Here is a 227,695-nt window from a genome sequence, read left to right on the forward strand (position 1 = left end):
CCTCTGATCGGTCCAGCGGAGGTCCCGCCTTCACCGCCGACTCGCCCAGGCGGGATCAGCGGAGCTGGCGGGGGCGGAGGCCGATGAGGATGGCGCGGAGGCCGGACTGGAAGCGGGCCGCCGGTCCGGCGAGGTCGTCGCGGCTCAGGTAGGCGGCGAGCGTGTCCGGCTCCACGCCGAGCTGATCCCCGGCAGCCGTGGGCCAATCTCGCTCAGTCAGCGCGCTCCGGCGTACGGTCGCGGTCCAAGCAGCATCCGTCACCGCGGCACCCACGACGTAGTGGATGACCGCCGAGACGGCTGCGTCCAGGTGCACGCCCTTGAAGCCTGCTGAGTTGAGCACTCCCAGCACGCGCTCGGTATAGGCCTGATAGTTCGGCCCGAGCCCCGCGTGACTGGCCAGCAACTGCGGCGCCCACGGATGATCAGCCAGTACTCCGTACGCCGCTTGCGCGAGCGCTGTGAGCTGATCCCGCCAATCTCCCTCATCCGTCTCGACCAGCGCCCCACCGATCACGGCGTCGACTGCCAGCTCGAGCAGGTCGTTCTTGTTCGCGATCCGCCAGTACAGCGCGGACGTCGCGGCAGTCCCGAGCTCTACCGCCATTCGCCGCATCGACAGCTGTTCGAGTCCGTCGCGGTCAAGCACCTTGATCGCGGTCTCGACGATGTCTTCCCTGCTCAGTGGTGCCCGGGTCCGCTCCGGTTCCTCGCGCAGCCAGACCGATCCCAGCACCGTCTTGTCGTTCGCCGCTCGTGCCACCGGCTGATCCTAGCGGATACGTCGTTTCACTAAGTAATACAGCGTTTTAGCGCAGTACGGAGTGTTTCTGCAGGCCTGACTCAGACGGTAGTGACTGTCACTTCTTGCTTCGGTCAACTACTGCACGCGCATGTCCGCAGGCGATTCCAAGTTGTTATGTCAGACTTTCGGCGAGTCGCGGCCGTTCGGCTTGCGTTCAAGCGGTTGTCCCCAGCAGGCTGGTCCGAGTCGGCTGTAACACCACGGCATCCGTTCACGATGTCGGCAAGGGGGATCGACTGTTGCCGACATCGGGTCACCGGACATCAAGGTCGGCCGCAAAATCGCCTGTCCACCGGACGGCTTGAGCAGTGGGGAAATTCTTGTGAACGACGTATCGCGGGCCACACGATTTCGTGATGCCCTGACGAAGGCTGCCGGCACGCGCGGCGCGACCATCCTCGGCGGAGCAGGTGCTCTCGTCCTTGCACTCGGAGGTGTGACGGTGCTGATGGCCCCGTCGGCCTCCGCCGACGGCGCCATCATCGACGGCAACCCGACGTGTGAAGACGTGATTCCCGGCTCGATCGAGGTGAAGTTCGATCCGCCGAACGCGGGGACCGAGTCCAATGGGGCGTTCTCGGTGACCATGTCGACGCGGACCCTCGCCGTCGATGATCCCGACCACGCCGGCGACCAGACCGGCGGCACGGTGGTGGACTTCGTCGCCACCGGCGGGTCCGTGCTGGGTGTCATCGTGAAGGGCGGCCCGGCCGCGAACTTCTACGACTACAGCCCTGGCGGCGTGCAGGCCGGCGCGTCACTGCACCCTCCGGTCAACTCGAGCAACGACAAGTTCTACGGCCTGAGCCACGTCAACTTCTGCTTCGGCGAGAAGTCGACGCCGACCCCGTCGCCGTCGCAGACGCCGAGCGAGACGCCTTCGGAGACCCCGTCCGAGACGCCTTCGGAGACGCCGTCCGAGACGCCGAGCGAGACGCCGTCGGAGACGCCTTCGGAGACCCCGAGCGAGACGCCTAGCGAGACTCCGTCGGAGACTCCGTCCGAGACGCCTTCGGAGACCCCGTCCGAGACGCCGAGCGAGACGCCTTCGGAAACTCCGAGCGAGACTCCGTCGGAGACGCCTTCGGAGACCCCGTCCGAGACGCCGTCCGAGACGCCTTCGGAGACCCCGAGCGAGACGCCGTCCGAGACGCCTTCGGAGACCCCGAGCGAAACTCCGTCCGAGACCCCCTCCGAGACGCCTTCGGAGACTCCGTCGGAGACGCCGAGCGAGACCTCTTCGGAAACTCCGACCGTGACGCCTTCGGAGACCCCGAGCGAGTCGCCGTCCGAAACCCCTTCGGAGACTCCGACCGTGGCGCCGTCGAGCACACCCAGCACCAGCGCTCCGGTGGTCCCGACCGCCGTTGACGCGGGTCAGGCAGGTAAGGAGACGGTCCTCACCGCCTCGGCGAGCACCAGCCACCAGAGCACCTGGGGTGCGGGGCTGCTGATTCTCGGTGGTCTGCTGTTGTTCGGTGGTGTCCTGAAGGCGCGGCTGCGTCGCGGTCAGCACACTGCCTGAGATGTTCGGTAAGCGTCGTCACCCGGATCGCTCTGGTTCACCTCGGTGGACCAGGGCGGCCCTGGTGGCGGGCGCCGTTCTGGTCCTGATCGGCGGCTACCTCGAGTTCAGAGGCGACCCATCGGCCGCCGATCAAGGCCCATCCCAGCCGCTCGCGGCGGCAAGTCCTGCACTGTCCAAGGCATCCGGATCACCGGCCGCAACGGCTGGTACTCCCACCGCCGTGCCGCCGGAGACTTCCAAGTCGCCGGCCAAGCCGAAGGCGACCAACACCCAAAAGCCCGCCGCCTCCGGAAGTCCCATCCGGGTGTCGGTACCGCGATTGGGCGTGTCCGCCAGGATCTTGCCGATCCGCGTTCGTAAGGGTGCGCTCATCCCGCCGTCCAACCCGCGGCTGGTGGGATGGTGGTCCGCCGGCGCCCGGCCTGGAGCGGCCAAGGGCTCGGCGATCATCACCGGGCACACAGTGCACACCGGTGGCGGCGCCTTCGACGACCTCGACCAGCTGAAGGCCGGGGACGCGGTCAAGGTGACCACGGGCAAGGGCAGCATCGCGTACACCGTGGTGGGCGTGAAGGTGTACCGCAAGAAGACGCTGGCCAAGGAGGCCGCCCGGCTGTTCGACCAGACCGTGCCCGGTCGGCTGGTGCTGGTCACCTGCGAGGACTGGGACGGCACCGCCTACCTGAGCAACGCCGTAGTCATCGCCAAGCCTGTCGCCTGAGAGCACCAGTCCTGGCGCCTTCGCCGGCCCCCGAATCCCGGAAGTCACCGAACTTGTCGGCAGCGGTAGGGGCCTGCCCCCATGGGACCGGCCCCTGGTCTCGCGGGGGCTAGCCGTCGGAACTTTGAATCGAAGGTCCTGCAACCGCATCGGCGAAGGTGCTGCACCGGCACGGATCGGGCGGTTACACCGGCACGGGCTCGGGTGGTTGCGTCTCCGGGCTGCGTGATGGTGCTGGTCGGGTGGTGTGGCGACAAGGCCCGGGGCTCCTGTGCCCTGAGGCCGCCGGTGGCCCCCCACCGGCACTTTGTGCACCACCTGAGCAGGCCCGGGCGGATCGAACGCTCACCCGGTGCACAAGGTGCCGCCTCAACCGCGCCCCATCGGCTCCCGGCCCGCGACCGGCCTCCCGATGACGGGTCGTTCGCCCGCTAACGCCTTACAAGCCGCCAGCCGCCGTGGAACCCGCCAGCCGCGCCCACCTGGCCCGGCCGCCACCCCACCTGCAGCCGGCCGGGTTCTCGCGGATTCGGGAGGGGTGTAGCGAGCCGCCCTTGGCCAGGGGGCTCCAAGCCTCGGTGGCGATGCCGTGGTCGTTGCCGTAGGCCCGTACTTCGGGCTGGACCAGGTACGGGTGGAACTCGACCTGGTTGACGGCGGGGTCTACCGACGACGTCGACGCCAGGTGGTCCAGATGGGACGGCTCGAAGTTGGAGACGCCGGTCGCGCGAACCTCACGGTGGGGATCATCAGGTTTTCCTTCAGACAGTAGTGAGAGCGGGTTCGGCGGTGAGGGCGGCGCGGCGACGGCGGTCCAGCAGGCCGGAGGTCAGCGCGACCGCGAGGCCGGAGGCGGCGAGGGCGGCGCCGACCCAGTTGGGCGCGGTGTAGCCGAGGCCGTGCTCGATGGTGAGCCCACCGAAGTAGGCGCCGACCGCGTTGCCGAGGTTGAAGGCGGCGATGTTCGCGGCGGAGGCCAACGCCGGAGCGCCCGCGGCCTTGTCCATCACCCGCTTCTGTAGCGGCGCCACGGTCGCGAACCCGGCCGCACCGAACAGCGCGATCGTGACCGCCGACGACACCTGTCCGTGGGCGGTGAAGACAAAGGCCACCAGTACTGCGGCCAGCAGCGCGAGGATCGCGTACAGGCTGGGCATCAACGAGCGGTCGGCCGCCTTGCCGCCCAGCAGGTTGCCCACGACCAGGCCACCACCGAACAACACCAGCAACCAGGTGACAGCCCCGGACGAGAAGCCGGCCACCTCGGTCATCATCGGCGCGATATAGGTGAACGAGGCGAACACCCCGGCGAAGCCGAGCGCGGTCATCGCCAACGCCAGCCAGACCTGCAGGTTGCGGAACACCGCCAGTTCGCTGCGCAGCCCGGGACCCTCGGCGGTGTTCTGCCGGGGCACCAGAAAGACGATGCCGAGCAGGCCGATCACGCCAAGCACGGTGACTGCCCAGAAGGTCGAACGCCACCCGAACTGCTGGCCCAGCGCGGTGCCGCCCGGAACGCCGAACACGTTCGCCACGGTCAGCCCGGTGAACATCAGCGCGATCGCACTCGCCTGCTTCGCCTTCGGCACCAGAGACGCGGCGACCACCGAGCCGACCCCGAAGAACGCGCCGTGCGACAGCGCCGCCACGATCCGCCCGGTCATCAGTACGCCGTACGAGGGGGCCAGGGCGGAGATCAGGTTGCCGGCGATGAAGACCGCCATCAGCGAGATCAGCACGGTCTTGCGGGAGATCTTCGAGCCGATCGCGGTCAGCAGCGGGGCGCCGACGACCACGCCGAGGGCGTAGCCGGAGATCAGCAGGCCGGCGGAGGGGATGCTGACACCGAAGTCGTCGGCGACCTCCGGCAGCAGGCCCATGATGACGAACTCGGTGGTGCCGATCCCGAACGCACCGATGGCCAGCGCGAGCAACGCAGCGGGCATGGCTGGATTTCTCCTCGAAGATAGTCTTGTGACTGTTACCGGCGTCCGCGATAGTTGCACACGCCGACTATTGCACGAGCGCCATGCTGCCTCATGCAACGATAAAGTTCAAGCGAGGCCTTGAGGAGGAGTTGTGGGACTACCGGATGACGCCGCTGAGGCGCGGGCCCAGGGTTGGCGCACGCTGGCGGCACTCCACGCCCGGATCGAGGACGAGCTGGAGCGCGCGCTGCAGAAGCAGCACGGGCTGTCCGTCAGCGAGTACAGCGTGCTCGACGTGCTCGCCCGCCAGGACGACTACCACCTGCGGATGAACCAGTTGTCGAACGCGGTGGTGCTCAGCCAGTCCGCGACGACCCGGCTGGTAAACCGCCTGGAGGACCGTCAACTGCTGCAGCGGTACCTGTGCCCGACCGACCGCCGCGGCATCTACACGGAGGTCACCAAGGCCGGCCGCGACCTGCTCGACCAGGCCCAGCCGACGCATGACGCAGTACTGACCGGGGCGCTCGACACGGCCTCGGAGCTGCCCGAACTAGCTCCGCTCGTCAATGCGCTCGCGAAGCTCGCCTTGCCCGCCAAGGTCTGAACTCGAACCACCCGCGCCGCTGTCGCGAAGGCTGATGACGGCGTCCAGGTAGTCGGCGACGGCGTCGCGGTTGCGGGCCAGGCAGTCGATCCGCGCGGTCATTCGGTCGCGCTCGCGTTCGAGAGTCGCGATCATCTCGGGCGTCGCGTCGGGGAAATGGATCGCCCGTGGCTTGTCCAGGCAGGGCAGGATCTGCTTGATGATGCGCGTCGGCAGCCCGGCATCGAGCAGTCCGCGTACCTGCAGCACCCGGTCCACTGTCGCTTCGCTGTAGCTGCGGTAGCCGTTGGTGCAGCGTTCGGAGACGATCAGGCCCTGCTCCTCGTAGTACCGCAGCAGCCGCCGCGGGGTGTCGGTCCGCTCCGACAGTTCGCCGATCCGCATCCGTTCCCCTCCAGCTTCCCTCACATCGGTGTGACGGTTCGAGCATACGAGCCGCCGAGGACGGCTGTGGGTTGGCTGAAGATCGGGGTCGGATGGTGGTGACCGCGGGGAGGGCTGGACAGGATCGGGGGCATGGGTGAGATCAGTGAACGTAGTGCCGTCCGGCGGTTGTGTGACCGGCTGGGCTTCGGGCCCGCGCCGGGAGAGCTGGACGCCGGGTTCGAGGCGACGCTCGCGCGGCGGCTCAGTACTGCGGCCGACGCCGCGACCACTCCGCCGCCTGTCCTGACACCGCCTCAGCCCACGAAGGCCCCCAGGAAGGGCGCCAAGCAGAAGGGCGCCGACGAGAACGGCGCCGACCAGGACAAGACCGCGGCCGACCGGGCCGCGAAGAAGGCGGCCAACAAGGCACGGGCCGCCCAGGAGGCGAAGCTGATCGGTTGGTGGCTCGACCGGATGGTCGCCTCCGACCGCGCGACCGAGCGACTGACCTGGTTCTGGCACGGGCATTTCGCCACCAGCAACCAGAAGGTCCGCAGCGCGCCGTTGATGCTCGCGCAGAACCAGACCTTCCGGACCCACGCCCGCGGCAGCTTCACCGATCTCGCCCAGGCGCTCGTCGTCGACGCGGCGATGATCCGCTGGCTGGACGGCAACGACAACCGCGAGGGCTCGCCCAATGAGAACCTGGCCCGCGAATTCCTCGAGCTCTTCACCCTCGGCATCGGCCACTACTCCGAGGTCGACGTCTTCGAAGGTGCCCGTGCCCTCACCGGTTGGACCGTACGCCGGACCTCGGCGAAGGCTGTGTTCGTCCCCGCGCGGCATGACTCCGGCGACAAGACGATCCTCGGGAAGTCCGGCGAGTTCGGCGCGAAGGAGTTCGTCGACCTGGCGCTGGCGAAGCCCGAGTCCGCGGAGTTCGTGATCGGGCGGCTCTGGTTCCGGCTGGTCTCGTCGACGCCGCCTTCTGCCGAGACGGTCCGACGCCTCGTCGCGGCGTACGGGAGCAAGCGCGACATCGGCGCGGTGCTGAAGGCGATGGTCGCCGAGGCAGCATTCCGGGACAGTGCGTCGGCCCTGGTGAAGCAGCCGGTGGAGTGGGCGGTCGGACTGATGCGGGCCCTCGGTATCCAGCCGGCCAAGCTCGACGACAAGACCCGGGTGATGCTGCTCGCCGCACTCCGTGGCATGGGGCAGTTGCCGCTGCGTCCACCGAGCGTCGGCGGCTGGCCCTCCGGCGCGAGCTGGCTGACCACCTCGGCCGGCGTGACCCGGCTGCGACTCGCTCAGCTACTGGCCAGGAAGGCCGAGCTCGGGCAGTTGCAGAAGTCCAGCGCGCGCGTCGACGGAGTACGGGTGCTGCTCGGTGTCGACGCCTGGTCGTCGCGGACGAAGGATGCGCTGGCCGGACTGACAGATCCCGCGCAGTTGACCGCCGTCGCGGCCTGCGCGCCCGAATACGTAGTGAGCGGTTGAGGAGAATCATGGACAACCTGACCCGACGCCGGTTCCTCACCATGAGCGGAGTCACCGCGGCCGGCGCGCTCGCGGTCGGAGCGACCCAGGTGAGCTGGTCCGACCTGATGAGCGCCGCCGTGCAGAATCCCTTGAGCAGTGAGGATTCGGTGCTCGTGGTGGTCACGCTGTACGGTGGCAACGACGGGCTGAACACGGTGGTCCCCGCGGCCGATCCGGCGTACCAGAAGGCGCGGCCGGACCTCGCCTACGAGGCGAACGAGGTGCTGGATCTGGGTGAAGGGCTCGGGTTCAATCCGGGTCTGAAAGGGCTGAAGGGGTTCTGGGACGACAAATCGCTCGCGATCGTGCGCGGAGTCGGCTACCCGGAACCGGATCGCAGCCACTTCCGCTCGATGGCGATCTGGCAGACCGCGTCGCCCAAGACGCCCGTGCCCACCGGTTGGCTCGGACGCTGGCTCGATGCCGCCGGGGCGGATCCGCTGCACGCGGTGTCGGTCGAGCCGACGCTGCCGCCCTTGTTGGCAGGGGCAACGACGGCGGCAGCGTCACTACCCGTCCGCGGTCTGAAGCTGCCCGCGGGCAAGGTCGGTACTGCGTTCGCCGCCTTGGGCCAGCCGAGTTCCGGTGAGGAGCATTGGCAGGCGCAGGCCGCGAAGTCGCTGCAGGATCTGCAGAACGCGGTGAAGGTGCTCGGCGGCGCGGTCCACGACCAGCCGGAGAAGGAAGACGACGAGGACGAGCAGCGGACCAAGGGTGCTTCCGCCGGTGGTGGGTCGCAGCTGGGTGCTCAGCTGGAACTGGTCGCCGGACTGGTCGAGGCGGGTGTTCCGACCCGGGCCTACTCGGTGTCGCTCGGCGGGTTCGACACGCATGCGGATGAACGTGGCACCCAGCAGCGGTTACTGACGGAGCTCGATGGTGCGTTGACGCCGTTCGTGCAGCGGCTGCGAAAGAGCGATCGTGGTCGGCAGGTGATCGTTGTCGTGTACTCCGAGTTCGGGCGGCGGGTGAGCGCGAACGGGAGTGACGGGACGGATCACGGCACGGCTGGGCCGCTGTTCGTCATCGGGGACAAGGTGCAGGGCGGGTTCTACGGCGAGCAACCGAGCCTGACCGACTTGTCCAACGGTGATCTGAAGGCGACGACCGACTTCCGTGATGTCTACGCCACGGTGTTGCGGGACGTGCTGGATGCGGATGCCGGGCAGATCCTCGACGGGCACAAGGGCAGCGTCGACGGATTGCTCAAGGTCTGAACGGGAGCGTCAGCAGGAAGGTTGCTCCCGGCCCCTTGTCGAGGCAGACGAGGTCGCCGCCGTGGGCTCGGGCAAAACCCCTTGCGATGGTCAGGCCGAGACCGGATCCTCGGCTGCGGTTGCCGTGCACCAGGCGCTGGAAGATCCGCTCCCGGTCCGCCGGCGGGACTCCCGGGCCGTTGTCATGGACAACGATCTCGGCGTGGTCCGGAGTGGCGGCGACGTGGAGCTGGACAAGACCGCTGTCGCCGGTCGCGTTGCGGGCGTTGTCGACCAGGTTCGCGAGGATCTGGGTGACGCGGTCGGGGTCGACGGCGATCTCGACGTCCGCTCCGCTGAGCTGGACGGTATGGCCGGGGGCTACCAGTCGGAGGCGGTCGGCCTGGGCCTTGGCAAGGTCCTTCAGCCGGACGGGCCGGCGACGCAGTACGAGGCCGGCGTCGATCCGGGCGAGCTCGAGCAGGTCGGCGACCAGGGCGCCGGCTCGGCGGGATTCCCTGACCAGCAGGAGTTCCAGCTCCTCGCGGCGTTCCGCGGGGCCGTCCGGGCCGAGCTGGACCAGGGTTTCCGCCGCGGCCTGGAGGCCGGTGACCGGGGTACGGAGTTCGTGGGCGGCATCGGCGACGAACTGGCGGAGGTGTGCCTCCGAGCCTCGGGCCGTGCGTTCGGCGCCTTCGAGGGAGTCGAGCATCTCGTCGAAGGCCGCGGCGGTGCGGCCGAGTTCGGTGTCGGGGCGGGTCGGCTGCAGACGGCCGCCTCTTCGACCGGCGGCGATCGATCGCGCGAGGGAGGTCATCGCGTCAAGCGGGGCGAGGGCGAAGCGCATGCCGAGAATGAGCGCGAGCGCGGTGATCAGGAGGGCGGCAGCGCCGGAGAGGAGCAGAACCCGTTGCAGGGTTCGGCTTGCGCCGTCGAGCAGGGAGGTGTCGGCGGAGAGCAGGAGAGTTGCTCCGCGGGTTCTCTGGCCGCCCACGAGGGTGGTCTTCACCTGGCGGATCTCACCGCTCGGTTCGACGGCCGGTGCGCCCAGTTGCTGTCCGTTGCGCAGGATGAGAGTCACCCGGATGCCGTCGGCATCGATCCGGCGTACCAGGTTGGCCGGCTGGACGTTCTGCCGCGCGAGTTGCTGGGCGAGCTGGGCGCGGCCGTTGAGCAGGGTGTTCAGGTTGCGCTCGGCCTGCGCGTCGAAGATCGCCTTCACCGCCAGCCCGGTGATGGGCAGCACGAGCAGCAGCACCACCAGCGCCGTGACCGTCACCCGTCGCCGCAACGACACCGTCCGCAACCCGCTCACAGCGTCTGCTCTGCCTCGCTGTTGTCCTCAGGAGTGCGGAGGATGTAGCCGGCGCCGCGGACGGTGTGCAGGAGCTGAGGGCTGCCGAGCTTGCGGCGCAGGGCGCTGACGTGGACCTCGACCAGGTTGGCCGCGTAGTCGTCGTAGCCCCAGACCGCGGCCAGGATCTGCGCCTTGCCGGCCACCTTGTCCCGCCGCCCGGCGAGGAACGTCAGCAACTTCAACTCGGTGGCGGTCAACTCGATCGGCTTGCCCGCCCGCGTCACCGCGCTGGCCTCCACGTCGATCACCAGGTCGTCGACCTCGAGAACCGTCCGTAGCCGGCCCATGCGTCGCAGTACGGCCTCGACCCGGGCGATCAGTTCGGCGAGAACGAACGGCTTGACCACGTAGTCGTCCGCGCCGGTCCGCAACCCGTGCAACCGGTCCTCGACGGCGTCCCGAGCGGTCAGCAGCACGATCCCCGCGTTCGAGGTCTGCCGCACGATCTCCAGCAAGGCGAACCCGTCCCGCCCCGGCAGCATCACATCCAGCAGCACCAGATCAGGCTGGAACTCCGCCAGGTCCTTCTCGATCGTGTCACCGTCACCCCTGGTCAGGACGGCGCATCCCGCCTCCTCCAGCGCGATCCCCACCGCGGTCCTGATCGCCTCCGCGTCCTCGACCACCAGGACCCTCGCCGCCATCCGCCTATCCTCCCACCAGCACCCCGCGTCCCGCCGTACCCCGGTCGCCACCTTCAGCTCACCTTCAGGTTCCCGGCGCGGTGGGAGACTGGCAGTGGGTGAAGGGAGTGTGCGATGAAGCGGCCCGACCGGCGCAAGGCGTACTTCTGGCTGATGGGCACCTGCCTGACCCTGATCGGCCTGGCCTGGTTCGTGGTCCGGCTGTTCTCGATCCCCGTCGCCATCGGCATGAGCGCCGTTGCCGCCGTGATCCCACCCATCGCCGTGATAGTCGCCAACCGCCCCGAGGACTGACCCCCGATGCGCGTCAGGGCTGATTGGCTGGGCCTGGGTCGAGGCTGGTTGCGGGTGTTGGGTCCAAGTAGAGGTGGCGGACGATGGGGAACTGGCGGCGTACTGCGGTGTCGATCCGCTCGGCCAGTTGTTCGACCTTGGCTCCGGTGGTTTCGGAGTCGTCCAGGTCGACCCGGACGACTACCAGGACCTGGTCCGGGGCGAGGCGCAGGCTGAGGAGTTCGACGACCTCGTCGATGCCTGGGGTGTCGGCGATCAGGCGGCGGATCTGGTCCTGCACGTCGTCGGGGAGCGCCTGGCCGATCAGCATCGACTTGTTGTCGCGGCCGAGCGTGAAGGCGACTCCGATCAGGAGCAGCCCGATCGCGATCGACGCGGTGCCGTCCCAGAACTCCTCGCCGGTGACCGCGCTGAGCGTGACCCCCACGGCCGCGATCACCAGGCCGATCAGTGCCGCCGAATCCTCGAAGGCGACCGTCTTCACCGCCGGTTCGGCCTCCTTCAGGTGGTCCAACGCCGAGACCCCCTGGTCGTGGGCCTCCCGGCGGACCTGCCGGACCGCGCGCAACCACGAGATGCCTTCGAAGATGAAGGAGACGAGGAGGACGGAGTACACGACTGCCAGTGCGGCGACCGGTTCCGGGTCTAGCACCGCGCGGATGCCCTCGGCGATGGAGAACCCGGCGCCGAGGACGAAGATGCCGACGGCGGCGAGCAAGGACCAGAAGTAGCGCTCCATCCCGTACCCGAACGGGTGCAGCGCGTCAGCCGGCTTCCGGCTGCGCTTGAGCGCGGTGAGTAGGAAGACCTGGTTGAGGGTGTCGGCGACGGAGTGCGCGGCTTCGGCGAGCAGGGCGGTGGAGCCCGACAGGAGCCCGGCGATGCATTTGGCGACCGCGATCGCGAGGTTGGCCGCGCCGGCCAGGAGAACTGTGCCTTCGGATTCGTCTGCCATCAACCTCGCGAGGTGCCCGATCGGGCGCTCGTCCAAACCGCTGGGGTCATTCCCTGAGCGCCCGCAGGCGGAGTACAAGGCCGAGGAGCAGGATCACCGCGAGGATGCCGAGGGTGAGCGGATCGCTGGAGCGGCCGCCGAGGTCGCGGTCCATCAGGTGGGAGATGAAGTGCACGATCGCTCCGGCGCTCCCACCCAGCAACGCCACTACGAGCGCATCCCGCCAGAAGAGCGCTCCCAGCAACGCGACCCCGACGCCGAGCTGGAACGCGCCCAGGTCGTGGAACAGGTGCAGATTGAACGGGTCGAACGTCGCGATAGTCCGATGAAAACTCTCCGGCCAACCGAATGACCACACTCCAGGCACCAGAAACGCCAACGCCCCCAGCACCACAGCCCCGCTGACGAACAGCTGACTCCCTCTCCATGGGGATGTGCCTGCGGTCGAGGGCTGCCGAACGCGTGAGGGTTGGGGCATGGGGGGCTCCTGGGGAGGGGGACGGTGCGGACATGTCGGGGGACACGGATGGGGGTCGGCGTGTGACATGCTCCGGCTGTGGCTGGTCAGGGTGCGGGGAAGGTGCTGGGGACGAACCTGCGTGCGCGGCGGGATGAGCAGGGGATCTCGTTGTCGGAGTTGGCTCGGCGGTCCGGGATCGCGAAGGGGACGTTGTCGCAGCTGGAGTCCGGGGCCGGGAATCCGACGATCGAGACGGTGTTCAGTCTGTCGAACGCTCTGGGTGTGCCGGTGTCGTCGTTGCTGAACGAGCCGCCGCCCTCCGACCTGGTGCTCGTGCGATCCACCGACCTCGATGTGCTGAGCGGGGACGCCGTCGATCTCCGGATGCTCCGGCGGTTGGAGAACCCGGGCGCGCTGCTCGAGATCTACGACCAGCAGATCCGCCCCGGCACGGTCCAGCACTCGGACGGGCACCCCGGCACCGAGCACCACGTGATCCTCACCGGCCGGCTCCGGATCACCGCGCAAGGTCGTCGACAGGAACTCGGCCCCGGCGACTACCTCGCCTTCCGCGCCAATGCCGCCCACGAGTACGAGGCTCTCGACGGCCTGGTCAGGTCCGTCCTGCTGCTCGAATACCCGCCGGACGTCCACCCGTCCGCCATCGACTGCGTGCACCCGGTCTGACCTCTCGCCCGACGCCCCGTTGACCCGGGACGGTTCGGCGTCGTACATTCGGAGCGTTCATTTTAGTGAACGTTTGGGAGGTGTGGGGATGGTCCTGGCTACCGGGTACGACGTTGTCGTCGTGGGGGCGGGGATCGTCGGCGCTGCCTGCGCGGAGGCGTTGTCCACGGCCGGGGTGCGGGTCCTGGTGGTGGATCGCGGCGGCGTGGCGGGTGGGACCACCGCTGCCGGCGAGGGCAACGTGCTGGTCTCCGACAAGGAGCCCGGCCCGGAGCTCGACCTAGCGATCGCGTCCCGCCGCGAGTGGCCCGCGGTACTGAAGCGCCTGCCTGAGCGGGTTGCCGATGTGGAGTGGGAACCCAAGGGCGGCCTGGTGGTCGCGACTACCGATCCAGCGCCGCTGGAGGCGTTCGCCGAGGTGCAACGATCCGCTGGGGTCGATGCCCGCGTGATCAGCGCCGCCGAGGCTTTCGAGCTGGAACCTCTGCTGACTCGCGCGGTGACGACCGCCGCCTACTACCCCGATGATGCTCAGCTCCAACCAGTACTTGCGGCCACGGCGTTGCTGGCCGCAGTACGGGCGCGAGGGGGTGAGGTGCGCACCGGCGTCAACGCTCTGTCCGTACGTCGATCCGCGGGCGGGCGGGCGACCGGGCTCGAGACTGACGCGGGCGTGATCCCGTGTGGGGCAGTGGTGAATGCGTGTGGGCCGTGGGCAGGGGCGTTCAGTGAAGCGGCCGGTGGCCCTATCCAGGTGCTGCCGCGGCGCGGGATGATCCTGGTGACGGCACCGCTGCCACTCTGTGTGCGGCACAAGGTGTACGACGCGGACTACGTCGGCGCCGTCGGTAGTGGCGAGGCGGATCTCCAGACCTCGACCGTGGTGGAGTCCACCCGCGGAGGCACAGTGCTGATCGGGTCTAGCCGGGAGCGGATCGGGTTCGACGACGCTGTGCGCGTGAATGTACTTCGGGAACTCGCGCGCAAGGCGGTCGGGCTCTTCCCGTTCCTCGCCGATGTGTCGGTGATGCGGGCTTACGGGGGCTTCCGCCCGTACGCGCCGGACCACCTGCCCGTGATCGGCGCCGATCCACGGATCGAAGGGCTCTGGCACGCGACCGGTCATGAAGGTGCGGGCATCGGCCTGGCGGCATCCACAGGTCGCCTGATCACCGAACTCTTCCTCGGTGTCGCCCCACACGTTGACCCCAACCCGTTCCGCATCGACCGACCAGCGTTGTTGCCGGCATCGGCGGTCTCATGAGCCCGTACTTGCGTTCAGTTGAAGGCGATCCGTCGCAACCGCGGCCCGGTACTCCGGTGCGCATCCTCGTCGATGGTGAGTCTCTCGAAGCGCGCCCGGGCCAGACGGTCGCCGCCGCGCTGATGGTGAGCGGCCGGGATTCGTGGCGGGCCACCCGAGGTGCTGAGCGTCCGCGCGGAGTCTTCTGCGGAATCGGCGCCTGCTTCGACTGCCTGGTCGTCGTCAACGGAACCCCCGACGTCCGCGCCTGCCAACGAACCATCAGGCCCGGTGACACCATCACCACCCAGCAGGGCGCCGTCCTTCCGACAACCTCCGAAGCAGCCGGTACTGCGACTCCGACCGCCGCTACGAAGGCAGAGCACCGAGCGACCCATTTCGTAGTTGTGGTCGGCGCTGGCCCGGCCGGGGTGGGAGCAGCGCTGGCGGCGGCGGACGCTGGAGTCGAAGTACTGCTGGTCGATGCCGGACGGGCGGTCGGTGGGCAGTTCCATCGGCAGTTGCCCGTGGAGTTCAAAGCGCGCAGACCCGAGCGGTTGCAGCACGGGTGGGGCGAGTTCTCAAGGCAGCGCGACCGGATCGCCAACCACAGCAGGATCACCCACCTCACCGAGAGCTCGGTCTGGGCGATCGAGCGAGACGCACAGTCCCGAGAAGAGCCTGCGCACAAGCGGAAGACCACTCGACTGTGGTTGCAGCAAGGTCCGGCCGATGCGGTCGGACGACGCGTCTGGCCGGTCGACGCCGCGGCAGTCGTGCTGGCGACCGGTGCGTACGACCGCGTGCTCCCCTTCCCAGGCTGGGACCTTCCGGGCGTCTACAGCGCCGGAGCCGCACAGGCATTGGCGAAAGGCCAGCGCATCGCGGTCGGCAAGCGCGTCGTCGTCGCAGGAACAGGCCCCTTCCTCCTGCCGGTCGCCGAGGCACTCATCGGCGTCGGCGCCGAGGTGGTCGCCCTCCTGGAGGCCAACCGCCCATCGACCGTCCTGAAGGGCTGGCGCACCGACCCACTGGTTGCCCCCAGCAAGCTAACCGAAGCACTCGGGTACGGCGCACTCCTCGCGCGCCACCGCATCCCACTGAAGCACGGCAGGACCGTCATCGCCGCCCACGGCCGGGACCGGGTGGAGTCCGTCACCACCGCCAAACTCGACCACCACTGGAACCCCATCAGGGGAACCGAGCAGCAGGTCGAGGTCGACGCCGTGTGCTTGGGCTTCGGGTTCACCGCCCAACTGGAGTTGGCGATCTCGGCCCACTGCGACCTCGGCATTGGACCCGACGGTGGACCGGCAGTCATCGTCGACGAGAATCAGCAGACCAGTACGCCAGGAGTGTTCGCCGCCGGCGAGCTCACCGGCATCGGCGGAGCCGCACTCGCCGCAGCAGAAGGCGAAGTAGCCGGCGCCGCGGCCGCCCTTTCCTTGCAAGCAACCAGCCGACCGCCCAGCAACAAGGCAGTCACCAAGGCAAGACGATTCGCCGCCGCTCTGGCGAAGGCATATCCGGTCAAGCCCGGCTGGCAGACCTGGAGCGACGACACCACTGTCGTCTGCCGTTGCGAGGAAGTCACCCGAGCCGACCTGCAAGAAGCGGTCACCCAACGGGAAGCGACAGGCAGAAGCCTCAAGCTGACCTGCCGAGTCGGCCTCGGCCTCTGCCAGGGACGCGTCTGCGCCCGCACCGTGGCAGACCTCGCCACGCACGACATCGCAGTACCAGCAGGACAGACAAGCAGTGATTTCAAGAGGCCGGTGGGGCAGCCCGTGCGGCTCGGAGACCTAGCAGCAGCAGAGATTCAGGAGGACTTATGAGCGAGAAACTGGATGGCGTGATCGTCGCCACCGCCCTGCCGTACGCCGAGGACGCCGCCGCGCCGGCCGGGTTGCGGCCCGACTTCGACCGGTACGCCGAGCACTGCCGCTGGTTGATCGCCAGCGGCTGCCGGGGCGTCGGCCCGAACGGGTCGCTGGGGGAGTACTCGTCCCTCACCGACGAGGAGCGCCGCAAGGTGGCGCAGACCGCGATCGAGGCGGTCGGCGACGACGGGATCGTCGTGGTCGGCGTGCACGGCGCCGGTGCGCACCAGGCGCGCTCGTGGGCCGAGAAGGCGGCGGAGGACGGTGCGGACGGCGTACTGTGCCTGCCGCCGACCATGTACCGCGCGAACCGTGGCGAGGTGATCCAGCACTACACCGAGGTCGCCAAGGCCGGGCTGCCGGTGATGGTCTACAACAACCCGCACGACACCAAGGTCGACCTGACCCCGGACATCCTCGCGGAGCTGGCCGAGATCGAGAACATCGTCGCGGTGAAGGAGTTCTCCGGCGATGTCCGGCGCATCCTCGAGATCCGCGAGTCCGCGCCGAACCTCACGGTGGTCGCGGGTGCCGACGACCTCACGCTGGAGGCGCTGCTGATGGGTGCGACCGGCTGGTTCGCGGGATTCCCCAACGTCTTCCCGGCCGAGTCCGTCCGCCTCTTCGACCTGGCGCTCGAAGGTAACCTGCAAGAGGCACGGGCGCTCTACGAACCGCTGGTCGCCGCGTTCCGGTGGGACTCGCGGGTCGAGTTCGTCCAGGCGATCAAGTACGGCATGGACTACGTCGGCCGGTACGGCGGCCCCTGCCGCCCGCCGCGTGGACCGCTCGTGCCGGAGCACCTCGCCCAACTGGAGCAGGACATGAAGAAGGCAGTGGAGTCGTTGACATGAGGTCGATCCGCACCCTGAGCGCCATCGACTCGCACACCGAGGGGATGCCGACGCGCGTCATCACCGGCGGCGTCGGCGTCATCCCCGGTGCGACGATGGCCGAGCGGCGCGAGTACTTCCTCGAGCACGACGACGACCTCAGGCTGTTCCTGATGAACGAGCCGCGCGGGCACTCCGCGATGAGCGGCGCGATCCTGCAGCCGCCGACCCGGCCGGACGCCGACTGGGGTGTGCTCTACATCGAGGTCTCGGGGTGCCTGCCGATGTGCGGGCACGGCACGATCGGCGTCGCCACCGTGCTGGTCGAGTCAGGCATGGTCGAGGTGACGGAGCCGCTGACCCGGGTGCGGCTGGACACCCCGGCCGGCCTGGTCGTCGCGGAGGTTGCCGTCAGCAACGGCCGGGCCGAGCACGTGACGATCCAGAACGTGCCCGCGTACTCGCACGCCCTGGACGCGACGGTGAAGGTCGACGGCCTCGGCGAGCTCACCTACGACCTGGCCTACGGCGGCAACTACTACGCGATCCTGCCGCTGGAGCAACTCGGCATCCCGTTCGACCGGTCGGAGAAGGACCGGATTCTCCAGGCCGGCCTGGACATCATGGACGCCGTCAACGCCACCGACCGCCCGGTGCACCCGCTCGATCCGAGCATCCACTCCTGCAAGCACGTGCAGTTCACCGCGCCCGGCCGGGACGGCAGCCACTCGCGCAACGCGATGGCGATCCACCCCGGCTGGTTCGACCGATCCCCCTGTGGCACCGGCACCTGCGCGCGGATGGCCCAGTTGCACGCCCGCGGTGAGCTCGGGTTGAACGAGGACTTCGTCAACGAGTCCTTCATCGGCACCCGTTTCACCGGCCGCCTGCTCTCGGAGACCACCGTCGGCGACCACCAGGGCGTCGTACCGACCGTCACCGGCCGGGCCTGGATCACCGGTATGGGCCAGTACCTGCTCGACCCCGACGACCCCTTCCCGACCGGTTTCGTGCTCTGACGCCCGACGGCGCTTGGAGTGTCACGGCTGGTCAGGAGCCGGTGGCGAACCGTAGCCGCCGCCACCGGGAGTCTCGATGACGAACACATCACCGGCTGCCACTGGCAGGGAGTCGCAGCCAGCCATCTTCGTCACGGATCCGTCCACGTGCTCGATCCACTGGCGGCCAAGTCCGCCGGGCAGGCCGCCGGCCATCCCGTAGGGCGGCACCCGGCGGTGACTGGCGAGCGTCGTCACCGTCATCGGTTCGAGGAAACGGATCCGGCGACACCCACCGTCGCCGCCATCCCACCGGCCGGCGCCGCCGCTGCCTTCGCGGATCTCGTAGCTGTCCAGCCGTACCGGATAGCGCCACTCCAGGACTTCCGGATCGGTGAGCCGGGAGTTCGTCATGTGAGTCTGCACCACGTCGGCGCCGGCGAAACCAGGGCCTGCGCCGGCGCCGCTGCCCACCGTCTCGTAGTACTGATGCCGGTCGTTGCCGAACGTGACGTTGTTCATGGTCCCGGAGCCCTCTGCCTGGACCCCGAGCGCGGCGTACAACGCGCCGGTGATCGCCTGCGAGACCTCGACGTTGCCGGCGGCAACCGCCGAGGGATACTGCGGTGACAGCATCGAGCCCGGCGAGATGATCACTCGCAGCGGCTCCAGGCAGCCCGAGTTCAGCGGGATCTCGTCGTCCACCAGGGTGCGGAAGACGTAGAGCACGGCGGCCATCACCACCGACGACGGCGCGTTGCCGTTGCCGGGCTGCTGTGCGGAGGTGCCGGTGAAGTCGATCTCCGCCGTCCGGGCGTCGGCGTCCACCCGGACGGCCACCTCGATCCGCGCGCCGGAGTCGAGCTCATAGCTGTAGCTGCCGTCGCGGAGCGTGGGGATGACCCGCTGGACGGCCTCGGCGGCGTTGCGGCGTACATGCTCCATGTAGGCCGAGACGACATCCAGGCCGAAGTGGTCGACCATCGCCAGCAGCTCCTCGACGCCCTTCTCGTTGGCTGCCACCTGGGCGCGCAGGTCGGCGATGTTCGTGGTGGGGTTGCGGGACGGGTACATCGCGGAGGAGAGCAGATCGACCGTCTCGCGCTCCCGCAGCTCCCCGTCGGAGACCAGCAGCCAGTTGTCGATCAGGACCCCTTCCTCCTCGATCCGGGTGCTGTTCGCAGGCATCGAGCCCGGCGTGATCCCGCCGATTTCCGCATGGTGACCGCGGGAGGCGACGTAGAACAGGATGTCCTGCCCGGCCCGGTCGAAGACCGGCGTCACCACGGTGATATCGGGCAGGTGGGTGCCGCCGCGATAGGGGTTGTTGAGCATGAAGGTATCGCCGGGCGTCATCCGGCCGGCATTCCCGGCGATCACCGTCTTGATGCTCTCGCCCATCGAGCCGAGGTGTACCGGGATGTGCGGCGCGTTCGCAATCAGGTTGCCGCCTGCATCGAACAGCGCGCAGGAGAAGTCCAGCCGCTCCTTGATGTTCACCGACTGCGATGTGCTCTGCAGCCGCACCCCCATCTGCTCGGCGATCGACATGAACAGATTGTTGAAGATCTCCAGCATCACCGGGTCGACCGCGGTCCCGATCCCGTGCTGGACCGGTCGCGCCGCCACGCGGCTGAGCAGCAGGTGGCCGAGGTCGTCGACACCGGCTCGCCAGCCGGGTTCGACAACTGTCGTCGCGTTGGCCTCGGCGATGATCGCCGGTCCGTCCACCCGGTCGCCGGGTCCGATGTCGTCGCGCTGGTAGACGTCGACATCGGCCCAGGCGCCGCCGGCCGAGAACATCGGCACCCGCGCTGCCGCTCGCAGCTCGCCGCGCTGTCGCTCCGGACGGATCCAGGTCTCTTCGCCGGTCCCGGCAGCGCCCAGCAGCTCGAGCGACACCGCCTCGACGACGATCTGCTTGCCGGGCATCAGGAAGGAGAACCGCCGACGGTAGGTGGCCTCGAACTCCGCCACCATCGCGTCCACCTCGTCGATGGACACGGCGACCGCTGTGTCGGTGCCCTCGTAGCGCAGCAGCGCCCGACGGACCGCGGTGATCCGGCCGGCCGGGATGCCTTCGCGCTCGAGCTCGCGCCCGGCGTCCTCCTGGAGCTCGTCGAGGATCTGCGTGAGCTCGGGAAGGACAGCTCCGCTCAGCGTCGACTCGACCGCCCGCTCGCGCAGTGCGGCGACGTCGGCCACCCCCATGCCGTAGGCCGAGAGCACTCCGGCGAGCGGGTGGATCAGCACCTGTGTCATGCCCAGCGCATCGGCCACCGCGCAGGCGTGCTGGCCACCCGCCCCGCCGAACGTGGCCAGCACGTACCGGGTGACGTCGTATCCGCGTTGCACCGAGATCTTCTTGATCGCGTTGGCCATGTTGGCGACGGCGATGTCGGCGAAGCCGGCGGCGACCTCTTCCGGGCTACGCCCGTCCGCGATCACCCCGGCCAGGTCCGAGAACATCCGCCGGACGACTCCACTGTCGAGCCGCTGGTCGCCGTGCTCGCCGAAGACGGCCGGGAAGAAGCCCGGCTGAACCCGGCCGAGCATCACGTTCGCATCGGTGACCGTGAGCGGGCCTCCCTTGCGGTACGACGCCGGGCCCGGATCCGCGCCGGCCGAGCCCGGACCGACCCGGTAGCGGTTCCCGTCGAAGCTCAGGATCGATCCGCCGCCGGCAGCTACGGTGTTGATGCTCATCATCGGCGCCCGCATCCGGATTCCGGCCACCAGCGTCTCGAGCTCCCGCTCGAACTCGCCGGCGTAGTGCGACACATCGGTGGAGGTGCCGCCCATGTCGAAGCCGATCACCCGGTCGAACCCGGCTGACGTGCTGGTCCGAGCCATCCCGACGACGCCGCCGGCGGGCCCGGACAGGATCGCGTCCTTGCCCCGGAACGCATTCGCCTGCGTGAGCCCGCCGTTGGACTGCATGAACATCAGCCGGACGCCGTCCAACTCGGTCGCCACTTCGTCGACGTACCGCCGGAGGATCGGTGACAGATAGGCGTCCACGACGGTCGTGTCGCCCCTGGAGACCAGCTTCATCAACGGGCTGCACTCGTGCGACGTCGAGACCTGGGTGAAGCCGATCCGCCGCGCGATGCCGCCGATCGCCGCCTCGTGCCGGGAGTAGCGGTAGCCGTGGATACACACCACGGCCACCGACCGCAGGCCGCCGTCGTACGCACGCCGCAGGTCCTGGGTCACGGTCCGTTCGTCGAGCGGGACGAGGACCTTGCCGTCCGCGGACACCCGCTCGTCCGCCTCGATCACCTGCGAGTAGACGAGCTCCGGCAGCACGATCTGGCGGGCGAAGATCTTCGGGCGGTTCTGGTAGGCGATCCGCAGCGCGTCCCGGAAACCCTTGGTGATGACGAGCAGCGTGGGTTCGCCGGTACGCTCGAGCAGCGCGTTGGTGGCCACCGTGGTGCCCATCTTGACCACCTCGATCCGCTCGGCCGGGATCCGGTCGCCGGCCGGGACCTCGAGCAGTCGGCGGATGCCCTCGACGGCTGCGTCCTGATAGCGCCCGGGGTTCTCGGACAGCAGCTTGTGCGCCACCAGAGTCCCCTCGGGACGCCGCGCGACGATGTCGGTGAAGGTGCCGCCACGGTCGATCCAGAACTCCCACTTCCGCGCCATCCGGTTCCGCGTCTCTCCAGTCGCTGCCATGCCACCCACAGAAGCACACCGATGCCGACCGGCAGCAACAGTCCGTGCCGCCGCTGGACGTCGCGAAGCCGGACTTCGGGGAGCCGGTGGAGTTCGAACCGGGAGATGTGCCGGTGTATTGGGCTTGCGGAGTGACGCCTCAAGCTGCGTTGATGGCTTCTAGGCCCCCGTTCGCGATCACTCATGCCCCTGGGCACATGTTCGTGACCGACGTGCCCGACAGTGCCTATCGCCAGCTTTGACCACGCTTCTTTTGGGGGAGCAGATGAGTGAAGACCGGACCGAGGAACAGCGGAAGTCGTACCGGCCGATCGATGCGGCCGGGTTCCGTGAGTCGATCGCGCAGGGCTGGGGGCCGGTGGATCGATCGGTCCAAGTGCCGGCGGGGTTGGCCGAGGCGGCCGCCGAGCACCGGCAGAAGCTGAGCGCCGCGCTGCCGGGACGCCGGATCGCGGTGGCCGCCGGCCGGTCGCCCGTGCGGTCGAACGACACCGACTACCTCTTCCGGGCCGACAGCGACTTCGTCTGGCTCACCGGCTGCCAGGCCGAAGGCTCGGTGCTGGTGATCTCCGCCGCCGGCGACGCGACGCTGTATCTGCGCGAGACGGCCGGCCCGACCGAGGTCGACTTTTTCGCGAACGCCCGCGACGGCGAGCTGTGGATCGGGCCGGTGCCGGGCCTGAAGGACTGGTCCGAGGCGTTGCAACTGCCGTGCCGCCCGATCGAGGAACTTCCGGCCGCGGTCCGTGGCGCGGTGCCGTGGATGATGACCACGCACGGCGTGGAGCCGCTGCTCGACGCGTTGGTCGATGGCCGGCCGTCGGATACCCAGGAATTGCGGCAGACGCTCGCCGAGCTGCGGCGGCTCAAGGACGACTGGGAGCTGGACCAGTTGCGCGACGCGGTCGCCGCCAGCGTGCTCGCTTTCGCCGACGTCGCCCGTGAGCTCCCCGAGGCCGTCCGCGGCGGCGGTGAACGCTGGCTGCAGGGCACCTTCGACCGCCGCGCCCGTACTGCGGGCAACGGTCCGGGGTACGCGTCGATCGTTGCTGCGGGCAACCATGCGCCGGTGCTGCACTGGGTCCGGAACGACGGCACCGTCCGCGAGGGTGACGTGATCCTGCTGGACGCCGGTGTGGAGACCCGCACGCTGTACACGGCCGACGTGACCCGGACCTTCCCGGTGACGGGGGAGTTCACCCCGGCCCAGCGCCAGGTGTATGACCTGGTGCACACGGCACAGCTCGCCGCCCTGGATGCGGTCCGCCCGGGTGCGCCGTACCGGGCCTTCCAGTACGAGGCGATGCGGGTGCTCGTGGAGGGGCTGCGCGACTGGGGCGTGATCGACGCGTCCCTCGACGAGGCGCTCGGCGCGGACGGGCAGCAGCACCGCCGGTACGTCGTCTGCGGTCTCGGGCACTACATCGGGCTCGACGTGCATGACTGCGACTCGGCCCGACCCGAGACGTACTTCGCCGCCGACCTGGAGCCAGGCATGGCCCTGGCCGTCGAACCGGGTCTCTACTTCCACCCGAACGACGAGACCATCCCGCCGGAGCTTCGCGGCATCGGCATCCGTATCGAGGACAACGTGGTCGTCCACTCCGACCGCCTGGAGATCCTCACCGAGGCCCTCCCGATCACGCCGGACGGCCTGGAGCAGTGGGTCCAGGCCCATCTCCCAGAGTGACCTCGCAAATGCGTCCCGGGTGTGCTCGCGGAGCGTCGCCGTCGCCACCGAACGTAGTCAAGCAATCACTGAGAAAAATGTCGTCACAACCAGTAACGCCGGGCGGGTCCGCCACGATGTAGCGAGCGGGGGAGGGTCAATCTCGGCTCGGCGCGTGGCAGTGGGGGGCCGCGACCACGCGCCGGCCGAGCTGGCCCCGACTGGGACCCGGGGGGGATCCCAGGGATCTTTTGTACGGGGGGAAAGTCCGATGAACCTGCGAGTGCGGGTGGTTCACTGTGCCTGCGGCGGTGACCACCACTGGTACGCCGACATCGACGACACGGACGACCTGCAGCCCGACGATCCTTACTGGTTCGTCGACCGCTGCTCGTCCCAGTCCGCGGCGCTCGAAAAGGCCTGTGCCGAACTCCTCGACCTGTCGGCCCGCGCGTATGGGGGCGCCGCGCTGACCAGGGTCCAGGAAGCCGACCTGGTCCACGTCTGAACCGCAAGTGAGGTCCGGGCGGACCGAGACCCCCTCTCCCTGCTGGCGAGGGGGCCTCGGTTCTTTTCCCGTGCCGATGTCAGGCTGGCGGGATCGCCGGGCAGGAGTCGCCGCGCGCGGGCAGCCGGAGTGAGATCAGGTAGCTGTCCACGGCACCTTCCATGCAAGGGCTGGTCGTGTAGCTGCCGTGTCCCCAGCCTTCGTAGGTGAGCAGGACGCCCTGTCGCCCGAGCTGGCGGGCCACCTCGGTCGCCCAGTTGTAGCCGGCGGCCGGATCGTGGATCGAGTTGATCAGCAGCAGCGGGGTCTGCAGGTCGCGGACCTTCAGCCGGTGCTGCGGGTTGTCCACCCGGGTCGGTGAGCCGAGGCAACTCGCAATCGCGAGCAGCGCGCCGGGGTACTTCATCTCGGGGTAGTCCCTGGCCAACCGCTTCAGCTGGGCGGAGTACTGCGAATAGGCGCTCACCGGCAGGCTCCAGTCCTGGCAGAACACGGCGAACGTGTTCGACTGCAGCCCGGTGGGCGCGGGCGGTGTCACGACCACTGGCGGCTTGCTCTCGTCGAGCTGCTTCAGTAGCCCGGCGAGTGCCGGCCAGTGCGGGTCGTAGAGCTGGCGGAAGGCCAGGTAGCTCAGCATGAACGGCGGCAGGGCCGTGTTCGGCACTTTCGGGTTCGGCAGCTCACCGCGGTCGGCTCGCGCCAGCAGGCTCGCCCACAGAGCAGGGATGTCCCGCCCGTGCAGGGCGCAGGCGGTGTTGGCGTCGCACCACTTCACGAACTCGTCGAAGGAGTCCTGGGCGGTCGACGTCTGGGTGTCGAGGAACGCGCTGGTGCCCAGGCTGTGGTCGACCACGCTCTCCAGCACGATCGCCCGGACCCGGCTGGGGTGCGTCTCGGCGTACAGCTCGCCCAGCAGGGTGCCGTAAGAGCTGCCGTGGAACGTCAGCTTCGACTCACCGAGAGCCGCCCGGATCGCGTCCAGGTCGTGCACGGTCTGGAGGCTGTCGATGTGGTCGTACACCGGCCCGGTGTTGGCCCGGCAGTCCTTCGAGAGCTTCCGGTTGTACCGCAGCGTCTGATCGAACTCCGCTTGCGACCGGATGATCGGCGACGGCTGCTGAGCCAGCAGGGCGGCAGAGCACTTCACCGGGTTGCTGCGCGCGATCCCTCGCGGGTCGAAGCTGACGATGTCGAACCGGTCCTGCAGGTTCGTGCTGAACCTGCTCATCCCAGTCCGGATCCGCTCGACCCCGGAGTCGCCCGGGCCACCCGGTCCGAACACCAGCGAGCCCACCCGGTGGCTCGGATCCTTCGCGGGCCGACGGGCGAGTGCCAGGCCGAAGGTCGGGCCGTGTGGCTGGTTCCAGTCGACCGGGACCTGCAGGGTGGTGCACTGCGACCCCTTGAGCAGCTCCTTGTCTTCCTCCGTGTCGCCTGCCTCCGGCAGACAGTCCGACCACCGCAAGCCTTGTGCTGCTGTCTCCGGTACTGCGGTCGCGGGCGCCGGCGCGAAGGTGACGCCGGCCAGGGCGGTCGCCAGCACCGCACCCCCCGCGACGGTCCTTCGAAGTCTGAGATTCACAGGTCTTCCTTCTCGTTGGGGAACGACCCGATCCTCGGCAATCGCATTCCCGCGCACATCGGGATTGACCCCGGACCGATCCCCCGACCGGCTTGGGGGACTTGTTAGGGTCACAGACCTGATGACTGAGACGACTCCAGCGACGAGCCCCGCCACCAACCCCGCCACGAGCCCCGCTGATGAGACCGCGGCCGGCACCGGATCGAAGTACGCCAGGTGGTTCCGGGTGGTGGCGATCGCCGAGGCGGTCTCTTGGACCGGGCTGCTGATCGGCATGCTGTTCAAGTACGTGCTGTCGGACAACGAGCTCGGCGTGAAGGTCTTCGGACCGATCCACGGCACCATCTTCATCGCCTACGTGATCACGGTCGCCGTGGTCCGCAAGCCGCTGCGCTGGACCTGGCTCACCACGCTGGTCGCCCTGGCCGCGAGCATCCCGCCGCTGTTCACCTGGTTCTTCGAGCTCTGGGCTCAGCGCACCGGCCGCTTGCGCTAACGACGACCGCAAGTCCTGCAGGGCTTACGGGTCCGCAGGTAGTAGCCGAAGGTTGCGACAGCCAGGCCCACACCCCAGACGAAGTAGGCCGGCACTGCCACCCAGAAGAAGCTCTGCGGTAGGTCGATGCCGTCGAACGCAACCTTGCCCTGCAGGGTTTCCGCGATCATCTGCAGCAGGCCGACACCGAAGTACGCCGTGATGCCCGCGCCCAGGCCGGCGCCCGGCAGCAGCAACATCCATCGCGGGAACACCTTGCCGAGCCGGTAGACCAGCAGTAGCGGCAGTGCGATCCCGGCGAGCAGGAAGCCGCCTTCGAAGAGCAGCATCGAGAGACCGGCGGCATAGGGGGTTGTGTCGAAGCCGACGACAGCCTGGGCCGCCAAGCGGAGCAAACAGCCCCCGACCGCGATCCAGGCTGCCGCGACCGCCCACCTTGGTGTGGCGGTCAGTGCCTGCCTGCGGCCGCTGCACCCAAAGCAGGTCGGGTCCAGTTGGCGTTGCCGAGCCAGAGCCGTCCCGGCCAGCAGTGCCGCTCCGGCGAGTGCACCGAACCGGCTGAGCGTCCCAGGCAGGTCCCAGGGGATCCCCAGACCCGGCAGCACGCCGCCGACAACGTCCAGGAGAGCCATCGCGGACACGGCGATCCACCCAGTGGCCGCCGCCCACAGCAGCCCGATCACCAGCCGGTACTGCGGCCAGGTGGTCGCCGCGACCACCAGAGCCGCGCTGACCAGGCAGGCCGCCACCGACGGCCAGTCGGGGATCAGCAGGTCGCCACCCGGGAACTTCCACGCCGGCGCGTGCCCGGTGGCGAACCAGACCCGCACGAGGCCGTAGGCGGTTGCCCAGCCAAGGGTCAGCCGGGGGACCCAGCTCATCCAGGCTGGAGGCACCCGCGCCACGTCCGGAGTACGCGCGATCGTCGTCATGACCTCAGCCTCGCCGCGGGCGGCTGGGGCCGGATCCATCGTGAGAGGGAACCGCCTCCATCGCCGGATTGACGGGCGTGGCGGCAGCGCCGTACCGTCCAGGCGTCTGACAACTGCCGACAACTACACAGCAGCCGCATGAACCCGTGCGGGAGAGACCCGGGCTCGAACCGGGCGCCGTAGGAGCAACTCTCCCCAAGAATCTCTCAGGCACCTTCACCGCACGGGCGAGGCACCTCTGAAGGGCAGCAGCCCAACAGAGCGGGGAGGCTAACCAATCGGTCAACGACGACCGGAAGGAACCTCCACATGGCGATCAGTGTTTTCGATCTGTTCAGCATCGGGATCGGCCCGTCGAGCTCCCACACCGTGGGGCCGATGCGAGCCGCCCGCACCTTCGCTCTCGGCCTGGCCGACGACGGCCTGCTGGACCGTACGACGGCCGTCGAGTCCCAGTTGTTCGGCTCGCTCGGCGCGACCGGTCACGGGCACGGCAGCAACAAGGCGGTCATCCTCGGCCTCGAGGGGGAGGACCCCGAGACGGTCGACACCCGCTCGGTCGACAGCCGGGTCGCCGCGATCCGCGAGGCCGGCAGGCTGCGGCTCGCCGGACGGCACGAGATCGCCTTCGACGAGAACACCCAGCTCGTCATGCACCGGCGCAAGGCGCTGCCGTACCACCCGAACGGGATGACGTTCGTCGCCCGCGCGGCCGACGGTTCCTGTCTGCGCGAGCGGACGTACTACTCGGTCGGCGGCGGGTTCGTGGTCGACGAGAACGCCGCGGCCGGGGACCGGATCGTGCAGGACCGGACACCGCTCAAGTACCCGTTCCTGTCCGGCGCCGAGCTGCTCGACCGGTGCCGCGAGTCACAGCTGCCGATCAGCGAGGTGATGCTCGCGAACGAGCTGGCCTGGCGGACCGAGCCGGAGATCCGGGCCGGCCTGCTGCACATCTGGCAGGTGATGCAGAACTGCGTCGACGAAGGGTGTGAGACCGAGGGCACGCTGCCGGGCGGCCTGAAGGTGCCGCGCCGCGCGCACTCGCTGCACCAGAAGCTGTGCAGCGACAAGTGGTCGGTGGACCCGCTGAAGGTGATGGACTGGGTCAACCTGTTCGCGCTCGCGGTGAACGAGCAGAACGCCTCCGGTGGCCGGATCGTCACCGCGCCGACGAACGGTGCCGCGGGCATCATTCCCGCGGTGCTGCACTACTACCGCCGGTTCGTGCCCGGCGCGACCGAGGACGGCGTCGTCCGGTTCCTGCTCGCGGCCGCGGCGATCGGCGTGCTCTACAAGGAGAACGCGTCGATCTCCGGTGCCGAGGTCGGCTGCCAGGGCGAGGTCGGCTCGGCCTGCTCGATGGCCGCGGCCGGCCTGTGCGAGGTGCTGGGCGGGACTCCGGAGCAGGTCGAGAACGCCGCCGAGATCGCGATGGAGCACAACCTCGGGCTGACCTGCGACCCGGTCGGCGGGCTGGTCCAGATCCCGTGCATCGAGCGCAACGCGATGGCCTCGGTGAAGGCGATCAACGCGGCCCGGATGGCGATGCACGGCGACGGCGTGCACGTGGTCACTCTGGACAAGGTGATCAAGACGATGCGCGAGACCGGCGCCGACATGAAGGTCAAGTACAAGGAGACCTCGCGCGGCGGCCTCGCCGTCAACGTCATCGAGTGCTGACGGGTCAGCGGGTGGTCGCCGCCACCGCTGCCGGGTCCTCGACGTGGGCGTTGTGGCCGAGGCCGGGCAGGGTGACGACCTGATCGTGCAGCGCGGTGAGTTCGGCGTCGGTGTTCATCGGGTCGAGCTCACCGCGCGCCAGCACCACGTCGGCCTGGCTCTCGGCGATGAGCCTCGCCATCTCGGGGGCACCCACCCCGAAGGCCCGCGGATCCAGCGCCAGCCGCCACTTCTCACCTTCCCGCGCCAGACCGTGGTCCACCGCGTCACTGGCCGGATCGACGAGTCCCTGGAGCCCCGAGACCTTGAGGTACCGCGCGGCCGCCTCGTCCCGGGTCTCGAACCAGGCCACCGGCTTCGCCGCCAGCGCCGCCGCCCGCGCCAGGTCCTCCTCGGACCACGCGACCTTTACGCCGAGCGCGACCACCCGGTCCACCTGTACGTCGTACCGGCCGCTGGCGAGCTCGAGTGCGAGCACCCCGCCGAGGGAGTGCCCCAGCACCGTGAGACCTCGGCGTACCGGCAGGCTCTCGGCGACGGCCGCCGCCATCGACCCGAAGCTGTACTCCGGCAGTGGTGCGGCCGAGCCGTGGCCTGGCAGGTCCGGGGCGAACCACCGGTCAGGTGAGGGCCAGCCGTCCCAGACCCGGGCGGTGGCGCCGAGTCCGTGCAGCAGGAGTCCGCTAGTCATGGGAGCAGGCTGGCACAGGATCGTGCGGTCTGCCCGTCCACCAGCGAGCCGTTGCTGACTCTCTGTGCAGGGTTGATCGCAGTCAGGTCATCTTGTTGCCTGATATCGCGTCGTGATGGTGAAAGTAGTTCCAAGGGCTGTTTGAAACGACTGGCCAACCGCTACTCTCCCGGACTTGTGAAGCTGTTCTCTGAGGAAGAACCGGCAGAACGACGCAGGTTCCGGCGTAAGCGTGAGGGGCTTCGCCGGATCGCCGTTCTCGTCGTCGCCCCTGCGGGCGTCTATGCCGTCCTGGTGTCCGTCAGCCTGCTGGGTGGGCCGCGCCTCGGCGCGCCGCTGATCCCACTGCCCGGCGCCGGTGGTGTCGACGCGACCAGTCCGATCGCCGGCCCGCAGCCGAGTCGTCTGCCCGCCAAGAACTTCCCGCCCATCCCGCCCGAGGTCTCCAACCCAACCGTGCCGCCGGCCGTCCTGCCGACGGTCGCGCCGTCGACGACCGGCCAGTCGACCGGCGACCGCTCGACCACCGGCCGGTCGGCGGATGACCCGTCGACCTCCGGCCGATGGAACGAGCGCTCCGTCGCCGACTCGCGGGGCCGGGTCCCCGGGGCGACCGACCTGCCCGCCGAACCGCAGGTCCCCGGCAGGTCGACGACCAACCCCGCCGAACACCCCGACCCGTCCATCCCGCCGACCACCAAGACCCCGCCTCCGACGACCGACCCGCCGCCACCCCCGGACACCCCGAGCAACCCACCGGACAATCCGGACGAGCCCGACCAGCCGTCCCTGACCGACGCCTTGCTCGGCCTGCTCGACAAGATCCTCTAGGTGTGCTCGGCCAGACGTTGGTGACACATGAGGCCGGAGCAGTAGCTGGTTCAGGGCCTGTCAATCGAGCCGCAGGAACACCATCCGGGGACCTCGGACAAGAAATACCGTGTCCGCGGTCCCGTCTCGGTGTCCCCACCCCCACAACCAGCGCCGCCACCGCTCGGCCGAGAGGGTCACCAACGTCCTGGCCGGCAACATCTAGTGCGCCCGAGCTACCAGGGGACGACGCCGATCAGACTGAGGTACTGGCCGGTGGGTCCTTCGGGCGTGATGGTTGCGAGGCGGACGATGATCTCGGCGCCTTGCTCGATGGTCTGGGGACCGGTGTGGGCGTTGAGGTCGGTGGCGGTGTAGCCGGGGTCGACCGCGTTGATACGCAGGTGCGGGAACTGGTGCGCGTATTGCGCGGTGATCATGTTCAACGCGGACTTGGATGCGGCATAGGCGGGCGCCGAGATCCAGCCCGGGACGGTTGCCTCACGGGCCTGCGGATCAGTGGCGGCGGTGACAGAGCCAAGACCGCTGCTGACGTTGACGATCACGCCGGTACTACTTGCCTCTAGCAACGGCAGGAACGCGTGCAGGACCCGCACGGGTCCGAACACGTTGGTGTCGAAGACCGCCTGGTAGTCGTCCCCGGTCAGCTCCGCCGCAGGCGTGGCCGGACCGGCGATCCCGGCGTTGTTGACGAGGACGTCGAGTCCGCCTGCTTCGTCGGCGATCAGCTTCGCCGCTGCCTCCACCGACTCTTCGTTCGTGACATCGAGCTGGACAGCTCGGCCGCCCAGCTCGTCAGCCGCCTGGCGGCCGCGTTCGAGGTCGCGGGCGCCAACGTAAACGGTGTGGCCGGCGGCGATCAGTTGGCGGGCGGTCTCGTAGCCGAGACCCTTGTTGGCTCCGGTGATCAGTGTTGTGGTCATGTCCCTCAGGCTGCTTGCTGCTCATGGGGACAGCTAGAGCACCGCATGTCCTAGGGACTGGCAGTACCAGGCTCGTTTGGGGAGCGGCGGACATACTGGCGAGGTGGGAGAACTCGGAAGGACGCTGCACGCCTGGCGAGATCGTGTGACGCCGGTCGAGGCCGGCTTGCCCAAGGGGGACAGGCGGCGAGCTCCAGGACTCCGGCGCGAGGAGCTGGCGCAACTGGCCGGTCTCTCGGTCGACTACGTGATCCGGCTCGAACAAGGCAGGTCGTCCGCGCCGTCGGTCCAGGTGCTCACCGCACTGGCCCGGGCGCTCCGGCTGAATGATGCCGAGCGCAACCATCTGTTCGTGCTCGCGGGTCAGGTCGAGCCGGCGCCCGGCCGCATCTCGGCGTACATCCCTCCTGGTGTGCAGCGGCTGGTCGACCAGCTGGAAGGTGCGCCGCTCAGCGTGTGCGACGCGGCGTGGACGATGATCAGCTGGAATCCTCTCTGGGCAGCGCTCATCGGTGATCCCTCGGAGCTGCGGGGCCGGCACCGCAACATCATCTGGCGGCACTTCTCCGCGGCTTCGCAGGACGGCGCGGTCGGCGGGTTCGGCCGGGTCGTCCAGACGCCCGAGCAGGCGGAGCACTTCATGGAAGCGATGGTGACCGACCTGCGTGCCGCGGCCGCGCGCTATCCGAAGGATCCCGACCTGCGAGCCCTGATCGACGAGCTCCGCGCCGGCAGTGAGCTGTTCGCGCGGCTGTGGGAAGAACCGGTCATCGCCTTCCACGGGTCCGAGCGCAAGACGGTGAACCATCCGGAGCTGGGCGCGATCACCCTCGACTGCGATGTCCTCACCGTCCCGGGCAGCGACCTGCGCATCGTCGTCTACACTGCGGCGCCCGGCTCCGACGCGGCCGAGAAACTCCGCCTGCTGTCGGTCGTCGGCCTGCAATCGATGAGGTAATTCCGGCGCTCACGAGTATCGAGTCCGGGCAATTCCGGAAATGCGGCGAAGGCGGTGGCTGACGGCAACAATAGCGGCTGTGATGACGCACAGCGACCGGCTGATCGCCTTGTGATGATGCCGTTCCTCGCGCGGGCGCAGGATATCCCGCGCTGAACCGGCGGATATCGGGCGTGGTTAATTAGTGTCTTCTCCTCCCGCTGGAAGTGGCGTAATCTGCCGAACCTGGGGCTGCTGGGGGGAAATCATGAACACATTCTTTGGTCAGACGGCCGTTGCCGGTCAGGCCGGGCGGCGCAGTCGCGTTCGCCGCAGGGCGGCGATGCTGGTGATCGCACCGACGTCCGCCTACCTATTGCTGATGACGAGCAGTCTGCTGGGCGGACCGACCTTCAACAGTCCGCTGCTGCCCTACGCGGCCGGGCAGGCGCCCACCGAGCCTCAGGCGGGTCTACTGCCTGTCGGTCCGGGCGGCGGCACCTCCGTGTGGATGGAGGGAATGCCGCCGACGCCAGATGGCGCTGACGACTCGACACCCGTCGGCCCAGGCGACCCGGCGCTGGATGTCAAACTGCCTGACGTCGTTGTGCCTGCCGGTACGGCGAACCGGGGCGCGCCGACGGTCGGACAGCAACAGCCAGGTTCGACCGGGACCGCGTCGGCAGGCAAGACCCAGCCCAAGACTGGAACGCAGACCTCGCCGACCAAGCAGACGACCACCTCGAAGACTGGCACCACCACGGCGTCGAAGCCCGCCACCAAACCGACCGCGCCGACTACCTCGCAGCCGACCCAGCCGGCCGAGCCGCCCGCGGCGCCGCCGCCGGCTGAAGAGCCGGCCGACCCGCCGGCGGCCTCGGGGCCGCTGGAGCCCGTGGTCGAGATCCTGACACCCGTGGTCGATCCAGTGGTCGACCTGCTCGAAGGCGTCGGCGGACTGCTCGGCGGCCCGTAACGGCGTTGTGAGACGGGCTGTCCGCTTGACCAGCCGCCGCGCCGAACCCCAGGCCCCGGGCAGTTCGACAACTCACCCCGAGGAACCCACCGGGTACGCCAGGAAACCCGGACGAAGCAGGCGACCCGAACCTCCGACGCTCACCGATGCCCTGGTGGCGCTGCTCGCCAAGCTGCACCTCTGACTACTGCGGCGAACTGCGCCTGCCCGGTGTGGTCGCGCAGCAATGTGGGCGGCCTGCGATCCCTGGCCCTGATCGAGGACCCGGCGGGGCGTTTCGCGCATTCTGTGCGGGGTACCGAGAGGAATTGACACACCACGGTGGCGTGGAAGCGGACGGCGAGGAAATGACCACAGCGCTGGAAACCCTGGGGAACTTGCGGTAGCGCTGCATCACTGTCTGGCGGTCCTGGTGCTGGGGTGCCCACCTGCCGATCGCGAGGTCAAGAACTTTCCATGCCCTGTCGAAGCCATCGAAAGGGCAAGTCTCCGATTGGGGTCCGTCATGGGGGAGTATTCATGAATCCGCTTTTCAAACAACCTGTTTTCGTCGATCCCACCGGTCGCCGCGGCCGCAGGCTCCGCAGGATCGGCGTCGTGATCGCCGCGCCGGTGTCGGCCTATCTGGCGCTGATGATCAGTAGCGTGCTGGGCGGGCCGACGATCCACACTCCGCTGCTGCCGCTGCCAGAGGCAGCCGGCGCCAAGGCTGTCAGCCCGGTCGCGCAGCCGCAGCCTCCGCACCCTCCGGTCGACGGGCTCGGCGGCAGGACCGACACGGTGCCGAGGCTTCCGCTGCCGGCGACAGATGTGGTCGCCAACTGGCCGGGCGGCTCGAAGCCGCCGCCGGTCGGCAAGGCAGGCGTCCCCGGATCGGAGCAGGCGGCCGGTAGCGCTGCGCCGACTGCCGATGGTCAGGCGCCCGCCGCGAAGCCCTCGACTTCCCGGCCGACCGGGACGCAACCGTCGGCGGCGGCAAAGCCGTCGACCGCGCCCAAGCCGCCGACCGCGGCGAAGCCGTCCACCGAGACGAAACCGTCGACGGCGACCCAGCCGTCCACGGTGAATGAGCCGGCTGCGCCGACCCCGCCGACCGTGGATCCGCCCGTAGACCCGCCTGCCACCCCGGACGTGCCGGCGCCGTCCGTGCCCGCCGAACCCGACGTCACGCCGCCGCCAGTGTCCGCCGTCCCCGACGTCACGCCACCGGTGGCGGGGGTCGTGGAAGGTACGGGAGACCCGCAGGGGCTGGGAAAGTGACAGCCGGACGGTCATGATCCGGGGCCGCGAAGCGCGCAGTGCCAGGGACATCCCGCTGCGGACCCATTGGCTGGTTCTCACCGTCTGTCTCGTCTGCCTGGTCGCCGCCTTGCTGCTGCATGGCTACACCCAGCACCTGTTCGGCACTCTGCCGGACGCGGAACCGCCGGAGCGGACGTCGTTCGGGCAGGTGCCCAGGGAGATTTCCCGCGGCGGTCCGGTGATCGACGCCCGTGGAGCGCAGATCCGGACGGCGGCGCCGAGACCGATGACGATCGCGTTGACCTTCGACGACGGCCCGGACCCGATCTGGACGCCGCGGGTGCTCGACCTGCTGAAGACCCACGGCGCCAAGGCGACCTTCTTCGTCGTCGGCGTCCAGGTCGTCGCCCACCAGGAACTGACCCGCCGGATCGCCGCGGAGGGACACCAGCTCGGGCTGCATACCTTCACCCACGCGGACCTCGCGGCGTTGCCCGACTGGCGGCGATACTTCGAGCTTCGTCAGAGCCAGCTGATCCTGGCCGGCGCCGCCGGTGTCAGTACGCCACTGCTGCGGCCGCCGTACTCGTCGAAGGCCGAGGCCGTCGCCGACCAGGACTGGTCCGGGATCAGGTATGCGCGGGAGCTCGGCTACCTCACCGTGCTGACCACCCAGGACAGCGAGGACTGGAAACGCCAGGGCGTCGACCGGATCCTGGCCAGCTCGCGCCCCAGGGGTACCGCCGGGCAGATCCTGCTGGTGCACGACGCCGGCGGCGATCGTAGTCAGACCGTCGCCGCCCTGGCCGTGCTGATCCCCGAGCTCAAGGCGCGGGGCTACCGCTTCGACACGGTCAGCAAGACGGTCGGGGTGCCCGAGCCGGTGCGCCCGGCGACCTTCGGTGAGAAGTGGCGAGGTCTCGGCATGATCGGGGCGATCAAGCTGAGCGACACCGTGCTGTTGATCCTCACCTGGTTGCTCTACCTGGCCGGCGGGTTGAGCCTGGTCCGGGCCGCCGCCACGGTGGTCGCTGCCCGCAGGCATTCCCGGACGCGGTCCGCCGCGTGGCCGGTCCGGGTCACCGAACCGGTCACCGTCGTGGTGCCCGCCTACAACGAGAGCGCGGGGATCGAAGCGGCCGTCAGGTCCCTGGTCGCCTCCGACCACCCGGTCGAGGTGATCGTCGTCGACGACGGCTCGAGCGACGGCACCGCGGACCTCGTGGAGTCGCTGGGGATACCGGGGGTCCGGGTGATCCGCCAGGTCAACGCCGGGAAACCCGTGGCTCTGAACACCGGCATCCAGGCTGCCTCGCACGAGCTGGTAGTGATGGTCGACGGAGACACGGTCTTCGAGCCGGACGCGGTCCGGACGCTCGTCCAGCCGTTCGGCGACCCCGGAATCGGGGCGGTCTCGGGCAACGCCAAGGTCGGGAACCGTCACGGCGTACTGGGTCGCTGGCAGCACATCGAGTACGTCGTCGGCTTCAACCTGGACCGCCGGTTGTTCGACCTCGGCCGGTGCATGCCGACGGTGCCGGGTGCGATCGGCGCCTTCCGGCGGAGCGCCCTGCTGCGGGCCGGCGGCGTCAGCGAGGACACGCTGGCCGAGGACACCGACCTGACGATGGCGTTGTGCCGCGACGGCTGGAGGATCGTCTACGAGGAGCGGGCGAAGGCCTGGACCGAGGCCCCCACTTCACTCGGGCTCCTGTGGCGCCAGCGGTACCGCTGGTGCTACGGCACCCTGCAGGCGATGTGGAAGCACCGCGGCGCCGTCATCAAGGACGGCGCGGCCGGGCGGTTCGGCCGCCGCAGCCTCGGGTTTCTGCTTGCCTTCCAGGTGCTGCTGCCGTTACTCGCTCCGGTCGTGGACGTCTTCGCCGTGTACGGGCTGATCTTCCTGGATCCGGTCCGCGTCATGGTTCTTTGGCTGGTCTTCGTCTCGCTGCAGGCGCTGACCAGCTTGTACGCTTTCCGGCTCGACCGGGAGTCGATCAAGCCGCTGTGGAGCCTCCCGCTGCAGCAGTTCGTCTACCGCCAGCTGATGTACCTGGTGGTCATCCAATCGGTCTTCACCGCGTTGGCGGGGTCACGGCTGCGATGGCAGCGCATGGACCGCTACGGCAGTCTGCAGGTCCCGGTCAGAACTGACTGACGTGAACGAAGACCTCGGTAGGGAAGGGGCTTCAGGCGGCGCTGACCCCTCGGACGTCCGCCCGGTCAGAGGCGCGGAGCGGGCCGGACGAAGGGGAAAGCGAGGGTGGCGCGGATGTTCTGGCCGGTGAGCATCATCATCACCCGGTCGACGCCGATGCCGAGCCCACCGGTCGGGGGCATCGCGTACTCGAGCGCGCTAAGGAAGTCCTCGTCCAGCGACATCGCCTCGGGGTCACCGGCGGCCGCCTTCAGCGACTGCTCGGTCAACCGCCGCCGCTGCTCCACCGGATCCACCAGCTCGGAGTACGCCGTACCGATCTCTGCGCCGAAGGCGACCAGGTCCCACCGCTCGGCCAGTCGCGGGTTGTTGCGGTGGGTCCGGGTGAGTGGCGACGTCTCGACCGGGAAGTCGGTGTAGAACGTCGGCAGGGTGGTCGTCGGCTCGACCAGTTCGTCGTACAGCTCCAGGACCAGTTCCCCTGCGGACAGGTCGAATCCGGCGTGTACGCCGTGCTCCGCGCAGATCTCCCGCAACCGCTCGACCGAGGTTCCTGAGTCCACCTGTACTCCGGTCGCCCTGCTGACCGCGTCGTGCACGGTGACGACCGGCCAGTCGCCGGAGATGTCGACCTCGCCGTCCGGCCGCTGCACGACGGGTTTCCCGAACACCGCGGTGGCCGCCTCGATCAGCAGTTCCCGGGTCAGCTCGAGCATCGTGACGTAGTCGGCGTACGGCTGGTACGCCTCGACCGAGGTGAACTCGGGGTTGTGGGTCGCGTCGGCACCCTCGTTGCGGAAGTTCCGGTTGAGCTCGAACACCTTCCCGAGTCCGCCGACGCTGAGCCGCTTCAGGAACAGCTCGGGCGCGATCCGCAGGAACAGGTCTGTGTCGTAGGCATTGATGTGGGTGACGAACGGCCGCGCGTTCGCCCCGCCGTGCACGGCCTGCAGCATCGGCGTCTCCACCTCGATGAACCCACGGCTCTCGAAACCATTGCGCAACGCCCGTACCGCGGTACTGCGGTACTGCATCATCTGCAGGGAGTCCGGGTTCATCACCAGGTCGAGGTGGCGCTGGCGGACCCGGGCCTCGGGATCGGTGAAGCCATTTCGTTTGTCCGGCAAGGGATGCAGGCACTTCGCCGCCATCAGCCAGCCGGTCGCCGCGAGCGACAACTCGCCCCGGCGGCTGGTAACCACCTCGCCCGTGACACTGACATGGTCACCGATGTCGACCAGCCTGCGCCAATGCTCCAGCGAGGTGACGCCACAGGTGTCAGCGGTGAGCATCACCTGGAGGCTCGCGAGACCGTCCTGCAACTCGGCGAAGGCCAGGCCGCCGTGGTTCCGCATCCGGGTGACGCGGCCGGTGACGGACACCTGGTGGCCGGTGCGGTGGTCGGCGGGCAGGTTCTGGTGCACTTCCCGGATCCGTTCGAGGGTTTCCGTTCTCGGCACCGAGACCGGGTAGGGTTCGATGCCAGCGGCAACCAATCCGGCGAGCTTGCCGCGCCGGATCCGCTCCTGCTCGGTGAGCCGGCGATCCGGCAGCGCGGGCCGCAACAGCTCCTCCTCCTGCTTCCGGACCGCGAGGGCGAACTGGCCGCCGTCGGCCGCCATGATCGCGTGCCGCTCGGCGGTCTCCAGCGTGTCGACACGCGTCCACGGCCGGGGTGCGGGCAGGAACCCCTCAGCCGTGCCGGCCGCGAGCAACACCTGGGCAAGGGAAGCGCCGCGCGAGTAGCAGATCAGCCGGGGCGACCAGCGCGGCAGATACTTCTCGTTCGACTGGTAGAGACTCTCCAGCTGCCAGAACCGGGACGCGGCGGTGAGCAGGGCGTTGGTGATCCGCAGTACCGGCCCGGCTCCGACCCGCTCGGCATCACTGAAGATCTCCCGGAACATGGCGAAGTTCAGCGAGATGTGGTGTACGCCGAGATCGCCGCAGGAGTCCACCAGCGCGTTGACCATGAACTCCATCAGGCCGTTCACGGACTCGGGATCGCGCCGCATCAGGTCCAGCGACACCCCGCGCACACCCCAGGGCACGAACGACAGCAGACCGCGTACTGCGCCGTCGGCGTCGCGGGCGATCACCATCACGCACCGGGCGTCGGAGGCATCGCCAAGCCGGCCGAGGGCCATCGAGAAGCCGCGCTCGGTCTGAGCTCCCCGCCAGTGCTCCGCGAGCTCGACGTACTTGGCGAGCGTCGCGGGGGACAGGTCGCCGTGCCGGACCACCTCGGCGTGGTACCCGGACCGCTGCGCCCGGGTGACCGCCTGCCGTACGGGCCGCATGGTCCGGCCCTCGAGAGTGAAGTCCGCGACGTCGATGATCGCCTCGTCGCCCATCGCGAGCGCGCGCAGCCCCGCGTCGACGTACGCGTGGGCCGCCTCCTCGCTGGCGGACAGCACCGCGGGGGACCAGCCGTACGTCCGGGCCTCGGCGAGCCAGCGGTTGATGGCGCCGGGCCAGGCCGCCGGATCGCCGAGCGGGTCGCCACTGGCCAGGCTGACCCCGTTGACCACCCGGTACGCGATCGCGGCCTCGTTGTCCGGGGAGAAGACCACGGCCTTGTCGCGCCGGGTGGCGAAGTACCCGAGCGAGTCGCGTTCGCCGTACTGGAGCAGCAGGCGGCGGAGGTGCAGTTCCTCGGGCTGGCTCAGGTAGCGGACCCGGCGGACAGAGCGGAGGAAGATGGCGAAGGCGATCACCAGGGAGGCTGCCGAGATCGCGCCGACGGCCAGGCCGACCCAACCGTGTCCCTCGTGGCCGGCGCCGATCCTGGTCCGGCTCTGGCCGAGCGCGGCCATCACCGCCCAGCCGATCTTCTCCTTCTGGCCGCTCAGGGTGTTCGGGAAGATCTGGGTCAGCGTGATGCTGACCGCGATCGAGATCATCAGCCCGGCGACCAGAGCGGCGATCGCCTGCCGCCGGCTACCGGGCGCGACCCGGGCCGGGAAGGCGCCGCGGATCGTCCACAGCAGCACGATCAGTGCGGAGACCACGACCAGCTGGGCGATGCCGAGCTCCAGGTCCTGGATCCTGGCCGGGCCGCCGAACTCCTCCAGCAGTTCGGCGTCGTCCGGATTGGCCAGCCGGACGCTGGTGAACGCGACCGCGGCGATCTGGGTGACGAGCCAGAGCACCTCGAAGACCAACAGCACCCAGAGCAGCGCCGCTCGCTTCCCGCGCAGCAACGCACTGCCGATGACGGCCAGGTAGACCGCGGAGAAGAAGGTGTGACCGGCCGGGATGCCGAAGAACTCGAAGATCAGATCGACCTTGCGCACGTAGGCCGGTGCGAACAGGTGCAGCGGGATCGCGAGGAAGGACCAGACCGAGGCGGCCACGACGACGCGGCCGACCCAGACGGCCGCCCGGTGCTGCCAGTTCGGTACGTCCTGTTGCGATGACACGGTGCGATCATCCCACCTGCCCACTTGGCGGCCTCTGCGACTCTGGCCCGCATGGCAACCGTCCAGCCTCCGCGCGGACCGGGTGAGGTGTGCGAAATCTCGGCGACAGCGTCGCCCGCGGTGAGGCAGGCTTTGCTCCGATGAGTACGCGCTGGGTGGTGCTGCCGGGGCTGGCCGAGACGCCTGAGGAGTTCGGCCGGGTCGTCTCGCTGCTGCCCTCGTGCGAGCTCCGCCTGATCGACCCCTGGCGTACTCCGGTCACCTCCGCCCCCGACGTGCTCAGCTCGGCCGCCGGGGTGGAGTCGCCCGTCGGTCTTGTCGGGCACTCCATCGGCGGACTCGCGGCGCTGCGGTGGATGCTCACCCGGCCGTTCGAGGTGGACCGGCTGATCCTGGTCGACACCAGCCTCACCTCGGAGACCGGCTTGCGCTGGCTCTACCCCGGCACTCCCGCCGACCGCGGGATCCGCGCACTGCTGGGATTCCTTGGCCGGATCGGCGTACCGGGGTTGCTCGGACCGGCGGCGCGGCGGTTGCTGGTCCGGGTCGGCAGCGCGACCAACCGGGATCTGTTGTCCAAGGCAACAGCCAGGGCCCGGTACGGCGCGCCGGGGTCGTGGTTGCTCTTCTGGGACGAGCTGGCGAGCAGTTGGGCGCTGGCGGCGGAGGTGGCCGCGCTGCTGGAGCACCCGCCGGACGACCTGCCGCCGACGGTCCTTCTGGTCGCTACTGGAGGCAGTTCCCGGTTCACCGCCAGCCGCTGGCTGGCCGGGCAGCGTGCCCTTGCGGCCAAGCTGAACGCGACGGTGGAAGTCCTGCCCGACTCGGCTCACCTGGTCCACCTGGATCGGCCCGACGCGATCGCCGACCTCCTCGTCCAGGCCTGACCTCGCCGAGGTGTCGATCCAGGCTGCGCCTGCTCGTGTAGGGGGTGATCATGCCTATTGAGGAGGACTGATGGGTTTCACCGATGAGGAGATCGCCTACATGCGGTCGCAGCCGCTCGCGCGGCTGGCGACGTTGGGGGAGGACGGGCAGCCTGACCTGGTCCCGGTGGCGTTCGAGCTCGACGACGGCGTCTTCTGGGTCGGCGGGGTGGGCCCGAGCGTCGCGCAGACGCGGAAGTTCCGCAATCTGAGGGCCGGCCGCGACAAGGTCGCGCTGGTGATCGACGACCTGGTTTCGCTGGAGCCGTTCATCGCCCGCTGCCTCCGGGTCTACGGCCGGGCGGAGCTACCGATCGAGCGTGTCGGGATGGTCGGCCCGGGCCTCTACAGCCGGATCGTCCCGACCACGAGCTGGAGCTGGAACATCGAGGGCAAGCCCGCCGGCGACACCTGGTACCCGGCCCACCGCACCGTGCACCAGCCGGACCAGGTGGACTAGCCCGGACCAGGCGGACCGGCCGGACTAGGCGGGCGTCGTCAGCGCCGGGGTCGGGAGCTTGCGCTGCCAGACCTCGTCCAGCGCCATCCGCATGGCACCGGTGACCACGGCGTCCTCGGCGAGGGCGGAGAGCTCGAGCTTGGGGTGGTTCAGCGTCAACAACCGCAGCTGGTCGGAGATCGCGTCGAGCAGCACAGCACCAGCACGCGCCACACCGCCACCGATCACGACAGCGGTCGGGTCCAGCACCAGTACCGCGGGCGCCAGCGCCCGGGCGAAGTCGCGGGCCACCTGCTGCACGACCGCCTGAGCGACGGGATCACGCTCGGCCGCGGCGGCGAACACGTCAGCCGTGTCCAGCTGGTCCCGGCCGAGCTCCGCCAGCCGGGAGTCCGGGTTGTCGAGCACGGCCTGACGCCCGAGGGCAGCGATCGCCTCCGAGCCGACAGCGCGTTCCAGCGGGCCGCGGCTGTCCTCGGGGTTGATCACGTCGTCCGGGGCGGTGGCGATGAAGCCGATCTCACCAGCGGCGCCAGTACCGCGGTGCAGCCGGCCGTCGATCACGATGCCCGCACCGAGCCGCTCGCCCCACTGAACCGCCAGCAGAGTCCCCGTGCCGCCACGGGCCGCGGCGATGGCCAGGGCGGCCAGGTTGGCGTCGTTGTCGAGCATGACCGGGCAGTCGAGCAGGCTGCGGACGTGTTTGGTCAGGTCGATCGCGGACCAGCCCGGCACGCTCGGGACCAGCTGGACCCGGCCGGTGTGCTCGTCCACGATGCCGGGGCTCGCGGCGACCGCTGCGGCGATGTCCTCGGCCGGCACCTCCGCCTCGGCCAGTGCCTCGGTGATCACCTCGCTGATGACCCCCAGAAGCTCCTGGGCGGTCCACCCGGGCCCGGACCGGCGTACCAGCGAGAGCTTGCGGCCAGCCAGGTCGGAGACGCCGACGGTGACGCGGTGCGGGCCGACGTCCAGGCCGAGCACCGGCGCCGCGCGGCCGCGCAGGGAGACCCGGATGGCCGGGCGGCCGAGCGAGCGGTCGGCCGAGTCAGGGCCGTGCTGCTGCAGCCAACCGGCGTCCAGCAGCTCGTCGACTGCCTGCGCCACGGTCGGTCTGGCCAGGCCGGTGCGTTCCACCAGCTCCGCGACCCGCAGCGGTGCAGGTGCCGAGCGGCGAACCGCGTCCAGCACCGCAGCGACGTTGATCCGCCGCAGCATCGTCGTACCGCCGCCGCCGACCGTTCCCTTGCCCATGTCCGACCCCTTGCCTGCCACTCACCCATCCTATATATAAAGCGAGCGTTCATAAATTAGCTGTCGCTTGCGCGCGCCGAGCACACCCAGAAAGCCGGGGCGGGCGGTCGCCCCGAAGTCCGCGAGTCGACAACTATCACTCGCCAGCCGTCCTGCTGCCCAGCACACGCACTGGGGCAGGGATCAGTCCTGCAACACCGTCCGCGCGAAACTGCTGAGGGCCTCCCGGTCCGGCTGCTGGGTCTTGGTCATCAGGCTGGCGACGTGCTTCTCCACCGTCCGGGGCGAGATGTGCAGCCGCGACGCGATCGACTTGTTCCCGATCCGGTCAACCAGCAACTGCACGACCTCGAACTCCCTGGTGGTGATACCCAGCTGGCGCAGGTTCGCCGGCACCTGGTCGATCCCGCTCCGCCGCTGCGAGACCGTCGCCCCGAGCTGCCGCAACATGCTGCGGCAGGCGCTCGCCACCGCTGGGATCTCCGCGTTGTGGAAGTAGTCCTCGGCCTGCCGCAGCCAGCTCACCGGCTCGCCCCACCCGTCGGCCGCCGCGGGCTGAGCCACCAGTCGCAGCCCGAGGTGCCGGGCCATCGGGTAGAGCGAGGAGGTCTCCTGCGCCACGGAGAGAATCGCGTTCGCCTCGTCGATCCGGCCGTCGCGCCCGAGCAGTACGGCGTGTGCGAGTTGAACGAACTGCTTGTTCCACCGCATCCCGCTCGCCGCCGTCGCCGTCACCGCCTCGAAGTGCGGCCACCCGTTCCGCCCGGCGAGGACGCCGAGCAACAGGCCGAGCCCGTTCTTGCCTGAGGTGTGGAAGGTGGTCGGGTTCTGGGCGTCGTACGCGAGAGCCTGGGCCATCTCGGACTCGGCCAGCTCGTGGTTCTCCTCCAGCAGCGCGCAGAAGGTCCGGGCCAGCCCGTAGGAGTAGGGCAGCTCGTACGAGCCGCGCTCACCCCAGACGGCGACCTCCGCGAGCGTCTCCTCCATCGCGGCGCGCCGTCCCTGGTGCGCCTGCATGATCGCCTTCGTCACCAGCACGTACGCCGCGCCCCGGCCGAGCTTGAGCCGCCGGGTCACCTCCAGGCACTCCTCGAGGATCACCGCGGCCTTGTCGTACTCCGAGCGCAGGATCGCCTGTTGCCCGAGGATCCCGTCCACCTCGTACGCCAGCGGGATTGCGCCGATCCGCAGGGCCTGCTGGCGGGCTCGTTCCAGCTCGACCACGCTGCCGTTGGTCAGGCAGATCGTGCCGGCCTGGAACAGGTGCGAGCAGACCCGCTGGAACGTCATGTTGTGTTCCTCGGCGACCTGCCGGGCGCGATGGAAGTACGCGACGGACTTCGCCAGGTCGTGCTCGCGAGAGAGGATCCCCAGTAACTGCAGGGCGTCGCAGGCCACGGCCGGCAGCTCGGCGCGTTCCGCGGCCTCGGCGGCGCGGGTGGCGAGCAGTGTCGCGGACCGGAGCCGGCCAGGGCTCGGCCGGGCCAGCTCGAGGTGGGCCGCGATCGCGTCCAGCGGGGCGAGATCCGCGTCACCGGCGTCCGGGCCGAGCAAGGAGCGTGCGGTCGCCACCTGGGTCATCGCCGCAGACCATCGGCCGGCCATGTGCTCGACGTTGGCGAGCTGGATGTGCAGCGCCGCGACCTTCCGGCCGTCCAGGTTGCGGTCGGCCATCTCCTCGATGGCGGTCGCGTGTTTGGCGCTGTTCTCGAACATGCCGGTCTCGCTCAGCGCGATCAGCAGCGAACCGAGAACCTCCGCGCGGTAGGTGGTGTCGGGATCCGCGGCGAGCAGCGTGTTCGCGCGTTCCAGCAGGTTCACCGCCGAGCCCATCGAGCCGTCGTCGAAGGATCGGCGGCCGGCCAGGGCGAACAGGCGGCCGGCCCGGGCCAGGTCGCCACCGGTCTCGGCGAGCTCCGCGACCATCGGGCACCACTCGCCCGGCAGGCCCGGGTGGAGCTCCTCGATGGCGTCGGCACACCGCCGGGCCAGGATGGACCGCTCGGTCGGCGTCAGCCCGGCCAGCAGCGCGTCCGCGGTCAACGGATGGCGGAACGCGTACCAGTCGGGCACCGGCTCGTCCGGCCCGACCAGTTGGGCCGCCAGACCGGCCCGCAAGGTCGCGAGCAGCAGCCGCTCGTCGGTACCGGTTGCCTTCCGGACCACGCTGAGCGGGAATCGATGCCCGATCACCGCGGCCAGGATCAGCAGGTCCCGCGACTTCGGTCCGAGCTGGCTGGTCCGGCTGCCGATGCTGCGCACCACGGCAGCCGGGACGCTGGTCTGGAGTCCGTCGACGACCTGGATGCTGCCGTCCGGTCCGGACAGCAACTGGCCCGACCTGCCGAACTCCTGCAGCAGTTCCTCGACGATGAAAGGGATCCCGGCACTGTCCCGCCAGAGCTGGTCGGTGAGGTGGTCCGGTACGCCGCTCAGCGGCACTTCCAGGCAGCCCGCGACGAGCTCGCCGACCTCGTCACGGTCGAGCGGTTGCAGGTCGATCATCGCCGCGGTGCCTCGCTGGGCGGAAAGCCGGGCGAGCTCCAGGCCGGCGCACCTCTCGGAGCGCAGCGTGGCGACCAGCGCGATCGGCTGCTCGCTGAGGTTGTCCAGCAGGTACTCGACCACGGCCAGCGTCTCGGGATCGGAGCCGTGCAGATCCTCGAGCACCAGCAGACAGCCCCGGTCGCGGCCGACCAGGGCGAGCAGGCGCAGGATGCCCTCGCCCAGCACAACCGCGGACGTCGCGGTCTCGTGGGAGGTGCCGTCGTCCCAGTCCGGGACCAGCCGGCCGAGCACCTGCCGGTACGGGCCGAGCCCTTCGGACGGCGGCATCTCGCCGCGCCGGATCAAGGACAGCAGCGCTTCGGTGAAAGGGCGGAAGGCCACCATGTTGCCAACGGCTCCGACCCGGCCACGCAGGGTGGCCATGCCCTCGTCGAGCGCCTTGGTGGTGCTCACCGCGGCCAGCCGGCTCTTGCCGATGCCGGGCTCACCGACCAGGAAAACCGCACCCCCGCGACCGTCACGTGCCGAGGCCAGCAGACCGCGGAGATGGTCGATCTCCCCGTCTCTGCCGACCACCTTGGGCGCATGGGTCTGCATGCTTGCTTACTTTAACGACGTGTCGGTCCGGTCGCAGTCGAATCGGCAGGTTGGCCTGGGCAACCGGATGGCACGGTCGAACGGTGCAGCAAACGTATGTTCAGCCGCCGGCGGACGTCCGCGACCGTCCGCCGGCAGCTGGCTCACGGGGTCATTCGGCGATCGTCGGCCAAGTGCTGAAGGTCTCAGTGAGCGCGGCGACGCCGACGCTCGCGACACCGACCACGCCGGCCAGGGCCATCGCCCGGCGGCCGAGGCGCGAGCGGGTCGGCACGTCGATCGGGCCGAGCGGGTCGGTCTCGACGGCCTGCGGGTCGAACTGGTCGTCGCTGGAGGTGTGCTGGGCGGTCATGGTGTTCCCCTGTCGGTGGTGGGTCGGGACCGGCTCTCAGCGCTGTGGTGGGCGCCGGGGACCGGTTGTCGGTTCGAGCAGCAGCACGGACGGAACCTGTCCGCCGAAGGCGAGGCGCAGCAGTCCGTAGCCGATGCCCGCCAGGCCGGTCAGCAGGCCGGCCGAGGGGACACCGCGTGGACTGCCGCAGCGCGGCCCGTACTGCTGTACTGCGGCGAGCACCAGCCCGGCCCGGCGACGCCGGACTGCCTCGATGGCGGGGTGATCGCGTTCGGCGAGCCACATCAGTGGCTCCACCGCGCCGACCTCGCCGTGACACAGACTCATGTCGGCGAGCACCGGACGTTCTGTGGCGGTCCTCAGGTACGCCTCGAGGTCCGCGGGGACACCGGCGGCGAGGCGCGCCAGTGCGGTACCGGCGTCGCCCGAACACCAACCTGCGTTGGCCGGACGGTTGCGCCGATCAAGGTCGGCCGCCACCCGCGCGCCGTCCCGGTACTTCGCCTCCGGTACGTCGTACTGCCCCAGCGCCCAGGCGATTCCCTGGTACCCGCGGGCGAACCCGCCGGCCGGTGCGGGCAGTTCCCGGCGTACGCCGAGGTCGATGGCGGTGAGCAGTTCGTCGGCATAGCGGGTGGCGAGCCGGGAGGCGGCGGGCTGGTCGTGGATCGCCTGCATCGCGGCCAGTCCACCGGCAGCGCCGTCGGCGAAGCCCGGGAACATCGTCGGGTCCGGGGCGATCCGCTCGGACAGTTCCAGTGCTGTGGCGAGCCACTGGGAGATGTCGGAGTCGCCGAGCAGTTCCGCGAGTCGACTGAGCCCGTAGCTGATCCCGCCCAGTCCGTGCAGCCCGGATCCCACCAGTTGCGCGGACTCCAGGTCCGTGGCGAGGGCCTCGAGCAGTAGGGGGATCGGGCGGATCGCGTCCCGGGCGAGCTCGCTGTACTTGTCGGCGCCGGTCAGAGCAGCCACCTGGGCCAGGAAGAGCGCGGTACCGGTGTAGCCGTTGGAGAGCCCTGCTCCCATCGGCATGACGGCCCAGTGGTGGTCGTCGATGAGTTCGAGGCTCAGCCAGTTCGCCGGACCGCCGCTGTCGCCGAGCACGTGCGCGACGATCTCGTCGGCGATGTCGGTGGCGGCGGCCAGCAGCCGCTCGGGGTCTGCCTCTGCCGCGCCCAGGCCGGCCCTGTCCGCCGTACAGGCGTGGACGACGGGTTCCGGGCGGGTGGCCAGACAGGCGGAGATGATCCACTCCTGCCGGTGCTGGTCGATCTCGCTCATCGCCGCGATCTTGGCCTCGACCTCGGCAAGGCCCTGCGCAGCAAGGACTTTCGGCACCCGGGTGCCGTCCGCGGTCCAGAGGTCACGGCTGTCCGGCCGCGCCATGAACAGCGGTACGTCGCCGGCCCACAGGTCGGCCAGTTCGAACGGGACCAGGCGTCGCTGGCGAGGGTCGGCATCCCAGAGCAGGTCGAGCAACCGGCTCCGGCCGTCCGCGTCGCGTAGTGCGTCCGGGTGCGTCGACTCGTCCAGCAGCGCCACATAGGTGGCCGTCGGCCGGGGCACATAGCGGATCTCGTCGGCGGCGCAACGGGCGAGCATGCCGTCCGGTCCGAGCAACTCTCCCGAATGCCGGGCGATCGCTTCATATGCGGCCCGGAACCCTGTCAGCAAAGCGATCTCGTGGTCGCGCGGGTCCATCGGGACGTCGTCGAGCCGCGGCCGGTTCCGGCCGCCGCGGGTCCGGCCAGGCCGCCGGACCAGGTGCATCGAGTCCAGACCGGGGTCCGCCCAGTCGACCGTGCTCCTCGGCGCTACCTCGCCCGCATCCCCGCCCAGGCCGGACATGTCCGTGACACCGTGCTCTCCGGTCAGCAGCAGCGGGAGCAGCGCTGTGCGATACACCGAGCTCCGCAGGGCCGCGTGGGCTGGGTCGTGGCTCAGTACTCCGACCGTGGCCGGGCTGGGGTGGAACAAGGTCTCGACGTCCACGAGCACCGGTTGGTCGCCATCGGCGATCAGGTTCTCGTAGTGCATGTCGGTGCCGTCCAGCACGTACAGCAAGGCGAGCAGAGCGCCCTGCCGGTGGTAGAAGCGGCGTACTGCGGAGAGGTCTGCGCACGGAGTGTGCGGGACGTACCCGAGCCAGCCGTAACCGGGGCGGCGGAGGAGCCGGACAGTGCGGATGCCCAGGCCGGTTCTGTCGTTCAGCCAGTCGACGAGTTCGTTGAAGTGGCCGTGCAGATCCAGCGGCCTGGGCTTGTAGATCACTTGCCGGCCGTCGGCGAACGTGAGGGTCGCCGTCAGCCGGCCACCGCGGTGGGGATCGCCCCCGGGCTCCACGCTGACCAGGGGCCCGGGGTCCGCACCCGCCAGCAACTCGGTGGTCAGTTGCTCGCGGTCCTCGGCGAGACGCGCCAGCAACTCGAGGTGGCCCTCGACCGCCTGCCGACACGCCTCGCCCAGGACCCGGGCCAGCACCGGGTATGCCGCCAGGAACTCCGCCAGCTCGCTCCCTCCGACGAGCCGGTGGGTGAAGTCGAGGAATCGCTCGGCCGGGGTGTCCCCGGCCAGTTCGCCGCGGTCCCGTGCCCGGGCCAGTTCCAGCACCAGCGTCCGGGAGGCCAGCTTGACCAGCCGGAGGCCGAGGCGCTGCAGGAACTGCTCGGTCAGGACGCCGGTCTGCCCCGCCGCGGCGAGGTCCTGCCGGGCCGAGGCCAGCAGTGGTTCGAGACACCGGACCAGGGCCTGCTGCCAGTCGTCGGCGACCGGCGGCGGGGTGGAGAAGGTGGTGGTACTGCGTTCGACGTACTCCGCCCACGCGGGCATCGTCCGGCCCAGCTCATGGGGGCCGACCCCGGCTGACCACCAGGCCTTGGCCTGGCTGGTCCGGGCTGTCCCGGTGGCGGTGGAGTTGAGCACGCGCTCAGGCTGCCATCGGCGTATGGGTGCTGCCATGGGTATGCGGCCCCCATATTCTGCGCGGGATTCTGCGGGGAAGCCGGCGGGCGCGAGCAGTTCTGCTGTACCGCGGGCTGTCTGCTGTACCGCGGGATGGCGACTGGGGGTTGGCCACCCCACGGTCCAGCAGCGCCTGGCCGGACGACCTCTGGTGGAAGGTAGGCCGGCGCAGGAATTCAGGTGTGGCAGGTGACCGTTGTCGGGCCCCTGCGGTTCAGGTCACTCGTGGCCGGCCTCCTCGTGATCAGCGCGTCGATGACTGGGGGAACGCCGTGAACGATGCCGGAGCGCCGGAACGGGCGGCAAGGGCTGTGAGCACCCAAATTCCCGCCGCCGCCCCGGCGTACAACCGTGGGGGAGCGTGGACCGGAACATGGGGGACGAACCCCCATGCGCTGAACAGCGGGGACTGCGACGGTGGGCTCGTGTACAGCCCAGCCGCTCCAGGCCTGCCGGTCTCCGCCCACTCGGTGCTCGACGTGGTGCCGCAGTTGGCCGGTCAGTCGGCGGCCGCTGCCCTGCGGGAGACCGTCGAGGTCGCGCAGACGGCGGACGACCTGGGCTACCGGCGGTTCTGGCTCGCGGAGCATCATGGCGTCCGCGGCACCGGCAGCGCCAGTCCGGCCGTGCTCGCCGCGATCCTGGCCGCCCGGACCGACCGGATCAGGCTGGGCTCAGGTGCCGTCCTGCTGACGAACCACCAGCCACTGGTGGTCGCCGAACAGTTCGCGGCCCTCGCTGCCGCCTACCCGAGCCGGATTGACCTGGGTGTCGCCAAGGCGCCGAGTGCTCCGCCCAGCACGGCCGCCGCCCTCGGGTGGACCGACAAAGCGTGGGACAGCTTCCCCCAGCGGCTGGACGAGCTCTGCCGCTTCCTGCGGGACGGACTGCCCGGTCGCGCGCCGGTAGGGGATGTGCGGCTCGCGCTCGCGGGGTTGCCGCCGCCAGTGTTCGTCTTGGCGGACAGCCCGGCCGGAGCGCAGGTTGCCGCAGTACGGGGGCTGCCGGTGTTCCTCTCGCACCACTCGGCATCGGCAGCCACGCTGGCGGCCGCCGCGGCGTACCGGGACAGCTTCGAACCGACCGCACCCACTGGCAAGCCGTACGTCGGGGTGACGGTGGGGGTGGTCGCCGCGGACACCGACGAGGACGCGGTCAGCCGGCTGGCGGAGTACGTGCGGGTGAAGGGGCGGCTGAAGACGGCCTCGAACCGAGCGACTCCCGCGGAGCTGATGCACCTGCTGGAGCCGCCTATCACCAATCGCGAGCGGTCGCGGGCCGAGCGGCTGCTGGACGACCCGGGGTACGTCGTCGGCTCCCGGTCCGGGGTCGCCTCGGGCCTGGCGACCGTGGCCGCCACCACCGGCGCGGACGAGATCATGCTGGTCCCGCTGGCCTTCGACAGCCTGGTTCGCTCGGCCATCCTGCGGACGGTCGCCGCCGGCCTGACCCGCGCCATCCGGACCATCCCGCGCCACGCCCCGCACTTCGTCGCCACCGCCTGACACAGCTAGTGACTCAAGGCTGCCGAAGCGCACTCCATCACCGGCCTAAGGTGGGAAGTGCTGCGAGGTGGCCTCCACTACTGAAAGGCAGACCGATGTCGCGGGAGCAGGAAGTCGTTGAGGCGTGTCCGGCCGAGCTCTTCATCGCAGGCAAGTGGCGAGCGGCCGAGGGTGGTAAGACTCTCGCGGTCGAGGATCCGTCGACCGGGACGACCTTGTGCGAGGTAGCGGACGCCAGTCCCGCGGACGGACTGGCCGCGCTGGATGCGGCGGTCGAGGCGCAGGCGGACTGGGCCGCGACGCCGCCACGCGAGCGGGGCGAGATCCTGCGGCGCACGTACGAGTTGATGACCGAGCGCGCCGACGACCTGGCGCTGCTGATGACGCTGGAGATGGGCAAACCGGTCGCTGAGTCGAAGGCCGAGATCGCCTACGCGTCGGAGTTCTTCCGCTGGTTCGCCGAGGAAGCGGTGCGGATCGACGGCGGCTACCAGATCGCGCCGAACGGCAAAGGCCGCTTCCTGGTGATGCGGCAGCCGGTCGGGCCGTGCCTGCTGATCACGCCGTGGAACTTCCCTGCCGCGATGGGCGCCCGCAAGATCGGCCCGGCCGTCGCCGCGGGCTGCACGATGGTGATCAAGCCGGCCGCCCAGACGCCGCTGTCGATGCTGAAGCTGGCCGAGCTGATGACCGAGGCTGGACTGCCGCCCGGCGTGCTGAACGTGATCACCACCAGCGACTCCGGCGGCGTGATGGAGCCGCTGATCCGCGACGGCCGGTCCCGCAAGCTCTCCTTCACCGGCTCGACCCCGGTCGGGCAGAAGCTGATCGAGCAGTCCGCCGAGCAGGTGCTGCGGACCAGCATGGAGCTCGGCGGGAACGCGCCGTTCCTCGTCTTCGAGGACGCGGACCTGGACCAGGCGGTGGCCGGCGCGATGCTGGCGAAGATGCGCAATGGCGGTGAGGCCTGTACGGCGGCCAACCGGATCTACGTGCACTCGTCGGTGATGGACGAGTTCGCGACCAGGCTGACCGAGCGGATGTCCGCGCTGACGGTCGGCCGCGGTACCGAGGACGGGGTCGACCTCGGTCCGCTGATCGACGCCAAGCAGCGCGACAAGGTGAAGGAACTGGTCGAGGACGCGGTCGACCGCGGCGCCCGGGTGCTGACCGGCGGAACAGTTGCTGACGGCAACGGATACTTCTACCCGCCGACGGTGCTGGCCGACGTGCCGAAGACCGCGCGGCTGCAGAAGGAGGAGATCTTCGGCCCGGTCGCGCCGCTGACCGCCTTCGACACCGAGGACGAGGCGGTCGCGATGGCGAACGACACCGAGTTCGGCCTGGTCTCCTACCTGTTCACCAAGGACGTCAACCGCGCGCTCCGGGTCAGCGAGCGGCTGGAGAGCGGCATGGTCGGCCTGAACCAGGGCATCGTCTCCAATCCCGCGGCGCCGTTCGGCGGCGTCAAGCACTCCGGCCTCGGTCGCGAGGGCGGCTCGGTCGGCATCGACGAGTACCTGGAGATCAAGTACATCGCCGTCGCGCAGGACTGATCAGGCGGCCGGTTACTCCGCGAGCCAGGCCTGGATGGTCTCCTCGTCCGGCCGGGCCTCCGTGCCGATCGCGTGCGGGACGAACCGGGCGTAGTAGTCGGTGATCGGCCCGTCGGACTCGCGCACCATCATCCCGGCGGCCACGCCGTCGACCACCCAGCTGCCGATCACCGCGCGGTTGCCCTCGTACGACGGGAGCGGGTGCCACTCCTGGTAGACCATCGTCGAGGTGTCGTACGGGCCCTCGTGCACGTGGTCGTCGGTCGAGGCGATGGTGTGGATCTGGATGTTGCTGCCCTCGCGTCCGTGCAGCGGCTTGGCCACCCACTCGAGCAGGTCACCCGGCGAGTCGAAGTACGCCGGCAGCAGGTTCGGGTGGTCCGGGTAGAGCTCCCACAGCACCGGCAGGATCGCCTTGGTGGACAGCATCGTCTTCCAGATCGGCTCGATCCACTGCACCGGCTCCCGCTCGACCCCGGCCAGCACGTACCGGCCGAACTCGTCGTCGAGCATGTCTTCCCACGGGTAGAGCTTGAACGCGGTCCGGATCCGCCGCCCGCCCCAGTCCACGAACGCGCGCTGCTCCGACTCCCAGCCGAGGTCCTCGATCTCATGCCCGTACGTCGCCAGTCCCGCCATCGCCGCGGTATCGCGCAGGTAGGCCACCGTCATCGCCTCTTCGCCGCTGGTCTCGGCTCCTGAGTTGAAGAAGTGAGCCTCGTTCCCCGGGAAGCGGCCTGCCGCGAGCTTCTCGGCCCACCACTTGACCAGCCGGTCGTGCACCGAGTTCCACTGGTCGGCGTCGGGGAACACGTCCTCCAGCCAGTTCCACTGGATCACCGCGGACTCCAGCAGACCGGTCGGGGTGTCACCGTTGATCTCGAGCATCTTCGGCTCGATCCCGTTCCAGGCCAGGTCGAACCGCGCGTACACCGACAGGTCATCCCGCTTCAGCGACTCCCGGACCAGCGGCAAGGTGCCGGAGGCGAGGCCGAGCTGGGCGTCGCTGAACCTGTCGCCCGAGGCCATCACCGAGGCGGCGTGCTTGCACATCTCGTACAGCTCCTCGGTGACGCGTTCGAGGTGCAGGACCTCCTCCAGCGTCACCTCGTACCAGGCGCTCTCGTTCCAGTACGGCCGCTCGCTGCCGTCGGGCATGTCGGTCATCGGGAAGACCAGGCCCTGCTCGACGACCTTGTCCTTCCAGTCCGGGCGGGGCTTGATCGAGTGACGCCACATCAGCCGCCGGAGCCCCCCTTGCCCGCCTTGCCGAAGCCGCCGCGGGTGATGGTGCCGATGTTGCCGCCCTTGGTGTCGAGCCCGCCGCGCTTGACGGTCGCAGTACCGCCCGCGGCGCCGCGCAGGCCGGCGGTGGTGTAGGAGCCATCGGCGGTGTTGTAGCGGCCGCCGATCGGTGGCACGAAGGCGTTGCCGCGTGTGGCCATGTAGAACCAGAAGAAGCCCGCGCCGGAGCCGTGGTACTCCCGGTCGTCCTTGCAGTTGCCGTCGTCGGTGCGCTCCTGCGTCTGCGGGTCGACGCAGATCGCCGCGTAGTCCGGCTGGTCCTCGTCGTTGGAGCACCCGGTCAGGGACGCGGCGACCAGAGCGGTCAGCCCGAGCGTGATGCCCGCGCTCCGCATCCTCCGCTTGCCTGCCTGCGACTTGCCTGCCTGCGACCTCTGTTGGGTCATCGCCCTTCCCCTTCGGCGGGCGGCTTCATCGAGAACATGATGACGGCGCCCACGACCATCGTGACACCCACGACAACCAGGGGACCGGTGCCGACGTCCGCGACGGCCAGCACGAGCACGACGACGAAGGAGCCGGCCGCGATGAGCGGGATCACCGCACGCTGCAATACCCGCCCCCGGATCGCCCCGCTGAAGTACACCGGTACGGCGAGCGCCGTGGCCACGTAGTACAGCGACACCAGCACGGATACCGCCGCGACAGAGTCGGCCAGTACCGCGTCCGACGTGAGCACGAGTGTCACGTAGATGAGCACGCTGGCTGCCGCGAACACCCAGGTGGACACGCTGGGTGTCTGGTAGCGGGCGGAGATCCGGGCGAACTGCCCGGGGAACGCGTCCCGCCGGGCCATCGACAACATCGTCCGGGCCGTCGGCAGGATCGTCGTCTGGGTCGAGGCCAGGGCGGACACCAGCACCGCGCCGATCAGGACCTTGCCGCCGGCCGTGCCGAGGAGATCCGTGCTCAGGCTCGCGAAGAAGTCGTCGTCGGCGATCTCCGTCAGCGGGTCCACCCCGGCGTACGCGATCGCGGCCCACGCGACCACGACGTACATCACGATCAGGAAGGCGTTCGCGATCAGCGCTGCGATGGCCGGAGTACGGCGGGGGTCGCGCGACTCCTCGTTGACGCTGAAGGAGGAGTCCCAGCCCCAGTACAGGAATACGGCGACCAGAACCCCGGCGGCCCAGGCGCCCTCGCCGGTCTCCGAGAACGCCGGGATGCGGAGGGTGCCGGCCTCCCGGAAGGCGTTGATCACGAACCACAGCAGCGCCAAGACCTCCACGCTCAGCAGGATCAGCTGGGTCCAGGCGGCGATCCTGATGCCGCGGTAGGCGAGCAGGGCCATGCCGAGGATGAACACCGTGCCCAGGGCGGCCTGCGCGAGCCGGGAGTCCGCCGCGCTGTTGAGACCGAGCAGGTCGTAGGTGTAGACGGCGGCCACCTGGGCGAGGTTGCTCATCACGAGCACGCACGCCATCACCGTGGTCCACCCGACCATCCGGCCGATGCCGAGCCCGAACGCCTTCTCGGTCCACGGGAACGTCGTACCGCAGTCCGGCTCGGCCCGGTTCAGCTCGCGGAAGCACAGGGCCACCAGAACCACCGGGATCGCGCTGACCGCGAGCAGCAGCGGAGCGGCGGCGCCGACGTACCCGACGAGCAACCCGACCGACACGGCCAGTGAGTACGCCGGAGCGGTGGAAGCGATCCCGATGGCCGTGGACGACCCGATGCCTAGGGTGTTCCGGCGCAGGCTCCGGCCCCGGGAGCGCGAGTCAGCGGTCGTGGTCATCGCCCCCAGGGTCGCACGCGACCGGTTCGGGTCAGCGGGACCCAGGGGTCAGACCCAGGCCTCAGGCCCAGGCGTCAGGCCCAGGGGCGGTGGGGCCACTCGTCGCTGAGGATGGACCAGACCTGTACGTCGTGCAGTTCGCCGCGGTACGGGAACGCCTGGCGGAGGGTGCCCTCCAGGGTCATCCCGAGCCGCTGGGCGACCGCGACGCTGCGGGTGTTCGCCGGTACGCACCGCCACTCGACCCGGGTCATCCCGCGGGTTTCGATCGCCCAGTCGACCAGCTGTTGCGCGGCGCGGGTGATGAGGCCGTGGCCCTCCGCCTCGGCCGACAGCCAGACGCCGATCTCGCAGCTGCCCCAGGCGGCCTCGAAGGTGCGGAACAGCAGTCCGCCGACGAGTACCCCTTCCAGCCAGATGCCGTAGATCCGGCCCTCGTCGGCCGCCTGGCGCTTCGCGTACCGCTCGAGGAAGTTCCGCGCCTTCTCCTCGTCGACGACCACCTCGCCCCAGGGGATGTACGGCTCGATGTTGGCGCGGGCCTTGTCCACGTGCGCCAGGAACTCGGCCGCCTGCCACGGCTCGAGCGGGCGGAGCTCGGCATTCTCGGTGATCTTCGACGCGAACAAGGCGGCCTCCCCCGAGTACATAACAAACGTTCGGTACGTACTATAACCCTGTACTTGTTGAGCTTCTACTGAGATCCCCGGAGGAGGAGATAAGCGATGCCGGCGAAGACGGACCACGACGCCAGGCGGCGGGACGTGTCGGCCGCGGTCGGGCGGGTGCTCGCCGCTCAAGGCTTCGGCGGGCTGACCTTGCGCGCGGTCGCGGCCGAGCTAGGCGCGACCACAGGCCTGGTGACGCACTACTTCCCGTCCAAGCAGGCGCTGATCGTGCACGCACTGGAGGTCGCGGAGGCCCATACCCGTGCCCTCGTGCCATCTCTCGAGGGTGTTCACGGCTTGGAAGCGCTGCGGCAGGCGCTGGCCGCAGTACTGCCGTTGACTCCAGAAGGAACCGAGATCAACCGCGTCTGGGTGAGCTCCTGGGACGCCGCCCTGGCCGATCCCGAGCTGCACGCGCTGGAGAAGGCCCGCTACAAACGCTGGCGGTCCCGCCTGAAGCCCTTCGTCGTCGAGGCCCAGAACGACGGCGACCTGCCACCAGGTGACCCGGATGACCTGGTAGCAGCCCTAGCCGCCTTCACCCACGGCCTCGTAGTACAGGCCCTCTTCGACCCGAGACTGTTCACCCACAAGCGGCTGCTCGTCCTCCTCGCTTCCCACCTCGAAGCACTCCGTATCTAGGAGAGGTTGGTGCCACTGATGGTACCGACTGCGGTACCATCAGATCATGGCCACGAACCTGAGACTCACCCCCGAAGCAGCGTCGGCGCTCCAGGCCGAGGCTGAGCGGACCGGCAGGTCGCAGCAGGAAATCCTCCGGGAAGCTGTCGATCGCCACCTGCACCTGGTAGACGGCGAGCAGCCTGCAAGCGATCGCGACCAGGCGAGGGCCGCGCAAGTTGTGCGTCCGGCGCGGGTGGCCTATCGCAGGGTGGTGCCCCGGCTCCGGCTCCCGAAGGGCACCACCAGTCTCGACCTGCTCGATCGGGACGACCGTTTCTGATGCGCGTGTACGTGGATAGCAGCGCACTGATCAAGCGGGTGATCGTGGAGGAGGAGTCCGACGAGCTGGTCGACTTCCTCGATGCGCATTACCAGCAAGCCGACCTCCTGGCGTCGTCTTCGCTCGCCTGGGTCGAGGTGTCCCGCGTGGTGCTGGCGCGCGCCAAGTCGTCGACCGATACCGCCGATCTGATCGACGGAGCGATGTCCGGAATCGACGAACGGTCGATGACAGCCGAGGTCATCAGCGTTGCCCGCCGGATAGAGCCGCTGGTGTTGCGGAGCCTCGACGCAATTCACCTTGCGACGGCCGTGTTGATCGACGCCGACCTCGTCGTCACCTATGACGACCGGCTGGCCGACGCTTGCCGCCGCAACTCTCTCGCCGTCGCGATGCCTGGTCGCGACTGACTACTCCACGACGAGGTTGAGGCGTTGGATGCCCCAGTTGTCGGCGGCCGGCCCGTCCTGGGGGGCCTGTCATCAGGTCAGCAGGTCGTTCGCCGATCGCAGCACCGGTACGCCGAGCGCGCCGGCCGGGGTGGACGCGCGGGTCACGTGGAAGGTGTGCGACTGGCCCGCGTTCAGGGTGATCAGGCCGCTGTCGACCCGGGCCGAGGCCTCCAGCCGGTCCGGGAACAGCGCCAGGTCCTTGGTGAGCGCGGTCGCCGTCACCGTGACGTCGTAGCCGTTCTCGGTGCCGGCCACCTCCGCGGTGTAGGCGTCCCCGTCCAGCTTCAGCGCGGTGTCCTCCACGAAGTACCAGTACGCCGACGCGCCGTCGGCGGCCCGGACCTCCACGTACTCGGTCGCCAGCTCACCGGCCGTGGCAACCGACGCCGGCAGCGAGTTGAGCACTGCCGAGCGAGCCGGGACCTCGAGGGCGAAAGTCTCGCTGGCCAGCACCTCACCGCCCTTCGCGGTACTGCGCCGGGACACCGTCACCTCGGTGCTCCAGGCAACATCCGTGTCGTTGTGAGCGGCAACCACCGGGCCGTCCTCGCGAGGCTGCACCGTCAGCAGGCGATCGGCGTACACGCGCCGCAGGGCGAACCACAGCGGCTTGCGGATGCCGTGCCCGTCGACGGCGGCCCAGGAGACGACCGGCCAGTTGTCGTTCAGCTGCCAGACGATCGCGCCGGTGTTCAGCGGGAACAGGCTGCGGAAGTGTTCGATGCCGTAGGCAACCGCCCGGGCCTGGTTCAGCTGGGTGGTCCAGTGCCAGTCGTCGATGTCCCTCCACTTCGGCAGGTGCTCGCCGAGTCCCCGCTCCAGCTTGAGGTTGCCCTCGAACGCCTTCTGGTGCACGAGCATCTGCTCGCCGTACGGGTCGAGCGGCTGGTCGTGCACCACCGACGTCAACGTCGACCAGGCGGGCGGCCCCTGGAAGCCGAACTCGGAGACGAACCGCGGCTTGTACTTGCGGTACGTCGAGTAGTCCACCTGGTTCCAGACGTCCCAGATGTGCATGGTGCCGTTGCGCTCGTCGTTCGGGTGGATGTACCGGTCGTACGAGAACGGGCTGCCCGCGCTGTACGGCGTCCGGGGGTCGAGCTCGGCCACGATGGCCGGGAGCAGGTCGAAGTAGTACCCCTCGCCCCAGGTGCGTCCGGCCAGCGGAGCGCGCCAGCCCCACTCGACGTACCCCCAGATGTTCTCGTTGTTGCCGTTCCAGAGCGCGAGGCTGGCGTGCCGGCTCAGCCGGGTGACGGCCTGCCGCGCCTCGGCCTCCACCTCGCCTCGCAGGGGCTCCTCCTCGGAGTACGCGGCGCAGGCGAAGAGGAAGTCCTGCCAGACGAGTACGCCGAGCTCGTCGCAGACGTCGTAGAAGTCGTCGCTCTCGTAGATGCCGCCGCCCCAGACGCGAAGGAGGTTCATGTTCGCGTCGATGGCGTCGCGGATGCCGTGTTCGTAGGTCTCGCGGCTCAGCCTGGTGACGAAGGCGTCGTCAGGGATCCAGTTCGCGCCGCGCACGTAGACAGGCTTGCCATTGACCGACAGGACGAACGGGCCGCCGTTCTCGTCGGGGGCTACGTTCATGGTGATCGTGCGGAACCCGACCCGGCCCTGCCACCCGGCGGACTGCGAGTTCGCCGCGAGGGACACGGTCACGTCGTACAACGGCTGGTCGCCGTACCCGCGTGGGTACCAGCGGTCGACCGCGTCGACAGTCGAGGTGACCGTGGCCTCGGTGGAGCCGGCCGGGACGGTCACCTGGTTCGTGGTGCCGCCGACCTCGACGGTGATGGTGGCGTCGGTGGAGAAGCCTTCCGACCAGGCGAGAGCGACCTTGGTGTCCAGCACACCGCGGTCCTCCTCGAGGCCGGCGAGCGGCCGCACCGAGTCGATCCGTACGCCGGTCCACGACTCGATCCGGATCGGCCGCCAGATCCCGACGGTGGCCACGTCCGGTCCCCAGTCCCAGCCGAAGTTGCTCGCCATCTTGCGGATCGCGTTGTAGGGATGGAGGTTCGTGTGCGGCCAGAGGCCGGACTCCTCGGACAGCCGGTTCGCGGTCGCCACCGGGGAGGCGAACTCGATCACCAGCTCATTGCCCTCAGCAATGAGGAGTCCGGTGACGTCGAACCGGTACGAGCGGTGCTGGTTGCAGGTGCGGCCGAGCTCCGTGCCGTTCAGCGTCACCGTGGCGGCCGTGTCGAGGCCCTCGGCAACGAGATCCTGGACGGCCTGCTGGTCGTCGGCCCAGTCGAAGACCGTGCGGTAGGTCCAGCTGGTCAGGCCGATCCAGGCGAGCTTGCCCTCGTTGTCCCCGTCGAACGGATCCGGAATCACGCCCGCCGTCAGCAGGTCGGTGTGCACCTCGCCGGGGACGGTGGCGGCGACCGGCGTCGTCGGCAGGTCGCCCTGCCCCTCCGGCACCGGGCCATCGACCGCCCGCACGGTCCAAGCGGCACCGCCTGCGGTGGTCAGCGGGACAGTCCTGAGAGTGGATTTCACAGACGGATCTCTTTCGGGGGAGGGGTGCTTGACCGGTTTACTTGATTGCCGCGACGAGGTCTGCCGGCCTGCTGTCGGCGTGATCAGGAAATGGTGCGCTGCCAGAGATCGGCGAGCAGCCGGTGTCCGGCGGCCGTCGGATGGACGCCGTCATCGGCGAGCGTGGTCGCCCCGACAACTGCTGCCTGCCGGTTGAACTCGACATCGGCCGGCACCAGCACAGCGCCGTACTCCGAAGCCAGCCGGCGGACGACCTCGATCTTCGGGTCCAGGTCTTCCCGCCAGGCGTCCTGGTCGTCCTTGACCGCGAGCAGGAACGGCTCGACCAGGATCAGTTTCGCCTGTACCGGTTCGAGCAGGGCCCGGTAGGACCGCTCGAACGACTCGGTCGAGGTCGGGTCGTTCTTGTCATACCGGCGCCAGGTGTCGTTGATGCCGATCAGCACGGACACCACGTCCGGCTGGTGCGCGAGGGCATCGGTCTGCCAGCGTGCCTCGAGATCGGCGGCGCGATTGCCGCTGATGCCGACGTTCACGATCCGCGGCCGCTGCGGGCCGAGGGAATCGAACAGGTCCCGGACATAGCCATCGCCCAGGCCCCGCGGATCCTCCCGGCGGCCGCAGTCGGTCACGGAGTCCCCGGCGAACACGACGGTCCGCCGGGGATCCAGGAGTTCTTCGATCATCAGATGGTCGAGGCGTGCACGTCCCAGTCGTCCGGCAGGACGGCGGGGATCTGGACAGTGCTGGTGACGTCCACGAAGGCGCCCGTCTCGATCGACTCGGTGATGGAGGCCATCACGTCGACGACGTGGAAGGCCAGCGCCCCGGTGGCCCGGTGCGGCCGGTCCTCCCGGATCGCCCGCGCCATGTCCAGTACTCCGGTACCGCGCTCGGCGGACGCCTCGGTGCTGGCGACGGTCTCCCAGTCCTCGCTGCCGCGACGGCGGATCTTGATCTCGCCGTCGAAGCGGTTCGGGTCCGGCAGAGCCAGGGTCGCGTCCGCGCCGGTGATCTCCACCAGCCCGGCCCGCGGCAACGGCGAGTCGAAGCTGAAGATGCTCTGCGAGGACTGCCCCGACTCGAACCGGGCGATCGCGGAGACGTGGGTCGGAACCGTCACGTCGAAGTCCGTGCCCTGCAGCGGGCCGGATCCGATCGTGCGCTTCTCCCGCGACTTGGAGCCGAGCCCGGCGACGGCCGCGACCGGACCGAAGCTCTGCACCAGGGCCGTCAGGTAGTACGGGCCGATGTCGAACAGCGGGCCCGCGCCCTCCTGGAACAGAAAGGCCGGGTTCGGGTGCCACGACTCCGGGCCGGGGGACTGCATCAGGGTGAGCGCGGTCAGCGGCTCCCCGATGTCACCCTTCTCGATGATCCGCCGGGAGGTCTGCAGGCCCGGGCCGAGGAACGTGTCCGGAGCGCAGCCCAGCCGGAGTCCCGCGTCCTGAGCGGTCGCGAGCAGCTTGAGTCCGCTCTCCTGGTCGAGCGAGAAGGGCTTCTCACTCCACACGTGCTTGCCCGCGGCGACGGCCGCGAGGGCGACCTCGACGTGGGCGAGCGGGATGGTCAGGTTGACCACGATCTCCACGTCCGGGTGGCTGAGCACCGCCTCGGGACCACCGTGGGCCTCGATGCCGTACTCCTCGGCCTTGGCCTTGGCCGCCTCCGGCCGCAGGTCCCCGATCGCGACCACCTTCAGGTCGGGGAAGCTCTGCATGCTCTTCAGGTAGGCGTCGGAAATGGTTCCGGCGCCGATCACGCCTACGCCGACAGCGCTCATGCAACATCCTCTCCGGTCAGGTAGGCGAAGCTGCCCGCCACCGCGTCGAAGATCTCGCCCTCGAAGTCGTCGAGCTCGACGACCCGCAGCGTGCCCGGAGACGCCTCGAGGATCTCGTTCACGTTGATGGAGCCGGCGCCCACCGCGACCTGCGCCTTGTTGTTCAGGGTGCCGTCGCCGTCCTTGACGTGCAGCGCCTTGACCCGGTCACCGAGCCGGCCGAGCAGAGCCGGTACGTCGGCGCCGCCGACCGCGGCCCAGTACGTGTCGACCTCGAGGATGACGTCGTCGGACAGGTTGTCGGCCAGGATCTCCAGGCCGTGCACCCCGTCGATCACGGACTCCAGCTCGAACTGGTGGTTGTGGTACCCGACCGTGATGCCGTGGTCGGCCGCCTCCACCGCCGCCTTGTTCAGCGCTTCCGCCGTCGCCTTGATGTCGTCGGCGGACTGCCAGCGCGCCGGGTCGACGTGCGGGTCGATCACGGTGGTGATGCCGAGCTTCTTCGCCACCTCGAAGATCGGGCCGGACTCCTCACGCAGCAGACCAGCGTGCGTGGTGGGAGCCGTCAGGCCGTACTTGGGCAGCGCCTCGGCCAGCTTGTCCGCCAGCCCGACCACACCGAACGGCTCCACCTTGCGGTAGCCGATCTCCGCGATGCGGGCCATCGTGGCGTCGAAGTCCTCCTCCAGCTTGTACCGGACCGTGTAGAGCTGAAGGGACAGATTGTCCACTGCGACCATGTTTTCTCTCCTCGTCCCCGAAGCACCCCGCTGCCCGGGAGGCACTCCGGCCGACCTAGCCGAACCGGTTAAGTAACTCGCCGCAGCGTATCCCACCACCCCACCCCCAGGCCACCCCAAAACCACCCACTGAGCCGTCTCCACCCCCGAAGGCAAGCGCTTACCCGCCTCGCCCTCCGGTCGAGGGCCACCCCCCGTCCTCATCCGACAGGGCTGACGCGCCTGGCCTCCGGATCTCCTCGGCCTCGGTGGCGGCGACCCCAGCCGCCGCACGCTGTCGAGTCGTGGATTTGGGGAACCGGCAACCGCCTGCCAGCAACCGGGATCCACGACTGAGCGAGCACTCACCGGCTAAGACGCACTGGCCGGCGGGGCACGCCAAGCACTTTGTGCACCACCGGAGTACGGCACCCGGCCAGCGGCACTCATGTGATGCACAAGGTGGCAGATCCAGGAACGTGATGGGCCGCAATGACACCATCGACCGGTCGGTCGCCGAAACCCTCCCACTCTTCTGGCGCTTCATCGCCGAGAAGTACGGCATCCACCCCCCGATCCCTGGCAGCTAGTCGCTGGAGGCTGGGGCGAAGTAGTCGGTGAGCGTCTCGGTCGGCCAGGACGGTTGGGTGACCGAGCCGCGGGGGCCGAACTCTGCGAACCAGAGCTTGATGTCGAGGACGGGAGTGCCGTCGACGGCGTCGAGGTCTTCTACGTGGAGGTCCAGGCCATCGACCTTGAGTAGACGGCAGCGGGAGACGCCCAGCCAGTTGGTACGGCGCATGTTGAGGTGGCCGAAGATGCCTACCTCGGGCCAGTCCGGGTTGTCGCGGGGGCGGTGGGCGCGGGGTTTGTTTGATCAAAACGGGTTGCTCTGAGTAGGGGAGAGCGGTTACCTGTGGACAGGGTGTAGGCGGGAGGTCGCAGAATGGGGGAGGGCCGGGTCGCCGTCACGGTCCGGGTTGCCTGTTGAAGGAGGCCGTTGTGGCCCGCATCACCATCAAGGAGATCGCCAGACGGGCCGGCGTCTCCAAAGGCGCGGTGTCGTATGCGCTGAACAACCAGCCGGGGGTGTCCGAGGCGACCCGGGCGCGGGTGCTCAAGGTCGCCGAGGAGTTGGAGTGGGTGCCGAACCGGGCTGCCCGGCAACTCTCGGCCGCGCGGAGCGAGACCTTCGGGCTGGTGCTGGCGCGGACCGCGAAGACCCTCAGCGAGGAGTCTTTCTACATGGGCTTCGTCGGGGGCGTGGAGTCCGTTCTGAGCGAGAAGTCATACGCGCTCGCGCTCCAGGTCGTGCCCAGTCTCGACGAGGAGATGGCGACGTACCGGAAGTGGGCCGCGGAGCGCCGGGTGGACGGGGTGCTCGTGGTCGATCTGCGAGTCGCCGATCCGCGGATCCCGCTGCTGCGGAGGCTCGACTTGCCGGCGGTACTGGTCGGTGATCCGGCGCTGGCCGACGGGATGACGTGTGTGTGGACCGACGGGACGACCGCAATGGAGGCCGCTGTCGGCCACGTCGCGGAGCTCGGGCACCGGGAGATCGCTCGGGTGGCCGGGCCGCCGGAGCACGGGCATGTGTGGATCCGGGATCAGGCCTTCGCCGCGGCCAGCCATCGGCTTGGGCTGGATGCGCGGGTGCTGCACACGGACTTCTCCGGCGAGGAAGGCGCGGCAGCGACCCGCGAGTTGATGGCGAACGACGACCGGCCGACGGCGATCATCTACGACAATGACCTGATGGCCGTCGCCGGGTTGTCCGTCGTGAACGGCCTGGGGTTGAAGTCGCCCGACGACGTCACGATGGTCGCGTGGGACGACTCGACCCTGTGCCGGCTGACCCACCCGACCCTGACCGCGATGAGCCACAACATCGTTGCCTACGGCGCCGAAGTCACCCAGCGGCTGTTCGACCTGCTCGACGGCGCGCTACCCGCCGCGCACCTCTACTCGACGCCCGCCCTGGTGGTGCGGGAGAGCTCCGGCCCGCCTAACCGACAGCCGCGGTCCGCCTAACCGATAGCCGCGGCCGCAGTCACCTTCACCGGTACGCCGTTCAGGGCGGCCGTACCGGCGAGGGTGTCCGTTAGGTCGGCATCGGTCACGTCGTTCGCACTCGCCCCGGCCACCTGGTTCGCGATCGTCAGCCGCGCACCGGGCCGTCCATGACCGAACCCGTGCGGCAGGCTCACCACTCCAGGCATCATGTCCTCGCTGGCAGCGACCTCCACGTCGACGGATCCCGCCGCCGAGCTGACATGCACCAGCTGACCGTCCTTGAGATCATGCGACAGAAGGTCGTCCGGATTCATCAACAACTGATGCCGCGGCTTGCCCTTCACCAGCCGAGCCGAGTTGTGCATCCACGAGTTGTTGCTGCGTAGGTGCCGTCGCCCGATCAGCACCAACCCGTTGCTCCCAGCAAGCAAGAACGCCGACAGCCGAGGCAGATCGTCGAGAATCATCCGCTGGGCAAGGTCGATCCGCTTCGTCTTGTTGCGAAGGGCGCCTGGCAGGGCAGGCTGCAACGGCCCGAGGTCGATCCCGCCCGGCGACTTCCGCAACCTGCCCACGGACAACCGGTACGGCCCGATCCGCAGTCCCAGGTCGACGACCCGCTTCGGCGACAACCGCAGCCGCGCCGACGCGATCACCTTGCGCCGGCGTCTCGGCGTACGGCGTAACAGAGCGAGGCCGAGTCCGCGGAAGATCTCCCAGTCGTGCCGGGCCTCCGGCGGACGAGGGAGTACGGCGTCGTTCCAGCGGGCCGTGTTCCGTACGGCGAGCTGGTGGAATGCCAGGTCGTAGTGATCCCGTTCGAGCGGTGGCGTCGGGGGCAGGATCACGTCCGCGTGCCGGGTGGTCTCGTTGATGTACGGGTCGACGCAGACCATGAAGTCGAGCGTGCCCAGGGCCTCGTCGAGCTTGCGGCCGTTCGGCGTGGAGAGCACCGGGTTGCCCGCGATGGTCACCATCGCCCGGATCTGGCCGTCGCCCGGCGTCAGGATCTCCTCGGCCATCACGGATGCGGGCAGTTCGCCGCCGAACTCGGGCAGTCCGCGCACCCGGCTCTTCCAGACGCCGATGTGGCCGCGGGCGATCCCGCGCAGGGTGTCCACGGCCGGCCGCGGGATCATCGTGCCGCCTGGCCGGTCGAGGTTGCCGGTGATGATGTTGAGCACCTGCACCGCCCACTGGCAAACCGCGCCGAACTGCTGGGTGGAGACGCCGACTCGTCCGTAGCAGGCGGCCTTGTCGGCGCCGGCGAACTCGCGCGCGATCCGGCGGATGGTGTCCGCGTCGATCCCCGTCACCGGCGCCGCCCGCTCGGGCGTCCACTCGCGCGTCGCCGCCGTCACCGCATCCAGCCCGTCGACGTACTGCGCGGGCCTGGCGTGACCGTCGGCGATCACCTGATGGATCAGCGCGAGCAGGAATGCCGCGTCCGTACCGGGCCGGACGAAGTGGTGCTCGTCCGCCACGGCCGCGGTCTCGCTCCGGCGCGGGTCGATCACGACCACCCGGCCGCCGCGCTTCTGGACCTCCTTGAGCCGCCGGCCGAACCCCGGCGCGGTCATCATGCTGCCGTTGGAGGCGAGCGGGTTCGCGCCGAGCATCAGCAGGTACGACGTACGGTCGATGTCCGCGACCGGGACCATCAACTGGTGCCCGTAGAGGAGGTGTGACGCCAGCATGTGCGGCAGTTGGTCGACCGAGGTGGCGCTGAACCGGTTGCGGGTCCTGAGCTGCCGGACGGCCGTCGGCATGTGCGTCAGCGCCCCGAGGCTGTGGACGTTGGGGTTGCCCAGGTAGACCCCGACGGAGTTCTTCCCGTGCTCCTTCTGGATCCCGGTCAGCTGGGCGGCGACCAACTCGTACGCCTCGTCCCAGCCGAGCTCCTCCCACCCGTCGGCGGTACGGCGTACCGGGGTGGTCAGGCGGTCCGGGTCCTCCTGGAGGTCGCGCAACGCGACCGCCTTCGGGCAGATGTGGCCCCGCGACAACGGGTCCGACTCGTCGCCCCGGATGTCCGTGACGTGGCCGTCCTCCACCGTCACGAGCACGCCGCAGATGGCTTCACACAGATTGCACGAGGTCCTCCGCACGGTCGCCATCCAGTCAAACTACCCTTGGGTAGCAGGGACCACTAGTCACTCGAAGCGGGCCTCGTCGAGGCGGCCGAGGATGGCGTCGACGGTTTCGTGCGGGGAGAGGTCGGAGTTGTCGAGCCAGAGCCCGCGGCGCGGGGTGAAGGCGTGCAGCTCGTAGTCGAGCTCGTCGACCGAGTGCTCGTACCCCGAGCCGAGGCGGTTCGAGATCACGTCCGGTCGCGGGGTCAGTACGACGAGGTACCGCGGCCGGGTCTGGATGCCGTCGAGGAACTCACGCAGCAGTTCGCCGATCACCACGTCCTGCAGTACGACGGTGAACCCGGCCTGGGCGTAGCCGTCGGCAGCTTGGCAGGCCAGCCGGTACCTGAGCTTGAGCTGCTTCTGCGCCTCGACGCCGTTCTCGATGGCCGAGGAGGCCTGGCCGCTGACGATCATCCGGCGGAACACGTCGCCGCGCAGGTGGACGCCGTACTGGAAACGCTCGGCGAGCAACTGGGAGACGGTGGACTTCCCGGCCGCCGTGATCCCGCTGACGACGATCACCCCCTCGGTCTCCATGAGGGGATCGTGCCACGCAGGACAAGCTTTTAGTGAGGCCTCGTCCATTCTTGTCTTTAGTCGGACATAGCGAGCCCGCTCGTCAAGCGCGCAACGATTCCAGGTGCGCGCCGAGGATCGCGCGGACGCGGGCCGGTGTGGTGTGGTCCGGCTGGATCGACGCGTGCATCGCGAGGCCGTCGATCAGGGCGTGCAGACGCTCCACCTCGAGGTCCTCGTCGAGGTCGTCCCGTACTGCGTCCGCCTCGGCCAGGCTGGTGACCAGGGACCGGCAGAGGTCGCGCAGACCGTCCTGGACCGGCCCGAGGTGTTCGCGCAGCCCGCCGGCGCCCGACTCGGCCTGGGCCTGCGCCATGAACGACAGCCAGATGTCGAACTCGGCCTGCCGCTCCTCGTCCAGCGGGATCACCTCCTCGAGGTACCGCAGCACGATCTCGGTGATGGTGCCCTCGTGCTGGAGCGCGCTGATCCGGTCCCGGACGCGGCGGGAGACCAGGTCCATCGCGAAGCTGATCAGCCCGTCCTGGTCCGGGAAGTAGTACCGCACGGCGCCGGCCGACCAGCCCGCCTCGGCGGCGACGGTGCGGACCGAGGCGGCGCGGATGCCGTCGCGGCGGACCACCCGCCACAGCGCCCGGGCGATCTCCTCGCGGCGGGCCTCGTGATCGACGATCTTGGGCATCTGCTCTTTTTAGCACACGTGTGTTATGGTCGATCGAGAAAACACGATCGTACTAAATACGAGGGGAAGGTGGACGCCGTGCTGCTCGCAGTGATCGCCGCCTGTGAGATCGGCTTCTGGGTCCTGCTCGCCGCCGGGATGATCGCGCGGTACGGGTTCCGGCTGCCCAGGCTGGGCATGGCGTTGCTGATGGCCGTCCCGCTGGTCGACGTGGTGATGCTGGTCGCCAGCGTGATCGACATCCGCCTGGGCGGTGAGCCGTCGTTCAAGCACTCACTGGCCGCGATCTTCATCGGGGTCAGCGTCGGCTTCGGCCACCAGACGCTCAAGTGGGCGGACGGCTGGGCGGCGTACCGGTTCGCCGGCGGGCCGCGGCCGGTCAAGCTGCGCAAGGGGACCCGGGCGAAGGCCCTGCAGGAGCGCCACGGCTGGTACCGGCACGTGCTCGCGTACGGCGTCGGTGTCGGGGTGATGGTTGCTCTCGGCCTGCTGTCCGGCCAGGGGTACGACGCGTTGCTGGGGCCGGCCTGGACCTGGACCATCGTGCTGGTGATCGACGGCTTCGTCTCCTTCAGCTACGGCGGCAGCCTCGAAGAGGACGTCGACGAGGACGAGCCGTGCATGGTCGAGCAGAAGCAGAACGTCTGAGCGACAACGCCGAAGATCCGGCCCGGACCCGTCCGGAACCCGTACATTGACGGACATGACGAAGTCCGTGGCAGGGCGGGTCTGGTTCGGTGTCACCGCGCTGGTGGTTGCGCTCGGCATCGTGGTCCAGTTGTTCGTGACCGCGAACGGCACCGAGGGTTTCTACCCGGACAACCCGGAGCGCGTGCTCAATGTGTTCGCCTACTTCACCATCCAGTCCAACCTGCTGCTCGGGGCGACCTGTCTGCTGCTGGCGATGGATCCCGACCGGCCGCGGGGGGTGGTGTTCCGGACGCTCCGGCTCAACGGAGTTCTCTGCATCGCGGTGACCGGCATCGTCTACCACCTGGTGCTGGCCGCGACCGATGAGCTGTCCGGCTGGGGCGCCTTCACGAATGTCCTGGTCCACACTGTCACCCCGCTGCTCGGCGTACTGGGGTGGCTGCTGTTCGGGCCGCGGCGGCAGACCGACGGCCGGATCGTCGCCTGGTCGATCGTGTACCCGCTGCTCTGGCTGGCCTTCACGTTGATCCGCGGCGAGGGGACCGGGTTCTACCCCTACCCGTTCACCGATGTCAGCCTGCACGGCTACGGGCAGGTCCTGCTGAACTGTCTGCTCGTCGCGCTACTGTTCCTGGCGCTGGCGGCCGGGGCCACCTTCCTCGATCGCCGGATAGGCCAGAAGACCCCCGTTGAGAGGTAGTGAGTGCCGTGCTGGTGACGTCTCGCTCGTATGCCGAGTACGAGGCGATGTTCGACCTGTCCGACCTCTCCGGCTCGGTGCTCGACTGTTGTGCCGGGGGTGCGAGTTTCACCGCGGAGGCCGCCGAACGTGGCGTCGACGCGGTGGCGGTCGATCCCGCCTACGACCTGCCGCCCGCCGAACTGGTCGACACCGTACGGCGCAGTCTCCCCGCCACGGCCGGCATCGTCGACGAGCACGCCGCGAGCTTCGTGTGGACCTGGTACGGCGACCCCGGGCGCAAGGACGAACTGCGGATTCACGCGGCCGACAAGTTCCTGCAGGACGTGGCGGTGGCTCCCGAGCGGTATGTCGCGGGGAGTCTGCCGGACTTGCCGTTCGAGGACGAGCGCTTCGACCTGGTGCTGTGCTCGCACCTGCTCTTCACCTGGGCCGACAAGTACGACCGGGACTGGCATCTCGCCGCGCTCCGGGAGCTCATCCGGGTCAGCCGTTCGGAGGTGCGGATCTTCCCGCTCGTCCATCAGGGTGCGGGCGAACCGGTCGCGTATCTGCCCGACCTGCTCGAGGCGTTGCCCGAGGTCACGGCCGAGTTCCGCAAGGTGCCCTACGAGTTCCAGGTCGGCGCCGACCAGATGCTGGTCCTGACCCGCTGATCGTCTGTACTGCGGGCCTGGCGCACCCGGTCGCCCCGTGCCACAGGGCGGAGGGATCCGTGGCGCGGGGCGACGGTGGTGTCCGTGCCACAAGGCGGCAGTGGTCGCCGCCGCCCCGCAGTACGGAGGGGATTCGACTGCTGTGGAGGGTTAGCGCAGGAAGCGTCCGCAGACGGGCCAGGGGGAGGCGCCGCGCTGGGAGTACAGCTTCTTTGCCCGCATCAACTGTTCGCCGGCCGAGGCACTCGCCGGGTTGCCGGAGCCGCCGACGCTGCGCCAGGTCCTCATGTCGAACTGGAACAGGCCGTAGTAGCCCGCCGGGTTCACCGCCCGGGAGTTGCCGCCCGACTCGCAGTTGGCGACCTTGCGCCAGCCCGAGCTCATGTTCGCACTGCCGCCGCTGGCACGGGTGTCGGAGCGGGGCGCGCGAGCCTTCTTGACGGTCTTGGTCCTCTTCGGCCTCGACGACTGGCTCTTGGACGACTGGCTCTTCGTCGACTTGGTGGTCTTGGCCCGCCGCTCCGTGTGCCGGACGGTGGACTTCCTCACACCGTCGAGCTGGAGGGTCTGACCGATCAGGATCAGGTCCGGATCCTTCAGGTTGTTCAGTCTCGCCAACTCGTGCCAGTCGGCGCCGTTGGCCTGGGCGATCTCGGAGAGGGTGTCACCGGACTTGACCGTGTAGTCGGTGGCGAACGCGGCACCGGCGCCGGCGGCCGTGATGCCGGCCCCGAGGCCGGCGATGGAGATGGTCCGGACGACCCGCCGGGTACTTCGGCGGGGACGGGCGTGTCGAGCTTTGGACATCAGATGCTCCTCATGAGCTGGGCATGGTGGATTTCTCCAGCCCGGATGATTCAGCCGCGTGCGCACTTACCCCGAGAACCTCGCGCCGGGAAGTGCGGACCGGGGCGAGACGAAGGTGGACGTCACCTGGGTGCGTGAGGCTCGGATCGCCGGCCGCTCCCTAGCGAGTGGCCGCACCGGGCTCCGCAGTCTGGTGAGGTACCACTCCCTTCCCGGGTGCAGGGGACCGACATCCGGCCGATATCACGGGACGGCGTCCGAATGATCACGTGACGGTAACGACGTGACCGGCCCATCGTGCGCGAGACGGGCGCCGAACGCAAGGGTCCTCGCCGAATCAGGACAAGATTTTTCGGCGTCTGTGAGAGCGCGAAACCTCAACAACAGAACGGTTTCCGGGACCCTCGTCAGGCGGGGAATCAACCATTCTTCCCCGCTTCGGGCGGTCCAATCATCCCACTCCGCCCGCCGCCGCCAGTCCGCCCGGATTCCGGTATTCGTGCGTGTCATCCGCGCTGCTCGCTCGTTGTTCGAGTCACGGGCCTGGCTGCTCCGAGTGCCGCGTTGATCCGTCCGTGACGGATCGAACGCTCTCGGTGGCCGCGGCGTGGGTTGAGGCGATCGAGTGATGGGGGCGAGCGAGCGGTGATCCGAGTAGTCCTCGGCCACCACGGCACGATGGTGCGAGGCGCACTGGCCGCGGTGTTGTCCATGCAGGCCGATCTGGACGTGGTGGCCGAGCTGGACCGCTCGGACGACGTGCTGCCGGCGGTCAGCCGGCGGCCGCACGTGGTGCTGCTCGATCCGCAACTACCCGGCAAGATCGGGATCGAGGATCTGTGCCGGAAGCTGACCGGCCGCGGTGTGCTGGTGCTGATCGACCACGAGGCGATCGCCGCGACCAGTCTCGCGCTGGTCAAGCAGGTGCCGCGGATCGGGCTGATCGCGACCGACTCGTCCACCGACCAGTTGGTCGAGGCGATCCGGGACGTCGCGAAGGGTCTGCCCGTGGTCGATGTCCGGCTCGCCGTCGCCGCGCTCAAGGCCGGTGACAATCCGCTGACGGATCGCGAGTGCGAAGTACTGCGGCAGGTCATGACCGGCGCGACCGCACAGGAGATCGCCCGCACGCTCAGTCTGAGCGCCGGCACAGTACGGAACTACCTGTCCCGGATCTTGGCCAAGACAGGTGCGCGCAGCCGGATCGAGGCGATCCGTAAAGCTCAGGACGCGGGCTGGATCTGATCACCTCCCGGCTGCCAGTGGCCGAGCAGTTCCCGGTAGAGCCGCGACGACCTCAGCAATGTCGTGTGGTTGCCGATGGCAGCTTTGTTGCCGTCGAGGACGAGGATGCGCCGGGCCCGCAGACGCCGTCGAAGGTCAACCGCCCCGGTCCGGCCGGCAACGGAAGGGTGCCGTGGGCAACGGATTCGACAGCGAATACCTCGGCGGCCCGCTGGATCTCTGCCGTGCCGCGCGACCGAACCGAAGGTGGTGGTCACCGAAGGAGTCCGGTGTGGTGGCCGAGGAAGGCCAGGATGTCGGCTGCCAGTCCGATGCCCTTGCTGGCTGAGCCGGCCGCGTGGCCCGAGTCTCGCTCCAGCCGCAGCAATACAGGTCGCTGACCGTCTGTCGCATGCTGAAGCGCGGCACACATCTTGCGAGCATGCAGCGGATCCACTCGCGCATCACTGCCGAACGCGGTGAGCAGTACAGCCGGATACCTCACGCCAGGCTTCACCCGGTGGTAGGGCGAGTAGGCCAGCAGGTTGTCCAGCTGGGCGGGATCCGAGGCGGATCCGAACTCCGGCACCCAGCTCTCACCAAGGCCGGACAACTCGTAGCGGACCATGTCCAGCAGCGGTGCCGAGCACACGGCCGCTGCGAAGAGCTCCGGGCGTTGCGTCAGCGCGGCACCTACGAGGAGACCGCCATTCGACTCGCCACACAACGCGAGTTGCTCGGAGGTCGTCCAGCCTTCCACGATCAGGGTTTCGGCCGCAGCGATGAAGTCGTCGAAAACGTTCTGCTTCTGGTCGAGCGTGCCGGCCTTGTGCCAGTCGGCGCCGCGCTCACCGCCGCCACGCAGGTTCGCCGTCACGAACACGCCGCCCGCCTCGACCCACGCGAGTGTGAAGGCGGAGTACGTCGGCGTCAGCGACTGGCCGAAACCTCCATAGCCATAGAGGATCGTGGGCCGCGGGCCGTGATGACCAGGCTTGCCGATCACCGTCATCTGGAGCTCGGTGCCGTCGGGCGAGGTGAACTCGACCTCCCGCGACTCAGCCTCCGGTACTGCGATCGCGCCGGGCGGGTGGGACCACAGCGTCGTACGGGCTGAGGTGGCGTCGTAGCAGTAGACGGCCGACGGAGTGATGCTGTCGGTGTAGGAGAACCAGGCTTCGTGGCCGCCTTCCGGCCGGGTCATCAGCGAACCGACCGAGCCGATCCCGGGCAGCGGGACCTCGCCGAGCTTGCGTCCGGTGACCAGGTCGTGGATCGCGATCTCGCCGCTCGCGTTGCGGGTCCGACCGACCAGGACGACCTTGTCGAGGATCGCCAGGCTGCTCAGTGGCGCGTCGGGATCGGCCGGCACGTAGTCGTGCCACACCAGCGGATTCTCGGGATCACCCACGCAGATCCGCCCGGTCGGCGCGTCGCGCGTGGTCACGACGTAAAGGCGCCCATCGCAGCCGACCGACATCACCGTGATCGCGTCGACGCCCTGCTGCACCACGGCAGGTGGTTCGTCCTTGCTCAGATCGGCGAGCCAGAGATCGTTCGCCGTACCCCGGGCGGCCGAGATCGTCAGCCACCGGCCGTCCGCACTCAGATCCAGCCCGTACGACGCTTCGTCGGCGAGCACGAGTTCATCCTCGCCCGCGCCGAGGTGGTGTCGCCGGACCTGGCGGAATCGCACGTAGTAGAAGGACTTCCCGTCCGGGAGCCAGGCGACGGGGGAGTAGCGGCAGCCGTCGAGCGGGTCGTCCACCACCTGGCCAGTGGTCACGTCGAGCACGCGCAGGACGGACTGCTCGTCGCCGCCACGGGAGACCTGGAACGCGAGCAGAGAGCCGTCCGGGGAGGGCTGCCAGCTGTCGAGTGAGGTGAGTCCGCTCGGGTCGAGGTGCGCGGGATCCAGCAGCACCGCGTCATCGCAGTACAGGACCGGGTGTTCCTGCTCGGCGGAGCGGCGGACCAGGAAGCAGCGATCGCCTCGCCAGAGTGGCGCGGAGACGGTGCCGACGCTGGAGAGTGCCTTGAGCCGGCTGCGGAGCTTGTAACGGCCGGGGAGCCCGACCGCGTGGTTGAGCCAGAGCTGGTCCTGGATCGCCTGCCACTGCTGGGTTTCCGGCGAGGCGGCGCCTTCCAGCCAGCGGTAGGGATCGGGGACGGCGTGGCCGTGCAGGTAGTCGACGAGCGGTAGACGCTCGGCGTCGGGATAGCTCAGTTCGAGTTGCCGCACGGGTGTCTCCCTCCCGTTCTCGGGGGTTCCGTCGCCCGGCGGGGCGTGGAACGCCTTGCCTGGATGGAGATTCAGCAGCATCGTCGTCTGCGGGGCGAACATGCCGAGCGTGATGCAGGCCAGCGCGTAGAGGTCCACGTCCGCACCCTGCCGGTGAGCTGGCGCCGCGTAGCCCGGGTGGGCCAGAGCGGAGCGAGCCTGGTCCTCGACGAGCGTGGCGACCTCGAAGTCGATCAGCACCAGCCGGTCGCCGTCTCCGAGGAGCACGTTGTCCGGGCGGAGGTCGCAGAACACGACTCCGCGGCCGTGGAGTTCCTTGACCGCCCGCCGGACGTCGGAGACCATCCGCGCGGCCCAGTCGGCGTACTCGGCCAGCTCGGCCTCGGTCGCGTCTGGGTGGGTCAGCGGGTAGCGGCGGACCAGCTCTCGCTGCAGAGGGTTCGCGTCGACGAACTCCTGGACCAGGAGGTGGTGCCCGCCCAGCTCGAAGTAGTCGTGCACTTGCGGGACCACCTCGAGACCCTCGAGGCGGTGCAGGATGTCCCGCTCGTGGCCGATCCGGGCGACGGCGTCACGGGCGCTCATGTCGAGACCCGCCAGCGGGCGACCCTCCTTGAGCACGATCCAGGCGCAGGTCTCGTTGTGGTGGCCGACGTACACGCCGCCGCCGTTGGAGAACTGGATGACGCCTTCGATCGTGTACGCGAGCTCGCTGGTGGTGACGGAGTTGCGGGCTTCCAGGTGGGATTCCAGGAAGGACGGCAGCCGCACCCAGGCGGGGTGGAGAACGTCGGGCCCCGGTGGTCGGGAACCAGCCGGCCCTGGTCGTCCGCCAGTGCGAGCCGGCGGTCGCTCGGCGCGTAGTGCATCCAGGTGTCGCCGGGGATGTGGTCCCAGCCGTCCGGCACAGGCCGCGCACACAGCGCGAAGTCCGGATGCTCGGCGCCCCGATTGGTCGGGGTCTCGTAGAAACGCCGGTCGGCCAGGCAGTAGAGCTCGTAACCTCGCATGGCGGTTCTTCCCCCTCTCATTCGGTGCCCCGGCACATCTTGGGCATCGCGAGGAGGGCTGGCGTAGTGCATGACGTCACGACTAGGGCGTGAAGAACACACACGCTACGAGTGAGTAAGTAACCATCTTTTGTTACACAGCGATCACTCCGAGCGGTGAAAGCGGCGTTACATCATGGCAATTCGTGGCGGTGTAGTAACGGATCGTAACTCGACCTGGATTTGATCGTAGCGAGTCTTGCTGTCCGATCAGGAGTGCTTGTACACAGCGATCACTTCGCGGACCGGTTCTCCTGGCTGGCGAAGTACGCGACCTTGCGGGCCCGCATCACCTCGCCCAGCGGGCGGTGCTCGACCAGCGCGTTCCACGGGTCGAACTTGGCCGCCTCGACCTCCTCGTCGAACGTCTCGTCCCTGGTCTGCCGGGGGATGGTGAGCCTGCCGATCGACAGGTACGGCGCCTGCCAGTTGACCGACGCGTCCTCGATCGGGGTGGACTGCTCGTCGCTGAAGAACTGGGCCTGGACGTCGTAGCGCAGCGGGCCGTTGGCGAGCCGGCGGTAGATGTCGGCGCCCCAGTCCTCCCTCGCGGCCGGATCCGGCTCGCTGGAGGCGGCGACCAGCTTGATGCGTACGGCGTACGGGCCGAAGCTGATCGGGGCGGCGCTGAAGAAGTCGGTGGTGGCGAATCCGCTGAACGGGACCTTGAGGGCGGCCGAGACGGTCCTGAGCTGCGGGACGATGCTGGGCCGCTTGATGGCTTTCAGGAGGATCTGGCCCGTGGTGCCGGACCCGGTGGTGACGACGGTGACGAAGTCCTCGCTGGTCGCGGAGCTGAATCGCTCGTGGTTGATCAACGCGAAGTCCTGCGAGACCGCCTCGCCGCCGAGCGCCGCCGCGCCGTTGACGCCGAGCACCTTGATCGCGAAGCCGCGGATGTCGGGCGCCTGGTCCGGCGCACGGTTGAACCCGCCGTTCGAGAGCCGCACCCAGGCGTCGTACTTGTCCGGGTTCGAGAAGATCCCCTGCCTGGCATGGTCGGGCAGCTCCGCCGGCACCTCCAGCATCGCCCGCAGCGCCGCCACCTGCTTGCGATGCAGAGCCCGCCCGGTCCCGTACTGCGTGTCCTTGCGCTGCTGCATCTCCCGGAAGACCGCTGCCTGCCGCTCATGCCTCTCACCCTCGTCCGGCAGAACCACTTCACGCCACTGCGTACTCGGCTCACCCACGACAACTCCCCTCGCCGGACCGGACCAGTCCCTCCAGTATCCGCCCCCCTGGTAGTTGCACCCGGCAACTTCCCGCTCTCCAACCCCCGCGCCCCCTCCCACCCCCCTCGGATCGCGCCTCCTCCGTCGCCGCTCCCGCCCGCTCGGAGCCGCCACTCGTGCGTCGCAGCTCAGGAGACGCCAGGGTGGTCGCGGTTGAGTGGGCGATCGCCGGACGGGCCGGAGCGGTGACAACCCCCGCGACCAAGGGGGGAGACGGCCCGGCTCGCTCACAAGGCACTCACCGAGGTGCTGCACCGGCACGGCTGTACCGAGCGACAGGTAGAGGTCGCTCACGACGTCAACCTCCACGCTCACCGAGGCAGCTGAGGCGCAGAGAGAACGCGTACTTCCTGTCGGTCCGTACGCCGTCCGCCCGGGCGTCGCGGCTCCTGCGTCGCGGCTCAGTGAGTGCGAGGGGGAGTCGGCTGAGTTGCCGTGCATTGCGTGGGAGTCCTGCTCAGTGGGCTGACGTCGTTTGCGGCTGGTGCCGGCCGGGATCAGAATCCAGGTGGATCGCAGCCCCTACGATCGGCGGGTGACTCGTGAGCGGCCGCTAGGCACGGCAGATGAGCGGGCGATGCTTGTCGGCTGGCTGGACTGGCAGCGGGCGACTGTCAGGTTGAAGTGCGTCGGGCTGTCGGAAGAAGAAGCTCGGTTGGCGCCGCTTCCCTCGTCGCCGCGGATGACCGTGGCGACGGTGGTCGCGCATCTTCGGTGGGTGGAGCTTGCCTGGTTTGAGGTGAGCTTCCTGGGGGCGCGAAAGCTCGCGACCGAGGATCCTCTCGACCTGGAAGATCATCCACGAGCCTCGCTCGAGCGGCTACTGGGTGAGTACGAAGCCCAATGCGTCCGATCCAACGAGATCGTCTCCGCCTCCCAGTTCGATGATCTGGAGGCGTGGGCGCCCGCCGGGCTGGAGTTGGTGTCGTTGCGGTGGATCGTGACGCACCTGATCGAGGAGACCGCTCGTCACCTCGGCCACCTTGATGCCCTTCGCGAACTGCTCGACGGCACCACCAGCTACTAGCCGGCGCCGACTGGCAGATCAGCTCTTGAAGTCGACGTTCTTGGTTTCGGTGACGCCGGCGGTGCGGCCGGGGGCGGTGTGGTACTGCCAGTAGAGGTTGGTGTGGGCGATGACCTTGTCGGGGGGCGGGGCGCCCCACTCGGACTGGTCCTCGGTGGTGTGGGCGTCGCCGACCAAGGTGACGTCGTAGCCGCGGACGAAGGCGCCGTGGATGGTGGAGCGGATGCACTCGTCGGTCTGGGCGCCGGTCACGATCAGGCGGCCGATGCCGGCCTCGGCCAGGACCTGCTCCAGGTCGGTGTCCTCGAAGGAGTCGGCGTACGTCTTGTGGACCAGCGCCTCGGACTCCTGGCGCGGCAGTTCGGGCACGTACTGCCAGTCGTCGCTGTCCTTGGGCAGGTTCTCGCTGTTGTGCGCGACCCAGACGATCGGGACGTCCTCCTCGCGTGCCTTCTCGACGAGGGTGCCGATGTTCGCGACGACTGCGTCTCGCTCGTGGGTGCCGGTCACGACGCCGTTCTGGACGTCGATGACCAGCAGGGCGGTGTTGGGTCGATCGGACAGCGTGGTCATGACGATCTCCTAGCTGGTCGGACGCGGGATCTACCGCGGAGAACACGCTAGGACGATCCGCCGACATTTTCTGCGGCAGAGAGCCTCCGGGACCCACTTGCACACTGTTCAAGTCGGGGACTACCGTCTGATCGCCGTCATGCAGCTGCTGGTCGCCGCCGCGTTCATCAGCGTTCCGCCGGTGCGTCACCGCTACGGAGCCACCGCGATGGCCAAAGCGGAGGCCGAGCTCGAGCGGCAGGGCGCGCCGACCACCGTGCTGTCCGACAACGGCATGCGCTGCGACGCCGGCGGCAGCCCGTGAGCAGCCCGCTGATCGAGCCACCCAGCCCGCGATGCCGAAGTACAGCGAAGTCGAAACACAAATATGCCTGCGGCTCTCGCTCCCAGACCCGGACAGGGCCATTGGAGCGAGAGTCGCAGGCGGTTGAGGGCTCAGTGCCAGTTGCTGATCTGGACGTCGCGGGGAGACGGGGCGCCCTTGCCGGTCTCGACGAGAGACTTCAGGCTCATCAGGTAGATCGCCCATTTGGTGCTGCAGTGGTACATGAACTCCACCGGCTCCTTCCAGCCCAGGTGCTGGAACAGGATGATGGTGTAGTCGCCCTCCTGCTTCAGCTCCCAGACGACGTTCGTGCCGATCCATTCCTCGGGCCCGTCGACGACCTCCCACAGCACGCGCCGGTCGGGCTCCAGCTCGAGCACCTTCATGTCGAAGCCGCCCGGCAGGAAGCGGAACTTTATGACGTCCCCGATCCCGCTCTCGCCCTGCGTGTCGTCCGTCCACCAGGCGGCCAGGCCGTCGCGGGTGGTGAGAGCCTGGTAGACCTCGTTCGGGGACGCGGTGATTCCGACTCTGTGGAGAATGTCCACCATGATCGATTCCTCTTTCCAGTCTTGGGTTTGAAGGACTAGCCGGTCGGCGGGTGGGCCGCCGGTCACTGCTCTTTCCTGCGCTGGATCGCCTCGGCGATGCGCTTGATCCGCCGCAACCTGGCGTCCCAGGTCGCGCCGACTGTGGACAGTTGTGCCGCTGCGCGGGCGAGTTGGTCGTCGTCCACCAGGTACCGCCTCTCCCGTCCGGCCGGTGTGCCCTGGACCAGCCCGACGCGGTCGAGTACTGCGAGATGTTTGGCGACGGCCTGCCGGGTGACGGGGAGTCGCTCGCTGAGGGAGGTCGCGGTACCGCCGCCGTCCGCCAGCAGCAGGTCGAGCATCCGCCGCCGGGTCGGGTCCCCGATCGCCGACCAGAGATCGTCGTCGACCGTGACAGTCATGACTTCGAGACCAGCCGTTCGGTGTACTTGACGAGCCGGGGGAGGAAGTAGTCCCACCCGGTGCTGTGATCCTGGTACTGCTCCTCGAGCACGGTGACCTCCCAGCCCTGCTCCCGGAAGCCGGTCTCGGTGAGCCGCAGGACGGTACCGGCGCCCGACGGCTCGAGCCGGAATGTCACCAGCAGGGAGTTCGACGGGGTCGGGGCGTCGCCCTTGGGGTGCGTCCACCGGAAAGAGAACAGCCGCGGCGGCTCCGCCTCAACGACGGTGACCTGGACGACGTTCGCCTCGGGGGAGGTCCGGTCGCCGAAGACGATCTCGCCGGTGCCGCCTGGCGACGGATCCAGGTCCGCCTCGTCCGGCCACCACTCCTTCAGATGCTCCGGACTGCTGATCACCTCGAACACCACCTCGGGTGACGCATCGATCCTGATCTCGCGCTCGAGGCTTCCGTACTCCATGGTCATCCCACTTTCCGCAACGTTTGGTTGCACGTCACGGTAGTACAGCGCACGCCAGATGCGCAACCTTTGGTTGCACATTCGTCGCCGGTACTACGTGGGGTACGTCTGCGTCTCGGTGGCCTTGAGGGTGGCGTGGAGGCGTTGCCCGGGCGTCAGGTGGAGGTCGGCCACGGCGGCGGTGGTGATGTCGGCGAGCAGGACGGCCGGGGCTGCCCGGTCCTGGGTGGCGCTGGGGTCCGGGGTGAGGCGGACCCGGACTGTGTGGGCATGTTGTTCGATGCCGGAGACAACCATCGGCCAGGTGTTCCGCGGCGTACCGGTCGGGCGCTCGGGGTAGAGGCTGACGGCCGCCGGCGGGAAGGCCACGTAGACCGGGCCCGAAGACGGCGTCGCGATCGTCAGGGAACCACCCCCGTCGAGGACGACCGTGGTGCCCTCGGCAACGCCGCGGTACAGGTTGAGGCCGACCAGTTGTGCCACGTACTCCGTCCGCGGGCGGCGGGCGATCTCCGTCGGCCCACCCTCCTGGACGACCCGGCCGTTCTCCACGATCACCAGACGATCCGCGAGCACCATCGCGTCCAGCGGATCATGCGTCACCAGGAGAGTTCGGCCGTCGTAGCGGGACAGGTGTTGCCCGAGTTCCGCCCGCACATGCAGCTTCGTACTGGCGTCCAGAGCGGCCAGCGGTTCGTCCAGCAACAGCAGCGAAGGCTGCGTCGCCAGGGCACGAACCAGAGCGACTCGCTGCGCCTGACCTCCGGACAGTGCCCGTGGACGGCTGCGAGCCTGGTCGGTCAGTCCGACGGTGTCGAGCCATTGGGCCGCCTCGGCTCGGGCCACCCGCTTCTCCATGCCGCGCGCACGCAGCCCGAAGGCCACGTTCTCCACCGCGCTCAGGTGGTTGAACAGCAGGTAGTCCTGGAACACCACCCCGATCGGCCGACGGTCGGCGGAACGGAACACCCGGGGCGGTTCGTCCCAGACCTCGTCATCGAGCCGGATCTGCCCGGCGGTGACCGGCAGCAGCCCGGCGATCGCGCGGAGCGCCGTGGTCTTGCCCGCGCCGTTCGGCCCGAGCAGCGCGACCACCTCGCCCGGTTCGACGGTCAACTCCAGGTCGAGCTCGAAGGAGCCCCGGGTCACCTTCAGGTCGGCGTACAGGGTCATCGCAGACCACTGATCCAGCGTTCCCGCAGGCAGGCGAGAACCACGACGGACACCGCCAGCAGGACCACGCTCAGGACGACGGCGACATCGGGGTCCGTCTCCAGCGCCAGATAGACCGCCAGAGGCATCGTCGTGGTCCGGCCCGGCAGGTTGCCCGCGAAGGTGATGGTCGCGCCGAACTCCCCGAGGGCACGGGCCCAGCACAGTACTGCGCCCGCCACGATGCCCGGCGCGATCGACGGCAGGGTGACCCGGCGGAAGGTGAGCCAGCGTCCGGCGCCGAGAGTCGCGGCCGCCTCCTCGTACCGCGGGTCCGCGGCGCGCAGGGCCCCTTCCACCGAGATCACCAGGAACGGCATCGCCACGAACGCCTCCGCGACGATCACCCCGGCCGTCGTGAACGGCAGGGAGATCCCGAACCACGTGTCGAGGTGCTGCCCGATCAGCCCACGCCGGCCGAGCACCAGCAGAAGAGCGACCCCGCCGACCACTGGCGGGAGCACCAGGGGAACCGTCACCAGCGCCCGGATCAGGCCGCGACCAGGGACCTCGGCACGGGCGAGCAACCACGCGAGCGGTACGCCGAGGAGCAGGCAAATCACCGTGGCGGAGCTCGCGCAGACCAAGGACAACCGGAGGGCCTGGCCGACCTCCTCGCTGAACAGCCGCGACGGGAGGGTTGACCAGGGAGCCTGGGCGAGCAGGCCGATCAGGGGGACGAGCAGGAAGGCGAGCCCCAGCAACGCGGGCAGCAGCAGGACCAGCGGCAACCGCCCACCGATCCGCCGCTGCCTCCGTCTGTCACTCATCGCCCGCCCTTCACGCACGCCAAGCTCTCACGAATCCGACGCACGCCGGCGCGAGGCTCACGGGCGCGAGGCTCACAGGGGCGACGCTCACGGGGCGGCGAAGCCGGCTTCGGTGAGGACGGTCTTGCCACGGTCGGAGAGCACGAAGTCGACGAACGCCTTGCCGCCGTCCGGGTTCTTCGCGTTGGTCAGCGTCGCGATGGGGTAGTCGTTGATCGCCGAGTCCGCTTCGGGGAACTCGATCCCGTCGACCTTGTCCTTCGCCGACACCACGTCCGTCTTGTAGACCAGCGCGGCGTCGACCTCGCCCAGCCCGACCTTGGTCAGCGCGGCCTTCACGTCCTGCTCCAGGCTGTCCGGTTGCGGGGTGATCTTCGCCATCTCGAACACCTTCTTCGCGGCCGCGCCGCACGGCACCTGCTCGGCGCAGAGGGCGATCTTGCGGTCCTTGTCCGCGAAGTCGGTGAGCCCGGTGATCTTGGCCGGGTTGCCCTTCGGTACGGCGATCTCCAGCTTGTTCTTCACGAAGACGACCGGGGTGCCCTTGTCGGTCACCTGGTCCATGTTCTTCGGGGCCGCGGAGGCGAAGACGTCCACCGGCGCGCCCTGGTTGATCTGCTGGGCCAGCGCCGAGCTGCCGGCGAAGTTGAGGACCACCTTGACGCCCGGGTGCGCGGCCTCGAAGTCCTTGCCGAGTTGGGTGAACGTACCGGTCAGCGACGCCGCCGCGAACACGGTCACCGTGCCGGAGATCGCCGAGGCGGACGAGGACGAGGGCGACGAGGGCGACGCGGCCGGGGTGTCCGATCCGCAGCTCACGAGGGTGGGCGCGGCGACGGCGGCCAAGGCGATGAGGACGGTACGGCGGAACATCAGGCCTCCGGGATTTCGACGACCACGTGGGTGGACTTGATCGAGGCGACGGCGATCACGCCGGGCTCCAGGCCGAGCTCGTCGGCGGCCTCGCGGCTCATCAACGAGACCACCCGGAACGGACCGGCCTGCATCTCTACCTGGGCCATCACCCCGTCCTTGAGGACGCGGGTGACGATGCCGCGCATGCGGTTCCGCGCCGAGGCGGCCGTGGTAGCGCCCGACTCGGGTGTTTCCGCCAGTTGCTGGGCGAACGCGGCCAGCTCACGTCCCTCGACGGCCATCCGCCCGCTGTCCTGGATCGCGGGCAACCGCCCCTGGTCGACCCAGCGCCGGACGGTGTCGTCGCTGACTCCCAGCAACGCGGCCGCCTCACTGATCCGCAAATTCGGCATGTTGTGCAGTCTAGTGCCGCAAACGCGGATCCCGAAGAGCTTTCTCGCCTACAGGCTGCCAACGTGAGCGTCGCTACGCCGCTGGAAGTACCCGCGGCATAGGTTTGGTCCATGAGCGCGGGGTTGCGGGAGTACCTGGACGGGCCGCACAAGGCGGTGCGAGACGTAGTACGGGACGGGCTGGCGGCGAACGCCGGGCTGCTGAACGCGGGGCTGGACCTGTCGCGGGACGAGTACCGCGATCAGGTGCTCGCCGTGATGCAGCAGGTCACCGCCGAGGGACACACCGGCCGGGGCTTCCCGAAGGAGTTCGGCGGGCAGGGTGACCTGGGCGGCTTCATCGCCGGGTTCGAGACGCTGGCCTTCGGGGATCTGTCACTGATGGTGAAGGCAGGGGTGCAGTTCGGCCTGTTCGCCGGGGCGATCCTGCACCTCGGGACCAGCCGCCACCACGAGCAGTACCTGACCGATGCGATCGATGGCCGCCTGCTCGGCTGCTTCGCGATGACCGAGACCGGGCATGGTTCGAACGTCCAGGCGCTCGGCACCACCGCGACGTACGATCCGGCGACCGAGGAGTTCGTCGTCCACACGCCGAACCCGGCCGCGCGCAAGGATTACATCGGCAACGCGGCCAGGCATGGCCGGATGGCGGCGGTCTTCGCCCAGTTGGTCGTAGGCGGCGAGACGCACGGCGTCCACTGCCTGCTCGTGCCGATCCGTACGCCGGACGGCGAATCGATGCCGGGCGTGACCTTGAGCGACTGCGGCCCGAAGCTCGGCCTCAACGGCGTCGACAACGGCCGCATCGTCTTCGACCACGTCCGTGTACCACGGACCGCGCTGCTGGACCGCTACGCGCAGGTGGATGCCGAGGGCACCTACTCGAGCGAGATCGAGAACCCGGACCGGCGCTTCTTCACCATGCTCGGCACCCTCGTCCAGGGCCGGGTCTCCGTCGGCGGCGCCGCGATCAACGCGAGCAAGGTCGCTCTCACCATCGCCATCCGGTACGCCGATCGGCGGCGGCAGTTCGGCGCGCCCGGGAGCGCCGAGGAGGCGCTGCTGCTGGACTACCGGATGCATCAGCGCAGGTTGCTCCCGCTGCTGGCGAGGACGTACGCGCTGCACTTCGCCCAGGCCGAGCTGGTCGACGAGTTCGTCCGGATCTTCGGCAGCAACGGCGCGGATAACACCGAGAGCAAGGGCCACACCGATGGCGAGGGCGGGCTCGGAGATCGTGACGAGCACGACCAGCGGGCTCTCGAGGCGCAGGCGGCCGGTACGAAGGCGCTCGGCACCTGGCACGCCACCGAGACCATCCAGATGTGCCGCGAGGCCTGCGGTGGCGCGGGCTATCTCGCGGAGAACCGGCTGGCCGCGCTGAAGGCGGACACCGACGTGTTCACCACCTTCGAGGGTGACAACACGGTGCTGCTGCAACTGGTCGCGAAAGGGCTGCTGACCAACTACCGGGAGTCGTTCGGGAAGCTCGATCCGCTTGGGATGGCTCGGTTCATCGCCGCGCAGGCGGTGGAGATCGCTGTCGAGAAGGCCGCGCTGCGGACAGTCGTCGAGCGGCTGCGCGACGCAGTACCGAACCGGAACGACACTGCCGACCCTGATGCCGGGCTTCGGGACGATGCGTACCACTGCGGCATGGTCCGGTTCCGGGAGGACCACATGCTGGCCGGGGTGGCCCGGCGACTCAAGAAGGGCATCGACGCCGGCGACGACACGTTCGAGGTGTTCAACCGGTGCCAGGATCACGTGATCGCGGCCGGCCGGGCGCACGTGGAGCGCGTCGTACTGGAGGCGTTCCTGGCCGCGGTACAGGCTGCGCCTGAGGGGCCGGTGCGGGATCGGCTGAAGGAGTTGTACGACCTGCACGCGCTCGCCACCATCGAGGCGGAGCGGGCCTGGTACATCGAACACGGCCGCTTGTCGGGTCAACGATGCAAGGCGATCACGGCGCTGGTGAACGAGCTCTGCGCCTCCGTCCGGCCGCACGCGGACGAGCTCGTGGAGGCGTTCGGAGTACCGGGCGCGGCGGTCGATGTGCCGATGGTTGTACCGTCGCAGCATGAGTGAGCCGATTGAGCCCGCGTCGGCCGCCGAGGCCGCCCGCGAACTGGCGAAGATGCTGCTGGAACAAGCCGACGCTCTGGACCTGCACGATCTGCGGGCCACCACGGCGATCGAGAACGTCCGGGTCCAGGCCCGGGTGCTCGCCGACGCCGTGCACGAGCGCGGCTGGGGCGACATCTTCCTCGGCATCGACTCCTACGACCCGGACGAGCTCGACGACCTGCCGCTGGGCCCCGACGACTTCGACGATCCGGCCGACTATCGCGAGATGGTCGAGCGCGGTGAGCTCGACGACCTGGAGGAGCCGCTGGTACCGGAGAACGGCATCCGCCTCAGCTACCAGGCGCGGTACGACTTCGTGGTGACCGACCCGGAGGCCTTCATCGCCTACGTCCGCGGCCGCTCCGACGAAGCCCAGAACGACGACGTGATCGACGACATCGAGGACGCCCGCTCGGCCTTCGAGCTCCTCGGCTACCTCGACGGCATCGGCTCGAAGGACTACGACGGCCTAGGCCTCAGCCCGGCCGGCGGCGAGGAATCCCACAAGGTAGTCGACTTCTCCCTCTGGGACATGGACCCGACCCGCCGAGACGACACCTACCCGTACTAACCCCCACGCGGCTCCTCCCACCCCGGTGGAGCGGCTCTTGCGTCGCCGCATGCTTGAAGGCGCGGTGGTGACCGTTCTGCGGTTCGGTTGCTGCCAGCACCCTTCGGCGTATCTGCAGAGTGCTCGCGTTTGTAGCACTTGAGCCCGGGTGGCCGGGCGGACGGAACGACAGGGAGTACTGCGTACTAGCTACGCCTCAACCGCCTCGGTAGGTGTGGCGGTCGCCGTCGCGAGCGACCTCTTCCTGTCGTCCGGTACAGCCGCGCGCGGAGCAGGAGTCGGTTTGGACGTCTTGTAAGCGGCCCCGGACGAGCTGCGTGGGCGTGGTACCGGTCTGGTCCGCAACGGTATTTAGTTGTTGCTGAAGGCAAATTTCTTCTACTGGGGAGTACGGAAGGTGAGGTCGTTTATACGGAGCGTCGCCTTAGTCAAGATCAATGCAAATGTTTGACCCGGTGCGTGGCGGCTCTCCGCCACGCCGTGACAACGTTCTGTTGTCGGCGACGGACGGGTCGCTGACACAGGCTCCAGGCGGTACCGCGGTACTCCCGTCCGCGACCGGACTGTACCTCCCCTGCCGGTCACGGAATGAGACGGCGGCACCTCCCTCCTTCGGGCCGAACCGCCCTCTCGGGGCAAAGCAAGACGCCGGCCGTGTCGCCGGGGTGCCGGTCGCCAGTGAGGTGGTGACCGACACCCGACGCGGTCGGCGTTTCTTTTCCCGAGGTACTGATGCAATTTCTGGGGATCAGTACCTCGGGAAGCTCCGGGTGCCAGGCGGTGAAGTGTCAGGCAGTGAAGTGTCAGGCGGTGAGTTGGGTGAGGACGGCAAGGACCCGGCGGTGGCTGTCGGGGTGGTCGTCGATCCTCAGCTTCTGGAAGATGCTGCGCATGTGCGTCTCGACCGTCCGTTCCGCTAGTACCAGCCGAGCCGCGATCGCGCTGTTCGACAGACCTTCCGCGACCAGTCCGAGCACCTCACGTTCCCTTGCGGACAAGGCGGCCAGCGGATCATCGACGCGAGTCGGCGTCACCAGCGCGGCCACGATCGCCGGGTCCAACGCCGACCCGCCGTCGGCTACCCGGCGCATCGCGTCGAGGAAGTCGGCGACCCGCAATACGCGATCCTTCAGCAGGTAGCCGAAGCCCCCGGTCGCCACGAGTTCGACGACGTGCCGGGTCTCGATGTGCTGCGAGAGCATCAGGATCGGCAGGCTAGGCGACTCAACCCGCAAGGTCTTCGCCGCCCGGGCGCCGTCGTCCGTCATCCCGGGCGGCATCCGTACGTCGATGATCGTCAGGTCCGGCTTGTCCGCCCGCACCGCCGCGACCAGCGCGTCGGCGTCCGCGACAGCCCGCACCACCGCATGGCCGTTCTCGGTCAGCAACCGGCTCAAACCCTCACGAAACAAGGCGGAATCCTCGCCGATCACGACGCGCACGGGATCTCCGCCCTGATCGAGGTCCCCGCGCCCGGCGGGCTGTCGAGGGTCAGTTCGCCGCCGACGGACGCCACCCGATCCCGCAGCGAGGTCAACCCGAACCCCTCCCGCGCACCGCCGATCCCGTCGTCGCGCACGAGCACTCGCAGCCGCTGACCGGTGAGCCCGACCTCGATCGAGATGCGGGTCGCCTGCGCGTGCTTCAGCGCGTTCGCGATCGCCTCGCCCACGGTGAAGTACACCGCCGTCGCCACCCCCTCGCGGACCTCCAGCTCCGGCACCACCAGATCGACCGGCACCGAACTCTCCCGCACGAGCCGCCGCAACGCCACCGCCAGCCCGTCGTCGAGCCGGCTCGGCCGCACCCCGTGCGCGATCCGCCGCAGCTCCGCGACGGTCTGCTCCAAGGTCTCCACCAGTTCGTCGATCTCCCTGTACTGCGGTACGCCGGGTCCGAGGTGGTGTTGCAGGGAACGCAGCCGCATCCCGAGGGCGATCAACTGCTGCTGGGCTCCGTCGTGCAGGTCCCGCTCGAGCCGTTGTCGTTCGGCGGTCACCTCGCTCATCAACCGGGACCGGCTGGCCCGTACCTCGGCCAGCGCGTCCCGCAACTCCAGGCGCAACCGGCTCACCTCGATCGGCAGCCGGGCCTCCACCGCGGCCTCGCGGGCTCGACGAACGCGCCGGGCGGAAGAGCTGCCCAGTACCAGTGCACCGACCGTGGAACCGCCTGTTTGCAAGGGGATCGCGCTGTGCGGCAGGTCAAGGGGAAGACCAGGCCGCTGCAGGATGACCCGCAGCGAGGGGTCGTCCAGCGCCTTGCGAAGTACCTCTTCAACCTGTTCAGGCTCGGCCTGGCCGTCGCGGACCCGGCGGACGAAGTCCCGGATCTGGGCGAGGGCGACCGTCCGGTCCGGGTCGACGACCTTGCCGACAGCGCGGTGCAACCACTGGTGCAGGGGGAGCAGGACCAGGGCGGTGACGAAGGCTGCGCTGGTGACGCCGGCCCGCTGGTGCTGCGGGAACAAGTTGTCCACGGCAATGACCAAGCCAGTGAAGATCGCCGCCGAGGTGATCGTGGTGATCAGCCAGCTCAAGGTGCCGCCGAGCAGCCGGTCGATGTCGAGCAGGTCGTGCCGCAGGATCGCCACGGCGATGGCGAGGGGGACCAAGGCAAGCATCGCGATCAGGAAGACCCCGTAGGCGATGTCCGCGGGCGCGCCCAGGGCCATTGCCAGCCAGCCGATTCCGAGTAGCGTCGGCACGCTGAGGGCCGCCAGCATCAGCCAGCGCAGGCGGAGCCGAGTGACCGCGTCGCCGTGCCTGAAGCGCACCACCGGAGCGGAGGCCGCCGCCAGCAGGACAGCGAGGAAGAACCCGAACGCCACCACGGTCAGCACGACCCGCACCGGCGTCGGCAGCACGAAAGGCGGATCACCGAGTCGGCCGTCGGCGAAGTTGCTGATGTCTGCCGAGATGGTGAAGTTCAGCAAAGCTGCCGACAACGGCACCGCGACGGCGACCGCTCGCCAGCGACGGCCGGGGAGCAGCCCGTCGGGGAACACCAGGACCAGCGTCGCGAATCCGCCGTACAGCCAGGCCCAGACGCCGGCGCCGACCACCGCGAAGACGTGTGCGGCCGGCCACGGGCTGCCGGTGTGATGGCTCGCACCCCAATCTTCGAGGGTGTAGACGAGCGCCGGCATGACCGCCGTCAGCGCCAGCGCGGGACCAATCGGACTGGACGGCGCTCTGGCGGCCACTAGCCAGCCGAGCACCAAGGCGGGGAGCAGCAGGGCCATCGTGGCGGGCACCGAAGCCGGTATGCCGACAGAGGCTGGCCCGAGCGCGAGGATCTCGCGCACGACGAGGGCAGCGACGTACAGGATCGTCGCACCGGCTACCAGCGTGCGTGCCCGGGACACATGCTCATGATGACCGCGGCGGGTCGCGAGCGCACCAGTGTCAGCACTTAGGTGCCAGCGGCGGCCACGGTCCGGCGATGGCACCGATGCGGCGACCACGGCTCCGGCGGCACGGTGAGGAAGTCAGCAACACCTTCTGGAGGGGATCCTCATGATTGCCATCGTCACCGTTCTGTTCGCCTTGCCGCTCGGGTACTTCCTGCGGAACCGGACCTCGGCTCTCATCGCGTACGTCGCGATCTTCGGCTACTCGTTCACGTTCCAGTCCGTCTATCTGCTGAGGTTCTCCATCGGCGGCGACGGCGACGCCTTCCCGACCGATCCGAAGGAGATGCCGGTCGGCTACCTGGTCGTCACCGCCGGCATCTACCTGGTCGGCTTCCTGCTGGTAGCTCTCGGCCACCGCCTCGGCACCAAGCGCCGGACTCGCTCGACGGTCGCGGTCGACCTCGACCCCGCGCGCTGACGGACGGCGACGCCGGTCGGTCCGCGAATCAGCCGGCGTCGCGGCTTTCGTCTTCCAGGTCTTCGGTGTCAGGTGGCCGGCGCAGGTCGACCAGGTCGTCCAGGACCGGCGTCGCGGTCAGGCCGACGTAAAGAGCGAGAGCGACTGCGATCGTGACGATCGCGAGGATGGCGATGAGCATGATGTCCCCCGACGTGCTGATGGACTGTTGTTCATCTGTACGTCGGGGTTCCGTGGTCAGTTCATCGCTGAGCGTCAGGCGAGTTCCAGTGCGCTGATCGGGTGCTGCTGGACCTCGCCGTACGTCGTGGTCCGCTGCCGGGCCGGGCGTCCGGCGGCGGTGGCCATCTGGGTGAGTTCCTCGATCGACTTGCGGGACCCGTGCTTCGAGCCGGCCATCCGGCTGATGGTCTCTTCCATCAGGGTGCCGCCGATGTCGTTGACGCCGCCGTTGAGGACGTCGACGCAGCCGTCGACGCCGAGCTTGACCCACGAGCACTGGATGTTGTCGATCCGGCCGTGCAGCATGATGCGGGCCATCGCGTGCACGGCCCGGTTCTCGTCGTACGTCGGCCCGGGCCGGGCCACACCGGCCAGGTAGATCGGTGAGTTGGTGTGGATGAACGGGAGCAGGACGAACTCGGTGAACCCGCCAGTCTCGTCCTGCACGGCGGCGATCGTGCGGAGGTGCTGGACCCAGTGGTGGGGTGAGTCGACGTGGCCGTACATCATCGTCGACGACGAGGGCAGCCCGACTTTGTGTGCGGTGGTGATGACCTCGATCCAGCTGGCCGTCGGCAGCTTGCCCTTGGTGAGGATCCAGCGGACGTCGTCGTCGAGGATCTCAGCGGCCGTGCCGGGGATACTGCCGAGACCGGCTTCCTTGACCGAGATGAGGAAGTCCTCGATCGACAGGCCGGTCCGGACGGAGCCGTTGACGATCTCCATCGGCGAGTAGGCGTGTACGTGCATGTCGGGCACGCGGTCCCTCACCGCCCGGACCAGGTCGGCGTACGCGGTACCGGGCAGGTCGGGGTGGATACCGCCCTGCATGCACACCTCGGTAGCGCCGATCACCCAGGCTTCCTCGGCGCGCTGGGCGACCTCGTCCATCGACAGTGAGTACGCGTCGGCGTCGGTACGGCGTTGGGCGAAGGCGCAGAACCGGCAACCGGTGTAGCAGACGTTGGTGAAGTTGATGTTCCGGTTCACCACATAGGTGACGTCGTCGCCAACGGTTGCCTTGCGCAACTCATCGGCGATCTTGGCGAGCTGATCCAGCGCTGGGCCGGTCGCCGTCATCAACGTCAACGCCTGCGCGTCGGACAGCCCGGCCGGGTCACGTTCGGCTGCAGCGAGGGCTTCCTTGACGTCGCCCTCGATCCGCTCAGGTGCAGCCCTGTTCGCGACGTCCTCACGCAGTACGTCCCAGTCGCCGTAGGCCGCGTCGAAGTCCGACCGGGTCTCGGTCCGGCGACCCTCGGTGTCGATCGCGGTGTGCAGGTCGGTCCGGCCAACGCTGTCCCAGCCGCCGTCGGGCTCCTGCCACGGCAGCCCCCTGGGGAAGGCCGCCTCGTTCGCCAGCCCGGTCTCGGGATCGACCAGCGCCTCCACATGGGAGATCAGCCGCGGATCCAGCCACGGCTCGCGCAGATACTCCGGGTGGGCGGTCAGCCGCTCCCGCAAGGTGAACCCGGCGTCGGCGGTCACCTTGGCGAGGTCGTCGATCTGCGGCCACGGCCGTTCCGGGTTCACGTGGTCCGGGGTCAACGGCGACACCCCACCGAAGTCATCGACTCCGGCGTCCAGCAGTAGGCGGCACTCAGCCAGGTCGACCAGGTTCGGTGGCGCCTGAACCCGCATCCGGGGTCCGAGCACGACCCGGGTGACGGCGATCGCGGCCAGCCACTCGTCCAGCGGTACGTCGGCGTCGTTGCGCATCGCCGTGTCCGGCTTCACCCGGAACCCCTGGATGATGACCTCCTGGATCCCGCCGTACTGCCGGGCGATCCGCCGCAACGCGAAGATCGAGTCGGCCCGTTCGGCCAGGTTCTCCCCGATGCCGATCAGCAGACCGGTGGTGAACGGCACGTTCGAGCGGCCGGCGTCCTCCAGCACCCGCAGCCGGATCGCCGGGTCCTTGTCCGGGGACCCGTAGTGCGGCTGGCCCTTCTCCTCGAACAACCTGCGCGACGTGGTCTCGAGCATCACGCCCATGCTCGGCGCGACCGGCTTCAACCGTTGCAGGTCCTGCCACGACATCACTCCGGGGTTCAGATGCGGCAATAGCCCGGTCTCTTCGAGAACCCGGATCGCCATCGCCCGGACATAGTCCAGCGTCGAGTCGTACCCGGCCTCCTCCAGCCAGGTCTTCGCGGCGTCCCACCGGTCCTCGGGCGCATCCCCGAGCGTGAACAGGGCCTCCTTGCACCCCAGCGCCGCACCCTGCCGGGCGATCTCCAGAACTTCGTCCGGACTTAGGTAGGGCGAGTGGACCCGGCCGGGGGTAGTCGCGAAAGTGCAGTAGTGACACCGGTCCCGGCACAACCGGGTCAGCGGGATGAACACCTTCTTCGAGAACGTCACCACTCCGCTGCGCCCGGCATCGGCCAGCCCCTGATCCCGCACCCGCGCGGCCGTCGCCATCAGCGAGGTGAGCGCCTCTCCCGAGGCGGACAGAAGCACTTCAACCTCAGCCGGGTCGAGCGTCTTGCCGTCATCGGCACGCTTCAGAGCGCGGCGCATGGCGGTGCTGATCGTGGTGTTCCGGGGAGTGGCTGAGCGCTGTTCGGGTTCGGTCACGACGACGAGCGTATGTCGTGAAATGGCCCGATCCGACCGAATCCGGGACCCAAAATCAAGTGGTACGTTCGTCCTGATAGTTTGCCGTTCGTGCAGGTCAGAGGGGTACTCGGAGCACCGAGGCCGGACGGTCGGCTGGTCCGCGGCCGGCTCCGGCGGACGGAACTGCTGACCGCCACACTGGCTGTGATCGAGCGGGACGGCGTCGCCGGCGTCAGCCACCGGGCGGTCGCCGCGCAGGCCGGGGTCTCCCTCGCCTCCACGACTTATCACTTCGCAAGCCTCGACGATCTGCTGGTCGCCGCGCTGACCTGGGCAGCCGAGGACCTGACCGCCGAACTGCAGGAGCGCGTCAACGAGATGGGCGCCCGGCCCGCCGACGAGCTCGCCCGGTTGATCGAGCACTGCCTGGTCTACCGCCGGGGGCGCACCCTCGCGGAGTACGAACTCTATCTGCTCGCGGTCCGTCGCCCGGCCTTGCGTGAAGCAGCGGCGGCGTGGCTGGAGCCGCTCACCGAGATCGCGCGCAACTTCACCACCGACCCGCACAAGGCGAGCCTGCTGGTCGCGGCGCTGGACGGCATCCTGTTGCAGTCCCTGATCGGCGCCCGCCCCTACAACAAGGACGACTTCTCCGCCCTGCTGACCTTGCTCCGCTGACGCCGAGGTCAGCTCAACGGCAGGCTGGTCCCGGCGCCGACCACGGAACCATCCAGGCGGATCGGGTCGCGATCGGGGAGGTGGATCTCGGCAAGCCGGACACTGCCTTCCCGCACCGTGAGGACCGGCGTCGGTCCGTCGAGAGTGAGTGTGCCGAAAGCGTCACCGGTCGACCAGAAGTGCAGGCTCGACGGATAGCGCGGCGCGAAGCGCATCACCCCGGTCCTCCCGTCGTAGTCGAACCCGGTCAGCGTGACGACCGCACCCCAGCTCGCCATCGCCCGGGCGTAGTGATGGCCGCACTCGGCCTCGTCGAACGGGTTGCGCCGCTCCCCGTCGTACCGGACGCGGATGTCGGCGATCACGTTCAGGCCCTCGTCGACCAGGCCTTCCGAGATCAGCCCGACCGCGAGGATGTGCTCGAACCCGGTCATCACCTCAGCGAAGTACGGGAACGGCCGCTCCGGCCGGTTCCCGCGCGGATAGCTGCACATCAGTACTGCGGACTCGTCGCCGAGCACATACCCGCGCATGTGGTTGAAGTGGTCGTGGAACCCGGTGCGGCCGTTGTACTTCAGCACGCTCCGCAGGGTGGTCGCCACGTGCTGGGGATCGTGCAGGTGGCCGAGCTGCGCGAGGTGCGCCAGGTGTTGCCCGACGAGCTGGTCGACGAGGCATCCGTCTCCGAGCTGGAGCTCCGGCTTGGTCGGATCGGCGGCGCCCATCCGCTCGCGGAGCCCCGGCGCGATGTCGTCGGCGGAGGCAGGCGGACGGATCTCGTGGCGGTAGTACTCGCCGTTGAAGAGGTGCTCGTCCATCCACGCGCTGCCGTTGTCGAACAGCCGCCGGCACTCCTTCGCCAGGTCGTCGTCGCCGAGGTGACGGGCCATCTCCTCGCAGGCGCGCAGGGCGGCGAGGTACCAGGAACCCATCTGCGGGTTGGGTCCGTAGTACTCGACATCCATCGTGTTGTGCTGGCAGCCCTCCATCACGCCGTCGCGGTCCGCGTCCCAGCCGCCGGGGATCCAGCAGAACTCCAGCGCCCGGCGAGCGGCCGGCCAGAGCGCTCGGAGGAGCTCGTCGTCGCCGCTGAGCCGCCAGTCGCGGTACAGCTTCACCAGGCTGCCCAGCTGGCCGTCGGCGGCGGCGACACGCCAGTCCCGGGCGTTCTCCAACGGCAGGCCGACGCGGAAACTCATCAGCCCCTGCTCGTCGGTGGCGTGGGCGAACTCGACCTCGCGCAACGACCGGGCGATCTCGCCGAACAGGAACGGCGTGGCCTGCTCGTAGTTCCAGACGTGCGTGCAACTGCCGAAGCAACTGCCGGCGTGGTCGGCGCATCCCTCCCAGCCGAAGAACCGGCCGTCCGGCGTACGGAACACCGTCTGCGTGCGCAGCGTGCTCAGGTTGAAGAGCGCGGCCTCCTTCACCTCGTCGGGCAGGTCGCTGCCCAGGAAGTCGTTGACGAAGGCCAGGGTCCGTTCTTCCAGCACGGGCAGTTGCGGAGCGAACCGGATCAGCGCATCCCAGGCGTCACTGGACAAGGTGGTGTAGTGATTGCCGACGACAACGTCCTTCTCCCAGGCGAGCCGGTTGGGGAAGTGCCAGCCGAGCAAGAAGGTGAACGACTCGGTGCCGCCCGCCGGGATCGTCCTGAGATCGGCGAGCGAGGCGTTGGGCGTGGCCGAGGTACTGGTTCGCTCGTCGAGCCGGCCGTCGGCGCTGAAGTCATCCCAGAAGTCGAGCAGGCTGTCACCCCAGGTGCGGTCCGACCAGCCTGTCCGCCGGGTGACGTCCTTCCCGTCGAGGACCGCAAGCGCGATCGATCCCCACTGCTCGGCGGACGGATCCACTCCAGCGGTCTGCAGCAGTACTCCGCTCAGCCGGTCACCGTCGGCGGTGGTGTTGTAGTTGCCGGCAGCAACATCGGAGGTGCCGTCGCGGCCGATGAAGTTCTGCAGTGCTCCGGCGATCGCCACGTCGAGTGGCTCGGTCGCTCGGTTGGTCACCTCGAACCGCAACACCGCCACCGGCCACGAACTGGCGTCCACATCGGTCGGGATGAACGGAGTGAACGCCTGCAGTCGGACCTCGACCGGGACACCCTCGTCGCGAAGACGCAACCGCCCGAACGGATAGGCAGCGGCGAACTCGGCCTCCCGGAACCGCGGCAGCCCGTGGTTCTGCGCGCTGCTCCCGTACTCACCCTCGTACTCGCTGAGATCCAGCGGTCCCTCGACCGCCCGGGTGATGACGTTGCCCTCCGCGTCACTGGTGCGAAGCGCGAAGAACGCAGGACCAGGCCGGAAGCCCTTGGCCGGGCGGTTGACGATCTCCCAGTCCCGCAGGTTGCCGCGGCCGCCGAGGCTCACGGTGCCCGTCCCGATTCCACCGAGCGGCAGGGCGATCCGCCGCAGCCGGCTACCGGAGTACGAACGAAGGACAGGCCATTCCGCTCTCGTCATGCTCAGGCAGCCTAGTTGTTCCCGGCCGGTGAGGAAATCGATATCCGCGGCCGAGTGTTCTCAGGCGTCGGCGTCGGCGGTGGTGAGGGCGGTGGCCTCGGCTTCGGAGTGGGCCTTCGGCACGCGAAGGTGCTCCAGCGGCTTCCAGCCACTTGCGAGCACGCCGACCGCGAGCAGGACGGCGAAGGCGCCGACGTAGAACGGCAACTGGATGTTGATCTCCTCGCCGAGCTTGCCTGCCAGCCACGGCGCGACCGCACCACCGGAGAAGCGCACGAAGCTGTACGCCGCGGAGGCGGTTCCGCGCTCGACCGGCGCCGCTCCCATCACCGCCTCGGTGATCAGGGTGTTGTTCACGCCGAGGAACAACCCGGCGACGATCACGCCGACCGCGAGCACGCCGCGGTGGTGTGCGTACAGGCCCATTGCCGCGAGGTCGGCGCTGAACAGCAGCAGCGAGGTCATCACCACAGGCAGCGTGCCGAAGCGGCGCTGCAGCCGGGGCGCGGCGAACACCGAGGTCAGCGCCAGCCCGATGCCCCAGCCGAAGAAGATCAGGCCGATCTGCCGGGCCGACATCCCCAGCGGGAACGGGGTGAACGCCAGCAGCGTGAAGAACCCGAAGTTGTAGAGCAGCGCGGTGACCGCCACGGTGGCGAGCGAGCGGTGCCGCAGTGCCTTCAGGGGTTCGATGATCGAGATACGGCGAGGTGCCGGCGGCGAGGCGGGGAGCAGGAAGGCCGTCGCCGCGAGCGCGATCGTCATCAGCACGGCGACGCCGAAGAACGGGCCGCGCCAGGAGATCGTGCCGAGCTCACCGCCGACCAGTGGGCCGGCTGCGATGCCGACGCCCAGCGCCGCTTCGTACAGGATGATCGCCTGCGCGACCGAACCGCTCGCGGAGTTCACGATGGTGGCCAGCGCGGTCGCGATGAACAGCGCGTTGCCCAGGCCCCAGCCGGCCCGGAAGGCGACGATCATGCCGATCGAGTTGGACAGACCGGCCAGCGCGCTGAACACGACGATGATGGCCAGGCCGATCAGCAGGGTGCGCTTCGCGCCGATCCGGCTGGAAACCGCGCCGGTGATCAGCATCGCGACACCGATGACGGCCATGTAGCTGGTGAAGAGCAGCGAGACCTGGGACGGGCTCGCGTGCAACTGCTCGGCGATCGGCTTGAGGATCGGGTCGACCAGGCCGATGCCCATGAAGGCGATCACACAGGCGAACGCGACCGCCCAGACGGACTTGGGTTGTTTGAGGAACGAGTTGCTCACCGTGGGCTGTCCTCCAGATCGAGGGTGAGGATCGAGTGCATGACGGTGACCGCGGCCTCGAGGGTGGCGAGGTCGGTCGGCGGCAGGTGCCGTAGACGCGCCGCGATGGCGGTCCCGGCTTCCTGACGGGCGCGGTCGAGCTCCGCCCGGCCGGCGTCGGTGAGGCTGATCAGGCTGGCGCGGGAGTCGGCCGGATCGGGCTCGCGCCGGACCCAGCCGCTCTCCTCCTGGCGCTGGACCAGGTTCGACATCGTCGGCTGCGAGCAGCGGTCGGCCTTGGCCAGGTCGCTGATCCGGGTCGGCCCGAGCTCGTCGAGCCGGCCCAGCAGCCGCATCGCCGCGTGCGGGAGCGCACTCACGTCGCGGCTGGCGAGCCGGGTCAACCGGGCCGCGGCCACGACCACGTCGACACCGAGCTGAGTCAGAGCTGTCGTAGCGATCACGTAACCCAACATTACATAGGAAAGCTATGCATCTCCAGGACGAGTGAACCAGCTCACCTGACCGGGTTGCCCTCGGGATCGCGGAAGGCGCTGACGGGCACCTGACCGCGGTGCAGGATGTGCGGGATGTCGGCCCAGGGCAGCAGAGGCTCGGCGGGGTTGAGAATCCGGCGCCGGTGCAGGGCCTGATCGGAGGGCTGCGACACCGGTCAGAGGTGTCTTGCGATGGCTTCCGCGGCCTGGGCTGGGCCGTCGACGGCGGCGTAGAGCTTCTGGATTCGTTCGGCTGCTTCGAGGTGGCGGCGGTTGTCGAGCATCTTGGTCGCGGTGCCTGCCAAGCGGTTCAAGTGGTGTGGCGCGACGTGGCGGGCCGCGTCGAGGCGCTCGACCAGGGCGACGTTCAGGTCCTGCTCCGGCTGCAGCGGGATGCCCAGCAGGGGAGTGCCGCAGGCCATCGCGGTCTGGACGCTGCCCTGGCCGCAGGTGGTCACCGCGAGGTCGACCTGCGGCATCACCAGATGACTCGGCAGCACGCCTCCGACCATGATCCGGTCCGTCGCGAGATCGCTGAGGTCGTGGATGGTGCCGGCCACCAGGATCCGTACGTCGAGTGCGCTGAGCGAGGTGACCGCCTCCCGGACGAGCGCGGGCGGTGTCGACGTCATCGCCAGGTAGACGACTGGGCCTGGTCGGTCGAGGAACTTCTGCACCTCATCCGGCAGCGGGACATCAAGATGCGCGAAGAGCGGGCCGATCCCGAGCAGGCGGGTGTCGGGGCGATACCCGACCTTTCCCGCGGGTGTCCACGCTGCGAGTTCCGCCGCCGGGACGCCCAGTACCTCGGGCACCTCCGACACTAGTGAGAGGTCGCCGAGCAGGAGCGCCGCGAGGCTGGGGACTCCCTCGACCCCGAGCGACGCGGCCACCCGGTTGAAGCCGGCGCAGTACGCCGGGGTGCGGTTCGAGGTCCGGTTGATGAGGAGGCGGCTGAGCCAGCCGGGTGCGTGCTTGAGTCGGGGATCCACCGGTCGGCTGGGCGCGGGGAGCAACCTGTGCTCGGAGACCGGCGGCACGAAACTGCCCGCGTGCTCGGTGATCAAGCGGACGCCGGTCAGCCGGGACGACAGCAACGTGGTCAGCGTGAACCCGGTGACGGCGACCGTGATCCCGTGAGCGCCGAAGTACTCCGCCTCCGCCCGGACGTAGGTCTCGATCTCGGCGTCGTCGTACATGCTCTGGCGGGGGTCGCCGAGGCCGACTGCCGACGCCACGAAGGATGCCGCCCGTTCGGCTGACATGCCCGGGCCCAGTACGTCGTACGGGATGCCGGCTTCGACCAGGAGGCGCTCGTGCGGGCCGCCGTGGGTGGCGACGCGGACCGGGACGCCGAGCACGGTCAGGGCTCGGTGGATCTCCAGCATCCGGGACGTCTCGGACAGGTAGGCGCAGTGTGGCAGTAGGCAGATCACGGTGGTTGCCCCCTTCGACGTTGATAGGTAATATATTGCCTATGTCGCGGGAGAACAAGACCGAAGTACTGCTCGGGATCGGGCCGGGGTCGCGGTTGGAGCCGTCGATCCGGGCGTTCCGGACCACCCTGACGCTCGCCCAGAAGTTGCGTTATGCCATGGACGAGCGACTCCGGGCGGACGGGTTGACCACCCAGCAGGCGGCGCTGATCACCGTCGTGACGGCCGCCGGGAAGCCGTCGCTGGCCGAAGCCGCGGCCGCGCTGGGGAGCACCCATCAGAACGTCGCCCAGATCGTCGCTGCCCTGGTGCGCAAGGACATGCTGCAGGTCGAGCCGGATCCCGCGGACAAGCGCAGGAAGTTGCTCTCGACAACGAACCGCAACGCGGCGTACTGGAAGGAACGCGACGAGGGCGACTTCGGCGCGGTGGCCGGCTGGTTCGGCGATCTGTCGCCGGCGGAGATCAAGACCTTCTGCGAGTTGTCCGATCGGGTGATCGCGAGGCTCGACGATGCTTAAGGCGGCGCTGGGCAGCACCGCGTTCTTCTTCGCCGCGCCTTGTGTGGTGGCCGGTCTGGTGCCGTGGTGGATCAGTGGCTGGACCGAGCCGCGCTTCTGGCCCGCCCTCTTGCTGGTCGCCGGCGGCGCTCTCGTCGTCCTGCGCGCCTTCATCCGCTTCGTCCGCGAAGGTCGTGGTACTCCGGCGCCCGTGGCTCCGACCGAGCAGTTGGTCGTCGGCGGCGACTTCCGCTACGTCCGCAACCCCATGTACGTCGGCGTCGTGACGGCGATCCTCGGCCAGGCGTTGCTGTTCCTCGACCTCTGGTTGTTCGTCTACGCGGTGATCGCCTGGGCGGTGATGGCGTCCTTCGTCCACTGGTACGAAGAGCCGGTACTGCGCCAGCGGTACGGCTCGCAGTACGAGGACTATCGGCGGGCGGTGCCCGCGTGGCTGCCCCGGCTCAGGTCTTCGAAGTGATCTAGACCACTCTCTCCGTGCAGTCCTGCAAAGTTGCACGACTATTAATTTGCAGTGCGTGCAAGTTCGTCTACCGTTGACGTCGTGATGCAGACCGAGGAGAGCGCGCCGCCGACCGGGCGGCGAGAGCGGAAGAAGCGGGAGACGCGGGCCGCGTTGATGGCCGCCGCGCTCCGGCTGGCGCTGGAGAAGGGGCCGGACAACGTCACGGTCGAGGAGATCAGCGAGGCCGCGGACGTCTCGGTGCGAACCTTCTTCAACTACTTCCCACACAAGGAGCACGCGATCCTCGGTCGCGACCCCGAGGAGCTCGAGCGCGCGCTGGAGCGACTGCGGGACGCGCCGGCCGGCCAGTCGCCGCTCACCACGATGCGGATGCTGATCGCCGAGGCGCTGGTCGACGTGGAGCAGGACAGCACCACCGCCTCGCAGCGGTTCGCTCTGATCGTCCAGTCGCCGACGCTGCTGTCCCAGTTCGTCCTGCTCGGCGCCGAGGACGAGCGGGTGCTGTCCGCGGCGATGGCCGAGCGGATGGGCGAGCCGCGGGAGGCCATCCGGCCGATGCTGATCGTCGGCGCCGCGAGTACGGCCGTCCGGATCGCGTTCGAGAAGCAGAAGGACGCCGGTGGGCGCTCGGTGCGCTCGCTGATCGACGAGGCGTTCCTGCTGCTCGCCGACGGGCTCGATCCGGACTTCGACAAGAACCTTGTTTTCCGAACCGACCAGGAAGGTCAGTCATGACAACGACCTCTTCGCCCAAGCCCCCCGAGGCGGCGGGCGAGGTCAACTCCGACGACACCGTGGCCACCCGGCCGCAGGACGCGACCACTCCGCCCGAGGTGGTGGCCGAGCAGGTCGCCGCGCTCACCCCGCGGCAGACCATCCAGGCGATCTCCGGCCTGATGATGGGGATGTTCGTCGCGATCCTGGCCGGCACCGTGGTGTCGACCGCGCTGCCGCGGATCATCCACGACCTCGGCGCGAGCCAGTCGTCCTACACCTGGGTCATCACCCTGGAGTTGCTCACGATGACGGCCACGGTGCCGTTGTGGGGCAAGCTCGCCGACCTCTACAACAACAAGCTGCTGGTCCAGCTGTCGCTGGGCTTCTTCGTGGTCGGCTCGCTCGTCGCCGGCTTCGCCCCGAACATCGAGGTGCTGCTGGGCAGCCGGGTCCTGCAGGGTCTCGGCGCCGGTGGTCTGACCGCCCTGGTGCAGATCGTGATGGCGGCGATCATCCCGCCGCGTGAGCTCGGCCGGTACTCCGGGATCTTCGGCGCCATCTTCGCCTCGGCGACGGTCGGTGGACCGCTGCTCGGCGGCTTCCTGGTCGACTCGCCGCTGGGATGGCGGGCCTGCTTCCTGATCGGCGTGCCGTTCGTACTCGCCGCGATCGTTCTGCTGCAGCGCACGCTGAAGTTGCCGACCGTGCGCCGCGAGGTGAAGATCGACTGGTGGGGCGCGTTCCTGATCACCGCCGGCGTGAGCACCCTGCTGGTCTGGTCCTCGTTCGCCGGGAGCAAGTTCGAGTGGGCGTCCGGTTGGAGCTTCGTGCTCGTGGCTGTCGCCCTGGTGGCGCTGATGGCCGCCGTTCTGGTCGAACGCCGGCACCCTGAGCCGATCATCCCGATGGACCTGTTCCGCAACCGCACGGTGACGCTGTCCATCGTCGCGAGCGCGCTGGTCGGCGTGGCGATGTTCGGCGGGTCGGTGTTCCTGGCGCAGTACTTCCAGATCGCGCAGGGCTACTCGCCGACCAAGGCCGGGCTGATGAGCCTGCCGATGATCCTGGGCATGATGGTCGCCTCCACGATCGCGGGTGGGCTGATCACGAAGTACGGCAGGTGGAAGATCTACGTGGTCGTCGGGAGCGTGCTGCTGCCGATCGGGCTGGCGCTGTTCGGCACGATCGACGCGCACACCTCGAAGTACATGTTGTGGGCCTTCATGATCATCCTCGGGGTCGGCATCGGCCTGGTGATGCAGAACCTGGTGCTCGCCGCGCAGAACGACGTACCGGCCCGGGAGCTGGGCGCGGCCACCTCGGCGGTGAGCTTCTTCCGCAGCATGGGCGGCACCATCGGGGTCAGCGTGCTCGGCGCGATCCTGGCCAACAAGGTCACGGAGACGCTGAACCCGGGCGGTGCCTCGTCCGGTGGCAGCAACGCGGTGCCGAACATCGCGGAGCTGCCGGAGCAGGCCCGGACGGCCGTCGAGAACGCGTACGGCGCGGCGACCGCGGACCTGTTCATGATGTCGGTGCCGTTCGCGGTGCTCGCTCTGATCGCCGTCCTGTTCATCAAGGAGAAGGCGCTGCTGACCACGTCCGGCGCCGAGCGCCGGGCCCATGAGGAGCAAGCTGGCAAGCTGGACGCATGATCGTTGCATTCAGCATCAGCCCGGCGGCCGGGGACGAGACCGGCGGCGTGAGCGAGGCGGTCGCGGAGGCGATCCGCGTCGTCCGCGCCTCCGGCCTCCCGAACGAGACCAACGCGATGTTCACCAACCTCGAGGGCGAGTGGGACGAGGTGATGGCGGTCGTGAAGCAGGCGGTGGACGCCGTCGCCGCCGTCTCGCCCCGCGTCAGCCTGGTCCTCAAGGCCGACATCCGTCCCGGCTACACCGGCCAACTGGCCGCCAAGGTCGAACGCATCGAACAGGCTCTCTCCGACTGACCACCCGGCCGGCGCCCGTACTGCGGGACGCGGGCCGGTCTGTCGGTCAGTGCGAGTTGACCGCGGCGAGGGTCTGGTCGAACCGGCCCTCGCGCTCGGCCAGGCGGAGGAACTTGACCCGCTCGACCAGGATCTCGTCCGCGTCGGGCTGCTGCTGGATCAGCTCCATCGCCTCGGTCAGGTAGTCCTCCAGCGGCATCGCCCGCTCGTTGTCCTGCTGGCCCAGCAGCGTGGTCCGGACCGCCGGTGGTACCAGCTCGATCACCTGGACCGACGTGTCCGCGAGCTGGAGCCGCAGGCTCTGCGTGTAGCTGTGCACGGCCGCCTTGGTCGCGTTGTACGTCGGCGTGATCGCGAGCGGCACCGTGGCGAGGCCCGAGCTGACGGTGATGATCGCCGCGTCCGGCCGGGTGATCAGGAACGGCGTGAACGTGGCGATCGTACGGATGGTGCCCAGCAGGTTGATTTTGATGGTCTCTTCGGCCGTCTGCTGGTGAGCCGGGTCGAGCAGGTTCTCCATCTGCATGATGCCGGCCATGGTGATCAGGACGTTCAGGTCCGGATGGGCGGTCGTCACCGCCTCGAATGCGGCGGCGATCGAGGCAGGGTCGGCGACGTCCAGCTCCAGCGTCTCGAGGCCTTCGTGCTCGGCCGCCAACTGGTCCAACAGGTCCTTGCGGCGACCGCTGATGATCACCTTGTTGCCCAGGTCGCGGAATCTCAGGGCCAGGCCGAGGCCGATGCCGGAGGTACCGCCGGTCATGAAGATCGTGTTCTTCGTCGGGTTCATGTCCTCAGCCTGGAGCGCCCCGCGGATGGCATCCAGGCTCGCTTCAACCACTGTTCGACAAGCAGTGGTTAACGCACCGAGGTGCTGAACAATGGCTTCATGGAGTACACCGAGCTGGCCGATTTCCTGCGCAGGCGGCGGGAGCTGCTGCAGCCCGAGGACGTAGGTCTGCCGCGCGGCCGCCGACGCCGTACTCCGGGGCTGCGGCGCGAGGAGGTCGCCGTCCTGGCCGTCATGTCGACCGACTACTACAGCCGCCTCGAAGGGGGCCGCGGGCCACAGCCGTCGGTGGAGATGCTCGCCTCGATCGCCCGGGCGCTGCGGCTCACCCCGGCGGAGCGGGACCACCTGTTCGTCCTTGCCCGGCACGGAAAGCCACCGAGTACTGCGGTCGCCGACCACGTCAATCCCGGTCTGCTGCGGATCCTGGACCGGCTGGACACCCCGGCCATGGTGCTGAACCGGCTCAGCGAGACCCTCGCGCAGAACCAGGCGCACGTCGCCTTCGACCGCGAGCAGACCAACTTCGAGGGACTCGAGCGCAGTGCGGTGTACCGGTGGTTCACCGGGGAGGTGGACCGGGCGCTCTACTTCGAGGAGGAGTGGGCCCCGCACGGCCGGGTGCTGGTCTCGGGCCTGCGGTCGGTGGTCGCGGTCGACGGGCCGGCCTCCCGTGCCGCCACGATCGCCGGCGCTCTGCGGCAGGAGAGCGCGGAGTTCGCCCAGTTGTGGGAGGCCCACGAGGTGGGAGTCAGGCACAGCGGGACGAAGCGGTTCCGCCATCCGGTGGTCGGCGACCTCGAGCTGTTCTGCCAGTTGCTGGACGATCCGGAGCAGCAGCAGACGCTGCTGGTTTTCACCGCCAGCCCGGGGAGTGAGAGCGACGAGCGGTTGCGGCTGCTGTCGGTGCTCGGCCACCAGCGGCTGCAGCCGACAGAAAACTGAAGGATTTTCGGAAAGAGCTTGCTGAAGTCTTTACGGCTGTTTGGCCGTGAGTTAATTTAAGCCCTGAAATTCCATTCCGTAACACCTCGATCACCGAGGGGATTCAGTCATGCCCGCTCGGCTGCTGCCGCCTGCGCAAGAGCACGCGCGGTAGCGCCCCCACGGAAGGACCCGCCCCCATGCTTTCCGACCGCAAGATCCCGATCACCCGATTACTGGCGCTGCTCGTCCTCGCCTGTCTGTGCCTGACCTCCGGGAGCGCCTTCGCTCGCGAGGCCCGGCCGGACAGCCAGAACGCCGTCGCCGCGAACTTCAACGTGCTCGCCTTCTACAGCGGCACCTGGGATGCCGCGCACATCGACTTCGAGAAGGAGGCGAACCAGCGGTTCCCGCAGTTCGGCGCGCAGAACGGCTTCACCTACACCGCGACGACCAACTGGGACCAGCTCAACAACCTGACCGCCTCGCAGTACCAGGTGGTGATGTTCCTGGACGACTCACCGCACAGCGCCGCGCAGAAGGCGGGGTTCCAGCGGTACATGGAGAACGGTGGTGCGTTCTTCGGCTTCCACGTCTCGGCGTACAACGATGCCAGCGGCAACTGGCCGTGGTTCAACAACACCTTCCTGGCGACCGGCCGGTTCGCGACGAACACCTGGGGACCGACCGCGGTCACGTTGAAGGCGGAGAACCGCTCGCACCCGTCGCTGGTGAACACCGGCGCGACGTTCCGGTCGTCGGTGAGTGAGTGGTACAGCTGGCAGAACGACCTGCGCAACAACCCGGACATCCAGATCCTGGCGTCGATCGATCCGTCCAGCTTCCCGGTCGGCACGGACCCGGCGCAGACCTGGCGCAGCGGCTACTACCCGATCGTCTGGACCAACAAGAACTTCAAGATGATCTACGCCAACTTCGGCCACAACGCGATGAACTACGAGACCAACACCCGGCTCTCCTCGACCTTCGACAGCCCGGCCCAGAACCAGTTCATGATGGACGCGCTCAAGTGGCTCGGCGGGGGCGGCGGCACCGTGCCGCCGGTCGACCAGCCGTCGCCGACCGCGTGGTACTCCGTGGCCAACAAGGGCAACAACAAGTGCGTCGACGCCCGGGCGGCGGGAACCGCCAACGGCACCGTGATCCAGCAGTACTCCTGCAACTCCTCGCAGGCGCAGCACTTCCAGTTCCAGCCGACCTCGGACGGCTTCACCCGGGTCAACAACCGCAACGACGCCACGAAGGTGATCGACGTGACCGGTGTGTCCGCCGCCGACAACGCCGGCCTCCAGTTGTGGACCTACAGCAACGGCGCCAACCAGCAGTGGCGGGCGGTCTCCGAGGGAGGCGGCTACTTCCACTTCGTCAGCCGCCTGAGCAACAAGTGCCTCACCGTCCCGGGAGGCTCCACCGCCGACAGCACCCAACTCGTCCAACTCACCTGCAACAACTCCGCCGCCCAGTCCTTCAAACTCACCGCGGCCTGATCGCATGCAGGCGTCCGGAGAACCTCAGACCTCCTGGTTCTGCGGACGCAATGCGGTGCTGCGGTGGCTGAGGTAGTAGGCGAAGGCGCCGGTCGGGAAGAACATGACGATGCCGTAGACGGCAACGGGGATGGACATCTCGCTGTTGTCGAGGAGGGACGGGCTGAGGGCGATGGTGAGGGCCAGGGTGGCGTTGTGGATGCCGATCTCCATCGAGCACGCGATCGCCTGCCGCTCACCGAGCCGGGCCAGCCGCGGTATGGCGTACCCGAGGGCGAGGCTGATGACGTTCAGCAGTACTGCGACCACGCCCACGGCGGCCAGATAGTCGAGCACGTTGTCGCGCTCGGTGTAGACCGCGGCGAAGATCACCAGCGCGAGCACCAGGATCGAACCGAGCTTGACGGGCCGGGTCATCCGGTCGGCGAACCCCGGTTTCTTGTTGCGCAGCAGCATTCCGAGCGCGACCGGGACCAGCACGATCGCGAACACCTGCAGCATCTTGAGCGGCTGCAGGCCGATCTGGCCGTCGCCGAGGAAGTATGCGAGGGACAGGTTGACCACGATCGGCAGGGTGATCACGGCGAGCACCGAGTTCACCGCGGTCAGGGTGACGTTGAGCGCGACGTCGCCGCCGGCCAGATGGCTGAACAGGTTGGCCGTCGTTCCGCCGGGTGACGCGGCGAGCAGCATCATGCCGACGGCGAGTGCGGGTGCGAGGTCGAAGAGCTTGACCAGACCGAAGCAGATCACCGGGAGCAGGAGCACCTGGGTGCCCAGTGCAACGAGCACGGCGCGCGGCATCCGCAGTACCCGGGTGAAGTCGGCGACGGTCAGCGTGAGGCCGAGGCCGAGCATGATGATCGCGAGCGCGACCGGCAGCAGGACCGACGTCAGCACGGAGTCGTTCACAGGCGGCTCCTTTGAGCGGGTGCTCAGAGTGACAGCGGGCGGGAGCTGTCGGCAAGACCTCGTTTCTGTCGGGTGGGTGTATTACCTTGCCGCCCATGAAGACGCTGCGTATCGCCGCCCTCGCGGCCGGAGTCCTGCTCGCGCTGTCCCAACTGACGCCGGCCCAGGCGGTGACGAGCCCCGGCCTGATCGGCGGCGGGCACCACGGGCCGAAGTACCAGTGGGACCTGAAGCCGACCGGGAGTGCGTCGCAGTTCCGCGGACTCGCGGCGGTGAGTGCGGATGTCGCTTGGGTGGCGGGTAGTGCGGGGCAGGTGCTGCGGACCACCAACGGCGGCAAGACCTGGCAGAACGTCAGCCCGGCCGGCCAGACCCTGCTCTTCCGTGACGTCGAGGCGTTCGACGCGAAGCGTGCGGTGATCCTGGCGATCGGTCCCGGCGAGGACTCGCGGATCTTCCGGACCAGCGACGGCGGCAAGACCTGGGCCGAGACGTTCCGCAACACCGACCCGAACGCGTTCTATGACTGCCTGGACTTCAACGACCAGCGCCACGGCCTGGCATTGAGCGACCCGGTCGACGGGAAGTTCCGGATCGCGGAGACGTCCAACGGCGGCAAGTCGTGGCAGGTGCAGTCGACGAAGGGGATGCCGGCCGCGCTGCCGGGCGAGTTCGCCTTCGCCGCCAGCGGGACCTGCCTGGTCGCGGGACCGGGTCGGACCGCCTGGTTCGCGACCGGCGGTGGCGACCGGCCGCGGGTGTTCCGCACCAGCGACGGCGGTCGCAACTGGAAGGTGACCGACTCCCCGATGGCCAGTGGGCCGGCGGCCGGCATCTTCAGCCTGGCGTTCCGTGGACCGCTGTTCGGTGTCGCGGTCGGCGGTGACTTCGAGAAGCCGACCGAGGCGGTCAAGGCCGCTTCCGTCACGTACGACGGCGGCCGCAGCTGGAAGCTGGTTCCGGCGGACAAGGCGCCCAAGGGATACCGCAGCGGCTCGGCCTTCGTACCGCGGACGCTGGCGACGGTGATCGCCGTGGGGCCGTCCGGCAGCGACGTCAGCTACGACGGCGGCCGGAGCTGGACGCAGTTCTACGACGGCAGCTTCGATAGCGTCGAGTGCGCCGGGCACGGGTCGAAGGCGGCCTGCTGGGCCTCCGGCGCGAAGGGCGCGGTCGCCCGCCTAGCCGTCAAGCGCTGACTTGCTGCTGGTCCGTTGCCAGGGCGACACCCGTACGTCGTGCGGGGGTCGCCTGGCTGCGGTGAGGATGAGGGCATGCGCAAACTTCCGAAACGTTTGCTGGTCACCTTCACGGGTCTGCTGATGCTGCTGCCGACGGCGGCGGCCGCGAGCCCCGGGCATTCCGACGACCGCCCGGGCCGGCCGCTGAAGGTCCTGACGTACAACATCCACCACGGTGCGGGGACCGACGGCGTCCTCGACCTCGAGCGGATCGCCCAGGTGATCGACGACTCCGGCGCCGACGTGGTCGGCCTGCAGGAGGTCGACAACCACTGGAGCGAGCGCAGCAACTGGGAGGACCAGGCCGCCTGGTTCGCCCGGAGGCTGCAGATGCACTACGCCTTCGCGGCGAACCTGGACCTGCCGCCGCTGAACCAGGGCGAGCCGCGCCGGCAGTACGGCACGGCCGTGCTGTCGAAGACGCCGATCCGGGACTTCCACAACACCCTGCTGCCGCTCTACCCGACCGGTGAACAGCGTGGGCTCGCCGTCGCGACGATCAAGGTGCGGGGACAGAACGTCCGGTTCGCCAACACCCACCTGACGTCGAACAACAACGCCGAGCGCCTCGAGCAGGCGAAGAAGGTGGTCGAGTTGCTGGCCGGCTCCAAGACGCCCACCCTGCTGGTCGGCGACCTCAACGCCACCCCTGAGAAGCCGGAGATCACCACTCTGACCGCGGTCTGGCGCGACACCTGGGCCGAGGTCGGCGTCGGGCCGGGGTACACGATCGAGGCGGACAACCCGACGGCGCGGATCGACTTCGTCCTGCACACCGCCACGCTGCGTCCGACCGCCGCCAAGGTGATCACCACCAACGGCTCCGACCACCTCCCGGTGGCAGCCACCTTCACCCTCCGCTGACCCCGCCCCGCGGCGACTGATCGCCGTACAGACGCACCGGCGCCACCCGATCTCGGGTGGCGCCGGTTTTGCTGTCCGCCCAGAGCGCATGAATTACAAGCTTGTAGTTTGTCAAGCCGACACGCAGGTGAAACAAAGTTATTCGTGTGAAAGGTGTTCCCAATGGGGCTGCAGGCAACTAGTGTCACCCATGTGGTCCAGGAGGACCAAAAGTTCACGAACCCTGGGGAAGGGGTTCGCGACTGGCGGAAGGAAGTACCCGATGCGGACGCCCACAGGGGCTACGTCCGGTCAGCGGGACACGAGCACTGGGAAGACCGGCAGGGCTTTGCTCTCCGGGGTGCTCGCGGTCTCCTTGGCCGGAACCATGGCCCTGATCCCGGTCCCGGCGCAGGCTGATCCCAAGCCTCCGGTCATTCCTTCACAGTCCACGGTCGACGCGGCCAAGCGGGCGGCCGCCGCGAAGGCGGCCCAGGTCGCCACGATCGAGCAGCAACTCGCCGCCGCGAACGACCGCCTCGAGCGGCTCGGGATCGAGTCCGGCAAGGCCGACGAGGCCTACAACGGCGCGATGTACCGCCTGCAGCAGGCGAAGACCGATGCCGCGGCCGCCGCCGACCGGGCGAAGAAGGCCGAGCAGACGCTGGCCGCTCAGCGCCGCCAGATCGGCCGGTTCGCCGCCGCGTCGTACCAGGGTGGAGGCGACCTCGCGAAGATCGGGCCGCTGCTGACCTCGGAAGGTCCGCAGCAGTTGCTCGACTCGGCCGGCGCTGCGCGTTCGGTGTCCCAGGCGATGCAGGGATCCTTCCTCCGGTTCACGGCGACGCAGGTGGTCAGCAACGCGTTCAAGGTGCAGGCCGACCAGGCCGTCACCAAGGTGAAGGCCGCCACCGACGAAGCGGCGAAGGCAAAGGCTGCTGCCGAGGCCGCCGAGGCGAACCAGGCCGCCGCGGTCACCGCGATCGGCGCCCAGCGCAAGCAGCAGATCGCCCAGCTCGCGACCCTTCGGAACACCTCGGTCCAGGTCGCCGAGCAGCGGCAACGTGGCCTGGAGGAGCTCGCCCGGCAGCGGGCCGCGGCGCTGGCCGCCAAGAAGGCGGAGGAGCTGCGCAAGCGGATCGCGGCCCGGGAGGCTGCCGAGCGCGCTCGCGAAGCGGCCGAGAAGGCTCGCGAGGAGCGGGAGAACAAGGCCAAGAACCAGCAAAAGGCGAAGCCGCCGAAGCACAAGCCCGATCGCGGTGGCACCGGCAAGGGCAGTGGCAGTAGCGCCGGCAGTGGCACCGGCAAGGGCAGCGGCACTGGCAAGGGCGGCAGCGGCGGCGGCTCCGGGCACAACTCGCGCGGTGCCCGAGCCGCCGTCGACTTCGCGCTGTCGCAGCTGGGCGACATGTACCTGTGGGCCGCGGCCGGACCCGACCGCTGGGACTGCTCGGGTCTGACGATGGCCGCCTGGCAGCGGGCCGGGGTGCAACTGCCGCACTACAGCGTCGCGCAGTACGAGCAGACCAAGCGCATCTCCGAGGACGAGTTGCGGCCCGGCGACCTGATCTTCTGGGCCGAGAACGCGGACGATCCGGGCACGATCTTCCACGTCGCCATGTACCTCGGCGGCGGCCGGATGGTGCACGCGCCGCGCACCGGCAAGCCGGTCAGGATCGACAGCGTCTACTACTGGGAATCCCCGGACTTCTTCGGCCGCCCTTGATGAATCGGAACCCCAGGGATCAGTGCGGCTGGGTCTTGAGCCGCTCGAAGGAGGCGCTGATCTCGGCCTCGGCGTCGGCGCGGCCGACCCAGCTGGCGCCCTCGACCGACTTGCCCGGCTCGAGGTCCTTGTAGACCTCGAAGAAGTGCTGGATCTCCAGCCGGTCGAACTCGGGCAGGTGGTGGATGTCGCGCAGGTGCTCCTGGCGCGGGTCCCCGGCGGGCACGCAGACGACCTTGTCGTCCGGGCCCTTCTCGTCGGTCATCCGGAACATGCCGATCGCGCGGGCCCTGATCAGGCAGCCCGGGAAGGTCGGCTCCGGCAGCAACACCAGAGCGTCCAGGGGGTCGCTGTCCTGGCCCAGGGTGTCCTCGATGAACCCGTAGTCGGCCGGATACTGGGTCGACGTGAACAGGGTCCGGTCGAGCCGGATCCGGTTCGTCGTGTGGTCCAGCTCGTACTTGTTGCGGGTGCCCTTGGGGATCTCGATGAAGACGTCGAACTCCATACGGCAGATACTGTCACGGTTCTCACCGTTGAAATGACAGGAGCAGCCCGGTGGCCCGTCGTCCCCGTGCGGTTTTCGTCACGCTGCTGGCCTGCACGCTGTTGGCCGGCCTGACGAACGGCGCGCAGGCAGTGCGTGGCTCGTCGCAGCGTGGCGCCGCCGCCCCTGCAGTACTGGCCCCGGCCAAACCCAAGGGGACCGCGCCCACCGCGCTCGGCGTACAGAAGGTGCTGGCGGCGTCCATGAAGGATCCGTCGCTGGGCAGGCATCACGGTGTCTACGTGTACGACGCGTCGCGTGGCAAGGCTGTCTATTCGGCTGGTATTGCGACGGGGTTCGTGCCGGCGTCCACGATGAAGCTGCTGACCACGGTGTCGGCACTGGAGACGATGGGCCCGGACCACACGTTCACCACGAAGGTGGTGCGCTCCGGAGCCGGCTCGATCATCCTGGTCGGCGGTGGGGACCCGTTGCTGACGACGAAGCGAGTCACCGACTCGTTGGACTTCCCACCGCGCGCCTCTCTGCAGGAGCTCGCCGCCAGTACTGCGACCGCGCTCAAGGCCGAGGGGGTCACCAGCGTCACCCTCGGGTACGACGCCGGCCTGTTCACCGGGCCTGCCGCGAATGCGAAGTGGGAGCCGAACTACCTCACCGAGGGGATCGCTGCCCGGACCTCCGCGCTCTGGGTCAACGAGGGACGCCTGAATCCGGGTCTCGCAAAGCGGGCCACCTCACCGGCCCAGGCGGCCGCCGCTGCGTTCGCGCTGCAGTTGCGGGCTGCCGGGATCACCGTGGCGAAGGCGATCAAGCCCGCGGTGGCGGCTTCGCCGGGGGAGGACGTCGCCCAGGTGCACTCGGCCTCGCTCGGCGACATCGTCGAGTACGTCAACCTGCACAGCGACAACGACGGCGCCGAGGTGCTGCTGCGGCATGTCGGGCTGGCGACGGACAACGGCGGCTCCTACGCCGGTGGGATCGAGGGCGTCCGGACCACGCTGACCAAGCTGGGGCTGAACGTCAGCAAGGCTCGGATCGAGGACGGCAGCGGGCTGTCGCGCACCAACCAGGTCCCGCTCGACGTGCTCGCCGGCGCGGTCCGGGTGGCGGCCTCGCCCGACAAGCCGCAACTACGCCACCTGCTGACCGGTCTGCCGGTGGCCGGCTTCACCGGCAGCCTCGAAGACCGCTTCGCCAGCCCCGGCACGAGTGCCGGCACCGGCCTGGTCCGCGCCAAGACAGGCACCCTCACTGGCGTCCACTCCCTAGCCGGCCTGGTCCGCACCACCTCAGGCACAGTCCTCGTCTTCGCCGTAGCCACCGACAGCGCCCCACCCGCGAAGGCCCTGGACGCCCGAGCCGCCCTGGACCGAGCCTCCGCCGCCCTCTCCACCTGCGGCTGCATCAGCTGACCGACCTCGACCGGTGCGGGTGGGAGGGCGCATGTTGGAACATGGCACTAGGGTCGAAACATGAGTACGGCGGAAGGTGGGACCGCGGCTGACATGGTCGACTGGCAGCTGGCGACGGGAGTGGCTCGCAAGCTGCTCCGGCCGGGGCCGGCGGTCAGTCGCGCCGAAGCGGACCAGGTGGTCGCCGAGCTGCGGCAGTTCGCCGCCGACTCGGAGCATCATGTGCGGGAGTTCACCGGGCTGCAGGCGACCTCCGCCACCGCACCCGTCGTGATCGTGGACCGCCCCGGCTGGGTGCAGGCCAACGCCGACGGCTTCAGGACCGTGCTGCAACCCCTGGCGGACAAGCTGCGCGAGAAGCAGGAGCGGACCGGCGGGCTGTCATCCGCGGTCGGTTCCCGCGTCACCGCGATCGAGGCCGGCGCGCTGCTGGCCTTCCTCTCTTCCCGGGTGCTCGGGCAGTTCGACCCGTTCTACCCGTCCGAGCCCGACCCGGCACGTCCCGACCTGACCGGCCGGCTGCTGCTGGTCGCGCCGAACGTGATGCACGTCGAGTCCGAGCTCGGCGTGGTACCGCGGGACTTCCGGCTCTGGGTGTGCCTGCACGAGGAGACCCACCGGGTGCAGTTCACCGCGGTCCCCTGGCTGCGGGACCACCTGCGGTCCGAGATCGCCTTGTTCCTGGACCAGGCCGAGCTGGACGCCTCGGCGTACGCGGCGATGTTCCGGGAGGCCGTCCAGCGGCTCGGACGGTCGGTGAAGGGCGAGGCCGAGCTCAGCCTGGTCGACCTGATGCAGTCGCCGGAGCAGCGGGCCGTGCTGGACCGGCTGACCGCGGTGATGTCGCTGCTGGAGGGCCACGCGGACTTCGTGATGGACGGCGTCGGGCCGAGCGTCATCCCGACCGTGGACACCATCCGCGCCAAGTTCACCTCCCGCCGCACGAGCGGTAGCCCGGTGGACCAGTTGCTGAAGCGGCTGCTCGGGCTGGACGCCAAGCTCAAGCAGTACCAGGACGGCGCCGCCTTCGTCCGGCGCGTGGTCGACCGCGTCGGCATGGCGGGCTTCAACCGGGTCTGGACCGGCCCGAACACCCTGCCCACCAAGAACGAGATCGCCAACCCCGATGCCTGGGTCTCCCGACTCCACGGCTGACACCGCGCCGGCCGGCGGTGAGCGAGGTACGCCAACGGACGGACAGGCCGACGAGCAGGTGGCTGAGCCCGCGTCGGCCGGCCGTCACCGGGCGGCGAGCGGGGAGCAGGAGGCAGAGGAGTTGGTGGAGCAGCGGCGTGGCCGGCTCCACCCTGCGGTCGCGCGGACGCGGGAAGCCGTCCGCGCGGGACTCGTCGAGCTACCCCGCGGGACGGTTGTGCTGGTCGCCTGCTCCGGTGGCGCTGACTCGCTCGCACTGGCCGCGGCGACCGCCTTCGAGGCGCCGAAACTCGGGCTCCGGGCCGGGGCGGTGATCGTCGACCACGGGCTGCAGGCGGACTCCGCCCACGTCGCGGCGGCCGCTGCGGATCAGTGCCGCTCGTTGGGCCTCGATCCGGTCCAGGTACGCCCAGTAGAGGTCGGCACTGAAGGCGGCCCCGAAGGAGCCGCCCGCAGAGCCCGGTACGACGCGCTGCGCGACGCGGCCGACGAGTTCGGCGCAGACGTGATCCTCCTGGCTCACACCCGAGACGACCAGGCCGAGACCGTCCTGCTCGGGTTGGCCCGCGGTTCAGGCGCCCGCTCGCTCGCGGGGATGGCCTCGGCGGCAGGACTGCTCCGACGTCCCCTGCTGGACGTGCCACGGAGTACTGCGGCCGCCGCATGCATCGCGTCGGGCCTGCGGCCGTGGCACGACCCGCACAACGACGACCCGACGTACAAGAGAGTCCGGGTGCGGCACGAGGTGCTGCCGGTGCTCGAGGAGGCTCTCGGGCCAGGGGTGACCGAGGCCCTCGCCCGGACCGCTGGGCTCCTGCGGGCCGATGCCGACGCCCTCGACGTCCTGGCGGCCGACCTCGCGGAGACCGCGGTACGGCGTGCTGAGGACGAGGTGGTCTGCGACATCGGCATGCTCGAGGTGGAGCCGACCGCTATCCGGACCAGGGCGCTCCGGCAGGCGGCCCTCGAGGCCGGCTGCAAAGCGACGGATCTCACAGCGGGCCACATCGCCGCCGTCGACCTGCTGATCACGGACTGGCGCGGGCAACGCTGGATCGACCTGCCACAAGGCGTCCGGGCGGTCCGGCGGGACGGCTCGATCGTGCTCGCTCCAGGGCTGACCTGACCGGTCAGGGACCGCCCCCGGATTGATCGGATCGGGCTTGCGTATGACACGCTGATCCCGTGGATGCGGCGGACATCGAGAAGGATCTGACCAAGATCCTCCATACCGAGGACGAGATCCTGGCCAAGCTCAAGGAACTGGCCGTGCGGATCGAGGCCGACTACGAGGGCAAGGACCTGCTGGTGATCGGCGTCCTCAAGGGTGCCGTGATGGTGATGGCCGATCTGGCCCGCTCCTTCCGCCGGCACGTCGAGATGGACTGGATGGCCATCTCCTCCTACGGCTCGGGCACCAAGTCCTCCGGGGTGGTGCGGATCCTGAAGGACCTGGACACCGACATCACCAACCGGCACGTGCTGATCGTCGAGGACATCATCGACACCGGGCTGACGCTGAGCTGGCTGGTCAGCAACCTGCAGTCCCGCAAGCCCGCCTCGGTGGAGATCTGCACCGCGTTCCGCAAGCCGGATGCGGCCAAGATGGCGGTCCCGGTGAAGTACGTCGGCTTCGACATCCCGGACGAGTTCGTGGTCGGCTACGGCCTGGACTACGCCGAGAAGTACCGGAACCTGCGCTGCGTGGCGACCCTCGCGCCGCACGTCTACTCCTGACCGCGCCGGACGTTGGTGACAGTGCTGCCCGGCGAAGTTGGTGACAGGCTGTAGACAGGGCCCGTACCGTCGTTCGGTGACCCTCGTGGTGGGCACGCTTGCCCGACACGAGACACTTGGACTTGGTATTACCGTCACAAGCCCACACACCCGGGCCTGCTGAGCTAGGAGGGACGGGGCGCCTGCCCTGATCATGGACGTGAAGCGCATCTTCCGCGGACCCCTGTTCTGGATCGTCATCGCCTTCTTGGGCGTCCTGGTGATCGGACAGCTCCTGACCGGCTCGACCGGGTACAAGACCGAGCCCACCGGCCAGGTCGTGCAACTGATCCAGCAGGCCACCACGTCGAGCGACAAGACGCTGAAGTCGGTGACGCTGATCGATCCGGACCAGGAGATCCGGGTCGAGAAGACCGACGGCACCAAGGTGCGGGCCCACTGGGTCGACGGCCAGGCCAACACGCTGGGCACCCAGCTGCAGACCCTCTTCCAGCAGGACAAGCTCGAGAAGTACGACGTGGAGAACCCGAAGCCGAGCTTCATCGGCCAGGTGTTCTCGACGCTGATCCCGTTCCTGCTGATCGCCGTGGTCTTCATCTTCTTGATGAACTCGATGCAGGGCGGCGGCTCGCGGGTGATGAGCTTCGCCAAGTCGAAGGCCAAGCTGATCACCAAGGACACGCCGAAGACGACCTTCGCGGACGTGGCCGGGTGTGACGAGGCGATCGAGGAGCTCGGCGAGATCAAGGAGTTCCTGCAGGAACCCGGCAAGTTCCAGGCGGTCGGCGCGAAGATCCCGAAGGGCGTCCTGCTGTACGGCCAGCCCGGTACGGGTAAGACGCTGCTGGCCCGGGCCGTCGCCGGTGAGGCGGGCGTGCCGTTCTACTCGATCTCCGGTTCGGACTTCGTCGAGATGTTCGTCGGTGTCGGTGCCTCCCGGGTCCGCGACCTGTTCGAGACCGCGAAGACCAACGCCCCGGCGATCGTCTTCATCGACGAGATCGACGCCGTCGGCCGGCACCGTGGCGCGGGCCTCGGCGGTGGCCACGACGAGCGCGAGCAGACGCTGAACCAGCTGCTGGTCGAGATGGACGGCTTCGACGTGCGCGGCGGTGTGATCCTGATCGCAGCGACGAACCGTCCGGACGTGCTCGACCCGGCGCTGCTGCGCCCGGGCCGCTTCGACCGCCAGATCGCGGTCGACGCTCCGGACCTGCCGGGTCGCGAGAAGATCCTGAAGGTGCACGCCCGCGGCAAGCCGATGTCGGAGAACGCCGACCTGCGCGCGGTCGCTCGCCGTACGCCGGGCTTCACCGGTGCCGACCTGGCCAACGTGCTGAACGAGGCGGCGCTGCTCACCGCCCGGCTGAACAAGCAGCAGATCGACAAGAACGCGCTGGACGAGGCGATCGACCGCGTCATCGCCGGACCGCAGCGCCGGACCCGGCTGATGTCGGACAAGGAGAAGGTGCTCACGGCGTACCACGAGGGCGGACACGCCCTGGTCGCCGCGGCGCTGCCGCACTCCGACCCGGTGCACAAGGTGACGATCCTGCCGCGCGGCCGTGCGCTGGGCTACACGATGGTGCTGCCGGACGAGGACAAGTACTCGACCACCCGGTCGGAGATGCTCGACAAGCTGGCCTACATGCTCGGTGGCCGCGCCGCCGAGGAGATGGTGTTCCACGACCCGACCACCGGCGCGAGCAACGACATCGAGAAGGCGACCGCCCTCGCCCGGGCGATGGTCACGCAGTACGGCATGACCGAGCGGCTGGGCGCGATCAAGTTCGGCCAGGACTCCGGCGAGCCCTTCCTGGGCAGGGATCTGGGCAGCCAGCGCAACTACTCCGAGGAGATCGCCGCGGCGGTCGACGAGGAGGTCGGCAAGCTGATCCTGAACGCGCACCAGGAGGCCTTCGACACCCTGGCCGAGAACCGCGCGGTGCTGGACCACCTGGTCGAGGAGCTGCTCGAGAAGGAGACCCTCGACAAGGCCGAGATCGCCCGCATCTTCACGCCGATCCAGAAGCGCGAGCTGCGGCCGGCGTGGACCGGTTCGTCCACCCGGGTGCCGTCGGAGCAGCCGCCGGTGATGCCGCTGCCGAACCGCGGTGAGCAGAACGGCTCGCTGTCCGACGTGATCCCCGGCGGATCGGTCGGCCCGGACGAGGCCGCGCACGGCCCGAACTACGGTGGTGGCCCCACTCCGCCCGCGGAGTGACCGGGTGACCTCGCCGAAGTTCGATCACGCCCGGGCCGCGCGTGCGGTCCGGGAACTGCTGATCGCGATCGGCGAGGACCCGGATCGTGAAGGCCTGAAGGACACCCCGGCCCGCGTCGCGCGCTCGTACGCCGAGATCACGGCGGGGCTCGGGCAGAACCCCGAGGACGTGCTGACCACCACGTTCGACCTCGGCCACGACGAGATGGTGCTGGTCAAGGACATCGAGGTCTGGTCGGTCTGCGAGCACCACCTGGTCCCGTTCACCGGGGTGGCCCACGTCGGCTACATCCCGAGCGCGGACGGGCGGATCACCGGGCTGTCGAAGCTCGCCCGGCTGGTCGACGTGTACGCGAAACGCCCGCAGGTGCAGGAGCGGCTGACCACTCAGGTGGCGGAATCCCTGGTGGAGCTGCTGAAACCGCGCGGCGTGATCGTGGTGATCGAGTGCGAGCACCTCTGCATGACCATGCGGGGCGTCCGCAAGCCGGGCGCCAAGACGATCACCTCGGCCGTTCGCGGCCAGCTCCGCGACCCGGTCACCCGGGCCGAGGCGATGAGCCTGATCGTCGGCTGACGCCGGACCCGTAGCTTCACCGCGACGGTTTCGTTGAACATTTCGGAGCCATAGCCATGGACAATCCGTGTCTGAGCGAATACTTTCCGTAGTGGTGCTTGGTCGCACAGGCAGGGCGCCGGCGTGAGGAGGAAGGTATGTCAGGGCGTTTTCGGGTCGGCGCCGCTCTCACCGGGATCGTCGTACTGACGGCTGCCGGACTGATCGCGGCGAACGGCGCGCAAGCGGACCCCCAGACCGGCTCCGAGGGCGACCCCGAGTTGCCCGTGGCGGACCAGCAGTTGCTGCAGGTCCAGACCCAGGCGCAGGATCTCGAGGGCAAGCTCGGGTCCCGGGCCGTCGGCAGTTATCTCGACGAGGCGGGCGCGCTGGTGATCGCCGTGACCGATCGGGCCACTGCGGAGCTCGTCCGGCAGGCCGGCGCGATCCCGCGGCTGGTGCGTTTCACCGCGGACGAACTGCTCGCCGTGCAGCGCGAGCTCGACCACGTGGCGACCGGTTCCGGCGCGGGCCGGGTCAGGTCCTGGTTCGTCGACCCCCGCAGCGGGACGGTCGTCGTCACGGTCCCGTCGGGTGCTCGCGACCTGCTGACCAAGCGGTTCCTGCGCAAGGCCCAGGCCAACGGCGACAAGGTGACGATCCGGCGGGCCCCCGGCGTGGTGACTCCCACCGACGGCGAGTTCGGCCTGCTGGGCGGCTACCAGGTGGACAAGAACACCGGCTACACCTGCTCGCTCGGGTTCAACGCGCAGACCAGGGACGGCGCCCGGATCTTCCTGACCGCGGGGCACTGCACCGCCGGCAAGCCCTCGTTCTCCCGCAACGGCTACATCCTCGGCACCACCAGGTCCTCGAGCTTCCCGGGCAACGACTACGGCTCGGTGAACGTGATCGAGGGCTGGGACCAGCGCGGCCTGGTCGAGCGCTGGGGCGCCACCGACGTGGTGATCCGCGGCTCGGCGAACGCGATGGTCGGCGCCACCCTCTGCAAGTCCGGCAAGAGCACCGGCTGGACCTGCGGGCAGATCGTGGCCCGCAACGTCACGGTGAATTACGGCAACAACAGGATCGTCAAGGGCCTGTTCCAGCACACCGCCTGTGTGGAGTCCGGCGACTCCGGCGGTGCCAACATGACCGGCGACTACGCGCAAGGCATCACCAGCGGGGCCGCGCTGATCAGCGGCCAGTGCATGGACAAGCACGGGCAGGCGAACGAGTCCTACTCACAACCGATCGGTGAGGCGCTGTCCGCTAGCGGCGCCTCATTGGTACTGGGTTAGCGACCCCCGGCGGGAGCCGGGAGTTGATGGGGGCCTGGTACCTAGGTGGGGCGGTTCGGGCACGGCCACTACGGTGGTCGGGTGCGAACTGCCCCACCGAGTCATGTCGAAGGCTTGCCCACACCGGACCGCTGTCTGGTGATGGGTGTCGTCAACGTGACCCCGGACTCCTTCTCCGACGGTGGTGAGTGGTTCGAGCCGTCGGCCGCGATCAAGCACGGCCGGGAGTTGCTGGCCGAGGGTGCGGACCTGCTGGACGTGGGTGGCGAGTCCACCCGGCCGGGCGCCGAACGCCCCGCACCGGCCGAGGAGATCCGCCGGGTGCTGCCGGTGATCGAGACCCTGGCCGCCGAGGGAGCGCTGATCTCGGTGGACACCATGCGGGCCGACGTGGCCGCCCTCGCGCTCGACGCCGGCGCCGTGATGGTGAACGACGTGTCCGGCGGGCTGGCCGATCCGGACATGCTCGGCCTGGTGGCACAACGCGGTACGCCGTACGTGTGCATGCACTGGCGTGGGCACTCTGCCGACATGCAGCAGCGGGCGCAGTACGGCGATGTGGTGGCGGAAGTGATCGCGGAGCTCGGCGAACGGCTGGAGGTGATCCAGCAGGCTGGAGTGGACTTGAACAGGGTTGCACTGGACCCCGGACTGGGTTTCGCGAAGAACGCGGACCACAACTGGGAGGTGCTGCGCCGGCTGCGGGAGTTCGGTGTGCTCGGGCGGCCGCTGCTGATCGGTGCGTCCCGCAAGGCGTTCCTCGGTAGGCTGCTCGCCGACGAGAAGACCGGCGAGCCGAGACCGGCCGTCCGACGAGACGACGCCAGCGCGGCCGTCTCCGCCCTCGCCGCTGCGGCGGGCGCCTGGTGCGTCCGGGCCCACGCAGTGGCGCCGAGTGCGGATGCGGTGCGGGTGGCGCGTAGATGGGGAGCGGTATGACGGAAGAGCCGGGCGGTACGCGGCGAGGGACTAGTGCCTCCGCCGAGAGCGTTGTGCTGAACGCGAACACGGCGTTCTACAACGCGTTCGAGGCGGGTGACCTGGACCTGATGGCCGCGGTCTGGCTGCCGGAACCCGATCCGGTCTGCATCCACCCGGGCAACGCCGCGATCTACGGCTACAGCGAGATGATGCGGGCGTGGGCGATGATCTTCGCCAATACGCCCTACATCCAGTTCTTCCTCACCGACGTACAGGTAAGAGTGGATGAAGACGTGGCTTACGTCACGTGTACGGAGAATGTCCTGTCCTCCGGTGAAGGGGCCCCTGAAGAGGGTTTCGCGGGGGGCAAGGCACTGGCCACGAACGTCTTCAGGAAAACTTCTTCCGGCTGGCGGTTGTGGATCCACCACGCCTCCCCGGTACTGTCGTCTGGGGGTCGACAGGAGGAGGCGGAATGAGCGGTCCCGTGATGCCTGCCGCCGGACCTCCTGACGTGATCGAGATCCGCGGCATCCGTGGCTTCGGCCGGCACGGCGTCTTCGACCACGAACGGGCCGAGGGCCAGGAGTTCGTGGTGGACGTCCGGCTCGAGCTCGACACCCGCAAAGCCGCGGCGACCGACGACCTGGCCGACACCGTGAACTACGGCGTGGTCGCGGAACAGGTGCACGCCGCCATCGAGAACGACCCTGTCGACCTGATTGAGACACTGGCACAACGGATCGCGGATCTGTGCCTCGCCGACCGGCGGGTGAGCGGAACCGCGGTGACCATCCACAAACCCTCGGCGCCGATCAAGGTGCCGTTCGACGACGTTGTCCTGACCGTGCAGCGCAGAGCCGGAGAATCCTCGTGACCGAGACCCCTAGCCCCCACGTCATCGATGCGGACACCCTCAGCGGTGGCCTCAAGCCGATCCGCCAGGTGATCCTGTCGCTCGGCAGCAATCTCGGCGACCGCGAGGCGAACCTGCAGGGCGGCGTCGACGCACTGCGGGACACCCCAGACGTCGTCGTCGTCGACGTGTCGCCGGTCTATGAGACCGAGCCGGTCGGCGGCCCGGACGAGTCCGGCCCGTACCTGAACATCGTGCTGCTCGCCGACACCACCCTGTCGGTCGACACGCTGCTGGACCGCGCGCACGCGGTCGAGCAGGCGTTCGGCCGGGAGCGCAGCGTGCCGGGAGCGCCGCGGACCCTGGACGTCGACCTGATCACCTACGGCAAGAAGACGATCGAGTCCGAGGAGCTGACGGTCCCGCACCCGCGGGCGCACGAGCGCGCCTTCGTGCTGGCGCCGTGGCTCGACATCGAGCCCGACGCGGTGCTGCCCGGCGTCGGCCCGGTCGCCGAACTGCTGGCCGGTGTCGGCACCGAAGGTGTGAAGAAGGTCGACGACCTCACCATCGAGCTGCAGTAGTGGTGTCAGGCGGTACCGGCCCGGATCGTGCGCCAGGCGCAGGCAAAGAACCTCCGCGCCCTGGCTCGGTCCGGCCGACCTCCCGTCGGCTGCTGGTCGCGATCGTCGTCCTCGGGGCGGCGATCGGCTGGACCCTGGTCAAGGCGATCGAGTCCGGCGGCGGCGTCGCGCCGACGGTGTCGTGGCTCACGCTGGTCGCCTGGGGCTTCCTGGCGGCGCTGCTGTTCGCCGCCGCCCGCAACACCCACCAGCGGATCCAGGTCCGGCGGGAGCGGATCGAGGCGTCCCGCGCGGTTTTCTTGCTGCTGATCGGAAAAGCGTCCGCATTCGTCGGCGCGTTGTGCGCCGGTGTTTACGCAGGGTTCGCGTTATCCTTCCTGGGCGCCCTCGGTTCCTCCGGGCCGCGCAACCGCGTGATCACAGCCGGTGCCGCGGCCGTGATCTCAGTGCTGGTCGTCACGGCCGGATTGCTCCTCGAACGGGCGTGTCGCATCCCCGATGACCCCGAGGACACCCCTTAACATGTCGGTCCATGGGGTCAAGGGGTAGCCGCCGTCGAACCAGGGCCACAGTTCTCGCCGTCGCAAACGGCTTACTGGTCGTCATCTGCCTGACTGTGAGCATCGCTCTCTTCTCCCAGAATCAGTGGATCCTGCGCGCCGCCGCGATCGCCGCCGTCCTGGTCGCGATCGGCGCCTCCTTCCTGGTCCGCCACCAACTCCTGGTCGAACGCCTGGCCCACAGCGACGAGCGCGCCCAGGTGGCCCGGGAGTACTCCCGCATCACCAGCGCCCGCGTAGTCGAGAACGCCGAGTTCGTCGACCTGATGCAGCGCCGCCTGGACCGCATCGACGAGCGCCTCGACAAGATCGACGAGGAAGTCGCCACGGTCGTTGCCGCCGGCGACAAACACTCGATCGCCGACGCCCCCACCGTGGTGGACCTCAAGCTCCGCGGCCTAGCCGCCAGCTGACGTACTACTGCTGGGCAGGATGCGGGATCAGCTGAGTCGGCGGGCGATGACGGCTTGCTCGTGCTCGAAAGCCGGCGCCATCTGGTCGATCTGCTTCTTCGTCTGACCAAGCTGAGTTGCCACGTCTTGCCAGCGTGAGACCGCCTTCGCGACCTCTGCCATCGCCGCCACCGCCTCCGACCGGTCGAGGCGGAACAACTCGGCAACATCCAGGGTCAGCTCGACGCTTGCGTCGGTTTCCGTCTCGTTGATCGCGGTCGAGAGGTACTTGGCGCCGGGCGAAGGGTCAGGGTTCAGATCGAAGGCAGGCGACAGCGCCCATGAACTGGTGACCCGGCGGAGGAACCCATGGTTCCGCAGGTGATCGTCGAGGTTGGAGATGAGGACGGAGAACACCATCCGCTTCCAGAGTTGGCGGAGCTCCTCACTCGCGGCGGCTGAGTGCTCCTCGATGACCGCGCCGATGTCGAGATAGCTGCCGGTGTCGCCGTCGGGCGCTTCGAGCATCGTCATCGCGCTGACGTAGCCGATCCGGCGGGACGCCACTCGATCGAAGCGATTGATCACATGGACGTCTCGTCCCGCGATCTTCAGCAGTGTCGAGTCCGGTACGACGATGCCGGCTGCCCGGGCGAGGTCGAAGGCGACCTTCTCCCACGTCATGACGTTCCACTCGTCGGATCGGCTGGGGAACTTCGCGATCGCGATCGCGCCGCTGTCCGTGCGAACGTGCGCCTTCGGCCGGGCGCCGCCGAGCGAGCTGCCGGCTCGGAGCAGCTTCGTCAGGCCTGCAAGGTCGGCATCGTCGTCTTCGGTCCGCTCGGCAAGGTCGAGCAGTGCGGGAAGGTCCGTGAGGGCCGGTACGCCGCTTGCGTCGTCGGCGATGAACCCGGTGGTCCCGGGCAGAGCGAACCGGATGGCGCCCTGTCTCAGGTCGTCGCGGACGCCGAGGAGGTAGCTGAACCCACTCAGGGTCCGGGGTGTCGAGGCCGCGTCTCTCGCGCGGCGCCGCTCAGCCTTGGCGATCAGAACCCTGCCCCAACGATCGGGAGAGCTGTCCGCGAAGGAGTGGAACATGGAGACGCCGACCGCGGTGTGCTGTGCGCCGATGGTGAGCGGCAGTGCCGGTTCGAGCGGATACGCCCGTGGGTCGGCGAGGTAGGACGGGTCGTAGAGGAACGTCGCCGACTCCGTGCCCCGTCCGTAGTGCGAGTTCAGTTGACCGGCTCTGACATCTTGTCCGTCGATCTGGACATGCACATCAACCTTGCTGGGCAACGGGTCACCCGTGGCAGCAATGGTCCGATCGGCCTGATCGCCTCTCGGGGACTTAGCCATCGGAACGCTGCCGGGCCGGGCGCACTCGCCGAGGAAGCTCCTCGTCTGCACGCAGACGACCGACGTCGGTCGTGTATGGATCCAGCGAAGTCACCAATTGCTCGAGAACACCCAGTGCCCTCGCGACGCGAAATGTGCTCTCCAGGCTGACGCCCTCGCCTGCCTCAAGCCGCCGGACGGTCCCTCGGGAGACTCCGGCGCGGTCTGCCACCTGCTCGGCAGTGAGGCGCTGGAGACGGCGCCAAGTACTGAAGTGTTCACCAGCCGTCCCCAGTGCTCGCGCCACCGGGCGTGGCAGTGGTTTGGTCTGCCGAGGCATGCTATCTCCAGAGATAAGGATCTGTTTTAGGCACATTAAGTCTGATAGTGAGCTAAAAATAGTACAGTATTTATGGATTCAGCCTAGCTGGCCTGGTGAGGATGTGTCGAGGTTCAGCGCTCCTGCTGTGGATGAAGCAGTCGCCGACCTCGACGCCGAATCCTGGCGCAAGGCAGTCCGTCGTGGACTATCGGCCAGCCGGACGAGCGAGCGGCGTACGGAATGACAGGAAGTACTACGTTTCTCTGCGCCTTGACCACCTCGGTGAGCCTGGAGGTTGACCTCGCGAGCGACCTCTGCCTGTCGTTCGGTTCAGCCGCGCCGGAGCAGTTGCTCGGAATGGGCGTCTGGGGAGGCGAGCCGGGCGCCTGTTATTTGTCGATGTCGCCGACGACGAAGAACATGGAGCCGAGGATGGCGATCATGTCGGCGACGATGGTGTTCGGGAGCATCTCGGGGATGACGGAGATGTTGTTGAAGCTGGCGGAGCGGAGTTTCATCCGCCAGGGGGTCTTGTCGCCGCGGGAGACCAGGTAGTAGCCGTTGATGCCCAGGGGGTTCTCGGTCCAGGCGTAGGTCTGGCCCTCGGGGACCTTGAGGATCTTGGGGAGGCGGACGTTGACCGGGCCGGCGGGCATCGTGCGGAGCCGGTCCAGGCAGGCGTCCACCAGGTCGAGAGAGACCTTGACCTGCTCCAGCAGTACCGAGAAGCGGGAGAAGCAGTCGCCGTCGGTGCGGGTCACCACGCGCAGTACGCCGTCTTGGGCCAGTTCCTCGTAGGCGAGGTAGGGCTCGTCGCGGCGCAGGTCGGCGTCGACGCCGGAGGCGCGGGCGATCGGGCCGGAGACGCCGTAGGCGGCGATCAGCTCGGGAGACAGGCGCCCGACGCCGACGGTCCGGGCCCGGAAGATCTCGTTGCCCAGGACAAGGTCCTCGATGTCGGGGAGCCGGCGGCGGACGGCGGCTGAGGCCCCCGCGGCACGCTGCAGCCAGCCGAGCGGCAGGTCCTCCTTGAGGCCGCCGACCCGGTTGAACATGTAGTGCATCCGGCCGCCGGACAGCTCCTCCATCACCGCCTGGATCGTCTCGCGCTCACGGAACGCGTAGAAGACCGGCGTGATCGCGCCGAGCTCCAGCGGGTAGGAGCCGAGGAACATCAGGTGGTTCAGGATCCGGTTCAGCTCGGCCAGCAGGGTGCGCAGCCAGACCGCCCGGACCGGGACCTCGAGGCCCATCATCCGCTCGACGGCGAGCACCACGCCGAGTTCGTTGGAGAAGGCGGACAACCAGTCGTGCCGGTTCGCCAGCACCAGGATCTGGCGGTAGTCGCGGACCTCGAAGAGCTTCTCCGCGCCGCGGTGCATGTAGCCGATGATCGGCTCGCAGCCGACGATCCGCTCGCCGTCCAGCGTCAGCCGCAACCGCAGTACGCCGTGCGTCGCGGGGTGCTGCGGGCCGATGTTGAGCACCATGTCGGTGGTCGGCAGCTCAGAACCGGAACCCGTGCCACCGCGTTCGTACAGCGGGTCCAGCCCCGCGGCTCCAGCCCCGATTCCCACCACTCTTTCGGTACTCATGACCCTTAGTGTGCCGTGAGCGATGCAACTTGACGCTGCTGACGCCCAGGCACGCAGCTCACGACCTTTGAGAATCATCCACGATGCTCCGCATCGAGGACGCTTCTCAAACGCCGCGATGCACGCACCTGGACGCCACCATCATTCAAGTTGCATCGCTCACGGCACCCTGTCGTGACAGGCTGGTGGTGTGGACGACCTCTTCGCACCTTCGGATGTCAGCTGGACGCCGGTCTCGCCGAAGCTCGCGACGGTGCGCAGGCTGAACGCGGCGATCACGTTCGGCCTGCTGGCGATCGCGGGCCTGCTGCTGTTCGGAATGCTGATGGACTGGCTGTACGGCGTACTGGCGCTGGTGGTCGCCGCGCTCGGGTTCGGCTGGTCCTGGATCGTGATCGGGCGTAACCAGCGGTCCTGGAAGTACGCCGAGCGCGAGGACGAGCTGCTGGTCAGCCACGGCATCATGTTCCGCCAGCTGGTGGTCGTGCCGTACGGGCGGATGCAGTTCGTCGACGTGGCCGCCGGGCCGTTGGAGCGGGCGTTCGACCTGGCGACGGTGGAGCTGCACACCGCGACCCCGGCGACGGACGCGAAGATCCCCGGGCTGCATCCGGACGAGGCGGCTCGCCTGCGTGACCGGTTGTCCGCCCTCGGTCAGGCGCAGGCGTGGGGCCTGTGACCGAGCCGTCCGCGCCCCCCGAAGCGCCGGAGATCCGGCAGGCCGAGACCGGCGGGGCCCGGTTGCACCCGCTGACCCCGTTCGTGAAGGGCTGGGGGTACTTCGTCGTGGCCGCGTTCGCGATGGCCAACAACGAGGGCCTGCGCAGCGACCTGACGATCGCCGGGCTCGGGCTGCTCGCGGTGCTGGTCGGCGGGATCCTGCTCGGCGCGCTGTCGTGGTGGTTCACCAAGTGGCAGCTGACCGCGGACGCGATCCGGGTGGACAGCGGGTTCCTGTTCCGCCGGACCCGGATCATCCGGTTCGACCGGATCCAGGCGATCGACGTGGCCCAGCCGTTCGTGGCCCGGCTGTTCGGCATGGCCGAGCTGCGGATGGACGTGGCCGGTGGAGGCAAGAGCGACGGCAGGCTGAGCTACTTCAGGTACGACGAGGCGGTGAACCTGCGGGCGATCCTGCTCTACCGGGCCAAGGGCGAGCAGGCGGCCGAGCAGCAAGCGCCACAGGCGGAGCCGGAGCCGCTCCTGGTGGTTCCCACCGGCCGGCTGCTCGGTGCGACGCTGCTGTCGTCGACAGTGCTCGCGAGTACGGCCGCCCTGATCTGGCTGATCGTCGCGACCACGGTGCTGGAGTTCCACATCGGTCTGTTCGCCGCTCTCCCGCTGCTGCTCGGTGTCGTGCAGCCGATCTGGAAGCAGGTCGTCGGCAACCACAGGTTCACCCTGTCCGAGACTCACGACGGGCTGCGGACCAAGCGCGGCCTGTTCGACCTCCAGCGCCAGACGGTTCCGCCGGGCCGCGTCCAGGGCCTGCTGATCACCGAACCGCTGATCTGGCGGCTGCTGGGCTGGTCCCGGGTGGACCTGGACATCGCGGGCGTCGTCGGTGGCAACGGTGGCGACGGCGAGGACAGGAACGACGGCGCTCAGCTTCTCCCGGTCGGCGAGCGCCAGGAGGTGGCCGGCGTCCTCGCCAGGGTGCTGCCCGGCTTCGACCTGGCCGCGATCGAGATGCACCGCGCCCCGGAGCGGGCGAAGTGGCTGCGCCCGGTCGGCTGGCGCTACCTGGCCTACGGAGTCGACGAGCAGGTTCTGGTGACCACCCGCGGGTGGGTGAGTCGACGTACGTCCATCGTGCTTCACCACAAGACGCAGTCGGTCCGTCTCCAGCAGGGACCGCTGCAGCGCCGTCTGGGGCTCGCCAACGTCCACGTAGACACTCCGCAGGGCCCGACCGACGCTGTGGCCCTCCACCGCGATCTGGCGGAAGCTGCGGCCCTCCTGGAGGCTCAGGCCGACAGAGCCCGCGAGGCGCGCCGTACTGCGGACTCCCCGGCCGCCGTCCACACCCAACCAAAGGCGCCGAGCCCCGACGGGTCCAGCAGCTCCGCGGCCTCCCCTGCGGACGACAGCTCGGCCAGGTAACGCAGGGGCTCCTCACGGGCCAACTCCTGGCTGGGCCGTGCTGCGGTGACGCCCAGGGCCTGCAGAGCCTCTCGCTGGGTGGTCACCGTGCCGCCCAGCGAGTCCAGCGCGACGTGAGCCGTGATGTCGCACGAGCCGTCCGGCACCGGGTCGCACTCGCGCCCGTTCCGGAACCCCGTCAAGGTCCCGTACGGCGGCCTGCCGGCGCGCAGGTGTCCGTAGTCGATCGCAACGGCGACAGCACCTTCCTCGAGCCGGCCGAGCACGTCCGCCCAGGCCTCGTCGCGGGTGATCCCGATCTCGGCCCGGTCGCCGGGCTCCAGCAGTGGCCACCACTTCTCCAGCCACTCCAGGTCGTTGCCCTCCACAACGTCACCCGGACTGAGATCCGCCCACAAGTAGCGCGGGACGCCGGCCGGGTCCAGCTCGGCCAGCTCGCACGGCACGTTGTCGAGCCACTCGTTCCCGATCACCAGGCCGGTCAGCCGGTCGGGCAATTCGTCGTCGAGCTCGATGTCCAGCACCTGCAGGCCTTCGGCGCGCAGCACCTCGCCGAGTTCACCCGAGCCCGCGGCGATGTCGACCACCTGGGAGGCGTCGACGGCACGGGCCAGCCGCGCGACCGCCTGGCCGAACAACCCGGACGCGTGCACCGAAGTACGGAAGTGGGCTGCGGGGCGTTCGCGACGGTAGAAGCCGTCGGGACCGTAGAGCGCGTGGTCCCAGGCCTGCCGGAAGGTCGTCATCCCAGCGGAACCGACCCGGTCAGTTGCCACACCTGGTCATCGCCCTCGCGCCAGATGGTCAGGTCGTCGAGCGTCACGGTCGGAGCCGGAGCGGCCGCGAGAGCAGCCTGGACCTCGGCCAGCACCGGGTCGCGGTCCTGCGCGGAGATCGTCAGGTGCGGACGCGGGTCGGGGTGGTCGCCACCGTAGGGCGGGCACTCGGGGAACGCGCTGATCACCGTCCGCACCAGAGCGCGCACCTGGTCGAAGGGCTCGGGCCGGAGCCAGACGGGGCCGTTCGGGAACTGCTCGGCAGTGGGGAAGCTGAGCTCGAACGGCCGCACCGCCGAGACCGCGTCGGTCAGCCGCTGGACGTGTTCGGGCGCCGGGTCCTTGAGCCAGGGCACCAGCACGGTCACGTGCGGCGGGATCAGCTCGGACAGCGCCAGGTCGGGCCGGGCCGACGAGAACGACGCCGTCCGCCAGCGATCGGTGCACTCGGCGAGCTCCGGCACGGCGATCAGGATCGCGGTCAGCCCCGACCGCTTCGCCCAAGGGTCTTGTCCGTTCACCGGCACATCGTCCCACCTGTGACGAAGAACTCGACCCCATCCCCGCCGCCCGCACTACCCTGTTCTCGACCGCATCAATCGTCTGGTACCCCGAACCGCCTGGGGACTGGAACGTAGAGAGTGGACATGGAACGCATCGGCATCATCGGCTCCGGCCGGGCCGGCAGCGCCTTGGGAGCAGCCTTGGCGTCCGCCGGACATCCCGTCACCGGCCTCACCGCGCGCTCGCGGGCATCACTCGACCGCGCCGCGCGGCTTCTTCCGCATGTACCCGTCCTGTCGCCCGCCGAGGTGACCACCCGCGCCGACGTGGTGCTGGTCGCCGTACCGGACGAGGCGATCGCCCAGGTCGCGGCCGATCTCCCGCTGACGGAGGACCAGTACGTCGTACACCTGTCCGGCGCGCACGGGTTGTCCGTACTGGCGGGGGTCCAGGCGATCCCGGTGGCGCTGCATCCGCCGATGACCTTCACGGGCGGCCCGGCAGACCTCACGGACGTCGTGTTCACGGCGACCGCCCCGGAAGAGGCACGGGAGGTCGTCGAGCGGCTGGTGAAGAGCCTCGGGGCCGGCGTGCAGTGGGTCGTGGAGGAGGATCGGGCGCTGTACCACGCGGGCGTCGTGCACGGCGCGAACCACCTCACCACCCTGCTCGCGCAGGCGTTCGAGGTGCTCCGTGAGGCCGGGATCGCCGACCCGGCGGCAACACTGCGGCCCTTGCTGATCGCAACTCTCGACAACACGCTGCGGTCCGGTCATGATGCGCTCACCGGGCCGATCGCGCGCGGCGACGTGGACACGGTGGCAGCCCACCTGGCGGTACTGCGGGGCCGCACCGCGAGCACGTATGCCGAGCTGGCCGGGGCGACGGTGGACCTGGCAGTGGCGGACGGACGGCTGGACCACACGACGGCCGAGCGGTTCCACCAGGTGTTGGCAGCAGGGGTGCTGGAGCGGGATCGAACAGGGGAGGCACCGGCGTGAGACTCACCCAGACCAAGGCGGAGTTGCGGGCGGCCGCGGCGATCCGGCCCCGGGCGGTCGTGATGACGATGGGCGCCCTGCATGAAGGCCACGCGGCGTTGCTCGCCGAGGCCCGCGAACGCGTCGGGCCGGAAGGCAGCGTGGTGCTCACCATCTTCGTGAACCCGTTGCAGTTCGGGCCGACCGAGGACTTCGACCGGTATCCGCGGACGCTGGCCAGTGACCTGGCGATCGCCAAGAGTGAGGGCGTCGACCTGGTCTTCAACCCGTCCCGGGACGAGCTCTACCCGAACGAACCATCCATCACGGTGCACCCCGGGCCGCTGGCGGACGAGCTCGAGGGGATGGTTCGGCCGGGCCACTTCGCCGGCGTGCTGACCGTGGTGTCGAAGATGCTGCACCTGACCTCGCCGGACCTGGCGCTGTTCGGTGAGAAGGACTACCAGCAGCTGACGTTGATCCGCGAGATGGTGTGCGACCTGGACATGGACGTCGACATCGTGCCGGTACAGACCGTGCGCGAGGCGGATGGTCTCGCGCTCTCGTCACGCAATCGCTACCTCAACGAGACCGAGCGTGACGAGGCCTTGGTGCTCTACCGGGCGCTCACCGCGGGCGCGAAGGCAGGCATGAACGGCCCGGACGCCGTCCTGGCCGCCGCCCACGCCGAACTGGAAGCAGTTCCATCGGTAGAGATCGACTACCTGGCACTCAGAGCACCGGACCTGGGCCCGGTGATCGGTCCAGGCGAAGCCCGCATGCTCATCGCCGCCCGCGTAGGGACCACTCGTCTCATTGACAACATTTCCATCACGCTCCGGTGAGTGCGGTGGGGGTTGGGGGGTCGGCCCAGTTCTCCGGCGCCGGAGGGGCACCTCGCGGCGTTGGAGAAGAAGCCACGATGAACACCGCATCGAGGCTCCTTCTCCGCCTTGCGATGCACCCCTCCGGACACCGGAGAACTGCACCGACCCCCCAGCCCCCACCGCAGCCGGTTGATACGGTCGCCGGATGACTGCTCCTGCTGTGCCGCAGCGGTTGGCTGCGCCCGAACCAGGCTGGACCGACACCGTGGACGTGGTGGTGATCGGCTCGGGCATCGCGGGGCTGACCGCCGCCCTGCGCGCCCGGGAGCTCGGCTCGGTGCTCGTGGTGACCAAGGACGTCGTCGCCTCGGGGTCGACCCAATGGGCCCAGGGCGGGATCGCCGCGGCGCTCGGCCCGGGTGACTCTCCGGAGGACCACCTGAAGGACACCCTGGTGGCAGGTGCCGGGCTGTCCGACCCGACCGCCGTAGGGGTGCTCGTGACCGAGGGACCCAAGGCGGTCCGCGACCTGATCGACCTGGGCGCGCGGTTCGACACGCTGGCCGGGGGAGACCTGTCGCTGACCCGCGAGGGCGGCCACCACCGCAACCGGATCGCGCACGCAGGCGGGGACGCCACCGGCGTCGAGATCGAGCGGGCGCTGGTCGCCGCGGTGAACCGGGCCGACGACATCCGCATCATCGAGCACGCGCTGGTGCTCGACCTGCTGACGGCCGAGGACGGTGCGGTCGCGGGCGTCACCCTGCACGTGATGGGCGAGGGCCAGTTGGACGGCGTCGGCGCGATCCGCAGTCGCGCGGTGATCCTCGCGTCGGGCGGACTGGGCCAGCTGTACGCCGCGACGACGAACCCGAGTGTCTCCACCGGCGACGGTATGGCGCTGGCGCTGCGGGCCGGCGCGAAGGTGCGGGACCTGGAGTTCATCCAGTTCCACCCGACCGTGTTGTGGCTCGGCAAGAGCGCCAAAGGCCAGCAGCCGTTGGTCTCCGAGGCGGTTCGGGGTGAGGGCGCGTTCCTCGTCGACCACAGGGGCAACCGCTTCATGCAGGGTCAGCACGAGCTCGCCGACCTCGCCCCGCGCGACATCGTGGCGAAGGCGATCATGCGGCAGATGCTTGCCACCGGCAAGGACCACGTCTACCTCGACGCCCGGCACTTCGGCGACGAGAAGTGGCGGGTGCGGTTCCCGACCATCCTGGCCTCCTGCCGGTCGCACGGTATCGACCCGGTCCGCGAGCTGATCCCGGTCGCACCGGCCTGCCACTACTCCTCGGGCGGAGTCTGGACCGATCTGCACGGCCAGACCTCCGTGCCCGGGCTGTACGCCTGCGGCGAGGTCGCCTGCACCGGCGTACACGGCGCGAACCGGCTCGCCTCGAACTCCTTGCTCGAAGGACTCGTCTTCGCCCGGCGGATCGCCGGGTCGCTGGCCGAGAAGATGCCGGAACTGCGGGAGCCCGCGGTCGACCACCGGGTCCCCGGGCTGGTGGACGCGGACGTCGTACCGGAGTTGCAGCGGGTGATGACGGTCGGCGCCGGCGTGATCCGGAGCGCCGGCGGCCTGTCGGAGGCGGGTGCCACCCTCGGCAAGCTGATCGAGCAGCCGGCCGGAGAGCCCGGAACGCCAGGCTGGGAGGCGACGAACCTGATCACGGTCGCGTCCGCGCTGATCGCGGTCGCCACCACCCGGGAGGAGAGCCGCGGCTCGCACTGGCGTGAGGACCACCCGGATCGTGACGACCGGAACTGGTCCGGCAGTCTGGACATCACTCTTCCGGCCGAGGAAGATTCGGCCCGGCCCGCCACGACGTTCGTGGCGCACCGTGCAGACCCAGTAACAGGCACAGCAACAGGCGAAGCATCACCTGAGGGGAAGTAGCAGCATGGATGAAACACTCGACAGGCCGTGGGTCGAGGACCTCGTCCGGGCCACCATCGAGGAGGACCTGGCCGGGGGCGTCGACGTCACCACGACGGCCACCGTCGAGGCGGACCAGGTCTCGGTGGCGGAGTTCGTGGCCCGGGCCGACGGCGTGGTCGCGGGTCTGCAGATCGCCGAGCTGGTGATCCGCCTGGTCGCGGGCAAGGAAGAGGTCGAGATCGAGCACTCGGTCGCGGACGGCGCCACGGTCAAGGCCGGCGACGTCCTGATGACCGTGCGCGGCAAGACCCGGCAGTTGCTGACCGCCGAGCGCACGACACTGAACCTGCTCTGCCACCTGTCCGGCGTCGCCACCCTGACGAGCCGCTGGGTCGCGGCGGTCGACGGCACGGGCGCGGTGATCCGCGACACCCGCAAGACGATGCCGCTGCTGCGCTCCCTGGAGAAGTACGCCGTCCGCTGTGGCGGCGGCAAGAACCACCGGATGGCGCTCTCCGACGCCGCCTTGATCAAGGACAACCACGTGATCGCCGCGGGCGGCGTGGCCGAGGCGTACCGGCTGGTCCGCAAGGCCTACCCGGACATCTCGATCGAGGTCGAGGTGGACTCCGTGGAGGACGCGGTGATCGCCGTCGAGTCCGGTGCCGAGCTGATCCTGCTCGACAACATGCCCGTGCAGCAGTTGCGCGAGGCGGTGGAGAAGGTGGCCGGCCGGGCCCGGCTCGAGGCCTCCGGCGGACTTACGCTGGAGCTGGCCCGCGAGGTCGCCGAGACCGGCGTGAACTTCCTCGCCGTCGGCGCGCTCACGCACTCGGCGCCCGTCCTCGACATCGCGATGGACCTCCAGGCGGCCTGATGCTGCTCGCCGTCGCCGTCGAGAACACCCGGACGCTGGTCGGCCTGATCGACGAGGGCACGGTCAAGCGGCACTGGTGGGTGGGGACGGACTCCCGCCGTACGGCGGACGAGTGGGCGGTGCTGCTCGAGGGGCTGCTGACCGGGGAATCCCCGGTCTCGGGGATCGCGGTCTGCTCCGCGGTCCCGCACGTCCTGCACGAACTGCGCGACGTGGTCGCCCGGTACTACCGCGACATACCGAGCGTGGTCGTCGAGCCGGGCGTGAAGACCGGGCTCCCGGTGCTCGTGGACAACCCTCGCGAGGTCGGCACCGACCGGATCTCGAACGCCCTGGCGGCGGTCCACCGATTCGGAGCCCCCTGCATCGTGGCGGACTTCGGTACTGCGACCACGGTGGACGTGGTCAACCCCGGCGGCGCGTTCGTCGGCGGGGCGATTGCCCCGGGCATCGAGAGTTCCGTGGACGCGCTCGGTGTTTCTGCGGCGCAACTCCGCCGGGTGGAGCTCGTCCGCCCGCGGTCGGTGGTCGCCAAGAACACGGTGGAAGCGCTGCAGTCCGGCGCGATCTTCGGTTTCGCCGCGCTGGTGGACGGTCTGATCACCCGGATCATCGCCGACCAGGGCCTGGACCGCTCGACCGTCACGGTGGTCGCGACCGGTGCGCTGGCGCCGCTGGTGATTCCGGAATGCGCCCAGATCGACCACCACGAACCGTTCCTGACCCTGCACGGCCTGCACGAGGTCTTTGCCCGCAACAACTGATCCCACCCGCTGCCCGGTCGGGCAGGGTCACTGTCCGTTCGCGCCGGGTCACCGGATAACGGTCTTGTGCACAGGGCGGTCAGAGGATCACCATGAGGACGAGCGACACCCGGGTGGGGAGGCCCGGGGCCACGGGGTGGGTTCGTGGTCGCATCGGCGCGCGTCGCTGGGATCCGGGGGAGGATCATGAGATCCGCATACCGTGTACTCGCAGGCCTCATCTCGCTCGGCGTCCTGGTCCAGGCGATGGCGATCGCGCTCGGCTGGTTCACCGCCATCAAGGACGTGGACGACGGCTTGGTGATCGACAAGAACTACGACGGCAACATCGGGCACAGCCTGCACGGCACCATCGGCATGATGGTGATCCCGATTCTTGCCATCCTGCTGCTGATCGTGTCGTTCTTCGCGCACGTCCCCGGCGGGGTCAAGTGGGCGGCGATCGTCTTCGGCCTGGTGGCGCTGCAGATCGCGCTGGCCTTCGTGGCGTTCGGCGCGCCCGCGGTCGGCGCCTTGCACGGCGCCAACGCGCTGGTGCTGCTCGGCGTCTCGGGCATGGCGGCCAGGCGGGCATCCGGCCCACCGACACCGGCGACGACCGACACCACGGCGACCGAGGCGACCATCTAGATGCTCTTGGCAACGAGCAGCGGCCGGCGGAGCTGATGGCCCGCCGGCCGCCCCGCCGCGTCCTGATCGGGTTGCTGGCCACGATCGCGCTGCTGGCCCCGATCGGCTGGTTCTGGCAGCAGAGCCTGGTGCCCGGCGGGATGTCGGCGATGGACATGGGGTACGCCGACTTCGGCGGCGGCCCGTCGGTGGCGCTGATGCACGCCGGCCACGGAACCGACCTGAGCAAGCTGGCCGCGGCCCCGGATCGTCCAGCCGACGTCTCGGTGAGCCTCGTCGCGCGCAAGGAACGCTTCGACATCCCCGGCCGTGGCTCGACCGAGGGCTACACGCTCAACCACACCTCGCCGGGCCCGGAGATCAAGGCGAAGAAGGGCGACCTGGTCGAGGTCACCCTGGTCAACGAGTCGGTCTCCGGGGGAATGACGCTGCACTGGCACGGCGTCGACGTACCGGCCGCGCAGGACGGCGTCGCCGGCGTCACCCAGGACGCGGTGATGCCCGGGCAGACGTTCAGGTACCGCTTCGTCGCTCCCGACGTCGGCACGTACTGGTACCACTCGCACCAGTTGTCGCACGAGCAGGTCAAGGGCGGCCTGTACGGCGTGCTGGTGATCTCGCCGGGCCCGACAGACGTGGTCGCCGTGGCCCACACGTACGACAAGGTCCGCACGGTCAACGGCGGGTACGGCGAACGCCGGGTGCCCGGAGTCGCCGGTTCCACCGTGCGAGTCCGGCTGATCAACACGGACAACGGCCCGATGGCGGCGTGGGTCGACGGCGCGCCGTACAAGGTGGTCGCGGTGGACGGGACCGAGGTGAACGCGCCGACGCAGGTCGAGGGGAAGTCTGTGCTCGTGACCGCGGGCGGCCGGATCGATCTAGTCATCACCCTGCCGGCCAACGCGATCCGGATCGGCCTGGGGGGTGGACCGACGACCCTGGTGATCGGCGAGGGCGACGCGCCGACCGGCCGCGAACCACCCGAGCCGGTCGACCTGCTGACCTACGGGAAGCCCGCCGCGCTGCCCTTCGACCCGTCATCGGCGGATCGGAAATTCGAGTACCGGATCGGCCGCCGCCCTGGCTTCTTCGACGGCAAGCCCGGCCTGTGGTGGACGATCAACGGCCACCAGTTCCCCGACGTACCGATGTTCGTCGTGAAGCAGGGCGACGTCGTCAGGATGACCGTCAGGAACACCTCCGGCCAGGTCCACCCGATGCACCTGCACGGCCACCACGTGGTCGTCCTCAGCCGCAACGGCCAGCCGGCCACCGGCAGCCCGTGGTGGGTCGACTCCCTCAACGTCGAGGACGACGAGACCTACGAGATCGCGTTCCTGGCTGACAACCCGGGCATCTGGATGGACCACTGCCACAACCTTCCGCACGCCGCGCAGGGCCTGATCACCCACCTGATGTACGAGGGCGTCACCACCCCGTTCCACCTCGACGGCCCCACCGGCAACGAGCCCGAGTAGGTCAGGCGTCGATCGGGCGGCCGACCGTGAGGGCTGTGCGCAGGGCGGCGGGGAGGCTGTTGTACGCCGGGTCTGGGGTGGTGCCGGTGGCGTCGAGGGTCTTGGAGAAGAAGCAGCGGGCGGCCGCGGCGAGGGCGACGTCCAGGATGTCCTCGTCGGAGAGGCCTTGCGCGCGGAGGGTGTCGACGTCGGCCTCGGTGATGGTGTGGGCCGCGACGGCAACCTTGCGGGCGAAGGACATGACGGCTCGGTCGACCGGGTCGTCGGACGGGTCATGGACCAGCGCGGCGACCTCGTCGGCGGTCAGGAACTTCTCGGCCAGGACCTGGCCGTGGGCGAGGCAGCAGTAGCTGGACTTCAGCGCCGTCGCCGCGGCCAGCGTGGCGAGCTCGTAGCGGCGGAGGTCCATGCCCGCCTTGATCGCGCCGTTCAGCTGCTTCCACGCCTCGTAGACCGCGGGGCGCGCGGCGAACATGGTGACGAAGTTCGGGATGTGCCCGGCCGGCGAGCGGTTCTCCTCGAGAAAGCCCTCGGGCGGTTCGGACGGATTGAGGTAGGCCATGATTCCCCCCGGAGGTCGTGTCGGCCACCAGTGTGTCTCATCGCGACCCACGGGAGTGTTTTCTTGACTCACTCCAGATCAGCTGGAAAGCTGCGGTGCATGTACCAGCTGATCTGCCGGAGCTGCGGGCGGATCGAGGACGTCGATCGCGCCGTGGGCGAGACGACCTGCCTGGGAGCCGACGACGGGAGTGGCTTCCGGATCGAGGAGGCCGAGGTCACCTACTGGGGACTGTGCCCGGCCTGCGCGGCCGATCGCGACGCCAGCCACCGGTCCACCGCTCAGCTGTAGGACCAGCCGGACCAGGTGTCGATCGTCATCGTGATGACCGGACCGCGCGGTGGGTCCAGCCGGTACTGCGGGTACTTGGCGGCGAGTGACTCCACCGCCACCGGGTTCTGCTCGTCCACCCGGGCCACGCCGTCGGCACGGACCCACCAGAGCTGGGACCAGTCGGCGTCGTACCGGTCGCAGAGGACGGCAACTCGGGGGTTCCAGGCGAGGTTGCGCAGCCGGCGGAGGTTCGTGGTGGACTTCGGCTTCTGGTCGATCGCGATCACGAGTTCGTCGCCGGCGAGGGCGAAGACGACCGGGACGATGTGCGGCCGGAGGTCCTCGCCGGTAGTGGCGAGGAACGCGCGCTCGGCGGTCCCGAGGTAGTGTCGGCAGACGTCCGCCCCGAGTCTCACGGATCGACCCTACTGCCGGTCCGCCGGTTGTTCTGACTAGGTAAGGTCTAGCCGTCGCTGCTGTGAGGGTGGGGTGAGGCGAAATGGTCAGAGTGCGGGCTGTTTTGTCGACGGCTCTCGCGGTGCTGTGCGGAGCCACGCTGCTCACCGCATGCTCCTCGGACCCGACGCCGAGTGGGGTCACGCTCGCCTGGGCCAGTGAGAGCCGCCAGGCCGTCCGGGTGAGTTGGAAGGACTCGAACGCGCCGAACCGGATCACCATCGAAGGCGTGCTCAGCACCAGCCCGTCGTACGTGAAGTATCTGCCGGACAACGCGCCGAACACCTGGGACATCCCGAGCTCGGAGTTCCCGCCGGACGGGAACTACCGGATCGCGCTCGCGGTCGGGACGTCGAGCGGTGGTGTCACCAGCAAGCCGGCCAGGTCGCCGATGTTCGACACCGACGGCCCGGTCCGGCCGTCCGCCTCGGCCGCCATCCCGACCGGGGAGTCCGGCCAGGACGTGCTCGTGCGCTGGACCGTGCCGGCGCCCCCGCAGGACTTCAGCCCGGACGATCCGCTGGACGTGACCGGGCGTCCCCAGCTCTACGTGCCGCTCGTCGGCCGGCCGGGGGAGCAGCTGCGCGCGATGGGACCGGGCACCACCTCCACCCGGGTGGTGCTCAAGGACCTGGAGCCCCCGTACCTCTTCCAGCTCCGCGCCCAGAACGAGTGGACCTCCGCGGTCGGCGGCGAGATCTCGGGCCGGACCAGTACGACGACCGCGTCGGTCCCCGGGTCGGCGCAGTTCAGCGTGGCCATGAGGATCCGCGGCCGGGCGATCCTGCAGGAGGTCCGCTGCGCCCCGGAGACCAGTTGCGTGCAGCAACGAACCACCTCGGCCGGACTGCCCGTGGTCGTCCTCACGCAGGTCAGGCCGCGCGCCCGGTGGACACCCGCGGGCCGCGGTATCACCAGCACCGGCGGGTATTACGACATACCGGTCACCGCCGCGGGCACCCGTCCCTACATGGTCACCGTGCCGCTCTACAGCGGGGTGGGATCGGTGGTCAACTCCTCGACGAGCAAGGCGGCGGTGACGAGGGGCGTCGTACGGGTCGCATCGGCCGGATTCATCGGCGGGGCGTCGCGGCGGCGGGGTGAGACGATCACGGTCTACGCGACCGTGAAGCCGGCGATGAACGCGGTCGCGCTGCTGCAACAGTGGAACCGAGTGTCCAAGAGGTGGAACAACGTCAAGCGGGTGCGGATCCTGCGGGGCCAGGTGGTGTTCCCCTTCAAGGCCGCGCGGCCGGGCCTCTTTGTGTTCCGGTACGTGCTGCCGAGCGCGACGTACCTGGGCCGGCCGCTCTACAGCACGGCCACACCGAACCTCATGCTAAGCATCCGCTGACGTCTCGACCGCCATCGGTCCCGCCTCCAGCGACTGGGCATCAGCCGGTACTGCGGCCTCGGTCCCCCCGCTGCGGCGTTTGCGCAGTTTGTAGCCGGCGTACGCCGCGACCGCGGCGACGGCGATCACCACCAGGGCCCAGACCGAGACTTCCCCGAAGATCTTGTCCGCGTTGTCGCCGACCTTGAACGCGACGATGCCGATCGTCGTCGACCACGCGATCCCGCCGGCCGCGTTGGCGCCGAGGAACCGCGGGTAGGGCATCCGCAGCGTGCCCGCCATCGGCCCGGCGAAGATCCGCAGCAGCGCGACGAACCGGCCGAAGAAGACGGTCCAGACGCCGTACTTGTGGAAGTACTTCTCGGCCTTCTCGATCCGCTCCGGCGAGAAGTGGTGGAACCGGCGGCCGAGCCGGTCGAACAGCCCGCGCCCCGCCCGGCGCCCGACGAAATAGCCGACCGAGTCGCCGATGATGGCGCCGGCCGCCGCTGCCGCGATCACGATCACCAGGTTCAGGTCACCCTGCGAAGCCAGCAGCGAGGCGGCGATCAGCGTCGTCTCGCCCGGCAGTGGCACCCCCATGCTCTCGATGCCGATGACCAGCCCGACGACCAGGTACGCCAGTACGGCGACGCCGCCGGTCGGTACCGCGATGGCCAGCGCGTCCAGTGTTGATCCCCCCATGCCTCCATCCTGGCACCCGCGCGCAAGCGCTTAGCTGATCTGTGAGCTAATCCCGGGGGATTTCAGGGTTCGTCCCGTTGAACGCCTTCGTAACGTTCTGTAGCGCCGCCGTGACCTCGGACGGGATCACCCAGAAGGTGTTGCCCGGACCCTTCGCGAGCTCGGGCAGCATCTGCAAGTACTGGTAGGCCAGGAGTTTCGGGTCCGGGTCGTTGCGGTGGATCGCCTCGAACACCGTGTCGATCGCCTTCGCCTGGCCCTCGGCCCGCAGGATCGCCGCCTGCCGCTCGCCCTCGGCGGTCAGGATCCGGGACTGCCGCACGCCCTCGGCGGTGAGGATCGCGGCCCGCTTCTCCCGGTCCGCCCGCATCTGCTTCTCCATCGACTCCTTGATCGACGGCGGCGGGTCGATCGCCTTCAGCTCGACCCGGTTCACCCGGATGCCCCACTTGCCGGAGGCCTCGTCCAGCACGCCGCGCAGCTGTGAGTTGATGTGTTCGCGGGACGTCAGCACCTTCTCCAGGTCCAGGCTGCCGATCACGTTGCGCAGTGTGGTGACGGTGAGCTGCTCGATCGCCTGCTCGAAGTTGGCGATCTCGTACGCCGCCGCGCGGGGATCGGTGACCTGGACGTACAGCACGGTGTCGATGTCGACGACCAGGTTCTCCTCGGTGATCACCGACCGCGGCTCGAACGAGATCACCTGCTCGCGCAGGTCGATCAGCTGCCGCGGCCGGTCGATGAACGGGATGACGATGTTCAGCCCGGGCTCGAGCGTGCGCAGATAGCGGCCGAGCCGCTCCACGTTGCTCGCCCTGGCCTGCGGGACGATGCGGACGGTACGCAGGACCAGCACGACGGCCAGCAAGGCCACCACGATCCCGACGATCAGTTCGGCCATGGATCCTCCCGGGGATGCACGAGGGCTGTGGCGCCCTCGATCGCGAATACGTCGACCGTGGTCCCGGTAGGGATCAGGACGTCGGGATCGTAGGACCGCGCGCTCCACTCCTCGCCGCCGATCCGGACCCGGCCGGGCTCCCGTCCGACCGGGCTCAGAACCACCGCTTCCCGCCCGATCAGGGCGGCCACGCCGGTCCGTAGCTGCGGGTGCGAGTTCAGGTTCCGGCGAGCGACCGGCCGGACCAGTGTGATCATCGCGGCGGCCGTCACGGCGAAGGCGAGCAGTTGCAACCCCACGCTCAGGCCGAGAGCGGCGATCGCGGCCGCGGCCAGTGCCGCGACAGCGAGCAGCAACAAGTCGAGTGTGGCCGTCAGCAGCTCGGCGATACCGAGCACCGCGGCAATGGTCAGCCAGAGAAGCCAGGACTGCATGTGATCACCTGCGCGGCGGAGAAACCCTCTCGTTTCGACGGTACTCCGGTGCGGCGGAAACTTGTCCTGTCGGCGGCTAACAGTTCGGACAGTGCCGTAATCGGGCCCCAGTCGGGCTCAGCTGGCGCTCAGTCGGCTTCTTCGGGGGCTTTGCCGGTGGGGACGACGGCGAGCAGGGTGCTGACCAGGCGGGTGGCTGCCGGATGGCTGGCCGCTGTCCGGCCGCGGCGGTGCCGGTCGATCACCTCGGTGAGCTCCTTGCCGAGCTCCTCGGCCTCGGCCTTCGTCAGCCACAGGCGAGCGCGGCTCATCAGGCTGAGCCCGTCCCAGGGATCGTCGCCGGACATCTCCTCGAACTGCTCCATCACCCGGTTCACGTTGGTACGCATCATCGTCTGGCTCGCCAGCCGGCCCGCGCCGCTGGACTGTGACGAGATGACCAGGCTGACCGCCGGGGCCCGCCACGGCCGCTCGCGGCCGTCCGTGGTGTCGTCCGCGCGCTCGACGATGCCCCAGCGGGCCAGTGCCCGGAGGTGGTAGCTCGTCGCGGACGGGGTCAGCCCGGCCAGTTCGGCGCACTCGGTCGCGGTCAGCACCCGGCCGTTGTAGAGCTCCTCGATGATCAGCTGCCGGGCCGGGTGGGCCAGGGCGCGGATCGCCCGCGGATCGGTCAGCTCCAGGCGCTTCTTCTTCGCGGCCACGGCGACAGCGTAGCCGGTCCCTTGACCCGGGCATATCTGAAGCATTAACTTCATAGTTATGAAGCAATCACTTCAGACTTCGATCTGGTCCTTCCGCGATCTCCGCCTCGTGCTGCCCGCCCGCGCCCTGTCGTACGCCGGTGACTCGATCGCGCTGATCGCCTTGATGCTGCGGGTTTCCGGCGACGGTGGGCCGGGCGCGATCACCGCGCTGCTGCTGGCCTTCGCCGTACCGACGGTGGTGATGATCCCGTTCGCCGGCCGGATCGTGGACAGCTACGACTCGCGGACCGTGCTGGTCTGGTCGTCCCTGCTGCAGGCGGCCGCAGGGGTCGGGCTGGCGTTCTGCCACGGTCTGGCCGCCACGCTCGCACTGGTCTGCGTCCTGCAGGTCGGCCAAGCCGTCGCGGGACCCGCGTGGGGCGCCCTGATTCCGCGGATCGTCGGCGAGGACCTGGTCGGTCGCACTACCGGCACGAGCCAGGCCTTGATCGGCGTGGCGACGCTGGCCGGGTCAGCCGTCGGCGGCGTACTGGTCGGCTGGTCCGGTGATCGCGGGGCTCTGCTGGTGGACGCCTCGACCTTCCTCGGGCTTGCGCTCGTCGCCCGGGTGGTCCGGACCCGCCGCAGCCCCGAGCCGGGCGCAGTACGGGAGCGCGGCGCGCTGATGGCCGGCCTGCGGAGTATGTTCGCGGACCCGCTGCTGCGGATCCTGGTCCCGGCGCTGTGGGTGTTCGTCCTGGTGGGAGAGGCCGTGAACGTGGTCGAGGTCTTCCTGATCACGGACGAGATCGGCCTCGGCCCGAGCGGGTACGGCGGCGTCCTGGCGGCCCAGGGTGCCGGCGCGATCGCCGGTGCCTGGTTCACCGGCCGGCTGCGGACCGACAAGGCCCGCTCACACGCTGTTCTCGCCGGTACGGCGGCGATCGGGGTGTCCTGCGTCCTGATGGGCCTGGCCGGCGGAGTGGTCCCGCTCGTGATCGGCGCCGTCGCGGTCGGATTCGGCAGCGGCATGCTGAACGCCGCGACCAGCACGCTGGTGGTGACCAGGTCGGCGGAACTGGTCCGGGGCCGGGTGATCGCCGCGCTGGGCGGCACCGCCCGTGCCTTCAGCCTGCTGGCCCTTCTCCTCGGCGGCCTGGCCGGCTCCGTCCTGGGGCCCCGGGCAACATTCGTGACCGGCGGCATCGGCTGCGCCGTCGCGGCGGTGGCCGCCGGAGTACTCCTGACTCGGGCCGGGAGGCGGCCTGCGGGCGACCGACCCGAGGAGGTTGAGCAGGGTGCCGCCGAGGCCGGCCCGCGTTCCGCAGTACTAATGGATTCGGTCGAGAGGGGAGTCAGTCACTAGCCTTTGGGGCATGACTGAGCCACGTGAGAACCCGGTGACCCCCGACAGCGGGCAGGACGACCTGCCCGAGCAGATGCGGGTCCGCCGGGAGAAGCGTGACCGGCTGCTGGCCGAGGGGGTCGAACCGTACCCGATCACAGTGCCCCGGACCCACCTGCTGAAGGACCTGCGAGCCCGGTACGACGGGCAGGAGCTCGAGCCGGACACGAAGACCGGTGAGCAGGTCTCCGTCGCCGGCCGGGTGATCTTCCTGCGCAACACCGGCAAGCTCTGCTTCGTCCGGCTGCGCGAGGGAGACGGTACGGAGCTCCAGGTGATGCTGTCGCTGGCCGACATCGGCGAGGAGGAGCTGGCCAGGTTCAAGGCGCTGGTGGACATCGGCGACCTGCTGTCCGTGCAGGGCGAGGTGGTGACGAGCCGCCGCGGCGAGCTCTCGGTCCAGGCGACCGCCTGGCAAATGGTCGCCAAGACGCTGCGGCCGCTGCCGAACGAGCACAAGCCGCTGAGCGAGGAGTCCCGGGTCCGGCTGCGCTACGTGGACCTGATCGTCCGGCCGGAGGCGCGCGACATGGTCCGCACCAAGGCCGCCGTGCTGAAGTCGCTGCGCGCCACCCTGGACGCCCAGGACTACGTCGAGGTCGAGACGCCGGTCCTGCAGTTGACCAATGGCGGCGCGGCGGCCCGGCCGTTCCGGACCCACCTGAACGCCTTCGACCAGCAGATGCTGCTCCGGATCGCGCTCGAGCTGGATCTCAAGCGCGCGATGATCGGCGGCGTCGACCGGGTCTACGAGATCGGCCGGACCTTCCGCAACGAGGGACTCGACTCCACTCACGCCGCGGAATTCTCGATGCTGGAGGCCTATCAGGCCTACGGCGACTACAACACGATGAAGACTTTGCTTCGTGATCTAGTCCTGAATGCGGCGGAGGCGGTGGGCCGCACGGTGGTGACCGGACGTGACGGTTCCGAGATCGATCTGAGCGCACCCTGGCGCGAGGCGAGCGTATTCGACCTGATCTCCGAAGCGGTCGGTGAACCGGTGGACGTGACCACCGACGCGGCCGCCTTGACGAAGCTCGCCGAACAGCACCAGGTCGACTTGCAGCCGGGCTGGAATGCCGGCGAGATCGCGCTGGAGCTGTACGAGAAGCTGGTCGAGCACACCCTGATCCAGCCCACCTTCGTGCAGGACTATCCCGAGTCGGTGCGCCCGCTGGCGAAGCCGCACCGGTCAATTCCCGGTCTGGTCGAGGCTTTCGACCTGATCATCAACGGGGTCGAGCTGGCGCCGGCGTACTCGGAGCTCAACGACCCGGTGATCCAGCGTGAACGCCTGGTGGCACAGTCGTTGCTGGCCGCGGCCGGCGATCCCGAGGCGATGGACCTGGACGAGGATTTCCTCCGCGCGATGGAGTTCGGGATGCCGCCGGCCGGCGGGATGGGGATGGGCGTGGACCGGCTGGTGATGCTGTTCACCGGGGCCGGTATCCGCGAGACGATTCTCTTCCCGCTGCTTCGTCCGGAGTGACCTGATTGCCCGCTGACAGGCGCCGACAAATCGGACCCGGGGACCGTTGCATAGCACAACCAACGGCCAAATCCATTCCCGGGTCCGATTTTTGTGTCGAACCGTCCTGCAGCCAGCTGAATACCGATGGTCACGACGGATGCGTTGCGTCGCCGGTGCGGAGGTTTTAGTCACATCTTTCGGTTACATTGTGCCTGTTGAATGACACGGTGCCGGTTTGTGCGGTACAAATCAGGAGCAACAATTCCGCACGTTGATTGTGCCCGGTGGCGGGCGCGGAAAGGACTGTCATCGATGGCGCAAAGGGTCCAGGTGGTTCTCGAGGACGATCTCGACGGCGGTAAGGCCGACGAGACCGTGACCTTCGGTCTGGATGGCTCGACGTACGAGATCGACCTGTCCAAGAAGAATGCCGCCAAGTTGCGTGACGCTCTGGCCGCCTACGTCGGAGCGGGGCGCCGGGTCTCCGCCCGCCGCGGTGGCGCCGGCGGGCGTGCGCGCGGACGGGGCCGGTCCGCGACCGACTCCGCCGACATCCGCGCGTGGGCCAAGGACAACGGCTACGAGGTGAGCGAGCGGGGTCGTATCTCCGCCGAGGTGCGGGCGGCGTACAACGACGCCAAGTAATTCCCCGGACTGCGGTCCCGGCGCCAGCGATGGCGCCGGGACCGTCCGCATTCCGGCCGTTTCACACTGTGGACACGACAGGGACGCCATGGCGATACCGGCCTGCGCCGGATAGCTGAGTGGGCAGCGATCTTCGAGAATTCGCTGGTGGCGAACACCGGGCGCGGCGGGAACACCGGGCCCGGTGCAGAGGTTGTTCCCTTGTGATCCCCAGTTGGCGGCCGTACGAGAGGTCGCAGCTTGTTCGCTGAGAGCGAGCCTGTCGGTGCCGGGGACTAGCATGCATGTACGGGGGTCGGCCTATACGGCACGTCCGACTCCTCTGAGGCAAGGAGCGCTTTGGCGATGTTTGAACGATTTACGGACCGCGCCCGTCGGGTAGTCGTCCTGGCCCAGGAAGAGGCCAGGATGCTCAGCCACAACTACATCGGGACCGAGCACATCCTGCTCGGCCTGATCCACGAGGGTGAGGGTGTCGCCGCCAAGGCTCTCGAGAGCCTGGGTATCTCGCTGGAGGCTGTCCGCTCTCAGGTCGAGGAGATCATCGGCCAGGGACAGCAGGCTCCGAGCGGGCACATCCCGTTCACCCCTCGCGCCAAGAAGGTACTGGAGCTCTCCCTGCGTGAGGCCCTGCAACTGGGCCACAACTACATCGGCACCGAGCACATCCTGCTCGGCCTCATCCGCGAGGGTGAGGGCGTCGCCGCGCAGGTCCTGGTCAAGCTCGGTGCGGACCTGAACAAGGTCCGTCAGCAGGTCATCCAGCTGCTGAGCGGTTACCAGGGCAAGGAGACGGCGTCCGCCGGCGCGCCCGCCGAGGGTGCGCCCAGCAGCTCCTTGGTGCTCGACCAGTTCGGCCGGAACCTCACCCAGGCCGCCCGTGAGTCCAAGCTCGACCCGGTGATCGGGCGCGAGAAGGAGATCGAGCGGGTCATGCAGGTGCTGTCCCGGCGGACCAAGAACAACCCGGTCCTGATCGGTGAGCCGGGCGTCGGCAAGACCGCGATCGTCGAGGGCCTGGCCCAGGCGATCGTGCGTGGCGACGTGCCCGAGACCCTGAAGGACAAGCAGATCTACACGCTCGACCTCGGCGCGCTGGTGGCCGGGTCGCGCTACCGCGGTGACTTCGAGGAGCGCCTGAAGAAGGTGCTGAAGGAGATCCGCACCCGCGGCGACATCGTGCTGTTCATCGACGAGATCCACACCCTCGTCGGGGCCGGCGCGGCCGAGGGCGCGATCGACGCGGCGAGCATCCTGAAGCCGATGCTGGCCCGTGGTGAGCTGCAGACCATCGGCGCCACCACCCTCGACGAGTACCGCAAGTACGTCGAGAAGGACGCCGCCCTGGAGCGCCGCTTCCAGCCGATCCAGGTGGCCGAGCCCTCGATCGCGCACACGATCGAGATCCTCAAGGGCCTCCGGGACCGCTACGAGGCGCACCACCGCGTCACCATCACCGACCCGGCCCTGGTCGCGTCGGCGCAGATGGCCGACCGGTACATCTCGGACCGTTTCCTGCCGGACAAGGCGATCGACCTGATCGACGAGGCCGGTTCCCGGTTGCGGATCCGCCGGATGACCGCTCCGCCGGACCTGCGCGAGTTCGACGAGAAGATCGCGAACGTGCGCCGGGAGAAGGAGTCGGCGATCGACGCCCAGGACTTCGAGCGGGCGGCGGGTCTTCGTGACGACGAGAAGAAGCTCATCAACGCGAAGGCCGAGCGCGAGAAGCAGTGGAAGGCCGGCGACATGGACGTCGTCGCAGAGGTCGACGAGGAGCTGATCGCGGAGGTGCTCAGCACCGCCACCGGCATCCCCGTCTTCCAGCTGACCGAGGAGGAGTCCTCCAGGCTGCTGAAGATGGAGTCGGAGCTGGCCAAGCGCTACATCGGCCAGACCGACGCGGTGAAGGCGCTGTCCCGGTCGATCCGGCGGACCCGTGCGGGTCTGAAGGACCCGCGCCGGCCGAGCGGCTCGTTCATCTTCGCCGGTCCGTCCGGTGTCGGTAAGACCGAGCTGTCCAAGGCGCTGACCGAGTTCCTGTTCGGTGACGAGAAGTCGCTGATCAGCCTCGACATGTCGGAGTACTCCGAGAAGCACACGGCCTCGCGGCTGTTCGGTTCGCCTCCCGGGTACGTCGGCTACGAAGAGGGCGGCCAGCTGACCGAGAAGGTCCGCCGCAAGCCGTTCAGCGTGGTGCTGTTCGACGAGGTGGAGAAGGCCCACCCGGACATCTTCAACTCGCTGCTGCAGATCCTGGACGAGGGTCGTCTGACCGACGCCCAGGGCCGCGTGGTCGACTTCAAGAACACCATCATCATCATGACCACGAACCTGGGTACTCGCGACATCTCCAAGGGCAGCCTCGGCTTCTCGCAGACCAGCGACACCTCCGGCTCGTACGAGAAGATGAAGGCGAAGGTGACGGAGGAGCTGAAGCAGCACTTCCGCCCCGAGTTCCTGAACCGCGTCGACGAGATCGTGGTCTTCCACCAGCACGGCAAGGAAGAGATCGTCAAGATCGTCGACCTGATGGTCGCGCAGGTGGAGGAGCGGCTGAAGGACAAGGACATGGGCATCGAGCTCACCCCGGCGGCGAAGGCTCTGGTCGCCGAGCGTGGCTTCGACCCGGTTCTGGGTGCTCGCCCGCTGCGTCGCGCGCTGCAGCGTGACGTGGAGGACGTGCTGGCCGAGAAGATCCTGTTCGGGGAACTGCGTCCCGGCCAGATCGTGCTCGTCGACGTCGCCCCCGAGGGCACCGTCAGCGAGGACGGCGTGCCGGAGTTCTTCACCTTCCTCGGCACCCCGAAGGCCGCCACCAGCCCGGACCTGGAGCTGACCGAGATCGCCGGAGGTTCCTCCGGCCTTCAGGACACCTGATCCAGGCTTTGGCCTAGGCAGATCGAAGGGGCCCCGCGGACACCAGTCCGCGGGGCCCCTTCGCCGTACTCAGGGGCGGTGGCAGACCGCGCAGGAGGTGCGGCGGCGGTAGTAGTAGGCGGCGGTGGCCAGGGCGACCGAGGCGCCCCAGAGCGGGAACGGGAAGAGGAGCAGGTGGCCGACGTTCTCGAGGATGGAGGCATCGGCTGACCAGTTCAGCTGGAGCAGGGACGCGCTGCCGACCAGGAGGAGGGTCGCGGCGACGGATCCGGGGATGACCGCCGCTTTGACCGGGACCGGGCGACCCGCGGCGAACGGGATCCAGCGCGGCCAGGTCTCACCCCAAGGCCTGATCAGGCCGAGAGTCGCGATCCCGGCGGCGAGGGCGATCGTCCCGAGGCCGAGTCCGAACAACCTGATCCCCGGCTCCGCGTCCAGCTGATCCGCGCCGATGCCGGCCGGGTTCGGCAGCAGCCAGGTCAGCCGGAGCAGCGCGTAGGGGAGCGGGCAGAGCGCCGCCACGACGGTCGCCCAGAACCCCCATCGTCTAGCCGCCTCAGGCCGCGTCCACCTCGCACTGGGACGCCCGCAGTACACACAGCGGCCGCGCGAGGTCCGCAGCCCTCGTACGCCGAGCACAGCCCAGCCGGCGCCGAGCAGGAACGCCCCGAAGACCAGCAACGGCCGGGACCCGACCTTCTCCGGTACTCCGGCCAGCCCATGGCCGAGCTCCTTGAAGGCGCCCCAATCGAACAACCCGGTGGTCCGCTCGAGAACCACCAGCCCGAGGACGATCGCGAGCAGCACGACCCGGGTAGTCGGCTGCCGCCACGCCCCGGCGATCAGGAGAGCCGCGGCAGTCGGCAGACCGAGCAGGACCAGCAGGTACCCGGTGACGATGACGACGATGACGCTCGGCGCGAGCAACCCGAACACGACCACCTGCAGTGCCGTGAAGCCCAGCAACGGCCGGTACGCCGTGGGGCTCCACTCGGTCCGGGTATGCCCCAGAGCAGCCGGCACTCCGAGGAACCCGAGTACTGCGATCAGCCCGGCGCCCACGTGCTCCGGCAAGAACGCGAGCAGCGAGAGCTTCTCGTTCTCGGGTGGCACCAGGCCGAACGGGTACCAGTCCGCACCCAAGAGCCAGGCCAGCCCGAGTACGCCGTACAGCAGGGACAGGCAGGCCACGAGCACCGGAAGCCTGGTGGTGGTGCTGCGGATCTGGTCCACGGTGACAGTCATCGATTCCTCCAGCTTCACGTGCTTCCACGGTCGCGCCGGAGGTACCTCGGCCGCCTCGGTCCCGCGGGTGGTGCCGCTCCCTCCGCCGGGTGATTCAGCGGGTGTTGCGCAGGCGGGTGACGGCTTCTTGGAGGGCCTCGTCGGTGGGGCGGGTCTGGTGGACGCGGGAGGCGACCAGTTGGGCACTGGCGGCGAGGAGCCAGGTGAAGCCGGTGATGGCGGCGAGAGCGGGGCCGGGGCCGGCCCAGGAGTCACTGAGCGAGCCGAGGTCGCGCGTCTGCCAGGCACCCGCGATGAAAAGCATGGCGATGAGCGCGGTGACGGCTGCTGCCGTCTGGCTGTAGATGCTGGCGGTCGTTCGCGTCTGGTCGTCGCGGGAGGAGGCGGTCGCGCGAGCCGGGTCGTCACTGGAGGAGGCGGGCTGGCGCCGGGGGTGGAGAGCCAGCGCGAGGATCGAGGTGAGGAGCCCGGCCAACCAGGTGAAGGCCACCGACGGCTGGGTCTCCAGGCCGAGTTGCCAGACCGATAGGCCGAGTCGCCTGCTGAAGGTCCACGGGAGCAGCAGCGTGACACCGGCGGCTAGTGCGGTCAGCAGGGTCACTCGGCCGAACCAGCGGTGCTGAGAGATCGCGAGCGCCTGCTCCGCGGCGTCCAGCTGGCGCGGGAGTTCCTCGTCGGGAAGGAGGTCGCTCATCGGGTGGGCTCCAGGCGGACGACGTCGGTGCCGAGTTCGAAGTACAGGGCTTTGCCGATGACGGTGACCTGGTCGGCGGCCTGCGGGACGCCCTGCGCCGGTCCGGCGATCACCGTGACCTTGCCAGGCCCGTCCACGCGGACCAGGTGGCTGCCGTCGTACCCCCAGAGCCTTCCGTCCGGACCGGCGAACCAGTTGCCGTCTGTGGTCCACTGGTCGGCAGCGACGCCGGTCGCGGTGATCGGCCAGCCGGAGGTCGCCCCGCCGAGCAGTGTGGTCGCCTTGCCGTCATGTGAGACGTGGACGAGCCGCTCGCCCAGGACCATGGCTGCGTCTCCCGACCCGAGCTGGACCAGACCGTCCTGCTTCAGGGCGCCCTTCAGTTGGATGCGGCTCACCTGCGGGCCTGGGCCGTAGAAGTTGTAGAACTGCCCGCTGATCGCAGTGACTAGCCTGCCGCCGGCAGCGGCCGCGAACTCCCCACGCTGGTTGGGTGCGACCGGCCGAGGATCGCGCACCGCCTCAGCCCCGGCGGCCGTCCAGTGCACCGCTACTTCGGCCGAAGGATTGCTCCGGCTGGCCACCGTCCACCACACACCGCCCAACCCGTCCGGAGCCCACGCGTGTGCCGCGTTGGGCACCCGGAGCCGAATGAGCTTGCCGTGGGCATCTAAACCCAGCTGCATGCCTGTGCCCGGATCAGCCTTGCCCGGCTGACCTTCAGCGGTCACCGATGGTTCAGCCGGCCGCACTGTCGGCAGCACAGTCGCCCTGTACTGCGTATTGCCATCCGCAGGCGTCCGGCGATCGCAGCGAGCTGTTGGCTCGGGTGCAGCCGGGTAGGAGCCGGCTGAGGCGGCCGCGTCGGTGATCTCGAGAATCTGGTCACCACCACCCGGCGAAACACCCAGCAGAACGGACCCATCGGGCCGCGCCTCGACGCTGTCCACTCCGGCGGTCCCACCAGGCAGCTCACGCAGTACGCCGTCCGGAGTGATCACGGAGGTCGGGGAGCTCCCACCGAGCCACAGGTTGCCTCGAACGTCCACGGCGAACGCCTCAACCGTCAGCGAGGAGCTGGCCGCGTCCTTGCTCAGCAGGCAGCCGGCGGGAGCCACTCCGGTGAGCTGCTGCGGCACACCGCCAGGCCTGAGCAGGGCAAGACCCGTCTGGCTGGTCCTCCAGGCCGTAGTGCCGTCCGGTCCGGTGGAGACGGCATTTCCTGGTCCGCCCGGTCCCGGATCGACCAGGAAGTCCTTGAGCACCATGCCGCGCCGGAACTCGTTCGCCGGGATCTGCCAGGTACTGGACGATCCCCAGAACACCACCGAGCGATCCGCGTTGCGATGAGTCAGTGCAGGCCCTTGCCCGGTCGCCAGCACGTCGACGTCGGGTGTCACGTAGTAGCTGCCGTCGGCGTTCTTGTGGCTCAGGCTGATGTCCGCGGCAACCAGTGTCAGCGGGACCGAGAGGATCGCCCAGGGACGATTCCCGGGACCGCCCGCCAGCAGGACCATCCGGTTGTCCATCACGCCGAGCAGCGCGGGCGGAGTCACCCCGTGGCTCAAGGCGACCCGCGGCAGCGCCACCCCATCGCGGTACTCGAACAGCGTGGAGCCCTCCGAGCCGGTCCGGCCGAGCAACCACTGGCCCGGCGTACCGTCGAATGTTCCGGCGATGGAGTCCAGCGGGTCCGACGTCCCGATGGCGACGCGCATGCCGAGCCGGTCCACCAGTTGCCCGCCCTGCAGGTCCAGCAGCCGATGCGGAGCCCCCGCCGCCACCACAGGCCGGTACTCCGGTGCTGCCGCGGCCGGCACGAGCAGCCCGGCCCCAACGGCAGCCAGGCAGGTCACCGCGACCAGCACCAGGCGCAGGGACCACCCGGGTGCGCGGCGGCGTACGGAGAGGGCGGTGGCGGTCGCGCCGAGGGCAAGAAGCAGCACGCCGAAAGCCAGAGCGAACCAGGCTCCGACTCCTACTCTGTAGCCGACCCCGTCAGAGAGCCTTGGCGGCAACTGCACGAAGGCGCTGAGGATGCCTGCCACAACCACTGCGCCGGTGGCGACCGCTGTCACGCGTAGCACGAGCTGCGCCGGCTTAGGCACTATCAAGGTGGCTAAGGCCGCGCAGAGTGTCGCTAGCGTGGTCACTACGAGCACCACCGCCCAGGCCTCGGCGGACGGGATCTCCCAGAGCTGGACGCGGGCCACGCCGGCCTCGGAGCCGGTAGGTCCGAGCGCCACCGGGTCGAGCAGGTCGCGCCAGGGGAGGACTGTCGAGGCCAGCAGCAGCGCGGCGAGTGTGCCGATCAGAATCGGCTCGATCGTCGTCCTGAGGTCGGCCGAGTTCTCGGCGACAGGACTCAGTCGAAGGAAGGCCGCTCGCAGTTGGGTCTGATCGAGAGGTTCTTCGGATGAATTTTCAGTAACATCCGACGGCGCCGCGAGCAGGGCCGGCGGAGCCGGTGAACGGGTCGCCCAGTAGGCCGCGATCGAGCTCGCCAGGCCCCCGCAGACGACGACGCCGATCACAGCCGGTGAGGTGGAGCAGCCCGTTCTTCCCTGCGTGGCAAGGCCGACCCAGGCAGCCCCGGTGACCACCACGAGGGCTACCGCGCCCCAGCCGCGAACCTGCGGCCGAAGCCAGATCCTGTCCGCACACAAGCGATCCGCGAGTAGCAGCGCGAGCACCGTGATCGATACTGCGAGGGCGGCACCACGTCCGCTCACCGGCTGGGTCGTCGCACGCCAGAGGTAACAGCCTGTGCTCGCGGAGCCGGGGATCAGCACGGCCACAGTGGCGGCGACGGCGAGACACGCGAGGGCTGCACTTTGCCACTGGGTTCGTCGTAAGGTCCTGCGGTGCTCCAGCTCCTCGGTCCGGAGCAGAGCCGCCGCGGCCTTCGATTCGGTGGGAAGATCGCGCAACGGCATGAAAAGAAGTTACCCGCTGTCGATCTCGCTCGTGGTAGCTGCATGACCACAGGTTTCGGACCCGGACTGTTGGAGAGGGGGCCGGAGATGGAATCATCTCCTCGCATGGACGCCCCGCGTCTCTCTCTGACCCAGGAACCGGTCCCCGACGCCGGTTCCTTTGGCGTGCGGCAAGCGGGTGGCGTGCTCGAGCGGGCGCAGCGGATCGCGGACACTCTGCGGGAGCAGGCGGAGCACGAGAACGACAGCGCCCTCGAAGAGGCGGAGCGGATCCGCGCCGAGGCCGAGCGGGTCCGGGTCGCGGCCGAGCAGGCCGCGCAGAAGCTGCGCGACGACGCCGACTCGGCGGCCCGGCGGCTGCTCAACGACACCGAGCGGGCCGCGGATCAGCTCCGGTCCGAGTCCGAGGCCCAGGCCGAGCGGGTCCGGCGCGAAGCCAACGCCGAGGCTGATCGGCTGCTCGAGGAGTCGACCGCCGCGGCCCAGCGCCTGCGGAGCGAGTCCACAGCGGCGGCCGAGCGACTGCGGTCCGAGTCGATCGCGGAGGCGGAGCGGGTCCGGTCGGAAGCCGAGGCGGAGGCCGAGCGGCTGAAGCTGGAGTCGGAGAGCGCGGCCGAGCAGCTGCGCAGTACCGCGGCAGCCGAGGTGGCTCAGCGTCGATCCGAATCGGAGGCGGCCGCCGAGCAACTGCGGGCCGAGTCGCACGCGGCGGCGGATCGGCTCCGGCAGGAGTCCCAGGCCGCGGCGGACCGGCGGCTGGCCGCGGCCGAGGCGGAAGCGGCCCAGCTGAAGGAGGACGCCGACGAGCTGATCGACGAAGCCCGGCAGGCCCGCGAGGCCGCCGCGCAGGCCGTCGAGCGGGCTAGCCGTGAGGCGCAGCAGCTGGTCGCCGATGCCGGCGAGCAGGCCGCCCTGGTCTCCCAGGCCGCGGTGAACAACGAGGCCGAGCTGATCGCCCGGGCCGAGTCGGAGGCGAGCGAGCTCCGCACCGCGGTCGAGCGCGAGGCCGAGTCGGCGCGCGAGCGGGCCCGGGTCGAGATCGCCGACGCGCATGCCGAGATCGAGCGGCTGCGCGGTGAGAACAGGGCCGAGCTGGAGCGCCGGACCGCCGCGCTGGAGGAGACCGAGCGGGCCAAGCTGGCCGCCATCTCGCTGGAGATCGACAAGCTCCGCGCCGCCGCGGTCGAGGAGATCACGGCGCGCAAGGCCGAGGCCGAGGAGGCCAACGAGCGGCTGATGGCAGATGCCAGGGCGCAGGCGAAGCTCGTGATCGACAGCATCGAGGCCGACCGGCGTACCGCGTCCGCCGAGGCGCAGCGGATCGTCGAGGACGCCAACCTGGCGGCCGAGACCGCCCTCGCGGAAGCAGAGAAGCAGACCGCCTGGAGCAAGAAGACGGTCGACGATCTGGTCGCCGCGGCCGAGCAGGAGGCCCGGGGGATCCGCAACCGGGCCGCGATGGACGTGGCCGAGCTGGCCCGGCAGAAGCGTGCGCATCTGCGCCGGGTGGTCAGCCGGTCGACCAGCCGGCTCAAGGAGACCCAGACCGCGATCGCCAGGGAGAACGCCGAGCTGACGACGCTCGCCGAGACCACGCTGAACTCCGCCAACCAGCAGGCGGAGGCGACGCTGGCCGCCGCCACCCAGCAGGCGGAGAAGGTCACCTCCCAGGCGCAGGGCAGGGCGAACCGGCTGAAGGCGGCCGCCGAGGTCGAGGCCAAGGAGATCGTCACCCGGGCGAACCGCCGGGAGGCCGAGGCGCAGGCCAGCACCCAGGTGCTGCGCGAGCGCGCCGCCAAGGATCTGGCCGACGCGCAGCGCCAGTCGCACGAGCTGATCCGCAGGTCCCGCGCCGAGGCTCAGGGCCTCGAGGCGCAGGCCCGCGAGCATGCTGACGAACTGCGCGCGCAGGCCCGTAAACTTCTCGCCGACGCCGAGGCGAGGGTCGCTGCGCTCAACCAGCGCCGCGACGAGATCACCAAGGAGCTCACCCAGCTTTCGGGTGTGATCGAGGCACTCGCTATCCCTGGGTTCCACGCAGGTGGTGGAATGTCCGGTAGCGAGGGTTCCACGGGGGAATCAGGATGAGGACGTGACAGTCAGATCCTTGTCAGTGACAATGTGTGATCCACCCACCCACCGAAGTGAGCATCAGAAGACATGAGCAGTGAAGCCCCAACCCCGTTCCGCACCGTTCTGCGTGGCTACGAGCCTGCCCAGGTGGACCAGCACGTTCGTGAGCTGACCACCTCGCTGACCGCACTGCAGCAGCAGTCCGAGCAGCTGCAGCGCCACGTTCAGGAGCTGCAGACCCGGACGGACGCGGCCGAGTCGGCCGTGATCACCGCCCAGGAGGACAACAAGGACCGCACGCCCACGTTCACCGAGTTCGGTGAGCGGGTGGCGAAGATCCTGTCGCTGGCCGACGACGAGGCCCGCGATCTGGTCACCCGGGCCCGCACCGACGCCGAGGCGATCGTCGCCGACGCCGAGGCGCACGCGAAGAAGGTCCGCAAGGAGGCCGAGCAGTACTCCCTGGACTGGAAGAGCGAGGTGGACGCCGAGGCTGCCCGCATCCTCGAGGAGGCGCGCACCCAGGCCGACGACATGCGCGACGAGGCCGAGCGCGACGCCACCGCGCGCCGCAGCGAGGCCCAGGCGCTGTACGAGCAGGAGCGGGCCAAGTCCGCCCAGGCAGCGGCCGCCTTCGAGACCACCCTGGCCGAGCGCCGGGGCAAGGTCGAGCAGGAGTTCGCCGCCCGGACGGCCCTGGCCGAGCAGCAGTTGGCGGCGGTCACCGACCGTGCGGCCCAGGTGCAGCGCGAGGCCGACCGTTCCCGCTCCGAGGCGGAGCGCCTGGCCCAGCAGCAGCTGGCCGACGCCAACCGTCAGGCGCAGGAGATCGTTGCCGCCGCCAAGGACAAGTCCGAGCGGATCCGCGCCGAGTCCGAGCGTGAGCTCGCGGCCGCGACGCAGCGCCGCGACAGCATCAACGCGCAGCTGACCAACGTCCGGCAGATGCTGGCCACGTTGTCCGGCAGCCCGGCGATGCCGCTGGACCTGCTCACCGACGACGACGCCGAGGCCACGGCGAACGGCAGCAAGAAGAACTGAGCACCACCCGCTGAGGCCGGCTCCCGGGGCCAACTACCCCGGGCCGGCCGCCAGCACCTCTCACCGGACCGCACCGCCGGCCCGGCTTTCGCGACGTCCGGAGCTCCCGCGCGGGACCTCCGGACGTTCTGGGTTCTTCCGACTTCACGCCGGCAAGGCGTAGCGGTTGCGGGGGAGCGGATCCACCAGACCGTCTGCGACCAGGCCGTCCAAGGCGCGCTCGCGTTGGACTTGGTCGGGCCAGCACGCGTCGAGGTCAGCCTTGGCGACGGCGCCGGTCGCGGCCCGCAGTACGGCGAGGAGGCGGCCGCGGGCCTGGCGGTCGGTGCCTTCGTAGGTCTGGCCCTTGCGCGGCGGCCCGGAGTACTGCGGACTGCCGGCCAAGACCCACGCGCACTGACTGCGGATCGGGCAGTCGGCGCAGCGTGGTGTGCGAGCGGTGCAGACCAGCGCGCCCAGTTCCATCGTCGCCACAGCCCAGCGAGCCGCAGTGGGCTCGTCCTCGGGCAGCGCGGACACCGCGAGCCGCTGGTCGGCCGCAGTCGGGGAGATGCTCGGCTGAGCGGTGCCGGTGAGTGCCCGGGCGAAGACGCGGCGCACGTTGGTGTCCACGACCGCGTGCCGCTGACCGAAGGCGAAGGACGCGATCGCGGCCGCCGTGTAGGTTCCGACGCCCGGCAGAGCGAGCAGCGCCGCGTGGTCGTCCGGTACTTCGCCGCCGTGCTGCTCCACGATCGCCCGAGCCGCCGCGTGAAGCCGCAGGGCACGCCTGGGGTACCCCAAGCGGTCCCAGGCCCTCAGAGCCTCACCTGGAGCCTCTCCGGCGAGGTCTGCCGGCTTCGGCCACCGCTCCATCCACACCTCGTACGCCGGGAGTACCCGGGCGACGGGGGTCTGCTGCAGCATGAACTCGCTGACCATCACCGCCCAGGCACCCGCCAAGGGGTCGCGCCAGGGCAGGGCGCGGGCGTTTGCGGCGTACCAGCGCAGGACGGGCTCGTGCAGGGCTGATGCGAGCGGGAGCGGCGAGTCTGACATGGCGAGCACAATCCTGACATTAAGGTGCGAGCATGAGCAGCCTGCTCCGACCCGTCGGGCATCTGCCCGCCAGCGTCTACTGGTTCCGGCGCGCACTCGTGCTCGTCGTGCTGGTGGTCGTCCTGGTGGTGCTGGTCCGTGTGATCGGCGGAGGCGGCGGCGATCAGCAGAACTCCGCGGCCACCGACCCCGGGCAGAGCCCCAGCACCCAGCCGACCGTCGTACCGACTTCCACACCGTCGACGTCGGGCAGCACGAGGACGCCGGGCGGCAAGACCTCGGAGCCGGGCAGGACCACCGGGACGGCGAAGACGTCCGAGCCGCCGAAGGACGTGAAGTGCACCGGCAGCGACGTGAGGATCGACGTGCTGCCGGCCAGCAGGTCGCTCGCGCCGGGTGCGTCGCTGAGCCTCGCGATCCAGTTGAGCGCCGTCGGTGACGAGTGCAAGGCGACGGTCGATCCGACCCGGCTGTCGTTGACGATCACCTCAGGCAAGGACCAGATCTGGACCACGACCCATTGTGGACAGGCGATTCCGCGCGCCATCCTGGTCCTTGCCAAGGGCAAGCAATCCACCGCGACCGTGCTCTGGAACGGCCGCCGCTCAGGCCTCGGTTGCCTGCCCGGCCAGCCGCAGGCGAAGCCCGGAACCTATGTGGCGAAGGCCGTCTACGACGGCCGGGCCTCGACCGAGCAAGCCTTCCGGATCGTCTAGCGCCCTCCGAATCCCTACGCTGCTTCGGCTTTCGCGGTGGTCGTGTCGGCCGGCCGCTCGAGGTACTTGGGCTTGGTGAAGAACAGTGCGGCGATCAGCCCGATCACCAGGACGGCGGCGGGCAGCATCAGCGACTGTGCCATCGAGTCGCTGAAGCCCTGGTGCAGGGCCTCCGGCAACGTGCCGCTGCCGCCCTCACCTGCCGTCGCGCCGCCCGGCACCATCGGCAGGTTCGCCGCCAGCCGCGACTCCATCAGTACTGCGATGCCCGCGCTGCCCAGCACCGCTCCTACCTGACGGGTGGTGTTGTAGACGCCCGCGCCCGCTCCGGCCTGGTGCATCGGCAGGTTGCGTGTCGCGGTGCTGCCGATCGGCGCCCACATGAAGCCGTTCGCGACCCCGAGCAGCGCGATCGGCAGCAACAGTTCCCAGATCGGCACCGTAGGCTCGATCACCTGGCTGAGCCAGAACAGCGACACCGAGCAGCACAGCAGGCCGAACCCGGCGATGAACCGCGGCGGCGCCTTGTCGGTCAGGCGGCCCACGAACGGCGCCAGCACACCCGAGATGACGGCCATCGGCACCAGCAGCAGCGCCGACCGGGTCGGGCTCAGTCCGCGCACGGTCTGCGCGTACAGCATCAACGGGAACGCCATCGCGGTGATCGCGAACCCGACGGTCGTGATCGCGGTGTTCGCCAGCGAGAAGTTGCGGTCCTTGAACAACGACAGCGGCAGCAGCGGCTCGCTCTTGATCCGCGCCTGCCAGACCAGGAACAGCGCGATGAACACCAGGCCGGCGATGATCAGCGACCAGACCGACAGCGGTCCCTTGATCTGACCCCAGTCGTACTTCTGTCCCTCCTGGATGCCGAACACCAGGCAGAACAGGCCGATCGTGCTCAGCGCCACCCCGAGCAGGTCGAACTTGTGCTCGTGCGTCGGCAGGTCCGGCACCAGCCGCCAGGCGAGCACGAAGCCGACCACGCCGATCGGCGCGTTCACGAAGAAGATCCACTGCCAGCCGAGGCCGTCGACCAGCACGCCGCCGAGGATCGGGCCGACCAGGGTCGCGACACCCGCGGTCGCACCCCACAGGCTCATCGCCCGGCCGCGCTCGTTCGGCGGGAAGATCCGGGTGATCACCGCCATCGTCTGCGGCGTCATCATCGACGCCCCCAGGCCCTGGAACACCCGCGCGACGATCAGCATCTCGATCGAGGTGGTCAGGCCGCACCAGACCGACGCGAGGGTGAACAGCGTCAGCCCGGCCAGGTACAACTTCTTCGGGCCGACCCGGTCGCCGAGCCGCCCGGTGATGAGCAGTGGTACGGCGTACGCGAGCAGGTAGGCGCTCGTCACCCAGACCACCGTGCCGACGTCGGCCCGCAGGTCGGTCAGGATCGCGGGCGTCGCCACCGAGACGATGGTCGTGTCGACCAGGATCATGAAGAAGCCCAGCACCAGGGCCCACAGTGCGGGCCACGGCCTCACGTCGGGGCTCAGCTTTTCTTGCTGCGGTACGGCCATGGCAGGTCCTTGCTCTCAATCCGGTTGACGATGGTCTGGAGCCAGTCACGCTCGGCGACGGCTTGGGTGCGTAGGTAGTCGGCCACGAACCAGTACGCCTCGTCGACGTCCTCGGTCCGGACCCGTTCGATCGTCGCCTCGATGTCGTCCACCTGTTTCCGCAGTAGTTCGAGGCGCCGGTTCAGCACCCGCACGGTCTCGCCGGCCGGCAGGTTGTGGGCCTCGCTGAGCGCCACCGGGAAGAGCGGGTACTCGTACGCCGGGGTCTCGATCGCGTCGCTGATCCGCCGGCGCAGGGCGGCATCACCGGCGGCGGTGATCGCGTAGGTGGTGCGCTCGGGACGGTTTCCGGCCCTCTCGGTGCCGGTGGCCTCGACCAGTTGCTGACCGGCCAGCCGTTCGACCGTGTGGTACACGGTGCCCAGCCGGACCTTGATCAAGCGGTCCTCCTCGCGGCTCATCAGCAACTGGAACATCTCGTAGGCGTGCATCGGCCGCTCGTTCAGCAGGGCCAGTACGGCCATGCCGACGGGGGTCAGCTCCGTCATGGTCCTCCGCCCGGAATAGTCGGCGTGAATTGATCCACGTGGAGTATTACTCCCGCGACAGCGGTCACGCAAGCCCGAGGGGACGCAGAAACGCGGCGCCGGCTGAAAGCTCAGCCGGCGCCGCGTTCGGAGTACGGGAGGTCAGACGTAGCGTTCGAGGATGCTCGACTCGGCCAGCCGGGACAGGCCCTCGCGGACCGTCCGGGCGCGGTTCTCGCCGACGCCGTCGACCGTCTGCAGGTCGTCGATGCTGGCGGCGAGAAGCTTCTGCAGGTGGCCGAAGTGGTCGATCAGGCGGTCGATCACCGCACCGGGCAGACGCGGCACCTTGGCCAGCAGGCGGTAGCCGCGCGGGGTGACCGCGGCGTCCAGCTGCTCGGCCCCACCGAGCTGCAACGCGCGCGCCACCTGGCCGATGTCGAGCAGATCCGTCGGACTGACCGCGTCCAGCTCCAGCAGTACGTCGTCCGCCGTCTTGGGGCGACGCCCGCTGGCCGGCGGCAGGTAGTCGCGCACGACCAGTTCGCGTTCACCCGCGACACCGGCGACGAGCTCGTTCAGCTGGAGGGTGAGCAGGCGGCCGTCGGTGCCGAGCTCGACGACGTACCCGTCGATCTCGGTGGCGATCCGGCGGACCATCTCGAGCCGCTGCGCGACCGCGGCCACGTCGCGAACGGTGACCAGGTCCTCGATCTCCAGCGCGGACAGCGTGCCGGACACCTCGTCGAGGCGGAGTTTGTAGCGCTCCAGGGTGGCGAGCGCCTGGTTCGCCCGGGACAGGATCGCGCCGGAGTCCTCTAGCACGTAACGCTGGTCGTCGACGTACAGCGCGATGATGTGCATCGACTGCGACACCGAGATCACCGGGAAGCCGGTCTGCCGGGCGACGCGGTCGGCGGTGCGGTGCCGGGTGCCGGTCTCCTCGGTGTGGATCGACGGGTCCGGCATCAGGTGCACGGCGGCGCGCAGCATCCGGCTCATGTCGCGGTCGAGGATGATCGCGCCGTCCATCTTGCTGAGCTCACGCAGACCGGTGGCGGTGAACTCCACCTCGATCTCGAACCCACCGGTCGAGATGGAGTCGACCACCTTGTCCTGTCCGAGGACCAGCAGGGCGCCGGTACGGCCCCGCAGGATTCGCTCCAGGCCTTCACGCAGTTCGGTACCGGGAGCCACAGCGGCGAGGGTCGCGCGCATCCGGGCGTCGGTGCTGTTCTTGTCGGAATTCGGGGCCACGGTCCCTGAGTCTATGCGGCTCAGACGTGCGTTGTGACCGACCCACCTGCTTTCCGGCCAGTCGTGCGACGGCGATCAGGTCGCATTTACAAACGCGCGTGCATCAGACCGTGCAACCGCTCGTGCACACGTGAAATCAGGGCTTTCCAGCACTCGGCCGCGATCGGGCGTGCCAACTCGTGATCAGCGCGACGACCCAGAGGACCAGCGCGAGGTAGGGCGTGGGCAACCATTCGATGGCGAACTCGGGACTGCCCATCGAGCGGACTTTCGGCAGTACCAGCAGCATGAACGCCGCGGTGGACACCAGTCCCAGAGCTGCCACGAAGGCGGTGATCGTCTTCTGGGCGGGCAGCAGGAGCAGGAGCGCCATCAGGATGACGATGCCGGCCAGAGCGTAGCTTTCCAGGTACGGCTGGCCGAGCATGCTCAGGCCGGTACTGGCGATCGGTTCGCGGCCGGCCGGAGTCGTCTCGAGGATGATGTCTGATCCACTCGAATCGACCAAGGTGATCTGCGCCCACCCGGCCGCCATGCTGACCAGCAGCCCGATGCCGCAGGCGAACACCACCGTGGGCTGCGCGACCAACTGCCGCTCCGATGTCTTGCGCACAGACCGCCAACTGGCAGCGGTGATCGCGATCAGGAGTACCCACAGAGCCATGGCGAGGATCGGCGCTTTCGTCCACGCGTACATGAAGTCGAAGGTGTTGCGAGCGGGCTCGGGGTCCCTGCTGAAGTACACGCCGAGCACAACGGCGAGGCCGGCGATGGCGGGCAGCACTTGCCATGGCCGCCCAGGTGGCAGGAGCGCGACGGCGACCAGCAATGGGATCGAGAGTGCCAGCACCGGCCAGTAGCCGTCGACCTGCAACGCGTTGTGAGGTATCACCCCACCGACGTCCGGGTCTAAGTCGGAGCACCACGGCGTCCACAGCAAGACGAACTGTCCCAGCGCCACGATGGCCACCTGCCGGCGCCGAACCCCCCATCCCGCCACACCACCAACCGCAGCTCGCAGCGCGCGCCTCGGTCCTCCAGTGAGCGCACGATTGCGCTCACGCCGCGCCTCCACCTGCTCGCCCATCCCCATCCCCCTGTACTCCGCACCGCCGGGCGCCGCCGACCGGCGCGCGAATGCTGACATCTCGCGGGGTCAGTTCACGGGAGGGGACAGTTCAGGGGAGGAGGTCAGGGGCAGCGGATGATCTGGCCGGCGTAGGAGAGGCCGCCGCCGAAGCCGAAGAGGAGGACGGGGGCGCCCGCCGGAACCTCGCGCTTCTCCACCAGCTTCGACAGCGCGATCGGGATGCTCGCCGCGGAGGTGTTGCCAGACTCGATGACGTCGCGGGCGACCACCGCGTTGACCGCGCCGAGGCGCTTGGCCAGCGGTTCGATGATGCGCAGGTTGGCCTGGTGCAGCACGACACCGCCGAGTTCCTCGGGGGTGATGCCGCTCTTCTCGCAGACCTGCCGGGCGATCACCGGAAGCTGCGTGGTGGTCCAGCGGAAGACGCTCTGCCCTTCCTGGGCGAACTTCCCGTCGCGGCCCTCGATCCGGACCGCCTCCGACATCTCCGGCACCGAACCCCACACCACCGGGCCGATCTCCGGCTCCTCGGTGGCGACCACCACGGCCGCACCGGCGCCGTCGCCGATCAGGACGCAGGTGGTCCGGTCGGTCCAGTCCGTGAAGTCGCTCAGCTTCTCGACCCCGATCACCAGCGCCTTGGACGCGGCACCCGCGCGGATCGCGTGGTCGGCGGTGGCGAGCGCGTGGCTGAACCCGGAGCAGGCTGTGTTCACGTCCAGCGCGGCCGGACTAACCAGCCCGAGCCGGGCAGCCACCCGGGCGGCGATGTTGGGGGAGCGGTCGATCGCGGTACAGGTGGCGACGACGACCATGTCGATCTCGGCGGTGTCCAGACCGGCGTTCGCGACCGCCTTCTCGGCCGCCCGCCAGGCCATCTCGTCCACCTGCTCGTCCGGCGCCGCGATCCGGCGCTCGCGGATCCCGACCCGGCTCTGGATCCACTCGTCGCTGGTCTCGACCATCGTGGCCAGCTCGGCGTTGGTGAGCACTCGCTCGGGCTGGTAGTGGCCGAGGGCGACAACTTTCGAACCGGTCATCTCGAGTGCTCCTCAGGTCGGGGCCGGCCTGGGTCGGAGGCCGGTTGGGGGCGACCCCAGAGTACTTTCCGGCTTCCCGCCCCACAGACACCCGTCTCACCACCCGTACTGCGGCACGCGCGGCGGAGTCGACTGGAACACCACAGTCAGCAACCGCGACGTGGCCGAGCGGTTGACCACGATGAAGGCGCAGCCCGGCGGTGTCATCATCCCGTGGATCTGCTCGAGTCCCGCACGCTCGACGGTCGGCTAGTCCTTCATCGTCATACGCCGTCGGCCAGAGGGTGGGTGCCGGTGTGGTCGACGCGGAAGGTGTAGCCGTGCTTGGTAGTCCATTGCAGGGCGCCGTCGTCCAAGCGGCGAACCCTCCAGCCGCCGTGGGTTTTGACCCGGTGGCTGTAGCGCCGTAGCGGGGTGAGGTTGGTGGTGCTGGTTTGGTCTGGTGGTCCGGTGGCGTTGAAGTTGTAGGGCTGGATGTGGTCGAGGTCGGTGTTGTGGGTGGTTTCTGCGGTGCCGTACGGGAATTGTTCGACGGGGTGGGTGAGTTTGATGTGTTCGCGGATGCGGCGGGGGATTTCGTAGGCGTCGACGCTGATCTTGTTGTTCAGGTCGATGACGGGCTTGAGGGTGATCTGGTCGTGGCCGAGGAGTTCTTGGAGTCGGGCGGCGTAGACGGGGCCGAAGCGTTCGACGCGGGTGATGCCGCCGCCGGTGAGCAGGGTCTGGTCGGTGATGTGCACGTAGACGGTCGTGGTCCGGGTGGGCTTGTGCCCACTCCGCCCGGTGCTCCCGGCGCCGCCGGTGTGGCCGTCGGTGGTGTGGCCGTCGATGCTGTCAGCGCCGCTGGTGGGGTTGTTGCTGTAGGCGCCTTGTTTGACGGCGGCTAGTTTCCGGGCGAGTTCGCGGCGCGCGGCGGCGTCCATCCCGGCGCCGGGGGTTTCAGGCGTGCCGGGGTGACGGCTGGCGCTGCTGCCGCTGTTGGTGGCGGTGTGGTCGGGTGCTGGTCGTGGTTCGGATCGTTCGTCGAATGCCGGCTCGCTGGGGTGTGGCGCGTCGCGGTCGGCTTCGTCGTCCGGGCCGGGTTCGTGGTTCTGTCCGGGGTCGTCGACGCGTTGTTCGTCGTCGAGATGTGATGGCCGGCCTGGGGTAGCCGGCTGGTCGGGCCCGGCGGTCTGGCGTGGGCTGGCCGGGTGAGGGATGACCGGTGGTGCCTGGTCGCGGGGCGCGGTCGGCGGTGCGGGGGTCTGCGCTCCTTGTCCGGGCGAACTGGGCGCGGCCGGGGTAGCCGCGGCTGGGGCGGGCGCCGATGCGAGCGCGGAGGCTGAGGTCGGGGTAGGCGCGCGCGTGGCCGAGGTGGGGGTCGGCGTGCGCGTGGTCGTGGTGGGCGCGTCTTGGTTGGGCGGGTGGTTTGGGGTGGGCGCCTCTTGGGTGAGGTGGTGGGCGATGGTGAGGAGTTGTTGGGCTAGGGCCGGGTCGGCGAGGATGCCGATGGCTTTGGCGCGGCGTTGGTGGAGGGGGTCGGTGTCGCCGAGGTCGGCGAGGGCGTCGGCGAGCTGGGTGAGGGTGGTGTTGAGGCGGATGATGTCGCCGGTGGCGGCCTTGACGTACAGGGTGGTGGTGCCGTGTTCGTCGGTGCGGCCGGGCCAGACGCCGCGTTCTTTGGCTCGGGCTTCGGCGGCGGCTTGGGCGGCTTCGGGGTCGGCTCGCCATAGCGCGGCGCGGACGATGTTGGCGAGCCGATGGGGGGTGAGGGTGTCGACGATGTCGGCGACTTCGGCGTCGACGAGAGCGGCGGCCTGCTCGGACAGGTGCAGGCAGGCGGTGGCGATGGTGCATGCTTTCCAGGCGGTGGCGTGCTCGGAGCGGACCTGCGCCAGGATCCGGGGGAGCCGGTGGCGCAGCGCGAGGGCCTGGCCGAAGAACGCGGCGGCGGAGGCGGTGGAGCGGCCGGTGGCGGCGCCGAACTCGGCGACGGCGAACTCCGCGACCGCGGGGCAGCCGGGTCCGCCGTAGACGACGCCGCGTTCTCCGCCGGGGACGCTGTGGTGGCCGGGCACGGTGGCGGGGTCGGGGTGCAGGTCGGCGAAGTGCAGGGCGAGGTCGAGGAGTTCGACGTCGGTGCGGTTGCGTTGCGCGTGGAGCTGTGCGGCCGAGGCGAGCGTCTCGGCCGCCGTCAGCTCCGTCACATCACAGGCGAACATGTGTTCGATACTAACGGGACTGATAAACCCTCCGCAAACAGTCAGAGTCCCGGATCGCCTTATCCACAAGGGGAAACGTCACACTTGCTCAGTGGTCGGAGTCGGGTATGCAGCCCGGAGGGTTTGCAGTGTGGAGTCAGTTCCAGGAGCGGCGAGGCGTGTGGCGGACAGTTCACTGGTCCAGACAGATGGCGCCGCACAGGACGCCAGGTCGGTGGCACTGGGCCGGTATCGACAGGTCGCTGGTCCAGGTAGGTAGTGCCAGTCAGTAACGGCTGGTTGGTGGGAAGTCTTGGCGGGTCAGGCGATGCCGGCGGCGAGGAGGGCGGCTCGGATGTCGCCGGCGGCGAAGACTCGGAGGCCGTACTTGGCTTGCATGTCCATGGGTTTGAGGTCTTTGCCGCGGTTGGGGGTGTCGGCGGGGACGATCGCCTTGGTGAAGCCGAGACGGGCGGCCTCGGCGAGGCGTTTCTCCAGGCCGCCGACTCGACGGACCTCTCCTGCCAGACCGACCTCGCCGATGGAGATCAGGCCGGGGTGGATCGGCTTGTCCATCACTGACGATGCAACCGCGATGGCGACTGCGAGGTCCGCGACGGGCTCGGTGATCTTCACGCCGCCCACGGTCGCGACGTACACCTCCTGGTCGGTCAGCTTCAGGCCCGCTCTGTTACCCAGGACGGCGAGGACCATGGCGACGCGGGACGACTCGAGTCCGGACGTCGTACGGCGGGGTTGTGGTGCGGCGGACGGGCCGACCAGTGCCTGGACCTCGGCGAGCAACGGGCGGCGGCCCTCCATCATCACGGTCACGCAGGTCCCGGCGACCGGCTCGGAGTGCTCGGAGACGAACAGGCCGGTCGGGTCGCTGACCTCGACGATGCCGGTGTCGACCATGTCGAAGCAGCCGACCTCGTCGGACGGGCCGAAGCGGTTCTTCGTCGCGCGCACCATCCGGAAGCCCGAGTGCCGGTCGCCGTCGAACGCGAGCACGACGTCGACCAGGTGCTCCAGCATCCGAGGCCCGGCGATCGCGCCGTCCTTGGTGACGTGACCGACGAGCACGACCGCGATGTTGCGTTCCTTGGCGAGGCGGACCAGGGCGCCGGTCACCTCGCGGACCTGGGTGACACCGCCGGGCGCTCCGTCGACCTCGGGGTGCGCCATCGTCTGCACCGAGTCGATCACCAGGAACGACGGGTCCACGGCGTCGACCTGACCGACGACGGCGCCGAGGTCGGTCTCGGCAGCCAGGTACAGCTCGTCGACCAGGGCGTCCGTGCGGCCGGCGCGCAGGCGGACCTGGGCGGCTGATTCTTCACCGGAGACGTAGAGGGTGCGCTGGCCCCGGCGGGCGGACTGGGCGGCTACCTCGAGAAGGAGGGTTGACTTGCCGACGCCTGGCTCGCCCGCGAGCAGGATGACCGCGCCGGGGACGACACCGCCGCCGAGGACGCGGTCCAGCTCGCCGATCCCGGTCGGGCGTGACTCGGCCTCGATCGCGGAGACCTTGGCGATCGGCATGGCGGGTGAGGAGACCGGGCCTGCGGTGATCCGGGCGGCCTTGGGGGCACCGACCTCGGCGACCGTGCCCCACGCCTGGCACTCGCCACAGCGTCCGATCCAGCGGGCTGTGGTCCAGCCGCACTCGCTGCAGGCGAACGGCGATTTGCCCGCCTTCGATCTCGTCGACCCCGCTGCCTTCACCATGCCGACAAACCTAGGCGACTCCGCCGACAATCCTGGTCAGCCTGTCCACAGCTCGCCCGGTTCATCTTGTTGGCGCGGGATCAGGAGCGCCAACGCTTCAGTAGATGGTGGAGCCAGGAGGGGGTGTGGCGGGGGGAGTCTTCGAGGAAGGCGGGTTGGGGATCCGTGGGGTCGCGGGTGGCTTTCAGGTACTTGGTGAGGATGGGGTGCGAGCTGTCGGGCTCGCGGAGAGTGGCGCTTTGTTCCAGGATGGCTCGGGCGTTGTCCAGGCGGCCGGCTACCACTTCCGCTGAGCCGAGGTGCTGGAGGCAGCGGGCCTGACCTTCGCGTTCGTCGATCTCGGAGTAGAGGTGCTCGGCTTGTTGCCACCACTTCTTGGCCTCCTGCGCGTTCCGCTGCATCCAGGCGGCCACGCCGGTCAGCTCGAGAGCGTGGGCGAGACCACTGGCGTCGCCCGCCGAGGACGCCTGCGCGGCGGCCGGGCGCAACTGGTCGAGCGCACTCTCGGGGTCCTGCTGGTAGAGGTGGACGATCGCGAGGTTGATGTGGATGGCGATCTCGCCGGCGAAGTCGGGGCCCGGTCTACTGAGCCGTGCGTCGTCCAGGCGGTCGCGGGCGTTGAGGACGGCCTCGTCGCGGTCGTTGCCGGCTGGTGCCTGCTCGGCGCGGGCCAGGTGCAGCAGAGCCCGCTCGACCTGCCGCCGCGTGGTCAGGGCCGCCGCCGTCCGGCTGTGCCCGCGCCGCGCGGGCGCGACGTTGTCCGAGATCCCGAGCCGCGTGCTCGCCGCCTCCAGCTCACCCATCAGCCGGTACGCCGTTGCCGCCCGGGCCGCGGCGAGTTCTGCCAGGTCCCGGCGGCCACAACCGTCAGCCACAGCCGACAGGAACTCGCTCAACTCCAGCAGGAGAGCCGGTTCCCGGCGGCGCAGGTACCAGCCCTCCAAGGCGTCGCAGATCCGGGCGATGTCGTCCGCGTTCTCATCCCGGGGTTTCTCGTGGGACAGCAGTTCCCGCAGCCGTGGTTCGTGCTGCTGGAACCACTCGGCGGCAGCCATGCCACCTGCGTCCGAGCCGAGCGAGATCGACCACTGCTCGGCTTCTTCGGCCGCCGTGCGGAGTTCGCCGGGCTCGTGCGGCGTACCGGCGCGCCACCGGCGGAAGCGACGCAGCCCGACGGGTGCGTTGTAGATCGCCCAGATCAGCGCGAACAGGATCGTCAGGCTGAAGCCGACGACACTCACCCAGCCGCCGCTGTCGAGGCTCTGCGACAGCTTGTCGCCCGCGAGCCCGGACAGCAGTGCGGACGCGAGCGCGCTGATCCCGAAGAAGTCTCCGCGCCGCCGCTCTTGTTTCGCGGGCTTCTCGGGCGGCTGCTCGCCAGCCTTTTCGTCAGCAGGAAAAGTCACGGCTTGCTCCCCACGGTCAGCCCACGCACCACGGTCGGCCAGAACGACAACAGCAGCACAACGGGTACCACGGACGCCACCACCGCAGCCGCCGCCACTGTTCCACTCGAGGACGCGAACTGCCGCGCCTCGCCCCACAACACCAGCGACAAGGGCGTAGTACCGGAGCCGCTGATCAAGAAGCCGACGATGAAGTCGTTCCACACCAACGCGAATTCCAGCACGGCAACGGCAACCAACGCGGGCCGATACGTCCGCTGCACAGTCGCCAGTACTGCGCTCTGTCGCGCGGGCCCCTGGAGAGCCTCGGCAACGAGCACAGGGGGAGCCGACGCAAAGGCCGAGCGCAACAGCAACACCGCGAACGGCAGCCCGGCAGCCGCGTGTACCAAGGCCAGCGCGACCCGCGACCCGGCGAGCCCAGCGGCGGAGATTGCGTCCCGCAGCGGCGCGGCGTACATCTGCACTGGCGTCACGGCGAGCACGACGAACGCAGAAGTGACCACGCGCCCCAGGCACTGAGGCAGTCCGCCCCAGGCGACCAGATAGGCGGTCGGTACGGCGATGACCAGCAGCACGATCGTCGCGACAGCCGAGATCAGCACAGTGGACAGCAGAGCCCGCAACAGCCCCGCATTGGCCGCAGCAGCGAAGGAATCAAGCCCAAGCCCGGCCGTGGACCACCAACCATGAAGGCCTGCCTCACGGGGTGAGTGCAGCGCCGTGGCGACGAGCACGACAGCCGGCAGGATCCAGAACAGGCCGACCGCGAACCCGACAGTCCACCCGATCCTCCGGACCCGGCGACTGGGCTTCGACCGGCCCAGCGACGGATCAGGCTTCACCACAGCGACAGGCATCGCCCACCGGCGCCGACGCAGCCCGCGCACGCCAATCACCGCGACCGCGGCCACGATCGCGAACAGCACCACACCAAGTGCCGCAGTGCGACCGGCCGGCTCTCCTGTACTAGTGGCGCGCCACCAGTTCAGGCCAAGCACGTCCGCGTCCCGCTGCATCGGCCCGGGCACCACGATGAGTATGAGGTCGAAGACGCGCACAGCGGCGATCACGAGTGTCAGGGTCACCACGCCGGTGATCGGCCTCAGCAGCGGCAGTTCGAGCGCGAACAGGCGCCGCCAGCCCGTGACACCTTCAGCAGCGACAGTCCGGCTCACGTCGTCCGGGATGGCGTCCAGGCCGGCGCGGAACAGCGATACGACGTACCCGAGCCAGGTCCAGCCGAACGCCGACACCAGCACCAGCCAGAACAGCCCGGGCCCCAGCCACACCGGGCTCGACCCGAACAGCCGGGTCGCGACGGCTGTCACCGACCCGCGCTCCGGCGACGCGTCGTAGATCAACCGGAACGTCGCCCCCGACACGAGCACCGAGACAGCGAACGGAATCACCAGCGCAGGTTGGAGAAATGTGGACAACCCAGGCAGCCGGTAACTCACCAGAGCCAGCAGGAAGCCGACCACCACCAGTCCGAGCGCCACCGCAATCCAGGCCAGGCTGTTGCCGACGGCATGCAGTGCGGCCGGGTCGCCCATCACCGCGAAGTTCCCTAGCCCGAAGGAACCGTCGGGCCGTCGGAAGGCGGCGACAACCGTCACCCCGATGGGGATCAGCAGCAGACTGCTCAACAGCAAGGCAGGAAGGCCCAGTAGATAAGGTCCTGCCGGTCGACGCGGTTTGCCCGGCACTGGACGTCCACTGATCTCCCGGCCGACCACTTCGAGCGTCAGGCCATTGCTCTGCAGCCCCATCAGCCTTCCACCTTCTCCACGGCGGCAAGCTCGGCCAGCGCGGACTCCACTGCGCCCGGTACGACGTCGCTGCCGCGGTTGCCGATCCGGACCAGGAAGTCCGTCAGCACTCGCCATAGCCCGTTGATGTCGCCCAGCCGCTTCAACCGGTCGGACAGGTCGAACTGCAGCGACGTGCCGGGCGCCACGAGTTGCTCCGCCAGTCGGGTGAGCTCGGGGGAGTACCCCGTGGTCCGCCCGTCGGCGAGGAATCCGCCGGAAGCGATCCAGGGATCCACCGCGGCGGGGTCGGCGAGGCGGCGTACCAGGTCCTTGGCGTCGTCGGTCGACGGCCGCGGCAGCACCATCACGTCACCGCCGACCACCACCGGAGCCGCGGCGCCCGGGCTGATCGGCGGGAAGGTGAACATCCCGATGTCCGCCGGGTCCGCGGCGAAGGAACGCACCACGGGCTCGGCGAAGTCCGAGGCGAGCACCATCGCGGCCCGGCGATGCCCGAACACCTCGACGATCGCGTCGGGGAACTGCTGCACGAGCGACCGCTCGACCCCACCAGCCAGCGTCCCCGGGGCCGACCACATTGTGCCCAGCAGCCTCAGCGCGGCCGCGAACTGCGGCTGTTCCGACGGCTTGGGCTTCGCCGCAGTCGCCAGCGCCCGGTACGTCGAAGGCGAGGCGCCGAGTAACACGTTCTCCAGGGAGTCCGTGAGCACCCAGCCGTCCCCAGCCGCCAGCGACAACGGCCGGATGCCGGCCAGTGACAGGGAACGGTTGAGCTCGAGCCAGTCGGACCAGAGCTTCGGGGGCTCCAGCCCGACCTTCTGCAGCATGGACGGCCGGTACCAGACGGCCGACTTGTGCGCGGTCTTGAACGGCACCCCGTACGTCGTGCCGTCGACCACCAGGAGTTCGTCCCAGAGCCGGGCCCGGCCACGAGCCGCCAGGTCATCCGGGATCGATTCCAGGTCGTCTACGTGCTCGGGGACGAGCCCGGGCTGGGGGAGCATCACGATGTCCGGTCGCCGGGCGGAACGCGGGCCGAAGGCGGTGGAGATGTCGTCGCCGAGCGGGATCACCTCGACCGGGTAGTCGAGCTCGCCGAGCCCCTCGAGCACACTGTGGAAAGCGCGAAGCTCGGTACCACTCCAGCTCACGGCGACCCGGACACTGCGGCGCAGGCCGAGCACGTCCGGAGTACCGGAGCAGCCGGCGGCTACCAGCGTGGCGGCGGCTCCCAGGAAGGCTCTGCGGCTACTCGGCATGGTGGAATCCCGTAGTACGAGCCGGGTCGGTGGTGATGAGCAGGAGAGCGGCGGACCAGAGCTCGGGGTTGTGGTCGAACCGCAGCAACGATCCCCAGGTCGGTAGGCCGGCGGCATCCTCGAGGACGATCACCGCGGGGTGTGCCCGGAGTGCACGAGCTACTCCGGCCAGACGGCGACGGCCGGGGGTGATCTCGTGCGGGTAGCGCTCCAGCACGTCCTCGAGGCCGCAGCGGGTTGCAGTGACGCGGCATTCGTCGGCGGCCGCGCGGCGCGTCACTCGGTGAGTCACCGTGTGGCCGTGGACGACGTTGCCGAGCACTGTGAGGTGTGGCAGGAGTCCGCCCTCGGCAGGGACCAAACGGACCTCGCCACTGGTCTTCACAACGGCACCCGGGGGAGGTTCGTCGAGTCCGGCGACGACGTCGGCCACCTGCCGGGCAGCGGCCGCGTTGGCGACCACCAGGGCTCGCTGCTCGCCTACGTCGATGCGGAGTTGCCGCGGTATGCCTGGCAACCCTTCGAGCAGCAGTCCGTCCATTCCGGCCTGGCGCCTCCCCAGTCGGTGCGAATGTTCACCTTAGGGGGACAACCGGGTCGCCGCAGCCGATCCGCGCGCCGCCGACGTGTAGGTGGCTGAGCTCTCAGTAGGTCTTGCTCCAGAGGTTGACGGCGTAGTCGACCTCGACGCCTCGGTGTGAGGCGATGATGCGCTCGGCGTCGGCGGGCTTGAACTCGATCCGGATCACCGCTTCGAGATCCTCGCGCCGCTCGAACCGCCAGCCCATGTCGAGCTCGGTCCGCAGCCAGCCGCGCGCGGTCCAGAACCGCTCCACCTCGGCCGCCTTGATCTTCGGGTAGCACTCGCTGAACCACCGCCCGAAGGTCGACCGGCTGCCGTCGTTGTCGATCACGAAGGCCGTTCCGCCGCGCCGCATCACCCGGTCCAGCTCGGCCAGCCCCGGCTCGCAGCCCGGGCCGAAGAAGTACGCCCAGCGCGCGTGCATCACGTCCACCGACGCGCCCCCGACCGGCAGTTTCTGCGCGGTCCCCTGCCGGACCTCGACGTTCGCCAGATCCTTGGTCCGCCGCCGCGCCGCATCCGCCAGGTCGCCGTGCGGCTCGACCCCGATCACCCGCGCAGCGGTCGCCGCGAACATCGGCAGATGGAACCCGGTACCGCAGCCCAGGTCGAGCACCGTCGCCCCGGCCCAGTCCCGCACCTGCCGCATCGCCGGCTCGAGCACGCCGTCCGGATCGACCGCCCGGTTCTCCACCTCGTAGACGCCGGGGTGATGCCAGATGTTGGGACTCGGAATCCCACCCTCCGCGATGCTCGCCATACTCACGACCTTAATTGCCTCCCGCAACTCAAAAGGACGGCGGTCCGGGAAACGTATATAGATTGAGCAGGCGGTCCCGAGCAGCAATGCTAGGCCGCCTGATTCGCTGATCCGGAGGTTCGAGTGCGACGCCGTGACTACGAGGGACCCGACGATCTCCGGTTGATGCAGGACCTGGTGCAGCGGACCTGGAGTCCACGATCGCGTTTGCACGTCGGTGACGTGGCGTGGGAGCGCAGCGTGAATGTCGGCCGGCGCGGGCACACCTGGCGTACTGCGCTGTGGGAGGACGAAGGCCAGGTGGTTGCCTGGGGCTGGGCGGAGTTGCCCGACCACCTCCTGCTCGTCGTCGACCCGGTCCGGCCCGAGGTCGCCGCCGAGGTCATCGCCTGGTATCGGGCACTAGCCCCCGAGGGAGCCTGCAGCGTCCTCGAGGAGGAGACCCACCTCATCTCCGCGTTGGAGACTGCCGGGTTCCACCCCGACGACGAGGCCCCGTTCTTCACGCACCACGACCTGTCGTTGAGCGATCTCCGTACTCCGGTGGTGCCCGACGGGTTCACCCTCCGGCACGTGCGACCGGATGAGGTGGAGAAGCGGGGGGCGGGTCATCGAGCCGCTTGGTCCGACTGGGGTCCGTCGAAGGTGACCGACGAGGACTTCGCCGCGGTGATGAGCACCTGGCCCTACCGACCCGAACTCGACTGGATCGTCGAGGCCCCGAACGGCGAGTTCGCGGCCAGCGCGCTGATCTGGCTCGACGAGGTGCATGGTGTCGGTCTGGTGGAGCCGGTCGGCTGCGCCCCGGAGTACAGGCGTCGGGGGTTGGGGCAGGCGGTCAACCTTGCCGCGCTGCACGCCCTGCGCGACGCCGGCGGCACCGACGCCAGGGTCTGCCCGCGCGGCGACGACGGCTATCCCTCGGCGCGGGCGCTCTACCAGTCCATCGGTTTCAAGCCGGGCGCGAGGACCAGGCTCTACGTTGCCTGAGGCAATAGCTTCGCCGGGGTCGCCACGGCCAGCACCGCGACCGGGATGAGCAACATGCCGCAGAGCACGGCGAGCCAGTGGAAGCCGAGGTGGGCGAGAACCGGGCCGGCGGCGATGCCCGCGATGGAGGCGAAGACGCCCATGGTCAGGTCCGACAGCCCTTGTGCCGAGGTGCGGATGTCCTCCGGCACCGACCGGGACAGCAAGGTGGACCCCGCCACGAGGCAGGCGGACCAGCCGAGGCCGAGGAGGACCAGCGCGAGCCCGGTGAGGCTGTGCGCCTCGTCCGGCGCCAACGCTGCACACGTCATCGCCACGGCCAGGATGGCCAGGCCGACGCCGATGGTGGGGATACGGCCGATCCGGTCGGCCAGCCAGCCCATCACCGGGGACAGGGCGTACATGCCGGCCACGTGAGCGCTGATGACGAACCCCACGATCGTCAGCGAGGCGCCGTGGTGCCGCAGGTGCACCGAGGTCATCGACATCACGCCGACCATCACGGAGTGCGCGGCGGCGATCGAGAGCAACCCCAAGCGGGCTTGGGGAATCACCATCACCCGGCGGAAGGTCGTTGCCAGCGGCTGCCGCTCCACCTTGGTCCGCACGGTCGCTTGCTGCAGCCGGCGCAGCCCCATCCACACGACCGCCAGCGCGAGAGAGAAGGCCACCACCGAGAAGATGTACGGCCCGGCGAGTGCCATCACGCCGACCGACGTACCGACCGAGCCGCCGACGCCGGTGAGGTTGGGCCCGACCACGACACCGATGGTGGTCGCCCAGACCACCAGTGAGAGGGACCTGGCCACGTGCTTGGGGTCAGCCGCATCCGTCGCGGCGTACCGGGCCTGCAGGTTGGAGGCGGAGCCGCTGCCGAACAGGCAGCCGGCGAGCAGCAGCAGGGCGAGTGAGTCGATCTGCGCCGCGACGATGCTGAGCAGCGCGCCGGCGACCGCGATCAGATAGCCGATCGTGAGCGACACCCGGCGTCCCTGCGATCGGGCGAGGCGCGCGAGCGGTACTGCGAGGATCGCCGCCCCGAGCGTGGTCGAGGTGGCGACGAGCCCGGCCATCGACGTCGACCCCGAGATGTTCTCCGCGAGCAGTCCGGCGACGGCGAACCCGCTCGCCACGGCCACTCCGCCGAGCACGTTGCTGACCACGAGCACGCGCAACGTCCCGCGCTGCAGGTCGGCAGCGGTCGTCGGTACTGCGTCGGCGGGGCGGGCGGAGTCGGCGGTCACCCGCTCACCTTCTCATCGGAACGCCGTCCCGGCAGCAGGATTAGCGCGGCGCAGAACTGCTCGGCAGTGCTCCTGCGGATGACTTGTGCGCAGTTCGGAGCGTGGACCTGACCTGTGCCCGCGGTGGTCTGCGCGGGTAGGGTCGCACCGACGTGCCAGCATCGACCCTGACTGGAGTCCGGATGTCCGAACCGATCGCGATCGTCCCAGCCCCCCGCGAGCTCGTCACCGAAGACGGCCAGTGGATCACCTCGGATCCGGCCGCCGACGCCGTCCGGACCGTGGTGGAGAACCTCGGCGAGACCGAGTACCGGATCGACGTGACGCCTCAGGGCGCGCGCCTGTCCGCCGGTTCGGAGGACGCGCTCCGGCACGCCGAGCAGACCTACCGGCAGTTGCTGGACTCCGCCGTACCGGCCGAGGACGGGGCGGTCGCCGTACCGGCGGTGCGGATCGCGGACGCGCCGGCCTTCGCGTGGCGCGGGATGATGCTCGACGTCGCGCGGCACTTCATGCCGAAGGACTTCGTCCTCCGGATCATCGACGCGATCGCCCTGCACCGGATGAACGTGCTGCACCTGCACCTCACCGACGACCAGGGCTGGCGGGTGCAGATCGACGCGTACCCGAAGCTCACCGAGGTCGGCGCCTGGCGGCCGGAGACCATGGTCGGCAAGATGTCGCACGGTCAGACCGAGTTCAGCTACGACGGGACGCGGCACGGCGGCTTCTACACCAAGGACGACCTGCGCGAGATCGTCGCGTACGCCGCCGAGCGCGGGATCACCGTCGTCCCCGAGATCGACCTGCCGGGCCACATGCAGGCGGCGATCGCGGCGTACCCGGAGCTCGGCAACAACCCGGACACCCAGCTCGGTGTACGGCAGATCTGGGGCATCAGCGACGACGTGCTGAACGTCAACGACGAGACGGTCGAGTTCGTCCGGACGGTACTGCGCGAGGTGCTGGAGATCTTCCCCGGCCCGTACATCCACCTCGGCGGCGACGAGTGCCCGGACGTGCAGTGGCGTACTGCGGAGGCGGCGCAGGCGCGGCAGGCAGAGCTCGGGCTGACCGACGCCGGGCAGCTCCAGGGCTGGTTCACCGCGCAGGTCGCGGCGGTGCTCACCGAGGACGGCCGGCGGCTGGTCGGCTGGGACGAGATGGTCGAGACGGACTGCCCGAAGGACGCCGTGATCATGGCCTGGCGTGGCCCCGACCGCGGTGAGGTGGCGGCCAAGGCCGGCCACGACGTGGTGATGGCGCCGAACCAGTCGGTGTACTTCGACTACTACCAGGGCGACCCGGAGACCGAGCCACTGGCGATCGGCCACTTCACCCCGCTGGAGAAGGTGTACGACTTCGAGGTGATCCCGCCCGGCCTGACCGCCGAGGAGCAGGCCCGCATCGTCGGCACCCAGTGCCAGGTCTGGACGGAGTACATGGAAGGCCCCGACCAGGTCGGCTACATGCTCCTGCCCCGCCTCAGCGCCTTCGCCGAACGCGCCTGGGGCTCCCCGAAGACGTCGTACGACGACTTCCTCACCCGGCTGCGCCCGCACCTGAGCCGGATCGAGTCCCTCGGCCTGAACTACCGCCCGCTGGACTGACGACCACGCAACGGCGGGGGTGCCTCCAGAGAGGAGGTACCCCCGCCGTTTGCTGTCCCGGCAGTTAAGTCATAGCTTGCAGAGGGCAGCTGGAGAGCGGGAGGGCTGATGAGCGCGGTGGGGCCGCTGGATGCGATGTTCTTGCTGGGGGAGACGCGCGAGCAGCCGATGCACGTCGGCGGGCTGATGTTGTTCGAGCTGCCGGCCGGCGCTCGCGACCAGGTGTTCCCGGACGGGACGCGGGACTACATGTCGCGGCTCTACGAGGACATCGTCGAGGACCAGACGGTCAACCCGGTCTTCACCCGGCGGGTCCGGAACCGGCCGCTCGACCTCGGCTACTGGTCGTGGCGGCAGGATCAGCAGATCGACCTCGAGTACCACGCCCGGCTGTCCGGGCTGGCCCGGCCCGCGCGGTACCGGGAGTTGTTCGAGCTCACCAGCAGGTTGCACGGCATGCTGCTCGACCGGCGGCGGCCGTTGTGGGAGATGCAGCTGATCGAAGGGGTGCAGGGCCGCCGGTTCGCGGTCTACACCAAGGTCCACCATTCGATGATGGACGGCGTCACCGCGCTCCGCTGGATGCAGCAGATGCTCAGCCCGGATCCGGCCCGGACCGGTATGCCGGCGCCGTACGCGTTGCCCGAGCAGGAGACCGCGGCGACCGGGCTCACCCCGGCGAATGCGCCCGCCGGATTCTCCCCGGTCGGTCTGGTCGCGGCGGCCGGACGGACGGTGGGTGGTGCCGGGCAAGTGCTGGCGGATCTCGTCGGGTTGTCGCCGGTCGGTGTGCGGGGTGCTCTGCGGGCGCTGCAGCACGAACACTCGTCGGTGGCGTTCCAGGCTCCGCAGACGATCTTCAACCAGCCGATCACCGGGGCCCGGCGGTTCGCCGCGCAGTCCTGGCCGATGGAGCGACTCGAGAAGGTCCGCGCGATCACCGGCGCCACTCTCAACGACGTGATGCTGGCGATGTGTTCAGGTGCCCTGCGCAACTACCTGCTGGAGCTGAACGCCCTGCCGGACAAGGGGCTGACGGCGATGGTGCCGGTGTCGCTGCGCGGTTCCGACAAGGAGGCGCCGGGCGGTGGCAACTCCCTCGCGACGCTGATCGCGGATCTCGCCACCGACGAGCGGGACCCCGAGCGCCGGATCGGCCGCATCATGGACTCGACCACCTACGGCAAAGGCGTGCTGTCCGAGCTGACACCCCTGCAGAACTTGATGATCGGAGCACTCGGCCTCGGCTCGGCGGGACCCGCCGCAGTGATCCCGGGACTGGCCGGCCGCACCACCCCGCCGTACAACGTGGTGATCTCCAACATCCCCGGGCCGATCGAGAGCCCGCTGTACTGGAACCGCTCGCGTCTGCTCGGGATGTACCCGGCGTCGATCGTCCTGAACGGCCAGGCCCTCAACATCAGCGTGACCAGCTACGACCACCAACTGCACTTCGGCCTCACCGGCTGCCGCGCCACCGTGCCCCACCTGCAACGCCTCCTCGCCCACCTGGAGACGTCGCTCGCCGAGCTAGAGACTCTCTAGTACGGCAGCGGGAGTAGGAGCAGGCGCGGTCGATCAGCCATGCAGGCATTCCTACCAACGGCGACCGGCAGTCACTCGTTGTGGAGGACTTCGGCGATGGTGGCTCTGGCGGCGGAGCGCGCTGGAAGGAAGGCGCCTAGGGCGGCGATGGCGATGCCGGCCAGGACCAGGAGGGCGAGTAGGCCCAAAGGATAGACGTCGAGCATGAAGTCGGGGATCTCGACCTGGGCGCCGTTCGCCATCGCGGGGACGACCAGGCGGTGGGCGATGATGCCGATCGGGATGCCGAGCAGGCCGCCGACGGCTCCGAGGGCGGCCATGGACGTCACCACCATGATCGTGACCTGGGCGGGTGTCATGCCGATTGACTTGAGCATGCCCAGGTCGCGGCGGCGTTCGCGGGTGTTCAGGACGACGGTGTTGAAGACACCGAGCGCGGCCACGGTCCCGAGCATCAGAGTGAGCAGGATGACGGTGGCCAGGACGATCGCGATGAACGGGCCCGCATCCTGGCCCGGCACCTCCTCCAGGCCGGAGTCGCCGGCCTGGACGGCTTTGACAAACGCATCGATGTCGGTGCCCGGCTTGAGCTGGATCTCGTACGTGGTCGCCTCGGTGCCAGGCGCGACGAGCGCGAGCGTCTCCCAGTTCGACAACACCTCTTCGCCCGAGTTGTACAGCACCTTGGCAACGATCCGCACCTGCGTGTTCTTGCCGCCGGACTGCAGCGCGATCGTGTCGCCGACCGCGACGCCCCGTTGCCGCAGGAACCGTTCGGACACGGCCACCTGCCCTGGTCCGTCGGGCCAGCGGCCCTCCAGCACCCGATAGCCGAGCTGGTTCGAGTCTCCGCGATAGAAGGTGACCCGCAGGTCCTGCTTCGTCCCGGCCAACCGCATCGGGAGATCATGGCTAGCCGTCACATAGAGAGCACCCGCCGACGACCGCAGCAGTGCCTCATCTGCGGAGTCACTCAACTTTGCGACGGGTCCTGCCGGCGAAACACCCTCCGGAACCAGCGGCGAACCGTTCTCCGCCCTCCCACCGAACATCGTCAGGTCGACGGCGCCGGCCCGGCTCGCGGCGGTCTGGTAGGTGGTCAACGACTTCCCGAGGCCTACTGCCAACGTCACACTCGTCACGCCAAGGACGACGGCTGCCAGTGTCAGGGCGGTGCGCGCCGGACGGGCGAACGGCAGCCCGAGGCCAAGGCTCACCGACCGCGGCAGCCGCGTGCCGCTGAGCCAACGCTGAGCGCGCAGACCACGACCGGCCCGGGGTGCGCTGCCCGCACTGATCGCCTCGGCGGCCGACAGACTGCGGGCTCGCAGCGAAGGCACGAGCGCGGACAGCGCGACCAGCAGCGGTACGCCGACCAGCGCCGCCACGTCCACCCAGACGGGTACGCCGACGCCCTCGGCGCCATAGTTCTCGAAAGCCCTTGTCAGTAAGGACTCCGCGAGAACGTTGCCGAGGACAACTCCGAGCGCACAACCGACGATCGCCGGAATGGAGATCATCGCGAGATAGACCGCCATCACCTGCGTGGGCGTGAATCCCAGGGCCTTGAGTACGCCGATATGCCGGAACCCGGCCACCACCGCACCACTCACCACATTGGCGACGATGAGTACGGCGACCGCCAGCCCGAGCCAACCGAACACCAGTAGGAACGGCACGAACGTGTTCGGTTCGCCGGTGGCAACCGCCCTCAGAACCAGGTACGACTGCGTGCCGAGCAGCGCGCCCGACGGCAATCCGGCCGTCACCGCGGACTCGCCTGCCGCGACCTGCGCGTTGGTCGCCGACTGAGTGAAGCGGTAGAGCATCTGACTGGCGGTCGGCTTCAACGCGGTCATCTGCTCAGGCGTCACCCACGCGTCGGCCGACTCGCTCACGCTGTACGCGAATCCGACGACGGTCAGCGTGGGACCACCAGGCACGGTGAGCTGGTTCCCCACCGCCGGCGCGCCGCGTCCGCGACTGGAGGTGACCGGGTTCCGGTTGAGCACGATCTCGCCCGGCTTGTCCGGCCAGCGGCCTTCCCACACGTTGAGGCGGTCGACCGGCCCGCCGGCGTCCCCGCGGCCTACCACAACAAGTGACAGCGGAGGTCCGCCAACGTTCAGGTCAAGGGTGGCGATACCGAACGGGCCTGCCGAGGCCTCAGCGGTTCGTGCAGTTGCGGTGAGCTGGTTGTCCGAGACCTTGGTCCGGTCGTACGACGCCACGAGGTGTGCACCGCTTTGCCGCGAGTACGCCTGGTCGAAAGGACCTGTCGAGGCTGCCAGGAGGCCGAGTGCCACCACGATCATCGTGGTGGACAGTGCGACGACGACACCGATCACGAGCGTCTGGAGCCTGCGGCGTCGTACCGCTGCTCGCGACACCGTCCAGACGGCGCTCACGCCGTACGCTCCAGGCTGCGCTCGCGGGCGACCTGTCCGTCGACGACCTCGATCAGGCGGCTGGCGCACCGAGTCGCGAGCTGCTGGTCGTGCGTCACCAGCAGCAGCGTTTGGCCGATCTGGTTGAGGTCGAGCAGCAGATCCATCACCTGCTCGCCGGCACGCGTGTCCAACGCGCCGGTCGGCTCGTCGGCCAGCAGCACCGCCGGGCGGTTCATCAGCGCCCTGGCGACCGCGACACGTTGCCGCTCGCCACCGCTCAGCTGGGCCGGGTACGTGTTCTGGCGGCTCGCGATGCCGAGCTCTTCGAAGAGTTCGAGCGCGCGCTTCCGGGCGTGCGATGCCGAGGTGCCGGTCAGCTGCGCGGCCAGTGCGACATTGTCGAGCGCCGACAGATCGTCGAGCAGATTGAAGAACTGAAAGATCATGCCGATCCGGCGACGGCGGTAGAGCGCCAGGCCCTTCTCGTTGAGCGTGCCCAGGTCCTCGCCGTGCACCACGACGGACCCAGAGGTCGGCCGGTCCAGTCCCGCGACCATGCTGAGCAGTGTGGACTTGCCGCTGCCGGACGGCCCCATCACTGCCACCGCCTCGCCGGCGTGGATCTCCAGCGACACCCCGTCCAACGCGACGGATTCGCCGTACTCCTTGCGCACCCCGCTGAGCTGAACGACTGCCTGTCCGTTGCCTTCGTCATCCGTCATGCGTTCAAGCTAGGCGCAGCCGCGCTCGCCGGACGTCAGTCTGCGGACGTAACGTTCCCGCCCTGTCATCCTGGAGATGTACGGCGTGCCACCTGCGGAGGATGCGGAAACCGGGGCTCCTTGGGACAGTGGTCCATGTGTTCACGATCTGGCTGCCGATCGCGGTGGTGGCCCTGCTCGCCGCCGTGCTGCTGGCGGTCGCACTCGTCCGGGCCAGGCGGGCTCACGCCAGAGCGTTCGAGGAACGCGGCTGGCTGCTGGAACGGGAACGGGAGAGCGCCGCGCGGAACGCGGTCGACGCCGAGCGGGCCAGGATCGCCCAGGACCTGCACGACATCGTCAGCCACAACGTGAGCGTCATGGTGATCCAGGCCGGCGCGGCCCGGCATGTACTCGCGACGGATCCGGCCGATGCCGAGGCGGCGCTGCTCGCGGTCGAGGCGGCCGGACGCGACACGATGACCGAGCTACGGCACCTGCTCGGGTTGCTCGCCCCGTCGTCCGACGGCCAGGACGACGAACAGTTGTCGCCGCAGCCCAGTCTGCGCCGGTTGAGCCCGCTGATCGACCGGATTGCGTTCGCCGGCCTGCCGGTCGAGGTCCGCATCTCGGGCGAGCCGCGACCGCTTCCCGCGGGGGTCGACGTCACGGCGTACCGGATCATCCAGGAGGCGCTGACCAATGCGCTGAAGCACGGCGACGGCGTGAAGGCGGAGGTGACGGTGCGATACGCCGACCACGCGCTGCGCGTCGAGGTGCTGAACACCGGGCCGAGTGTCCTGTCCGGCGGGCATCCGGCTCAGGCCAGGAACGACTCCGAGGGCCGAGGACTGCTCGGGTTGAGACAGCGGGTGGCGGTGTACGGCGGCGACCTCGACGCCAGGCGCAGAATCGGCGGCGGGTTCCGGGTCCGGGCCAAGATCCCGCTGGAACGCCCATGACGGAACCGCGGGTCGTGATCGCGGACGACCAGGCGCTGGTGCGGATCGGGTTCCGGATGATCCTGACCGCGCGGGGCATCGAGGTGGTCGGTGAAGCCGCCGATGGCGCTGAGGCGGTCGAGGCGGTACGCCGGCTGCGACCGGACGTCGTACTGATGGACATCCGGATGCCGACCATGGACGGCCTGGAAGCCACCCGGCGCATCCTCGCCGAGGCGCCGGACTGCCGCGTCCTGATGCTCACCACCTTCGACCTGGATCGCTATGTGTACGCCGCTCTGGCCGCGGGGGCCAGCGGGTTCCTGCTGAAGGACGTCACACCCGAACACCTCGCCAACGCGGTCCGCCTGGTCAACACCGGTGACGCGCTGCTCGCTCCCTCCATCACCCGCCGCCTGGTCGAACGGTTCGCGGTGTCGGAGCACGTGCCGTCGCAACCCGCGATCCACCGCGACCTCGCCGCACTGACGCCGCGGGAACTCGAAGTCCTCACCCTGATGGGCCACGGCCTGTCCAACGCGGAGCTCGCCAGGGAGCTGACTCTCAGCGAGGCGACGGTGAAGACCCACGTTGCCCGGATCTTCGCCAAACTGTCACTCCGTGACCGAGCCCAAGCTGTCGTCCTCGCCTACGAAACCGGCCTGGTCACGCCGGAACGAAGCTGATCGACCAGATCGCCTTACATATAACGCGAATCAGCCAAGATCACGACCTACGGCTGTCGTACTAGGTACCGCGGCACGATCTCGGTTTCGTGGAATCCGCCCGAGCCGTCCGGGTCGACCTTCCAGGCACGGGCGTCGGGGAGGACGGAGACCGCTTCGTGCAGAGCGCCGTCGACGTAGTGCAGCCCGACGCCGCCCTCTGTCGCGTAGCCGCCGGGAAGAGCGCCCGAGGCAACCAACTGCCGGTACGCCGTACGCCGTGGCTGGTCGCCGAGATCGTCGTGCACGCCGTTGCTCCACGGCAGCCAGCCGAGACCGTTGCTGAAGGCATCCAGGGAGTCGCGGTACGAGTCGGTCGGGCCGCCGACGTGCCAGCAGAGGCTGCCCGCGCTCTGGCCGGCCATCACCACGCCGTTCTGCCAGCACTCGTGCAGGATCTCGGGCAGTCCGTGCGCGCGCCAGACCGCCATCAGGTTGACCACACTGCCGCCGCCGACCCAGACGACGTCCTGTGCCAGTAGGTGTTTGCGGACGTCCGGCACGTTCGGTGAGGTGAACAACGTCAGCACGCTCGGCTCGACCGACGGGTCGTTGCCGAAGGCATCCTCGAACCACTCGACCACCAGCGGGTTGTCGCCCTCGGCGGTCGGGATGAAGCAGAACCTCGCCGGGCCGGACGCGCCGGCCAGCGACACGGCGTACGAGATCAGGTCGCGGGTCCGGGAGCGGTCGCCGGTCAGGATCCCGGAGACCGCGAGGATCTGCGACGAGGTCACAACCGGACGATGCCCTGCGGGGTCTGGAAGACGGCGGCGACCAGGCCGGGCTGGCCGTTCGGTCCGACCCAGGCGACGTCCAGGTCGTCGAGCAGGTGGTCGGCCGGGTGGCCGATCCAGTCGGTCACCCGGGTCGGGTCACCGGCGATCTCCAGCCCGGTCAGCTTGACGCCCTTGCCGCCGTTCGACGGGTGCTGGGTCAGGTCGTCCCAGTGGATGAAGAAGGGCAGTTGCGGGTCCGCGATCAGGCCCTTGACGCCGATCTGCCGCCAGGTGAGGTTGACTCCGTCCGGTCGGTGCCGGTTGCCCGGGACGGCGTCGCGACCGAGGCGCTTCTCCATCCGCTCCATGTCGCGGACCGCGACCACCCAGCCGAGCCAGCCGCCGCCGAGTTGCTTGCGGGCGCGGACCGCCTGGCCGAACGGCGCCTTGTCCGAGGACGGGTGGTCCAGCACGTCGACGACCTCGATGTAGCGGTCGTTCTCGAGTGGCAGGACGTGGTTCACCGTGCCGAAGCGCGGGTGCACCCCGCCGTCGACGAACTCGGCCCCGAGCACCGCGGACAGCCGGTCGACGGTCGCCTGATACCCGTCCGGCCCAGCGGCATATGACAAGTGATCCAAGCGCATGCGAAACATTGTGTCGGCTCCCGGCCAACCCCGCCGATCCGGGGTGTCGAAGAAAGGCAACCCTTACCTCGAACAACACCCTGGAAGCCGGCGCCCCGGAGGTCGTTCTCCGTCTGACCGAGGGTGTTATTTGGAGGCGGGGTGGGGGAGTAGCGGTTTGGGGGCGGCCAGGTGTTGGCGGCAGAAGTCGGCCAGGACGTCGTAGGCCTTCTCGCCCATCAGAGTCTGGAGTTCGACCTTGCTCGACTCGAAGACCGCCTCGACCGCGATGTGCGCCTCGGTGTTCCCGGTGCAGTACCAGTCCAGGTCGTGACCGCCCGGGCCCCAGCCGCGCCGGTCGTACTCACCGATGCCGACCTCCGTGTACGACGTGCCGTCCGGCCGCTCGACCTCGCGGAAGGTCCGGCGGATCGGGAGCTGCCAGCACACGTCCGGCTTGGTCTCGACGAAGTGCACGCCCTGCTTCAGCGCCAGCCCGTGCAGCGCGCAGCCACCGCCGCCGGCGAAGTCCGGCCGGTTCAGGAAGATGCAGGCGCCATCGAAGACGCGGGTCTTGCGGTCGCCCTCGTCGTCGGTCTCGACCCAGCCGTGCTTCTTGCCTTCCTTGCGGTGCTGCCAGTCGTCGTTGGTCAGTTGCTTGACGTACTTCTTCACCCGGGCCTCGTCGTCGGCGTCGGAGAAGTGCGCGCCGAGGGTGCAGCAGCCGTCGTTCGGGCGGCCCTTGTAGATGCCCTTGCAGCCACCGCCGAAGATGCACGTCCAGTTGGACGTCAGCCAGGTCAGGTCGCAGCGGAACACCTGGTCGGCGTCGGCGGGGTCGACGAACTCGACATAGGCGCGGGGGAAATCAAGTGAGACCTCAGGCACCGGGAAAGCGTACGTCGTCCGTGGCGATACGCGGTCATCCCCGCCAGTACCGCGTGGGGTTTCCGAGGGGCTGCCGATCCGCCCGGCGGGATCAAATCTCCGGGAAGACCACCGCGGGCGGGCAAGGTGAACTCCAGGAGTCCAGTAGCGTGGAGGGTATGCGGCTAGGCGTACTCGACGTGGGATCCAACACCGTCCACCTCCTCGTGGTGGACGCACACCGTGGTGCCGCCCCGCTGCCGGCGTACTCCCACAAGACCGAGCTGAGGCTCGCCGAGCACCTCGAGCTGGACGGCACGATCGCCAAGTCCGGCGCCGACGGGCTGGTCTCCTTCGTCAAGGAGGCGGCCGAGCTGGCCGAGGACAAGGGCTGCCAGACGGTGCACTCCTTCGCCACCTCCGCGCTGCGTGAGGCCCCGAACGGCGAGAAGGTGCTGGACCGCGTCAGCAAGGAGACCGGGATCGACCTCGACGTGCTCACCGGGGAGGACGAGGCCCGCCTGACGTTCCTGGCCGTCCGCCGTTGGTTCGGCTGGTCGTCCGGGCGGCTGGCCGTGTTCGACATAGGAGGTGGGTCGCTGGAGATCGCGGCCGGGTCGGACGAGGAACCGACGGTCGCCGTGTCCGCCCCGCTCGGCGCGGGCCGGCTCACCCGGGAGTCGCTGACCCAGGACCCGCCGGACAAGGACGAGGTCCGGGCCCTGCGCCGCCGGATCCGGATCGAGATGGCGGCGGTGGCGGGCGGCGTACTGCGGGCCGGCAAGCCGCAGCGGTCCGTCGCCACCAGCAAGACGTTCCGGTCGCTCGCCCGGATCTGTGGGGCGGCTCCGTCCGAGGACGGGCCGTACGTGCCGCGGGCGCTGAACCGCGACGACCTGACCGACAAGTTGCCGAAGCTGATCAAGATGACGGCGGCCGAGCGGGCCGAGCTGCCCGGTGTCTCCGCGGGCCGCTCCTCCCAGCTCGTCGCCGGCGCGCTGGTGGCCGACGCCGTGATGGACCTGTTCGACCTGACCTCGCTCGAGGTCTGCCCGTGGGCTTTGCGCGAAGGCGTGATCCTGTCCCGCCTTGACCAGTTGCAACCCCGATGACACCGGTCGCACCCTTGTGACCCGGTCGCCATCCCGATGACGAAGTGCGAAGGCACCAGCAGATGAGCCCCCGCGACACCGCAAAGATCGGCCTCTCCAACGCTTCGGTCTACCCCGAGTCCACCGCCAGTTGTTTCGAGCTGGCGGCCCGGCTGGGGTACGACGGCGTCGAGGTGATGGTGGGGATCGACCCGCTGAGCACCCAGATCGACGCCGTGCAGCGGCTCGTCGACTACCACCAGTTGCCGGTGCTGGCGATCCACGCGCCGTGTCTGCTGATCACCCAGCGGGTCTGGGGCACCGACCCGTGGGGCAAGCTCGAGCGCAGCGCCGAGGCGGCCAGGGATCTCGGCGCCGACGTGGTCGTGGTGCACCCGCCGTTCCGCTGGCAGCGTGACTACGCGCGCGGCTTCGTCGAGGGGATCGCGCGGCTGGAGGCGGAGACCGGGGTCATCTTCGCGGTGGAGAACATGTACCCGTGGCGCGCGCCGGGCAAGGGCCTGCAGGCGTACGCGCCAAGCTGGGATCCGACCGAGCAGAGCTACGCGCACACCACGCTCGATCTGTCGCACGCGTCGACCGCGGAGCAGGACTGCGTCGACCTCGCCGCGACGATGGGGTCCACCCTCAAGCACGTGCACCTGACCGACGGCACGGGCTCGGCCAAGGACGAGCACCTGGTCCCGGGTCGCGGTACTCAGCGCGCCGGCGACCTGCTGCAGGGCCTGGCGAACAACGACTTCCGCGGCCACATCATCATCGAGATCAACACCCGCCGCGCGACCAGCCGGTCCGAGCGCGAGGTGGATCTGATCGAGTCGCTGGACTTCACCCGCAAGCACTTCGTCCGGACCACTGATGCCGTCTCGTCCCGGCGGTCGGCCTTCGCCGTGACCAGCGACGGCGAGGTGTCGGAGCTCAACTCGTGACGAGCCGCCGCACCCCGGACCGCAGTACGGCCGGTACTCCGGACCGCGCTGCGGCCCGTACGCCGGGACGCCGCCCGGGGGGCCCTGACACCCGTGGCGAGATCCTCGCCGCGGCCCGGGAATCCTTTGCCGGCAAGGGGTTCGCGGCGACCTCGCTCCGGGCGGTCGCCCGGGAGGCCGGCGTCGACGCGGCGCTGATCCACCACTACTTCGGTGGCAAGGACGAGTTGTTCATCGAGTCGATGTCGCTGCCGATCGACCCGCGCCAGGTGGCCGCGACCATTCTCGACGGCCCGCGCGACGAGCTCGGCCGCCGCATCGTCACCGTCTTCCTCGGCGTCTGGGAATCCCCCGACGGCCAGCAACGGATGAAGGCGATCCTGCGCAGCGTGGTCAGCAGCGACGAGGTCGCCCGGATGATGCGCGAAGGCATCACCCAGATGATCATCCACCCCGTCTCCCAGGTCCTGCGCGTCCCTGACGCCGAGCTCCGCGTCTCCCTGGTCGCCAGCCAACTGCTCGGCATGGCCCTGACCCGCTACCTCGTCGAGCTGGACCCCATCGCCACCGCCGACGTCCCCACCCTGATCGACCGCATGGCCCCCGCGATCCAGCACTACCTCACCGCCTGATCCCAGCGGACTCCTGATCGACCCGAGGTATTGCCAGAGGGATCGCCGCGCGCTAAATTCATCACATGATGAAAAACGCGGCGGCAGTGGTGTGCCGGGACGTCGTGGTGGTGCGGGGGGAGCGGGAGGTCCTGCACGGGGTCGGGTTCGATCTCCGGACCGGGTCGGTGACGGGGCTGCTGGGGCCGTCGGGGTGTGGCAAGACGACGTTGATCCGGGCGATCGTGGGCCTGCAGGCCAAGGTCACCGGGCAGGTCGAGGTGCTCGGGCTGCCGGCCGGCGCCCCCAAGCTCCGCGGCCGGATCGGCTACGTCACGCAGGAGCCGAGCGTGTACGGCGACCTCACCGTGACCGAGAACCTGCGCTTCTTCGCCGCGGTGCTGGGGGTCGGCTCGGACGACGTCGGCCGGGTGATCGACGCAGTCGACCTGCGCAGCCACGCGGACGTCCGGGTGGACCAGCTGTCGGGCGGCCAACAGTCCCGGGCGTCGCTCGCGGCCGCGCTGCTCGGCAACCCCGAGCTGCTCGTCCTCGACGAACCCACGGTCGGCCTGGATCCGGTACTGAGGCGCGACCTGTGGAAGCTGTTCCACCGGCTGGCAGACGACGGCGCCACCCTGCTCGTGTCCAGCCATGTGATGGACGAGGCGAGCAGGTGCGACCGGCTGCTGCTGATGCGCGACGGCGATCTGCTCGCCGACGAGACCCCGGCGGCGCTGCTGGAGTCGGCCGGCACCGCCGACCTCGAACAGGCCTTCCTCGTTCTGATCGACCAGAAGGCAGGTGCCCGATGACCCCGCGAGTGACCTTCGCCGTGGCGACGCGGGTGCTGGCGCAGCTGCGCCGGGATCACCGCACCGTGGCCATGCTGATCGTGCTCCCGGCGGTGCTGGTGAGCCTGATGTGGTGGATGTTCCAGGACTCGCCGACCACCTTCGACCGGATCGGCGGACCGCTGCTGGCGGTGTTCCCCGCGATCATCATGTTCATCGTCACCTCGGTGGCAACATTGCGCGAGCGCTCCAGCGGCACCCTCTCCCGGCTGTTCACGATGCCCATGGCCAAGCTGGACTTCCTGCTCGGCTACGCGTTGGCCTTCGCGCTGATCGCCGTGGTCCAGGCGGTCGTGGTGGTCTCGATCTCGCTCTACGCGCTCGACCTCGACATCCAGGGCGCCGCCTGGCAGCTCGGTGTGGTGGCAGTCCTCGACGGCGTTCTCGGTACCGCGCTGGGACTGTTCGCGAGCGCCTTCGCCACGACCGAGTTCCAGGCCGTCCAGATGATGCCGGCGGTGATGATCCCGCAGATCCTGCTCTGCGGACTCCTCGTGCCGCGCGACGACCTCCCCGACGTGCTGCGTGCGATCAGCGACGTGCTGCCGCTCTCGTACGCCGTCGACGCGGTCGCCGGAGTTGCCCAGGGCAACGGTTTCGGCAGTGGCGCCGGCGCCGATGCCCTGGTCGTCCTCGCGTTCATCCTGGCGGCGCTGGCCCTCGGCGCAGCCACCCTCAAACGACGTACTGCTTGATCACTCGCCCAACCGTTCGGCGGGCGTCACGACAAGTGGCGGACGTGTTCCCAGGCGGGGTCGGGGGAGGCCTTGAGGTGGACCGGGCCGTCGGGCCAACCGCTGATCGCGGCCTGGAGCTGGGCCGCGGCCGGGGTGGTGCCGTCGACGTAGTAGTGCAGGATCCGAGAACCGGCGGCCGTCTCGTGCGCGAGCAGCCGGCCTGAATCTCCGAGCCGGTCGCTCAGGTGGTCCTCGAAGTCGCGCAGGTGGCTGAGTGCGTCGTCCTGGGGAAGACCGTCCTCGCGAGCGTCGAGGTACGGCACCAGGACCGCCACGTGGGTGTCCAGATGCGGCATCTGGATCGAGCGCAGCGGCACCATCGCGGTCGCGACCAGCCGGTCGCCGGCCTCCGTGGTTCCTTCCATCAGCCGCCAGCTCGGCCCGCCGTCGTCCGCGACGTGCGCGGCCGCGAACGACGCCACCGCGGGCAGCAGTTCCGCGATCGGTACCGCGTCGGCCGGCTGCTCCACCGCGGTGTCGATCGCGCCGACCCAGGTCTCGACCAGTTCCTCGCCGAGAACGAGATCCAGCAGCAGGAAGGTGACGCGCTTCTGCAGGTCCTCCGGGAGTTCACGGAAGGTCGGGTGGTGCACCGCCACGTGCAGGGCGGCCTCGCGGGTGTCCGGCTCGATCGACACCAGGGCGGCGTCGATCTGGACCGGCGGCATCCCCTCGAACCTGATGGTGACGTCCGGCGCCGGGCGGCGCATGTCGGCGTACTCCCAGAGTTCGTCGGAGACCGGGGCGGCGCGCAGCCAGCGGCGCGCGATCGCCCGGGTGCCGGGGTCGCCGGCGGCGGTGACGACCAGGACGTGCCGGGCGTGCAGCCCCGCGCCGAGCTCCCAGTCGAGGTTCGGGTGGATCCGGGAGACGTGCCGGGACAGCAGGTCAGCGGTCGAGCCGGGGTCCTTGCGGGCGATCGCGGCGGCGATCTCGGCCGCGCCGGAGGCGGTCCACCAGGTCCAGAACGCGGCGATCGGATCACCGCCGGCGGCGGCCCGGCGGCGCTGGAGCCCCGGCCGCTTGAACAAGGGCCGCTTGAACAAAGGCATGGCGCATCTTCTCCCGGCCGAGGGTGCAGCCGATCCGGCGGCGCGGCGTCCGGCTGTCTCCCTTGCACAGTACGTGACCACACCACTGGACCAAGTGGTGTGGTGCTGGCCACACTGTGCCCAGTGATGTGCCCAGTGATTAGGGAGCGTGACGTTCAGCCGCGTAACCTGCTGACACCCCTGAAACAACGCGGCATATGGGGCCGGGTGGGCCGGGGTAACGAGGAGGAACGCGAAAGTGCTTCGGCGAGTCCTGCTGGGCGTGTCCCGCAGCCCCCAGATCAAGAAAGCCGTCTCGGCGATGCCCGTCTCCAGCGGCATCGTCGCGCGGTTCGTCGCCGGCGAGACCGCTCCGGAGGCCGTGCTGGCCACCGAGAAGCTGGTCAGCACGGGCCTGAACGTCACCCTCGACCATCTCGGTGAGGACGTCACCGATCTCGCCGCGGCGACCGCGACCGCCGACGCGTACCTCGAGCTGCTGAAGCAGCTGTCCGAGGCCGGCCTGACCGCGCACGCCGAGGTCTCGGTCAAGCTGTCGGCGGTCGGTCAGGCGCTGCCCGGCGACGGCGAGAAGATCGCCCTGGAGAACGCCCGGACGATCTGCCTCGCGGCCCGCAACGCCGGCACCACGGTCACCCTGGACATGGAGGACCACACCACCACGGACTCCACCCTGAGCATCCTGCGCGAGCTCCGTCAGGACTTCCCGGAGACGGGCGCTGTGCTGCAGGCCTACCTGCGCCGTACCGAGGGCGACTGCCGCGACCTGGCGCACGCCGGCTCGCGGGTGCGGCTGTGCAAGGGCGCCTACAAGGAGCCCGAGTCCGTGGCGTACCAGGACAAGCGGGCCGTGGACAAGGCCTATGTCCGGGCGATGAAGATCCTGTTGAACGGCGACGGCTACCCGATGATCGCCTCGCACGATCCGCGGCTGATCGCGATCGCCGGCTCCCTGGCCGACCGCGCCCGCCGCGAGCGCGGCAGCTACGAGTACCAGATGCTCTACGGCATCCGCCCCGAGGAGCAGCTCCGCCTGTCCCGCGAGGGCCAGACCGTCCGCGTCTACATCCCGTACGGCGAGGACTGGTACGGGTACCTCGTCCGGCGCTTGGCCGAGCGCCCCGCCAACCTCCACTTCTTCGCCCGTTCCCTGATCAGCAAGAAGTAGGTCTGACCGCGCCTCCGGTGACTTTCGGTGACGGTGCACTCCCGCCAAGTGACGTGCGTGCCAAGGCGACGCGCCCCGGGTTCGCGGATGCCCTTCTGCTGCTTATGCTGCGGTGCGTTGGACAACCGCGGGAGGGGCGGCTGGAGTGAGGCAATTCAACGCGCCGCCGGGTTGGCCGGAGCCGCCGAACGCTCGCTGGCGCCCGCCAAAGCGCTGGCGTCCGAAGGACAACTGGCCGCCGGCGCCGGCGGGATGGTCGTTCTGGACGAACGAGCACGGGCACCCGGTGCGCGGCCCGTTCGGACGGTACGGGGGGCCCAGTCCGCTCCGGTACGGCGCGGTCGTCGCAGTGCTGCTCGTGCTGATCGGTCTGGTGCTGTTCAACCCGTTCGGCCGGGGCGACTCCGGGCAGGCCTACGGTCCGCCGCCGGCGACCCCGGAAACGCTCTCTCCGTCCACGACGGAGCCGACGCCGACGCCGATTTCGACGTCGACACCGACCCGGACACCCGAGCCGTCCGAGACGCCGACGCATGCCCAGACCTTGGTCCGGACGACCGACACGTCGCCCACCCCGGCATCTGAGGTCTCGCCGACGAGCTCGCAGAGCAGTACGGAGCCGACGACGACGCCGGCACCGGTGTCGCCGGCCGTCACGTACGCGAGCTGTGCGGAGGTCCGTGCGGCAGGCAAGGCGCCCTTGCACCGAGGCGATCCGGGCTATTCGCGGGAGCTCGACCGCAACGGCGACGGCGTGGCCTGCGACCGCGGCAACTCCTGAACTGCGGGTGAACCGGCACCGGCCGGGCCCATGGGGGTGGGTCCGGTCGGACCGGCCGGTCGTCGGCACGCTCGACCCTGCTGGTTCGCGTTGCCGGTGTCGCCGATCTCGACCAATCTCGACCAGGCCCAGGGGCGACGCCGCTAACCTGTGGCCATGACTAGTCAGGTGGCCATCCTCGGGGCCGGTGTGATGGGCGAGACGTTGCTGTCCGGGCTGTTGCGGGCGGGACGCCGACCGGAGGAGCTGCTGATCACCGAGCGGCGGCCCGAGCGCGCGACCGAGCTGCGCGAGCGGTACGGCGTGGACGTTGTGACGAACGTGGAAGCGGCGGCGAAGGCGGACACGCTCGTCCTGGTGGTCAAGCCGCAGGACATGCCCGAGCTGCTCGCGGAGATCGCCCCGGCGGTCCAGCCCTCGCAGACTGTCGTCTCCCTGGCCGCTGGTATCACCACTGGTTTCATCGAGTCCCGGCTGCCCGCGGGCGTGGCGGTCGTCCGGGTGATGCCGAACACGCCGGCCCTGGTGGACGAGGGCATGGCCGCGATCTCCCGCGGTGCGCACTGCGACGAGAGCCACCTGGTCCTGGCCGAAGGGCTGCTGGCCGCGACCGGCCGGGTGATCCGGGTGCCGGAGAAGCAGCAGGACGCGGTGACCGCGATCTCCGGGTCGGGTCCGGCTTACATCTTCTTCGTGGTCGAGTCGATGATCGAGGCCGGCGTGCACATGGGCCTGCCGCGCTCCACCGCCACCGAGCTCGTCGTCCAGACCGTGGTCGGCTCGGCGAAGCTCCTCCGCGAGACCGGCGAGCACCCCACCGTTCTGCGCGAACGCGTCACCTCCCCGGGCGGCACCACCGCGGCCGCGGTACGCGAGCTCGAGGACCACAAGGTCCGCGCGGCTTTCCTCTCCGCCATCGAAGCCGCCCGCAACAGATCCCGTGACCTCGCTGCCGAATGAGTGTCGCTATCCTGGGGCGCCGCGGTCTATCGGCCGGCGGTGACGGCGGTCCTCGCCGAGACGGCCTGGGCCTTTTTCAGAGGAAGAGTCGATGTCGGGTCAGCTGGTCGGAGCCGATGGGTCTAGGGTCCCGCCCATGGGAAATCGTCCGGGCGGCGCCGAAGACGCTTCCGCACGCCCTGCTCACCTGACCGGCGACACGGCTGAACAACCTCCCCCGCTGCCCTGGCAGGTGCCGCTGGATCCGGCGCCTTGGTGGGCCTGGGCGCTGTTCGTGCTGCCCTTCCTCGCCGTGCCCACACTGAACTCCTGGCTCTGGATGGGCGCCCGCGACTTCCTCGCGGTCGCTCTGTTCACCCTGATCGGAGCCTCCGTGGTGCGCGTCGCCGGCGGCGTCGTGCTCTACCGCGTCGAGATCACCGCGACCGCGCTGAAGGCCCGGACCAGCCTGCTCGTCCGCAGCCTGGCCTGGCAGGACGTGGACGACATCGAGATCGTCGACGGCTCGGTGGTGCTGACCAGCGGCAAGGACGAGAACGAGATCAACGGCATCGCCGAGGGCCGGACCGCGTACGTCGCCGCGGTGATGCAGACGGTCCGCGCGGACGCCGACGCCCTGCCCGTACGCCGGTCCAGGCCGCGCCCTGGCATCGGCGTACTGGTGGTCCTGCTGTACCTCGTCCTGTCGGTCGGCGCGTTCCTGCTGCGCTGGCACCTGGTCTGACGGGACATGCCCTGGGGTCGGTCAGGCCCCCGCCCTCCGGAACCACCCCCGAACGGGAAAGGTGAACGATGCTGGGACTGCCAGACCGGATCCAGGTCGGCCTCTTCGACCTGGACGGCGTCCTGACAGACACCGCGGCCGTGCACGCCGCGGCCTGGAAAGAGATGTTCGACAACTTCCTCCAGCAGGACGCGGAGGAGAACGGCAAACCGTACGTGCCCTTCGACGCGCGCGCCGAGTACGACCAGTACGTCGACGGCAAACCCCGCGTCGACGGAGTCCGGGACTTCCTCGCCTCTCGCGACATCGTCCTGCCGGAGGGCACCAACGACGATCCGGGCACCGCGCTCACGGTGAACGGACTCGGCAACCGCAAGAACGAGGCCGTCCGGCACCGCATCCGGACCCAGGGCGTGCAGGTCTTCGAGGGATCCCGCCGCTACCTGGAAGCTGCCAAGCAGGCGGGACTGCGCCGCGCTGTGGTGTCGTCCAGCGCCAACACCCGGGAGGTACTGGACGTGACCGGGCTCGCGCCGTACATCGAGGAGATCGTGGACGGGTTGACGATCCGCGCCGAACACCTGCGCGGCAAACCGGCGCCCGACACCTTCCTGCTGGCGGCGAAGCGGTTGGGCGTCGACCCGCAGGACGCGGTGGTGTTCGAGGACGCGCTGGTCGGCGTGCGGGCCGGGCGAGCGGGCGGGTTCGGCTTCGTGGTCGGCGTCGACCGGGTCGGCCAGGCCGATCAACTCCTTGCCCAGGGCGCCGACATCGTCGTCCAGGATCTCGCCGAACTCCTGGACGGGGAGGGCCGATGATCGACCGCAAGCACCATCCGATCGACCCGTGGCGGCTGCGCGAGAACGAGTTCGAGCTGGAGTACCTGGCCCAGTCGGAGTCGTTGTTCGCCTTGTCGAACGGCCACATCGGCCTGCGCGGCAACCTCGACGAGGGCGAGCCGTACGCGATCCCCGGGACCTACCTGAACTCCTTCTACGAGCGCCGCCCGCTGCCTTACGCCGAAGCGGGGTACGGGTATCCCGAGCAGGGCCAGACCCTGGTGGACGTCACCAACGGCAAGCTGATCCGGCTGATGGTGGACGACTCGCCCTTCGACATCCGGTACGGCGAACTGCACTCCCACGAGCGGGTGCTCGACTTCCGCTCCGGCATCCTGCAGCGAGACGCCGACTGGACCTCGCCGGGCGGCAAGCGGATCAAGGTGCGCTCCCGCCGGCTGGTCTCGCTGACCCAGCGGGCCATCGCCGCGATCGAGTACGTCGTCGAGCCGGTCGACCAGCCCGCGCGGTTCGTCCTGCAGTCCGAGCTCGTCGCGAACGAGACCCAGCCCCAGCTGTCCAACGATCCACGGGTCGCCGCCGCGCTCGACAGGCCGCTGGAGGCGGTGTCGCACGACCGCGACGACGAGGAGATCGTGCTGATCCACCGGACCAAGTCGAGCGAGCTGCTGATGGCCGCTGGGATGAGCCACGAGATCGAGTCGCCCGGCCGGGTCGCGGTCGACATCGACGTCCGGGACGACTGGGCCCGGACCACGGTCATCTGCGAGCTGAAGCCCGGTCAGTACCTGCGCGTGGTGAAGCTGCTCGCCTACGGCTGGTCGAGTCTGCGGTCCGAGACGGCCATCGGGGACCAGGTCGCCGCCGCCCTCGCCGGCGCCCGGTTCTCCGGCTGGAGCGGACTGGTCGAGCAGCAGAAGATGTTCCTCGACGACTTCTGGGACGCGGCGGACGTGGAGGTGCAAGGCCATGCGGAGCTGCAACAGGCCGTCCGGTTCGCGCTGTTCCACGTCCTGCAGTCAGGTGCCCGTGCCGAGCGCCGGGCGATCCCGTCCAAGGGTCTGACCGGCGCCGGGTACGACGGCCACACCTTCTGGGACACCGAAGGTTTCGTGCTGCCCGTGCTGACCTACACGATGCCCGACTCGGCCGCCGACGCCCTGCGCTGGCGGCACTCGATCCTGGACCAGGCCAAGGAACGCGCGGCCGCCCTCGGGTTGCGCGGCGCGGCGTTCCCGTGGCGGACGATCCGCGGCCAGGAGTGTTCGGCGTACTGGCCTGCCGGTACCGCGGCGTTCCATCTCAACGCCGACATCGCCGAGGCGGTGATCCGCTACCACACGGCGACCGGCGACGATCAGTTCATCGAGGACGTGGGTCTCGAGCTGCTGGTGGAGACCGCACGGCTCTGGATGTCCCTGGGCCACCACGACCGCCGCGGCCGCTGGCACATCGCCGGCGTGACCGGGCCGGACGAGTACAGCGCTGTTGCCGACGACAACGTGTTCACCAACCTGATGGCCTCGAAGAACCTGCGCGCCGCGGCCGAGTTCGCCGTCCTTCATCCCGCGAAGGCCCGCGCCCTGTCCGTTGACGCGGAAGAGGAGGCGGCCTGGCGGGACGCGGCCTCCGACGTCTACATCCCGTACGACGAGGAGCTCGGCGTCCATCCGCAGGCCGAGGGCTTCACCGGGCACGCCGAGTGGGACTTCGAGGCGTCGCGCGGCTACCCGCTGATGCTGCACCACCCGTACTTCGAGCTGTACCGCAAGCAGGTGATCAAGCAGGCGGATGTGATGCTGGCGACCTACTGGTGCGGCGAGCTCTTCACGCCGGAGGAGAAGGCGCGGAACTTCGACTACTACGAGCGGCTCACCGTGCGGGACTCGTCCTTGTCGGCCTGCGTGCAAGCCGTGATGGCAGCCGAGGTGGGTCACCTGGACCTCGCCTACGACTACGCCTACGAGGCGGCGCTGATCGATCTGCTCGACCTGCACCACAACACCCGCGACGGTCTGCACATGGCATCGCTGGGTGGGGCGTGGACGGCACTGGTCGCGGGCTTCGGCGGGTTGAGAAGTCGCGAGGGCAAGCTCTGCTTCAACCCGGCGCTGCCACCCGGCATGACCCAGTTGGCCTTCTCCATCCGGTGGCGGGGTGCGCGACTGCGGGTCGAGATCCGCCAGGACGAGGTCACCTATGCCGTGCACAACGGCGCCGACGTCGAGATCACCCTCACGCACGCGGGCGAGGAGTTGACGGTGACCTCCGCCGAGCCGGTGACCCGCCCGGTCGAGCGACGCAAGCCGCTGCTGCCATGTCCCGCCCAGCCACCCGGCCGCGAGCCCATGTCAGCCCTCGGCGGCACCCTCCCCGTCTAGGACGTCACCTTCCGGCGACACCTGGTCGCCGTACCGGCTTGCCGGGTCCGGCATAGGGTCGGGGATATGGACTTTTCCCTGTGGCCCAGTGCGACCAGGAGCTGGCAAGAGGTTCTCGACGGCGCGGAGTACGCCGAACGGACCGGCTGGCACGGCGTCTGGATGGCCGACCATTTCATGCAGAACGGCGACGACCTGTCCGTGCCGATGAACGAGTGCCTCGCCCTGCTGGCAGGCCTCGCGGTACGGACCGAACGGGTACGGCTCGGATCGATGGTGCTCGGCAACACCTACCGGCATCCGGCGGTGGTGGCGAAGCAGGCCGCCACGATCGACCAGATGAGTGGCGGCCGGTTCGTGCTCGGCATCGGCGCCGGCTGGCAGAAGAACGAGCACCACGCGTACGGCATCGACCTGCCGCCGGTGAAGCAGTTGCTGGCCCGCTTCGAGGAGGCCTGCCAGGTCTTCCAGGGCCTGCTCACCCAGGACCGGGCCACTTTCGACGGCGAGTACTACCGGTTGAACGAGGCGCCGCTGGAACCGAAGCCCGCGAAGCTGCCGATCCTGATCGGGGCCTCGGGGGAGAAGGTCGCGCTGCGGATCGTCGCGAAGTACGCCGACGAGTGGAACCACTGGGGCCTGCCCGAGGTCGCTCGGCACAAGGGCGAGGTGTTCCGCGCGCACTGCGAGAAGATCGGCCGCGATCCGGCGACGGTCCGCCGGTCCACCCAGGCGATGATCGAGGTCCTCGTCCCGGGTGACACCGCGGCGGAGGAACGCCGCGACCGGCTCACCGCCGCCGGCCGGCCGGTGATCATGGGTTCGGCCGACCAGGTTCTCGACGTCGTCGCCCGCTACCCCGAGACCGGCATCGACGAGTTCCTGGTGCCGGACTCCTTCCTGGGCAGCGGTTCACGCCGCTTCGACGCGCTGGAACGCCTGCGCGAAGAGGTCTTCAACAAGATCTAGGCCCAGACCACAGGATCTAGGCCTGGACCAACCGAAGCGTCGCGACGACCGGCCAGTGGTCGCTGGGCAGCCGTCCTTCCGGGCGGTAGTGGGAGACGGCTGCCCCGACCGGCTGCCAGGCGTCGTTGACCAGGATGTGGTCGATCCGGTCCCCGTCCGTGGCTCCGGTGAAGGAGTGCTCGGAGCCACCCTCCGAGGCCGGTACGACGTCGCGCAGGCCGGCCTCGGTCAGGGTCTTCAGCGGCGGCGAACCCGGCGTCGCGTTCAGGTCGCCCATCACGATCCAGGGCAGCTCCGTCGCGGTCCAGGCGGCGAGCAGCCGGGACGACTCCACCCGCGCCTTCTCACCGGCGTGGTCGTAGTGCGTGTTCGCCAACCCGATCCCGATGCCGTCCGCGTGCCGCAGCCTCACCAGGGTCGCGATCCGGGTCAGGTGGGCGTCCCAGCCCACCGATCCCGGCGTCGACGGCTCGGCCGACAACCAGCGGGTCTCGTGCGACTCGACCCGCCAGTCGCCCGGCCGGACCATCACCACCGAGTGCTCACCCTCGTGGCCGCCGTCGTCCCGGCCCTCCCCGACGATCTCCCAGCCGGGGAACCGCTGCTGGAGGTACTCGAGCTGGTCGGGCAGCACCTCCTGCAGGCCGACCACCTCGGCGTCGAGCGCCTCGATCGCGGCCGCGGTCGTCTCCCGCCGTACCGGCCAGGAGTCGTCGCCGTCCGGCGCCGAGGAGTTCCGGATGTTGAAGGTCGCCACGCGCAGTTGGAGAGTCACCCGGTCGATCCTGCCAAACCCATCGCGCGCACCGCCGCCTGGAGTCGCGGCCGGCTCGCCTCGATCGCCCGGTCCCGCCCGCGGGCGAGCATCTCGTCGACGGTGCCGGGGTCGGACGCGAGGCGCGCGTACTCCTTCTGCAGCGGCTCGATCACGCCGAGCACCGCGTCCGCGACATCCGCCTTCAACTGCCCGTACGTCGAGTAGCCACTCGCCAGCTCGACCGGATCCTCGTCGGTGCAGGCGGCCAGGATCTCCAGCAGGTTGGTGACTCCGGGCTTGGCCCCCTCGTCGTGGCGGACCTCGCCGTCGGAGTCGGTGACCGCCCGCATGAGCTGCCGGCGGATCACGTCCGGCGGGTCCAGCAGCCGGATCGTGCCGACCGCGTCGTCCGTGTCGGACTTGCTCATCTTGGCCGTCGGCGTCTGCAGATCCTTGATCCGCATCGCCAGTGCCGCCTTCTGGAGCTGCGGGACCACGAACGTCTCGCCGTACTCCCGGTTGAAGCGGATCGCGATGTCCCGGGCGAGCTCGACGTGCTGGTCCTGGTCACCGCCCACCGGGACCCGGTCCGTGCCGTAGAGCAGGATGTCCGCCGCCATCAGGCAGGGATAGGTGAACAGGGAGGCCCGGGTCATCGGTTTGCCCCGGCCCTTCTCCTTGTACTGGATCATCCGGGACAGCTCGCCGACGTACGAGGTGCACTCGAGCAGGTACGCGAGCTGGGCGTGCGCGGGGACGTCCGACTGGATGAACACCGTGCCCGGTGGGAGTCCCGCGGCGAGCATCAGCGTCGCCATCTCGCGGGTCAGCACCCCGAGGCGGCGCGGATCGTGCTTGGTGGTCATCGCATGCAGGTTCGCCACGAAGTAGAACCCGTCCGGGTCGGTGAACCGGCGCAGCGCGCCGAGGTGGTTGCCGAGCGTGAGCCGGCCGGACGGGGTGATGCCGGAGAGCGAGGTCATGATTCCTTCTTTCGAACGGGCCTCGCTGAAGGGCATACAAAAGGCCGCCTCGGCGAGGCGGCCTTTGGATGCGTGTGAACGCTGGGGGTCCGCCCTCAGGCGGCCCACCACTGCTGCAGACGCGTTGTGTTCACAGAAACAGAATAGCCCACGTCGGGTTCCGGGCGGCAACACATCAGGGTCAGCGGCCTTGTGGGCGGGGCGGGGTGGTCTTGGCCGCTGCCAGGGCGTCGACGATGAGTCTGTTCCGGGCGATCTGACCTTGCGGTATCGAGGTGTGCACGCCGTCGCGGAGGTTCCGAACGCGGGCGGGATTCGCTGCGAGGTACTCCGCCCAGTGCACGACGCGCAGGTTCGGGAACCTCCGGACGCGGGCCTCCAACTGCTGGTTGACCCACGCGGTGTTGCGTCGATCGGCCTCGCGGACCGTCGGCGACAGCTTGACCCGGTCCACGTGGACGTTCACCCAGACCACCGTGCGGGACCAGCCGGCGATGCGCATCGCCCGGTCGACCTGCCGCCCGAACGACGGCGGCGCGAAGATGTCGTTCGACCCGGTCGCCATCAGGATCCGCCGGGGGAGCCCGAACTCCCGGGACCACCGCCCCAGCGCGTCGACCACCGCCGACGACGGCTGCCCCGACCAGTTGTGCATGGCCAGCGCGTCCCCGGTCCGCATGGCCAGTGTCCAGGCGAGCGTGTCGCCATCCTGGACGGCGATGCTGTCGCCGAACATCACTACACCGTCGCTCTCGACGACTCGGCGGACCTGCTCGTCCGGCGAGATCGACCGGTCCAGGTCGCGCCACGGACCCAGGCCCCCCGATCCGTAGCCGTCCCCTGTCGCGGTCTGTGTCGCGGTGACCGCCGAAGCCGCCATCACGGCGCCCGTCAGCAACACCTGCCGGCGGCTGGGCAGCGCCGGCCTGAGTTCTCCCCTCACGAGAGGAAGGGTGCTTGTCAATCGCGCGGAACACAAGCCGATCGGCGAGTGGTCCCGCCTGCGAGCGGGGCGCGTACCGCGGGCGCGGGCTAAGGTCGGGGGCATGAGCGGTGAGGCGATGCTGGTCTTCGACGAGGGGCTGACGGCGTACGACTTCGGTCACGGCCATCCGATGAGCCCGATCCGGGTGGATCTGACGGTCCGGCTGGCCCGTGCCCTCGGCGTGCTGGATCTGCTCAAGGTGGTGCCGGCGCCGGTCGCCGACGACGCGCTGCTCCGCACCGTGCACACCGCGGAGTACATCGAAGCGGTGAAGCACGCGGGCGCGGATCCCGACCGACCCGATCTGGAGCACGGCCTCGGCACCGACGACACCTACTGCTTCCCGCAGATGCATGAGGCCTCCGCCCATGTGGTCGGCGCCTCGGTCGAGGCGGCCCGGGCTGTCTGGCAGGGCGACGTGCTGCATGCCGCCAACATCGCGGGCGGGCTGCACCACGCGATGCCCTCGCTGGCCAGCGGATTCTGCGTCTACAACGACCCAGCGATCGCGATCCAGTGGCTGCTCGACCATGGCGCCGAACGGGTCGCGTACGTCGACGTGGACGTGCACCACGGCGACGGAGTACAGGCTGTGTTCTACAACGATCCGCGGGTGCTCACGGTGAGCCTGCACGAGTCGCCGACCACGTTGTTCCCGGGCACGGGGGCCGCGAGTGAGACCGGCGGGCCGGACGCCGAGGGCACGTCGGTGAACATCCCGCTGCCGCCTGGTACCGGGGATGCCGGCTGGCTGCGGGCGTTCCATGCGATCGTGCCGGACGTCGTGAAGGCGTTCCGGCCGTCGGTGCTGGTGACGCAGCACGGGTGCGACTCCCACTTCGAGGACCCGCTGGCGCACCTGACGAAATCCGTGGACGGGCAGCGAGCGGCGTACCTGGCGCTGCACGACCTGGCCCACGAGGTCTGCGGTGGCAAGTGGGTCGCCACCGGAGGCGGCGGCTACGCGATCATCGACGTCGTACCGCGCGCCTGGACGCACCTGCTGGCGATCGTCGCGGGTCAGCCGATCGACCCGTCCACCCCGGTCCCGGAGTCGTGGCGCGAGGACGTGCGGATCCGGTACGCCCGGGTCGCGCCCTCGCGGATGACGGACGGCCGCGACGCGTCGTACGCCGACTGGTCGACCGGGTACAACCCCGACACCTGGCTGGACCGCTCGGTCAAGGCGACCCGGGACGTCAGTTTCCCGCTGCTCGGACTCGATCCGTCCTACTAGCCATCCAGTCACACCAGACACCCCCTTTCCCATTCGCACCAACAGCCACTACGCTCGGTTCATGCACGGGCGGAGGTGCCGGAGGGGAAGCCGGCGCACGACCCGTGCTGGAAGTGCGGTGCGCAATGGCATCAAAGAAGTCCGGTGGTGAGTCGCCGCTCGCCGAGGTGAAGTTCCTGACCGTGGCAGAAGTCGCCACGGCCATGCGCGTGTCCAAGATGACCGTGTACCGCTTGGTGCACTCCGGCGAACTGCCCGCGGTGCGGGTGGGTCGGTCGTTCCGGGTGTCTGAGGACGCCGTGCACGACTACCTCAAGGGCGCGTTCTTCCAGGCCGGATAACAACGAGAAGCGATGGCGGTCGGCTCCCTACGGGGACCGGCCGCCTCGCCCTGCCCTTTGTCACCTCCTGAGCCCGAGCGTTCGCAGTACCGGCGGGCTAGCCTGCCTATAGGTGGGGTGAGGTCGAAGGGGGAACGGTCATGGCCGGTACTGCGGCGCGGTATCTCTACCTCGCACGACATGGCGAGGCGTCACCTGATCAGAGCGAACTCTCCGCCGCCGGCCTTCGCCAGGCAGCTCTGCTCGGTGAGCGGCTTCGGTCGGCGCCTCTGACAGCGATTCACCACAGTCCGCTCGCGCGGGCGGCGCAGACGGCCCGGCTGGTTCGCGGCCAGCTGGATGGCGTTCCGCTGGAGGAGTCCGAGCTGGTCGGCGACTACGTCCCCTACGCGCCGGAAAGAGACGAGCTCCCGCCGGACCTGGCCGACAGCACGCTGGATTTCCTGGCGCTGTTCTCACCGGAGGAGCTCGAGTCCGGTCCGCCGCTGGCCCAGCGAGCCCTTGCGGAGTTCACCGGACCGGTCGACGGGGACGAACCGCGGCATGAGCTCGTCGTGACTCACAACTTCGTCGTCGCCTGGTTGATCCGCGACGCTCTCGACGCCCCGAAGTGGCGGTGGATGGCGCTCAACCATGCGAACGCGGCGCTGACCGTCATCCGCTACGCGCCCGGCCGGGCCGCGAGCATGCTGGTCTACAACGACCTGGGACATCTCCCTCCCGAGCTCCGCTGGACGGGGTTCCCGCCTGAGCTTCGGGTCTGAATCCGCTCGGTCCTTGGAGAGGCGGTCGGTTCGCGGAAGCGGAGTGTCCGGGTTGGGTTCTACGGTGGCCGCATGACTGAGAGCATGCGGGAGATGTTGAAGACGAAGGACATCGTCGGGGCGGAGCTTGCCGACTGGCGGAAGCTGGCTCAGGCGTTCCATGGGCGGTTCCTGACCGGTGATTTCGCCACCGGGCTGAGGTTCGTCGCGGCGATCGGCGCGCTCGGTGAGGAGCTGGGGCACCAGCCCGAGGTGAAGCTGACCGCTACGTTCGTCGACCTGAAGTTGATCAGCGACGACGCGGTCTACCAACCGGACGACGGGCCCGCGACGCAGGTGTCGTGGGTGACGCAGAAGGATGTCGAGGTCGCCCGGCGGATCAGTGAGATCGCCAAGGAACAGGGGATCGCGGCGGACCCGCGCGCCGTGACTCAGGTCGAGCTGGGGTTGGACACTGCCGATGTCGCGGCGCTCGGGCCGTTCTGGGCGGCGGTGCTCACGGGCAGCGCCGATTCACGGCAGGGTGACGACGTTCGCGATCCGGGCGGCCAGGTGCCGACCGTCTGGTTCCAGGGCACCGATGCGCACGAGACCCCGCGGCAGCGCTTCCACATCGACCTCTGGGTGCCGCACGACGTCGCTGAGGAGCGCATCGCCGCCGGGGTGGCGGCCGGCGGCAAGGTGGTCTACGACAAGGAAGCGCCGTCGTTCACCGTGCTCGCCGACCCCGAGGGCAACAAGGTCTGTATCTGCACGTTCCTCGAGCGCTGACCCGCGCGGTCAGACCGTCAGGCGTTTGCGGATTTCTTCCAGGTCGGTGGCGACGGCGGTGCCCCGCTCGGCGTCCTTGGCCAGGTACTCCGTGAGCTCACCCGCGGCCTCGGTGGACTTCTCACGGAGGCGACCGACTCGCGCCGCGGCGTCGGCCTGCTCGGACTTCCTGCGCTTGCTGGTGGTCCAGTAGCGGTAGGCGCCGTAGGCGATGAGGCCGAGCCCGGCCACGATCCAGAACGGGTGGACCAGACCGAGACCCGCGGCCACCACCAGCCCGGCGATCCCGAACGTCACCGGCCCGGCCAGGTCCCGGGACGACAGCGGAGCCACGGTCGCGGTGATCGCGGATTCGGCCGCGGCCAGCGACTGGCGTTCCGGGCCGTCGGGGAGCAGGGTGACCTGGCGCCACTCGATCTCGGTGGTGATCTGCCGCGGGCTGGGCGCGCTCGCAGTACGGGCGAGTTCTTCGGCGCCGGCCAGGACCCCGGCGGCGACGACTCGGAGCGCGGCCGCGGCTAAGTGTGGTTCCTCCTCGCGGCCGAGGTCGGCCTTCAGCAGCTCCTCGACAGACCCGGCCTGGTCGTCGAAGGATCCGCCGCCGCTGTCGGTGCCGTCCGTGATCCGGGTTCGCAGTTCGGCGACTCGTGCCAGCGGTTCCCGCTCGGGTTCGCTGCCTTCGGAGATCAGCAGCCGCAACAGGGCGGAGGTGCTGTGCGGGTCAGGGTGCTCGCCGGCGCCGTAAGCGAGGTCGCGGTCCGGCTCCAGCACCGCGGTGTCACCGGTGATCGTCTCGACCGCCGACCGAAGCAGGCTGAGCCGCTCCCGGACCTTCGCCTGGGCGACGATCTCCGTGAAGTTCGGCGTGTACCCCTTGGCTACGTCGCCCCGGGCTTCGACAGCCGCGAGCCACTTGTCCGCGGATGCGGTGGCCGGCACCTGCAGCCCCGTCACGATCAGGGCCAACCCGTCGGCTCCGAACCCGCCGCGCGCGCCGGTGGTCCACAGAGCCCGCTGCACCCGGGTGACGGTCCCGTCGGCGGCCAAGGCACCGAAGGCCGTGTTCAGCCAGTCGGTCCGGACCTGGTTCCGCCGGCCGAGAGCGGCAAGCGCCAGGCACAGGAAGATCGACGTACGGCGAGCGTCGCGCGCCATCGCCTCCGCCAGCGGGCCGCCTTCCGCCTCGCCCGGCTGCTCGGCGGCATGGCCGATCGCCTCGGTCGACAGGAGGCGGAGCGCGTCAACGGCAGGCCCGAGCCAGTACCCCGGTACTGCGCGCGTCGCCGCGGGCGGGGTGTCGCCGGAGGCCAGGCCGGACAACACCTGCCCGGCGTGACGGCGTACCTCGGAGGCGTCGGCGAAGCCGATCAACTCGTAGCGGATGTCGGACAGCTCGACGAAGGCGTCGAAGGCGGTGGTCAGCCGTTGCAGCCTGGACTCCATGCCGCCCTGCAGCTGGGACAACCGGGACCGCAGGCTCGAGGCGTCGGAGAGCGCCCGCGACATCTCGCCCCGTAGTTCTTGCAGCTGCTGGTTCTGGCGGCGCTCGGTGTACCAGTCCGACATTGCGGCTCCCGTCAGTTCGGCCAATGCGCGCAACAGCATCCCGCGCGCCGGGGGTCAGACGCACGACCCTCGCCGATGGCACCCACCGCGCCAAAAACAGTGCGGGTGAAGGGGCCGCAAAGATTATCGTCGGGGGATGGTTGAGCTTGTGGTGCCGACTGTGGAGTTGCGGGAGTCCTGGCTGGACTCGCTGAAGGAGTGGGGTGCCGCCCACCAGGACGGCGCCGGCCTGGGAGAGGGCGACGAGGTGGAGTCGCCCGAAGGCTTTGCCCGCTGGGTCGCGCGGTTGAGGCGGCAGGCGGACCACTCGATCCCGGTCGATCCAGGACGGGTGCACGCCAGCTACTGGTGGATCGTCGAGGACGAGACGTACCTGGGCGCGATCTCGCTGCGGCACGAGTTGAACGACTTCCTGCTCGATGCCGGCGGTCACATCGGGTACGGCGTACGGCCGTCCGCGCGCAGGCGTGGGCTGGCGAGGTGGGCCTTGGGTGCGACGCTCGACAGAGCACGCGAGCTGGGGCTGGCTCGCGTGCTCGTCACCTGTGACGACTCCAACGTCGCGTCCGCGCACACGATCGAGGGCAACGGCGGGGTGCTCGAAGACGTGCGCACGACCACTCTGGGGCTGACCCGCCGCTACTGGATCGACTTGTGATCCAGTCGCTGGAAGAGTGGGGTCGCCGCGGGGAGGACGCCGTCGACGGCGGTGCACTGTTCCTTGATGCGGGCTGAAGCCCCTGGCAGGAAGGGCTCCAGCTCGGCTGCGAGGCCGAGACAGGTCTCCAGAATGAGGTCGAGTACGCCGTCGAGGTCTGGGGACTGGTCCCGTGCCAGTTCCCAGGGTCTGGTGGTCTCGATGCACCGGTTGGCGGCCTCCACGATCGTCCAGAGCGCGGCCGCCGCCCGGCGGAAGTCGAACTCCGTCAAGTACTCGGCGACCTCACAAGGTGCCGTGTCCCAGACGCGCAGGAGCTCCTCAGTCCCGGCCGCCGCTCCGCTGGTCGCCGGCGGGACGCGGCCGCCGCGGTACCGGTGGATCATCGAGACGACCCGGTTGACGAGGTTGCCCAGGCCGCCGGCGAGGTCCGTGTTGGCGCGGCTGATCAGGCGGTCGACGGTGAAGTCCGTGTCGCCGGTGCGCGGAACCTCGCGGATCAGCCACCAGCGCACGGCGTCCACCCCGAACTCGGCGACCAGGTCGGCCGGGTCGATCGCCGTACCGCTCGACTTGCTGATCTTGCGCCCGTCGACCGTGAGGTAGTCGTGAACGAAGATCGCCGTCGGCAACGGTAACCCCGCGGACAGCAGCATGGCCGGCCAGTAGACGGCGTGGAACCGCACGACTCCCTTGCCTGCCAGGTGAATGCGGTGGTTGGCGCGGGTCCACCACTTGTCGAAGCCGGTCTCGTCGCCACCGTAGCCGAGACTCGTCACGTAGTTGCCCAAGGCATCCCACCAGACATAGACGACCTGATCGGGATCACCAGGGACCGGGATGCCCCAGCCGCGAGCGCGCTGCTGCGACCGCGAGACGGAGAAGTCGTGCAACCCGCTCGCGATGAGGCTCAGTACTTCGTTGCGCCGGCTCGCTGGTACGACTCGTAACCGGTTGCTCGAGATCAACTCCCGCAGGGTTTCGGCGTACCGGGACAGCCGGAAGAACCAGTTCTCCTCGGCGACGAGTTGTGGCTCGGTGCCGTGCTCAGGGCATCGCCCGTCCGTGAGGTCGTCCGCGGTGTAGAACTGCTCGCAGCCGACGCAGTACAGGCCCTCATAGTGCTTGCGGTACAGGTCTCCCGTGGCGGCGCACCGCTGCCACAACCGCTCGACTCCGACCCGGTGCCGCGGATCGCTGCTCGTGCGGATGAAGTCGTCGAACGACAACTCCAGCGGCCCCCGCAGCCCTTCGAAAGCGGCCGCATTGCGATCGACCAACTCCTGTACTCCGATTCCCTCCGCCTCCGCGGCCAGCACATTCTTCAGGGAATTCTCGTCGGTCCCGGTGAGGAACCGGACCTCGTGGCCGGCCAGGCGGCGATGTCGTGCCAGCACGTCGGCCTGGACCAGTTCCAGGGCGAACCCCAGATGCGGCCGGGCATTGACGAACGGGATGGTCGTGGTGATGTAGGAACGCGTCATCGGTACCTCCTCATCAGCCGAGACGAGGCCCACAACGCGAAAGAGGCCCCGACTCGGGGCCTCGGAATCGTCAGATGTCCGTGTGTCAGCAGCCCCGCGCGCGGGGCATCATCGGCGACAACGGACGGATGCTCATACCAGCGAGGCTAACAGCCACGGCGGCTCGGACCCAGCCATTAACCCGCGCTGTCACGGCCAGATCGACTGGGTGACCGCGAGACCGAGATAGGCCGAACCGAGGGCGGCAAGGATGCTGGCCGCGACGTTCAGGCCGGCGGTGAATCTGGATCCTCGTTCGAACAGGCGCAGCGTCTCGTAGGAGAAGGTCGAGTAGGTGGTCAGCGCACCGCAGAGCCCTGTGCCCACGAGGAGTTGGACCCAGTGCGGGACGTCCGCGGCGCTCGTCGCGCCGGTGACGAAGCCGAGGATCGCCGACCCCACGACGTTCACGGTGAACGTGCCCCACGGGAAGTCGCTGTCGTGCCGTTCCTGGATGAAGCGGTCTGTCAGGTAGCGCAGTGGAGCGCCGACCAGCGCGCCTGCGATCACCAGGAGCAACTTCATCCCGACCTCCGGTGGACGAGCGCCCGGGTCGTCGTGGTGGTGGCCCAGACCACTGCCAGCGCGCCGATCACGGTGATCGCCAGGTAGAGCAACGCGGTGACGGGGTGGCCGTCGTTGAGGAGTCCCTGGATGTCGACGGCGTAGGTGGAGAAGGTGGTGAAGCCGCCCAGGATTCCCGTTCCCAGGAAGGGCCGCACCAGCCGGTGCGTCATCCAGACCTCGGAGACCAGGACCATCAGGACGCCGATCAGCGCGCAGCCCACCATGTTGATCATGAAGGTGGCCCAGGGCAACGACCCGGACGAGGTCGGCCAGGCCAGCTCGACCAGGTAGCGGGCCGAGGCGCCGATCGCACCGCCGATCGCGATCGCCGTGACGACCGGCAGTTCACTCGCCCGGACCTCGGCCGGAGCGGGGTGCCGCAGATCGACGTCGGGGTCGATCGGCTCCCGCGACGCCGGATCGAGGTGCCCGTGTGTCACTCCTGGAACCTTACGGGAGGCCGGGTGTGGTGGTCTTGCGGTGGGGGAGACTGGCGGGCATGACGACGAGGTACGGCGGGCCAGGGGCGCGGCTGGCAGGGGACGGACTGGTACTGCGGGAGTGGGAACGCGGCGACGTGGTCGCGATGGTGGAGTTGTTCGACAATCCCGAGGTCGCGTACTGGACGCCGCTCGTGACGCCGTTCGACCTGGCGGCGGCCGAGGCCTACGTCGACGCGGCGCACAGCGACAACGGGCGGCTCCACCTCGCCATCACCACGGACGGCGGCGAGCCGATGGGCGAGGTGATGGTGAACGGGAAGGCCGCCGCCCTCGGATACGCCGTCGGGCCCGCCTTCCGCGGCCAGGGGTTGGCCCATCGCTCGCTGATCCTGCTGACCGAATACGCGCACGAGGTGCTCGGTCTGGAGCGACTGATCCTGGAGATCGAGCCGGACAACGCCGCGAGCTCAGCAGTCGCCCGGCGGGCCGGCTACCGGCTCACCGACCTCCCGCTCATCACCGTGACGGACAAGGGCCGCGAACTGACCCTCACCACCTGGGAACACCTCGCCTGAAGCCGGTTCTGCTCCGGGGTCTCCGGGCCGCCGAGGAACGCGGTCATCTCGGCGGTGTCGCACCGCTCCAGCAGCGAGATGCCGTCCGCCGTCCACGGCCTCAGGGAGACCATGTCAGTTCCGTCGGGCCTTGATGGCGAGGGCGTGGGGGACGGGCATGTCGCCGGGCTCCTCGATGTGTTCGACCGTCAACTCGGGGCGGAGGAACGCGTTCAGCAACTCGGGCAGCGGGATGTGGCGCATGCCGACCTGCCGAATGGTGTCGAAGTTCCGGCCGGTGCCGCAGCCGAGATCCAGGCAGGGACCCGAACCGGGGCCGAGAAGCTCGGGGAGCGAGGGCATATGCCGTGGCGCGCCGACCACGAAACGGGCGTCGTACCAATCGGCCAGGCCGTTGTAACGAGCGGTCATACAGGCCTCCCCAGTCGCCGGAAACCACCCTATCCAAGCGCCCGGACAATCCCCAGGCGCCGCTGGATCAGCGGTGGCACCGGCCTCACTTAGGTCAGGAAGGTGACCTACAGGTAGGCTTTGCCGACGCTCTCTTTAAGTTTGGAAGGTCCACTGTGGGTTCCGTTATCAAGAAGCGCCGTAAGCGTATGGCGAAGAAGAAGCACCGCAAGCTGCTGAAGAAGACGCGGGTGCAGCGCCGCAAGCTCGGCAAGTAGCAAGTCCCGCCGGCCTGGCGACAGGTTGGCGTTGTGTGGAGTTGCTGTCTGGCTGGGGGTACTCGTGGCACAGGTAGTGATGGTTACCGGCGTCTCCCGGGACGCCGGTGCTCGTTGTGCCCGCCGCCTGGCAGCCGATCCCGGTATCGACACCGTGATCGGCATCGACGTGGTGCCGCCGCGGGCCGAGCTCGGCCGGGTCCGGTTCGTCCGCGCGGACATCCGCAACCCCGTCATCGCGAAGGTCATCGCCGGTGAGGACGTCGACACGGTCGTCCACACGGGCGTCGTGGCGACCCCTGGCAGCGCCGGTGGCCGTTCGTCGATGAAGGAGATCAACGTCATCGGCACCATGCAGTTGCTCGCCGCGTGCCAGAAGGCGCCCGGTGTGAGCAAGCTGGTGGTCAAGTCGTCGACCACCGTGTACGGCGCCGGCCCGCGCGACCCCGCGATGTTCACCGAGGAGATGGCGCCCCGGGCGATCCATCAGACCGGTTTGAGCAAGGACGCGGTCGAGGTCGAGGGCTACGTGCGCGGCTTCGCCCGGCGCCGCCCGGACGTCTGCGTCACCACCCTGCGGATGGCCAACTGGATCGGCCCGCAGACCGACTCTCCGATCACCCGGTACTTCGCGATGCCGGTGGTCCCGACCGTCTTCGGCTACGACGCCCGCCTGCAGTTCCTGCACGAGGACGACGGCGTCGAGGCGATCCACCACGCGACCATGATCGACCTGCCCGGCACCTTCAACCTGGCCGGCGACGGCGTGCTCTCGCTCTCCCAGGCGATCCGCCGCCTCGGCCGCCCGGTGCTCCGATTCCCCTCCTTCACCGCGGCCAGCACAGCGGCCGTCGTCCGCCGGGCCAGGCTCGCGGACTTCTCGCCCGACCAGATCACCTTCCTGACCTATGGCCGGGCCGTCGACACCACCCGGATGCGCAGCGAGTTCGGCTTCGAACCGAAGTACACGACCGCGAGCGCGTTCGACGACTTCCGTGCCTCGCTCGGCCCGGGCGCGGTCACGACCGCCTCGCGACTGGTGGCCGCCGGGCTGAATGCCGGTCTGGGGGCACTCCGTGGCTGACGCCGACGTCATCCCGATCGGCTCCGGTGGACGCCCCGGCCGCGGCAGCGGACGTCGTACCACGCCGTCCGCCGCGGCCCGCGCACTCGCCGGCCCCGGAGCGGCGAAGGCTCGTGGCGCCCGCACAGCAAAGACCCGCGCAGCCGCCGTGGAATCCCCGGCGGAGTCCCGGGGTGTTGCCGCGCCTGGAGTGCAAGCCGCGCCCGAGCCCGGAGTACAGGCCACGGCTGAGGCCGCAGTACAGGGTGGGCAGGATTTTGCCGGGTTCGAGCGGTTCATCCGGGAGACGTTCGGGGCTGATGGTGAGGCCAAGATTGCCGAGTTCCTCGCGTTCCTGCGGCGGCGGTTGACCGGGGACTACGAGGTCGACGAGTTCGGGTACGACCCCGAGCTCACCGACCAGGTCCTCCTCTCGGTACTGCGCCCGCTGGCGGAGAAGTGGTTCCGGGTCGAGGTTCGGGGCGTGGAAAACATCCCCGACACCGGCGGCGCGCTGATCGTCGCGAACCACTCCGGCACGATGCCGCTGGACGGGCTGATCACCCAGCTGATCATCGCGGACCACACGAACCGTCCGCTGCGCACGCTCGCCGCGGACCTGGTGTTCCAGACGCCGTTCGTGGGCGAGTTGGCCCGCAAGGGGGGCGCGACCCTGGCGAGCAACGACGATGCCGAGCGGCTGCTGAGCCGGGGCAACCTGGTCGGCGTCTGGCCGGAGGGGTTCAAGGGGATCGGGAAGCCGTTCAGCGAGCGCTACAAGCTGCAGAGGTTCGGCCGGGGCGGCTTCGTCAGCGCGGCGATGCGCACCGGCGTACCGATCGTCCCCTGCTCGATCGTCGGCGCCGAGGAGATCTACCCCCTCGTCGGCAACATGGCCTCCCTGGCGCGACTGCTGGGCGTCCCCTACATCCCGATCACGCCGTTCTTCCCCCTGCTGGGACCCCTCGGCCTGATCCCACTGCCCTCCAAGTGGCTGATCGAGTTCGGCGAACCCATCCGCACCGACGACTTCGCCGAAGGCGCCGCCGACGACCCCATGCTCGTCTTCAACGTCACCGACCAGGTCCGCGAAACCATCCAGCAGACCCTCTACGCACTCCTGATGCAACGCCGCAGCGTCTTCTTCTAGCCCCCAGGAAAATCCCGGGGCCTTCAGGTGTCTAGTTCACTTCCAGGGCGGGAGCAGGGTTTGGACCACGCCTGGGAGGTTGATTGTCGGGAGGGGCAGGCTCAGGGTCGGGAACGGCCAGGGCCAGCTTGGGGTGCCCGGGGTCGGCAGGGCCGGGACGGTGGGTCCTGACGGTGTCGTGGTGGGTTTGTCCGACGGGTTCGGTGGCGTCTTCAGGTCGGTCGGTTTCGACGTCGGCTCTTGCAGGATCGTCGTGTTCGGGACCTTGGACGGCATCGAGCTGGGGGCGCTCGGCTTGGTGGAGGGCACGGTCGTCGGCCCGGCGTTGCCGGGCTCGTTCGGCTCGCTGCCCGGCTTGGTGGTCGCCGGACCCGCGTTCTTCGCCGGCTTCGGCTTGTCGCACTTCGGGCACGCGACGGTCATGTGCTGAGCGAGCTGCTCGATCGTGGCCAGGGCCTCGACCGCTCCCTTCAGCGACTCCGGCGGCAGTTTCGGAGCGAGCTCAGCGATGGCCTGGCGGGCGCTGGTGATGAACGTCGTGACTACCGTGATGGAGGTGGCGTCGCCGTCCTGCTGGTACGACGCGACGAGCCGGGACACGCCCTTGCGGGCCTGCGCGGAGAAGTCGCCGAGCGTGCTGTTGATCGTGGTGACGTCGCCACCGCCGCTCTCGACCATCTCATCGATCTCGGACAGCCGGGTCATCGCGTGCTGGAGCTCGCGGCGGCCCCGGGAGTCGTCCCCGACGCTGACGTTGGTGGAGACGTTCTCGATGCTGCGCTTCATCCCGTACAACGTGTCGCCGGGCATCGCCTGCTGAGCGGCGGCGGCAGAACCGATGCCACCTCCGAGCAGGACCAGCGCGGCGGTACTGGCCACGAGCCGGATACGCCGGCCGTGACGACGATGGCGGCGGATGTCTGTCACGGACGCGTCGTCGTCCTCGCGGGGAGGCGGTTCGTCCTGGTCGTCCGGTGCACTGCGCACCACGGTCGGAGTCGTCGTCGCGGCACGGGCCGCGGCCTGCTCGAGGAGGCGGTGCCTCAGCTCGGCGGTGAACTCCGGTCGCGGTGAGACTGCGCCGGCGGTCCTCAGCCGTCCAGCGAGCTCCACAGCATCCATCAGCTCAGGGTCGTCGCTCAGTCGCGAAGAGTGACGGGGCCCGTGATCGACAGCGTGCGCGAATGCCTCCGCGCGCGCTCGAGCCCTGTTCAGGTCACTCATGAGTTCTCGTTCTCCTCAATGGCCGGCCGGGGTCACCGACTGGTCCTCACCAGGCAAACGAGGAGACTCCCTGACGGGTTACGAAAGACATCCGTTGTCATCCTCCTCACCTCAAGTCCTTGGGAATAACCTTCGCCAAGTGCCGTACGGCCCTCAGTTGCAGTTGCTTGACGGCGCCCTCCGACTTCTCGAGCGCCCTGGCCGTTTCAGCGATCGACAGACCGGCGAAGAATCGCATCGTCAGGCAGTCGCGTTGCTCGTCGGGAAGCGCCGCGACGGCGTTCCGTAGTACTTCGGCGGTGGCGGTGGCCAGCACATCGACCTCCGGGCCCTCCGTCTGCCGGTCGTGGGTCTCGATCTCGTCGGTGACCACCTCGAGCCGGACCCGGCCCGACTTGTAGTGGTCGGTGATCAGGTTCCGCGCGATCGTCACCAGCCAGGCACCGAAGTCCCGGCCCTGCCAGCGGAACGAGTCCAGCGCGCGCAGCGCCCGGACGAACGTCTCGCTGGTGAGGTCCTCCGCGAGTGCCGATGACGACACCCGCGCGTAGATGTAGCGATACACGGTCAGCGAGTACTCGTCGTACAGCTCGCCGAACGCACCGACATCCCCTGCCTGGGCGCGATCGACGAGCTCTGCGCGTCTCATCCCGTCCGGGCTCGGCTCCGGCGTCGTCAAGTTCTCTCCCGTTCAACTGACACGTCTACGTCTGACACATCCGCGAAGGCCCACAGCGGCTGAGACAGCACCGAGCGTTACGCCTGAAGCACCGACTGTCAACAGCGCCCGGCGTGCCGCGCTCCGTCCGAGCTGATATTCACGGATCCGCAGGCCGGTTGCCTGCGCAGGGCGCAACCCGGACGGCGGGCTGCTGACCGCACACGGATCCCCCACCACCCCGGGCCTCGCAAGATCGTTCGCCGAGCCCGGGCAAGTCGCTGCGCGGGCCAGGTCCAGACCCTCGTGCGACACCGGTGCGCGGACGTCATCCGACTTCACCGGGCTGTGCAGGCTATCGCCCGGTAGTACACCTGTACAGCCCCCGTCACGCGTCCCTGCAATCGATCCCAGTACTCCGGTGAGGCGGAGCCGGCGCGCAGTTCACACGTCTTAGGTCGAGTCACAGCGAGCACCCTAATGGCCTCGTGGCAGACTCGCCTGGTGAACTTCAACTTCGCGGACATTCTTCGTGACACAGCGCGACGTCACGACGATCGTCTCGCGCTGGTAGACGGCGACCGGCGGCTGACCTGGGGTCAGCTCGACACGGCGGTGAACGCGGCTGCCCAGGGGTTCGCGGCGGCCGGGCTCGTCCCGGGGTACCGGGTGGTGCTGCTGATGGCCAACAGCGTCGAGTTCATCACCTCCTACCTGGGAACTCTTCGCGCCGGGCTGGTCGCCGTACCGCTGAACACGGGCCTGACCAAGACCGAGGTCGGCCACGTGATCACGCATTCCGGGGCGCGGATCGCGGTCACCGACGGGGACCTCGCGGACAAGGTCGAGGGCATCCGGGTGGTCCGTCCCGGCGAGCTGACCGGTCACGCTCCGCTTACGCCGCAAACCGATCCGGAGGCACTCGCCGTCCTGCTCTACACGTCCGGGACGAGTGGTGAGCCGCGCGCCGCGATGCTCACCCATCGGGCGCTCGGCGCGAACGTGAAGAACCTCGCCGACCTGGGCGAGGGCCGGATGGGCCCGGACGACGTCGTGCTCGGCGTGCTGCCGATGTTCCACGCGTTCGGCCTGAACGCGGTGCTCGGCTGGGCCGTCGCCACCGGCGCGGCACTGATCCTCGAGCGGCGGTTCGACTCGACCGCCACGATCGACCTGATCCGCCGGTACGGCGTGACGCGGCTGCCACTGGCTCCGCCGGCGCTGAACGCCTTCCTCGCCCGGCCCGATCTGAAGGACGCGCTCGAGACGGTGAAGGTGGTTCTCACCGGCGCCTCGACGCTCGAGCGCGGGCTCGCGGAGCGGTTCGAGCAGGCCACCGGGTTGTTCGTGCACCAGGGATACGGGCTGACCGAGGCGTCGCCAGGTGTCACCACCACGCTCGGCGAGGACGACCCGAAGCCGGGCTCGGTCGGCCGGCCGCTGCCCCATGTCGAGCTCCGGATCGCCGACGAGCTGGGCGAGGACGTCGAGGGCGACGACCCCGGCGAGATCGTGATCCGCGGCGGCAACCTGTTCTCGGGGTACTGGCCGGACAGCGTGGACGGGCCGGACGACGAGGGCTGGTACCGCACCGGCGACGTCGGCTACCTCGATGCCGATGGGGACCTGTTCCTGGTCGACCGGCTCCGCGAGCTGATCATCGTGTCCGGGTTCAACGTCTTCCCCAGTGAGGTGGAAGAGGTCCTGGTCACCGCCCCCGGAGTACGGGAGGCCGCTGTGATCAGCGTGCCGTCCGAGGAGACCGGCGAGGCGGTGAAGGCGTTCGTGGTACCGAAGACCGGCGCCGCGCCGGATCCCGCCGAGATCCTGGAGTACGCCGGGACGCGGCTCGCGCGATTCAAGTGCCCGGTGGAGATCGAGGTAGTCGACCACCTGCCGCACTCGGTCACCGGCAAGGTCGCCAAGGGCAGGTTGCGGGAGGCGGACCGGTGAGGGTCACGCTGTACGGGAAACCGGGCTGCCATCTCTGCGACGACGCCCGGGCGATCGTCGAGCAGGTCTGCGGCGAGCTCGGAGTCGGCTGGACCGAGATCGACATCACCCAGGACCCCGCGTTGTTCGAGCAGTACGGCGAGCAGATCCCGGTCACCTTCGTCGACGGCCGCCAGCACGACTTCTGGCGGGTGGACCCGCTCAGGCTGAAGAAGGCCTTGACAACTAAGTGACATCCGTCATGGGTGTCATCGCCGATTTTGTTCTCACGTTCACAAGCTCCTAGAGTGGGGTAGTCGCCAGCCGTGAGGCGGTGACTTGCGAACCACCATTTCCAGGAGAATTGTGACGCCTGCCCGCAGCCGTCGCCCCGGCGCGCCGACGAGAACCGAACGCGGCATTCCCGAGGCCACTGTCGCGCGCTTGCCGGTGTATCTGCGGGCCCTGACCGCGCTGTCGGACAGTGGCATCGCCACCGCGTCGAGCGAGGATCTCGCGACGGCGGCCGGCGTCAACTCGGCCAAGCTCCGCAAGGACCTGTCCTACCTCGGCTCCTACGGCACCCGCGGCGTCGGCTACGACGTGGAGTACCTCCGCTACCAGATCGCCCGCGAGATCGGCGTCACCCAGGACTGGGCCGTGGTCATCGTCGGGATCGGAAACCTGGGCCACGCGCTGGCGAACTACTCCGGCTTCGGCACCCGCGGCTTCCGGATCGTGGCGCTGCTCGACGCCGACCCGAGCCTGGTCGGCGAGCGGATCGGCGAGATGGTGGTCCGCGACTTCGCCGAGCTCGAGGAGATCGTCGCCTCCGACCGGGTCTCGATCGGCGTCATCACCACTCCGGCCGGCCCCGCCCAGGAGGTCTGCGACCGCCTGGTCGCCGCCGGGGTGACGAGCATCCTGAACTTCGCGCCGGTGGTGCTGTCCGTGCCAGACGGTGTCGACATCCGCAAGGTGGACCTCTCGATCGAGTTGCAGATCCTGGCGTACCACGAACAACGAAAGTCCGGAGAGGCGGCGCTCCCCGAGGTGCCCGAGCTACCAGCGACGATGAACGGTCTGACCGATCTGCCTAGCGTCGGGGGAGGTGTTGGGGCATGAGTTATCTGGTCGTCGGCATCTCGCACCGCAGCGCGGAGATCTCGGTCCTGGAACGGGTCGCGCTCGACCCGGACGCAGCGACCAAGCTCGCGCTGGCCGTGCAGCACACCGCGGCGGTGACCGAGTCGGCCGTCCTCGCCAGCTGCAACCGCACCGAGGTGTACGCGAACGTCGACCGCTTCCACGCCGGCATGGACGAGGTCACCGCGATCCTCGCCGACGTCACCGGCGTCCCCCTGCTGGATCTGGCCGAGCATCTCTACGTGCACTTCGAGGAAGGCGCCGTCTCGCACCTCTTCCAGGTCGCAGTCGGACTGGACTCGATGATCGTCGGCGAGAGCCAGATCCTCGGCCAGGTGAAGGAAACGCTGCGCGTCGGTCAGGACCTGGAGACGATCGGCACCGGCCTGAACGCCTTGTTCCAGCACGCGCTGCGGGTCGGCAAGCGGGCCCGGACCGAGACCGGCATCGACTCCGCCGGCCGCTCGGTGGTCTCCGCCGGGCTCGACGCCATCGGTGGTTACGAGGGCCGTCGCGCGCTGGTCGTCGGGGCCGGTTCGATGGCCTCGCTGGCCGCTCAGACCTTGCTCGCGGGTGGCGCTACCAGCGTCACGATCGCGAATCGGAACTTCGATCGCGCCGTGGCACTGGCCGACCGCATCGGCGGTATCGCGATCCCGCTGGCCGACGTACCGCAGGCGTTGACCGAGGCCGACCTGGTGGTGTCATGCACCGGCGCCCGCGGTGTCGTGCTGACCGAGGAAATGGTCCGCAACGCGGCGGACGGCCGGCCTTTCGGCATACTGGATGTGGCTCTTCCCCACGACGTGGATCCCGCTGCGGCGCGTCAACCCGGCGTCACCCTGGTCACCCTGGCGGATCTCGCCGGTACTGCGGGGGGCAGCGCGCACGACGTCGACGAGGTACGCCGAATCGTTGGCGAGGAGACGGGTGCTTTCGAAGCAACCCGCCGGGCCGTGTCCGTCACGCCGACCGTGGTCGCGCTCCGGGCGATGGCAGCGGAGCTGGTCGAGGCCGAGCTGAGCAGGCTAGACCGACGGCTCCCCGGACTCGACGAAGCGCAACGCGGCGAAGTGGCCCGGACCGTACGCCGGGTGGTCGACAAGGTGCTGCACACCCCGACCGTGCGAGTGAAGGAACTGGCCGCGGATCCGGGCGGACCGACGTACGCGGACGCGCTGCGCGAGCTGTTCGCGCTCGACCCCGCCACGGTGGACGCGGTGACCGCGCCCAAGGCAACGCCCAGCACGTCCCATGACTCCGGCCATGACTCAGCACCGCAGATCACCGGAGGTGAGTCCGCATGATCCGGCTCGGTACCCGCCGCTCCGCGCTCGCGACCGCCCAGGCGACCCACGTCGCCGACAGCCTGCGGGCTCTCGGGCACGAGGTCGAGCTGGTGCCGATCGTGACCACCGGCGACACCAGCAAGGCCCCGCTGGAGCAGATCGGCGGCACCGGCGTCTTCGTCAGCGCGCTGCGCGACGCCCTGCTGGCCAACGAGATCGACATCGCGGTGCACTCGCTCAAGGACCTGCCGACCACGCCGCTCGACGGCCTGACGATCGGCGCCGTCCCGCAGCGCGAGGACCCCCGCGACGTCCTGGTGGCCCGCGACGGCCTGAGCCTCGGCGAGCTGCAGACCGGCGCCCTGGTCGGCACCGGTTCACCCCGCCGAGTGGCGCAGCTCGAGGCACTCGGACTGGGTCTGGAACTGACCGGCATCCGTGGCAACGTGGACAGCCGGATCGCGATGGTCGCCGAGGGCAAATTGGACGCGGTGGTGCTCGCGAGGGCAGGGTTGGCCAGGTTGGGCCGGCTTTCGGAGGTCACCGAGACGCTGGACCCGATCCAGGTTCTGCCGGCACCGGGACAAGGTGCCCTGGGCATCGAATGCCGCGCCGACGACGTCGCGGTACTGGAAGCTCTTGCTCCGCTGGAGGATCCCGCGGTACGCGCCGCGGTGACCGCGGAACGGCAGTTGCTGGCCACGCTCGAGGCAGGGTGCACGGCTCCGGTCGGCGCGCTCGCCGAGGTGGTCGAAGGTGAGGACGGGCCGGAGCTGTGGCTCCGGGGAGCGCTCGGCCAGGAGGGCGGCGTACGGCGGCTGTCGGCGAACGGGCCGGTGGACGACCCACGCGCCCTCGGGCGGGCACTCGCGAACGAGTTGCTGGAGCAGACATGACACCGGCACGGGGAACGACGGGTAGCAGCGGGACGAGCACGCGTGGGATTCAGAGGACGAGCAGGACAAGGGCAAAGGCGACAGCAGACGTGAGCAGCGCGAAGACAGCGGCCACCAAGGCACCCCAGAAGGTGCCGGCGAAGATCGCAGCCAGCACCACGACGGTCAAGCAGGCCAGACCGCTCGGGCACGTCACGTTCGTCGGCGTCGGACCGGGCGACCCCGCCCTACTGACGCTGGCCGGCCGCGACGTGCTGGCGAACGCCGACGCGGTGGTGGTGGAGGGTCCCGAGCACGACGCGTTCCTGGCGTACTGCAAGCCGGGCGTCGAGATCGTGGACGGCTCCGGCGCCGAGGGCAGCCGGGCGCTGCGGGTCGCGGCCCGCGCCCGCCTGGTGGTGAAGACCGCCAAGGCCTCGGCGAACGTGGTCCGCCTGCTCACCGGCGACCCCTTCACCTTCTCCAGCGGAGCCGAGGAGGCCGCCGCCTGCCGCAAGGCCGGGATCGGCTTCAACGTGGTCCCCGGTGTGAGCGAGGTCAGCGCCGTCCCGACGTACGCGGGTATCCCGCTGACGATGAAGGGCGACCGCGAGGTCACCGTGCTCGACCTGGCCGAGTCCAAGCTCGACTTCACCCGGCTGCACCCGAAGCAGACCCTGGTGCTGCTGAACGCGGTCGACGTGCTGAAGGAGACCACCACCGCGCTGATCGAGGCCGGCTTCGACGCCGGTACTCCGGTCGCCGCGACCGTCGGTGGCACCACCACGGCACAGACCAGCGTGGTCGGCACCCTGGGCACGATCGTGGCCGATCTGCGCGCGGCCAAGCTGACGGGTGAGGCCGTCATCGTGGTCGGCGCGGTCGTCGAGCAGCGCGAGTCGCTCAGCTGGTTCGAGACCAAGCCGCTGTTCGGCTGGCGGATCCTGGTGCCGCGCACCAAGGACCAGGCCGGACCGCTGATGGACCGGCTGCGCCGCTACGGCGCGATGCCGGAAGAGGTGCCGACGATCTCGGTCGAGCCGCCGCGCAACCCGCAGCAGATGGACAAGGCCATCCGCGGCCTGGTCGAGGGCCGGTACGAGTGGGTCGCCTTCACCTCGGTCAACGCGGTCAAGGCGGTCCGGGAGAAGTTCGACGAGTACGGCCTGGACGCGCGCGCCTTCTCCGGCCTGAAGATCGCCGCAGTCGGCGAGAAGACCGCCGAGGCGATCGGTGCCTGGGGCATCCGGCCGGACCTGCTGCCGTCGGGCGAGCAGTCCGCCGCCGGGCTGGTCGAGGACTGGCCGCCGTTCGACGAGGTGCTCGACCCGATCAACCGGGTCTTCCTGCCCCGCGCGGACATCGCCACCGAGACGCTGGTGGCCGGCCTGACGGATCTCGGCTGGGAGGTCGACGACGTCACGGCGTACCGGACCGTTCGGGCCGCTCCGCCGCCCGCGCCGACCCGCGAGGCGATCAAGTCCGGCAAGTTCGACGCGGTCGTCTTCACCTCGTCCTCGACGGTGCGCAACCTGGTCGGCATCGCCGGCAAGCCGCACGCGTCGACGGTGATCGCGGTGATCGGCCCGGCGACCCTGAAGACCGCCGAAGAGCACGGCCTGCGCGTGGACGCGATGGCCGAGTCCCCGTCGGCCGAGGAACTGGCCGACGCCCTGGCTCGATTCGGCGCCGACCGGCGTGACACCATGATCGAGGCCGGTGAACCGGTCACCCGCCCGTCCGAGCGCCGCTCGGGCTCACGTAGGAAGAGCTAGGTCAGTGACTGGTTTCCCGGGTGTCAGGCCGCGGCGGCTCCGGTCGTCCGCGGCAATGCGCAGGCTGGTCTCCGAGACCACGCTCGAGCCTCGTCAGTTGATCCTGCCGATGTTCATCCGGGAAGGCGCGCGCGAGCCGATCGCGATCAGCACCATGCCGGGCGTCTACCAGCACACCCGCGACACCGCCCGCAAGGCGATCGCCGAGGCCGCTCAGCTCGGACTCGGCGGCGTGATGCTCTTCGGGGTGCCTTCGTCCAAGGACGAGGTCGGCTCCGGGGCGGTGGACCCGGACGGAATCCTGAACGTGGCGATCCGGGACGCTGTCTCCGAGGTCGGCGATGACCTGCTGGTGATGTCGGACCTCTGCCTGGACGAGTTCACCTCGCACGGGCACTGCGGCGTACTGGACTCTGCCGGCCGGGTGGACAACGACGCGACGCTGAAGATCTACGCGGAGATGGGTGTCGCCCAGGCCTCTGCCGGCGCGCACGTCGTGGGCCCGTCGGGGATGATGGACGGCCAGGTCGGTGTGATCCGTACCGCGCTGGACGCGGCCGGGCATCTCGACACGGTGATCCTGGCCTACGCCGCGAAGTACGCGTCGGCCTTCTTCGGTCCGTTCCGCGAGGCCGTGGACTCGTCGCTGCAAGGCGACCGGAAGACCTACCAGCAGGACCCGGCCAACGCCCGCGAGGCTCTGCGTGAGGTCGATCTGGACGTGGCCGAGGGCGCCGACATCGTGATGGTGAAGCCGGCGCTGGCATACCTCGACATCATCCGCCAGGTCCGCGACCACGTGGACGTACCCGTTGCCGCGTACAACATCTCGGGTGAGTACGCGATGGTGGAAGCCGCTGCTGCGAACGGCTGGATCGATCGCGAGCGCGCGATCATGGAAACCCTCACCTCGATCCGCCGAGCCGGCGCCGACACCATCCTCACCTACTGGGCCGCCGAAGTCGCCCAACTCCTCCACCGCTGACCCAAACGCGAGTACTGCGCCCGGTCGGCGCGCACCGCTGGACGCTGCCGCAAGTCGGGCGTGCGGACACCTACTGGGGACCGTGAACTCCAAATAGCCTGTCCGAGGTCCCCAGACACTGTCCGAGGACCCCAGTCCGCACCAACCGACCAGCCGCATCCGCTCCGCCGAGCTACGAAGGCTGCGGCTACTGGGAATGCCGCCCGCCCTGGTACGAAGTCCGCGCCATTCTCACCACCACCGCACGCCAACTTCCCCGCCGGGACGCCCGCCGCCGCCGGGCCCGACCCGACCGCCTGGACGAACTCTGGTGAGGAGTTCCGTACCGAGGGACAGGTAGATGTGCCATCGCTCAACCGAGGTCAGGCTCGGCTGTGGTCGGGGAGGGGGTCGACGGGGCAGGGCGGCTGTGTTCCCACTGCCTGGACACGGCTCATCGGGTTGGATGGGGTCGTGGATGTCACCAAGGACGGGCGAAGCTGGCGGATTGGTACGGCCTACGACGTTGGGTGGATTGCTGGGCGGACGACGCCCGGCCTCTCGGTCAGTACTGCGATCCCGCCGGTCTTCGAGGCCTACGCCACCTTCTACCCGGCCGAAGGCGTCAGTATCGAAGCGCATGAGCGCGCCTTGGTCGACGAACTCGTCGAGCAGACTGCTGAGCAGCCTTGGTGGCTGGGGTATCTCGACACCGGCGCTCACGACATCGTCTTTCCCCGCCTGCCGAAGGTGTCGCTGTACTTTGACTGGTCTTACCTGCTGGTCGAAGCCGGGCCTGAGCAGGCTCTCACCTGGCGCACCGGTCACATGCGCGGCGATGGGTCTCTACCGGATCTGTTCTTTCCCGCGGATCACTCGTGGCTCGTATCCGCTCTGTGGGACGACACTTGGACCGACATCGGTGGGCCCGCCGCCCTGATCGAAGTACTGCGCCGCAATCCACTGGTCGGCGCCCGCCCGATCGGCCCGGACGAAGACGCCCTCCCACCGGGCCTGACCCGCGACTGATTCAAAGCCTGGTCAGTCGCACCTTCACCTCCGGACGTCAGCCGGCTGATCAGACTTGGCGTCGTATCGGCGGAAGGTCTTGTTGGTACTGAGGGCGAGGACGCCGAGGACGCAGGCGGCGCCGCCGGTGATGATGCTGGTGACCGGGCCGAAGAGGCCGGCTACCGCGCCGGCGCGGACGTTGCCCAGGTTGGGGCCGCCCAGGCCGATGATGAAATCGAGGGAGTTGAGGCGGCCCCGGAGTTCGTCGGGGGTGTTGGTTTGCAGGATGGTGGCGCGGAAGACGGTGGTGACGATGTCGGCGGCGCCTGCGATGGCCAGGAAGGTGACGGCCAGCCAGAGGTTGTGGGTCAGGCCGACGCTGCCGATGCCGGCTCCCCAGACGGCGACCGAGATGAGCATCGCTCGGCCCTGGTGGCGGATGTGGCCGAGAGGGCCGGAGAGTACTGCGGCGATCAGGCCGCCTATGCCGATGCCGGCGAACAGGTAGCCGACGGTCTGGGGGCCACCGCCGAAATGAGTAGCGGCGAGGGCCGGGAAGAGGGCGGTCGGCATTGCGAGGACGGTCGCGTTGAGGTCGATCAGGAAGATCATCCCGATCAGCTTGTGGTTCACCGCGTACTTGAGGCCCTCGACCACCGACCGCAGGCCGACGCCGGAGCCGCCGCCCTCGGGTGGCATCGGTGGCAGTCGCTGGACGCTCACCATGACGGCTGCGAACGTCAACGCATCGATCCCGTACGCCGCTTCGAGGCCGACCGTGGCGACCAGTACTCCGGCCAGCACCGGCGCGGCGATGATCGCGACCTGGAAGGACAACTGGCTCAACGCGGCAGCGGCCGGGAGTCGTTCGAGCGGGAGTATGCGCGGGATGAACGTCCGGCGTGAGGGGGTGTCGACCGCGCTCAGCGCCGCGGCGGTTGCCGTGAGCAAGTAAAGCAGCCAGACCTGTCGCCACTCGAGCAACGCCTGCAGGGCGAACACGAACGACACCAGCATCAGCCCGCTGCTGGTGAACAGCACCAGCCGCCGCCGGTCGACCGCGTCCGCGATCGAGCCGCCGAACAACCCGAGCAGCAGGGTCGGAACCAGGCTGGCGAGGCTGATCGCGCCGACCGCCACCGACGAGCCGGTGAGGTCGTACATCTGGATCGCGACCGCGACCATGGCCATCAGGCTGCCGATCGAGGACAGCGACTGCCCGGCCCAGAGCCAGCGGAACTCCACCGACTCCCGCAGCGGCGTCACATCGGCGAACAACCTCCGGGCTCCAGGCACAAGGGTCAATTATCATCCGTCGCCCGGCCGCCGACCACCCAATTACCCACCATCCACCCTCGACCAGCGGCGGGAACGGAGTACAGGTCAGCGGTGGATGGTGTAGTCGGATTGGATCAGGCCGGCGCCCAGGGTTCGGGTGGCGTTGTGGGTGAGGGAGATGTCGTGGTCCAGTTCGCCGAACAGCGGGATGCCCTGGCCGAGCAGGACCGGGACGACGGTGATGGTGAGCTCGTTCAGCAACCCGGCCCGCAGGAACGTCTGTACTACACGGCCGCCGTCCGCGTAGATCCGCTTGGCGCCTCGATCCTCCAGCGTCTGGACCAGTCCTTCGATGGTCCGGTGCACGATGATGCGCTCGTCGGCGTCCACCGGCAGGGTGCTGCTGAGGACCTCGACCTGCTTGCCCTCGTACGGCCAGAAGCCGAAGGTGAGCACCTTCTCGTAGGTGTTCCGGCCGAGCACGACGGTGTCGACCGCAGCCATGAACTCGTCGTACCCGGTGTCGCCGGCCTTCTCACCCCGCTCGGTGAGCCAGTCGATCGACCCGTCCGGGCGCGCGATGAATCCGTCGAGGCTGGTCGCGATGAAAACCGCGGCATGGAAAGTCACCTTCCCTTTGTACAGCCTGCCACCGACACCACACACCAAGGGACCGGTACTCCGGTCGGCAGCGCTCCGTTCACGTGCTCCCGCCCCAGCCGCCCTGGCTCAGCCTTTCAGGCCTGTTTGGGCTAGGCCTTCGACGAACTGGCGTTGGGCGAGGACGAAGATGATCAGGACCGGGAGGGCGCTGAGGGTGGCGGCCGCGAGCTGGACGTTCCACATGGCGCCGCCGTACGCGTCGACGTACTGGGTGAGGGCCTGGGGAATGGTGAACTTGTCCTTGCTGGAGAGGAAAACGATCGGTTCCAGGTAGAGGTTCCAGCTGTGCAGGAAGGTGAAGATCGAGACGGCGCCGATCGCGGGGCGGGCCAGCGGGAGCGACACCTGCCAGAACAGCCCGAGCCGGCCGAGTCCGTCGACCCGCCCGGCCTCCTCGAGTTCCTTGGGCAGGGTGATGAAGAACTGCCGCATGATGAAGGTGGCCAGCACGCTGGGCGCGCCGAGCATCGGGATCAGGATCAGCGGCCAGTGGGTGTTCACCAGGCCGAGCGAGTCGAACATCCGGTAGAGCGGGATGATCGTCACCTCGTTCGGCACCAGCAGGCCGGCCAGCACGATCACGAAGACCACCCCGGCGCCGCGTCAAGACGCCCAGCGGCGAGGTGGAGAACGGGTACGCGAACAGCTTGCCGTCCTGCTCCCAGGTCGCCGTTGCACTCGGCAACAGATCCGCGTCCTTGTCGATCTCATCCAGCGCGCCGGAGGAGACGAAGTCGGGCGCGGTGCTCTCCAGGATCCAGGCCAGGTCGGGCGCGTTGCCGCCGCCGATCTGGGTGGTCAGCGCGGTCGTGTAGGTGTCGAACAGGATCGACTCGAAGCTGATCTTCCCGACCTCCGGGTGGTCCTTCTTGTAGGCGGCGGCGATCTGGTCGAACAGCGCCGTGTGCTTGGCGTTAGCGCTCCAGATCGTCATCCGCAGGTCGACCCGGCCGGCCGCGCCGGCCTCGTCGCCGGAGCCGCGCCCCGGGAGTCCTGACGATCGACCAGAACGGGGTCGCGCATGCGGTGACGCGCGGCAGCGCCGTCGTACGGGTGACCAGCCAGATCGACCCGACCGCCACCGCGACGGTCGCGGTGACGGTCGGCTGAGATCAGGAGGTTCGCAGTTGAAGCGTGTACGGCGTCGGGGCCCTGCCGGTCAGGTAGACCCGGAGGCCGTCGGGGACCAGGCTGCCGTTGAGCTGGGTGTAGCGCTCGCCCGGGTCCATCGAGACCCGAGTGGTGCCGTTGCCTGGGCCGAACTCGATCCGGTCGGAGCCGACCGTGTAGGCGCCGGTGCCCTCGGCAAGTTGGTAGTTGCCGGTGCCCTCCAACGGCACAACGCCGGTCAGCGAGCCGCCGGGCCGGAAGCACAGCTCGATCGCGAACGGCACCTCGGACTGCTCCAGCTCGAAGGTCAGGTCGAAGCCGTCGCCGAGTTCCGTCACCGTGACGCTGGTGCGCAACGTGCGGTACTGCTTCGGCCGGTGCGGGAAGTCCATCGAGGCGTAGAACCTGCCGTCGAGCGTGAGGGCGTAGGCACCGTCCTTGCGCCGGTACCGCTTCGGCAGCGGCAGGTGGTACGGCACCTTCACCTCGTCCGACAACCGGAAGCTCCGCGTCCCTGTACGCCGCAGACCGTCGCTGCGGAAGTGGCCCGTGCTGAAGAACTGCGGGGACAACCGCACGGAGTCCAGGATCGCGGCGCCCTTGCGGAGCTTGAAGAAGGTCGGGTTCGTCGACAGACCGGAGGCGATCACCGGGATGTCGTGGAAGTCCGTGCCGCCGAAGAGCGTAGCGGTCCGGTCACCACGCCGGATCCGGGCCAGCTCGTGGCCCTCGTAGGTCTGGACGAAGTCGGCCGGGACGGGCTTCGCCGTCGGCAGCTGAGCCGCCAGGTCGGGCCGCTCGAGTACCTCCGCGAGGAAGTCGCCGACCTCGCCGGTGGCCCGCCGTTCGATGTCCTTGGCAACGGTCGCGAACCGGCCGTCCCGGTCGTGCAAAGCCAGCTCGCGGAACTGGGTCAGGTACCACCAGACGTCGCGGATCCGGGTCTGGTCCTGCCGGCGGGAGGCGGTCGTGTCCACCTCGCCGTTCGGCTCCAGCAGGTACAGGGTGGCCTCGAGGTTGCGGCGGACGAAACCGACCAGCTCGGGCCGGTCCCGCAGCCACGCGATCGTCAGCAGGCAGGGGTTGGTGACCTCGGAGGCGTAGGTGGCGCTCCGCTCGCTGTAGATGCCGTCGGGGCTCGCGTCGATGCCCTCGTCGAGCCAGTCGTCGATGCGCTCGGCGTACCGGCGGTCCGGGAACAGGTGGTGGGTGCGCGCCAGCGCGGCCGACACCTCCCAGCGGTGGTTGGGCGTGTGGACGCCGCCCGTGGCCAGCGCGGGACCTGCCTTGCGGAGGATCGTCTCGAGGATCGCCCGGTGCGGCTCGGTGGCGGCCTGGCCGTCAGCGTCGAGCAACGCCCACATCATGCAGAGGTCCTGGATGGCGAACGCGCTGTCGGGCGGCGAGTGCAGGTTGCCGACGTCGTACAGGCCGTCCTCGTGCTGCAGCGCCGCCAGTCGGTCGCACAAGGTCCGGAGCGGGTCGAGCAGAGCGTTGTCGTGGTGATAGCGGGAACGACCCCAGACATATCCCGAAATCAGCCGGCGGCCTTTCCGGGCAATGGTCCGGA

The 227,695-nt window shown here is 69.2% G+C and carries 215 protein-coding genes, 3 pseudogenes and 1 riboswitch (2 of these 219 only partly in view); of the genes and pseudogenes, 115 read left to right on the plus strand and 103 right to left on the minus strand.

Annotated features, from left to right (window positions below):
• Positions 1–7: the 3' portion of a dihydrolipoamide acetyltransferase family protein gene (locus EV648_RS01365; RefSeq protein ID WP_132284208.1), read on the plus strand. Its footprint begins 1,364 nt before the window's first position; the window shows 7 of its 1,371 coding nt (coding positions 1,365–1,371); its start codon lies beyond the left edge, outside the window; it ends in the stop codon at positions 5–7.
• Between the two features lie 48 nt (positions 8–55).
• Here the strand turns inward: EV648_RS01365 and EV648_RS01370 are convergent, their stop codons facing one another.
• Positions 56–763, minus strand: a complete 708-nt coding sequence (locus EV648_RS01370) for a TetR/AcrR family transcriptional regulator (protein WP_132284210.1) — start codon at positions 761–763, stop codon at positions 56–58.
• Between the two features lie 364 nt (positions 764–1,127).
• Between EV648_RS01370 and EV648_RS01375 the strand changes: the two genes are divergently transcribed.
• Positions 1,128–2,330 (plus strand): hypothetical protein, encoded by a 1,203-nt coding sequence (locus EV648_RS01375; RefSeq protein WP_132284212.1) that lies wholly within the window; start codon positions 1,128–1,130, stop codon positions 2,328–2,330.
• A gap of 307 nt (positions 2,331–2,637) precedes the next feature.
• Positions 2,638–3,054 (plus strand): class F sortase, encoded by a 417-nt coding sequence (locus EV648_RS01380; protein WP_199234407.1) that lies wholly within the window; start codon positions 2,638–2,640, stop codon positions 3,052–3,054.
• Between the two features lie 439 nt (positions 3,055–3,493).
• On the opposite strand, the gene EV648_RS01385 is transcribed toward EV648_RS01380, so the two are convergent.
• Positions 3,494–3,823: an aldo/keto reductase gene (locus EV648_RS01385; RefSeq protein WP_132285028.1), complete on the minus strand. Its 330-nt coding sequence runs from the start codon at positions 3,821–3,823 to the stop codon at positions 3,494–3,496.
• On the minus strand, positions 3,816–5,000 hold the full coding sequence (locus tag EV648_RS01390) for an MFS transporter (protein ID WP_132284214.1): 1,185 nt from the start codon (positions 4,998–5,000) through the stop codon (positions 3,816–3,818). Before EV648_RS01390 ends, EV648_RS01385 begins: the two co-directional genes overlap by 8 nt.
• Positions 5,001–5,133: 133 nt before the next feature.
• On the opposite strand from EV648_RS01390, the gene EV648_RS01395 reads away from it, so the two are divergent.
• Positions 5,134–5,589 carry a MarR family winged helix-turn-helix transcriptional regulator gene (locus EV648_RS01395; protein WP_132284216.1) on the plus strand — a complete coding sequence of 152 codons (456 nt, stop codon included), beginning with the start codon at positions 5,134–5,136 and terminating at the stop codon, positions 5,587–5,589.
• Here the strand turns inward: EV648_RS01395 and EV648_RS01400 are convergent.
• On the minus strand, positions 5,536–5,973 hold the full coding sequence (locus tag EV648_RS01400; protein ID WP_132284218.1) for a MerR family transcriptional regulator: 438 nt from the start codon (positions 5,971–5,973) through the stop codon (positions 5,536–5,538). The genes EV648_RS01395 and EV648_RS01400 overlap by 54 nt on opposite strands.
• Positions 5,974–6,105: 132 nt before the next feature.
• Between EV648_RS01400 and EV648_RS01405 the strand changes: the two genes are divergently transcribed.
• Together EV648_RS01405 and EV648_RS01410 are read left to right on the plus strand one after the other, a co-directional pair.
• Positions 6,106–7,452: a DUF1800 family protein gene (locus EV648_RS01405; RefSeq protein ID WP_132284220.1), complete on the plus strand. Its 1,347-nt coding sequence runs from the start codon at positions 6,106–6,108 to the stop codon at positions 7,450–7,452.
• 8 nt (positions 7,453–7,460) lie between these two features.
• Positions 7,461–8,711, plus strand: a complete 1,251-nt coding sequence (locus EV648_RS01410; RefSeq protein ID WP_132284222.1) for a DUF1501 domain-containing protein — start codon at positions 7,461–7,463, stop codon at positions 8,709–8,711.
• Here the strand turns inward: EV648_RS01410 and EV648_RS01415 are convergent.
• Complete coding sequence (locus EV648_RS01415; protein ID WP_241994803.1) at positions 8,701–10,005, minus strand: HAMP domain-containing sensor histidine kinase; 1,305 nt, start codon at positions 10,003–10,005, stop codon at positions 8,701–8,703. The genes EV648_RS01410 and EV648_RS01415 overlap by 11 nt on opposite strands.
• Complete coding sequence (locus tag EV648_RS01420; RefSeq protein ID WP_132284224.1) at positions 10,002–10,691, minus strand: response regulator transcription factor; 690 nt, start codon at positions 10,689–10,691, stop codon at positions 10,002–10,004. Before EV648_RS01420 ends, EV648_RS01415 begins: the two co-directional genes overlap by 4 nt.
• A gap of 114 nt (positions 10,692–10,805) precedes the next feature.
• Here EV648_RS01420 and EV648_RS01425 point away from each other — a divergent pair, with 114 nt between their 5' ends.
• Positions 10,806–10,985, plus strand: coding sequence for a DUF3099 domain-containing protein (locus EV648_RS01425; RefSeq protein ID WP_132189509.1), 180 nt, complete (start codon positions 10,806–10,808; stop codon positions 10,983–10,985).
• A gap of 13 nt (positions 10,986–10,998) precedes the next feature.
• On the opposite strand, the gene EV648_RS01430 is transcribed toward EV648_RS01425, so the two are convergent.
• Positions 10,999–11,940: a cation diffusion facilitator family transporter gene (locus EV648_RS01430; protein ID WP_132284226.1), complete on the minus strand. Its 942-nt coding sequence runs from the start codon at positions 11,938–11,940 to the stop codon at positions 10,999–11,001.
• Positions 11,941–11,986: 46 nt separating this feature from the next.
• Positions 11,987–12,298, minus strand: coding sequence for a hypothetical protein (locus EV648_RS01435; RefSeq protein WP_132284228.1), 312 nt, complete (start codon positions 12,296–12,298; stop codon positions 11,987–11,989).
• 198 nt (positions 12,299–12,496) lie between these two features.
• Here EV648_RS01435 and EV648_RS01440 point away from each other — a divergent pair, with 198 nt between their 5' ends.
• From EV648_RS01440 to EV648_RS01460, 5 genes are all read left to right on the plus strand, one after another.
• Entirely contained in the window at positions 12,497–13,087 is a 591-nt protein-coding gene (locus EV648_RS01440) for a helix-turn-helix domain-containing protein (RefSeq protein WP_132284230.1), read from the plus strand.
• A gap of 88 nt (positions 13,088–13,175) precedes the next feature.
• Positions 13,176–14,351 (plus strand): FAD-binding oxidoreductase, encoded by a 1,176-nt coding sequence (locus EV648_RS01445; RefSeq protein WP_132284232.1) that lies wholly within the window; start codon positions 13,176–13,178, stop codon positions 14,349–14,351.
• An 8-nt stretch (positions 14,352–14,359) separates the two neighbouring features.
• Positions 14,360–16,165 (plus strand): FAD-dependent oxidoreductase, encoded by a 1,806-nt coding sequence (locus tag EV648_RS01450; protein WP_241994804.1) that lies wholly within the window; start codon positions 14,360–14,362, stop codon positions 16,163–16,165.
• Positions 16,162–17,064, plus strand: a complete 903-nt coding sequence (locus tag EV648_RS01455; protein ID WP_132284236.1) for a dihydrodipicolinate synthase family protein — start codon at positions 16,162–16,164, stop codon at positions 17,062–17,064. Before EV648_RS01450 ends, EV648_RS01455 begins: the two co-directional genes overlap by 4 nt.
• Positions 17,061–18,062, plus strand: coding sequence for a proline racemase family protein (locus EV648_RS01460; protein WP_132284238.1), 1,002 nt, complete (start codon positions 17,061–17,063; stop codon positions 18,060–18,062). Before EV648_RS01455 ends, EV648_RS01460 begins: the two co-directional genes overlap by 4 nt.
• A 21-nt stretch (positions 18,063–18,083) precedes the next feature.
• Here the strand turns inward: EV648_RS01460 and EV648_RS01465 are convergent, their stop codons facing one another.
• Positions 18,084–21,722: a hydantoinase B/oxoprolinase family protein gene (locus EV648_RS01465; protein ID WP_241994805.1), complete on the minus strand. Its 3,639-nt coding sequence runs from the start codon at positions 21,720–21,722 to the stop codon at positions 18,084–18,086.
• Positions 21,723–21,766: 44 nt separating this feature from the next.
• Here EV648_RS01465 and EV648_RS01470 point away from each other — a divergent pair, with 44 nt between their 5' ends.
• The 3 genes from EV648_RS01470 to EV648_RS01480 all read left to right on the plus strand — a co-directional run bounded on the left by EV648_RS01470 (position 21,767) and on the right by EV648_RS01480 (position 23,899).
• Positions 21,767–21,964: a D-glutamate cyclase family protein gene (locus EV648_RS01470; protein ID WP_255512777.1), complete on the plus strand. Its 198-nt coding sequence runs from the start codon at positions 21,767–21,769 to the stop codon at positions 21,962–21,964.
• Between the two features lie 23 nt (positions 21,965–21,987).
• Positions 21,988–23,412 carry an aminopeptidase P family protein gene (locus EV648_RS01475; RefSeq protein WP_132284240.1) on the plus strand — a complete coding sequence of 475 codons (1,425 nt, stop codon included), beginning with the start codon at positions 21,988–21,990 and terminating at the stop codon, positions 23,410–23,412.
• A gap of 250 nt (positions 23,413–23,662) precedes the next feature.
• On the plus strand, positions 23,663–23,899 hold the full coding sequence (locus EV648_RS01480; RefSeq protein WP_132189518.1) for a hypothetical protein: 237 nt from the start codon (positions 23,663–23,665) through the stop codon (positions 23,897–23,899).
• A gap of 79 nt (positions 23,900–23,978) precedes the next feature.
• Here the strand turns inward: EV648_RS01480 and EV648_RS01485 are convergent, their stop codons facing one another.
• Complete coding sequence (locus EV648_RS01485; RefSeq protein WP_132284242.1) at positions 23,979–25,481, minus strand: alpha/beta hydrolase; 1,503 nt, start codon at positions 25,479–25,481, stop codon at positions 23,979–23,981.
• 121 nt (positions 25,482–25,602) lie between these two features.
• Between EV648_RS01485 and EV648_RS01490 the strand changes: the two genes are divergently transcribed.
• Complete coding sequence (locus EV648_RS01490; protein ID WP_132284244.1) at positions 25,603–25,977, plus strand: DUF3817 domain-containing protein; 375 nt, start codon at positions 25,603–25,605, stop codon at positions 25,975–25,977.
• Here EV648_RS01490 and EV648_RS01495 read toward each other — a convergent pair.
• A complete protein-coding gene (locus tag EV648_RS01495) occupies positions 25,974–26,909 on the minus strand; it encodes a hypothetical protein (RefSeq protein ID WP_132284246.1) in 936 nt (311 codons plus the stop codon). The two genes, EV648_RS01490 and EV648_RS01495, sit on opposite strands and share 4 nt — an antisense overlap.
• A 139-nt stretch (positions 26,910–27,048) precedes the next feature.
• Positions 27,049–27,141, plus strand: a riboswitch (glycine riboswitch).
• Positions 27,142–27,218: 77 nt separating this feature from the next.
• On the opposite strand from EV648_RS01495, the gene EV648_RS01500 reads away from it, so the two are divergent.
• Entirely contained in the window at positions 27,219–28,592 is a 1,374-nt protein-coding gene (locus EV648_RS01500; RefSeq protein ID WP_132284248.1) for an L-serine ammonia-lyase, read from the plus strand.
• A gap of 4 nt (positions 28,593–28,596) precedes the next feature.
• On the opposite strand, the gene EV648_RS01505 is transcribed toward EV648_RS01500, so the two are convergent.
• Entirely contained in the window at positions 28,597–29,283 is a 687-nt protein-coding gene (locus EV648_RS01505; RefSeq protein WP_132284250.1) for an alpha/beta fold hydrolase, read from the minus strand.
• Between the two features lie 177 nt (positions 29,284–29,460).
• Here EV648_RS01505 and EV648_RS01510 point away from each other — a divergent pair, with 177 nt between their 5' ends.
• Positions 29,461–30,114: a hypothetical protein gene (locus EV648_RS01510; protein ID WP_132284252.1), complete on the plus strand. Its 654-nt coding sequence runs from the start codon at positions 29,461–29,463 to the stop codon at positions 30,112–30,114.
• 215 nt (positions 30,115–30,329) lie between these two features.
• Here the strand turns inward: EV648_RS01510 and EV648_RS01515 are convergent, their stop codons facing one another.
• Complete coding sequence (locus EV648_RS01515; protein WP_132284254.1) at positions 30,330–31,037, minus strand: SDR family oxidoreductase; 708 nt, start codon at positions 31,035–31,037, stop codon at positions 30,330–30,332.
• Positions 31,038–31,140: 103 nt separating this feature from the next.
• Between EV648_RS01515 and EV648_RS01520 the strand changes: the two genes are divergently transcribed.
• The 4 genes from EV648_RS01520 to EV648_RS01535 all read left to right on the plus strand — a co-directional run bounded on the left by EV648_RS01520 (position 31,141) and on the right by EV648_RS01535 (position 36,350).
• Positions 31,141–31,995 (plus strand): helix-turn-helix transcriptional regulator, encoded by an 855-nt coding sequence (locus EV648_RS01520; RefSeq protein WP_132284256.1) that lies wholly within the window; start codon positions 31,141–31,143, stop codon positions 31,993–31,995.
• Positions 31,996–32,242: 247 nt separating this feature from the next.
• Positions 32,243–32,950, plus strand: coding sequence for a hypothetical protein (locus EV648_RS01525; RefSeq protein WP_132284258.1), 708 nt, complete (start codon positions 32,243–32,245; stop codon positions 32,948–32,950).
• A 519-nt stretch (positions 32,951–33,469) separates the two neighbouring features.
• A complete protein-coding gene (locus EV648_RS01530) occupies positions 33,470–34,210 on the plus strand; it encodes a hypothetical protein (protein WP_132284260.1) in 741 nt (246 codons plus the stop codon).
• Between the two features lie 13 nt (positions 34,211–34,223).
• On the plus strand, positions 34,224–36,350 hold the full coding sequence (locus EV648_RS01535; RefSeq protein ID WP_132284262.1) for a bifunctional polysaccharide deacetylase/glycosyltransferase family 2 protein: 2,127 nt from the start codon (positions 34,224–34,226) through the stop codon (positions 36,348–36,350).
• Positions 36,351–36,415: 65 nt separating this feature from the next.
• Here the strand turns inward: EV648_RS01535 and lysX are convergent, their stop codons facing one another.
• Positions 36,416–39,772 (minus strand): bifunctional lysylphosphatidylglycerol synthetase/lysine--tRNA ligase LysX, encoded by a 3,357-nt coding sequence (lysX, locus tag EV648_RS01540; RefSeq protein WP_132284264.1) that lies wholly within the window; start codon positions 39,770–39,772, stop codon positions 36,416–36,418.
• A 140-nt stretch (positions 39,773–39,912) separates the two neighbouring features.
• On the opposite strand from lysX, the gene EV648_RS01545 reads away from it, so the two are divergent.
• Both EV648_RS01545 and EV648_RS01550 read left to right on the plus strand, forming a co-directional pair.
• Positions 39,913–40,659, plus strand: coding sequence for an alpha/beta fold hydrolase (locus EV648_RS01545; RefSeq protein WP_132284266.1), 747 nt, complete (start codon positions 39,913–39,915; stop codon positions 40,657–40,659).
• A 70-nt stretch (positions 40,660–40,729) separates the two neighbouring features.
• A complete protein-coding gene (locus EV648_RS01550; RefSeq protein ID WP_132284268.1) occupies positions 40,730–41,158 on the plus strand; it encodes a PPOX class F420-dependent oxidoreductase in 429 nt (142 codons plus the stop codon).
• Positions 41,159–41,182: 24 nt separating this feature from the next.
• Here the strand turns inward: EV648_RS01550 and EV648_RS01555 are convergent, their stop codons facing one another.
• From EV648_RS01555 to EV648_RS01570, 4 genes are all read right to left on the minus strand, one after another.
• Positions 41,183–42,412: an ROK family transcriptional regulator gene (locus EV648_RS01555; RefSeq protein WP_241994806.1), complete on the minus strand. Its 1,230-nt coding sequence runs from the start codon at positions 42,410–42,412 to the stop codon at positions 41,183–41,185.
• A gap of 183 nt (positions 42,413–42,595) precedes the next feature.
• Positions 42,596–45,517 (minus strand): AAA family ATPase, encoded by a 2,922-nt coding sequence (locus EV648_RS01560; RefSeq protein WP_132284272.1) that lies wholly within the window; start codon positions 45,515–45,517, stop codon positions 42,596–42,598.
• A 151-nt stretch (positions 45,518–45,668) separates the two neighbouring features.
• Complete coding sequence (locus tag EV648_RS01565; RefSeq protein WP_132284274.1) at positions 45,669–45,869, minus strand: hypothetical protein; 201 nt, start codon at positions 45,867–45,869, stop codon at positions 45,669–45,671.
• A gap of 36 nt (positions 45,870–45,905) precedes the next feature.
• Entirely contained in the window at positions 45,906–48,791 is a 2,886-nt protein-coding gene (locus EV648_RS01570; protein WP_132284276.1) for a type 2 lanthipeptide synthetase LanM family protein, read from the minus strand.
• Positions 48,792–49,255: 464 nt separating this feature from the next.
• Between EV648_RS01570 and EV648_RS01575 the strand changes: the two genes are divergently transcribed.
• Entirely contained in the window at positions 49,256–50,335 is a 1,080-nt protein-coding gene (locus EV648_RS01575; RefSeq protein WP_132284278.1) for an MsnO8 family LLM class oxidoreductase, read from the plus strand.
• Between the two features lie 95 nt (positions 50,336–50,430).
• Positions 50,431–51,891: an NAD-dependent succinate-semialdehyde dehydrogenase gene (locus EV648_RS01580; RefSeq protein WP_132284280.1), complete on the plus strand. Its 1,461-nt coding sequence runs from the start codon at positions 50,431–50,433 to the stop codon at positions 51,889–51,891.
• Positions 51,892–51,903: 12 nt separating this feature from the next.
• Here EV648_RS01580 and EV648_RS01585 read toward each other — a convergent pair whose 3' ends face one another.
• The 4 genes from EV648_RS01585 to EV648_RS01600 form a co-directional block, all read right to left on the minus strand.
• Positions 51,904–53,130, minus strand: coding sequence for a glutathionylspermidine synthase family protein (locus EV648_RS01585; protein WP_132284282.1), 1,227 nt, complete (start codon positions 53,128–53,130; stop codon positions 51,904–51,906).
• The gene (locus tag EV648_RS01590; protein ID WP_241994807.1) at positions 53,130–53,582 is read right to left on the minus strand and encodes a hypothetical protein; all 453 of its coding nucleotides are present in this window, start codon (positions 53,580–53,582) and stop codon (positions 53,130–53,132) included. The genes EV648_RS01585 and EV648_RS01590 overlap by 1 nt, the downstream gene beginning before the upstream one ends.
• Positions 53,579–54,937, minus strand: a complete 1,359-nt coding sequence (locus tag EV648_RS01595; RefSeq protein ID WP_241994808.1) for an APC family permease — start codon at positions 54,935–54,937, stop codon at positions 53,579–53,581. Before EV648_RS01595 ends, EV648_RS01590 begins: the two co-directional genes overlap by 4 nt.
• A 74-nt stretch (positions 54,938–55,011) precedes the next feature.
• Positions 55,012–55,566, minus strand: a complete 555-nt coding sequence (locus EV648_RS01600) for a GNAT family N-acetyltransferase (protein ID WP_132284284.1) — start codon at positions 55,564–55,566, stop codon at positions 55,012–55,014.
• Between the two features lie 96 nt (positions 55,567–55,662).
• Between EV648_RS01600 and EV648_RS01605 the strand changes: the two genes are divergently transcribed.
• From EV648_RS01605 to EV648_RS01615, 3 genes are read left to right on the plus strand one after another with little or no spacing between them, the layout of a single operon-like run.
• Positions 55,663–56,247 (plus strand): TetR/AcrR family transcriptional regulator, encoded by a 585-nt coding sequence (locus EV648_RS01605; RefSeq protein WP_132284286.1) that lies wholly within the window; start codon positions 55,663–55,665, stop codon positions 56,245–56,247.
• A gap of 46 nt (positions 56,248–56,293) precedes the next feature.
• The gene (locus tag EV648_RS01610) at positions 56,294–56,569 is read left to right on the plus strand and encodes a ribbon-helix-helix protein, CopG family (RefSeq protein ID WP_132284288.1); all 276 of its coding nucleotides are present in this window, start codon (positions 56,294–56,296) and stop codon (positions 56,567–56,569) included.
• Complete coding sequence (locus EV648_RS01615) at positions 56,569–56,979, plus strand: type II toxin-antitoxin system VapC family toxin (RefSeq protein WP_132284290.1); 411 nt, start codon at positions 56,569–56,571, stop codon at positions 56,977–56,979. The genes EV648_RS01610 and EV648_RS01615 overlap by 1 nt, the downstream gene beginning before the upstream one ends.
• Before the next feature lie 72 nt (positions 56,980–57,051).
• Here EV648_RS01615 and EV648_RS01620 read toward each other — a convergent pair whose 3' ends face one another.
• The 5 genes and pseudogenes from EV648_RS01620 to EV648_RS01640 form a co-directional block, all read right to left on the minus strand.
• Positions 57,052–59,526: a glycoside hydrolase family 2 protein gene (locus EV648_RS01620; protein ID WP_241994810.1), complete on the minus strand. Its 2,475-nt coding sequence runs from the start codon at positions 59,524–59,526 to the stop codon at positions 57,052–57,054.
• A gap of 83 nt (positions 59,527–59,609) precedes the next feature.
• Entirely contained in the window at positions 59,610–60,212 is a 603-nt protein-coding gene (locus tag EV648_RS01625) for an SGNH/GDSL hydrolase family protein (RefSeq protein ID WP_132284292.1), read from the minus strand.
• Positions 60,212–61,309, minus strand: a complete 1,098-nt coding sequence (locus tag EV648_RS01630) for a Gfo/Idh/MocA family protein (RefSeq protein ID WP_132284294.1) — start codon at positions 61,307–61,309, stop codon at positions 60,212–60,214. The genes EV648_RS01625 and EV648_RS01630 overlap by 1 nt, the downstream gene beginning before the upstream one ends.
• Positions 61,306–62,052 carry a sugar phosphate isomerase/epimerase gene (locus tag EV648_RS01635; protein WP_132284296.1) on the minus strand — a complete coding sequence of 249 codons (747 nt, stop codon included), beginning with the start codon at positions 62,050–62,052 and terminating at the stop codon, positions 61,306–61,308. The genes EV648_RS01630 and EV648_RS01635 overlap by 4 nt, the downstream gene beginning before the upstream one ends.
• Before the next feature lie 565 nt (positions 62,053–62,617).
• A pseudogene (locus EV648_RS01640) lies at positions 62,618–62,872 on the minus strand (TrmO family methyltransferase); the annotation flags it as partial.
• Between the two features lie 161 nt (positions 62,873–63,033).
• Between EV648_RS01640 and EV648_RS01645 the strand changes: the two are divergent.
• Positions 63,034–64,062, plus strand: coding sequence for a LacI family DNA-binding transcriptional regulator (locus EV648_RS01645; protein ID WP_132284298.1), 1,029 nt, complete (start codon positions 63,034–63,036; stop codon positions 64,060–64,062).
• Here EV648_RS01645 and EV648_RS01650 read toward each other — a convergent pair.
• The 3 genes from EV648_RS01650 to EV648_RS01660 form a co-directional block, all read right to left on the minus strand.
• On the minus strand, positions 64,059–66,161 hold the full coding sequence (locus EV648_RS01650) for a molybdopterin-dependent oxidoreductase (protein ID WP_132284300.1): 2,103 nt from the start codon (positions 66,159–66,161) through the stop codon (positions 64,059–64,061). The genes EV648_RS01645 and EV648_RS01650 overlap by 4 nt on opposite strands.
• A gap of 36 nt (positions 66,162–66,197) precedes the next feature.
• Positions 66,198–66,716, minus strand: coding sequence for an AAA family ATPase (locus tag EV648_RS01655; protein ID WP_132284302.1), 519 nt, complete (start codon positions 66,714–66,716; stop codon positions 66,198–66,200).
• Positions 66,717–66,798: 82 nt separating this feature from the next.
• Positions 66,799–67,398, minus strand: coding sequence for a TetR/AcrR family transcriptional regulator (locus tag EV648_RS01660; protein WP_132284304.1), 600 nt, complete (start codon positions 67,396–67,398; stop codon positions 66,799–66,801).
• Positions 67,399–67,476: 78 nt separating this feature from the next.
• On the opposite strand from EV648_RS01660, the gene EV648_RS01665 reads away from it, so the two are divergent.
• From EV648_RS01665 to EV648_RS01675, 3 genes are read left to right on the plus strand one after another with little or no spacing between them, the layout of a single operon-like run.
• Complete coding sequence (locus EV648_RS01665) at positions 67,477–68,046, plus strand: 2TM domain-containing protein (RefSeq protein WP_132284306.1); 570 nt, start codon at positions 67,477–67,479, stop codon at positions 68,044–68,046.
• A 55-nt stretch (positions 68,047–68,101) separates the two neighbouring features.
• Positions 68,102–68,749 (plus strand): Pr6Pr family membrane protein, encoded by a 648-nt coding sequence (locus EV648_RS01670; RefSeq protein WP_132284308.1) that lies wholly within the window; start codon positions 68,102–68,104, stop codon positions 68,747–68,749.
• An 8-nt stretch (positions 68,750–68,757) separates the two neighbouring features.
• Positions 68,758–69,405: a class I SAM-dependent methyltransferase gene (locus EV648_RS01675; protein ID WP_132284310.1), complete on the plus strand. Its 648-nt coding sequence runs from the start codon at positions 68,758–68,760 to the stop codon at positions 69,403–69,405.
• A gap of 150 nt (positions 69,406–69,555) precedes the next feature.
• Here the strand turns inward: EV648_RS01675 and EV648_RS01680 are convergent, their stop codons facing one another.
• Positions 69,556–70,212: a transglycosylase family protein gene (locus tag EV648_RS01680; protein ID WP_132284312.1), complete on the minus strand. Its 657-nt coding sequence runs from the start codon at positions 70,210–70,212 to the stop codon at positions 69,556–69,558.
• Between the two features lie 645 nt (positions 70,213–70,857).
• Here EV648_RS01680 and EV648_RS01685 point away from each other — a divergent pair.
• On the plus strand, positions 70,858–71,457 hold the full coding sequence (locus tag EV648_RS01685) for a response regulator transcription factor (protein ID WP_132284314.1): 600 nt from the start codon (positions 70,858–70,860) through the stop codon (positions 71,455–71,457).
• A gap of 253 nt (positions 71,458–71,710) precedes the next feature.
• Here EV648_RS01685 and EV648_RS01695 read toward each other — a convergent pair whose 3' ends face one another.
• Positions 71,711–74,449 carry a prolyl oligopeptidase family serine peptidase gene (locus tag EV648_RS01695; protein WP_241994811.1) on the minus strand — a complete coding sequence of 913 codons (2,739 nt, stop codon included), beginning with the start codon at positions 74,447–74,449 and terminating at the stop codon, positions 71,711–71,713.
• Positions 74,450–74,960: 511 nt separating this feature from the next.
• A complete protein-coding gene (locus EV648_RS01705; protein ID WP_241994812.1) occupies positions 74,961–75,917 on the minus strand; it encodes a hypothetical protein in 957 nt (318 codons plus the stop codon).
• A gap of 577 nt (positions 75,918–76,494) precedes the next feature.
• Here EV648_RS01705 and EV648_RS01710 point away from each other — a divergent pair.
• Positions 76,495–76,986 (plus strand): DinB family protein, encoded by a 492-nt coding sequence (locus tag EV648_RS01710; protein WP_370452687.1) that lies wholly within the window; start codon positions 76,495–76,497, stop codon positions 76,984–76,986.
• 18 nt (positions 76,987–77,004) lie between these two features.
• On the opposite strand, the gene EV648_RS01715 is transcribed toward EV648_RS01710, so the two are convergent.
• Positions 77,005–77,559, minus strand: coding sequence for a cysteine hydrolase family protein (locus tag EV648_RS01715; protein ID WP_132284316.1), 555 nt, complete (start codon positions 77,557–77,559; stop codon positions 77,005–77,007).
• Positions 77,560–77,698: 139 nt separating this feature from the next.
• Between EV648_RS01715 and EV648_RS42385 the strand changes: the two genes are divergently transcribed.
• Positions 77,699–77,863 (plus strand): hypothetical protein, encoded by a 165-nt coding sequence (locus EV648_RS42385; protein ID WP_158293874.1) that lies wholly within the window; start codon positions 77,699–77,701, stop codon positions 77,861–77,863.
• Positions 77,864–77,994: 131 nt separating this feature from the next.
• Here the strand turns inward: EV648_RS42385 and EV648_RS01720 are convergent, their stop codons facing one another.
• The 7 genes from EV648_RS01720 to EV648_RS01750 all read right to left on the minus strand — a co-directional run bounded on the left by EV648_RS01720 (position 77,995) and on the right by EV648_RS01750 (position 82,547).
• Entirely contained in the window at positions 77,995–78,435 is a 441-nt protein-coding gene (locus EV648_RS01720; RefSeq protein ID WP_132284318.1) for an SRPBCC domain-containing protein, read from the minus strand.
• A gap of 62 nt (positions 78,436–78,497) precedes the next feature.
• Positions 78,498–78,836 carry a metalloregulator ArsR/SmtB family transcription factor gene (locus EV648_RS01725; RefSeq protein ID WP_132284320.1) on the minus strand — a complete coding sequence of 113 codons (339 nt, stop codon included), beginning with the start codon at positions 78,834–78,836 and terminating at the stop codon, positions 78,498–78,500.
• Positions 78,833–79,297: an SRPBCC family protein gene (locus tag EV648_RS01730; RefSeq protein ID WP_132284322.1), complete on the minus strand. Its 465-nt coding sequence runs from the start codon at positions 79,295–79,297 to the stop codon at positions 78,833–78,835. Before EV648_RS01730 ends, EV648_RS01725 begins: the two co-directional genes overlap by 4 nt.
• A 93-nt stretch (positions 79,298–79,390) precedes the next feature.
• Complete coding sequence (locus tag EV648_RS01735) at positions 79,391–80,470, minus strand: sulfate/molybdate ABC transporter ATP-binding protein (RefSeq protein WP_132284324.1); 1,080 nt, start codon at positions 80,468–80,470, stop codon at positions 79,391–79,393.
• The gene (gene modB, locus EV648_RS01740) at positions 80,467–81,279 is read right to left on the minus strand and encodes a molybdate ABC transporter permease subunit (protein ID WP_132284326.1); all 813 of its coding nucleotides are present in this window, start codon (positions 81,277–81,279) and stop codon (positions 80,467–80,469) included. The genes EV648_RS01735 and modB overlap by 4 nt, the downstream gene beginning before the upstream one ends.
• 87 nt (positions 81,280–81,366) lie before the next feature.
• Positions 81,367–82,152 carry a molybdate ABC transporter substrate-binding protein gene (modA, locus tag EV648_RS01745; RefSeq protein WP_132284329.1) on the minus strand — a complete coding sequence of 262 codons (786 nt, stop codon included), beginning with the start codon at positions 82,150–82,152 and terminating at the stop codon, positions 81,367–81,369.
• On the minus strand, positions 82,152–82,547 hold the full coding sequence (locus tag EV648_RS01750) for a molybdopterin-binding protein (RefSeq protein WP_132189555.1): 396 nt from the start codon (positions 82,545–82,547) through the stop codon (positions 82,152–82,154). Before EV648_RS01750 ends, modA begins: the two co-directional genes overlap by 1 nt.
• 111 nt (positions 82,548–82,658) lie before the next feature.
• Between EV648_RS01750 and EV648_RS01755 the strand changes: the two genes are divergently transcribed.
• Both EV648_RS01755 and EV648_RS01760 read left to right on the plus strand, forming a co-directional pair.
• Positions 82,659–84,638, plus strand: coding sequence for an acyl-CoA dehydrogenase (locus tag EV648_RS01755; protein WP_132284331.1), 1,980 nt, complete (start codon positions 82,659–82,661; stop codon positions 84,636–84,638).
• The gene (locus EV648_RS01760) at positions 84,631–85,248 is read left to right on the plus strand and encodes a hypothetical protein (protein ID WP_132284333.1); all 618 of its coding nucleotides are present in this window, start codon (positions 84,631–84,633) and stop codon (positions 85,246–85,248) included. The genes EV648_RS01755 and EV648_RS01760 overlap by 8 nt, the downstream gene beginning before the upstream one ends.
• A gap of 803 nt (positions 85,249–86,051) precedes the next feature.
• Here EV648_RS01760 and EV648_RS01765 read toward each other — a convergent pair.
• Both EV648_RS01765 and EV648_RS01770 read right to left on the minus strand, forming a co-directional pair.
• Entirely contained in the window at positions 86,052–86,690 is a 639-nt protein-coding gene (locus EV648_RS01765) for a response regulator transcription factor (RefSeq protein ID WP_132284335.1), read from the minus strand.
• Positions 86,678–88,615 (minus strand): histidine kinase, encoded by a 1,938-nt coding sequence (locus EV648_RS01770; protein ID WP_132284337.1) that lies wholly within the window; start codon positions 88,613–88,615, stop codon positions 86,678–86,680. The genes EV648_RS01765 and EV648_RS01770 overlap by 13 nt, the downstream gene beginning before the upstream one ends.
• A gap of 151 nt (positions 88,616–88,766) precedes the next feature.
• Between EV648_RS01770 and EV648_RS01775 the strand changes: the two genes are divergently transcribed.
• Positions 88,767–89,081 (plus strand): hypothetical protein, encoded by a 315-nt coding sequence (locus EV648_RS01775; RefSeq protein WP_132284339.1) that lies wholly within the window; start codon positions 88,767–88,769, stop codon positions 89,079–89,081.
• 28 nt (positions 89,082–89,109) lie between these two features.
• Here EV648_RS01775 and EV648_RS42390 read toward each other — a convergent pair whose 3' ends face one another.
• Both EV648_RS42390 and EV648_RS01780 read right to left on the minus strand, forming a co-directional pair.
• Entirely contained in the window at positions 89,110–89,262 is a 153-nt protein-coding gene (locus EV648_RS42390) for a hypothetical protein (protein ID WP_158293875.1), read from the minus strand.
• Between the two features lie 74 nt (positions 89,263–89,336).
• Positions 89,337–91,883: a bifunctional FO biosynthesis protein CofGH gene (locus EV648_RS01780; RefSeq protein WP_132284341.1), complete on the minus strand. Its 2,547-nt coding sequence runs from the start codon at positions 91,881–91,883 to the stop codon at positions 89,337–89,339.
• Between the two features lie 90 nt (positions 91,884–91,973).
• Here EV648_RS01780 and EV648_RS01785 point away from each other — a divergent pair, with 90 nt between their 5' ends.
• Positions 91,974–92,543 (plus strand): TetR/AcrR family transcriptional regulator, encoded by a 570-nt coding sequence (locus EV648_RS01785; protein ID WP_241994813.1) that lies wholly within the window; start codon positions 91,974–91,976, stop codon positions 92,541–92,543.
• 8 nt (positions 92,544–92,551) lie between these two features.
• Here EV648_RS01785 and EV648_RS01790 read toward each other — a convergent pair whose 3' ends face one another.
• From EV648_RS01790 to EV648_RS01805, 5 genes are read right to left on the minus strand one after another with little or no spacing between them, the layout of a single operon-like run.
• Positions 92,552–95,008, minus strand: a complete 2,457-nt coding sequence (locus tag EV648_RS01790) for a GH116 family glycosyl-hydrolase (protein WP_132284345.1) — start codon at positions 95,006–95,008, stop codon at positions 92,552–92,554.
• Between the two features lie 60 nt (positions 95,009–95,068).
• On the minus strand, positions 95,069–96,286 hold the full coding sequence (locus EV648_RS01795) for an MFS transporter (RefSeq protein ID WP_241994814.1): 1,218 nt from the start codon (positions 96,284–96,286) through the stop codon (positions 95,069–95,071).
• Positions 96,283–96,729 (minus strand): MarR family winged helix-turn-helix transcriptional regulator, encoded by a 447-nt coding sequence (locus EV648_RS01800; RefSeq protein WP_158293876.1) that lies wholly within the window; start codon positions 96,727–96,729, stop codon positions 96,283–96,285. The genes EV648_RS01795 and EV648_RS01800 overlap by 4 nt, the downstream gene beginning before the upstream one ends.
• A gap of 53 nt (positions 96,730–96,782) precedes the next feature.
• Positions 96,783–96,935 (minus strand): hypothetical protein, encoded by a 153-nt coding sequence (locus EV648_RS42395; protein ID WP_158293877.1) that lies wholly within the window; start codon positions 96,933–96,935, stop codon positions 96,783–96,785.
• A gap of 3 nt (positions 96,936–96,938) precedes the next feature.
• Positions 96,939–98,198: a glycosyltransferase gene (locus EV648_RS01805; protein WP_158293878.1), complete on the minus strand. Its 1,260-nt coding sequence runs from the start codon at positions 98,196–98,198 to the stop codon at positions 96,939–96,941.
• A gap of 41 nt (positions 98,199–98,239) precedes the next feature.
• On the opposite strand from EV648_RS01805, the gene EV648_RS01810 reads away from it, so the two are divergent.
• From EV648_RS01810 to EV648_RS01830, 5 genes are all read left to right on the plus strand, one after another.
• Positions 98,240–98,719, plus strand: coding sequence for a MarR family winged helix-turn-helix transcriptional regulator (locus tag EV648_RS01810; protein WP_158293879.1), 480 nt, complete (start codon positions 98,240–98,242; stop codon positions 98,717–98,719).
• The gene (locus tag EV648_RS01815) at positions 98,712–99,179 is read left to right on the plus strand and encodes an isoprenylcysteine carboxylmethyltransferase family protein (RefSeq protein WP_132284353.1); all 468 of its coding nucleotides are present in this window, start codon (positions 98,712–98,714) and stop codon (positions 99,177–99,179) included. The genes EV648_RS01810 and EV648_RS01815 overlap by 8 nt, the downstream gene beginning before the upstream one ends.
• 87 nt (positions 99,180–99,266) lie before the next feature.
• Complete coding sequence (locus EV648_RS01820; protein WP_132285048.1) at positions 99,267–99,920, plus strand: TetR family transcriptional regulator; 654 nt, start codon at positions 99,267–99,269, stop codon at positions 99,918–99,920.
• Positions 99,917–101,557, plus strand: coding sequence for an MDR family MFS transporter (locus EV648_RS01825; protein WP_199234387.1), 1,641 nt, complete (start codon positions 99,917–99,919; stop codon positions 101,555–101,557). The genes EV648_RS01820 and EV648_RS01825 overlap by 4 nt, the downstream gene beginning before the upstream one ends.
• Positions 101,554–101,853 (plus strand): thiamine-binding protein, encoded by a 300-nt coding sequence (locus EV648_RS01830; protein ID WP_132284355.1) that lies wholly within the window; start codon positions 101,554–101,556, stop codon positions 101,851–101,853. Before EV648_RS01825 ends, EV648_RS01830 begins: the two co-directional genes overlap by 4 nt.
• Positions 101,854–101,899: 46 nt before the next feature.
• On the opposite strand, the gene EV648_RS01835 is transcribed toward EV648_RS01830, so the two are convergent.
• Positions 101,900–102,643, minus strand: a complete 744-nt coding sequence (locus EV648_RS01835) for an SDR family oxidoreductase (RefSeq protein WP_132284357.1) — start codon at positions 102,641–102,643, stop codon at positions 101,900–101,902.
• Positions 102,644–102,742: 99 nt separating this feature from the next.
• On the opposite strand from EV648_RS01835, the gene EV648_RS01840 reads away from it, so the two are divergent.
• Together EV648_RS01840 and EV648_RS01845 are read left to right on the plus strand one after the other, a co-directional pair.
• Positions 102,743–103,588 carry a helix-turn-helix transcriptional regulator gene (locus tag EV648_RS01840; protein WP_132284359.1) on the plus strand — a complete coding sequence of 282 codons (846 nt, stop codon included), beginning with the start codon at positions 102,743–102,745 and terminating at the stop codon, positions 103,586–103,588.
• Positions 103,589–103,767: 179 nt separating this feature from the next.
• The gene (locus EV648_RS01845; RefSeq protein WP_132284361.1) at positions 103,768–105,075 is read left to right on the plus strand and encodes an RICIN domain-containing protein; all 1,308 of its coding nucleotides are present in this window, start codon (positions 103,768–103,770) and stop codon (positions 105,073–105,075) included.
• A 24-nt stretch (positions 105,076–105,099) separates the two neighbouring features.
• On the opposite strand, the gene EV648_RS01850 is transcribed toward EV648_RS01845, so the two are convergent.
• Entirely contained in the window at positions 105,100–105,987 is an 888-nt protein-coding gene (locus EV648_RS01850) for a bile acid:sodium symporter family protein (protein WP_132284363.1), read from the minus strand.
• A 95-nt stretch (positions 105,988–106,082) separates the two neighbouring features.
• On the opposite strand from EV648_RS01850, the gene EV648_RS01855 reads away from it, so the two are divergent.
• The 3 genes from EV648_RS01855 to EV648_RS01865 all read left to right on the plus strand — a co-directional run bounded on the left by EV648_RS01855 (position 106,083) and on the right by EV648_RS01865 (position 109,797).
• Complete coding sequence (locus EV648_RS01855; RefSeq protein ID WP_132284365.1) at positions 106,083–107,186, plus strand: oxidoreductase; 1,104 nt, start codon at positions 106,083–106,085, stop codon at positions 107,184–107,186.
• Positions 107,187–107,261: 75 nt separating this feature from the next.
• Positions 107,262–108,092 (plus strand): endonuclease/exonuclease/phosphatase family protein, encoded by an 831-nt coding sequence (locus EV648_RS01860; protein ID WP_132284367.1) that lies wholly within the window; start codon positions 107,262–107,264, stop codon positions 108,090–108,092.
• Positions 108,093–108,354: 262 nt separating this feature from the next.
• A complete protein-coding gene (locus EV648_RS01865) occupies positions 108,355–109,797 on the plus strand; it encodes an NlpC/P60 family protein (protein WP_132284369.1) in 1,443 nt (480 codons plus the stop codon).
• Positions 109,798–109,816: 19 nt separating this feature from the next.
• Here the strand turns inward: EV648_RS01865 and EV648_RS01870 are convergent, their stop codons facing one another.
• Positions 109,817–110,305 (minus strand): inorganic diphosphatase, encoded by a 489-nt coding sequence (locus EV648_RS01870; protein ID WP_132189574.1) that lies wholly within the window; start codon positions 110,303–110,305, stop codon positions 109,817–109,819.
• Positions 110,306–110,355: 50 nt separating this feature from the next.
• Between EV648_RS01870 and dacB the strand changes: the two genes are divergently transcribed.
• The 13 genes from dacB (at position 110,356) to EV648_RS01935 (ending at position 122,024) form a co-directional block, all read left to right on the plus strand.
• Positions 110,356–111,717, plus strand: a complete 1,362-nt coding sequence (gene dacB / locus EV648_RS01875; protein WP_132284371.1) for a D-alanyl-D-alanine carboxypeptidase/D-alanyl-D-alanine-endopeptidase — start codon at positions 110,356–110,358, stop codon at positions 111,715–111,717.
• Positions 111,718–111,777: 60 nt separating this feature from the next.
• A complete protein-coding gene (locus EV648_RS01880; protein ID WP_132284373.1) occupies positions 111,778–112,872 on the plus strand; it encodes a zinc-dependent metalloprotease in 1,095 nt (364 codons plus the stop codon).
• On the plus strand, positions 112,844–113,998 hold the full coding sequence (tilS, locus tag EV648_RS01885; protein ID WP_132284375.1) for a tRNA lysidine(34) synthetase TilS: 1,155 nt from the start codon (positions 112,844–112,846) through the stop codon (positions 113,996–113,998). The genes EV648_RS01880 and tilS overlap by 29 nt, the downstream gene beginning before the upstream one ends.
• Positions 113,999–114,057: 59 nt before the next feature.
• Positions 114,058–114,609 carry a hypoxanthine phosphoribosyltransferase gene (gene hpt / locus EV648_RS01890; RefSeq protein WP_132189578.1) on the plus strand — a complete coding sequence of 184 codons (552 nt, stop codon included), beginning with the start codon at positions 114,058–114,060 and terminating at the stop codon, positions 114,607–114,609.
• Positions 114,610–114,802: 193 nt separating this feature from the next.
• Entirely contained in the window at positions 114,803–116,833 is a 2,031-nt protein-coding gene (gene ftsH / locus EV648_RS01895; RefSeq protein ID WP_132284377.1) for an ATP-dependent zinc metalloprotease FtsH, read from the plus strand.
• Positions 116,808–117,410, plus strand: coding sequence for a GTP cyclohydrolase I FolE (gene folE / locus EV648_RS01900; RefSeq protein ID WP_132284379.1), 603 nt, complete (start codon positions 116,808–116,810; stop codon positions 117,408–117,410). The genes ftsH and folE overlap by 26 nt, the downstream gene beginning before the upstream one ends.
• Positions 117,411–117,547: 137 nt before the next feature.
• A complete protein-coding gene (locus tag EV648_RS01905) occupies positions 117,548–118,690 on the plus strand; it encodes a S1 family peptidase (RefSeq protein ID WP_132284381.1) in 1,143 nt (380 codons plus the stop codon).
• 141 nt (positions 118,691–118,831) lie between these two features.
• A complete protein-coding gene (gene folP, locus EV648_RS01910) occupies positions 118,832–119,629 on the plus strand; it encodes a dihydropteroate synthase (protein WP_132285052.1) in 798 nt (265 codons plus the stop codon).
• The gene (locus tag EV648_RS01915; protein WP_132284383.1) at positions 119,626–120,090 is read left to right on the plus strand and encodes a nuclear transport factor 2 family protein; all 465 of its coding nucleotides are present in this window, start codon (positions 119,626–119,628) and stop codon (positions 120,088–120,090) included. Before folP ends, EV648_RS01915 begins: the two co-directional genes overlap by 4 nt.
• Positions 120,087–120,488 (plus strand): dihydroneopterin aldolase, encoded by a 402-nt coding sequence (folB, locus tag EV648_RS01920; protein WP_132189582.1) that lies wholly within the window; start codon positions 120,087–120,089, stop codon positions 120,486–120,488. The genes EV648_RS01915 and folB overlap by 4 nt, the downstream gene beginning before the upstream one ends.
• On the plus strand, positions 120,485–121,051 hold the full coding sequence (gene folK, locus EV648_RS01925; protein ID WP_132284385.1) for a 2-amino-4-hydroxy-6-hydroxymethyldihydropteridine diphosphokinase: 567 nt from the start codon (positions 120,485–120,487) through the stop codon (positions 121,049–121,051). The genes folB and folK overlap by 4 nt, the downstream gene beginning before the upstream one ends.
• Positions 121,052–121,053: 2 nt before the next feature.
• Positions 121,054–121,572, plus strand: a complete 519-nt coding sequence (locus EV648_RS01930; RefSeq protein WP_241994816.1) for a DUF3180 domain-containing protein — start codon at positions 121,054–121,056, stop codon at positions 121,570–121,572.
• A 95-nt stretch (positions 121,573–121,667) separates the two neighbouring features.
• A complete protein-coding gene (locus EV648_RS01935; RefSeq protein WP_241994817.1) occupies positions 121,668–122,024 on the plus strand; it encodes a hypothetical protein in 357 nt (118 codons plus the stop codon).
• A gap of 27 nt (positions 122,025–122,051) precedes the next feature.
• Here EV648_RS01935 and EV648_RS01940 read toward each other — a convergent pair whose 3' ends face one another.
• From EV648_RS01940 to EV648_RS01950, 3 genes are all read right to left on the minus strand, one after another.
• A complete protein-coding gene (locus tag EV648_RS01940; protein WP_241994818.1) occupies positions 122,052–123,302 on the minus strand; it encodes a type II toxin-antitoxin system HipA family toxin in 1,251 nt (416 codons plus the stop codon).
• A gap of 52 nt (positions 123,303–123,354) precedes the next feature.
• Positions 123,355–123,717 (minus strand): helix-turn-helix domain-containing protein, encoded by a 363-nt coding sequence (locus tag EV648_RS01945; protein ID WP_370452688.1) that lies wholly within the window; start codon positions 123,715–123,717, stop codon positions 123,355–123,357.
• 335 nt (positions 123,718–124,052) lie between these two features.
• A complete protein-coding gene (locus EV648_RS01950) occupies positions 124,053–125,258 on the minus strand; it encodes an NADH-quinone oxidoreductase subunit D (protein ID WP_132284391.1) in 1,206 nt (401 codons plus the stop codon).
• A gap of 190 nt (positions 125,259–125,448) precedes the next feature.
• Between EV648_RS01950 and EV648_RS01955 the strand changes: the two genes are divergently transcribed.
• On the plus strand, positions 125,449–125,937 hold the full coding sequence (locus EV648_RS01955; protein WP_132284393.1) for a PH domain-containing protein: 489 nt from the start codon (positions 125,449–125,451) through the stop codon (positions 125,935–125,937).
• Positions 125,934–127,361, plus strand: a complete 1,428-nt coding sequence (locus EV648_RS01960; RefSeq protein ID WP_132284395.1) for a PH domain-containing protein — start codon at positions 125,934–125,936, stop codon at positions 127,359–127,361. Before EV648_RS01955 ends, EV648_RS01960 begins: the two co-directional genes overlap by 4 nt.
• 86 nt (positions 127,362–127,447) lie before the next feature.
• Here the strand turns inward: EV648_RS01960 and EV648_RS01965 are convergent.
• Both EV648_RS01965 and EV648_RS01970 read right to left on the minus strand, forming a co-directional pair.
• Positions 127,448–128,107 (minus strand): annotated as a pseudogene (locus EV648_RS01965) (SAM-dependent methyltransferase); the annotation flags it as partial.
• On the minus strand, positions 128,104–128,658 hold the full coding sequence (locus EV648_RS01970; RefSeq protein WP_132284397.1) for a 2'-5' RNA ligase family protein: 555 nt from the start codon (positions 128,656–128,658) through the stop codon (positions 128,104–128,106). The gene EV648_RS01970 and the pseudogene EV648_RS01965, both read right to left, overlap by 4 nt.
• 126 nt (positions 128,659–128,784) lie before the next feature.
• On the opposite strand from EV648_RS01970, the gene EV648_RS01975 reads away from it, so the two are divergent.
• The 7 genes from EV648_RS01975 (at position 128,785) to EV648_RS02005 (ending at position 136,082) form a co-directional block, all read left to right on the plus strand.
• On the plus strand, positions 128,785–129,642 hold the full coding sequence (locus EV648_RS01975) for a Rossmann-like and DUF2520 domain-containing protein (protein WP_132284399.1): 858 nt from the start codon (positions 128,785–128,787) through the stop codon (positions 129,640–129,642).
• Entirely contained in the window at positions 129,639–130,466 is an 828-nt protein-coding gene (gene panC, locus EV648_RS01980; protein ID WP_132189592.1) for a pantoate--beta-alanine ligase, read from the plus strand. Before EV648_RS01975 ends, panC begins: the two co-directional genes overlap by 4 nt.
• Before the next feature lie 187 nt (positions 130,467–130,653).
• A complete protein-coding gene (locus EV648_RS01985) occupies positions 130,654–132,348 on the plus strand; it encodes an L-aspartate oxidase (RefSeq protein ID WP_132284401.1) in 1,695 nt (564 codons plus the stop codon).
• 4 nt (positions 132,349–132,352) lie between these two features.
• Positions 132,353–133,207, plus strand: a complete 855-nt coding sequence (nadC, locus tag EV648_RS01990; protein ID WP_132284403.1) for a carboxylating nicotinate-nucleotide diphosphorylase — start codon at positions 132,353–132,355, stop codon at positions 133,205–133,207.
• Positions 133,207–133,971 (plus strand): type III pantothenate kinase, encoded by a 765-nt coding sequence (locus tag EV648_RS01995; protein WP_132284405.1) that lies wholly within the window; start codon positions 133,207–133,209, stop codon positions 133,969–133,971. Before nadC ends, EV648_RS01995 begins: the two co-directional genes overlap by 1 nt.
• Before the next feature lie 186 nt (positions 133,972–134,157).
• Positions 134,158–134,601 carry a hypothetical protein gene (locus tag EV648_RS02000; protein ID WP_132284406.1) on the plus strand — a complete coding sequence of 148 codons (444 nt, stop codon included), beginning with the start codon at positions 134,158–134,160 and terminating at the stop codon, positions 134,599–134,601.
• Between the two features lie 35 nt (positions 134,602–134,636).
• Complete coding sequence (locus EV648_RS02005; protein ID WP_132284408.1) at positions 134,637–136,082, plus strand: multicopper oxidase family protein; 1,446 nt, start codon at positions 134,637–134,639, stop codon at positions 136,080–136,082.
• A gap of 1 nt (position 136,083) precedes the next feature.
• On the opposite strand, the gene EV648_RS02010 is transcribed toward EV648_RS02005, so the two are convergent.
• Positions 136,084–136,644, minus strand: a complete 561-nt coding sequence (locus EV648_RS02010; protein WP_132284410.1) for a carboxymuconolactone decarboxylase family protein — start codon at positions 136,642–136,644, stop codon at positions 136,084–136,086.
• A gap of 99 nt (positions 136,645–136,743) precedes the next feature.
• Between EV648_RS02010 and EV648_RS02015 the strand changes: the two genes are divergently transcribed.
• Positions 136,744–136,935 (plus strand): hypothetical protein, encoded by a 192-nt coding sequence (locus EV648_RS02015; RefSeq protein ID WP_132284412.1) that lies wholly within the window; start codon positions 136,744–136,746, stop codon positions 136,933–136,935.
• Here EV648_RS02015 and EV648_RS02020 read toward each other — a convergent pair.
• Complete coding sequence (locus tag EV648_RS02020; RefSeq protein ID WP_132284414.1) at positions 136,926–137,333, minus strand: TIGR03668 family PPOX class F420-dependent oxidoreductase; 408 nt, start codon at positions 137,331–137,333, stop codon at positions 136,926–136,928. The genes EV648_RS02015 and EV648_RS02020 overlap by 10 nt on opposite strands.
• A gap of 83 nt (positions 137,334–137,416) precedes the next feature.
• Between EV648_RS02020 and EV648_RS02025 the strand changes: the two genes are divergently transcribed.
• Positions 137,417–138,727 (plus strand): hypothetical protein, encoded by a 1,311-nt coding sequence (locus EV648_RS02025; RefSeq protein WP_132284416.1) that lies wholly within the window; start codon positions 137,417–137,419, stop codon positions 138,725–138,727.
• Here the strand turns inward: EV648_RS02025 and EV648_RS02030 are convergent.
• The 4 genes from EV648_RS02030 to EV648_RS02045 all read right to left on the minus strand — a co-directional run bounded on the left by EV648_RS02030 (position 138,713) and on the right by EV648_RS02045 (position 141,447).
• Positions 138,713–139,411, minus strand: a complete 699-nt coding sequence (locus EV648_RS02030) for a DedA family protein (protein WP_132284418.1) — start codon at positions 139,409–139,411, stop codon at positions 138,713–138,715. The genes EV648_RS02025 and EV648_RS02030 overlap by 15 nt on opposite strands.
• Positions 139,412–139,457: 46 nt before the next feature.
• A complete protein-coding gene (locus EV648_RS02035) occupies positions 139,458–140,312 on the minus strand; it encodes an SPFH domain-containing protein (RefSeq protein ID WP_132284420.1) in 855 nt (284 codons plus the stop codon).
• Positions 140,300–140,746, minus strand: a complete 447-nt coding sequence (locus EV648_RS02040) for an NfeD family protein (protein ID WP_132284422.1) — start codon at positions 140,744–140,746, stop codon at positions 140,300–140,302. The genes EV648_RS02035 and EV648_RS02040 overlap by 13 nt, the downstream gene beginning before the upstream one ends.
• Positions 140,747–140,874: 128 nt before the next feature.
• Positions 140,875–141,447: a helix-turn-helix transcriptional regulator gene (locus tag EV648_RS02045; protein WP_199234388.1), complete on the minus strand. Its 573-nt coding sequence runs from the start codon at positions 141,445–141,447 to the stop codon at positions 140,875–140,877.
• 58 nt (positions 141,448–141,505) lie between these two features.
• On the opposite strand from EV648_RS02045, the gene EV648_RS02050 reads away from it, so the two are divergent.
• From EV648_RS02050 to EV648_RS02065, 4 genes are all read left to right on the plus strand, one after another.
• The gene (locus EV648_RS02050) at positions 141,506–142,795 is read left to right on the plus strand and encodes an MFS transporter (RefSeq protein ID WP_132284426.1); all 1,290 of its coding nucleotides are present in this window, start codon (positions 141,506–141,508) and stop codon (positions 142,793–142,795) included.
• Positions 142,796–142,805: 10 nt separating this feature from the next.
• Positions 142,806–144,326, plus strand: a complete 1,521-nt coding sequence (lysS, locus tag EV648_RS02055) for a lysine--tRNA ligase (RefSeq protein ID WP_132284428.1) — start codon at positions 142,806–142,808, stop codon at positions 144,324–144,326.
• Positions 144,327–144,620: 294 nt separating this feature from the next.
• Positions 144,621–144,953, plus strand: a complete 333-nt coding sequence (locus EV648_RS02060; protein ID WP_132284430.1) for an Lsr2 family protein — start codon at positions 144,621–144,623, stop codon at positions 144,951–144,953.
• 345 nt (positions 144,954–145,298) lie between these two features.
• A complete protein-coding gene (locus EV648_RS02065; protein ID WP_132284432.1) occupies positions 145,299–147,833 on the plus strand; it encodes an ATP-dependent Clp protease ATP-binding subunit in 2,535 nt (844 codons plus the stop codon).
• A 69-nt stretch (positions 147,834–147,902) separates the two neighbouring features.
• Here the strand turns inward: EV648_RS02065 and EV648_RS02070 are convergent, their stop codons facing one another.
• The 3 genes from EV648_RS02070 to EV648_RS02080 all read right to left on the minus strand — a co-directional run bounded on the left by EV648_RS02070 (position 147,903) and on the right by EV648_RS02080 (position 152,708).
• Positions 147,903–149,078 carry a hypothetical protein gene (locus tag EV648_RS02070; protein ID WP_132284434.1) on the minus strand — a complete coding sequence of 392 codons (1,176 nt, stop codon included), beginning with the start codon at positions 149,076–149,078 and terminating at the stop codon, positions 147,903–147,905.
• Positions 149,079–149,172: 94 nt separating this feature from the next.
• Positions 149,173–149,772 carry a hypothetical protein gene (locus tag EV648_RS02075; protein ID WP_132284436.1) on the minus strand — a complete coding sequence of 200 codons (600 nt, stop codon included), beginning with the start codon at positions 149,770–149,772 and terminating at the stop codon, positions 149,173–149,175.
• Positions 149,769–152,708, minus strand: a complete 2,940-nt coding sequence (locus EV648_RS02080) for a hypothetical protein (RefSeq protein ID WP_132284438.1) — start codon at positions 152,706–152,708, stop codon at positions 149,769–149,771. The genes EV648_RS02075 and EV648_RS02080 overlap by 4 nt, the downstream gene beginning before the upstream one ends.
• A 105-nt stretch (positions 152,709–152,813) precedes the next feature.
• Between EV648_RS02080 and EV648_RS02085 the strand changes: the two genes are divergently transcribed.
• On the plus strand, positions 152,814–154,796 hold the full coding sequence (locus EV648_RS02085) for a kinetoplast-associated-like protein (RefSeq protein WP_132284440.1): 1,983 nt from the start codon (positions 152,814–152,816) through the stop codon (positions 154,794–154,796).
• A gap of 72 nt (positions 154,797–154,868) precedes the next feature.
• The gene (locus EV648_RS02090) at positions 154,869–155,822 is read left to right on the plus strand and encodes a DivIVA domain-containing protein (RefSeq protein WP_132284441.1); all 954 of its coding nucleotides are present in this window, start codon (positions 154,869–154,871) and stop codon (positions 155,820–155,822) included.
• A gap of 144 nt (positions 155,823–155,966) precedes the next feature.
• Here the strand turns inward: EV648_RS02090 and EV648_RS02095 are convergent, their stop codons facing one another.
• On the minus strand, positions 155,967–156,860 hold the full coding sequence (locus tag EV648_RS02095; protein ID WP_132284443.1) for an A/G-specific adenine glycosylase: 894 nt from the start codon (positions 156,858–156,860) through the stop codon (positions 155,967–155,969).
• 32 nt (positions 156,861–156,892) lie between these two features.
• On the opposite strand from EV648_RS02095, the gene EV648_RS02100 reads away from it, so the two are divergent.
• The gene (locus tag EV648_RS02100; protein WP_132284445.1) at positions 156,893–157,576 is read left to right on the plus strand and encodes a hypothetical protein; all 684 of its coding nucleotides are present in this window, start codon (positions 156,893–156,895) and stop codon (positions 157,574–157,576) included.
• A gap of 14 nt (positions 157,577–157,590) precedes the next feature.
• Here EV648_RS02100 and EV648_RS02105 read toward each other — a convergent pair whose 3' ends face one another.
• The 12 genes from EV648_RS02105 to EV648_RS02160 all read right to left on the minus strand — a co-directional run bounded on the left by EV648_RS02105 (position 157,591) and on the right by EV648_RS02160 (position 172,713).
• Positions 157,591–159,105: a DHA2 family efflux MFS transporter permease subunit gene (locus EV648_RS02105; protein ID WP_132284447.1), complete on the minus strand. Its 1,515-nt coding sequence runs from the start codon at positions 159,103–159,105 to the stop codon at positions 157,591–157,593.
• The gene (locus tag EV648_RS02110) at positions 159,078–159,653 is read right to left on the minus strand and encodes a PadR family transcriptional regulator (protein ID WP_132284449.1); all 576 of its coding nucleotides are present in this window, start codon (positions 159,651–159,653) and stop codon (positions 159,078–159,080) included. Before EV648_RS02110 ends, EV648_RS02105 begins: the two co-directional genes overlap by 28 nt.
• A gap of 141 nt (positions 159,654–159,794) precedes the next feature.
• Positions 159,795–160,889: a DNA integrity scanning diadenylate cyclase DisA gene (gene disA, locus EV648_RS02115; RefSeq protein ID WP_241994819.1), complete on the minus strand. Its 1,095-nt coding sequence runs from the start codon at positions 160,887–160,889 to the stop codon at positions 159,795–159,797.
• A 136-nt stretch (positions 160,890–161,025) separates the two neighbouring features.
• A complete protein-coding gene (locus EV648_RS02120) occupies positions 161,026–161,850 on the minus strand; it encodes a hypothetical protein (RefSeq protein ID WP_132284451.1) in 825 nt (274 codons plus the stop codon).
• A gap of 230 nt (positions 161,851–162,080) precedes the next feature.
• Positions 162,081–163,019 (minus strand): beta-ketoacyl-ACP synthase III, encoded by a 939-nt coding sequence (locus tag EV648_RS02125; RefSeq protein ID WP_132284453.1) that lies wholly within the window; start codon positions 163,017–163,019, stop codon positions 162,081–162,083.
• 263 nt (positions 163,020–163,282) lie between these two features.
• Positions 163,283–165,220 (minus strand): hypothetical protein, encoded by a 1,938-nt coding sequence (locus tag EV648_RS02130; RefSeq protein WP_132284455.1) that lies wholly within the window; start codon positions 165,218–165,220, stop codon positions 163,283–163,285.
• A gap of 300 nt (positions 165,221–165,520) precedes the next feature.
• On the minus strand, positions 165,521–166,930 hold the full coding sequence (radA, locus tag EV648_RS02135) for a DNA repair protein RadA (RefSeq protein WP_132189621.1): 1,410 nt from the start codon (positions 166,928–166,930) through the stop codon (positions 165,521–165,523).
• Between the two features lie 80 nt (positions 166,931–167,010).
• Complete coding sequence (locus EV648_RS02140; protein ID WP_241994820.1) at positions 167,011–168,336, minus strand: hypothetical protein; 1,326 nt, start codon at positions 168,334–168,336, stop codon at positions 167,011–167,013.
• Positions 168,333–170,108: a sugar ABC transporter permease gene (locus tag EV648_RS02145; RefSeq protein ID WP_132284457.1), complete on the minus strand. Its 1,776-nt coding sequence runs from the start codon at positions 170,106–170,108 to the stop codon at positions 168,333–168,335. The genes EV648_RS02140 and EV648_RS02145 overlap by 4 nt, the downstream gene beginning before the upstream one ends.
• Positions 170,108–171,370, minus strand: coding sequence for an ABC transporter substrate-binding protein (locus EV648_RS02150; protein WP_132284458.1), 1,263 nt, complete (start codon positions 171,368–171,370; stop codon positions 170,108–170,110). The genes EV648_RS02145 and EV648_RS02150 overlap by 1 nt, the downstream gene beginning before the upstream one ends.
• A complete protein-coding gene (locus tag EV648_RS02155) occupies positions 171,360–171,911 on the minus strand; it encodes a hypothetical protein (protein WP_132284460.1) in 552 nt (183 codons plus the stop codon). The genes EV648_RS02150 and EV648_RS02155 overlap by 11 nt, the downstream gene beginning before the upstream one ends.
• Before the next feature lie 103 nt (positions 171,912–172,014).
• Positions 172,015–172,713 carry a class I SAM-dependent methyltransferase gene (locus EV648_RS02160; protein ID WP_132284462.1) on the minus strand — a complete coding sequence of 233 codons (699 nt, stop codon included), beginning with the start codon at positions 172,711–172,713 and terminating at the stop codon, positions 172,015–172,017.
• 123 nt (positions 172,714–172,836) lie between these two features.
• Here EV648_RS02160 and EV648_RS02165 point away from each other — a divergent pair, with 123 nt between their 5' ends.
• Positions 172,837–173,703, plus strand: coding sequence for a GNAT family N-acetyltransferase (locus EV648_RS02165; protein WP_199234389.1), 867 nt, complete (start codon positions 172,837–172,839; stop codon positions 173,701–173,703).
• Here the strand turns inward: EV648_RS02165 and EV648_RS02170 are convergent.
• Positions 173,691–174,947, minus strand: a complete 1,257-nt coding sequence (locus EV648_RS02170) for an MFS transporter (RefSeq protein ID WP_132284464.1) — start codon at positions 174,945–174,947, stop codon at positions 173,691–173,693. The two genes, EV648_RS02165 and EV648_RS02170, sit on opposite strands and share 13 nt — an antisense overlap.
• A 182-nt stretch (positions 174,948–175,129) precedes the next feature.
• Here EV648_RS02170 and EV648_RS02175 point away from each other — a divergent pair, with 182 nt between their 5' ends.
• Both EV648_RS02175 and EV648_RS02180 read left to right on the plus strand, forming a co-directional pair.
• A complete protein-coding gene (locus EV648_RS02175) occupies positions 175,130–176,557 on the plus strand; it encodes a beta-N-acetylhexosaminidase (protein WP_132284465.1) in 1,428 nt (475 codons plus the stop codon).
• A 108-nt stretch (positions 176,558–176,665) separates the two neighbouring features.
• Positions 176,666–178,102 (plus strand): wax ester/triacylglycerol synthase family O-acyltransferase, encoded by a 1,437-nt coding sequence (locus EV648_RS02180; RefSeq protein ID WP_132284466.1) that lies wholly within the window; start codon positions 176,666–176,668, stop codon positions 178,100–178,102.
• A gap of 71 nt (positions 178,103–178,173) precedes the next feature.
• On the opposite strand, the gene EV648_RS02185 is transcribed toward EV648_RS02180, so the two are convergent.
• Together EV648_RS02185 and EV648_RS02190 are read right to left on the minus strand one after the other, a co-directional pair.
• Positions 178,174–180,510, minus strand: coding sequence for an FtsX-like permease family protein (locus EV648_RS02185; RefSeq protein WP_132284467.1), 2,337 nt, complete (start codon positions 180,508–180,510; stop codon positions 178,174–178,176).
• The gene (locus EV648_RS02190; protein ID WP_132284468.1) at positions 180,507–181,214 is read right to left on the minus strand and encodes an ABC transporter ATP-binding protein; all 708 of its coding nucleotides are present in this window, start codon (positions 181,212–181,214) and stop codon (positions 180,507–180,509) included. The genes EV648_RS02185 and EV648_RS02190 overlap by 4 nt, the downstream gene beginning before the upstream one ends.
• Positions 181,215–181,351: 137 nt before the next feature.
• Here EV648_RS02190 and EV648_RS02195 point away from each other — a divergent pair, with 137 nt between their 5' ends.
• Both EV648_RS02195 and EV648_RS02200 read left to right on the plus strand, forming a co-directional pair.
• Complete coding sequence (locus tag EV648_RS02195; protein ID WP_241994821.1) at positions 181,352–182,155, plus strand: sensor histidine kinase; 804 nt, start codon at positions 181,352–181,354, stop codon at positions 182,153–182,155.
• Positions 182,152–182,820, plus strand: a complete 669-nt coding sequence (locus EV648_RS02200) for a response regulator transcription factor (RefSeq protein ID WP_132284470.1) — start codon at positions 182,152–182,154, stop codon at positions 182,818–182,820. The genes EV648_RS02195 and EV648_RS02200 overlap by 4 nt, the downstream gene beginning before the upstream one ends.
• Positions 182,821–182,867: 47 nt before the next feature.
• On the opposite strand, the gene EV648_RS02205 is transcribed toward EV648_RS02200, so the two are convergent.
• The 3 genes from EV648_RS02205 to EV648_RS02215 form a co-directional block, all read right to left on the minus strand.
• Entirely contained in the window at positions 182,868–183,596 is a 729-nt protein-coding gene (locus tag EV648_RS02205) for a Type 1 glutamine amidotransferase-like domain-containing protein (protein ID WP_158293880.1), read from the minus strand.
• Positions 183,593–184,225 (minus strand): VOC family protein, encoded by a 633-nt coding sequence (locus EV648_RS02210; RefSeq protein ID WP_132284472.1) that lies wholly within the window; start codon positions 184,223–184,225, stop codon positions 183,593–183,595. Before EV648_RS02210 ends, EV648_RS02205 begins: the two co-directional genes overlap by 4 nt.
• A 126-nt stretch (positions 184,226–184,351) precedes the next feature.
• Positions 184,352–185,092, minus strand: a complete 741-nt coding sequence (locus tag EV648_RS02215; RefSeq protein WP_132284473.1) for a hypothetical protein — start codon at positions 185,090–185,092, stop codon at positions 184,352–184,354.
• A 158-nt stretch (positions 185,093–185,250) separates the two neighbouring features.
• On the opposite strand from EV648_RS02215, the gene EV648_RS02220 reads away from it, so the two are divergent.
• The 5 genes from EV648_RS02220 (at position 185,251) to EV648_RS02240 (ending at position 189,272) form a co-directional block, all read left to right on the plus strand.
• Entirely contained in the window at positions 185,251–186,183 is a 933-nt protein-coding gene (locus EV648_RS02220; RefSeq protein ID WP_132284474.1) for a Ppx/GppA phosphatase family protein, read from the plus strand.
• Positions 186,184–186,245: 62 nt separating this feature from the next.
• Positions 186,246–187,112: a sugar phosphate isomerase/epimerase gene (locus tag EV648_RS02225; protein WP_132284475.1), complete on the plus strand. Its 867-nt coding sequence runs from the start codon at positions 186,246–186,248 to the stop codon at positions 187,110–187,112.
• Entirely contained in the window at positions 187,109–187,744 is a 636-nt protein-coding gene (locus EV648_RS02230; protein ID WP_132284477.1) for a TetR family transcriptional regulator, read from the plus strand. The genes EV648_RS02225 and EV648_RS02230 overlap by 4 nt, the downstream gene beginning before the upstream one ends.
• A gap of 65 nt (positions 187,745–187,809) precedes the next feature.
• A complete protein-coding gene (locus EV648_RS02235) occupies positions 187,810–188,538 on the plus strand; it encodes an ABC transporter ATP-binding protein (RefSeq protein WP_132284479.1) in 729 nt (242 codons plus the stop codon).
• Positions 188,535–189,272 carry an ABC transporter permease gene (locus EV648_RS02240; protein ID WP_132284481.1) on the plus strand — a complete coding sequence of 246 codons (738 nt, stop codon included), beginning with the start codon at positions 188,535–188,537 and terminating at the stop codon, positions 189,270–189,272. Before EV648_RS02235 ends, EV648_RS02240 begins: the two co-directional genes overlap by 4 nt.
• A 26-nt stretch (positions 189,273–189,298) precedes the next feature.
• On the opposite strand, the gene EV648_RS02245 is transcribed toward EV648_RS02240, so the two are convergent.
• The gene (locus EV648_RS02245) at positions 189,299–190,366 is read right to left on the minus strand and encodes a DUF695 domain-containing protein (protein WP_132284483.1); all 1,068 of its coding nucleotides are present in this window, start codon (positions 190,364–190,366) and stop codon (positions 189,299–189,301) included.
• Between the two features lie 238 nt (positions 190,367–190,604).
• Between EV648_RS02245 and EV648_RS02250 the strand changes: the two genes are divergently transcribed.
• Positions 190,605–191,534 (plus strand): proline dehydrogenase family protein, encoded by a 930-nt coding sequence (locus tag EV648_RS02250; protein ID WP_132284485.1) that lies wholly within the window; start codon positions 190,605–190,607, stop codon positions 191,532–191,534.
• A gap of 414 nt (positions 191,535–191,948) precedes the next feature.
• Here the strand turns inward: EV648_RS02250 and EV648_RS43740 are convergent, their stop codons facing one another.
• Positions 191,949–192,227 carry a hypothetical protein gene (locus EV648_RS43740; RefSeq protein WP_241994872.1) on the minus strand — a complete coding sequence of 93 codons (279 nt, stop codon included), beginning with the start codon at positions 192,225–192,227 and terminating at the stop codon, positions 191,949–191,951.
• Between EV648_RS43740 and EV648_RS43745 the strand changes: the two genes are divergently transcribed.
• The 6 genes from EV648_RS43745 to EV648_RS02280 all read left to right on the plus strand — a co-directional run bounded on the left by EV648_RS43745 (position 192,175) and on the right by EV648_RS02280 (position 198,149).
• Positions 192,175–192,315, plus strand: a complete 141-nt coding sequence (locus tag EV648_RS43745) for an excalibur calcium-binding domain-containing protein (RefSeq protein ID WP_241994861.1) — start codon at positions 192,175–192,177, stop codon at positions 192,313–192,315. The two genes, EV648_RS43740 and EV648_RS43745, sit on opposite strands and share 53 nt — an antisense overlap.
• A gap of 156 nt (positions 192,316–192,471) precedes the next feature.
• Positions 192,472–193,275, plus strand: coding sequence for a pyrroline-5-carboxylate reductase (gene proC, locus EV648_RS02260; RefSeq protein WP_132284487.1), 804 nt, complete (start codon positions 192,472–192,474; stop codon positions 193,273–193,275).
• 136 nt (positions 193,276–193,411) lie between these two features.
• Positions 193,412–193,999: a hypothetical protein gene (locus EV648_RS02265; protein ID WP_132284489.1), complete on the plus strand. Its 588-nt coding sequence runs from the start codon at positions 193,412–193,414 to the stop codon at positions 193,997–193,999.
• A 68-nt stretch (positions 194,000–194,067) separates the two neighbouring features.
• On the plus strand, positions 194,068–194,817 hold the full coding sequence (locus tag EV648_RS02270) for an HAD family phosphatase (protein WP_132284491.1): 750 nt from the start codon (positions 194,068–194,070) through the stop codon (positions 194,815–194,817).
• Positions 194,814–197,180 carry a glycoside hydrolase family 65 protein gene (locus tag EV648_RS02275; RefSeq protein WP_132284493.1) on the plus strand — a complete coding sequence of 789 codons (2,367 nt, stop codon included), beginning with the start codon at positions 194,814–194,816 and terminating at the stop codon, positions 197,178–197,180. The genes EV648_RS02270 and EV648_RS02275 overlap by 4 nt, the downstream gene beginning before the upstream one ends.
• A 66-nt stretch (positions 197,181–197,246) precedes the next feature.
• Positions 197,247–198,149 carry a TIGR03560 family F420-dependent LLM class oxidoreductase gene (locus tag EV648_RS02280; protein WP_132284495.1) on the plus strand — a complete coding sequence of 301 codons (903 nt, stop codon included), beginning with the start codon at positions 197,247–197,249 and terminating at the stop codon, positions 198,147–198,149.
• 16 nt (positions 198,150–198,165) lie between these two features.
• Here the strand turns inward: EV648_RS02280 and EV648_RS02285 are convergent, their stop codons facing one another.
• The 3 genes from EV648_RS02285 to EV648_RS02295 form a co-directional block, all read right to left on the minus strand.
• Positions 198,166–198,924, minus strand: coding sequence for an endonuclease/exonuclease/phosphatase family protein (locus EV648_RS02285; RefSeq protein WP_132284497.1), 759 nt, complete (start codon positions 198,922–198,924; stop codon positions 198,166–198,168).
• Positions 198,921–199,889, minus strand: coding sequence for a tryptophan--tRNA ligase (gene trpS, locus EV648_RS02290; RefSeq protein WP_132284499.1), 969 nt, complete (start codon positions 199,887–199,889; stop codon positions 198,921–198,923). Before trpS ends, EV648_RS02285 begins: the two co-directional genes overlap by 4 nt.
• Positions 199,890–200,070: 181 nt before the next feature.
• Positions 200,071–200,832, minus strand: coding sequence for a hypothetical protein (locus tag EV648_RS02295; protein WP_241994822.1), 762 nt, complete (start codon positions 200,830–200,832; stop codon positions 200,071–200,073).
• 103 nt (positions 200,833–200,935) lie between these two features.
• Here EV648_RS02295 and EV648_RS02300 point away from each other — a divergent pair, with 103 nt between their 5' ends.
• The 4 genes from EV648_RS02300 (at position 200,936) to EV648_RS02315 (ending at position 203,987) form a co-directional block, all read left to right on the plus strand.
• Positions 200,936–202,111, plus strand: a complete 1,176-nt coding sequence (locus EV648_RS02300; RefSeq protein WP_132284501.1) for an acetoin utilization protein AcuC — start codon at positions 200,936–200,938, stop codon at positions 202,109–202,111.
• 125 nt (positions 202,112–202,236) lie between these two features.
• On the plus strand, positions 202,237–202,452 hold the full coding sequence (locus EV648_RS02305; RefSeq protein ID WP_112248247.1) for a helix-turn-helix domain-containing protein: 216 nt from the start codon (positions 202,237–202,239) through the stop codon (positions 202,450–202,452).
• A gap of 140 nt (positions 202,453–202,592) precedes the next feature.
• Complete coding sequence (locus EV648_RS02310; protein WP_132284503.1) at positions 202,593–203,216, plus strand: histidine phosphatase family protein; 624 nt, start codon at positions 202,593–202,595, stop codon at positions 203,214–203,216.
• A 72-nt stretch (positions 203,217–203,288) separates the two neighbouring features.
• A complete protein-coding gene (locus EV648_RS02315; RefSeq protein WP_241994823.1) occupies positions 203,289–203,987 on the plus strand; it encodes a VOC family protein in 699 nt (232 codons plus the stop codon).
• Between the two features lie 9 nt (positions 203,988–203,996).
• On the opposite strand, the gene EV648_RS02320 is transcribed toward EV648_RS02315, so the two are convergent.
• On the minus strand, positions 203,997–205,553 hold the full coding sequence (locus EV648_RS02320; RefSeq protein WP_132284505.1) for a hypothetical protein: 1,557 nt from the start codon (positions 205,551–205,553) through the stop codon (positions 203,997–203,999).
• Positions 205,554–205,689: 136 nt separating this feature from the next.
• On the opposite strand from EV648_RS02320, the gene EV648_RS02325 reads away from it, so the two are divergent.
• Positions 205,690–206,211, plus strand: coding sequence for a GNAT family N-acetyltransferase (locus EV648_RS02325; protein ID WP_132284507.1), 522 nt, complete (start codon positions 205,690–205,692; stop codon positions 206,209–206,211).
• On the opposite strand, the gene EV648_RS02330 is transcribed toward EV648_RS02325, so the two are convergent.
• From EV648_RS02330 to crcB (EV648_RS02340), 3 genes are all read right to left on the minus strand, one after another.
• Complete coding sequence (locus tag EV648_RS02330) at positions 206,193–207,695, minus strand: methionine--tRNA ligase (RefSeq protein ID WP_132284509.1); 1,503 nt, start codon at positions 207,693–207,695, stop codon at positions 206,193–206,195. The genes EV648_RS02325 and EV648_RS02330 overlap by 19 nt on opposite strands.
• Positions 207,696–207,884: 189 nt before the next feature.
• Positions 207,885–208,259 carry a fluoride efflux transporter CrcB gene (gene crcB, locus EV648_RS02335; RefSeq protein WP_132284511.1) on the minus strand — a complete coding sequence of 125 codons (375 nt, stop codon included), beginning with the start codon at positions 208,257–208,259 and terminating at the stop codon, positions 207,885–207,887.
• A complete protein-coding gene (gene crcB / locus EV648_RS02340) occupies positions 208,256–208,741 on the minus strand; it encodes a fluoride efflux transporter CrcB (RefSeq protein WP_132284513.1) in 486 nt (161 codons plus the stop codon). The genes crcB (EV648_RS02335) and crcB (EV648_RS02340) overlap by 4 nt, the downstream gene beginning before the upstream one ends.
• Before the next feature lie 59 nt (positions 208,742–208,800).
• On the opposite strand from crcB (EV648_RS02340), the gene EV648_RS02345 reads away from it, so the two are divergent.
• Positions 208,801–209,319: a GNAT family N-acetyltransferase gene (locus EV648_RS02345; RefSeq protein ID WP_132284515.1), complete on the plus strand. Its 519-nt coding sequence runs from the start codon at positions 208,801–208,803 to the stop codon at positions 209,317–209,319.
• A gap of 114 nt (positions 209,320–209,433) precedes the next feature.
• Here the strand turns inward: EV648_RS02345 and EV648_RS02350 are convergent, their stop codons facing one another.
• Positions 209,434–209,730, minus strand: a complete 297-nt coding sequence (locus EV648_RS02350; protein ID WP_132284517.1) for a hypothetical protein — start codon at positions 209,728–209,730, stop codon at positions 209,434–209,436.
• A 155-nt stretch (positions 209,731–209,885) separates the two neighbouring features.
• On the opposite strand from EV648_RS02350, the gene EV648_RS02355 reads away from it, so the two are divergent.
• From EV648_RS02355 to EV648_RS02365, 3 genes are all read left to right on the plus strand, one after another.
• Positions 209,886–209,987 carry a 30S ribosomal protein bS22 gene (locus EV648_RS02355; RefSeq protein ID WP_008356322.1) on the plus strand — a complete coding sequence of 34 codons (102 nt, stop codon included), beginning with the start codon at positions 209,886–209,888 and terminating at the stop codon, positions 209,985–209,987.
• A 79-nt stretch (positions 209,988–210,066) separates the two neighbouring features.
• Positions 210,067–211,071: an NAD-dependent epimerase/dehydratase family protein gene (locus EV648_RS02360; protein ID WP_132285066.1), complete on the plus strand. Its 1,005-nt coding sequence runs from the start codon at positions 210,067–210,069 to the stop codon at positions 211,069–211,071.
• Entirely contained in the window at positions 211,064–212,200 is a 1,137-nt protein-coding gene (locus EV648_RS02365) for a lysophospholipid acyltransferase family protein (RefSeq protein WP_132284519.1), read from the plus strand. Before EV648_RS02360 ends, EV648_RS02365 begins: the two co-directional genes overlap by 8 nt.
• 36 nt (positions 212,201–212,236) lie before the next feature.
• Here the strand turns inward: EV648_RS02365 and EV648_RS02370 are convergent, their stop codons facing one another.
• Together EV648_RS02370 and EV648_RS02375 are read right to left on the minus strand one after the other, a co-directional pair.
• Positions 212,237–213,322 (minus strand): DUF5667 domain-containing protein, encoded by a 1,086-nt coding sequence (locus EV648_RS02370; RefSeq protein WP_241994824.1) that lies wholly within the window; start codon positions 213,320–213,322, stop codon positions 212,237–212,239.
• A gap of 208 nt (positions 213,323–213,530) precedes the next feature.
• Positions 213,531–214,073: a sigma-70 family RNA polymerase sigma factor gene (locus tag EV648_RS02375; RefSeq protein ID WP_132284523.1), complete on the minus strand. Its 543-nt coding sequence runs from the start codon at positions 214,071–214,073 to the stop codon at positions 213,531–213,533.
• Between the two features lie 513 nt (positions 214,074–214,586).
• Here EV648_RS02375 and EV648_RS02380 point away from each other — a divergent pair.
• The 8 genes from EV648_RS02380 to EV648_RS43000 all read left to right on the plus strand — a co-directional run bounded on the left by EV648_RS02380 (position 214,587) and on the right by EV648_RS43000 (position 223,092).
• A complete protein-coding gene (locus EV648_RS02380) occupies positions 214,587–216,035 on the plus strand; it encodes an AMP-binding protein (protein WP_132284525.1) in 1,449 nt (482 codons plus the stop codon).
• Positions 216,032–216,268, plus strand: a complete 237-nt coding sequence (locus EV648_RS02385; protein WP_132284527.1) for a glutaredoxin family protein — start codon at positions 216,032–216,034, stop codon at positions 216,266–216,268. Before EV648_RS02380 ends, EV648_RS02385 begins: the two co-directional genes overlap by 4 nt.
• A gap of 112 nt (positions 216,269–216,380) precedes the next feature.
• Entirely contained in the window at positions 216,381–217,139 is a 759-nt protein-coding gene (locus EV648_RS02390; RefSeq protein ID WP_132189664.1) for a redox-sensing transcriptional repressor Rex, read from the plus strand.
• Complete coding sequence (locus EV648_RS02395; RefSeq protein ID WP_132284529.1) at positions 217,136–218,467, plus strand: glutamyl-tRNA reductase; 1,332 nt, start codon at positions 217,136–217,138, stop codon at positions 218,465–218,467. The genes EV648_RS02390 and EV648_RS02395 overlap by 4 nt, the downstream gene beginning before the upstream one ends.
• A complete protein-coding gene (hemC, locus tag EV648_RS02400; protein ID WP_132284531.1) occupies positions 218,464–219,345 on the plus strand; it encodes a hydroxymethylbilane synthase in 882 nt (293 codons plus the stop codon). The genes EV648_RS02395 and hemC overlap by 4 nt, the downstream gene beginning before the upstream one ends.
• Positions 219,346–219,434: 89 nt before the next feature.
• Positions 219,435–221,099: a uroporphyrinogen-III synthase gene (locus EV648_RS02405; RefSeq protein ID WP_132284533.1), complete on the plus strand. Its 1,665-nt coding sequence runs from the start codon at positions 219,435–219,437 to the stop codon at positions 221,097–221,099.
• 4 nt (positions 221,100–221,103) lie between these two features.
• Positions 221,104–222,084, plus strand: coding sequence for a porphobilinogen synthase (hemB, locus tag EV648_RS02410; protein ID WP_132284535.1), 981 nt, complete (start codon positions 221,104–221,106; stop codon positions 222,082–222,084).
• 453 nt (positions 222,085–222,537) lie between these two features.
• Positions 222,538–223,092, plus strand: a complete 555-nt coding sequence (locus EV648_RS43000) for a hypothetical protein (protein WP_199234391.1) — start codon at positions 222,538–222,540, stop codon at positions 223,090–223,092.
• 24 nt (positions 223,093–223,116) lie between these two features.
• On the opposite strand, the gene EV648_RS02420 is transcribed toward EV648_RS43000, so the two are convergent.
• The 5 genes and pseudogenes from EV648_RS02420 to EV648_RS02440 all read right to left on the minus strand — a co-directional run.
• Complete coding sequence (locus EV648_RS02420; protein ID WP_241994825.1) at positions 223,117–224,370, minus strand: MFS transporter; 1,254 nt, start codon at positions 224,368–224,370, stop codon at positions 223,117–223,119.
• An 87-nt stretch (positions 224,371–224,457) separates the two neighbouring features.
• On the minus strand, positions 224,458–224,982 hold the full coding sequence (locus EV648_RS02425) for a dihydrofolate reductase family protein (protein WP_132284537.1): 525 nt from the start codon (positions 224,980–224,982) through the stop codon (positions 224,458–224,460).
• A gap of 99 nt (positions 224,983–225,081) precedes the next feature.
• Positions 225,082–225,606, minus strand: a complete 525-nt coding sequence (locus EV648_RS02430) for a carbohydrate ABC transporter permease (RefSeq protein WP_241994826.1) — start codon at positions 225,604–225,606, stop codon at positions 225,082–225,084.
• A 70-nt stretch (positions 225,607–225,676) separates the two neighbouring features.
• A pseudogene (locus tag EV648_RS02435) lies at positions 225,677–225,949 on the minus strand (extracellular solute-binding protein); the annotation flags it as partial.
• 178 nt (positions 225,950–226,127) lie between these two features.
• Positions 226,128–227,695, minus strand: partial view of a hypothetical protein gene (locus tag EV648_RS02440; RefSeq protein ID WP_132284539.1) — the 3' portion only. 211 nt of this gene lie beyond the right edge of the window; 1,568 of the gene's 1,779 nt are visible here — the last part of the coding sequence; the start codon falls outside the window, past its right edge; it ends in the stop codon at positions 226,128–226,130.

Origin of the sequence: Kribbella sp. VKM Ac-2568, assembly GCF_004345365.1 — a bacterium.
Taxonomy (GTDB): domain Bacteria; phylum Actinomycetota; class Actinomycetes; order Propionibacteriales; family Kribbellaceae; genus Kribbella; species Kribbella orskensis.

Coding starts and splice junctions, on each gene's coding strand:
- EV648_RS02100 (WP_132284445.1), top strand. CDS start 156,893: ATGAGCAGCCTGCTCCGACCCGTCGGGCATCTGCCCGCCAGCGTCTAC.
- modA (WP_132284329.1), bottom strand. CDS start 82,152: ATGTTCCGCCGTACCGTCCTCATCGCCTTGGCCGCCGTCGCCGCGCCC.
- modB (WP_132284326.1), bottom strand. CDS start 81,279: ATGAGTGACAGACGGAGGCAGCGGCGGATCGGTGGGCGGTTGCCGCTG.
- EV648_RS02280 (WP_132284495.1), top strand. CDS start 197,247: ATGGACTTTTCCCTGTGGCCCAGTGCGACCAGGAGCTGGCAAGAGGTT.
- EV648_RS01810 (WP_158293879.1), top strand. CDS start 98,240: ATGTCGCGGGAGAACAAGACCGAAGTACTGCTCGGGATCGGGCCGGGG.
- EV648_RS01405 (WP_132284220.1), top strand. CDS start 6,106: ATGGGTGAGATCAGTGAACGTAGTGCCGTCCGGCGGTTGTGTGACCGG.
- EV648_RS01820 (WP_132285048.1), top strand. CDS start 99,267: ATGCAGACCGAGGAGAGCGCGCCGCCGACCGGGCGGCGAGAGCGGAAG.
- EV648_RS01725 (WP_132284320.1), bottom strand. CDS start 78,836: ATGACTGTCACGGTCGACGACGATCTCTGGTCGGCGATCGGGGACCCG.
- EV648_RS02035 (WP_132284420.1), bottom strand. CDS start 140,312: ATGGCCGAACTGATCGTCGGGATCGTGGTGGCCTTGCTGGCCGTCGTG.
- EV648_RS02315 (WP_241994823.1), top strand. CDS start 203,289: ATGACTGAGAGCATGCGGGAGATGTTGAAGACGAAGGACATCGTCGGG.
- EV648_RS01490 (WP_132284244.1), top strand. CDS start 25,603: ATGACTGAGACGACTCCAGCGACGAGCCCCGCCACCAACCCCGCCACG.
- EV648_RS01535 (WP_132284262.1), top strand. CDS start 34,224: ATGATCCGGGGCCGCGAAGCGCGCAGTGCCAGGGACATCCCGCTGCGG.
- EV648_RS02150 (WP_132284458.1), bottom strand. CDS start 171,370: ATGCCGAGTAGCCGCAGAGCCTTCCTGGGAGCCGCCGCCACGCTGGTA.
- EV648_RS02155 (WP_132284460.1), bottom strand. CDS start 171,911: ATGGACGGACTGCTGCTCGAAGGGTTGCCAGGCATACCGCGGCAACTC.
- EV648_RS01550 (WP_132284268.1), top strand. CDS start 40,730: ATGGGTTTCACCGATGAGGAGATCGCCTACATGCGGTCGCAGCCGCTC.
- proC (WP_132284487.1), top strand. CDS start 192,472: ATGACTAGTCAGGTGGCCATCCTCGGGGCCGGTGTGATGGGCGAGACG.
- EV648_RS02095 (WP_132284443.1), bottom strand. CDS start 156,860: ATGTCAGACTCGCCGCTCCCGCTCGCATCAGCCCTGCACGAGCCCGTC.
- EV648_RS02090 (WP_132284441.1), top strand. CDS start 154,869: ATGAGCAGTGAAGCCCCAACCCCGTTCCGCACCGTTCTGCGTGGCTAC.
- EV648_RS02210 (WP_132284472.1), bottom strand. CDS start 184,225: ATGCGCTTGGATCACTTGTCATATGCCGCTGGGCCGGACGGGTATCAG.
- EV648_RS01730 (WP_132284322.1), bottom strand. CDS start 79,297: ATGGAGTACGGAAGCCTCGAGCGCGAGATCAGGATCGATGCGTCACCC.
- EV648_RS02245 (WP_132284483.1), bottom strand. CDS start 190,366: ATGCCTTTGTTCAAGCGGCCCTTGTTCAAGCGGCCGGGGCTCCAGCGC.
- EV648_RS01455 (WP_132284236.1), top strand. CDS start 16,162: ATGAGCGAGAAACTGGATGGCGTGATCGTCGCCACCGCCCTGCCGTAC.
- EV648_RS01845 (WP_132284361.1), top strand. CDS start 103,768: ATGCTTTCCGACCGCAAGATCCCGATCACCCGATTACTGGCGCTGCTC.
- EV648_RS01945 (WP_370452688.1), bottom strand. CDS start 123,717: ATGTGCCTAAAACAGATCCTTATCTCTGGAGATAGCATGCCTCGGCAG.
- EV648_RS02190 (WP_132284468.1), bottom strand. CDS start 181,214: ATGACGGATGACGAAGGCAACGGACAGGCAGTCGTTCAGCTCAGCGGG.
- EV648_RS02075 (WP_132284436.1), bottom strand. CDS start 149,772: ATGAGCGACCTCCTTCCCGACGAGGAACTCCCGCGCCAGCTGGACGCC.
- EV648_RS01755 (WP_132284331.1), top strand. CDS start 82,659: ATGAGCGCGGGGTTGCGGGAGTACCTGGACGGGCCGCACAAGGCGGTG.
- EV648_RS01430 (WP_132284226.1), bottom strand. CDS start 11,940: ATGGCAGACGAATCCGAAGGCACAGTTCTCCTGGCCGGCGCGGCCAAC.
- EV648_RS02015 (WP_132284412.1), top strand. CDS start 136,744: ATGTACCAGCTGATCTGCCGGAGCTGCGGGCGGATCGAGGACGTCGAT.
- EV648_RS01655 (WP_132284302.1), bottom strand. CDS start 66,716: ATGGAGACCGAGGGGGTGATCGTCGTCAGCGGGATCACGGCGGCCGGG.
- EV648_RS01590 (WP_241994807.1), bottom strand. CDS start 53,582: ATGACCCAACAGAGGTCGCAGGCAGGCAAGTCGCAGGCAGGCAAGCGG.
- lysS (WP_132284428.1), top strand. CDS start 142,806: ATGACTGAGCCACGTGAGAACCCGGTGACCCCCGACAGCGGGCAGGAC.
- EV648_RS02270 (WP_132284491.1), top strand. CDS start 194,068: ATGCTGGGACTGCCAGACCGGATCCAGGTCGGCCTCTTCGACCTGGAC.
- EV648_RS01605 (WP_132284286.1), top strand. CDS start 55,663: ATGCCGGCGAAGACGGACCACGACGCCAGGCGGCGGGACGTGTCGGCC.
- EV648_RS01505 (WP_132284250.1), bottom strand. CDS start 29,283: ATGACTAGCGGACTCCTGCTGCACGGACTCGGCGCCACCGCCCGGGTC.
- EV648_RS02030 (WP_132284418.1), bottom strand. CDS start 139,411: ATGGGGGGATCAACACTGGACGCGCTGGCCATCGCGGTACCGACCGGC.
- EV648_RS02065 (WP_132284432.1), top strand. CDS start 145,299: ATGTTTGAACGATTTACGGACCGCGCCCGTCGGGTAGTCGTCCTGGCC.
- EV648_RS01610 (WP_132284288.1), top strand. CDS start 56,294: ATGGCCACGAACCTGAGACTCACCCCCGAAGCAGCGTCGGCGCTCCAG.
- radA (WP_132189621.1), bottom strand. CDS start 166,930: ATGGTGAAGGCAGCGGGGTCGACGAGATCGAAGGCGGGCAAATCGCCG.
- EV648_RS02145 (WP_132284457.1), bottom strand. CDS start 170,108: ATGGGGCTGCAGAGCAATGGCCTGACGCTCGAAGTGGTCGGCCGGGAG.
- EV648_RS01775 (WP_132284339.1), top strand. CDS start 88,767: ATGATTGCCATCGTCACCGTTCTGTTCGCCTTGCCGCTCGGGTACTTC.
- EV648_RS01650 (WP_132284300.1), bottom strand. CDS start 66,161: ATGGCGACCGTGCGGAGGACCTCGTGCAATCTGTGTGAAGCCATCTGC.
- EV648_RS01580 (WP_132284280.1), top strand. CDS start 50,431: ATGTCGCGGGAGCAGGAAGTCGTTGAGGCGTGTCCGGCCGAGCTCTTC.
- EV648_RS01760 (WP_132284333.1), top strand. CDS start 84,631: ATGAGTGAGCCGATTGAGCCCGCGTCGGCCGCCGAGGCCGCCCGCGAA.
- EV648_RS02240 (WP_132284481.1), top strand. CDS start 188,535: ATGACCCCGCGAGTGACCTTCGCCGTGGCGACGCGGGTGCTGGCGCAG.
- EV648_RS02305 (WP_112248247.1), top strand. CDS start 202,237: ATGGCATCAAAGAAGTCCGGTGGTGAGTCGCCGCTCGCCGAGGTGAAG.
- folB (WP_132189582.1), top strand. CDS start 120,087: ATGAGCGGTCCCGTGATGCCTGCCGCCGGACCTCCTGACGTGATCGAG.
- EV648_RS02220 (WP_132284474.1), top strand. CDS start 185,251: ATGCGGCTAGGCGTACTCGACGTGGGATCCAACACCGTCCACCTCCTC.
- EV648_RS01905 (WP_132284381.1), top strand. CDS start 117,548: ATGTCAGGGCGTTTTCGGGTCGGCGCCGCTCTCACCGGGATCGTCGTA.
- EV648_RS01615 (WP_132284290.1), top strand. CDS start 56,569: ATGCGCGTGTACGTGGATAGCAGCGCACTGATCAAGCGGGTGATCGTG.
- EV648_RS02300 (WP_132284501.1), top strand. CDS start 200,936: ATGAGCGGTGAGGCGATGCTGGTCTTCGACGAGGGGCTGACGGCGTAC.
- EV648_RS01460 (WP_132284238.1), top strand. CDS start 17,061: ATGAGGTCGATCCGCACCCTGAGCGCCATCGACTCGCACACCGAGGGG.
- EV648_RS01865 (WP_132284369.1), top strand. CDS start 108,355: ATGCGGACGCCCACAGGGGCTACGTCCGGTCAGCGGGACACGAGCACT.
- EV648_RS02235 (WP_132284479.1), top strand. CDS start 187,810: ATGATGAAAAACGCGGCGGCAGTGGTGTGCCGGGACGTCGTGGTGGTG.
- EV648_RS02105 (WP_132284447.1), bottom strand. CDS start 159,105: ATGGCCGTACCGCAGCAAGAAAAGCTGAGCCCCGACGTGAGGCCGTGG.
- EV648_RS01390 (WP_132284214.1), bottom strand. CDS start 5,000: ATGCCCGCTGCGTTGCTCGCGCTGGCCATCGGTGCGTTCGGGATCGGC.
- EV648_RS02320 (WP_132284505.1), bottom strand. CDS start 205,553: ATGTCGGACTGGTACACCGAGCGCCGCCAGAACCAGCAGCTGCAAGAA.
- EV648_RS01555 (WP_241994806.1), bottom strand. CDS start 42,412: ATGGGCAAGGGAACGGTCGGCGGCGGCGGTACGACGATGCTGCGGCGG.
- EV648_RS01915 (WP_132284383.1), top strand. CDS start 119,626: ATGACGGAAGAGCCGGGCGGTACGCGGCGAGGGACTAGTGCCTCCGCC.
- EV648_RS01880 (WP_132284373.1), top strand. CDS start 111,778: ATGAGTACGGCGGAAGGTGGGACCGCGGCTGACATGGTCGACTGGCAG.
- EV648_RS42390 (WP_158293875.1), bottom strand. CDS start 89,262: ATGCTCATCGCCATCCTCGCGATCGTCACGATCGCAGTCGCTCTCGCT.
- EV648_RS01670 (WP_132284308.1), top strand. CDS start 68,102: ATGACGAAGTCCGTGGCAGGGCGGGTCTGGTTCGGTGTCACCGCGCTG.
- EV648_RS01400 (WP_132284218.1), bottom strand. CDS start 5,973: ATGCGGATCGGCGAACTGTCGGAGCGGACCGACACCCCGCGGCGGCTG.
- EV648_RS02080 (WP_132284438.1), bottom strand. CDS start 152,708: ATGCCGTTGCGCGATCTTCCCACCGAATCGAAGGCCGCGGCGGCTCTG.
- EV648_RS01635 (WP_132284296.1), bottom strand. CDS start 62,052: ATGGTCGCAGTGGACAATCTGTCCCTTCAGCTCTACACGGTCCGGTAC.
- EV648_RS02375 (WP_132284523.1), bottom strand. CDS start 214,073: ATGAGACGCGCAGAGCTCGTCGATCGCGCCCAGGCAGGGGATGTCGGT.
- EV648_RS01445 (WP_132284232.1), top strand. CDS start 13,176: ATGGTCCTGGCTACCGGGTACGACGTTGTCGTCGTGGGGGCGGGGATC.
- EV648_RS01985 (WP_132284401.1), top strand. CDS start 130,654: ATGACTGCTCCTGCTGTGCCGCAGCGGTTGGCTGCGCCCGAACCAGGC.
- EV648_RS02275 (WP_132284493.1), top strand. CDS start 194,814: ATGATCGACCGCAAGCACCATCCGATCGACCCGTGGCGGCTGCGCGAG.
- EV648_RS02360 (WP_132285066.1), top strand. CDS start 210,067: ATGGTTACCGGCGTCTCCCGGGACGCCGGTGCTCGTTGTGCCCGCCGC.
- EV648_RS02085 (WP_132284440.1), top strand. CDS start 152,814: ATGGACGCCCCGCGTCTCTCTCTGACCCAGGAACCGGTCCCCGACGCC.
- EV648_RS01680 (WP_132284312.1), bottom strand. CDS start 70,212: ATGTCCAAAGCTCGACACGCCCGTCCCCGCCGAAGTACCCGGCGGGTC.
- EV648_RS02370 (WP_241994824.1), bottom strand. CDS start 213,322: ATGGATGCTGTGGAGCTCGCTGGACGGCTGAGGACCGCCGGCGCAGTC.
- EV648_RS01625 (WP_132284292.1), bottom strand. CDS start 60,212: ATGATCGAAGAACTCCTGGATCCCCGGCGGACCGTCGTGTTCGCCGGG.
- EV648_RS02005 (WP_132284408.1), top strand. CDS start 134,637: ATGGCCCGCCGGCCGCCCCGCCGCGTCCTGATCGGGTTGCTGGCCACG.
- EV648_RS01465 (WP_241994805.1), bottom strand. CDS start 21,722: ATGGCAGCGACTGGAGAGACGCGGAACCGGATGGCGCGGAAGTGGGAG.
- EV648_RS02350 (WP_132284517.1), bottom strand. CDS start 209,730: ATGACCGCTCGTTACAACGGCCTGGCCGATTGGTACGACGCCCGTTTC.
- EV648_RS01790 (WP_132284345.1), bottom strand. CDS start 95,008: ATGACGAGAGCGGAATGGCCTGTCCTTCGTTCGTACTCCGGTAGCCGG.
- EV648_RS01545 (WP_132284266.1), top strand. CDS start 39,913: ATGAGTACGCGCTGGGTGGTGCTGCCGGGGCTGGCCGAGACGCCTGAG.
- EV648_RS02330 (WP_132284509.1), bottom strand. CDS start 207,695: ATGACGCGTTCCTACATCACCACGACCATCCCGTTCGTCAATGCCCGG.
- EV648_RS02200 (WP_132284470.1), top strand. CDS start 182,152: ATGACGGAACCGCGGGTCGTGATCGCGGACGACCAGGCGCTGGTGCGG.
- EV648_RS01855 (WP_132284365.1), top strand. CDS start 106,083: ATGAAGACGCTGCGTATCGCCGCCCTCGCGGCCGGAGTCCTGCTCGCG.
- EV648_RS01585 (WP_132284282.1), bottom strand. CDS start 53,130: ATGTGGCGTCACTCGATCAAGCCCCGCCCGGACTGGAAGGACAAGGTC.
- EV648_RS01530 (WP_132284260.1), top strand. CDS start 33,470: ATGAATCCGCTTTTCAAACAACCTGTTTTCGTCGATCCCACCGGTCGC.
- EV648_RS42385 (WP_158293874.1), top strand. CDS start 77,699: ATGCAGCTGCTGGTCGCCGCCGCGTTCATCAGCGTTCCGCCGGTGCGT.
- EV648_RS02070 (WP_132284434.1), bottom strand. CDS start 149,078: ATGACTGTCACCGTGGACCAGATCCGCAGCACCACCACCAGGCTTCCG.
- trpS (WP_132284499.1), bottom strand. CDS start 199,889: ATGACCTCGCTCTCCGGCATCACCCCGTCCGGCCGGCTCACGCTCGGC.
- EV648_RS01425 (WP_132189509.1), top strand. CDS start 10,806: ATGAAGCGGCCCGACCGGCGCAAGGCGTACTTCTGGCTGATGGGCACC.
- EV648_RS02040 (WP_132284422.1), bottom strand. CDS start 140,746: ATGCAGTCCTGGCTTCTCTGGCTGACCATTGCCGCGGTGCTCGGTATC.
- EV648_RS01860 (WP_132284367.1), top strand. CDS start 107,262: ATGCGCAAACTTCCGAAACGTTTGCTGGTCACCTTCACGGGTCTGCTG.
- EV648_RS01720 (WP_132284318.1), bottom strand. CDS start 78,435: ATGGTGGACATTCTCCACAGAGTCGGAATCACCGCGTCCCCGAACGAG.
- EV648_RS01835 (WP_132284357.1), bottom strand. CDS start 102,643: ATGAACCCGACGAAGAACACGATCTTCATGACCGGCGGTACCTCCGGC.
- EV648_RS02175 (WP_132284465.1), top strand. CDS start 175,130: ATGTCCGAACCGATCGCGATCGTCCCAGCCCCCCGCGAGCTCGTCACC.
- EV648_RS01475 (WP_132284240.1), top strand. CDS start 21,988: ATGAGTGAAGACCGGACCGAGGAACAGCGGAAGTCGTACCGGCCGATC.
- EV648_RS01660 (WP_132284304.1), bottom strand. CDS start 67,398: ATGCCCAAGATCGTCGATCACGAGGCCCGCCGCGAGGAGATCGCCCGG.
- nadC (WP_132284403.1), top strand. CDS start 132,353: ATGGATGAAACACTCGACAGGCCGTGGGTCGAGGACCTCGTCCGGGCC.
- EV648_RS02345 (WP_132284515.1), top strand. CDS start 208,801: ATGACGACGAGGTACGGCGGGCCAGGGGCGCGGCTGGCAGGGGACGGA.
- EV648_RS01500 (WP_132284248.1), top strand. CDS start 27,219: ATGGCGATCAGTGTTTTCGATCTGTTCAGCATCGGGATCGGCCCGTCG.
- EV648_RS02010 (WP_132284410.1), bottom strand. CDS start 136,644: ATGGCCTACCTCAATCCGTCCGAACCGCCCGAGGGCTTTCTCGAGGAG.
- EV648_RS02110 (WP_132284449.1), bottom strand. CDS start 159,653: ATGACGGAGCTGACCCCCGTCGGCATGGCCGTACTGGCCCTGCTGAAC.
- EV648_RS02225 (WP_132284475.1), top strand. CDS start 186,246: ATGAGCCCCCGCGACACCGCAAAGATCGGCCTCTCCAACGCTTCGGTC.
- EV648_RS01830 (WP_132284355.1), top strand. CDS start 101,554: ATGATCGTTGCATTCAGCATCAGCCCGGCGGCCGGGGACGAGACCGGC.
- EV648_RS02130 (WP_132284455.1), bottom strand. CDS start 165,220: ATGTTCGCCTGTGATGTGACGGAGCTGACGGCGGCCGAGACGCTCGCC.
- EV648_RS01410 (WP_132284222.1), top strand. CDS start 7,461: ATGGACAACCTGACCCGACGCCGGTTCCTCACCATGAGCGGAGTCACC.
- EV648_RS02125 (WP_132284453.1), bottom strand. CDS start 163,019: ATGACCGGTTCGAAAGTTGTCGCCCTCGGCCACTACCAGCCCGAGCGA.
- ftsH (WP_132284377.1), top strand. CDS start 114,803: ATGGACGTGAAGCGCATCTTCCGCGGACCCCTGTTCTGGATCGTCATC.
- EV648_RS01825 (WP_199234387.1), top strand. CDS start 99,917: ATGACAACGACCTCTTCGCCCAAGCCCCCCGAGGCGGCGGGCGAGGTC.
- EV648_RS01595 (WP_241994808.1), bottom strand. CDS start 54,937: ATGACCACGACCGCTGACTCGCGCTCCCGGGGCCGGAGCCTGCGCCGG.
- EV648_RS01735 (WP_132284324.1), bottom strand. CDS start 80,470: ATGACCCTGTACGCCGACCTGAAGGTGACCCGGGGCTCCTTCGAGCTC.
- EV648_RS01750 (WP_132189555.1), bottom strand. CDS start 82,547: ATGCCGAATTTGCGGATCAGTGAGGCGGCCGCGTTGCTGGGAGTCAGC.
- EV648_RS01840 (WP_132284359.1), top strand. CDS start 102,743: ATGGAGTACACCGAGCTGGCCGATTTCCTGCGCAGGCGGCGGGAGCTG.
- EV648_RS02050 (WP_132284426.1), top strand. CDS start 141,506: ATGAAGCAATCACTTCAGACTTCGATCTGGTCCTTCCGCGATCTCCGC.
- EV648_RS02395 (WP_132284529.1), top strand. CDS start 217,136: ATGAGTTATCTGGTCGTCGGCATCTCGCACCGCAGCGCGGAGATCTCG.
- EV648_RS01480 (WP_132189518.1), top strand. CDS start 23,663: ATGAACCTGCGAGTGCGGGTGGTTCACTGTGCCTGCGGCGGTGACCAC.
- EV648_RS02325 (WP_132284507.1), top strand. CDS start 205,690: ATGGTTGAGCTTGTGGTGCCGACTGTGGAGTTGCGGGAGTCCTGGCTG.
- crcB (WP_132284511.1), bottom strand. CDS start 208,259: ATGAAGTTGCTCCTGGTGATCGCAGGCGCGCTGGTCGGCGCTCCACTG.
- EV648_RS01870 (WP_132189574.1), bottom strand. CDS start 110,305: ATGGAGTTCGACGTCTTCATCGAGATCCCCAAGGGCACCCGCAACAAG.
- EV648_RS01630 (WP_132284294.1), bottom strand. CDS start 61,309: ATGAGCGCTGTCGGCGTAGGCGTGATCGGCGCCGGAACCATTTCCGAC.
- EV648_RS01495 (WP_132284246.1), bottom strand. CDS start 26,909: ATGACGACGATCGCGCGTACTCCGGACGTGGCGCGGGTGCCTCCAGCC.
- EV648_RS01525 (WP_132284258.1), top strand. CDS start 32,243: ATGAACACATTCTTTGGTCAGACGGCCGTTGCCGGTCAGGCCGGGCGG.
- EV648_RS01420 (WP_132284224.1), bottom strand. CDS start 10,691: ATGGCGGCGAGGGTCCTGGTGGTCGAGGACGCGGAGGCGATCAGGACC.
- EV648_RS01715 (WP_132284316.1), bottom strand. CDS start 77,559: ATGACCACGCTGTCCGATCGACCCAACACCGCCCTGCTGGTCATCGAC.
- EV648_RS01565 (WP_132284274.1), bottom strand. CDS start 45,869: ATGACCGCCCAGCACACCTCCAGCGACGACCAGTTCGACCCGCAGGCC.
- EV648_RS02025 (WP_132284416.1), top strand. CDS start 137,417: ATGGTCAGAGTGCGGGCTGTTTTGTCGACGGCTCTCGCGGTGCTGTGC.
- EV648_RS02160 (WP_132284462.1), bottom strand. CDS start 172,713: ATGGCGAGCATCGCGGAGGGTGGGATTCCGAGTCCCAACATCTGGCAT.
- folP (WP_132285052.1), top strand. CDS start 118,832: ATGGGTGTCGTCAACGTGACCCCGGACTCCTTCTCCGACGGTGGTGAG.
- EV648_RS02180 (WP_132284466.1), top strand. CDS start 176,666: ATGAGCGCGGTGGGGCCGCTGGATGCGATGTTCTTGCTGGGGGAGACG.
- EV648_RS01950 (WP_132284391.1), bottom strand. CDS start 125,258: ATGAGTACCGAAAGAGTGGTGGGAATCGGGGCTGGAGCCGCGGGGCTG.
- EV648_RS02000 (WP_132284406.1), top strand. CDS start 134,158: ATGAGATCCGCATACCGTGTACTCGCAGGCCTCATCTCGCTCGGCGTC.
- EV648_RS02310 (WP_132284503.1), top strand. CDS start 202,593: ATGGCCGGTACTGCGGCGCGGTATCTCTACCTCGCACGACATGGCGAG.
- EV648_RS01975 (WP_132284399.1), top strand. CDS start 128,785: ATGGAACGCATCGGCATCATCGGCTCCGGCCGGGCCGGCAGCGCCTTG.
- EV648_RS02265 (WP_132284489.1), top strand. CDS start 193,412: ATGGGAAATCGTCCGGGCGGCGCCGAAGACGCTTCCGCACGCCCTGCT.
- EV648_RS01560 (WP_132284272.1), bottom strand. CDS start 45,517: ATGCAGACCCATGCGCCCAAGGTGGTCGGCAGAGACGGGGAGATCGAC.
- hemC (WP_132284531.1), top strand. CDS start 218,464: ATGATCCGGCTCGGTACCCGCCGCTCCGCGCTCGCGACCGCCCAGGCG.
- tilS (WP_132284375.1), top strand. CDS start 112,844: ATGCCTGGGTCTCCCGACTCCACGGCTGACACCGCGCCGGCCGGCGGT.
- EV648_RS02060 (WP_132284430.1), top strand. CDS start 144,621: ATGGCGCAAAGGGTCCAGGTGGTTCTCGAGGACGATCTCGACGGCGGT.
- EV648_RS01995 (WP_132284405.1), top strand. CDS start 133,207: ATGCTGCTCGCCGTCGCCGTCGAGAACACCCGGACGCTGGTCGGCCTG.
- EV648_RS01515 (WP_132284254.1), bottom strand. CDS start 31,037: ATGACCACAACACTGATCACCGGAGCCAACAAGGGTCTCGGCTACGAG.
- EV648_RS01815 (WP_132284353.1), top strand. CDS start 98,712: ATGCTTAAGGCGGCGCTGGGCAGCACCGCGTTCTTCTTCGCCGCGCCT.